The organism is Nannocystis sp., from assembly GCF_016714285.1.
GTDB lineage: Bacteria > Myxococcota_A > Polyangia > Nannocystales > Nannocystaceae > Nannocystis.
In genome coordinates, this window is the sequence record NZ_JADJNN010000003.1 from 626914 (window position 1) to 798510 (window position 171597).

General features: G+C 71.0%; 150 protein-coding genes (1 of these 150 only partly in view). 64 read left to right on the forward strand and 86 right to left on the reverse strand.

From position 1 onward, the window contains the following. Window positions 1-194 carry the beginning of a DUF4178 domain-containing protein gene (locus IPJ59_RS10195; RefSeq protein ID WP_293271140.1) on the reverse strand. Its footprint begins 604 nt before the window's first position, so 194 of the gene's 798 nt are visible here — the first part of the coding sequence; its start codon is at window positions 192-194; its stop codon lies off the left edge, out of view. Window positions 195-293: 99 nt separating this feature from the next. After that, complete coding sequence (locus IPJ59_RS10200) at window positions 294-3002, reverse strand: ATP-dependent RNA helicase (RefSeq protein ID WP_293271142.1); 2709 nt, start codon at window positions 3000-3002, stop codon at window positions 294-296. Window positions 3003-3218: 216 nt separating this feature from the next. Here IPJ59_RS10200 and IPJ59_RS10205 point away from each other — a divergent pair, with 216 nt between their 5' ends. Both IPJ59_RS10205 and feoB read left to right on the forward strand, forming a co-directional pair. Beyond that, a complete protein-coding gene (locus IPJ59_RS10205) occupies window positions 3219-3455 on the forward strand; it encodes a FeoA family protein (RefSeq protein WP_293258946.1) in 237 nt (78 codons plus the stop codon). A gap of 61 nt (window positions 3456-3516) precedes the next feature. Further along, window positions 3517-5613: a ferrous iron transport protein B gene (gene feoB, locus IPJ59_RS10210; protein ID WP_293271144.1), complete on the forward strand. Its 2097-nt coding sequence runs from the start codon at window positions 3517-3519 to the stop codon at window positions 5611-5613. Window positions 5614-5718: 105 nt separating this feature from the next. Here feoB and mscL read toward each other — a convergent pair whose 3' ends face one another. Together mscL and IPJ59_RS10220 are read right to left on the reverse strand one after the other, a co-directional pair. Next, the gene (gene mscL / locus IPJ59_RS10215) at window positions 5719-6123 is read right to left on the reverse strand and encodes a large-conductance mechanosensitive channel protein MscL (RefSeq protein WP_293258942.1); all 405 of its coding nucleotides are present in this window, start codon (window positions 6121-6123) and stop codon (window positions 5719-5721) included. Between the two features lie 159 nt (window positions 6124-6282). Further along, window positions 6283-6702: an ExbD/TolR family protein gene (locus IPJ59_RS10220; protein ID WP_293258940.1), complete on the reverse strand. Its 420-nt coding sequence runs from the start codon at window positions 6700-6702 to the stop codon at window positions 6283-6285. A 114-nt stretch (window positions 6703-6816) separates the two neighbouring features. On the opposite strand from IPJ59_RS10220, the gene IPJ59_RS10225 reads away from it, so the two are divergent. Then, complete coding sequence (locus IPJ59_RS10225) at window positions 6817-7851, forward strand: hypothetical protein (protein ID WP_293258938.1); 1035 nt, start codon at window positions 6817-6819, stop codon at window positions 7849-7851. A gap of 404 nt (window positions 7852-8255) precedes the next feature. Here IPJ59_RS10225 and IPJ59_RS10230 read toward each other — a convergent pair whose 3' ends face one another. Beyond that, window positions 8256-9452, reverse strand: a complete 1197-nt coding sequence (locus tag IPJ59_RS10230) for a class I SAM-dependent methyltransferase (protein WP_293271146.1) — start codon at window positions 9450-9452, stop codon at window positions 8256-8258. Between the two features lie 316 nt (window positions 9453-9768). Between IPJ59_RS10230 and serA the strand changes: the two genes are divergently transcribed. Beyond that, the gene (serA, locus tag IPJ59_RS10235) at window positions 9769-10998 is read left to right on the forward strand and encodes a phosphoglycerate dehydrogenase (protein WP_293258934.1); all 1230 of its coding nucleotides are present in this window, start codon (window positions 9769-9771) and stop codon (window positions 10996-10998) included. Window positions 10999-11243: 245 nt separating this feature from the next. Beyond that, window positions 11244-11897, forward strand: coding sequence for a hypothetical protein (locus IPJ59_RS10240; RefSeq protein WP_293271148.1), 654 nt, complete (start codon window positions 11244-11246; stop codon window positions 11895-11897). 146 nt (window positions 11898-12043) lie between these two features. Here IPJ59_RS10240 and IPJ59_RS10245 read toward each other — a convergent pair whose 3' ends face one another. The 4 genes from IPJ59_RS10245 to IPJ59_RS10260 form a co-directional block, all read right to left on the reverse strand. Next, window positions 12044-12241 (reverse strand): hypothetical protein, encoded by a 198-nt coding sequence (locus tag IPJ59_RS10245; RefSeq protein ID WP_293271150.1) that lies wholly within the window; start codon window positions 12239-12241, stop codon window positions 12044-12046. 204 nt (window positions 12242-12445) lie between these two features. Next, window positions 12446-12859, reverse strand: a complete 414-nt coding sequence (locus IPJ59_RS10250) for an HNH endonuclease (protein WP_293271152.1) — start codon at window positions 12857-12859, stop codon at window positions 12446-12448. After that, window positions 12846-13805, reverse strand: coding sequence for an inositol monophosphatase family protein (locus tag IPJ59_RS10255; RefSeq protein ID WP_293271154.1), 960 nt, complete (start codon window positions 13803-13805; stop codon window positions 12846-12848). The genes IPJ59_RS10250 and IPJ59_RS10255 overlap by 14 nt, the downstream gene beginning before the upstream one ends. Before the next feature lie 76 nt (window positions 13806-13881). Next, on the reverse strand, window positions 13882-14379 hold the full coding sequence (locus IPJ59_RS10260) for a peroxiredoxin (protein ID WP_293271156.1): 498 nt from the start codon (window positions 14377-14379) through the stop codon (window positions 13882-13884). A gap of 136 nt (window positions 14380-14515) precedes the next feature. Between IPJ59_RS10260 and IPJ59_RS10265 the strand changes: the two genes are divergently transcribed. From IPJ59_RS10265 to IPJ59_RS10275, 3 genes are read left to right on the forward strand one after another with little or no spacing between them, the layout of a single operon-like run. Next, complete coding sequence (locus IPJ59_RS10265; protein WP_293271158.1) at window positions 14516-15997, forward strand: ABC transporter permease subunit; 1482 nt, start codon at window positions 14516-14518, stop codon at window positions 15995-15997. 49 nt (window positions 15998-16046) lie between these two features. Beyond that, window positions 16047-18629, forward strand: a complete 2583-nt coding sequence (locus tag IPJ59_RS10270; protein WP_293258922.1) for a protein kinase domain-containing protein — start codon at window positions 16047-16049, stop codon at window positions 18627-18629. Between the two features lie 4 nt (window positions 18630-18633). After that, entirely contained in the window at window positions 18634-19704 is a 1071-nt protein-coding gene (locus IPJ59_RS10275) for an ABC transporter ATP-binding protein (RefSeq protein WP_293271160.1), read from the forward strand. A 3-nt stretch (window positions 19705-19707) separates the two neighbouring features. Here the strand turns inward: IPJ59_RS10275 and IPJ59_RS10280 are convergent, their stop codons facing one another. From IPJ59_RS10280 to IPJ59_RS10295, 4 genes are all read right to left on the reverse strand, one after another. Beyond that, on the reverse strand, window positions 19708-21648 hold the full coding sequence (locus IPJ59_RS10280) for an IgGFc-binding protein (protein WP_293258918.1): 1941 nt from the start codon (window positions 21646-21648) through the stop codon (window positions 19708-19710). A gap of 322 nt (window positions 21649-21970) precedes the next feature. Further along, complete coding sequence (locus tag IPJ59_RS10285; RefSeq protein WP_293271162.1) at window positions 21971-23959, reverse strand: IgGFc-binding protein; 1989 nt, start codon at window positions 23957-23959, stop codon at window positions 21971-21973. A gap of 99 nt (window positions 23960-24058) precedes the next feature. Next, a complete protein-coding gene (locus tag IPJ59_RS10290) occupies window positions 24059-24361 on the reverse strand; it encodes a hypothetical protein (RefSeq protein WP_293258914.1) in 303 nt (100 codons plus the stop codon). Window positions 24362-24436: 75 nt separating this feature from the next. After that, window positions 24437-25501 (reverse strand): ATP-grasp domain-containing protein, encoded by a 1065-nt coding sequence (locus IPJ59_RS10295; RefSeq protein WP_293271164.1) that lies wholly within the window; start codon window positions 25499-25501, stop codon window positions 24437-24439. A gap of 103 nt (window positions 25502-25604) precedes the next feature. Here IPJ59_RS10295 and IPJ59_RS10300 point away from each other — a divergent pair, with 103 nt between their 5' ends. The 5 genes from IPJ59_RS10300 to IPJ59_RS10320 all read left to right on the forward strand — a co-directional run bounded on the left by IPJ59_RS10300 (window position 25605) and on the right by IPJ59_RS10320 (window position 30922). Beyond that, window positions 25605-26675, forward strand: coding sequence for an ABC transporter substrate-binding protein (locus tag IPJ59_RS10300; RefSeq protein WP_293271166.1), 1071 nt, complete (start codon window positions 25605-25607; stop codon window positions 26673-26675). A 4-nt stretch (window positions 26676-26679) separates the two neighbouring features. After that, on the forward strand, window positions 26680-27726 hold the full coding sequence (locus tag IPJ59_RS10305) for a TauD/TfdA family dioxygenase (protein ID WP_293271167.1): 1047 nt from the start codon (window positions 26680-26682) through the stop codon (window positions 27724-27726). Window positions 27727-27748: 22 nt separating this feature from the next. Then, complete coding sequence (locus IPJ59_RS10310) at window positions 27749-28336, forward strand: hypothetical protein (RefSeq protein ID WP_293271169.1); 588 nt, start codon at window positions 27749-27751, stop codon at window positions 28334-28336. Window positions 28337-28400: 64 nt separating this feature from the next. Continuing rightward, the gene (locus IPJ59_RS10315; protein WP_293271171.1) at window positions 28401-30005 is read left to right on the forward strand and encodes a CotH kinase family protein; all 1605 of its coding nucleotides are present in this window, start codon (window positions 28401-28403) and stop codon (window positions 30003-30005) included. Between the two features lie 104 nt (window positions 30006-30109). Next, on the forward strand, window positions 30110-30922 hold the full coding sequence (locus IPJ59_RS10320; protein ID WP_293271173.1) for a hypothetical protein: 813 nt from the start codon (window positions 30110-30112) through the stop codon (window positions 30920-30922). Window positions 30923-30952: 30 nt separating this feature from the next. On the opposite strand, the gene IPJ59_RS10325 is transcribed toward IPJ59_RS10320, so the two are convergent. Further along, the gene (locus IPJ59_RS10325) at window positions 30953-32080 is read right to left on the reverse strand and encodes a CaiB/BaiF CoA transferase family protein (protein WP_293271175.1); all 1128 of its coding nucleotides are present in this window, start codon (window positions 32078-32080) and stop codon (window positions 30953-30955) included. Between the two features lie 46 nt (window positions 32081-32126). Between IPJ59_RS10325 and IPJ59_RS10330 the strand changes: the two genes are divergently transcribed. The 4 genes from IPJ59_RS10330 to queD all read left to right on the forward strand — a co-directional run bounded on the left by IPJ59_RS10330 (window position 32127) and on the right by queD (window position 35307). After that, window positions 32127-33065 (forward strand): PLP-dependent cysteine synthase family protein, encoded by a 939-nt coding sequence (locus tag IPJ59_RS10330; protein WP_293271177.1) that lies wholly within the window; start codon window positions 32127-32129, stop codon window positions 33063-33065. Between the two features lie 105 nt (window positions 33066-33170). Beyond that, entirely contained in the window at window positions 33171-33839 is a 669-nt protein-coding gene (locus IPJ59_RS10335; RefSeq protein WP_293258898.1) for a YceI family protein, read from the forward strand. 21 nt (window positions 33840-33860) lie between these two features. Next, window positions 33861-34880 (forward strand): histone deacetylase family protein, encoded by a 1020-nt coding sequence (locus IPJ59_RS10340; RefSeq protein WP_293258896.1) that lies wholly within the window; start codon window positions 33861-33863, stop codon window positions 34878-34880. A 64-nt stretch (window positions 34881-34944) separates the two neighbouring features. Next, window positions 34945-35307, forward strand: a complete 363-nt coding sequence (gene queD, locus IPJ59_RS10345) for a 6-carboxytetrahydropterin synthase QueD (RefSeq protein ID WP_293258894.1) — start codon at window positions 34945-34947, stop codon at window positions 35305-35307. On the opposite strand, the gene IPJ59_RS10350 is transcribed toward queD, so the two are convergent. Continuing rightward, complete coding sequence (locus IPJ59_RS10350; protein WP_293271179.1) at window positions 35308-36534, reverse strand: metallophosphoesterase; 1227 nt, start codon at window positions 36532-36534, stop codon at window positions 35308-35310. A gap of 150 nt (window positions 36535-36684) precedes the next feature. Between IPJ59_RS10350 and IPJ59_RS10355 the strand changes: the two genes are divergently transcribed. Both IPJ59_RS10355 and IPJ59_RS10360 read left to right on the forward strand, forming a co-directional pair. Beyond that, window positions 36685-38382 carry an IgGFc-binding protein gene (locus IPJ59_RS10355; protein WP_293271181.1) on the forward strand — a complete coding sequence of 566 codons (1698 nt, stop codon included), beginning with the start codon at window positions 36685-36687 and terminating at the stop codon, window positions 38380-38382. Window positions 38383-38563: 181 nt separating this feature from the next. Continuing rightward, window positions 38564-39403 (forward strand): hypothetical protein, encoded by an 840-nt coding sequence (locus tag IPJ59_RS10360; RefSeq protein WP_293258888.1) that lies wholly within the window; start codon window positions 38564-38566, stop codon window positions 39401-39403. Window positions 39404-39535: 132 nt separating this feature from the next. Here the strand turns inward: IPJ59_RS10360 and IPJ59_RS10365 are convergent, their stop codons facing one another. Then, window positions 39536-39994 carry an SRPBCC family protein gene (locus IPJ59_RS10365; RefSeq protein ID WP_293258886.1) on the reverse strand — a complete coding sequence of 153 codons (459 nt, stop codon included), beginning with the start codon at window positions 39992-39994 and terminating at the stop codon, window positions 39536-39538. Between the two features lie 170 nt (window positions 39995-40164). Here IPJ59_RS10365 and IPJ59_RS10370 point away from each other — a divergent pair, with 170 nt between their 5' ends. Then, complete coding sequence (locus tag IPJ59_RS10370; RefSeq protein ID WP_293271182.1) at window positions 40165-40695, forward strand: ester cyclase; 531 nt, start codon at window positions 40165-40167, stop codon at window positions 40693-40695. 6 nt (window positions 40696-40701) lie between these two features. Here the strand turns inward: IPJ59_RS10370 and IPJ59_RS10375 are convergent, their stop codons facing one another. From IPJ59_RS10375 to IPJ59_RS10395, 5 genes are all read right to left on the reverse strand, one after another. Next, window positions 40702-43248 (reverse strand): polynucleotide kinase-phosphatase, encoded by a 2547-nt coding sequence (locus IPJ59_RS10375; protein ID WP_366524579.1) that lies wholly within the window; start codon window positions 43246-43248, stop codon window positions 40702-40704. Between the two features lie 2 nt (window positions 43249-43250). Further along, window positions 43251-44657, reverse strand: a complete 1407-nt coding sequence (locus tag IPJ59_RS10380) for a 3' terminal RNA ribose 2'-O-methyltransferase Hen1 (RefSeq protein ID WP_293271186.1) — start codon at window positions 44655-44657, stop codon at window positions 43251-43253. A gap of 8 nt (window positions 44658-44665) precedes the next feature. Next, on the reverse strand, window positions 44666-46027 hold the full coding sequence (locus tag IPJ59_RS10385) for a protein kinase domain-containing protein (RefSeq protein WP_293271188.1): 1362 nt from the start codon (window positions 46025-46027) through the stop codon (window positions 44666-44668). Window positions 46028-46127: 100 nt separating this feature from the next. Further along, window positions 46128-46718 (reverse strand): DUF3455 domain-containing protein, encoded by a 591-nt coding sequence (locus IPJ59_RS10390; protein ID WP_293258878.1) that lies wholly within the window; start codon window positions 46716-46718, stop codon window positions 46128-46130. A gap of 402 nt (window positions 46719-47120) precedes the next feature. Then, window positions 47121-49313, reverse strand: coding sequence for a S41 family peptidase (locus IPJ59_RS10395; protein WP_293258876.1), 2193 nt, complete (start codon window positions 49311-49313; stop codon window positions 47121-47123). A 61-nt stretch (window positions 49314-49374) separates the two neighbouring features. On the opposite strand from IPJ59_RS10395, the gene IPJ59_RS10400 reads away from it, so the two are divergent. After that, window positions 49375-50178 (forward strand): SDR family NAD(P)-dependent oxidoreductase, encoded by an 804-nt coding sequence (locus tag IPJ59_RS10400; protein ID WP_293258874.1) that lies wholly within the window; start codon window positions 49375-49377, stop codon window positions 50176-50178. 8 nt (window positions 50179-50186) lie between these two features. Then, on the forward strand, window positions 50187-50630 hold the full coding sequence (locus IPJ59_RS10405) for an HAD domain-containing protein (RefSeq protein WP_293258872.1): 444 nt from the start codon (window positions 50187-50189) through the stop codon (window positions 50628-50630). A gap of 50 nt (window positions 50631-50680) precedes the next feature. Here IPJ59_RS10405 and IPJ59_RS10410 read toward each other — a convergent pair whose 3' ends face one another. The 5 genes from IPJ59_RS10410 to IPJ59_RS10430 form a co-directional block, all read right to left on the reverse strand. Continuing rightward, the gene (locus IPJ59_RS10410) at window positions 50681-51571 is read right to left on the reverse strand and encodes a hypothetical protein (RefSeq protein WP_293258870.1); all 891 of its coding nucleotides are present in this window, start codon (window positions 51569-51571) and stop codon (window positions 50681-50683) included. A 54-nt stretch (window positions 51572-51625) separates the two neighbouring features. Next, a complete protein-coding gene (locus tag IPJ59_RS10415; RefSeq protein ID WP_293271190.1) occupies window positions 51626-52942 on the reverse strand; it encodes an MBL fold metallo-hydrolase in 1317 nt (438 codons plus the stop codon). A gap of 71 nt (window positions 52943-53013) precedes the next feature. Continuing rightward, window positions 53014-53277 (reverse strand): hypothetical protein, encoded by a 264-nt coding sequence (locus tag IPJ59_RS10420; RefSeq protein WP_293258866.1) that lies wholly within the window; start codon window positions 53275-53277, stop codon window positions 53014-53016. Beyond that, entirely contained in the window at window positions 53274-53558 is a 285-nt protein-coding gene (locus IPJ59_RS10425) for a hypothetical protein (protein ID WP_293258864.1), read from the reverse strand. The genes IPJ59_RS10420 and IPJ59_RS10425 overlap by 4 nt, the downstream gene beginning before the upstream one ends. A gap of 41 nt (window positions 53559-53599) precedes the next feature. Beyond that, window positions 53600-55141 carry an amidase gene (locus IPJ59_RS10430; protein WP_293271192.1) on the reverse strand — a complete coding sequence of 514 codons (1542 nt, stop codon included), beginning with the start codon at window positions 55139-55141 and terminating at the stop codon, window positions 53600-53602. Between the two features lie 50 nt (window positions 55142-55191). Here IPJ59_RS10430 and IPJ59_RS10435 point away from each other — a divergent pair, with 50 nt between their 5' ends. After that, a complete protein-coding gene (locus tag IPJ59_RS10435) occupies window positions 55192-57054 on the forward strand; it encodes a DUF2079 domain-containing protein (protein ID WP_293271194.1) in 1863 nt (620 codons plus the stop codon). A 5-nt stretch (window positions 57055-57059) separates the two neighbouring features. Here IPJ59_RS10435 and IPJ59_RS10440 read toward each other — a convergent pair whose 3' ends face one another. Next, window positions 57060-58040: a hypothetical protein gene (locus IPJ59_RS10440; protein WP_293271196.1), complete on the reverse strand. Its 981-nt coding sequence runs from the start codon at window positions 58038-58040 to the stop codon at window positions 57060-57062. 209 nt (window positions 58041-58249) lie between these two features. On the opposite strand from IPJ59_RS10440, the gene IPJ59_RS10445 reads away from it, so the two are divergent. Further along, window positions 58250-59185 (forward strand): zinc dependent phospholipase C family protein, encoded by a 936-nt coding sequence (locus tag IPJ59_RS10445; RefSeq protein ID WP_293258856.1) that lies wholly within the window; start codon window positions 58250-58252, stop codon window positions 59183-59185. Continuing rightward, a complete protein-coding gene (locus IPJ59_RS10450) occupies window positions 59182-59595 on the forward strand; it encodes a hypothetical protein (protein ID WP_293258854.1) in 414 nt (137 codons plus the stop codon). The genes IPJ59_RS10445 and IPJ59_RS10450 overlap by 4 nt, the downstream gene beginning before the upstream one ends. Before the next feature lie 219 nt (window positions 59596-59814). On the opposite strand, the gene IPJ59_RS10455 is transcribed toward IPJ59_RS10450, so the two are convergent. From IPJ59_RS10455 to asnB, 3 genes are all read right to left on the reverse strand, one after another. Beyond that, window positions 59815-60783, reverse strand: coding sequence for a cupin-like domain-containing protein (locus tag IPJ59_RS10455; protein WP_293258852.1), 969 nt, complete (start codon window positions 60781-60783; stop codon window positions 59815-59817). 437 nt (window positions 60784-61220) lie between these two features. After that, window positions 61221-62513 carry a pyridoxal phosphate-dependent aminotransferase gene (locus IPJ59_RS10460; RefSeq protein ID WP_293271198.1) on the reverse strand — a complete coding sequence of 431 codons (1293 nt, stop codon included), beginning with the start codon at window positions 62511-62513 and terminating at the stop codon, window positions 61221-61223. Continuing rightward, window positions 62510-64180, reverse strand: coding sequence for an asparagine synthase B (asnB, locus tag IPJ59_RS10465; RefSeq protein WP_293271200.1), 1671 nt, complete (start codon window positions 64178-64180; stop codon window positions 62510-62512). The genes IPJ59_RS10460 and asnB overlap by 4 nt, the downstream gene beginning before the upstream one ends. 542 nt (window positions 64181-64722) lie before the next feature. On the opposite strand from asnB, the gene IPJ59_RS10470 reads away from it, so the two are divergent. The 4 genes from IPJ59_RS10470 (at window position 64723) to IPJ59_RS10485 (ending at window position 70406) form a co-directional block, all read left to right on the forward strand. Next, complete coding sequence (locus IPJ59_RS10470; RefSeq protein WP_293271202.1) at window positions 64723-66042, forward strand: KamA family radical SAM protein; 1320 nt, start codon at window positions 64723-64725, stop codon at window positions 66040-66042. Then, window positions 66039-67760, forward strand: a complete 1722-nt coding sequence (locus IPJ59_RS10475) for an amidase (RefSeq protein WP_293271204.1) — start codon at window positions 66039-66041, stop codon at window positions 67758-67760. Before IPJ59_RS10470 ends, IPJ59_RS10475 begins: the two co-directional genes overlap by 4 nt. Before the next feature lie 215 nt (window positions 67761-67975). Further along, window positions 67976-68314, forward strand: a complete 339-nt coding sequence (locus IPJ59_RS10480; RefSeq protein WP_293258840.1) for a hypothetical protein — start codon at window positions 67976-67978, stop codon at window positions 68312-68314. A 280-nt stretch (window positions 68315-68594) separates the two neighbouring features. After that, complete coding sequence (locus IPJ59_RS10485) at window positions 68595-70406, forward strand: cation:proton antiporter (RefSeq protein WP_293271206.1); 1812 nt, start codon at window positions 68595-68597, stop codon at window positions 70404-70406. A 4-nt stretch (window positions 70407-70410) separates the two neighbouring features. On the opposite strand, the gene IPJ59_RS10490 is transcribed toward IPJ59_RS10485, so the two are convergent. The 5 genes from IPJ59_RS10490 to IPJ59_RS10510 all read right to left on the reverse strand — a co-directional run bounded on the left by IPJ59_RS10490 (window position 70411) and on the right by IPJ59_RS10510 (window position 72440). Next, a complete protein-coding gene (locus IPJ59_RS10490; RefSeq protein ID WP_293258838.1) occupies window positions 70411-71352 on the reverse strand; it encodes an aldo/keto reductase in 942 nt (313 codons plus the stop codon). 14 nt (window positions 71353-71366) lie between these two features. After that, the gene (locus IPJ59_RS10495; RefSeq protein WP_293258836.1) at window positions 71367-71492 is read right to left on the reverse strand and encodes a hypothetical protein; all 126 of its coding nucleotides are present in this window, start codon (window positions 71490-71492) and stop codon (window positions 71367-71369) included. Between the two features lie 97 nt (window positions 71493-71589). Further along, window positions 71590-71733, reverse strand: coding sequence for a hypothetical protein (locus tag IPJ59_RS10500; protein WP_293258834.1), 144 nt, complete (start codon window positions 71731-71733; stop codon window positions 71590-71592). Window positions 71734-71967: 234 nt separating this feature from the next. Next, a complete protein-coding gene (locus IPJ59_RS10505) occupies window positions 71968-72174 on the reverse strand; it encodes a hypothetical protein (protein WP_293271208.1) in 207 nt (68 codons plus the stop codon). Beyond that, entirely contained in the window at window positions 72171-72440 is a 270-nt protein-coding gene (locus IPJ59_RS10510; RefSeq protein WP_293271210.1) for a hypothetical protein, read from the reverse strand. Before IPJ59_RS10510 ends, IPJ59_RS10505 begins: the two co-directional genes overlap by 4 nt. Before the next feature lie 153 nt (window positions 72441-72593). On the opposite strand from IPJ59_RS10510, the gene IPJ59_RS10515 reads away from it, so the two are divergent. Beyond that, on the forward strand, window positions 72594-73871 hold the full coding sequence (locus IPJ59_RS10515; RefSeq protein WP_293258831.1) for an adenylate/guanylate cyclase domain-containing protein: 1278 nt from the start codon (window positions 72594-72596) through the stop codon (window positions 73869-73871). A gap of 1 nt (window position 73872) precedes the next feature. Here IPJ59_RS10515 and IPJ59_RS10520 read toward each other — a convergent pair whose 3' ends face one another. From IPJ59_RS10520 to IPJ59_RS10535, 4 genes are read right to left on the reverse strand one after another with little or no spacing between them, the layout of a single operon-like run. Then, window positions 73873-75642: a S10 family serine carboxypeptidase-like protein gene (locus IPJ59_RS10520; protein ID WP_293271212.1), complete on the reverse strand. Its 1770-nt coding sequence runs from the start codon at window positions 75640-75642 to the stop codon at window positions 73873-73875. A gap of 52 nt (window positions 75643-75694) precedes the next feature. Then, the gene (locus IPJ59_RS10525; RefSeq protein WP_293271214.1) at window positions 75695-76342 is read right to left on the reverse strand and encodes a cupin domain-containing protein; all 648 of its coding nucleotides are present in this window, start codon (window positions 76340-76342) and stop codon (window positions 75695-75697) included. Next, window positions 76339-76905 (reverse strand): sigma-70 family RNA polymerase sigma factor, encoded by a 567-nt coding sequence (locus IPJ59_RS10530; RefSeq protein ID WP_293258825.1) that lies wholly within the window; start codon window positions 76903-76905, stop codon window positions 76339-76341. Before IPJ59_RS10530 ends, IPJ59_RS10525 begins: the two co-directional genes overlap by 4 nt. A 56-nt stretch (window positions 76906-76961) precedes the next feature. Further along, window positions 76962-78677, reverse strand: a complete 1716-nt coding sequence (locus IPJ59_RS10535; RefSeq protein WP_293271216.1) for a Mur ligase family protein — start codon at window positions 78675-78677, stop codon at window positions 76962-76964. Window positions 78678-78798: 121 nt separating this feature from the next. On the opposite strand from IPJ59_RS10535, the gene IPJ59_RS10540 reads away from it, so the two are divergent. After that, window positions 78799-79977, forward strand: coding sequence for an NHL repeat-containing protein (locus IPJ59_RS10540; protein ID WP_293258821.1), 1179 nt, complete (start codon window positions 78799-78801; stop codon window positions 79975-79977). Between the two features lie 341 nt (window positions 79978-80318). On the opposite strand, the gene IPJ59_RS10545 is transcribed toward IPJ59_RS10540, so the two are convergent. From IPJ59_RS10545 to cphA, 4 genes are read right to left on the reverse strand one after another with little or no spacing between them, the layout of a single operon-like run. Next, window positions 80319-81245: a hypothetical protein gene (locus IPJ59_RS10545; protein WP_293258817.1), complete on the reverse strand. Its 927-nt coding sequence runs from the start codon at window positions 81243-81245 to the stop codon at window positions 80319-80321. Between the two features lie 38 nt (window positions 81246-81283). Then, window positions 81284-81853 (reverse strand): DUF4276 family protein, encoded by a 570-nt coding sequence (locus IPJ59_RS10550; RefSeq protein WP_293258815.1) that lies wholly within the window; start codon window positions 81851-81853, stop codon window positions 81284-81286. Between the two features lie 2 nt (window positions 81854-81855). Next, a complete protein-coding gene (locus IPJ59_RS10555) occupies window positions 81856-83073 on the reverse strand; it encodes an AAA family ATPase (RefSeq protein WP_293271218.1) in 1218 nt (405 codons plus the stop codon). Between the two features lie 14 nt (window positions 83074-83087). Further along, window positions 83088-85967 (reverse strand): cyanophycin synthetase, encoded by a 2880-nt coding sequence (gene cphA, locus IPJ59_RS10560; RefSeq protein ID WP_293271220.1) that lies wholly within the window; start codon window positions 85965-85967, stop codon window positions 83088-83090. Between the two features lie 134 nt (window positions 85968-86101). On the opposite strand from cphA, the gene IPJ59_RS10565 reads away from it, so the two are divergent. Beyond that, window positions 86102-87049, forward strand: coding sequence for a hypothetical protein (locus IPJ59_RS10565; RefSeq protein ID WP_293271222.1), 948 nt, complete (start codon window positions 86102-86104; stop codon window positions 87047-87049). A gap of 33 nt (window positions 87050-87082) precedes the next feature. Further along, entirely contained in the window at window positions 87083-87652 is a 570-nt protein-coding gene (locus IPJ59_RS10570; protein ID WP_293271224.1) for a hypothetical protein, read from the forward strand. A gap of 52 nt (window positions 87653-87704) precedes the next feature. Here IPJ59_RS10570 and IPJ59_RS10575 read toward each other — a convergent pair whose 3' ends face one another. From IPJ59_RS10575 to IPJ59_RS10590, 4 genes are all read right to left on the reverse strand, one after another. Beyond that, window positions 87705-88622 (reverse strand): expansin EXLX1 family cellulose-binding protein, encoded by a 918-nt coding sequence (locus IPJ59_RS10575; RefSeq protein ID WP_293271226.1) that lies wholly within the window; start codon window positions 88620-88622, stop codon window positions 87705-87707. Between the two features lie 68 nt (window positions 88623-88690). Further along, window positions 88691-90493 carry an NHL repeat-containing protein gene (locus IPJ59_RS10580; RefSeq protein WP_293271228.1) on the reverse strand — a complete coding sequence of 601 codons (1803 nt, stop codon included), beginning with the start codon at window positions 90491-90493 and terminating at the stop codon, window positions 88691-88693. A gap of 59 nt (window positions 90494-90552) precedes the next feature. Next, window positions 90553-91500: a bile acid:sodium symporter family protein gene (locus IPJ59_RS10585; RefSeq protein WP_293271230.1), complete on the reverse strand. Its 948-nt coding sequence runs from the start codon at window positions 91498-91500 to the stop codon at window positions 90553-90555. Window positions 91501-91527: 27 nt separating this feature from the next. Next, window positions 91528-93093, reverse strand: a complete 1566-nt coding sequence (locus IPJ59_RS10590; RefSeq protein ID WP_293271232.1) for an FMN-binding glutamate synthase family protein — start codon at window positions 93091-93093, stop codon at window positions 91528-91530. Between the two features lie 142 nt (window positions 93094-93235). Between IPJ59_RS10590 and IPJ59_RS10595 the strand changes: the two genes are divergently transcribed. Beyond that, the gene (locus tag IPJ59_RS10595) at window positions 93236-93643 is read left to right on the forward strand and encodes a hypothetical protein (RefSeq protein WP_293260151.1); all 408 of its coding nucleotides are present in this window, start codon (window positions 93236-93238) and stop codon (window positions 93641-93643) included. A 64-nt stretch (window positions 93644-93707) separates the two neighbouring features. Here the strand turns inward: IPJ59_RS10595 and IPJ59_RS10600 are convergent, their stop codons facing one another. From IPJ59_RS10600 to IPJ59_RS10615, 4 genes are read right to left on the reverse strand one after another with little or no spacing between them, the layout of a single operon-like run. After that, on the reverse strand, window positions 93708-94553 hold the full coding sequence (locus tag IPJ59_RS10600; RefSeq protein ID WP_293260148.1) for a cyanophycinase: 846 nt from the start codon (window positions 94551-94553) through the stop codon (window positions 93708-93710). Beyond that, window positions 94550-95725 carry a beta-aspartyl-peptidase gene (iadA, locus tag IPJ59_RS10605; RefSeq protein WP_293271234.1) on the reverse strand — a complete coding sequence of 392 codons (1176 nt, stop codon included), beginning with the start codon at window positions 95723-95725 and terminating at the stop codon, window positions 94550-94552. The genes IPJ59_RS10600 and iadA overlap by 4 nt, the downstream gene beginning before the upstream one ends. Window positions 95726-95732: 7 nt before the next feature. Continuing rightward, window positions 95733-96476: a hypothetical protein gene (locus IPJ59_RS10610; RefSeq protein ID WP_293260142.1), complete on the reverse strand. Its 744-nt coding sequence runs from the start codon at window positions 96474-96476 to the stop codon at window positions 95733-95735. Window positions 96477-96481: 5 nt separating this feature from the next. Continuing rightward, window positions 96482-98248, reverse strand: coding sequence for a sensor histidine kinase (locus tag IPJ59_RS10615; protein ID WP_293271236.1), 1767 nt, complete (start codon window positions 98246-98248; stop codon window positions 96482-96484). A gap of 150 nt (window positions 98249-98398) precedes the next feature. On the opposite strand from IPJ59_RS10615, the gene IPJ59_RS10620 reads away from it, so the two are divergent. Then, entirely contained in the window at window positions 98399-99442 is a 1044-nt protein-coding gene (locus IPJ59_RS10620; RefSeq protein ID WP_293260138.1) for a hypothetical protein, read from the forward strand. A gap of 51 nt (window positions 99443-99493) precedes the next feature. Here the strand turns inward: IPJ59_RS10620 and IPJ59_RS10625 are convergent, their stop codons facing one another. Further along, window positions 99494-100864, reverse strand: a complete 1371-nt coding sequence (locus IPJ59_RS10625) for a sigma-54-dependent transcriptional regulator (protein ID WP_293260136.1) — start codon at window positions 100862-100864, stop codon at window positions 99494-99496. After that, window positions 100861-102303, reverse strand: a complete 1443-nt coding sequence (locus IPJ59_RS10630; RefSeq protein ID WP_293260133.1) for a sensor histidine kinase — start codon at window positions 102301-102303, stop codon at window positions 100861-100863. Before IPJ59_RS10630 ends, IPJ59_RS10625 begins: the two co-directional genes overlap by 4 nt. Before the next feature lie 387 nt (window positions 102304-102690). Between IPJ59_RS10630 and IPJ59_RS10635 the strand changes: the two genes are divergently transcribed. From IPJ59_RS10635 to IPJ59_RS10645, 3 genes are read left to right on the forward strand one after another with little or no spacing between them, the layout of a single operon-like run. Further along, window positions 102691-103734 carry an efflux RND transporter periplasmic adaptor subunit gene (locus IPJ59_RS10635; protein ID WP_293271238.1) on the forward strand — a complete coding sequence of 348 codons (1044 nt, stop codon included), beginning with the start codon at window positions 102691-102693 and terminating at the stop codon, window positions 103732-103734. A 10-nt stretch (window positions 103735-103744) separates the two neighbouring features. Then, window positions 103745-107035, forward strand: a complete 3291-nt coding sequence (locus tag IPJ59_RS10640; protein ID WP_293271240.1) for an efflux RND transporter permease subunit — start codon at window positions 103745-103747, stop codon at window positions 107033-107035. 22 nt (window positions 107036-107057) lie between these two features. Then, entirely contained in the window at window positions 107058-108470 is a 1413-nt protein-coding gene (locus IPJ59_RS10645; RefSeq protein ID WP_293271242.1) for an efflux transporter outer membrane subunit, read from the forward strand. Between the two features lie 27 nt (window positions 108471-108497). Here the strand turns inward: IPJ59_RS10645 and IPJ59_RS10650 are convergent, their stop codons facing one another. Next, window positions 108498-108956: a hypothetical protein gene (locus IPJ59_RS10650; RefSeq protein ID WP_293271244.1), complete on the reverse strand. Its 459-nt coding sequence runs from the start codon at window positions 108954-108956 to the stop codon at window positions 108498-108500. A 219-nt stretch (window positions 108957-109175) separates the two neighbouring features. On the opposite strand from IPJ59_RS10650, the gene IPJ59_RS10655 reads away from it, so the two are divergent. After that, complete coding sequence (locus IPJ59_RS10655; protein WP_293271246.1) at window positions 109176-109445, forward strand: hypothetical protein; 270 nt, start codon at window positions 109176-109178, stop codon at window positions 109443-109445. Between the two features lie 48 nt (window positions 109446-109493). Here the strand turns inward: IPJ59_RS10655 and IPJ59_RS10660 are convergent, their stop codons facing one another. Next, window positions 109494-110396, reverse strand: coding sequence for a hypothetical protein (locus IPJ59_RS10660; RefSeq protein WP_293271248.1), 903 nt, complete (start codon window positions 110394-110396; stop codon window positions 109494-109496). 32 nt (window positions 110397-110428) lie between these two features. After that, window positions 110429-111289 (reverse strand): ribulose phosphate epimerase, encoded by an 861-nt coding sequence (locus IPJ59_RS10665; protein WP_293271250.1) that lies wholly within the window; start codon window positions 111287-111289, stop codon window positions 110429-110431. A 116-nt stretch (window positions 111290-111405) separates the two neighbouring features. Between IPJ59_RS10665 and IPJ59_RS10670 the strand changes: the two genes are divergently transcribed. Continuing rightward, window positions 111406-111801: a RidA family protein gene (locus IPJ59_RS10670; protein WP_293271252.1), complete on the forward strand. Its 396-nt coding sequence runs from the start codon at window positions 111406-111408 to the stop codon at window positions 111799-111801. A 48-nt stretch (window positions 111802-111849) separates the two neighbouring features. Here IPJ59_RS10670 and IPJ59_RS10675 read toward each other — a convergent pair whose 3' ends face one another. Then, window positions 111850-112734: a DUF2207 domain-containing protein gene (locus tag IPJ59_RS10675; RefSeq protein ID WP_293271254.1), complete on the reverse strand. Its 885-nt coding sequence runs from the start codon at window positions 112732-112734 to the stop codon at window positions 111850-111852. 284 nt (window positions 112735-113018) lie between these two features. Between IPJ59_RS10675 and IPJ59_RS10680 the strand changes: the two genes are divergently transcribed. Next, window positions 113019-114827, forward strand: a complete 1809-nt coding sequence (locus IPJ59_RS10680; protein ID WP_293271256.1) for a radical SAM protein — start codon at window positions 113019-113021, stop codon at window positions 114825-114827. Here the strand turns inward: IPJ59_RS10680 and IPJ59_RS10685 are convergent. From IPJ59_RS10685 to IPJ59_RS10725, 9 genes are all read right to left on the reverse strand, one after another. Next, window positions 114811-115683 carry an arginase family protein gene (locus IPJ59_RS10685; protein WP_293271257.1) on the reverse strand — a complete coding sequence of 291 codons (873 nt, stop codon included), beginning with the start codon at window positions 115681-115683 and terminating at the stop codon, window positions 114811-114813. The two genes, IPJ59_RS10680 and IPJ59_RS10685, sit on opposite strands and share 17 nt — an antisense overlap. 8 nt (window positions 115684-115691) lie before the next feature. Continuing rightward, entirely contained in the window at window positions 115692-116627 is a 936-nt protein-coding gene (locus IPJ59_RS10690; RefSeq protein ID WP_293271259.1) for a hypothetical protein, read from the reverse strand. A 97-nt stretch (window positions 116628-116724) separates the two neighbouring features. Next, window positions 116725-118038, reverse strand: a complete 1314-nt coding sequence (locus IPJ59_RS10695) for a DUF58 domain-containing protein (RefSeq protein WP_293271261.1) — start codon at window positions 118036-118038, stop codon at window positions 116725-116727. Between the two features lie 30 nt (window positions 118039-118068). Continuing rightward, window positions 118069-119034 carry an AAA family ATPase gene (locus tag IPJ59_RS10700; protein ID WP_293260099.1) on the reverse strand — a complete coding sequence of 322 codons (966 nt, stop codon included), beginning with the start codon at window positions 119032-119034 and terminating at the stop codon, window positions 118069-118071. Continuing rightward, complete coding sequence (locus IPJ59_RS10705) at window positions 119031-121055, reverse strand: DUF4350 domain-containing protein (protein WP_293271262.1); 2025 nt, start codon at window positions 121053-121055, stop codon at window positions 119031-119033. Before IPJ59_RS10705 ends, IPJ59_RS10700 begins: the two co-directional genes overlap by 4 nt. Further along, window positions 121052-121840, reverse strand: a complete 789-nt coding sequence (locus tag IPJ59_RS10710) for a hypothetical protein (protein ID WP_293271264.1) — start codon at window positions 121838-121840, stop codon at window positions 121052-121054. Before IPJ59_RS10710 ends, IPJ59_RS10705 begins: the two co-directional genes overlap by 4 nt. After that, on the reverse strand, window positions 121837-122868 hold the full coding sequence (locus IPJ59_RS10715; protein ID WP_293271265.1) for a stage II sporulation protein M: 1032 nt from the start codon (window positions 122866-122868) through the stop codon (window positions 121837-121839). The genes IPJ59_RS10710 and IPJ59_RS10715 overlap by 4 nt, the downstream gene beginning before the upstream one ends. Window positions 122869-122872: 4 nt before the next feature. Then, on the reverse strand, window positions 122873-123664 hold the full coding sequence (locus tag IPJ59_RS10720) for an RDD family protein (RefSeq protein ID WP_293271266.1): 792 nt from the start codon (window positions 123662-123664) through the stop codon (window positions 122873-122875). Beyond that, window positions 123661-124215, reverse strand: a complete 555-nt coding sequence (locus tag IPJ59_RS10725; RefSeq protein ID WP_293271268.1) for an RDD family protein — start codon at window positions 124213-124215, stop codon at window positions 123661-123663. Before IPJ59_RS10725 ends, IPJ59_RS10720 begins: the two co-directional genes overlap by 4 nt. Before the next feature lie 205 nt (window positions 124216-124420). Here IPJ59_RS10725 and IPJ59_RS10730 point away from each other — a divergent pair, with 205 nt between their 5' ends. The 3 genes from IPJ59_RS10730 to IPJ59_RS10740 are packed head-to-tail and all read left to right on the forward strand — an operon-like array spanning window position 124421 to window position 127892. Then, on the forward strand, window positions 124421-125971 hold the full coding sequence (locus IPJ59_RS10730; RefSeq protein ID WP_293271270.1) for a hypothetical protein: 1551 nt from the start codon (window positions 124421-124423) through the stop codon (window positions 125969-125971). A 44-nt stretch (window positions 125972-126015) separates the two neighbouring features. Next, entirely contained in the window at window positions 126016-127059 is a 1044-nt protein-coding gene (locus tag IPJ59_RS10735; RefSeq protein ID WP_293260078.1) for an AAA family ATPase, read from the forward strand. Next, entirely contained in the window at window positions 127056-127892 is an 837-nt protein-coding gene (locus IPJ59_RS10740) for a DUF4435 domain-containing protein (protein WP_293271272.1), read from the forward strand. Before IPJ59_RS10735 ends, IPJ59_RS10740 begins: the two co-directional genes overlap by 4 nt. A 5-nt stretch (window positions 127893-127897) precedes the next feature. On the opposite strand, the gene IPJ59_RS10745 is transcribed toward IPJ59_RS10740, so the two are convergent. Then, on the reverse strand, window positions 127898-128767 hold the full coding sequence (locus tag IPJ59_RS10745) for an SMP-30/gluconolactonase/LRE family protein (protein WP_293271274.1): 870 nt from the start codon (window positions 128765-128767) through the stop codon (window positions 127898-127900). A 167-nt stretch (window positions 128768-128934) separates the two neighbouring features. Between IPJ59_RS10745 and IPJ59_RS10750 the strand changes: the two genes are divergently transcribed. The 3 genes from IPJ59_RS10750 to IPJ59_RS10760 all read left to right on the forward strand — a co-directional run bounded on the left by IPJ59_RS10750 (window position 128935) and on the right by IPJ59_RS10760 (window position 131875). Next, complete coding sequence (locus IPJ59_RS10750; RefSeq protein ID WP_293271276.1) at window positions 128935-129366, forward strand: hypothetical protein; 432 nt, start codon at window positions 128935-128937, stop codon at window positions 129364-129366. 126 nt (window positions 129367-129492) lie between these two features. Next, on the forward strand, window positions 129493-129984 hold the full coding sequence (locus IPJ59_RS10755) for a hotdog fold domain-containing protein (protein ID WP_293271278.1): 492 nt from the start codon (window positions 129493-129495) through the stop codon (window positions 129982-129984). 181 nt (window positions 129985-130165) lie between these two features. Continuing rightward, entirely contained in the window at window positions 130166-131875 is a 1710-nt protein-coding gene (locus IPJ59_RS10760; protein ID WP_293271280.1) for an AAA family ATPase, read from the forward strand. Window positions 131876-131950: 75 nt separating this feature from the next. On the opposite strand, the gene IPJ59_RS10765 is transcribed toward IPJ59_RS10760, so the two are convergent. After that, window positions 131951-132130 carry a zinc ribbon domain-containing protein gene (locus IPJ59_RS10765; protein ID WP_293260063.1) on the reverse strand — a complete coding sequence of 60 codons (180 nt, stop codon included), beginning with the start codon at window positions 132128-132130 and terminating at the stop codon, window positions 131951-131953. Window positions 132131-132150: 20 nt separating this feature from the next. Then, window positions 132151-132927, reverse strand: a complete 777-nt coding sequence (locus IPJ59_RS10770; RefSeq protein ID WP_293271282.1) for a hypothetical protein — start codon at window positions 132925-132927, stop codon at window positions 132151-132153. Window positions 132928-133105: 178 nt separating this feature from the next. On the opposite strand from IPJ59_RS10770, the gene IPJ59_RS10775 reads away from it, so the two are divergent. The 4 genes from IPJ59_RS10775 to IPJ59_RS10790 all read left to right on the forward strand — a co-directional run bounded on the left by IPJ59_RS10775 (window position 133106) and on the right by IPJ59_RS10790 (window position 139557). Continuing rightward, complete coding sequence (locus tag IPJ59_RS10775) at window positions 133106-134188, forward strand: 5'-3' exonuclease (protein WP_293271284.1); 1083 nt, start codon at window positions 133106-133108, stop codon at window positions 134186-134188. A gap of 135 nt (window positions 134189-134323) precedes the next feature. Continuing rightward, on the forward strand, window positions 134324-135487 hold the full coding sequence (locus tag IPJ59_RS10780; protein WP_293271286.1) for an MFS transporter: 1164 nt from the start codon (window positions 134324-134326) through the stop codon (window positions 135485-135487). 114 nt (window positions 135488-135601) lie between these two features. Continuing rightward, window positions 135602-137038, forward strand: a complete 1437-nt coding sequence (locus IPJ59_RS10785; protein WP_293271288.1) for a L,D-transpeptidase — start codon at window positions 135602-135604, stop codon at window positions 137036-137038. After that, window positions 137038-139557, forward strand: a complete 2520-nt coding sequence (locus tag IPJ59_RS10790; protein ID WP_293271290.1) for a DNA methyltransferase — start codon at window positions 137038-137040, stop codon at window positions 139555-139557. The genes IPJ59_RS10785 and IPJ59_RS10790 overlap by 1 nt, the downstream gene beginning before the upstream one ends. On the opposite strand, the gene IPJ59_RS10795 is transcribed toward IPJ59_RS10790, so the two are convergent. The 4 genes from IPJ59_RS10795 to IPJ59_RS10810 form a co-directional block, all read right to left on the reverse strand. Then, window positions 139554-140525, reverse strand: coding sequence for a hypothetical protein (locus IPJ59_RS10795; protein ID WP_293271291.1), 972 nt, complete (start codon window positions 140523-140525; stop codon window positions 139554-139556). The genes IPJ59_RS10790 and IPJ59_RS10795 overlap by 4 nt on opposite strands. A 123-nt stretch (window positions 140526-140648) precedes the next feature. Continuing rightward, the gene (locus IPJ59_RS10800) at window positions 140649-141443 is read right to left on the reverse strand and encodes a hypothetical protein (RefSeq protein WP_293260039.1); all 795 of its coding nucleotides are present in this window, start codon (window positions 141441-141443) and stop codon (window positions 140649-140651) included. 1 nt (window position 141444) lies between these two features. Then, window positions 141445-142212, reverse strand: coding sequence for a hypothetical protein (locus IPJ59_RS10805; protein ID WP_293260036.1), 768 nt, complete (start codon window positions 142210-142212; stop codon window positions 141445-141447). Further along, on the reverse strand, window positions 142209-142943 hold the full coding sequence (locus IPJ59_RS10810; RefSeq protein ID WP_293260033.1) for an ABC transporter ATP-binding protein: 735 nt from the start codon (window positions 142941-142943) through the stop codon (window positions 142209-142211). The genes IPJ59_RS10805 and IPJ59_RS10810 overlap by 4 nt, the downstream gene beginning before the upstream one ends. A gap of 129 nt (window positions 142944-143072) precedes the next feature. Here IPJ59_RS10810 and IPJ59_RS10815 point away from each other — a divergent pair, with 129 nt between their 5' ends. Next, the gene (locus IPJ59_RS10815) at window positions 143073-143366 is read left to right on the forward strand and encodes a DUF2103 domain-containing protein (protein WP_293260030.1); all 294 of its coding nucleotides are present in this window, start codon (window positions 143073-143075) and stop codon (window positions 143364-143366) included. A 63-nt stretch (window positions 143367-143429) separates the two neighbouring features. Here the strand turns inward: IPJ59_RS10815 and IPJ59_RS10820 are convergent, their stop codons facing one another. From IPJ59_RS10820 to IPJ59_RS10855, 8 genes are all read right to left on the reverse strand, one after another. After that, on the reverse strand, window positions 143430-145340 hold the full coding sequence (locus IPJ59_RS10820; protein WP_293271293.1) for a DUF4215 domain-containing protein: 1911 nt from the start codon (window positions 145338-145340) through the stop codon (window positions 143430-143432). Between the two features lie 225 nt (window positions 145341-145565). Continuing rightward, a complete protein-coding gene (locus tag IPJ59_RS10825) occupies window positions 145566-146774 on the reverse strand; it encodes a Vgb family protein (RefSeq protein ID WP_293271295.1) in 1209 nt (402 codons plus the stop codon). Window positions 146775-146819: 45 nt separating this feature from the next. Then, on the reverse strand, window positions 146820-148592 hold the full coding sequence (locus tag IPJ59_RS10830) for a beta-eliminating lyase-related protein (protein ID WP_293271297.1): 1773 nt from the start codon (window positions 148590-148592) through the stop codon (window positions 146820-146822). Next, complete coding sequence (locus IPJ59_RS10835) at window positions 148583-150097, reverse strand: hypothetical protein (RefSeq protein WP_293271299.1); 1515 nt, start codon at window positions 150095-150097, stop codon at window positions 148583-148585. Before IPJ59_RS10835 ends, IPJ59_RS10830 begins: the two co-directional genes overlap by 10 nt. Then, window positions 150094-151323: an aminotransferase class III-fold pyridoxal phosphate-dependent enzyme gene (locus IPJ59_RS10840; protein ID WP_293271301.1), complete on the reverse strand. Its 1230-nt coding sequence runs from the start codon at window positions 151321-151323 to the stop codon at window positions 150094-150096. Before IPJ59_RS10840 ends, IPJ59_RS10835 begins: the two co-directional genes overlap by 4 nt. Continuing rightward, window positions 151313-151813 carry a cupin domain-containing protein gene (locus IPJ59_RS10845; protein ID WP_293260013.1) on the reverse strand — a complete coding sequence of 167 codons (501 nt, stop codon included), beginning with the start codon at window positions 151811-151813 and terminating at the stop codon, window positions 151313-151315. Before IPJ59_RS10845 ends, IPJ59_RS10840 begins: the two co-directional genes overlap by 11 nt. Then, window positions 151810-152292 carry a cupin domain-containing protein gene (locus tag IPJ59_RS10850; RefSeq protein ID WP_293271303.1) on the reverse strand — a complete coding sequence of 161 codons (483 nt, stop codon included), beginning with the start codon at window positions 152290-152292 and terminating at the stop codon, window positions 151810-151812. The genes IPJ59_RS10845 and IPJ59_RS10850 overlap by 4 nt, the downstream gene beginning before the upstream one ends. A gap of 45 nt (window positions 152293-152337) precedes the next feature. Then, entirely contained in the window at window positions 152338-153144 is an 807-nt protein-coding gene (locus IPJ59_RS10855) for a JmjC domain-containing protein (protein ID WP_293271305.1), read from the reverse strand. A gap of 45 nt (window positions 153145-153189) precedes the next feature. Between IPJ59_RS10855 and IPJ59_RS10860 the strand changes: the two genes are divergently transcribed. Continuing rightward, window positions 153190-154470, forward strand: a complete 1281-nt coding sequence (locus tag IPJ59_RS10860) for a phenylacetate--CoA ligase family protein (protein WP_293271307.1) — start codon at window positions 153190-153192, stop codon at window positions 154468-154470. Here the strand turns inward: IPJ59_RS10860 and IPJ59_RS10865 are convergent. The 5 genes from IPJ59_RS10865 to IPJ59_RS10885 all read right to left on the reverse strand — a co-directional run bounded on the left by IPJ59_RS10865 (window position 154467) and on the right by IPJ59_RS10885 (window position 160839). Then, window positions 154467-154793 (reverse strand): hypothetical protein, encoded by a 327-nt coding sequence (locus tag IPJ59_RS10865; protein ID WP_293260000.1) that lies wholly within the window; start codon window positions 154791-154793, stop codon window positions 154467-154469. The genes IPJ59_RS10860 and IPJ59_RS10865 overlap by 4 nt on opposite strands. Window positions 154794-154871: 78 nt before the next feature. After that, the gene (locus IPJ59_RS10870) at window positions 154872-156161 is read right to left on the reverse strand and encodes a vWA domain-containing protein (RefSeq protein WP_293271308.1); all 1290 of its coding nucleotides are present in this window, start codon (window positions 156159-156161) and stop codon (window positions 154872-154874) included. Between the two features lie 98 nt (window positions 156162-156259). Then, the gene (locus IPJ59_RS10875) at window positions 156260-157933 is read right to left on the reverse strand and encodes an FG-GAP repeat domain-containing protein (protein WP_293271310.1); all 1674 of its coding nucleotides are present in this window, start codon (window positions 157931-157933) and stop codon (window positions 156260-156262) included. Window positions 157934-158010: 77 nt separating this feature from the next. Beyond that, window positions 158011-158595: a HEAT repeat domain-containing protein gene (locus tag IPJ59_RS10880; RefSeq protein ID WP_293259994.1), complete on the reverse strand. Its 585-nt coding sequence runs from the start codon at window positions 158593-158595 to the stop codon at window positions 158011-158013. A 21-nt stretch (window positions 158596-158616) separates the two neighbouring features. Beyond that, on the reverse strand, window positions 158617-160839 hold the full coding sequence (locus IPJ59_RS10885) for a hypothetical protein (RefSeq protein WP_293259992.1): 2223 nt from the start codon (window positions 160837-160839) through the stop codon (window positions 158617-158619). A 164-nt stretch (window positions 160840-161003) separates the two neighbouring features. Between IPJ59_RS10885 and IPJ59_RS10890 the strand changes: the two genes are divergently transcribed. The 11 genes from IPJ59_RS10890 to IPJ59_RS10940 all read left to right on the forward strand — a co-directional run. Beyond that, complete coding sequence (locus IPJ59_RS10890) at window positions 161004-161150, forward strand: hypothetical protein (RefSeq protein ID WP_293271312.1); 147 nt, start codon at window positions 161004-161006, stop codon at window positions 161148-161150. Next, entirely contained in the window at window positions 161120-161962 is an 843-nt protein-coding gene (locus IPJ59_RS10895; protein ID WP_293271314.1) for a serine/threonine-protein kinase, read from the forward strand. Before IPJ59_RS10890 ends, IPJ59_RS10895 begins: the two co-directional genes overlap by 31 nt. A 735-nt stretch (window positions 161963-162697) precedes the next feature. Further along, window positions 162698-163564 (forward strand): EamA family transporter, encoded by an 867-nt coding sequence (locus IPJ59_RS10900; protein ID WP_293271316.1) that lies wholly within the window; start codon window positions 162698-162700, stop codon window positions 163562-163564. 657 nt (window positions 163565-164221) lie between these two features. Beyond that, window positions 164222-164563, forward strand: a complete 342-nt coding sequence (locus tag IPJ59_RS10905) for a hypothetical protein (protein ID WP_293271318.1) — start codon at window positions 164222-164224, stop codon at window positions 164561-164563. Beyond that, entirely contained in the window at window positions 164538-164714 is a 177-nt protein-coding gene (locus IPJ59_RS10910) for a hypothetical protein (RefSeq protein WP_293271320.1), read from the forward strand. Before IPJ59_RS10905 ends, IPJ59_RS10910 begins: the two co-directional genes overlap by 26 nt. Window positions 164715-165005: 291 nt before the next feature. Then, window positions 165006-165539, forward strand: coding sequence for a Spy/CpxP family protein refolding chaperone (locus tag IPJ59_RS10915; protein WP_293271321.1), 534 nt, complete (start codon window positions 165006-165008; stop codon window positions 165537-165539). A 381-nt stretch (window positions 165540-165920) separates the two neighbouring features. Continuing rightward, window positions 165921-166772 (forward strand): AAA family ATPase, encoded by an 852-nt coding sequence (locus tag IPJ59_RS10920; RefSeq protein WP_293271348.1) that lies wholly within the window; start codon window positions 165921-165923, stop codon window positions 166770-166772. Further along, on the forward strand, window positions 166769-167602 hold the full coding sequence (locus IPJ59_RS10925) for a hypothetical protein (protein WP_293271323.1): 834 nt from the start codon (window positions 166769-166771) through the stop codon (window positions 167600-167602). Before IPJ59_RS10920 ends, IPJ59_RS10925 begins: the two co-directional genes overlap by 4 nt. A 20-nt stretch (window positions 167603-167622) precedes the next feature. Beyond that, window positions 167623-169113 carry a hypothetical protein gene (locus tag IPJ59_RS10930; RefSeq protein WP_293271325.1) on the forward strand — a complete coding sequence of 497 codons (1491 nt, stop codon included), beginning with the start codon at window positions 167623-167625 and terminating at the stop codon, window positions 169111-169113. After that, window positions 169100-169834, forward strand: coding sequence for a hypothetical protein (locus IPJ59_RS10935; protein ID WP_293271327.1), 735 nt, complete (start codon window positions 169100-169102; stop codon window positions 169832-169834). The genes IPJ59_RS10930 and IPJ59_RS10935 overlap by 14 nt, the downstream gene beginning before the upstream one ends. A 244-nt stretch (window positions 169835-170078) precedes the next feature. Then, window positions 170079-171597 (forward strand): phospholipase D-like domain-containing protein (locus tag IPJ59_RS10940; protein WP_293271329.1); only part of this gene is annotated, 1519 nt, incomplete at its 3' end.

Sequence of the window (171597 nt, forward strand, 5' to 3'; positions counted from 1 at the left end):
CCCGCGTTGGCGTTGTGGATGTTGCCGCTGCCGCTGGTGCCCGGAGCGAGGGCGAGGGGGGCGTGCTGACCTTCCCCTTCGGACAGCTGACGCCGACCGTCGCCCCAGTCGCGGAGGCGGCGAGCGGCGAGGATTCCGACCCAGAAGGCGCCGGCGATGGTCATCGCGGCCAGCAAGGAGGCGAGCGTCAACATGCCTGGGGAGCGTACATAGCACGCGGGACGAGGCCATGGCGAGGGCGGCGAAACCGGCTCTGGAGGCAGCTGGAGGGGGTTGCGAGCGAGGACGAGTGATCAGCGGCGCGGGGCCGGCGGGGCGGCGCTGCGCGGATCCTCGGGCCAGGGGTGACGCGGGTAGCGGCGCATGAGGCTGCGGCGCAGGTCGGGGTAGTGGCGGTCCCAGAAGCCGGCGAGGTCGGTGGTGACCTGCTCGGCGCGGCCGTTGGGGGCGAGCAGGTGGAGCACGACGGGGACGCGGCCGTCGGCGACGCTCGGGCCGCGGGCGAGGCCGAAGAAGTCCTGCAGGCGCGAGGCGACCCACGGGGGCTTGCCGGGCTCGTAGTGGACGGCGAGGCGGCGGCCGCCGGGGAGCTGCAGGTGGCTGGGGGCGAGGCGCGCGAGGGCGTTGTTGTGGCCGGCGACGCGAGCGAGCAGGGTGCTCATCAGGTCGGCGCTGCGCAGCTCGGCGAAGCTGCTGCGGCCGTCGCAGAGCTCGGCGAGGGCGTCGCGGGCGGCGGCCTCGTCGAGCGCGGGGAAGCCGGGGACGTGGGCGGCGACGAAGGCGGTGCGGGCGAACAGCTCGCTGAGGGCCTCGGGCTCGCCGACGAAGCGGGCGGGTCCGGCGGCGAGGGCCGCGTCGCGCAGGATCTGGGACGCGCCGGGCGGCAGCTTGCGGTGCGGGGTGCTGTCGATCAGCAGGCCGTGGTAGCGCAGCTCGGAGCGGCCCTCGACGCGCTCGCGCTGCGGGTTGAAGCTGAGCTGGTCGCTGGCGACGATCTCGTCGGTGAAGTCGTCGAGCAGCCAGTCGGGCTCGATCGCGCAGGCGCTGCGGACGAGCACCTGGGTGCCGCGCAGGCCCTCCTGGCGCTGCTCGACGGAGAGCGCGAGCAGCCAGGGGGCGCTGCGCACGACCGAGGCGGGGCTCAGGCGGGCCGCGCCGCCGTCGGCGAGGGCGAGCACGCGGCCGCCGCTGCTGTCGGTGCGGGCGAGGGCGACGCGGTCGGAGAAGGCGGCCAGCAGCGCGCGGCGCAGGGCGTCTTCGCGGGCCAGCAGGGTCGCGGGCGGGCGGGGCTCGGCTCGGGCGGGCTGTGTGGGGTCGGCCGTACGTGGGCGGGGCTCGGCTCGGGCGGGGCCCGTCGGTCGCGCGGCTTCGGCTGGCGCTTGGGACATGTTCTTTGCGACCTGTCGTTCGGGACCGGTCGTTTCGGACATGTCCTCACGGTCAGGGCGATCGCAGAGGCGCAGGAGCTGGTCGCGGACCTGGAGGACGCGGCGGGCTGGGCCGGGGAGCAGGCCGCCGCGGGGGGTGTCGTCGGCCTGGCCGCGGCGGCGCATGGCGTCGATCTCGGCGAGGTCGACGAGCACGTCGGCGTCGGCGTCGGTGTGGGCCTGGTGGTTGCCGGGCCTTACGCCGCGCTCGCCGAGCAGGGCCGCGGCGCCGCAGGCGAGGGCCGTGACGCCGCGGTCCTGACCGTCGACCACCAGGCGGGCGAGGCGGGGGTGGAGCGGGAAGCGGAGCATTCGCTGGCCTCGCGGGGTGACGCGGCCGTCGGGGTCGACGGCGCCGAGGCGGTGGAGCAGGGCCTCGGCGGCTTGCAGGGCGGCGGGCGGCGGGGCCTCGAACCAGGCGAAGCGGGTGGGGTCGGCGACGGTGAGGGCGTGGAGGTCGAGGAGGGCGGCGCTGAGGTCGGCGCGGGCGACCTCGGGGGGCGTGAACTCGGGTCGGCGGTCGTGGTCGGCCTGGCTGTAGAGGCGGAGGCAGCGGCCGGGTCGGGTGCGGCCGGCCCGGCCGGCGCGCTGGATCGCGGAGGCGCGGGAGATCTTGGCGACGCTGAGGGTGGCGATGCCGGTCCAGGGGTCGTGGGCGGGCAGGCGGACCAGGCCGCCGTCGATCACGGCGACGAGGCCGTCGATCGTCACCGAGGTCTCGGCGAGGTTCGTGCTGAGGATCAGCTTGCGGTGCGGACATGGCCGGAGGGCCAGGTCCTGCTGTTCCGGCGGGAGCTCGCCGTGGAGCGGGAAGATCTGGACGCGGGCGTGCGCGGCCAGGCCGGCGCAGGCGGCCGCGGCCTGCTGGATCTCGCGGGCGCCGGGGAGGAAGACCAGGACGTCGCCGTCCAGGTCGTCGTCGAGCAGCTGCTTGAAGGCCCGCAGCACGCCGGAGGCGAGCTCGGCCTCGCTGGTGGCGCCCTGGTGCTCGATCGTGACCGGGTGCACGCGCCCGGCGCTGGTGATGCGCGCGCACGGGGCTGTCCCTTCGGACAGGTAGCGCTGGACCGGGGCGGCGTCGAGGGTGGCCGACATGACGACGATCGCCAGGTCGGGTCGGGCGCCGCGCTGGAGCTGGCGCACGAGCGCGAGGCCGAGGTCGCCGTCGAGGTGGCGCTCGTGGAACTCGTCGAGGATCACCACGCCGACGTCACGCAGCTGCGGGTCGGCGTGGAGCTTGCGCGAGAGCAGGCCCTCGGTGATGAAGCGCAGGCGGGTCGCGGGCGAGACGGCGGACTCGAAGCGGACCTGATAGCCGACGCGGCGGCCGATCGGCTCGCCGATGGTCTCGGCGACGCGCTGGGCCGACATGCGGGCGGCGATGCGGCGCGGCTGGAGGACGAGGACCTCGAGGCCCTCACCGGCGAGCCCGGCGTCGAGCAGGGCGAGGGGGATCCGCGTGGTCTTGCCGGCGCCGGGTGGGGCCTCGACGACCAGCGAGCGGCCGACTCGCAGGGCGGCGAGCACGTCGGGCAGCACCGCGTCGATCGGCAGCTCTGGGCGGGGTGGGGCCACGGGGCGCGGAGGATAACAAGCAGGGGGCGCGCCTCGACGAGCGAACACGGAGGCAACGCGTGGGGTGCTGCGGTGTTGGGGGGCGTGGGGATCGAAGCGGCGGCGATCGTGTGACTTTGCCCGCGGCTCGACTTGTACGCGTGCGTGCGGGGTGCGGGAGGATCTCGCGGTGGGGCGGCTTGACCGGGTGCGGCGTGCGGTCGAAGCTCGCGGCGCATGTCGGCGTCGCTGGCGGATCTGGGGCCGGGAGGTCGCGCTCGCGTGGTCACGGTCGCGGACGCGGGTGGTGGCGGCCTGACGCTGCGTCTGCTCGAGATGGGCTTCGTGCCCGGCACCGTGGTCACGCTGGTCAAGCGGGCGCCGTTCGGCGACCCGCTCGAGTTCCAGGTCCGGGGCTGTCACATCTCGCTGCGGGCGGCCGAGGCGAGCTGCGTGCGCACGGAGCCGGCATGATCCGGGGCTGTCACATCTCGCTGCGGGCGGCCGAGGCGAGCTGCGTGCGCACGGAGCCGGCATGAGCGCGGCGCCGGTCGCTGCGGAGCTGCGCGTCGCGCTGGCGGGCAACCCGAACGTCGGCAAGACCAGCCTGTTCAACGAGCTGACCGGGTCGCGGCACAAGGTCGGCAACTACGCGGGGGTCACGGTCGAGACGCGCGAGGGGGCGGTGGCGGCTCGCTGGCAGCCGACGCGGTCGGTGACGGTGGTCGACCTGCCGGGGACCTACAGTCTCACGCCGGTGTCGGAGGACGAGGCGGTGGCGTTTCGCTGTCTGCACGGTGACGAGGGGCCGCCGCCGGATCTGATCGTGCTCGTCGTGGACGCGGCCAACCTGGCGCGAAACCTCTACCTGGCGATGCAGCTGTGCGAGCTGGGGCGGCCGCTGGTGCTGGCGCTGAACATGATGGACGTGGCGGCGGAGGCGGGGGTGCCGGTCGACGCGGCGGCGCTGTCCCGGGCGCTCGGGCTGCCGGTGCTGCCGACGGTGGCGCGCACGGGCGAGGGGATCGCGGCGCTTGTCCAGGAGATCTGTCGCTTCGGACAGGTACCTTGGGACATGGCCGAAGTGCGGGGTCGGCTGTTTGGTACGCCGCTGCCAGCCGGGCTCGCCGCGCTGCCGCCGGCGCGGGCGCGCTGGCTGGTGGCGGCGCAGGCGAGCGAGACCCTGGGGCTGACCGGTGCGACGGCGGAGGAGCGCGCGGCGCTGGCTGGCGTGGACGCGGGGGAGCTGCGCGCGCTGGCGGCGGCGCTGGTGATCGGGCGCTACGCGGAGGTCGACCGGGCGCTGGCGCAGATCGGCCACCGCGGCGGCGAGCGGGCGCCGGCGATGGACCACTCGGCGCGCATCGACCGGGTGCTGACGCACCGCGTGTGGGGGCTGCTGATCTTCCTCGTCGTGATGGCGCTGCTGTTCCAGTCGATCTTCGCGTGGGCCGAGCCGCTGATGGGGGTGATCGAGGCGGCGATCGCCTGGCTCTCGGGACAGGTCAAGGCGGGGCTCGGCCCGGGGCTGTTCACCGACCTGCTCAGCGAGGGGGTGATCGCGGGGGTCGGCAACGTGCTGGTGTTCGTGCCGCAGATCGCCCTGCTGTTCCTGTTCATCGGGCTGCTCGAGGACACCGGCTACATGGCGCGGGCGGCGTTCCTGATCGACCGCCTGATGGCGCGGGTGGGGCTGCACGGCAAGGCCTTCGTGCCGCTGCTCAGCGGCTTCGCGTGCGCGATCCCGGCGATCCTCGGGACGCGGACGATCAGCGGCTTTCGCGACCGCCTGGTCACGATCATGATGATCCCGTTCATGAGCTGCAGCGCCCGCCTGCCGGTGTATGTGCTGCTGATCTCGGCGCTGTTCGACGGCGAGGCGCGGGTCGGGCCGTTCACGCAGGCGAGCCTGGTGCTGCTGGCGATGTATGTCCTGTCGACGGTGTCGGCGCTGGCGGTGGGGGCGATCTACAAGCGCACGCTGTTGCGCAGCCCGACGCCAGCGCTGGTGCTCGAGCTGCCGCCGTACCGCCTGCCGCGGGTGCGCAACACGCTGCTGCAGGTGTACGACCGCACGGCGGACTTCGTGCGCGACGCGGGGACGGTGATCCTGGCGATGACGGTGGTGCTGTGGGCGTTGCTCAGCTTCCCGCGGCCGCCGGAGGCCGTGCGTGCCGGCGATCCGGTGGAGCTGGTCGCGGCGTTGGAGTCGCCGATCGAGCACTCGCTGGGCGGACAGTTCGGCAAGCTGATCGAGCCGGCGTTGACGCCGATGGGGCAGGACTTTCGCATGGGCGTGGCGATCGTCGGCAGCTTCGCGGCGCGCGAGGTGTTCGTCAGCACGCTGGGGCTGGTCTACGGGATCGAGGCGGACGACGAGGACAACCAGCCGCTGCGTCAGGCGCTGCGCGAGGCGAAGGCGGCGGACGGACGGCCGCGCTACTCGCCGCTGTCGGGGCTCGCGCTGATGGTGTTCTTCGTGTACGCGTGCCAGTGCATGTCGACGCTGGCGGTGGTGCGCCGCGAGACCCGGTCGTGGCGCTGGCCGCTGCTGATGTTCGTGAGCATGACGGCGCTGGCGTACGCGATGGCGGTCGGGGTGTTCCAGGTCGGGCGGCTGCTCGGGTACTGAGCGGTGCTCGAATAACAGACCAAATGTGGTCCGCTATCGGTCATGTTGGCCGTGAACGGGTCACCCAGGGTCCATTGTCAGGTCGGCCGCAGCGCGGCCACCGGTTCAGCGGCGCTGGTCGCGGAGGAGGTCGCGGATCTCGGTGAGCAGCACTTCTTGTGGGTTCGGCGCTGGCGGCGGGGCGGCGACCTCGTGCTGGCGGCGGGTGCGGTTGACCAGCTTGACCATCATGAAGATGACGAGGGCCACGATGATGAAGTCGAGGGTGGCCTGGAGGAACATGCCGTAGCGGATGGCGACGATCTTGGCCGGATCGGAGCTCTGCTGCAGGACGAGTTGCAGCTTCGAGAAGTCGACGCCGCCGATGGCGAGGCCGATCGGGGGCATGACCACGTCGGCGACGAAGGACGCGACGATCTTGCCGAAGGCGCCGCCGATGATGACGCCGACGGCGAGGTCGACGACGTTGCCGCGGACGGCGAAGGCCTTGAACTCGGACATGAAACTCATGCGCCGGAGTCTCGACGAAATGGCGTGGAGCGTCCAGCCCGCCGCAGCATCTGCCGCCATGCGGGGGCAGGCGGATGAGCTGCGGGCTGCGGGCGGGCTGCGGGCGGGCTGCAGGCGGGCTGCAGGCGGGCTGCAGGCGGGCGCTGCAGGCGGATGAGCTTACAGGCGGTCGGAGGCGATGCCGACGGCCGAGATGCCGGCGTCGTGGGAGGCGGCCATCATGCGGATGACCTGGCCGTACTTGACGCCGGTGGCCGCGTCGATGGCGATCTTGCCGTCGGTCTGCAGCTTGTCGTTGGCCTTGAGCTCGCCGACGAGGGTGTCGTAGTCGGCGCTGAGCGGCTGGGTGCCGAGCTTGACGCCGCCGTTGGCGTCGATGCTAAGCAGCAGGGTGGCGCTGGGGTCGGCTGGGCCCTGCTGCTTGGACTGGGTCGGGATGTCCAGCGGCATCTGGGTGTTGGCCGGCGGCGGCGAGGCGACCATGAAGATGATCAGCAGGCAGAGCAGCACGTCGACCATCGGGGTGACGTTGATCTCGCACATCGAATCGCCCTCATCGCCGCCGACGCTGACTGACATGGTGAAGGCCACGCTACCCGCGTCCCGGGCGAGGTGTCCAGCGTAAACTGCGCAAGCGGCGCTGTGTGCTGCGGATCACAGTGGCGAGCGAAGCGCCGCGCATACAGTGGCGCAATGCAGCGCCTTTCTGCCCATTTCCTTGTCTCTGCCCTTGTCCTGACCGCTTGCCCCGGCGACAGCGGCACCACCACCACTGGCGACCCGGCCACCACCTCCGGCGGTAGCACGACGAACGACCCGTCGGCGGGGACCGACGAGCCGACGACGACGCCGACGACGGACCCGACGATGACGAACCCGTCGACGACGGACCCGACGGCGACGACAGACCCGACGGGGGCATCGACGACGGACCCGACGGGGGCATCGACGACGGACCCGACGGGGGCGTCGACGACGGACCCGACGGGGGCTTCGACGACGGATGGCACAACGGACGGGACGACGACCGGTGGCGGCGGCGTGTGCGGCGACGGTGCGATCGAAGGGGACGAGGCCTGCGACGACAGCAACGTCGAGACGGAGCTGTCGAAGTCGGCCAAGCCGCCGCTGATGTACGACGCCCCGGCCTGCATCGATGACTGCAGCCTGGTGCTGGCGCTGTGCGGCAACGGCAAGGTGGACCCGGGTGAGGCCTGCGACGACGGCAACCCGGACAGCTACGACGCCTGCACGACCTCGTGCACGATCAACGACAAGAGCTTCCACGCGCCGTGCAAGCGCATGTGCAATCAACAGTGCGACACCGACGTGACCTCGGGGACCTTCACCGGCTGCGAGAACATGGAGGTGCCGGCGAACGGGAAGGCGGTGTGTTACGTGAGCACCAAGTTCCAGCTGGCGCCGCGCTACTTCGCCGAGGGCGAGTGCGCGGTGACGGCCCAGAAGTGCTCGGGCCTGGCCTGCCCGCCGAAGATCGGCGACTACGACCTGTTCAAGGACTGCCCGGCGGGGACGACCCTGGTCGATCGCGAGACCAAGGCGCTCGGGGTCACGGTCAACACCAAGGTGTGTCAGAAGGTCTGCGAGTCCGACGCGGACTGCCGCTGGAACGCGTACGACACGACCTGGGCCAAGCCGGGGCAGTTCCGCTGCCAGGTGACGGCGGACTCCAAGGGCGTGAAGATCTGCGCGGACGCGCAGAACTGAGGGTGGCGCGGCGCATCGCGTCGCGTGGCGAGAACCCACAACAGGGGTCGGGACACCTCATGGGTCCCGGCCCGTTCATGTTCCTGGTCGGCTCGAGCTCGACCCGAAGCAGCTCCGCGGCAACGGCCACGCGACCCTGTTCGCGATGCCGGTGATCATGGCGCCGGTGACGATTTTCTTGACGATGGGTCTGAAAAAATCGTGAAAGCTCGATCTGCGGACGCATAGCCGTCGTGAGCGAGGCTGGGCGTCGAGTCCCGGTGACGTGTCAAGTTTGCCGACGCATGGTCCGGGAAAGCGCGCAGGCGAGGCTTTGGCGACGCAGTTCGCTCGCCACGCGGCACCGTGACGAGCGGCGGCGGTGGCGGTGGGCGGGACGGCCGCGCTCGGCGGCGGTGGACGGCTCAGTCGGCCTGAAGCAGGCGCAGCAGGGTCGGCGAGACGCCGAGCTGGGCGCAGCGCTCGGCGATCGCGGCGAGGCGCCAGCGGCTGCGGTCGACGGGGGCGTGCGGGTGGCGGCGGTGGGCCCGGAGCAGGACGTTCTTGGCGGTGTGCTCGCTGGCGACGAACTCGACGACGGCGACCTCGTAGCCGCAGGCGGCGAGGAGCTCGACGCGGAGGGCGTCGGTCAGGAGGTCGGCGTAGGCGCCGCGCAGCAGGCCGTGCTCGAGCAGGGCCGGGACCGGGGCGCTGGCAGGGGACTGGTGGGCGAGCTGGGCGGCGAGCTCGTGCTGGCAGCAGGGAACGCAGAGCAGGGCCGGGGCGCCGAGGCGGATCGCCAGGGCGATGGCCTCGTCGCTGGCGGTGTCGCAGGCGTGGAGGGCGACGATAAGGTCGGGCGGGCCGGCGAGCGCGGCGAGGGCGGCGGTGCTGGCCTCGGCGATGCTGGCGACGGCGAAGCTGAGGTTGTCCATGCCGAGGCTGGCGGCGCGCTCGCGGCTGCGGGCGACGACGTCGTCGCGGATGTCGACGCCGTGGAGGCGCAGGGCGACGCCCTCGCGGCGGAGGACCTCGGCGAGGACGAAGCTGAGGTAGGCGTTGCCGCAGGCGAGGTCGAGGACGCGGATCGGTGCGGCGGCGTCGCGTGGGCGGGCGGCGGCCAGGCGCTCCCAGGTGGGCCGGCACAGCTCGGCGAGGTGGTTGACCTGCTTGTACTTGCGGGCGTGCGTGGCGGAGATGCTGCCGTCGGCGTTCATGATGCCGATCGCGCGCAGGAGCTCGCCGCTGGTGTCGGGCCGCAGCGGCCGCTGCTTGCCGCCCATCACCTTGCGCGCGGCGGCCTCGTCGAGGGTGCGCAGGCTGGGGCGACCGTGGCGGGCGTCGACCTGCACGCGGCGCTGCTCGTCGAGGACGTAGGTGTGCTTGACGAGGCCGGCGTTGGCGGCGTCGCGGGCCGCGGCGAACACGGCGGCGAGCTGCTCCGGGCTCGGCGTGACGCCGACGCCGGGGCCGGGGTGGACCTGCTCCGCGCGGGTGGCAGCGGCGGCGTTGTCGGCGTTGTCGGCGGCCTGCGGGGCGGCGAACACGGCGCGGGACCAGCCGCGGCGGAGGTGCGGGGCGACGTTCCGCTCGAGGCGCTGGAGGCTGTTCTCGCGGATCACGGCGGGCAGGCGTAACAAAGCCGCGCGCGGGCGACAAGGTGTGCGGGCACACGCGTGTGGCGCGGGAGATCGCGGCGGCGAGTGGTTGGCGGCACGGGGCCTGAGCGCGAGGGCGTGTGGCGCGGGAGATCGCGGCGGCGAGTGGTTGGCGGCACGGGGCCTGAGCGCGAGGGCGTGTGGCGCGGGAGAGATCGCGGCGGCGAGTGGTTGGCGGCACGGGGCCTGAGCGCGAGGGGCCTGGGTGCGAAGGTTCGAGCTGCGAGGGCGGTGTGCCGCGGGGTTGCGGGGGGTCGGGGCTTTGGGCATCGTGCGCGCCGTGTCTCGCCCCAACATCTTGCTGCTCGAGAGCATCCACGCGACGGCCCACGAGGAGTTCGCGCGCCACGGCGTCGCGGTGCACACGGCCGCGGGGGCGCTGTCGGAGGCGCAGCTGGTGGCGGCGTTGCGCGGGCTGCCGCAGGACGTGCCGCTGCTCCTGGGGATCCGCAGCAAGACCCAGGTGACGCCGGCGGTGCTCGACGCGACGCCGGCGCTGCTGGCGGTCGGGGCCTTTTGTATCGGCACCGACCAGATCGCCCTGCAGGCGGCGCGCGAGCGCGGGGTCGCGGTGTTCAACGCGCCGTTTAGCAACACCCGCTCGGTGGCCGAGCTGGTGCTCGGGGAGATCATCATGCTGTCGCGGCAGGTGTTCGCGCGCAGCCAGGCGTGCCACCGCGGGCTGTGGCACAAGAGCGCCGAGGGCAGCCACGAGGTCCGCGGCAAGACGCTGGGGATCGTCGGCTACGGGCACATCGGCTCGCAGCTCAGCGTGCTCGCCGAGTCGCTCGGGATGCAGGTGCGCTACCACGACATTTTGCCCAAGCTGCCGCTGGGCAACGCGCAGCCGTGCGGGAGCCTGAACGAGCTGCTGGGGCTGGCGGACTTCGTGACCCTGCATGTGCCGGACACCGAGCTGACGCGGGGGATGTTCGGCGTGGCGGAGCTGGCGGTGATGAAGCCGGGGGCGGCGCTGATCAACGCGTCGCGGGGGATGGTGGTCGACCTGGCGGCGCTGCGCGAGGCGCTCGAGCGGGGGCGGCTGTCCGGGGCGGCGGTCGACGTGTTCCCGAGCGAGCCGGCGAAGGCGGGCGACGTGTTCGACAGCCCGCTGCGCGGGCTCGACACCGTGATCCTGACGCCGCACATCGGCGGGTCGACGCAGGAGGCCCAGGCCAACATCGGCCGCGAGGTGGCGAGCTCGCTGTCGGCGTATCTGGGGACCGGCTCGACGACGGGCTGCGTGACCCTGCCGAACGTGGACGCGGCGCCGCTGCGCAGCGGGGCGAGGATCTTGAACGTGCACCGAAATGTGCCGGGCGTGCTGTCGGCGGTGAACCAGCTGATGGCGGACTCGCAGGTGAACATCACCGGGCAGAGCCTGGCCACGGTGGAGTCGATCGGCCTGCTGCACGTGGACGTGCCGCTGCGGGCCGACGACCCGAAGGCGCAGCGGCTCGGGGCCGCGATCGCGGCGCTGTCGACCAGCTTGCGTACGCGCGTGATCTGATCGGAGAGGCGGCCGATCGCGGCCCCGACCAGCCGGCGCGGGCCGGACCGGAGCCGATCGGGCGAGCCGATCTCCGGGCAGCTGTCCGCCGATGGCGGCAGCGCATGCGCGTCCCCACGCGTCGCCGCGGCGGCGATGATGCTGGCGCGACGGGCTGCTCGCTCGCCCTGGGTGTCTCGCGCGAAAATGGCTAGCGAGCCGCGTCTACCCGCCAGCCGGGGCGTGCTGATAACCTGGAGCCCGCGATGCGATTCACCTTATTTGCGGTGGGTATTCTCGGAGCAGCGCTGGCTCAAACCGCGTGCAAGCGGGACAGCGAGACCAGCAGCCCGAGCGGGGAGTGCGACGGGATGTGCGGCCGGGGCACGCGCTGCGACGGGAAGCTGTGCGTGGTCGACTACTCGCAGGACATCTGCGCGTCGCCGGAGACGAACGAGACGCCGGTGGTGCCGATGAAGCCGCCGATCACCAGCTGGGGCGAGTGCTTCGAGGACCGCAGCACGATGCCGAAGTTCAAGCCGGTCGACGACAAGTCGATCGCGCAGTTTGACCCGGACGCGGCGCGGCGGGTCGACCTGAACGGCAACGGCGGCGACGAGCAGCTCAACGAGGCGGTGCTCAACTCGCACATGCGCGACGTGGAGTACGCGATCAACGACTGTCTGGCGAAGGCGGCGTGCTACCAGGGCTCGAGCCTGCCGAACGGGCGCATCGACTTCACCTTCCGGTTGATGGGGACCGGCAAGGTCGAGTCGATCGCCGTGGCGGCGCCAGCGGGGCTGAGCGTGTTCGGCATCATCCCGTGCGCGCGCAAGGCGGTGGTCGACCACGTGTTCCCGACCTACGACGGGCCGGCGATGACCGTGAAGTACAACATCGAGATCGGCGGCTCGGACTGACAGCTGGGCGCTGGACGTGTCCTTGAGGACATGTCGCGGCGGCTCGGGTTGATGGGCGGTCGGCGCCGGACGTGTCCTTGAGGACATGTCGCGGCGACCCGGACTGCTGGTCGGATGGGACATGTCCTCAAGGACATGTCGAGAGGTCAGGCGGCGGTCTCGTCGGCGGGGTCGGACTCGGCGGGGTCAGGCTCGGCGGGGTCGGGCTCGGCGGGGCGGCGCTTGTGGGCCTGCGAGATGCGGGCCGCGGCGGCGCGGGCGGCCGGGGCGGCCTTGTCGACGGCGTCCTTGCGCACCTCGAAGGGTTCGGGCAGCAGGGTGGCGTTTCCCTCGGGTGTCAGCATCGGGACCTCGGGCGGCGCACGATGAGCGTCGCAGATCGCTGCGGCGGATCCCAGGGGTCGGCGATGCGGGTGTGCGGCTGCTCGCGCGCGCGTTCTTCGTCGTGTCCGCGTTCCGTGTCGCGTTCGCGGTTGCGGTCCGCGTCGCGTTCGCGTTCGCGGTCCGTGTCGCGGTCGCGTCGCGGTCGCGTCGCCACGGGTTGGGGGCTACTCGTCGTCGCTGGCGGCGTCGTCGGGCGGTGGCGGCAGCTCGAGGCCGGGCAGCGGCGGGCGCATGCGTTCGCGGCGGCGGGCCTGCAGGGTGGCGATCACGCGCTGGAGGGTCGGGTCGTCCCAGCGGCGGGCATCGAGGCGGTGGCCCTTGCTGAAGTTGCAGCGCGCGCAGGCGATCGCCAGGTTACCCAGGTCGTCGCGGCCGCCGTGGTGACGCGGGACGATGTGCTCGACGGTGGCGCGGGTGCGCGGCGTGCCGTCTTGCTCGAGCACGTGGCGGGCGCCGCAGTGGATGCACTTGCCGCACAGCACGCTGCGGCCGGCCTGCTCGGCGCGCTCGAAGCTGCGGTCGGTGGCGGCGCACCACAGCAACAGGCGGCGCGTGCGGCCCTTGCTAGCGCGGGGCATGTCCTTCAGGACAGGTTGAATGAGACAGTGGCGACGGCGGCGACAGTGGCGACGGTGGAGATGGCTGGGATGGATGGGAGAGGTGCGACGGGTGGGGCAGGCGGGCGCTGGCCAGCTCGGCTTGCAGGACGGGGTGGAGGGCTGGGCCGGCGGCCACGAGGTCACCGTGGCGGAGGTCCCAGGGGCCGCCGTCGATGCGCGTGAGGGTGCCGCCGGCCTCGCGGACGAGGAGGGCGCCGGCGGCGATGTCCCAGGGTTGGAGGTGATACTCCCAGTAGGCGTCGAGGCGGCCGGCGGCGAGGTAGGCGAGGTCGAGGGCGGCGGAGCCGGCTCTGCGGATGCAGCGGACCTGGGGGACGACGCGGTTGAACTCGAGGAGGTTGTTGGTGGGGGAGGTCGCGCGGGTGTAGGCGAAGCCGGTGGCGACGAGGGCGAGGCGGAGGGCGCGGGTGGTGGTGACGTGGAGTTGTTCGGGTTTGCCGAGGCGGGCGCGGGTGCGGGGGCTGTCGAGGAAGGCGCCGTGGTCGCGCTGGGCGAAGAAGGTCTCGTCGCGGGTGGGGTCGTGGACGACGGCGATGCGGGGGCCGTGGTGGTCGACGAGGGCGATGGAGACGGAGAAGTGGGGGAAGCGGTGGGCGTAGTTGGTGGTGCCGTCGAGCGGGTCGATGACCCACTGGAGGACGCCGGGCGGGGGTCGCGGGTCGGCGCTGTCGCGGTCGCCGCGGACGCGGCCGGACTCCTCGGCGAGGATCCAGTGGGAGGGGTGGGCGGCGGTGATGCGCGACGTGATCGCCAGCTCGGCGGCGCGGTCGGCCGGGGTTACGAGGTCGATGTCGGAGGACTTGGTGGCGATCGCCAGGTCGGTCTCGAAGTGGTCGAGCAGCACGGCGCCGGCGGCACGGGCGGCGGCCAGGGCGAACTCGAGGAGGCCGGGGTCTTCGGGCATGCCGGAGGGTAACGCAAGTCGGGTCGCGGAGATCTGTCTCTGGGGACAGGTAGTCAGGGGGCCGGCGTCGGGCCAGCTAGCGGTAGCCGAGCGGGGCGTCGCCGCTGGCCCTGCTGCGCTTGAACATCTGGTTGACGTGGCGCAGGACGTCGTCGCGGTGGCGGGAGATCTGGACCTCGTGGTGGAACACGGCGTCGATGATCATGTCCGGGCGGACGATGACCGTGATCCGGCGGGCGACGTTCATCACGGGCCACAGGACGTCGTAGCTGCGGCAGATCTTGTGGTCGGCGTCCGGGAGGATCGGGAAGGGGGCGCGGGTCGAGCCGGCGAAGTCACACTGGGTCTTCTCGTCGTCGGTGCTGATGCCGATGAGGTTGGCGCCGGCCAGCAGCAGCTCGACGTAGTTGTCGCGGAACATCTTGGTCTCGGCGGTGCAGCCGGGCGTGAAGGCCTTGGGGAAGAAGTACACGACGGTGCACAGGCCCTCCTGCTGCGACAGCACGAAGCGCCGGCCGTTGCTGGCGATCGCGTCGATCTCGGGGGCCCGCTGGCCCGGGCTCGGCCCGCTCATGCTGCGGTTATAACCGGGATGGTCGGGGCAGGCGAGGGGCAGGCGAGGGCTTGCGCGGGCAATACGAGGGGCAGGCGAGGCAGCGCGAGGGCCAGGGCGGTGGTCGGGAAGTTGCCCGCGCTGTAGCCTCGCGGGCATGGCCGCGTTCGCCCTCGCTAGTTCCAGCGGCCGCGCGCGCGGGGTGGCGGCGGCAGTGGGGCTGTGGGTGCTGTTGACGCTGGGGCTGCCGCTCGTGCAGCTGGGGCAGGAGGCGTGGTCGGTGGTCGGTCCGCCGGCGCCGCCGTGGATCTTCGTGCTGGCGGGGTTGCGGGCGCTGGGGCTGGCGGCGGCGGTCGCTGTGATCGCGGCGGTCGCGGCCTATCCGGTGGCGCGGACGGTGTCGGCGCGGGTGCTGCTGGTGCTGGTGCTGGTGTCGCCGCTGGCGCGGGCGCTGGGTGTGTTGGGGTTGGGGATGGCGCCAGGGGTGCCGGCGGTGCTGCTGGCCCAAAGTGCAGGTGCGATCCCGCTGGCGGCGCTGGTGTTGCAGCTGCGGCTGCGTGGGCGGGCCCGGGTCTGGCTCGAAGCGGCGGCCGACCTGGGGGCCGGGCCGTGGCGGCGCTTCTGGGAGGTTGAGCTGCCGCTGCTGGCCCCGGCGCTGGCCCTGGCGGCCGGGTGGGCGGCCCTGTGGGCGCTGGGTGACGTGACGACGCTCGAGCTGGCGGGTGGCGGCAAGGTGTACACGCTGGCGCTGCTGCTGCGCGACGCGGTGCTGAGCGAGGCGAACCCGCGGCGGGCCGCGGCGATCGTGGTCGTGATGTTGGCGGTGGCGGTGCCGTGTGCCCTGGCGATCGCCCGCGGGTTGGCGGGGCTGGCGGGCGAGGTGAGCGGGCCGGGGCCGCGGGCGGGGTCGGGGCTGCGCGCGCTCGGCTGGCTCGGGGTCGGGCTGTCGGCGCTGCCGCTCGCGGGGTTGATCGGTCAGCTGTCTCTTCGGACAGATGGTTCGGGCGGGCTTTTGCTGCGCGGGCTGCTCGCGCGGAGCCTGGCGCTGACGCTGGGCTGCGGGTTGCTGGCGGCGGCGCTGGGCTTCACGCTGGCGCTGCTGCGGCGGCGCTCGGCGGGGCGCGACGCGGTCGCGGCGCTGGTGTTGCTGCCGCTGGCGGTGCCGCCGGTGGTGTACGGGGCGCTGATGCTGCCAGCGGGGCGGCTGCTGGGGTTGATGCCCGGGCCTGGGCTGACGCTGCTGGGCTTGCTGCCGATGCGGGTGGCGCTGGCGTACGCGGGGGCGGTGCTGGCGGTGGCGGCGGTGCAGCCCGAGGTGATCGATGGGGCGCGCGATCTCGGGGCGGGGGCCGGCGCGCGGCTGCTGCGGGTGTGGTGGCCGCTGCTGGCGCCCGCGGGGCTGGCCCTCGCGCTCGTCGGGTTCGCACACGCGCTGGCCGACAGCAGCGTGCCGGCGTTCACGGCGGGCCCCGGCGGCAGCACGCTGGCGGTCGGGATGACGATCGTGGCGCGCGGGGGCGAGGTCGATGTCGTGCCGCGCTGGGCGCTGGGGCTGTCGCTGGCGCCGGTGGCGGTGGTGATGATCTCCGCGTGGGCGTGGCGACCCTTCGCGGCGTCGCGGCGGCGGGCCCAGGGCTGACGGGGCGGGGTCTGCCGGGCGCAGGCGCTCTCTGTTAGGCTTGGCCGACGTGGTCAAAGAGTTCGACCCCCTGGACGCGACCCTGATCGGTGAGACCGATGCGGTGGCACGCCGCGAGCCGCCGTCGATGTCGGGGCTGTTCGCGGGCCGCTACCAGATCGAGCGGCTGGTCGGGCGCGGCGGGATGGGCACGGTGTACCGCGCGCTCGACATCATGGTCGGCGATGTCGTGGCGCTGAAGGTGCTCGACGCGGCGGTGACGGGGGCCACGGACCAGATCGAGTGGTTTCGCCGCGAGGTCCGCCTGGCGCGTCGCATCACCCATCCGAACGTGGCCCGCACCCACGACATGGGCGAGCAGGGCGGGTCGCACTACATCACGATGGAGTTCGTCGAGGGGACCACGCTGCAGGAGGTGCTGCGGGTCCGGGACGGCGAGGCGGGCGACGGTGAGGGCCGGCGCACGCGGCAGGCGCTGGAGCCGGCCCGGGCGGCGCGGGTCGGGCTGTCGGTGTGCGAGGGGCTGGCCGCGGCGCACGCGGCGGGGGTGGTGCACCGCGACCTGAAGCCGGCCAACGTGTTGATCGAGCGCAGCGGTCGAGTGGTGCTGACGGACTTCGGCATCGCCCGCACGCTCAGCGACGAGAACACCGGGGCGCGCACGCAGGGCGTGGTGGGCACGCCGCTGTACATGGCGCCGGAGCAGCTGTCGGGGCTGCCGGTCGACGTGCGGGTGGATATCTATGCGATCGGGCTGATCTTGTTCGAGATGATGACGGGGGTGCTGCCGTTCGCCGGGCACACGCCGATCGCGGCCGCGCTGGCGCGCCTGACCCAGCCGCCGCCCGATCCGCGGTCGGTGCGGCCGGGGCTGCCGGAGCCGCTGGCGCAGCTGATCGTGCAGTGCATGGCGCAGAAGCCGGAGGATCGCCCGGCCAGCGCGACCGAGGTCGCCGAGCGCCTGCGTGCCTGGCTGCTGCAGAGCGGCGAGTCGCTGATGGGCGTGTCGACGGTGACGATGCTCGGGGCGATGGCGGCGGCCGCCGGGGCCGGGCCATTTCCGCCGAGCACCGGGACGCTGACGCCGACGCAGCAGCAGGTGACGACCGGGTCGACCTCGGGGGCGCCCGGGACGATGACGTCGGGAGGCCTGACGCAGGGGGGCACCCGCGGCGGGCCGGGGACGACGCTGACGCGGTCGCTGCGGCCGCTGGCGCCGGTGCCGACGGCCGAGCGGGCGCTGGCGGTGCTGCCGTTTCGCTACGTGGGACCGCCGGACCAGAGCTACCTGGGTGACGCGCTGACGGACGAGCTGATCGACGTGCTGTCGCGGACGCGGGGGCTGCGGGTGCTGGGCAGCGGGGCGACCGCGAAGTACCGCAGCGACCGCGACCCGCGGGCGGTGGGTGCGGACCTCGGGGTCGACGCGGTGGTCGACGCGACGGTGCAGGCGAGCGCGAAGCAGGTGCGCGTGGCGGCGCGGCTGGTCGAGGTGGCGAGCGGGACGCAGCTGTGGAGCGAGCGCTTCGAGAGCGGCCTGGAGGACCTGTTCGAGCTGCAGGATCGCATCAGCAAGCGGATCGCGGAGGCGCTGCGGGTCGAGCTCAGCACAACCGCCAGCGTTGTCGAGGCGCCGGCCGAGGCGGTGTCGTTGTATCTGCGAGGCCGGCGCAAGCTGCTGGCCTTCCAGGTGATCGGGCCCGACGGGGCGATCGAGCTGCTCGAGCAATGCATCGAGCTGGCGCCGCATCTGCAGCCGGCGATCGCGTGCCACGCGATCGCCTGCCTGCGCGCGTGGTTCATGCCGTCGTCGTTCCTCGACGACGAGAAGCCGCGGGACTGGGAGCAGGAGGCGCGGGCGAGCGTGGCGCGGGCGCTCGAGGAGGCGCCCGACACGGCCGAGACCTACCTGGCGCGGGCGATGCTCGGGGTCCAGCTCGGCGAGTGGCGCGAGGCGGTGAAGGCGCTGGTGAAGGCGCTGGAGATCGCGCCGACCTACGCGCACGCGCACCAGTACCTGGCGCAGCTGCAGTGCGAGGCGGGCAACACCAAGGAGGGGCTCGAGCGGGCCAAGCTGGCCTACGACCTCGAGCCGAGCCTGACCGTGTGCCTGTACGACATGGCCCGGCTGAACGCGCTGCGCGGCGACCGGGACGAGTGCAACCGCTACCTCGAGATGGCGGAGCACAACTCGCGCTTTCGCAGCCCGACGCTGCAGTTTCGCCTGCGGGTGGCGACCTGGTACGGCGACATGGACACGGTGCAGGACATCCGCGACAGCCTGGCGGGCGAGGACTCGGACGGCTTCGGGCTCTACGTCGCCAACTTCGCGAAGGCGGTGGCCGGCGACTTCGACAAGCCGCGGCTCGATGAGCTGTGCGCCGAGCTGCTGGCGCGCGCCCCGAGCCCGCGCTTCTACACGCTGATGTGCCAGAACTGCGTCGAGATCTACATGTCGCGCGGGTATCCGGAGGAGGCGCTGCGCCTCTTCCAGCTGGCGGCGGATCGCGTGCTGATCGACATCGAGTGGACCGACCGCTGCCCGCTGCTCAAGGGGCTGCGCAGCTTGCCGGGCTTCGCCGAGGCGCGCCGCAAGGTCCGGCAGCGGGTCCAGGCGATGTGGAGCCTGTGACGGCGTGACGCTCGAGCTGCGGGACATCCACAAGGCGTTCCCGCAGCGGGGCAGCGTGGCCGTGGGGGCCGCGGGGTCGCGCGAGGCGGTGGCGCTGCGGGGGGTGTCGCTGACGCTGCCCCTGAGGGGCTACACCTGCGTGATGGGGGCGTCGGGCTGCGGCAAGACGACGCTGCTGCGGATCGTCGCCGGGCTCGAGCGACCCGAGCGCGGCGAGGTGGTGCTCGGCGGGCGATCGATCACCGCGCTGCCGGCGGAGAAGCGACCGGTGCACACGCTGTTTCAGGGCTACGCCCTGTTCCCGCATTTGAGCGCGTGGGACAACGTGGCCTTCGCGCCGCGCCTCGCGGGCGCGAGCGGGGCGGCGCTGCGGGAGCGCGTCGAGGCGCTGCTGGCCGACGTCGGGCTGCCCCCGCGGCTGTACCCGCGGCGACCGGCCGAGCTGTCGGGCGGGGAGCGCCAGCGGGTCGCGCTGGCGCGGGCGCTGGCGGGGCAGCCGGCGATGGTGCTGCTCGACGAGCCGCTGGCGGCGCTCGACCGGCCGCTGCGCTCGGGGCTGCGGCTGCTGCTCAAGGAGACGCAGCGGCGGCGCGGCATCGGCTTCCTGCACGTGACGCACGAGCCCGAGGAGGCGCTGGCGCTGGCTGACACGCTGGTGTTGATGGACCACGGCGAGGTGCTGGCGCAGGGGGCCCCGGCGCAGCTGTACGCGCGGCCGATGGACATGACGAGCGCGCGCCTGCTCGGCGACCTGACGCCGGCGCCTGGGCAGCCGGGCAAGTGGTTGCGGCCGGAGCGGCTGCTGGTGGTGGATGGCTCGGAGGACATGTCCGATGAGGCAGGTACGTGGCGGCGCACGCTCGCGACCCTGGACGGGGTGGCGTGCCTGGGCGACCGCTGGGAGCTGCAGCTGCGCGGGGAGGGGCAGCGGCTGCTGGCGCGGGGATTGACCGCGCCGTCGGCGGGCCCCGGGGCGGTGGTCGTGCTGCGCTGGCGGGCGGAGGACGAGCTCTTGCTGGGCGAGGGGGCGGCGATGTCGGCGGCGGGGTGGTCGTCGGTGGCGCTGCGGCTGTGAGGGTCAGTCGATCTCGACGGTGTTGATCGATCGGATCGTGGCGCCGGCGGGGTAGGCGTAGGACACGAACTTGGTGTAGACGAGCTGGCTGGCGGCGGAGCCCCAGCCCCACACGGTCACGCCGAAGGGCTTCTCGCTGACGATCTCGTGGCGGCCGTTGGCGCACTTGCCCACCTTCGTGAAGTTGCCGGTGACGAGCTGCACGCGGGTCCACTCGAGGCCGGGGGCGAGCGGCTTCCAGGCGACGAGCGGGCCGGTGCAGCCGAGGACCACGTCGGCGAAGCCGCCGTCCTCCTCGCGGCGCACGACCACCAGCTCGGTCTCCGAGTAGGTCGGGTCGGTGAAGAAGATGTAGCGGCGCTGGAACTGGGCCGGCGGGATGAGGTTGACCCACTCGGGGTCGCCGGCGCCGCCGAAGGGTTGGCCGCCGGTCATGTAGGCGGAGGCGTAGAAGGGGTGCTGCTCGTCCTGGCTGTGCACGTGGAAGGGGCCGGCGGCGTTGAAGTCGGCGACCTGTCCGAGGGTGAGGGTGGTCGGTGCGCCAGGCGGCTTGAAGGGGGTCCAGGTCAGCTGGGTGTCCTTGGCGGCGCCGACCAGGCGCCACGGCGGGGACTCGGGCTTGTTGGGGTCGCGATCGCGGTAGCGGACGGCGGCGTAGGCGTTGCCGAGGGCGCGCACCGGGGGGATCTGCTGGTGGGCGCCGTCGCAGGCGTAGGTGTCGGTCGGGATGTTGAGGCAGGTCGAGCCGCCGAACAGGGCGAATGGTTTGTCGGCGAGGATGGTCGAGCCGGTGAGCTCGTCGTTCTGGTTGATCTGCAGGCTCTCGCCGCGGGACAGCGTGTAGGTCAGGGGCACGCCGGCGGGGCCGCCCTTGACGTCCTTGCCGGCCTTGACGGCGGCGTTGGGGCGCAGCGTGATGTTGGTGTCCTGCTCGCGGGCGATGAAGGTGAGCAGCGGGGTGCCCGAGGGGCCGGCGGGGCCGGCGTTGACGGCGATGTAGCTGCGGTCCCAGACGCTGGTCGGGAGCAGCAGGGAGGCGGCGGTGACCGCCCCCGAGCCGCCGCCGAAGGGCTGCATCTGGTAGGCGGCGACCGGGACGTCGCTGGTGATGTGGAAGGCGAGGCCGCGGCCGGTCCCGGCGATCTGGGTCTCCTCAGGGATCGCGGGGCCGGCGGGGCAGTTGGGGTAGGTACCTGGCCCTCGGGACAGGAAGAGGATCGCGACCTCGCCAACGGGCAGGCCGGCGGCGTTGTTGTAGGGGGCGAAGCCGAGGTCCTGGCCCTGGCCCTTGGGGATCCGCGAGAAGTTGTTGACCGGGAGGATGGTGTTGCCGTGGCGCACCGTGAGGTGGGCCGCGGTGGTGCCGGTGTTGGCGACGAACACGGCGAAGCAGGCGCCCTCGGCCTCGGGGTTGAGCTCGGTCTTCACGGCCCAGAAGTCGCAGCCCTCGGAGCGCTGGAGCAGGCCGGCCGCGTCGCAGGCGCTGAGCGGCTGGCAGCCGTCGTTGAGGCAGTAGCTGCCTGGCTCGCAGGCTTCGATGACCTCGCCGTCGCACAGGACGGCGTCGAACTCGGGGGCGCAGCTGAGGGTGCAGCCGGTGCCGGAGCCGCCGCTGACGTTGCCGCTGGTGCTGCTGGTGCTGCTGGTGCTGCTGGTGCTGAGCTCGCCGGTGCTGGTGCTGCTCTGCTCCTCGCCGCTCGTGGTCGTGATGTCTGGCTCGCTGGTGATGTCGGTGGTGCTGGTGTCGTTGCTGGTGCTCGGGTCGCTGCTGCTCGCGGCGGGCGTCGTGGTGGGTGCGCCGGTCGGCGCACCGGAGCTCGTGACGAGCACGCCGGAGCTCGAGCCGCTGGTCGCGTCGACGTCACCCGTCCACTCGCCGACGGTTTGGCCGCAAGCGAGTGGCAACGCAGCGGCGAGCACTGAGGCGCGAGCCAGCGGTGTCATCGCGGATCAACGTAGGCTAAACCGATCCACGGTGTCGAGCGGCCCACGAGCAGGCGCGTCGCTGCGCCGTCACGCGGCGAGCTCTGGCTCGCGGTCGCCCCCACGCCGGGGAATGTGCGTCTCCCGCTCGTATGAAACTGTCCCAAGGGACAGGTAGCACATGCGCGCGCGAGCGGCCCCGCGATCGCTTCGCCAGAAATCAGGCCTTCTCGCCAGGAAATTCGGCAGCGGGGCCGGCGCCCCGCGGGCCGGTCCCGCGCGGAGGCGGGGCCTTGGCGGGGCGCGAAGCGGGGGCTGATTGGCGCCTGTCCCGAGGGACAGATCATTGCGGGAGGATGACGACGTCGTTGATCGACTTGATCGCGGCGCCGGCCGGATAGGCGTACGACACGTACACCGAGTTGAAGCCGACGCTGGCGTTCGAGCCCCAGCCCCACACAGTCACGCCGAAGGGGTTGTCGCTCTTCATCTCGTGGCGGCCGTTGGAGCAGTTGCCCTGGTCCTGGAAGTTGCCGGTGACGAGGTCGACGCGGGTCCACTCCTGGTCCTGGCCGAGGGCGGTCCAGTTGCCGAGGTCGCCGGCGCAGCCGAGGTTCACGGGGGCGAAGGCGCCGTCCTTCCGGTTGCGGACGACGACGAGCGAGGTGTCGGGGTAGGTGGGGTCGGTGAAGAGCACGTACTCGTCGAGGTACTGGGCGGTGGGGATGACGTTGACCCACTCGGGGTCGCCGGTGCCGCCGTAGTTGGCGCCTCCGGTCATGTAGCCGGCGAAGTAGAACGGGTGGTCGAGGTCCTGGCTGGAGACGAGGAAGGGGCCGGCGGCGTTGAACTCGACGGCCTGGCCGAGGGTGAGGACGTCGGGGGCGCCGTTGGGCTTGGCGGGGATGTAGGTCAGGTTGGTGTCGGCGACGGCGCCGACGAGGCGCCACGGCGGGGACTCCTCGTTGTTGTTGACGCGGTTGCGGTAGCGGACGGCGGCGTAGCTGTTGCCGAGGGCCTTGACCGGGGGGATCTGCTGGTGGGCGCCGTCGCAGGCGATCGCGTTGGGGAGCACGTTGAGGCAGCTGGCGCCGCCGAACATGCCGAAGCGCTTGTTGCCGACGATCGGCGAGCCGGTGAGCTCGGTGGGCTGGCTAAACTGGAGGGTCTGGCCGCGGTTGATCATGTACTTGATCGGGACGCCGGCGGGGCCGCCGGGGACGCCGTTGCCGCCGACGATCGCGACCTTGGGATCGATCGTGATCTCGGTGCCATCCTCCGCGCCGACCACGCTAAACAGCGGGTTGGCCTGGGGCACGGCCTGGCTCTTGAGGTAGGCGTTGATGGCGATGTAGTTGATGTCCCAGACGCTGGTCGGCAGCAGCAGGGTGGCCGAGGTGGCCGCGACCGAGCCGCCGCCGTAGGGGAGCATCTGGTAGGCGGCGACCGGGTAGTCGGTGCTGATGCGGAAGGCTTTGCCGAAGCCGGTGCCGACGACGTGGGTCTCCTGCAGGATGCCGGCGGGCGCGGGGCAGTTGGGGAAGCCGCCGGGGCCGCGCGAGAGGAACATGATCGCGACCTCGCCGACGGGCAGGCCGACGTTGGCGTCGTAGGGGCCGTAGACGATGTTCTTGCCCTGGCCCGAGGGGATGCGCGTGAAGCTGGCGATCGGCAGGACGGCGCCGTTGTACTCGACGGTCAGCTTGACCGGTTGGTCGCTGGTGTTGGCGACGAAGGCGGCGAAGCACGAGCCGGCGGCCTCGGCGATGAGCTCGCTCTTGACGGCGTAGTACTCACAGCCCTCGGAGCTCTGGAACAGCTCGGCGGCCTCGCAGGGGGTCAGCGGGACGCAGGCCGCGTCGACGCAGTAGTTGCCCTGGGCGCACACCTCGACGACCTCGCCGCCGCACAGGACCGACTGGTTGTCGTCGGCGCAGGAGAAGTCGATGCAGGGCTCGCCGGTGGTGCTGTCGCCGCCGCCGGTGCTGGCCGTGGTGGTCGTGCTCGGGTCGGTGTCGCTGACCGAGACCTGCATCGTGGTCGCGCTGTCGGTGGCGGTCGCGCTCGGGTCGCTGGTGTTGGCGGTGGTCGCCTCGGTGCCGGTCTGCGAGGCGGAGCCCGAGCCGGCGGTGGTGTCGGTGGTGGTCGGGACCGTGTCGCTGACCGAGCCCTGCGTCGGGTTGTCGGTGGCGGAGATGCTCGTGCTGGGGTTGGTGGCGGAGGTGGTCTGCCCGGCGCTCTCCTCCGTCCGGCCGGTGTCATCGCCGCAGGCGAGGGGCAGGAGGGCGACGAGGCCGAGGCGAAGGGCTGGGTGACAGGCCAGAGTTTTCATGCCCCGACGGTAGACGCGCCGCGACCCGCTGTCGACGGTCGATGGGCTCGCTTGCGAGCACGGGCTGTGGCGGGCGAATGGAGGCGAAATTCGGGGTTTTTACAGCGGGCCCGCGAGCTTCTGGACCGTGGCTTCCATGCGGCCGGTCCACTGGTTGACGCCGACGGCGATGACGCGGACGCGGTAGCGCTCGCCCTTGCGGGCGCCGGGGAGGCGCATGTCGGCGTCGCCGAGCTTGCACACGCCGTTGGCTCCGATCACGGGGCGCGAGATCTCGTCGGCGATCGTGACCTCGTAGATCTGACCGACGACGACGCGGCGGTCGTGGCTGTCTGAAAGGACAGGTGCATCCGTCGCATGCGGCGCGCCCTCGTCGTGGTCGTTGGGGTCGGCGGGGTGCATGCAGCGGGCGGCCCCGCATCATGCCACATCGGGCCCGGCGCGGCGGAGCCCGGCGCGCGGCTCGATCTCGACAATCTAGACCGTGCCGTGCATCTGGCTCATGCCGACGATCTCGTCGACGAGCTCCTGCTCGGCGCGCTTGTGCATGACCTCGTTGATCTGGACCAGCGCGGAGGGGCTGGTGAAGTTGATCTCGGAGAGCAGGTCGCCGATGAAGTCGAGGCCGAGGAGGTGGAGGCCGCGCGGGCTGAGGGCGTCGGCGACGGCGGCGACGGCGGCGAGCTGGCGCGGGGTGGGATCGAAGGCGCGGACGCTCGCACCCTGATGCAGGTTCGCCAGGCGCGAGCCGGGGCCGGGGATCCGGGCGACGCTGCCGAGGATGCGGCGGTTCATGACCAGGATCCGGAGATCGCCGCGGGTGGAGATCGCGGGCTGGAAGGGCTGCACAACCACGCCGCTGGTGTCGGCGTGGGCGGCCCAGTAGGCGGCGAGCTCGGCCTCGGGGGCGAGCGGCGGGAAGAAGGCGATGCCGCGGCCGCTGCACTCGCCGAGCGGCTTGACGACGGCCTCGAGCGGCTGGGCCCGGACGGCGCGCAGCAGGGCCGGGAGGTCGGGGCAGTGGACGGTGGGGACGGCGAACTCGGGGAACAGGGTGGCGGCGAGCAGGTGCTCCGAGTGGCGGAGCACCTCGGCGGGGTCGTTGATCTGCAGCGGGCCGCGCTCGCGCGGAGGACCGGGACATGTGCTCAGGTCCGCGGAGCCGGGGTGGAGGCTTGCGGAGCTGACGTGCAGGCCAGCGAAGCCAGGGCTCAAGCAAGCGAAGTGGTTGGCGTGGGCGCGGTAGGTGGCGTCGACCGGCGGGTCCTTGCGGTGAATGAGGACGGTGTAGTCGCGGGCGTCGGCGCGGCGCTGTGGGCCGAGCGTGGCGTAGGGCTCGCGGGCGGGGTCGACGTGGACGACGGCGTTGACCGGGAGCGCGGCGAGGTAGGTCGCGCTCGCCACGTGGGGGTCGCAGGCGAGGAGATCGCAGTAGTCGACCTCGATCCCGCGCCCTCGCAGCTCGGCCATCACGCGCAGCGTGGTGTCGAAGCGCGGCTGGAAGCTGGCGACCGGGTCGCCGGTGATGAGGTACTTCGCCATCGTGGTCCCGGGCCGGCGCAGGCTAGCCACGCCCTGGGGTGGCGGCGAGCGGGCGGACCGTGACGTTGCGCTCGCGGCTGCGGGCGGTGTAGCGTGGCGAGCGATGAGCCTGAGCCGACGAAAGGTCTGCACGCTGCTCGGCGGGCTCCCGGGGGTGATGGGGCTGGGTGGGCTCGTGGGCCCGGGTTGCAGCCGGGAGTCGCGGCAGCTGACGCTGTACAACTGGGGCGACTATCTGGCGCCCGAGGTGGTGGAGCGCTTCGCGGCGCGCGAGGGCGGAGCGACGGTCACGCAGGATTTTTATCTGTCGGAGGGCGAGCTGTTCGCCAAGCTGCAGGCGCGCGCGGCCTACGACCTGTGCGTGCCGCTCGACTACCAGATGTCGCGGTTGCAGCAGCACGGGCTGGTGCGTGCGCTGGACCTGAAGCAGCTGCCGGGGGTGGCGAACCTGGCGGAGAAGTTCCCGCCGTGGCGCGCGCGAGCCGAGCGCGGCGGGGCGTGTCACGCGATCCCGTATCTGTGGGGCACGACGGGGATCGGCTACGACAGCGATAAGATCGCGGCGCCGCCGACCAGCTGGAAGGCGCTGTTCGACCTGCGCTACGCCGGTCGGATCAGCGTGATCGACAGCAAGGGCGACGTGTTCGACCAGGCGCTGCTGGCCGCGGGCATGGGGATCAACTCGACCGACAAGCCGGCGCTGCAGGACAAGATCTTCCCGATGCTCGAGGAGCAGAAGAAGATCTTGCGGGCGTACGACAGCAGCCCGGCGCGGGCGCTGGTGACGGGCGAGACCTGGATCGCGCAGATCGACAGCGGCGACCTGATGCGGGCGCGCAGCAGCAAGCCGAGCCTGCGCTACGTGATCCCCGAGGAGGGCGCGGCGTACTGGGTCGACTATCTGGCGGTGCCGGCGGCGAGCACCCAGGCGCCGCTGGCCCACGCGTTCATCGAGTTCCTGCTCGACCCGGAGATCGCGGCGATCAACGCCAACTTCCTCCACTTCGCCACGCCGAACCGGGTCGCGCTCGAGCGCGGCCTCATCACCGACAAGGATGACCCGCAGGTGTACCCGCCCGAGACGCTGATGCCGAAGTTGCACGTGTCCGAACATTGGTTCGGTGAGACCGAGAACCTGGTCGACAAGCTCTGGCTCGAGCTGCGGGGGAGCTGAGCCGATGCCCCAGTTCTCGACGATCCGGAATGAGGCGGGCGACAGCCTGCCGGTGGCCAGCGGCGGAGGCGGTCTGGCGGGGCTGCTGGAGTTCGTGGAGCACGAGCGCGGGTGGCTCGGCGATCAGCTGAACACCCGCGGGGCGGCGCTGCTGCGGGGCTTCGGCCTGCGCACGCCGGCCGAGTTCGAGGTGGCGGCCCGCGCGGTCGAGCCGACGCTGCAGAACGAGTACCTCGGGACCTCGCCGCGCGACGCGTTGACGCCGTACGTGTTCTCGGCGAGCGAGCTGCCGCCCTACTACCCGATCCCGCAGCACTGCGAGATGACCTTCGTGAAGACCCCGCCGCGACGGCTGATGTTCGCCTGTCTGGTGGCGCCGCAGGGCGGCGGCGGCGAGACGCCGCTGTGCGACATGCGAACAGTGGCGGCGGAGCTCGATCCGGCGGTCCGCGAGCGGTTCGAGCGCGGGGGGATCCGCATCATCCGCAACTATGGCGGGCCCTCGGGGAAGGGGCGCTTCGATCTGTGGCAGCTCAAGCGCTGGGACGAGCTGTTCCAGACCACCGACCGCTCGGCGGTCGAGGCGAAGTGCGCGGCCGAGGGGGTGTTCACGGACCTGGCCTGGGGCCCGGGCGACCGCCTGCGCCTGATCAGCGAGCACGACGCGCTGCGGGCCCACCCGGAGACGGGCGTGCCGGTGTGGTTCAACCACGTGCAGGTGTTCCACCTGTCGACCGCGGCGGCCGAGCTGCGGCGGATCTACGGGCGCACCGGCGATCTGCGCAGCCTCGGTCTGTGGGGCTTCGCGCGGGTGATGACGGCGGTGAAGCGGCGCAGCAAGGGGTCGGAGGCGCAGGCGATGCACTGCACGCACCGGGGCGGGCGCGAGATCGCGGAAGCCGATCTCGAGCATGTGCGCGACACGATCTGGCGCCACCTGATCGCGGAGCCGTGGCAGCAGGGCGATATGGTGGTGATCGATAACGCCGCGGTGTCGCACGGGCGCCTGCCGTATCGCGGGCCGCGGCAAGTCGTGGTCGCCTGGGCCTGAGACAATCGATAGAGTGGCGGTGATGAAGGCCTTGTCCCGTCACCTCACCCTCGCGCTCGTCCTCCTCGCTGCCGCGGCGCCGATCGTGCCCGCGTGCTCGCCGTACACGGTGGTGCAGAAGTCGGGGCCGCCGTCGGCACTGGCGGGGGTGAAGCAGGTGCAGGTGCGCTTCGACTGGTCGCAGGTGCGCGTGCTCGGCAAGTCGGAGGCGGAGTATCTGGCCGAGAAGGACGCGGGGGAGCAGGCCGACTTCCAGGTGATCAAGCAGGAGACCGACGCGGCGATCCTCGAGGGGTTGACGGGCACCGTCGGCGCGGGTGTCAGCTTCACCACCGGGGCCGGGCCGCTCGATCCGGCCCAGCCGGCGGTGGTGGTGCAGTACGTGGACGTGCAGACCGGCATCTACACCCCGGTGTACAGCCTGCCCTCGAAGATCGCGGCGCGCTTCTCGTGGGGCCGCGACGGCAACTTCACCGACATCATCGACACCAACGCGATGGTGGGGGCGAGCATGACGACCCCGTCGGACCACCAGCGCATGGGCATGGCCGGGAAGATGATCGGCAAGGCCGCGGGGAAGTTCTTCGTCGAGGCCCAGGGCGGGAAGTAGGGCTGCGGTGCCTGGGCTGGGAGTGGCGTTGACTGGCCCGCGGGCCGCCCGCAAGGTCGCAAGGATGCGCGCTTCCTGGCTGGCAATCGCGTGGACGGTGGTGTTGCCCGGTCTGGCCTGCGGTGACGCCGGGCCTGCGACGATGGAGGCGGGGAGCTCGAGCTCGGGCGGGACAACGGCAGTGGGCAGCACGACGGAGCCCACGCCGACGAGCTCGAGCGCCGGGTCGAGCGGGGCGACGGGCGAGAGCGGCGAGGCGACGACGATGCTGGCGCCGGTGTGTGGCGACGGGGTGGTCGACGAGGGCGAGGCCTGCGACGACGGCAACCAGGAGGACCGGGACGGCTGCTCCAACGAGTGTTCGGACGCGTACGTGCCCGATGCGGTGACGATGGGCATGGAGCTGCCCAAGGTGCTGCCCGTGCTGCGGGTGAACGTGGGCGGGCAGACGATCGAGAAGGATGTCGAGATCGCGGGGACGATCGAGGTGTTCGAGGAGCACGACGGGACGCTCACCGACCTCGACAAGATCTCGCCGACGCTGACCACGAAGATCGCGTTCGAGGGCCGCGGGAACTTCACGTGGACGCTGCCGAAGAAGGGTTACGCGTTTGAGCTGCAGGACGGCGCGGGCAACGGGCTGGACCAGACGATGCTCGGGCTGCCCGCCGGCAGCGACTTCGCGCTCTATGCTTGTTATACGGACAAGACCTGCATGCGCAACGCGCTGGTGTTCGCGCTCGGGCAGGAGCTGGGGAAGTGGAGCCCGCGGACGCGCTTCGTCGAGCTGGTGATCGACGGTGATTACCGCGGGCTCTACATGGTATGGGAGCGCATTCGTCGCGACGAGACCCGCTGCGACGTCGACAAGCCGGCGGCGACCGCCAAGGCCGGCGACGTGAGCGGCGGGTACATCCTGCGCCACGAGGGCGGCGGCAAGGGGCCCGAGACGGTGGACGGCGTGGTCTACGAGCAGGACTTTGCGACCAGCAACGGGTATGTGTACACTTTTCATTATCCCGACGCGTCAAAGCTGACGGCCGAGCAATCCACGTACCTGCGCGGCTACATGCAGGACTTTGAGGACGCGCTGCAGGCAGATCCGGCGGACCACGCCAGCTGGATCGACCTGCCGTCGTGGGTGGACCACTCGATCGTCGAGGAGCTGACCAATAATTGGGACGGCTATGTGCACAGCGTCTATATGACGAAGGCGTCGGCGGAGGATGGCGGGCGGCTGGCGATGGGGCCGCTGTGGGACTACGACCTGGCCTTCGCCAACGGCAACGTGACTGGCTACAACTGCGCGACCGACAATTGGGCCTACCAGAACGTGCGCGGCGCGCCCGACGATATGCCCACATATTGGCTCTCGCTGTTCGCGGACGCGGCGTTCCAGGGCGCGTTCAAGTGCCGCTGGCAGGCGCTGCGAGGCGGGCCGATCAGCAGCGACAGCTTCGCCGCGCGGGTGGCGAGCTGGGTGGCGTACACGGCGAAGGCCCGCGTCCGCGATCAGGTCCGCTGGCCGACGCTGGGGATGATGATCTTCCCCAACTGCTTCTCGCGGCCGACCTACGACGAGGAGGTGACGGCGCTGATGGAGTGGATCGACGCGCGGGTCGCCTGGCTCGACGGACAGGCGGCGGCGATGCCGGGCAGCTGTTCGTGAGCTCCAAACGAAGCTCAACCGCTGTCCTCCGGCCGAGTCCGACCTCGCGCTCCCGCGCTGACCGCATTGACAGGCACATCGGGATCCGCCGATGCTGCTGGATCATGCGCCGCTCGGCTCCTCGCATCGCGTCGTGGTGCCTCCTCGTCCTCGCCTGCGGCGACAACAGGGGCGGGTCCTCGTCGAACGCCACCCTCGCGACTACCACCGAAGCGACCACCGACACCGACGGATCCGCCACGGCCAGCCCGACCAGCACGGGTCCGACCACCGACCCGACCTCGGGACCGCCGGGCACATACTGCCAGGAGCGCTGCACCGCTGACATCGACTGTCAGATCGCGGGCACGGACATCGGCTCGACCTGCGAAAACGGCACCTGCACCGAGTTTTCGCCGAACGCGTGCGCCATCGACTTCGAGTGCACCGTTGTCCACAGCGAATGGCTCGGCCTCTGCGTCGCTCAGGCCGAGTGCCCGATGGGCTACGCCTGCGCCCGCGTCGACGAGCTGGGCCGCTGCGCGCCGCTCCCCGGCCAGCGCGGGTGCATGGCCGGTACCCAGGAGCTCATGGTGCCGCCGTATGAAGGCGGCGCCGACATCACCGTGTGCGGCGTGACCGGGTGGACCTGCGACGGCGGCACCTGCATCAACCCCTGCGAGAGCGACGCCGACTGTGGCAGCACCCACCGGCCGCACTGCAGCGCCGGCGACTGCGTGTGCCAGAGCGACGCCGAGTGCATGACCCAGGGCGCGGCCGCGTGCATCGACGGCCGCTGCGGCTGCAACGCGGACGACCAGTGCATCAGCTACAAGAGCGACACGTGCTTTGCCGGCCAGTGCGGCTGCTCGTCGGTCGCTGTGTGCCCCGAGAAGGTCTTTCACGACGGCACGATGTGGGTCTGCGAGGGCCTGTGAGTCACGGGACGCCTGGCGGCGCTCGGAGTGTCACTCGTCCCAGTCGGCGCCCGCGTGCTCGCCGAGGGCGGGTGGGCGGCGGTAGCTGGCGATCGGGGTGCGCGACAGGTGGATCGGGCTGCGCAGGCAGGGGGTGCTGGCGTCGTCCATGGCGGTGAACAGGCCGCGGGCCAGGAGCTGGGGGTCGTGGGCGAGCTCGCCGAGGTTCTGGATCGGTCCGTGTGGGACGCCGGTGTCGGCGAGGCGGGCGAGCCAGTGGGCACGTGTCCCAAGGGACAGCCTGGCCTGGATCGCGGGGACCAGCAGCTCGCGGTGGCGGACGCGGGCGGGGTTGCTGGCGAAGCGCGGGTCGCCGGCCCAGCCGGGCTCGCCGAGGGCGCGGGCGAGGGCGGCGAACTGGGGGTCGTTGCCGACGGCGATGACGAGCGGACGGTCGGCGGTGGCGAAGCTCTGGTAGGGGACGATCGTCGGGTGGGCGTCGCCGAGCGGGCGCGGGACCTCGCCGCTGCACAGGAAGTTCATGCCGAGGTTGGCGAGGCCGGCGACCTGGACGTCGAAGAGTGCGAGGTCGCAGTGCTGGCCGAGGCCGCTGCGCTCGCGCTCGCGGAGGGCGGCGAGGATGGCGATGACGGCGTAGAGGCCGGTGCTGAGGTCGGCGACGGCGACCCCGACCTTGGTGGGGTGCTCGGGGTCGGGGCCGGTGACGCTCATGAGGCCGGCCATGGCCTGGATGAGCGCGTCGTAGCCGGCGCGCGGGGCGAGCGGGCCGGTGTGGCCGAAGCCGGTGATGCTGCAATAGACGAGGCGCGGGCAGCGAGGGTGGAGGCTGGGGAAGTCGAGCTGGTGGCGGGCGAGGTCGCCGGGCTTGAAGTTCTCGATCAGGACGTCGGCGCGGGAGAGCAGGCGGAGCAGGGCGGCGTGGTCGTCCGGGCGGGTGAAGTCGAGGAGGCGCGAGCGCTTGTTGCGGTTGGCGCTGAGATAGTAGGCGGCGACGCCGTCGTGGTCGGGCGGGCCCCAGCGGCGGGTGTCGTCGCCGCGGGGGTGCTCGACCTTGATGACATCGGCCCCGAGGTCGCCGAGGATCTGCGCGGCGTAGGGGCCGGCGAGGACGCGGGAGAGGTCGACGACTCGCAGGCCCGCGAGCGGGAGGGAGGACATCGCCGGGTTATAGCCGGTGCGCGCGGCGGTGTATGCTCGCGGGCGGGTGACGACGATCCTCGATCATATCGGTGGTACGCCGCTGGTGCCGCTGCGGCGGATCGGCGGCGGGCTGACGGTGCTGGCGAAGTGCGAGCACATGAACCCGGGCGGGAGCGTGAAGGACCGCATCGCCCGCGGGATCGTGCGCGACGCGGAGGCGCGTGGGGTGTTGCGGCCGGGGATGACCTTGATCGAGGCGACCGCGGGTAATACGGGGATGGGGCTGGCGTTGGTGGCGGCGGTGCGAGGATATCGCCTGGTCTGCGTGATGCCGGAGAAGATGTCGGTCGACAAGCGGCAGGCGCTGGCGGGCCTCGGGGCGCAGGTGATCGTGACGCCGAACGCGGCGCCGGGGCACGTCGATAACTTTCGCAATGTGGCGCGGCGGCTGGCGGCGGAGCGCGGGTGGTTCCTGACCGATCAATTCGAGAATCCTGTGAACGTGGACGTGCATGCGGAGGAGACGGCGGCGGAGATCCTGGCGCAGACGGACGGGCAGGTCGGGGCCTTCGTGGTCGGCGCGGGCACGGGTGGGACGATCAGCGGGGTCGGGCGACGATTGAAGGCGGCGTGCCCGGGGGTGCAGGTGGTGCTGGCAGATCCGGTCGGGTCGCTGCTGGCAGATTGGGTGGAGGGGCGGACGGACGGCAAGGACGCGAGCTACGCGGTGGAGGGGATCGGGGCGAGCGAGGCGCCGGTGAACCTGCACCGGGCGGTGATCGATTCGGCGGAGCGGGTGAGCGACGAGGAGAGCTTCGCGATGGTGCGTCGGTTGATCGTCGAGGAGGGGCTGCTGGTCGGGGGGTCGGCGGGGACCAACGTCGTGGCGGCGCTGCGGGTGGCGGCGCGCGGCGGGCTGCGTGGGCCGGTGGTGACGGTGCTGCCGGACGGGTGGGACCGCTATCGCGCGACGGCGTGGATGCAGCGGATGATGGGGGGGTGAGGGTCAGCGTGGGGATTGTTGCGCGGGGTGCAACGGGCTGTTGTGGGCTGTCTTGTGGGCTGTGGGCTGTCGCGCGGGCGGGGGGCGGTGATAAGGTCCGCGGCGATGACGTACACGAACAAGGTCCTGCTGGCGGCGCTGCTGCTGTCGGTGAGTTGCAAGAGTGAGCTCGATGGCAAGCCGGTGGCGAAGGTCGCCGACGCCAAGGGCGAGGTGAAGCCGGCCACCGACGCGAAGGCGGACGCGAAGGCGGACACGAAGGCCGACGCGCCGAAGGCGGAGGCGAGGACGCTGAAGGCGGACCCGGCGGCGAGCACGATCGGGTTTGTCGGCGCCAAGATCACGGGCGACCACAAGGGCGACTTCAAGAAGTTTACGGGCGAGGCGACGGTCGCGGGGACGGTGCCGCAGTCGGTCAAGTTCTCGATCGAGATGGCGTCGGTGAGCTCGGACGCGGAGGACCTGACGACGCACCTCAAGAGCGCCGATTTCTTCGACGTGGAGAAGTTCCCGAAGGCCGAGTTCAGCTCGACCAAGATCGAGGCGAAGGTGGCCGGTGCGGCCAACTATGAGGTCACCGGTGACCTCGACCTGCACGGGGTCAAGAAGTCGATCAGCTTCCCGGCGACGATCACGGTCGACGACCGCGGGGCCAAGGGCGACGCGGAGTTCAAGATCAACCGCAAGGACTTCCAGATCGTGTACCCGGGCAAGCCGGACGACCTGATCAAGGACGAGGTGCTGCTCAAGATCTCGCTTGGCTTTGTGCCCTGAGCCGGGCCAGGATGGGGTCGCATGACGACCCTGCTGCTCTGCGAAGAGGCGATGCTGGCGCACGATCAGGGGCCCCGGCATCCCGAGAGCCCGGCCCGCTTGCAGGCGATCCTCGAGCGGCTGCGGGCGCGTCCGGTGGCCGGCACGCGCTGGCAGGCGCCGCGTCCGGCACTGCGAGCGCAGGTCGGCCGGGTGCACGCGGCGGAGTACGTCGATTTTATCGACCAGGTGCGCGGGCAGCAGGTGGAGATCGACGAGGATGTGCGCATGTCGGCAGGCAGCACGGACGCGAGCTATCTGGCCGCGGGGGCGACGATCGACGCGGTCGAGGCGGTGGTCAGCGGGGCGGCTCGCAACGCCTTCGCGCTGGTGCGACCGCCTGGGCACCACGCGGAGGTGTCGCGGGCGATGGGCTTCTGCGTGTTCGCCAACGTGGCGATCGCGGCCGAGCACGCGCGCCAGCAGCTCGGTGTGGAGCGGGTGCTGGTGATCGACTGGGACGTGCACCACGGCAACGGGACGCAGCACATCTTCGCGGGCCGCGACGACGTGCTGGTGTTCAACACGCACCAGTGGCCGCACTACCCGGGCACCGGCGCCGTGCACGAGCAAGGTTTTGGGGCGGGGCTCGGGTACACCGTCAATGCGCCGCTGCCGGGCGGGATGGGCGACGGGGACTATGCGGCGGTGTTCGCCGCGCTGCTGCGGCCGGTGGCGGCGAGCTTTCGTCCGGACCTGGTGCTGGTGTCGGCGGGCTTCGACGCGCACCGCGACGACCCGCTGGGCGACATGCAGGTGACGGCGGAGGGCTTTGCGGGGCTGTGCGCGGTGGCCCGGGAGATCGCGGAGGACACGGCGGGTGGGCGGCTGGTGCTGGCGCTCGAGGGTGGCTACGACCTCGGGGGGCTGGCGGACAGCGTGCACGCCTGCGTGGAGGTGCTGGCCGGGGCGACGCCGCCGGGGCAGCCGCGGCCGTCGCTCGCGGGTGAGGCGGCGCTGCGGTCCTTGCTGGTGGAGCACGGCCGGCGCTGGAAGTTGTAGCTGCGGGGTGTGAGCGAAGGCAGCTCGGCCAGCGCGCGTGGATCGGCTACCTTCCCGGCCCCGCATGGAGATCTTCAAAGAAGTCCGCTTCGAGGCCGCCCACCGCCTGCCCAACGTGCCGCCGGGGCACAAGTGTGAGCGGCTGCATGGTCACTCCTTCGTGGTGCAGTTGCACGTGCGCGGGCCGATCGGCGAGGTGAGCGGGTGGATCGTCGACTTCGCCGACATCGGGGTCGTGTGGGCGCCGCTGCAGGCGGTGCTCGATCACCAGTATCTCAACGAGGTGCCGGGGCTCGAGAACCCGACCAGCGAGCACCTTGCGCGGTGGATCTGGCGGAGGATCAAGCCGGGCTTGCCGGGGCTGTCGCAGGTGCAGGTGCGCGAGACCTGCACCTCGGGTTGCGTGTACCGCGGCGAGGACGAGTGATCACTTCATCAGCGTCTTGCTAAACAGCTCCTTGCCGGTCTGGTCGTAGAAGATACCGGTGAAGCTGTTGTCCATGAGCTCGACCCACATGAAGCCCTCGATGTTGGGCACCGCGTAGTAGGCGGGGTTCATGCCGGGCAGGGGCTCGGCCTTGGAGCCGGCGCCGGAGACGATCCACTCGGTGCCGCACTTGGGCTCGAGCCACTGGAGGTTGTGGTCGTGGCCGCTGATGAAGACGTCGATCTTACCGCAGACGGCGGTCTCCATGGCCGCCTTGACCTTGGCGCCGGTGACGAAGTCGAAGGGGATGCCCTCGAGGTTCTCGTAGTCGCCGGCGTTGCCGTGATCACCGTTCGAGATATAGGGGTGGTGGCCGAAGCCGATCTTCCAGGTGGCGGTGCTCGCGGTGACGCCTGCGACCAGCCAGGCCACCTGCTTGTCGGAGTTGCCGTTGATCGGGTCGGTCATGATCTGGTTGGTGTCGAGGCCCCAGAACTCGGCGTGCTCCTGCTTGAAGCTGTAGTACTTGGCGGGCATCTTCCAGGTCTGGCTCTTCTTGGTGTAGTCGACCTGGTACTGCGACTTCTGGAAGTTCAAGTCGACGCCGATGCCGGCGCCGCCGTAGTCGTGGTTGCCGAGGACGACGTAGATCGGGAAGTCGAGGTCCTCGTAGGGGAGCTCGAACTTGTCCTGGAACTGCGGGTCGTTGACGCTGGTCACGCCGCTGTCATAGAAGTTGTCGCCGAGCAGCAGGCCGAAGTCGCAGCCCTTCTCGGCGCAGAGGGCTGCGATCGCCTGGCCGACGGCGTACTGGGCCTCGTTGCCCTCGCCGGTGTCGCCGAGGGCGACGAAGCGGACCACGTTCGCGGTCCCGCCGGTGGTGCTGTCGCCGGTGGTTGCGTCGGTGGTGGCGTCGCCGGTGGACGGGTCGGTGGTGGTCTGCGGGGTGGTCGTCGGGTCGGAGCCGGGGCCATTGCTGGTGGGGCTGGTGGGGCTGGTGGGGTCGCCGGTGGTCGTGGCGCTGTCGCTGCCGCTGCCGCTGCCGCCCGTGGGCGTGTCGCTGGTGGCCGGGCCGGCGGTGGTCGGCGAGGGTTGGGTGCTGCTGCCCGCCTCGCCGGTGGTCGCCGCGCTGGCGGTGGTGGCTCCGCCGTTGTCACCACAGGCGAGCAGGAGCAGGGCGCAGGTGAGGCCGAGGCCGTGGATACGATCGCGGGAGAGGGGCAGCATCGAGCGCGAGTGTATACCGGGGGCCGCGGCGTCGAGGTGTGAGAACCCGCCGATCTGCGGCCGGGGGTCCACGCGGGTGTCTGCGCGGGTTGGGGGAGAGTACGGCTTCCCGTGACGCTGTGTTTTCCGTATGGTGCGGGGATGGTGCCCATGAAGTTCGGTGTGGCTGCACGTGGTTTGGTCTCTGCGATCGCAGTGGTGGCGGCGGGCTGCGGCGACTCGGGGCGCGGCGGTGACGAGGAGGTCACGAGCAACGCGAGCGCCAGCGTCAGCGTGGGGTCGATCACCAACATGACGGTGGCGGGCACGACCTCGCCGGACGGCCCGACCAGCGCGGGGCCTGGCGGGGTCACGGAGGGGGGCACGGGGACCAGCGACGGGGTGACCTCGCAGGCGAGCGACGGGCCGAAGTTCGACCTCGGCGAGCAGCCGATGAACGACCTCGGGATGATGGACGGGCCGATCATCCCGACGACCTGCGCCGAGGCGGCGAGCGGCAAGAGCACGGTGGGCTGCAAGTTCTACGCGGTCGACATGGACTCGCACGACTCGGTGGAGACCTCGCAGTACGCGATCGGCGTGGCCAACGTGCAACTGGCCGGGATGGCCAACGTGACGATCGAGACGAAGGAGGGCGGGGTGTGGCAGGTGGTCGGTGGACCGACGGCGGTCGGTCCGCTGCAGCTGTTCACCTTCAACCTGCCGGACCGCCACCAGGACGACACCGGGCTGCGCGTGGGCGGGGCCTATCGCGTGACGGCGGACGTGCCCGTGGTGGCCTACCAGTTCAACCCGGTCGACGGGGCCAGCTCGTTCCTGTCGGACGCGGCGATGCTGTACCCGGCGGCGTCGCTCGACACGGTCAATCACGTGACGGCGTGGACCTCGATGATGGACAACACCAACGGCTTTCAGCACAGCTACGCGACGGTGATCGCCACGGTGGACGGGACCATGGTGACGATCGATCCGAAGACGGTGACGGCCGCGGGCGCCGGGGTGCCGCAGGGGGCTCCGGGGGCGCCCTACATGGTGGCGATGCAGGAGGGCGACGTGCTCAACGTGGCGGTGCAGTCGCTCGGCACCTCGATGACGGGGACCAAGGTCAACAGCAACGCCGATCACCCGGTGGCGGTGTTCGCCGGCCAGGAGTGTGCGTTGATTCCGGCGGCGGTGTGCTGCTGCGATCACATGGAGGAGCAGCTCGCGGGGGTGCGGCTGTGGGGGAAGAGCTTCATCGCTGCGCGCATGCCGGTGCGCAACCCGGGCGCGCCGGAGCAGACGCTGTGGCAGATCTACGCGGCGGAGAACGGGACGACGGTGAAGGTCAACTACGACCCCGGGGTGACGGGGATCCCGGCGCCGCAGTTCGTGCTGAACCAGGGCGAGGTCTCGGAGATGTACGTGAGCGGCCCGCCCGGGGAGGAGGGGGACTTCGAGGTGATCGCGGACAAGCCGATCGCGGTGTACGGCTATATGGTGGGGTCGGAGGCGTTCGGCAGCGCGATCGGTGACCCGGCGATGGTGGCGATGGCGCCGAGCGAGCAGTTCCTGCCGCGTTATGTGGTGCTGGTGCCGGGGACGTGGATCAACGATATCGCGGTGGTGACGCGGCCGGCGGGGGCGCAGATCCTGCTCGACGGGGTGGCGATCCCCGACGCGAGCTTCAACCCGGTGGCGGCCAGCGGCTTCGAGGTCGCGCGCGTGTCGGTGCCAGACGGCGTGCACGTGTTCGACGGCGGCGATGAGCCGTTTAGCGTGATCATCGTCGGGTACGATGAATATGACAGCTACGCGTATCTCGGGGGGACCGGGACCGGGAAGATCAATCCGAACCCGCCGGGCTGAGGTTCGGGCGCGACCTGCGGGCGCCCGGGAGCCAGGCGCGCGCAAGAAGCCGCCCGAGGTCGCTCCAGCTTCACCAAACGGCCTGCGTCCGTGGACCATCGCCGCTCTGGTACTCGACCCGCCGGCAGAATTCCCGCTTGAAAATTCTTGGCCGCGGGGCACTGGATCGATCCATATCGTCATGCTCAACCGTTGGACGCCCACGCTCACGCTCGCCCTGGCCTGCTCACCGACGCCCGTGACCACCGATGGCGGCACCGGTGACGCGGGCACCACCGTCGTCGGTACTGGCGACACGAGCGCGGGCGACACGAGCACTGGCGTCACGGAGACCGGCACGACCGCGTCGCCGACCACGGGGGGACCCGCCGGGCCGGGGTTCTGCACTCCCCTCTGCGAACAGGAGGACCAGCCGTGCCGCGTCGACGGCTACGCGTCCGACTTCCTCTGCATCGATGGCGTGTGCGAGTTCTCGGCGTGCGCGAGCGACAAGGTCTGCCACTTGCGCGCGGCGAAGTGGGGCGGCGACTGCCTCGATAATTCGATGTGCACCAAATCCGGCTACATGTGCATCGAATTCGAGGGCGAGGGCCGCTGCGCGCCGCTCGAGGACGATATGATCGGCTGCGCCGACATGGGCCTGGTTGCGCAGGAGGTCATGCTGTTCGGGAGCATCGAAGGCGTGACCGTCTGCGCCGACACAGCGGCGCGCTGCGTCGACGGGAATTGCTTCTTTCCGTGCAAGTCCGACGCCGAGTGCCCGGCCGATCAGGGCCGCCCGCACTGCGACGTCGGCAGCGGCGAGTGCCGCTGCAACGACGACGCCGAGTGCCTCGCCAGCGGCACGCCCGGCCTGGTCGCGTGTGTGGCGGGGACCTGCGGCTGCAACGTCGACGCCGACTGCGCGGGCGGCACGAACATCGACGTCTGCGTCGACGGCAAGTGCGGCTGCTCGTCGAGCGCCGCCTGCAACGTCCCCGTCTTCGACAACGCCGTTCAGGCGTGCGTGCCTGGCGGCTAAGAGGTTTCAACGCCGGGGCGCGTATCTCGGGGGGATGGGGACCGGGAAGATCAATCCGAACCCGCCGGGCGGAGGCCGGGGCGGGGTCAGGCGACGACAGCGAGGGCAGCAGCTGCCGGGAGGGCGCGCAGGTCAATGCGCGGACGAGGGCTCGCAGGCGCGGCGGGTGACCTCGTGGCGGTAGGCGAACATTCGTTCGAGCTTGTGCGCGGCGAAGCGGCCGGCGACCAGGTCACCGAGGGCGCCGCCGCGGAGCTCGTACTCGATGTCGTCCGTGAGGCGCGAGCCGGTGGCGGTGGGCTCGACGATGTGGCGGTGCAGCCAACTTTTAAAGGGGCCGCCGGACATGCGGTCGGCGAACATGTGGCCTGGCTCGAGGGCGACGTGCTCGGCGTGGAGGGTGACCCAGAAGGGGCCGAGGTGCTGGCGGATCACCACGCGGGTGCCGACGGCGAGGGAGGTCGGGGGCTGGAGGATCGTGGTGCGCTCCCACGGCGGCATGAGCAGGGCGAAGGCGTCGGGGCGCTCATGGAAGGCCCACAGGGTCGCGGCGGGGGCGGCGACGTCGAGGGTGCGGGTGAAGCGGGGCATGCGGGGTCTATAGGCGAAGATCGACTCAGCGGCACTGGATGAGCGTGGGCGTGGGCTCGGTGTGGCCTGGGCGCGCAATTGTGGGGGCGAAAATGGCAGGTTGTGGGGCGGAGCGTACGTTGTGGCGTTCGTCGTGGCAATTTGTCGGTGAAGGGTGATACGGACGCGTGATGACCCAGTGGAACCCGTCGCAACAACATCTGCTCGATATGTGGCAGAAGCACATGTACTCTGAGTTTGTCCTCAAGGACGTCGACATGGCCCTGTCGACGATGACCGACGACCCCTATGTGCTGTGCGTGCCGGTGGGCAACGGCGGGTACGGGCAGGCGGGGGTCCGGCGCTTTTACGGTGAGCAGTTCTTCACCGGCATGCCGGCCGACATCCAGAGCACTCAGGTCGCGCTGACGATCGCGGAGAACACGCTGATCGAGGAGTCGGTCATCTCGTTCACGCATGACATCCCGATGGCGTGGATGCTGCCGGGTGTGGGCCCGACTGGGCGTCGCGTCGAGCTCGCCTTCATCGGCGTGATCAGCTTTCACGACGGGAAGATCTGCAGCGAGCGGCTGTACTGGGATCAGGCCAGCGTGCTCGTGCAGCTCGGCGTGATCGATCGGGGCACCCCGGCGGTTTGCGGCGTCGAGCCGGCGAGGTTGCTGCAGGACCCGTCGAAGCTCGCGGGGCGGACCCTGGCATAGGCGTCGCTACAGGCGGGGGTCGACGGGTTCGCTCTCGAGGGCGAGGACCGCGAAGACACACTCGTGGACGCGGCGGAGTGGTTCGCCGCGGACGAAGCGCTCGAGGGCCTCGATACCGAGGGCGAACTCACGGATGGCGAGCGAGCGTTTGCCGCCGAGGCCGCGGGTGCGCAGGCGCTCGAGGTGCTCGGGGGCGGTGTATTCGGGGCCGTAGATGATGCGCAGATATTCGCGGCCGCGGCACTTGATCGCGGGCTGCATGAGGCCCTTGGGGCCGGTGGCGATGAAGTCGAAGGGTTTGACGACCATGCCCTCGCCGCCGGCGGCGGTGAGCTCGTCCCACCAGTGGATGACGTGATTGCAGCTTTGCTCGTCGTCGAGGTCGACGACGCGGTAGGGGGTAGCGAGCAGGAGCTGGGGGTCGGCGGCGGCGAGGCGGGCGAGGGTCTCCATGTGCCACACGTGGTCGCGGTCGACGTGGGCGCGGCCCTCGCTGGCGAGCAGGTGGAAGGGGGCGACGCGGTGGTCGTCGAGGCCGGTGACGGGCCAGCAGTAGCGGCGATAGGCGGCGCGGTACTTGCGGGCGCGCGCGAGGCGGGCGTGCTGTTCGGCGAGCAGGCCGGCGACGTCGGCGCCGCGGGCGGCCGCGGCTTGCAGGGCGGCGACTGCCGCGGACAGGGACGCCTCGGCGGCCGCGGCGGTGGGGGCATATTGGCCGCGCAGCAGGCTCTGGGCCTTGACGGACCAGGGCATGATCTCGGCGTCGAGGCACAGCCAGTCGGTGTCGAGATCGGCCCACAGGTTGGCGCGCAGGGCCGCGGCGCTGATGCGGGCGAGGAGGGCCTGCTCGAGCGCGGGGTCGGTGAAGAAGGGGCGGCCGGTGCGGGTGTAGACGACGCCGAGGGTGTCGCTGTCGACGCCGAAGCGGCGGCGCAGGGCGGAGGGGCGCTGGCCGACGATGATGATGGCGCGCGAGCCCATGTGTTTTTGTTGGCAGACGACGGTGCCGATGTCGGCGCCGCGGTAGTAGGCGAGGGCCTCGGCGGGGTGCTCGAGCAGGCCGGGGCGCTCGCTGGTCTCGCTCGGGGACATCGTGGGCGGGAGGTAGAGCAGCCAGCGGGGGTCGACGGCGAAGCGGCTCATCACCTCGAGGGCGGCGCTGCTGTACTCGGCGGCGATGGTGAGGTTCGGGCGCAGGCGGGTGGAGATGTTGCGGCGGCCGAGCAGGTCGGCGAGGTCGAGGAGGTCGTCGTGGGCCTGCTGGGCGGTCTTCTCGGGCGGTGGTTGGAGCGGGCGCTTGGGCTCGCAGTGGACCGCGCGGGCGGGGACGGAGACGAGGCCCTGCTCGGGGTAGCGGAGGGCGGTGAGCGAGCCGCCGTAGACGCAGCCGGTGTCGACGCAGATCGTTCGATTGAGCCACTCGGGGTGCGGGACGGGGGTGTGGCCGTAGACGACGATGGCGCGGCCGCGGTACTCGCTGGCCCAGTTGTAGCGGACGGGGAGGCCGTATTCGTCGGTCTCGCCGGTGGTCTCGCCGTAGAGGGCGAACTCGCGGACCGCCCCGGAGCCGCGGCCTTGCAGGCTCTCCTTGAGGCCGGCGTGGGCGACGACCAGCTTGCCGTCGTCGAGCATGTAGTGGCTGACGAGGCCGTCGAGGAAGGGCTCGGCGCGGGCGCGGAGGTCGGGCAGGGGATCGAGCTGGGCGATGGTCTCGGCGAGGCCGTGGGTCGGCTTGACCTTGTGGCCGCGGAGGTGACGCAGGAGCTTGGTCTCGTGGTTGCCGGGGACGCAGAGGGCGACGCCGCCGGCGACCATGTCCATGACGAGGTGCAGGACCTCGGCGATCTTCGGGCCGCGGTCGACGAGGTCGCCGAGGAAGATGACGCGGCGGCCATTCGGGTGCGACACGACGAATGTGCCGGCCTCGTCACGGACGACGACGTAGCCGAGCTTTCCGAGCAGGTCGGTGAGCTCGTCGAAGCAGCCGTGGATGTCGCCGATGATGTCGAAGGGGCCGTGGTCGTCGCGGCGGTCGGTCCACAGGCGGACGCGCTCGACGGTGACGGCGGCGAGCTCGTCGGGGGAGCGCAGGACGTAGATGTAGCGGAAGCCCTCGCGCTTGAGGTTGCGCAGGGACTGGCGCAGGAGGCTGCACTGCTGGCGGACGGTGTGGGCGCCGATCTTGCGGTCTTCGCGGTTGCGGGTGCGCTCGAGGCAGAGCTTGGCGCCGACATCGAGGACGATGGCGACGGGGATCGCGTGGTACTCGCGGGCGAGGGCGAGGACGTGGCGGCGGCTGTCGGCCTGGACGTTGGTGGCGTCGACGACGGTGAGCAGGCGCCGGGCGAGGCGCTTGCGGGCGATGGTGTAGAGCAGGTCGAAGGCGTCGTCGCTGGCGCGCTGGTCGTTGTCGTCGTCGCTGACGAGGCCGCGGCAATGATCGGAGCTGAGGATCTCGGTGGGCTTGAAGTGCTGGCGGGCGAAGGTGGTCTTGCCCGAGCCGGTGGCGCCGACGAGGGCGACGACGGCGAGGTCGGGGATCTTGAGCTGCATCGTCACGGGCATCGGCGAAACACTCCGATCTGGGTCGGGGCGCCGAGCTCGGGGTCGTGCGGGCCGATCGCGGACAGCTCGAGGGTGTAACCATTGCGCGCGGCGAGGCCCTCGGCCCAGGCGGCGAACTCGGCCCGGGTCCACTCGAAGCGGTGGTCGCTGTGACGCATGGCGCCCGCGGGCAGGTGCTCGAAGCGCGGGTTGTACTCGCGGTTCGGGGTGGTGACGATCACGAGGCCCGGGCGGGCGCCGGCGAACAGGGCCCGCTCGAAGGCGGGGAGGCGCTCGGGGTCGATGTGCTCGATGACCTCGACCGCGGCGGCGGCGTCGAAGCCGTCGAGGCGGTGGTCGCGGTAGACCAGCGAACCGTGGAGGAGCTCGACGCGGGCCCGCTGACGCTCGGGCATTTCATCGAGGTGGAGGCGCCGCTCGGCCCGCTCGAGGCTGGCGTGGGCGACCTCGACGCCGACGACGCGGGTGAACTGTTTGTGCTTGAGGAGGCGGGCGAGCAGCTTGCCCTCGCCGCAGCCGAGGTCGAGGACGGTGCTGACCTCGGCGGCGCGGAGCAGCAGGGCGACGGCGTGGAGGCGCTCCTCGTTGAGGTTCATGGGGCGCTCGAGGGTGTCCTCGGCGAGGTCGCGGGCGAGCTGGAGCTCGCCGCCGGGGTCGTCGGCGTCGGACTCGGCGAGGCGGGCGAGGGCCATGCGGGTGAGGCCGGCGCGGTGCTTGAGGTAGCGAGTGGCGATCGTCTCGCGTTCGGGGTGGTCGGCGAGCCAGCCGTCGCCGAATCGCAGCAGCTTGTCGACCTCCTCGTCGCCGATGTAGTAGTGCTTGTCGTCGTCGAGGACGGGGAGCAGCACGTAGAGGTGGGTGAGGAGCTCGCGCAATGGGCAGCTGCGAGACAGCGCGACGGACCAGTAGGGGGCCATGCCCCAGGTGTTGTCGTCGTTGTCGAGGGCGAGGCGCTGGGTGGTGATGGTGTAGCCGAGTGGTTCGAAGAGCTTGCGCAGCAGGGTTTCGCCGCCGCGGCAGGGGACGCAGGGCAGGCGGGCGACCAGGGGGATCGGGAGCTCGGGGAGCTCGGGGCGCTCCTTGCAGATACCAGCGAGGGCGCTGCGCAGGACCTGGGCGATGGCGACGCTGAGGAAGGACGAGGCGACGTAGGGGCGGTCGTTGACGTACTGGCTGAGCAGGCCCTCGGCCTGGGCCGCCGGGCCGCCGCGGACGAGGCGGATCGGGTCGATCTCGAGGAGGAGCGCGGCGGTGCAGGCGTCGTCGCCGAGCTCGGGGTAGAAGATGTGGGCGCGGCCGAAGCCGAGGTCGAAGTCTTGCACGCGCTCGGGGTGCTTGTGCAACAGATAGCCGAGGTCGCCGGCCGGGCTGTGCGTGGTGCGGATCGTCAGCAGCACGGGTATGGCTAGCCGTTCTTGTCGAGCGGAGGGGTCGCGGCTTCGTCGTCGACGCCGCCGAAGCGGCTGGCCAGGGTGCGCACGAAGGCGGCGAGCCAGGGCTGCATGGAGCCGAGCTCCTGGTCGATCACGGCGCGGGTGACGACGATCAGCTCGGAGTCCTCGAGGGCGATGACGCTGGCGGTGCGCGGGGAGGCGGCGAAGATCGCGGTCTCGCCGAACACGTCGCCGGGGCCGAGCTTGCGCAGCGCGAGGCGGGCGTTGCCCATGGCCTTGAAGACCTGCAGCTTGCCCTTCTGGACGATGTAGGCGGCCTCGCCGACCTCGCCCTCGCGGATCACGAGGGTGTCGGCGGGGAAGCTGCGGACCTCGAAGCTGCCGCCGCCGCGCAGGAGCGCGTGGATGTCGTCCTGCAGGGCGATGACCGAGGGGTAGCGGTCCGCGGGCCTGGGCGCGAGGGCCTTCATGGTGATGCGCACGAGCTCGGGCGGGAAGGTGACGGCGCTGCCGACGACGGTGTCGGGTGAGGCGACGTCGCCGAGCTCGGCCATGCGAAGGATCAGTCGCGTCTCGGTCTCGCTGTAGGGCGGCTGCCCGGTGAGCAGCTCGTAGAGGAGGGCGCCGAGCAGGAACACGTCGGAGCGCTCGTCGAGGGCGTCGTGGTGGCCCATGGCCTGCTCGGGCGACATGTACTCGGGGGTGCCGAAGATGATGCCCTCGAGCTCCTTGCGGTCGAGCGGCGGGAGGGCCTCGCGGACCCACAGCTCGGGGTCGGCGCCGGGGCGCAGCGGGAGCAGCTTGGCGCTGCCCCAGTCCATGAGATAGACCTCGCCGAAGCCGCCGACGAGCACGTTGCCGGGCTTGATGTCGCAGTGGAGGACGCCGCGGCTGTGGGCGAAGGCGAGGGCGTCGCAGACCTTGAGGAAGATGCCGAGGCGTCGATGCAGGCGCTCGGGTTCGCGGGCTGGTTTGCCGGCGATGAGCTCGAAGAGGGTGCGCCCGGCGAGCAGCTTCATGGTGAAGAAGAGGCCGCCGTCGGGGTCGCGGCCGAGCTCGTAGATCGGTGCGATGTTGGGGTGGTCGAGCTGACCGGTGACCTGGGCCTCGCGGATGAAGCCGTGGACGAGCAGGTAGTGGCCGTACGATCGGTCGTGCAGGACCTTGGCGGCGATGCGGCGCTGGAGGCTGCGGTCGAAGGCGACGCGCACGGCACCGACGCCGCCAGCGGCGATCTCGGGGCCGAAGCGCAGGCGGTCCATCAGGGCCGGGAGGACGGTGTTGAGCAGCGCCTGGGTGCGCGGGTCGAGGCGGTCCGGGCGGCTCACGCCGCGGATCGTGGTCAGCGGAATGTCGTACTCGTCGATGGCCATGGCGCGGGCGGCCACGGTATCACAGGGGGCCGCGTGGCCACAGGTCGCCGGGCCGCCAGGCGAGCGCGAATCGGCGCGGGTGGGCGCGGCACACCTGCGATCACACGAGGACCGTCCAGAACAGATAGTCGGCGCTGTAGGGCACCTCGATGGTCTGGCCGAGCTTGGCCATGTCGCAGCCGTCGGCGGGCGCGGCCCCGCCGTCGGTGTTGATCTCCTGGATGTCGTCGTTGTAGGCGAATGGGCCGTCGCCGATGCGATCGGCGACGGCGTAGTGGCGCCACGGGATCGTGTTGGGCTGCTTGGACAGCTGCTCGCTGACCAGCACGCCGGTGGTCTTGTCGCCGACGGTGCCTTCCCAGGTCGGACCGGCATAGTGGGTCCCGACCTGGTTCATCGCGTCGTCGTACAGCGTGGCTTGCGGCGCGGTGAAGACCCACGCGAGGCCCTCGTCGGCCCCGAGGTCGGTGCAGGTATAGATCTGCACGCCGATGCCGTGGACCTGGAGCTGCAGCTGGTAGCCTTCGGGGTCGGTCAGGGCGACGCTGGTGTCGCTGGCGTCGGTGGTTGGTGTGTCGGTGGTCGCGGTGTTGTCGGTGGTCGCGGTGTCGGTGTCGGTCGTGCCTCCGGGGTTCGGTCCGCAGGCGCACAGGGAGGCGAGGGTGGCGAAGGCGAGGGCGCGCGGGTGCATCTCGCGAGGATATCGTGGGGGCGCGCAGCGATACAGGGCTCGACACACGGGAACGATCGCGGCGCGGACGATGCCGCACGGGCCGGTGCGGTCCGAACGATCGGGGGCGCGGACGACGTCGCACGGACCGGTGCGGTCCGGCTGGGCGTCCGCGCATGCTCGAGAAGCCGGATGTCCGGAGGGCCTCTCGCCCTCAAACACGGCCTGACAAACCGTCGCCGGGGTGATTTCCGGGTCTACGCCGGACTCGGTCGAGAGGCCCTCCGGCCCTCCGGCAAGCGAAGCCTCCGCTGAAGGACGGTGCGGTCGGCGTCGCCGAGAGCCGGACCGCACCGGCCCTGAGGGCGCGAGATGACGGCCGGGATATGTCGAGTACGATCCGCCCCGTTATGGTGCGAGTTCTCAGTGTTGTTCGGCGAGCCAGGCGAGGGCGGCTTCGAGGACCTCGTCGCGGCCGGCGCGGATGCCCTCCACGGTGGGCGCGACAGGGTGGGTGGGGGTGATGCCGAGGCCGTGGAACAGCATGCCGTCGCTGGTGAATGCGAGGCAGCCGGTCCAGCGGACGCGGAAGCTGTCCGGGAACCATACCTCGTTGATGTCGCAGGTGGTGCCGGCTGTGGTCGCGCCGAAGATCGGGGCGAGGTGGTGCTCATGCACGGGTGCGAGGTCGGATTCTGCGGCGCTGATCGCTCGCTCGTCGATGAGGAAGGCGACCGGGGCGGTCCAGCGCGGGGCCACGGGGGTGATCGTGCTGCGATGTAATTCGTCGAGGGTGACGCCGCCGGGATCGGGGGACCGTGTCTCGAGCGGGGCGAGGGCCGGGGTGAGCACCGGGGTGTCGAGCAGGTGCGGCACGACGGGGGCGGCACTGTGGGCGCTGGTGGAGCCGCGGAGGTCGATGACGATGCCGGCGGCGTCGGCGATCCGTGCGGCCTCGGTGGCGAGGGTGCGGGGATTGAGGGCCTCGCCGCGGAGTATGATGATATCGTCGGCGAGCGATTCGACGGGGTCGCGGTGGGGCGCGGGCTGGGGCCCGGCGGTACAGGGGAGGTCGACGCTGTGCCGCCCGGCGGGGTTGGTGACGAGGAGGGTGGTGGTTGGGTTTGTGGGCTCCTCGCGGAGCAGGCGGAGGGCGAGGTCGTGGCGCGAGCTGGTGGTCGCGGCGGATACTTCGGCGAGGGCGTCGGCGAGGCGGCGGGCTGCGTCGACACCGTCGATCTGTTCGACGACATCGCCGATGGCGAGCCCGGTGCTGGTGTCCGGGGTGGCGGTGATGACGATCTGCTCACCGATCCAGCGCCACTGGAGGGGCAAGGCGCAGGGGCGCTGCGCGGCGTGAAAGACGCGGGCGTGGCCGTCGTGCAGGTTGGCGAGCATTCGTCGCAATACGTGCAGGAGGTCGGTCTGGGTGGTGGCCTTGGCGGCCGCGGGCAGGGCGAGGGTGAGCGCATGGTCCCATTCGCTGCGCATGACGGCGTGGTAGGGATAGAATTGATTGAGCAGGGCCCATACCGAGATCACGGTGGCGAGGCGCTGGCTGCCCGGGTTGTCGAGGGCTGCGCACGGCGAGCTCGCGGGCCGCGGCGGGAGGCTGCGAGGGGTGGGCTCACCGGCGAAGGCGCGGGGGTAGCGGATGCGCAGGCCGAGGCCGATGTCGGCGTCGACGAGGCCGGGCGGGTCGTTCAGGGGTGGCGTGAACTCGCTGCGAAAGAGGCTGCGAGCGCCGGCGACGCCGTGATGGTGCCAGCCCGGCGCGGCGGGGTTTTGCGGGGGGTCGTCGCCGGAGCGCTGCGAAAATTCGATGTCCGGGCCGATCTGCTCCACCCATTCGTTCAATGCTGCGATCAGCGTCGTCGGGGTGGTCGCGGGCGCGATGGCGGTGACACCGTCGGCGGCGAGTTGGTGCCAGGCGCGGGTGCTGGCGTGGGCGGGATAGAAGTAGCGCAGGTGTCCGAATGCGCGGGCGAGCACGGCGAGGTGTTTCTCGTGTATAGATTCATCGAGGGTGAATCGGGTGGGTGGTGCGGCGTCGACAATGTCCACATCGAGTCGGCGCAGGCGGGTGACGCTGCGGCAGGTCTGGGTGAGCTCGAGGGTGAGGTCCTGGGCGTCGGGCGGGACATCCATGCATATGTCGAAGGAGCGCCAGGCGCCGGCGGGGCCATCGAGGAGGTCGTCTTGCGCGGCGTGGGGGGTGGCGCCGTGGGCCTGGAGGCCGAGGAGGGCGAGGCTGAAGCCGCTGCGGGGGTCTGGCACGACCTGGAGCTCGGCGTGGGCCCGGATGCGCTTGCCGCGATAGGCGGCGACGTCGAGTTCCCGGGTGGCGAGCCCGAGGTCGACGATCCCGCGGAGGCCGGGTGTGGAGATCGCGAGGGTGCAGCTCGGGTCGCTGTCGGCGATCGGGGCGACGTCGATGGCAGCGGCGCCGTTGTCGGATTGCCAGGCGCGGAGATTCGCGGCGAGCTCGCATGCGGGTGGTGTTATGTCCGGCTCGGCCGCGACTCCATGCGGGTCGGAGGGGCCACAGGACAGCACGATGAGGGCGAGGAGCGGACGAATTGCCAGGCCGGAGTCGCAGCGCAGCGGGTCGCCCATCTCGGGAGGAGTATCGCAGAGCCTCGCGTATTTGGGGCACGAGGTGGTAGGGTCTTGCGGGATGGCGACGGAATCTCCGCGGTATGCCGGGGCGCTCGTGACGGGGGGCGGGAGCGGCATCGGGCGGGCGCTGGTGAGCGAGCTGCTGGCGCGCGGGGTGCCGGTGATGGCGGCGGCGCTGGATGATGCGGAGCTGGTGAGCTTGCGGGCGGAGGGTGGCGGGCGGCTGGCGACGTATGCGGTGGACCTGACCCGCGAGGGGGCGGTGGATGAGTTGCTGGCGGCTTGTGAGGCGGCGGGGATCGAGGTCGAGCTGCTGGTGAATTGCGCGGGGGTGGGGCTGTTCGGCGAGCACGTGGAGATCGACCGCGCGGCGCTGCGGCGAATGATCACGCTGAACGCGACGGCGCTGTCCGACCTGTGCGCGGTGGTCGGTGGAAAGCTGCGGGCGCGCGGTCGCGGGGCGATCCTCAATGTCGCGTCGACGGCGTCGTTCCAGCCGTTGCCGCGGCTGGCAGCCTACGCGGCGAGCAAGCACTTCGTGGCGGCATTGTCCGAGGCGCTGGCGGAGGAGCTGGCGCCGTACGGGGTGCAGGTCAGCGTGTTGCACCCGGGAACCACGCGGACGGCCTTCCTCGCGGGGGCCGGGATCGCGGCGACGGCCGATGCGCGGGGGATCGGGCGGATCGCGGATCGGGTCGCGATGGATCCCTCGGAGGTCGCGGCGGCGGCGGTCGAGGGGCTCTATCGCGGCGAGCGACGCATCGTTCCCGGGCTCGGCAATCGGGCGCACGACCTGGCGCGGCGGGTGGTACCGCGGGCGCTGCTTTCGCGGATCTTCGGGCGGCTTGGGCGGTCGGAGTGAGGGTAACCATGGCGCGCAAGGTGATCTTTCTCGATATCGACGGTGTGATGAACAGCTTCTCCACGCGGCCGCAGGACCCGCGGGGGCTGGTCGACTTCCTCGATCCTGCGAATGTTGCCGTGCTCAACGCGGTGGTCGCGGTGAGCGGCGCGGTGGTGGTGGTGACCTCGACGTGGCGGCTGACGATGCCGTTCGCGGAGCTGCGGGCGACCTTCGCGGCGGCGGGGTGTGTGGCGGAGATCGTCGATGTGACGCCGAATATCGATGGACCACGGCGCGGCGTGGAGGTCGAGGCCTGGCTGGCGGCGCAGGCCGAGGCGCCGGCGCGCTTCGTGGTGATCGACGACGATTTCGAGATGCCGGGGTTCCCGGAGAAGCTGGTGCGTACGCGCAAGCTCCACGGGCTGTGTGCGCGCGATGTGCCGGCCGTGCTGGCGCTGTTGGCCGATTGATGGCCGATTGATGGCCGATTGATGGCCGATTGACCGATCAGCGCGGGCCGCTATTGTGTGCAGGCCGCTTCGCGGGAGATCCAGGCGAGGAAGTCGATATAGGCGGGGTCGTTCACGTCGGCGAATTTGTCGTCGCCGCCGTGCTTCACGCCGCCGGCGCTCTCGGCCAGTGGTTTGAGGAGGAGCAGGCTGTTCGCGGGGTCGTTCAGGTCGACGAGGCCGCCATCGAGGACGTTGCGCATGGTGGTGAGCGAGCCGAGCTCGCAGCTGCCGCTGGCGATCCACTTGGGGGCGACGAAGTCCTGGTTATCGAAGTGGCAGGGGTAGCAGCGGTCGCGCCAGGCGTAGACGCGGTGGCGGAACAGGGTCTCGCGGGTGAGGGGGGAGCAGTCGCCGGGGTCGTCCTTGGGCTCATTCTTGGGGTCGTCGGCGGGGCAGGTGGCGGCGACGGGTTCGCCGCAGGGGGTGGCGCCGGTGTAGCAGAGGCCGCAGGCTGCGCTGGCCTCGATCCAGGCGAGGAAGGCGGCGTACTCCTCGTCGATGACGCCCTGGTCGATGAGCGGGCTGGCAGGATCGGCGCGGGAGATCCACTGCAGGACGGTGCTGCTCCTCGGGTCCTCGAGGTCGACGAGGCCGCGGGCGTCGAGGCAGGCCATGGTCTGGCACGGGGTCTCCTGGACGAAGAGCTGGAGGTCGACGCCGGAGAGGTGGCAGGTGTTGCAGGTCTTTGGGCGGTCGCTGGCGAGGAGCGGGGCGATGCGACGCGTAAAGAGCTCGCTCGGGGTGGCGGAGCAATCGGTGGGGCTGCCGGTGGTCGGGGTGGTGGTGCCGCCTGTGCCGAGCTCGCTGGCGCTGGTGGTCGCGGAGGCCGAGCTGGCCGCGAGTTCCTCGCGGGTGCACGCGAGGGCGAGCACGAGGGTGAGTGGGGCGTGGGCGCGCAAGGATGACACGATATCGCAGCGGGTGTTGCGACGCGAGGGGGCGAGGTGCGGCGATCAGCCGCGCATGCGCGCGAGCTGGTCGCGGAGCTGGCCGAGGCCGCCGTGGAGGCGGGCGCGCAGGAGTTCGAGGTTGCGGCGGGTGAACAGGAGGTCGGGGCGGAGGTAGAGCTCGGCGTTGAACATGGAGAGGAGGATTCGGTGGCGGTGCCAGTTGGCGCGGTTGGCGTGGACGCGGAGGCGGGCGGAGACGCCGAGGGTCTGGAGGCCGAAGGGGTGCTGGAGGGTGAAGAGCAGCGGCTGGGCGTGGAGGGAGACGTCGGGGGCGGCGCCCGGGGTGAGGCGGAGGCGGCCGCGGGGGAGGTCGAGCTCGATGGTGGCGCCGAGGTCGACGATCTGGATGGATATTGGGCGCAGCCAGGCGCGGAGGAACCAGGGTGGATAAAGATCGCGGAGGCGCGCGGCCGTGAGGTCGAGGGCGGCGCTGATCTCGGCGAGGGTGGCGGGTGGGACGGGGTCCTTGGGGAGGGCGGGGAGCTCGGCGTAGATCTCGTCGTAGCGGCGGAGGGCGCGGGTGTTATCGTCGCTGTCGCGCGGCTCGCCGACGGTGTATCGCTCGCCGTGGGCGAGGACGGCGAGGCCGAGGCCGGCGCTGGCGAAGGCGTCGGCGACGTGGCGCGGGGTGTTGGCATATGCATTCATGTATGCATTGTCGACACTGGAGAAATAGACGAAGCTGGCGATTGGGACGGTGAGCTCGGCGCCGAGGTCGCGGTGGTTGGCGATCATGTTGGCGAGGATCTGGCTGGCCTTGCGGGGCAGGACGGCGGCGGGGTCGCCCTCGCCGCCGTGGCCGGCGAGCGAGAATTGGTTGAGGACGACCTGGGTGGGGCCGATGTCGCCGCGGATGATCGCGCAGTCGCGCGGGCCGGCCTCGGCGTCGTTGATGTTGAGGACGGTGGCGTGGCCGTCGAGGACGGCGAGGCAGGAGTCCATCTGGCCGACCTGATAGCAATAGACGCGGGTGTCGCCGCGGAGCTGGACCTGCTGGCGGTGCGGGAGGGCGCGGGTGTTGGCGAAGCCGAGCTTGTGCAGGGCGGCGAACATCTTGTCGGAGTTGTTGGCCTGGAACAGGACGACGACGCGGCGCTTGAAGGGCTCCGGGAGGGCGCGCAAGGTGGGGATGTTGAAGTGGTCGGGGTGCTCGTGGGAGAGCCAGAGGTGGTCGATCTCGTCGAGGTCGACGGGGGCGGCCGGGACCAGGAGGGTCCACGAGTTGTTGAAGACTTTGCTGGTGCGCCAGGGGTCGCTCCACACCACGGCGTCCGCGGTGCGGACGATGACGGAGGCGTGGCTGATGAGTTCGAGCTGCATGCGTGCCGGGTTGGAGCGTCGGCCACGGTAACAAGGCGCGGGGCGGCTGCCAACACGGGCGGCGCACGGGCTCAGATATCGTCGCGGGTGACGCTGTAGCGGATCTCGTGGGCTTTGCCGTCGCGGGTGTAGGTCTCGACGGCGATCTGAAAGTTGGCCGAGATCTCGAGCTGATAGTCGGCCGGGAGCGCGCTGTCGGCGGTGGGGAGGTAGATGCCGGCGGGGACGGGCACGAGCTCGCTGTCGGGGCAGGCGCAGCTGGTGAAGAACGACGAGCCGAGGCCGCCGACGAGCAGGCCGAGCGCGGCGTGGATGACGGTGCGGACAGTGTTCATGGCGACCTCGTGAGCTCGACGTTGTGGGGCTTGCCAGTGTCGGGGTCGTAGACGGCGCCGATGAAGACGCCGCTGTCCTGGTCGTTGCGGGGGAAGAGATAGAAGTCGCCGAGCGCGAGCTCCGGGAGGTCCTGGTCGGCGCCGTCGATCCGGGCGACGTCGACGGTGAGGAGCAGCTCCTCGCTGGTCGGGCAGGGGGGCGTGGCGCGGGCGGTGAGGGATGCGCCGAGGACGAGGGCGCCGAGGAATACGGCGCGCCGGGCGGTCGGTGATGAACTCATGCTCGAGGTGTCGCAGGTGCGGCGTGGTGCCGCAAGGGCGATCAGGGGGAGGCGGTGGCGCGGAAGCTCGGGGGCGTGCGGGCGTGGGTGGCCTGTTCGAAGGCGTAACCGAGGGCGAGGAGCTCGGCCTCGTGGTTGGCTGGGCCGAGGAAGGTGAGGCCGAGCGGGAGGCCGCGGTGGTGGCCCATGGGGACGGTGAGGCTGGGGGTGCCGGCGACGGCGGCGATGCTGTAGCCGGAGCCGCCGAAGTGGTCGCCGTGGATGAGGTCGGTGGGCCAGGCGGTGCCGGTGGTGGGGGCGACGAGGGCGTCGAGGTGAAGGAGCTCGAGGGCGGGGCGGAGGCCCTCGTCCCAGGCGAGGCGGCGGGCGTCGGCGCGGGCGCGCAGGTAGATCGGGCTAGCGAGGTCGCCGCGGACCTGGGCCTGCTCGAGCAGCTCCTGGCCGAAGAAGGGCATGACGACGCGGGCGTGGGCGTGGTTCCAGGCGATGAGTTCGCCGAGGCTGTGGATCGGTGTGTTGGGATCGAGGTCGGCGAGGTAGGCGTTGAGGCCGGCCTTGAATTCGTGGAGGAGGAGCTCGAGCTCGGGGCCGTCCCACTGGCCCCACGTGGCGATCTGGACCGGGTCGACGAGCTCGGCCCCGGCGGCGCGCAGGGCCGCGTAGGCGCGCTCGCTGACGGCGTCGACGGCGGGGTCGTGGCCCATGGCCTGGCGCAGCACGCCGATCCGCCGGCCTCGCAGGGCGTCCGGGCGCAGGCCGGCGCTGTAGTCGGTGTCGCCGTCGACCATGGCCGAGAGCAGCAGCGCGGCGTCGCGGACGTTGCGGGCGATCGGCCCGGCGCTGTCCTGGGTGGCGGAGATCGGGATGATGCCGCGCTGGCTGACGAGGCCGACGGTGGGCTTGAGGCCGACCAGGCCCTGCACGGCGGCGGGGCAGAGGATGCTGCCGTCGGTCTCGGTGCCGACGCCGACGACGGCGAGGCCGGCCGCGACCGCGACCGCGGTGCCGGAGCTCGAGCCGCAGGGGTTGTGATCGAGGGCGTGGGGGTTGCGGGTGAGGCCGCCGCGGCTGCTCCAGCCGGAGGTCGATCGCGGCGAGCGGAGGTTGGCCCACTCGCTGAGGTTGGCCTTGCCGAGGATGACGACGCCGGCGGCGCGCAGCTGGGTGACGAGCTCGGCGTCGGCGCGCGGGCGGTGATTCGCGAGGGCGAGCGAGCCGGCGGAGTTGACGAGGCCGCGGACGTCGATGTTGTCCTTGATCACGATCGGGACGCCGTGGAGCGGGCCGCGGATGTGGCCGCGGGCGCGCTCGCGGTCCAGGGCGTCGGCGTCGGCGAGGGCGCGGGGGTTTCGCTCGATGATCGCGTTGAGGTGCGGGCCGGCGTCGTCGAGGGCGGCGATGCGGGCGAGGTGGGCGTGCGTGAGGGTGCGGGCGTCGAGGCTGCCGGCGGCCATGCGGCGCGAGAGCTCGGCGAGGTCGATATCGAGGAGATCCAGGGCCTCGCCTGCGTCGGGGAGCGCGGGGCCGAGGCCGCCGGGGTGACAGGCGAGGAGGGTGAGCGCGAGGAGGAGATTGCGGCGCATGACCAAGCTCGGGCTCGCGGCGGCGGTGGAGAACAGGGTATATCGCGGAGGTGTCGCCCCGCGAGACACCGCCGCGTGCGGGCCCCTGGTTGTGGCTGCTGGCGATGGCCGTGGGGCCGGGGCTGGCGCTGTGGGCCGTGGTGCAGGCGGAGCCGGCGGGGTTTGTGCTGCGCGACGAGCTGCAGGGGGCGCGTGGCGGCGTGGCGTGGTTCCTCGCGGGGAGCGCGGCGCTGGTGCTGGGGCTTTGGTGGCTGCTCGCGCGGCGGGTCGGCTGGCGGGCGGGGCTGTCGCTGGTGGTCGGGCGCTGGCGCTGGCTGGCGGGGCTGCCCTTGCTGCCGCTGCTGAGGTACGAGCCTTCCGGGGCGACGGGGCTGCTGGCGCCGTTTCTGGTGGTGCTGGGCGGCGGGCTGGCGGGGTGGTCGGCGTATGCCTGTTCGGACATGTCCGGGAGGGCATGGTCGAAGGTACAGGCGGTGTTCGGGTCGGCGCGGGCGTGTGGTGGTTTGCTGGCGGTCGCGGGTGCGGGTGTGCTGGCGCGGGTGTACGACCTGGCGCTGCTGCGGCACGAGGCGCTGTCGTCGCGGGTGTACGACCTGGGGATCTACGATAACTTGTTATGGAACACGCTCCACGGGCGGCCGCTGGTCAGCGTCTTCGTGCCCGGGGGGAATCACCTGACGGCGCACGTCGACCCGGTGCTGCTGCTGCTGACGCCGATCTACGGGCTGGCGCCGGGGCCGGAGATCTTGCTGGCGATGCAGGCGGTGGCGGTGCTGTCGGGGGCGGTGCCGGTGTTTCTGATCGCGCAGCGGCGGCTGGGGCGGCCGTGGCTGGCGCTGACGCTGGGGTGCGCATATTTGCTGTACCCGTCGGTGCACGGGACGATCTTGTTCGACGCGCACTCGCTGGCCTTCGCGGCGGCGCCGTGCCTGTGGGCGCTGTATTTGCTCGAGCGGGAGCGATGGTGGGGTTATGCGGGGATGGTGGCGCTGCTGCTGGCGACGCGCGAGGATCTGGCGCTGTGGTGCTGTGGGCTCGGGCTGTACGCGGCGCTGGGACGCGGGGCGCGGCGGGTCGGGGCGGCGACGATCGCGGTGGCGCTCAGCTACTTCGTGCTGCTCAAGGGGCTGGTGCAGCCGGAGCCCGAGAGGTATGCGCGCAGGTATGCGGGGTTCCTGCCGGACGGCGAGGGCGGGTTCTCGGAGGTGCTGGCGTCGCTGCTGAGCAACCCGGCGCACGCGGTCTACGAGGTGCTGTCGGGGCCGAAGCTGGTGTTCCTGGCGGTGCTGCTGGCGCCGCTGCTGCTGCTGCCGCTGCTGGCGGGGCGGCGCTGGTGGACCTACGGCTTCGGGCTGGCGTTCACGCTGCTGGCGAGCAACACGATGAACTATTATGCGTTGTCGCATTATACCGTGATGATATTCCCGGTGCTGTTCGCGGCGACGCCGGCGGCGATCGATCGGGCGGCGGGCTGGGTCGGGCGGCTCGGCGGGGACCGGGAGCGGGCGCTGCGGGGGCTCGGGGTGGCGGTGCTGGTGGCCTCGCTGCTGGCGACGCTGCGGCTGGGGGCGCTGGTGGACAACGGCAGCTTCCGCGGCTGGCCGCACGGGCTGAGCTATGGGCTGAGCGAGGCGCAGCGCGGGCGGATCGCGTGGTTACGCGAGGTGGCCCGCGGGATCCCGGCGACGGCGAGCGTGGCGGCGAGCAATCAGGTCGGGGCGCATTTCTCGACGCGCGACGGGATCGCCATGTATCCGCAGGTGAAGGACGCGGACTGGCTGGTGCTGCACAGCAAGGACCTGCAGCCGAAGGGCGGGGCGGTGGACGTGGGGCGATTCACGCGTCGGGGTTATGTGCTGGTGGAGCAATGGGAGCAGGAGATCTATGTGCTGCGGCGAGACGCGGGGCGCTGACGGGCTCAGGCGGCGCGGCAGAGCTTGACCTCGATGGCGTCGAAGGTCCATCCGAGCGACGGCGCGTGGCAGCAGGTCGCCGTGTCGGACTGCTTGCCCTCGACGTCGTAGCATTCGAGGGTCTCGGAGTTGCTGAAGTGGAGGATCAGGGGATATCCATCGTCGGCCTGGAGCCGCGCGTCGGGGTGCGGCTCGCCGACTAGCAGCTTGTCGGCGATCGACAGCTGGATCGCCGCGCCCGCCGCGTCGTAGATCAGCTCGACGGGGTTCATCTGGCCGGGAGTCGGCACGACCATGGGCTCGCCGCCGAAGATCTTGAACGGCGCTGTCTCCGGGCCGCAGCCCGGGCCTTGCCACGGCGGGTCCTTCCAGTACACCTCGGCGATCAGCTTCTGCTTGCCGGGGCCCGTGAGCGCGTATTCCCCGATGTTGCCGCCCTTGCACCAATGTGCTCCGCGACGGATCGTCAGGAATTGGTGGAAGACCGGGACCAGCTTGGGCGGCTGATAGTACGGGTTGTAACATTCGCCGCCCCAGTCGGCCGGGTCGAAGTTGAAGCGGACTTCGAGGCGAGCATACTCGACGCCCGGCGTCATCGGCAGCTCGAACGCGAAGCTCGGGGTGTCGGCCGTGACCGTGAACGGACCGCCGAAGCTCAGCGCCTCGCAGAGCTCGCCGGGCGTGTCGGTGGTCGTGCTCGACGCGCCGGGGCCGGTCGTGTCGGTCGCCGTCCCGGCAGCGCCGGTGGTGTCCGCTGAGGTCGTCGTCGTCGTCGTCGTCGTGGCTGTGCTGGTGCTCGCGTCGGTGGTTGTGAGGCTCGTGGACGTCGGCGTCGGCGTCCCGGTCGTGGCGTCAGCGATCGCGGTGCTCACCGAGGTGCCCTCGGCGTCGGCGCCTGGGCGGCCGGCCTCTGCACAGCCGTGGAGGCCGACCAGGACCCACGCGCGCAGCCACCGTCGAGGAAGTGTTGTATGAGCGCAGGTCATGCGCGCATTATCGCACGGGCCTTCGCCGTTTGTGGTGGACGGCCTGGCGCTCGGCCGAGAGGCGCCGCACGGTCAGCTGTGACCGCGGCGCGCCGGCCCGCGACGCGGGGGAGATTATCGCTGAGGAATGGCGGCCTGGTCAGGCGGAGATACGGGGAGAATCCCCGTTAATATGCGGGAGGCCAGCGATGATAGGATGGGCGCCGCGCATGCCCGGTCCCTACGCACATCTCACGCTGGTGCAGCTGTTGCGCAGCAGGCTGGCCGCGGGCGAGTTTCCGGAGCTCGGCGCCGAGGCGCGGGCGGCGGTGGCCCGCTCGACGGCGTTTTGTGAGCTCGGCGCGTTCGGTCCGGATACCTCGTATTTTGCGATGGCGCAGCCGGGCAGCGCCCGCTGGGGCGACCTGCAGCACAAGGGTGGGGCGATGCGGGTGTTGTTGCTGGGGGCGAGGGCGCTGCGGCCGGTCGCGCCGGACGAGCGGCGGCGGCGGCTGGCGTGGCTGCTGGGCTACGCCTCGCACGTGGTGGCGGACGCGATTGTTCACCCGGTCATCGAGCATCTGGTCGGGGACTACACGGCGAGCCGGGAGACCTACGATCATCACCGGCAGGCCGAGCTGCACCAGGACGTGTTCATCTACCGCCAGCTCGGGCTCGACGAGGTCGGCAAGGCGGCGCACATGCGGGCGATCGCGGGGCAGTGCCGCGGTGCCGGGGGCGAGGTGCTGGACCGCGGAGTGGCGGCGCTGTGGACCCGCTGCCTGGAGGGCGCGTACAGCGAGCGGCCGGCCGGCCACGGGCCGAGCCCCGAGCGGTGGTTCGCGGCGTTTCACGGTATGATCGACCTGGCCGACGAATCGCATCACTTCACCTTCCTGCGCGGGCTGCTCGACGCGCGCGGGGTCGTATTTCCGCGGCTCTCGGAGGTCGATCCGACCTTTGTTCGCGGGCTGTGGACGCCGGCGGGGCGTCAGGACTATGATGCTATCTTCGCCCGGGTGGTCGAGGAGACCGGGCGTATGTGGGTCGACGTCGCGGACGCGGTCGCGGGCGACGAGGCGGCGCTGGTGGCCCGTCCGGACCTCAATCTCAATACTGGCAAGGTGATCCCGGCCGGGTTTGCGCTGTGGGGGCCGCGGGCGTGAGGCTGACGACGCTGCTGCTGGTCGCGGCGTTGAGCGGCGGGCGCGAGCGCTGCGGCCGCGGTGACGAGGCCCGGGCCGAGCTCGCGCGGCAGGTGACGGACATCAGCGCGGGGGCGGAGTCCTACGCGCAGGAGCGGCCGGCGCTGAGCGGGGCGCAGCTGCTCGTGGCGATGCAGGCCGATCCGGACCTGGGCCCGCTGGTGCGCGAGCTCGGGAGATATCAGGTGAAGCTGCTGGCCCGCGGGGGGCACGTGGTGGTGCTGCTTTGCAGCGAGGACGGCGCGCGGGCGCTGCTCGAGGACAGCGCGTGCACGCCGGCGGTGGACCGCGACGAATCGGCGGCGCCGGGGCGCGCGTGCGGGTTCTCGATCGATCCGGTCGTCGCGTGCGCGCGGGCCCGGGCGCCGTGAAGGTCAGCGGATCGCGCCGGGCTTGTACCACTCGAAGTCGGTCTTCCAGCGGAAGTGGTTGGAGGCGACGCTGATCGCCGGCGGGAACTCGCGCGACCCGGACAACCATGCGTCGACCGCGGGCTGACTCAGTACCGACGGCGGACCCTCGATCCGTCGCTAGCGAGCGGGTCGAGGTCTGGCACAGGCCGCCGGAGTCACAGGTGATGAGGTGCCGCATCACCGGCCCGGTGTGCCGGGCCGGTACCAGTCGAAGTCGTTGGGCCAGGTGAAATGATTGAAGGCGATGCTGATGCTGAGGTCGAGGGCGCGGACGTGGTGCCACCAGCCCACCGGGAGGAAGAGAGCCTCGCCCGGAGCGAGCACGATGTCGAAGCCAGGGACCGCGGCCAGCGCCGCGGCATCACGCTCCGGGTCGAGGTTGTTGTAGACGCCACGTGCGCGGGCCAGTAGCGCCGGCTCGTCGGGTGCATACAGGCGAAAGCGCTTTCGGCCGACGATCTGAAAAAATAGGATGTTGGAGGTGTCGTGGTGGAGGGCCGTGACAGTGCCGGCGGGGCCGAACCAGAAGGCGCCGCACCGTGCCGCGCGGTCAGGCTTGGGATCGAAGTAGCCGGCCGGTAGTTCGATGTCTTCGAGCAACGGCTTCAGGCCCGGGCGGGCGAGGTTACGGTTGTTCGCTATCAAATAGAGATCGTTGGTATCGCCGGCCGCGAGCACCCGGGCGACGAAGTCGGCCATCGTGGCGGTGCTGCGGTGGCGTTCGAAGTTGAGGTCGGGTGTCTCGTCGTCGGCGCGCCCGGCCTCGATCTCCAGCTCGACATTACCGTAGTGCTGGCGTAGATGCTCCGGGCTCCAGCGGTGAAAGGCGGGCCAGCGCGGGATGATGTCGGTGAAGACGACGGGCGTGCCGGTGCTGTAGTAGTGGCGCAGGAATTCGTCCGGGCCGGGAGCCCTGCGGCGCTCGATCTCGGCGCCGCGGAGGGCCTGCAGCGAGCGTCGCAGACGGGCACCTAGACTCTCATGGTCCGTGAGTGACAGGCGCCTGCGGGCGGCCTCGAGTTCGGGGCTGCGAGCGGCCGCTGCGAGGCCCCGGGCTGCGAGCTTTGGCGGGACGCCGTTGCTGACCAGGACGGCGTGCAGCGATTCCCGCGCAACGCCGCGAAGGAGGTTGTCGGCCAGCCACACGCGCCAGGGTCTGGCGATCGCCCAGCGAGCGTGGCCCCGGTCAGGTCGGGTAACTAGGCGCAGGCGTCCTCGCATGGTTCAGAGCTCGTCGGCGATGGGACTCAGCATATCCCGCGGACGATAACACACCGGGCGCGACTGCTGCGAGCGGCGCTGCTACTGCTGCTGGTGCTCGGCGCGCTGCGGCTGCCGGCGGTGACGGAGATGGTCGCGCGGATCGGCCTCGACGCGACGCGGGGGGCGTTGCTGACGGCTTTCCTGCCGCTGGCCGGGTGCTCGGCGCCTGTGCCTCGCTGGCGATCCTCCTGAATCGATCACGACCGGGGCTGCGCGTGATGTGACCGCATCGACTCGCTGGATGCGGCGCTGGGCGTCGTCGCCAGCTGGGACCTGCCCACGTCGCTGCACAACGACGAGCGATCGTTCGCCGTGCAGCCTCATCCGCGCACGAGCCAGTCGCACATGCGATCGAGGGCCGTCGTGACCCGCGGCGTCACTCGCCGCAGCCACGCTTCGTCGACCGTCGCATCGCGCGCGTGCTCGGCCAGCGCCCGCTCGCCGTCGAAGTCGACGTAGGCCAGGCGCGCCGTCCAGTCGCCCTTCGGTCGCCCGAAGTCGCTGCCCGGCAGGATGGCAACGCCGGTCTCGGCCAGCAGGCGCGCGCACAGGGCGTCCCCGTCGGCGATGCCGCGGGCCTGCAGGCGCTGCGCGTGGCCAGAGAAGTCGGGGAACAGGTAGAAGCCGCCCTCGGGTCGATGGCAGCGGGCGCCGGCCGCCACGAGCTTCTCGCTGCTCCACGTACCCAGCGCCCGCAGGATGTCTCGCGCGTGGACGAGGTAATCGTCGATCTCCGGGCCGCACGCGAACGCCGTGACGGCGGCGCACTGGATCGGCGCGCTGGTGGTCGTGTAGGTCTCGCTGGCCACCGCCGTCATGGCGTCGCGCAGCCAGCGGAGCTGCGGCGGGAACAGGAAGGTGCCGAGGCGCCAGCCGCCGGCGCCGCACCACTTGCTGAGGCCCGCGCTGAGGATCGTGCCCTCGGGATAGAACTCGGCGATGGAGCCGTGCGCGCCTGTGTGGTGCAGCTCGCCGTAGATCTCGTCGGAGATGACGATGAGCTGATGCTCGCGCGCGACGGCGGCGAGGACCTCGAGCTCGTCGCGCGAGAAGGTCTGGCCGGTAGGGTTCGAGGGATAGTTCAGGATCAGGACCCGCGGCCGCCCGCGGTCGCGTCGGCAGTGCGCGTCGAGGGTGTCCGGTCGCAGCATCCAGCGGTCCTCGAGCGAGGTCGGCAGGAAGTTGACCTGGCGGCCAATGATCCGCGCCTGCGGCGAGTACGAGACCCACGAAGGTGCAGGCAGCAGGAGGTCGCCGTAGAAGGCGAGCTGAGCGATGAACATCAGCTCTTTGCTGCCGGGCGCGACGAGCACATCCTCGGCCTGGTAGCCGTGGCGAAGCCCGGCGCGACGACGGTGGAACTCGGCGACGGCCGCTCGCAGCTCGGGCAGGCCGCGCACGGCCATGTACTCCTTGCGGTGCGCGTGCTGACGCAGCGACTCGACCACGGAGGGCGGAACCGGAAACGGCGACTGGCCGAGGCCCAGCTTGTACACGGCGTGACCGGCGGCGATGAGCGCGTTGCTGTGCTCGTTGATCGCCACCGTCGCCGACGGGTGCATACCGCGGACGTTGAGGTTGAGGCTCGGGGGCGGGCCGGCATGGTCGGTCATCCTGTGGTCCTCCGCGTCGTATGGTTGGCATGGAAGGGGTTGGCCCGGCCGGAGCTGTCGCCGCTGTCCTGCCAGCGTGGGACCCAGCGGGCGACGCAGCGGGCCGCGTGCTCGCCCGGGAACAGCGCCTCGAAGCGGCTGCGGTACAGGTAGGCCTCCTTGGTGGTCGGCGGGGCGTGCGGGAAGCGGTCGGCGGCCTCGGCCAGCTCGCGCTCCGAGACCTGGGCCTCGGCGTGGGCGCGCAGACCGTCGACCCAGCGGTAACCGACGCCGTCCGAGAACTGCTCCTTTTGCCGCCACAGCACGGCCGGTGGGATCAATGGATCGCTCGGGTCGGCGAAGGCGGCGCGCAGCAGCCACTTCTCCATGCGGGCCTCGTGGCTCTGGTCGCCCGCCCGCGGCTGCTTGAGCTCGGGGGCGATGTTCATCGCCAGCTCGAGGAAGGCGAGGTCGAGGAACGGCACGCGGGCCTCGACGCCGTGGGCCATCGTGCTCTTGTCGGCGCGCAGGACGTCGCTGAGGTGGAGGTTGGCGACGCGCTCGACGGTCTCGCGGTGGAAGGCCTGCGGATCCTCCGCGTGATAGAAGTACAAGTACCCGCCGAAGATCTCGTCGGAGCCCTCGCCGGACAGGACCACCTTGACGCCCTGGTCGCGGATGTAGCGGCTGAGGAAGTACATCGGGATGCTCGCCCGGATGGTCGGGATGTCGTAGGACTCGACGTGACGGATGATGTCGTCCAGCGCGGCGATGCCGTCCTCGAGCGAGAAGCAGACCTCGTGGTGGCGGGTGCCGAGGTGGGCCGCCACCTCACGGGCTGCCCGCAGATCGGGCGCGTCGGGGCCGATGCCGATGGCGAAGCTCTGGACCTCGGCCGCGGGGTCGCGCGCGCGCAGCAAACGAGTCGTGAGCCCGGCGATGAGGCTCGAGTCGAGGCCGCCGGAGAGCAGCACGCCGAGCGGCACGTCGCTCATCAGGCGCTTGTCGACCGCGGCCGCGAGCCGCTCACGCAGGCCGCTCGCGTCCGCATGGCCGGGCCGCGCGCCCTGCAGCCAGCTCGGCTCGTAGTAGCGGCGGAGCCCCTCGTGACGGGTGTACAGGTGCCCGGGCGGGAAGGGCTTGAACCAGACGCAGTGGTCGCTGAGGGCCTTGAGCTCCGAGGCGAACCACAGCCTGCCGGCCGCGTCGCGCCCGTAGTAGAGCGGCTTGATGCCGATCGGGTCGCGGGCGACCATCCAGTCGTCGCCGCGCTCGTCGCTGCGGATCGCCGCGAACGCGAAGATGCCGTCGAGGCGGGGGACGAAGGCGTCGCCCTCGACCTCGTAGAGGTGCGCCAGGACCTCGCTGTCCGAGCCGGTGTGAAAGCTGTGGCCCCGTGGGGCCAACTCCCGCTGTAGCTCGCGAAAATTGTAGACCTCGCCGTTGTGCACGACGACGGCGCTCGCACCGTCGGTTTCACTCGAGCCCGCGGGCCGACTGGCGATGGGCTGCTGACCGGATGCAGGGTCCATGATGGCGAGGCGGCGGTGGCAAAGCACGCCGACACCCGTCTGCACATGTACGCCCCGCCCGTCAGGCCCGCGGTGCGCCAACCGGTCGGCCGCTCGGACCGCGCGCAGGGCGACGATATCGTCGACGTCGCCGAATACTGCAAGAATTCCACACATGGTTCGCTCCTCGGGCCCTGCTTCGGGCCTTGTCGCGGCATAGTAATGAACGTCAGCACATCTGGCAACCTGTCTATTAAGACAGGAAGCAATCACTGCGACCTCGATCGCGCGCCCGCCGACGAGGCGCTCGGAGGCTGCATGTCCGGGGGATTGCCTCGCCTGCACAATGTCGATGTGTGGATTATCCGCGGCCGTGTCGCAGGGCCCCGGAAACGGCGTATGCCCCCTCCAGGAACCTAAATTCGCGGATCAGGAATTTTCTGCTTGCGTGGCCCGCAGACCCCGGTCTATGGTGGCGTGGCTGCCTACGCAAGGGGCGGCCGTGTGGCGTGGCGCTGCGATGCAGCGTGGCGTGGCAAGGTCGTGGCGAGGCGCACCATCGACGGCCCGCGGCGCAGCAATGTGCATCATCGCTCGACATCAGGGCGCCGCGGGTAATCCTCACCAAGGAGAGACCCGTGCCGGATGGCATGCTGCAACAATCTTCGTACCGGGCGTTCACGCTACGGGATCTGCCCACAATCCCACAAGTGGCGGCGATGCCACCCGATCTGCGGCTCCAACTGCAGGCCGTGGCGTCCGTGCTGCCGTTCCGCGTCAACCGCTACGTCATCGACCATCTGATCGACTGGTCGCGGGTGCCCGAGGACCCGATCTATCAATTGACCTTTCCGCAGCCGGGCATGCTCGACGCCAGCGATTTGGCGACCATGACGGGCCTGCTCCACCGCGAGGCCTCCTCGCGGGAGGTCGGGGCCGCTGTGCGCGCGATCCAGCACCGCCTCAACCCTCACCCGGCTGGCCAGGTCGACCTCAATGTCCCGATCGAGGACGGTCGCGAGGTCCGCGGGGTGCAACACAAGTACGGCCAGACCGTGCTGTTCTTCCCGGCCCAGGGCCAGACCTGCCACGCGTACTGCACCTACTGCTTCCGCTGGGCCCAGTTCGTCGGCCTCGAGGACATGAAGTTCGCGGGCAAAGAGGCCGGTGAGCTGGTGGCCTATCTGCAGCGTCACCCCGAGGTCACCAGCGTGCTGTTCACCGGCGGAGACCCGCTGGTCATGCGCACGGCCCTGCTGCGGCGATACATCGAGCCGATCCTCGCGGCCCGCCTGCCCCACCTCGCCAGCATCCGGATCGGCACCAAGGCGCTCGCCTACTGGCCGCAGCGCTTCACCGAGGGCCCCGATGCGGACGATCTGCTGCGCCTGTTCGAGGAGGTTCAGGACCACGGCATGCACATGGCGCTGATGGCCCACTCGAGCCACCCACGCGAGCTACAGACCGAGGTGGCCCGGGCAGCCCTGCGTCGGGTCCGCGCCACCGGCACGGTCATCCGCTGTCAGGCCCCGCTGATCCGCCGGGTCAACGATGATCCGGCGATCTGGGCCGAGCTGTGGCGCGAACAGGTCCGCCAGGGCGCCGTGCCATATTACATGTTCGTCGAGCGCGACACGGGGCCCAAGGAGTATTTCAAGGTCCCGCTCGCGCGCGCCCACGCGATCTTCCGCGGCGCATATCGTGAGGTCTCGGGCCTCGGTCGCAGCGTCCGCGGACCGTCGATGTCGGCCACCCCTGGCAAGCTGGTGGTCGACGGCGTCCTCGAGGTCGGCGGGCGCCCGTACTTCGCGCTCAAGTTCCTGCAGGCGCGCAACCCGGACTGGGTCGGGCGCATCTTCCTCGCAGAATACAGCAGCACCGCGGCCTGGCTCGACGAGCTACGTCCTGCCCACGGCGCCAGCGAGTTCTTCTTCGCCGCGGAGATGGACGAGATCAGGCGCAGGCGCGTGCGCCAGCGGCAGACCCTCGGTCCACGTTCCGGCGCCAGCCTGCGCCTTGTCCCCGCCGAGCCCCGGTGAGCCGCAACGGTCCATCGAAGGTCACCGACGCGACCGCGGTGGCGCTGGCGCGGGCTTGCCAGGTCGACCTGAGCGCCGACGCGGTCGGGCGCGCCCGCGAGTATTTGACGGACATTATCGGTTTGCTGGAGACGCTCCGCGAGGTCGACGTCGCTGGGGTGGCCTCGCACTCGGTCGCCGAGGTGATCGCGGGGTTGCACGCACCGGCGGGACCGGCGCCTCCGGACGCAGAGCCGCCTCACATGCCGGAGCCGTCGCTGCGGGCCCATGACGCGCCGTGGTCCGCCTGGACTGCGTGGGAGACGGCGACGGCGCTGCGCCGCGGCGAGGTCTCGGCGGTGATGCTCACGCAGGCCGCGCTGGTGCGGGTCGCCGCGATCGACGTGAGGGTGCACGCGTGGCTGCGGATCGACGAGGACGCGGCACTGGCGACGGCGCGGCGCCTCGATGCGGCGCGGGCACGCGGCGAGCCGCTCGGTCCGCTGGCGGGCGTGCCGACCGGGCTCAAGGACAACCTCCTGACCGTCGGTATGGAGACGACCGCCGGCTCGCGGATCTTGCAGGGCTGGATACCGGCCGAGGATGGTGCGCACGCGGCCCGCCTGCGTGCCGCCGGAGCGGTGATCCTCGGCAAGCTCGCGCTCGACGAATTTGGGATGGGTTCGTCGAATGAGAACACACCCTTTGAGCCCGTGCGAAACCCGTGGGCCCTGGACTTCGTACCGGGAGGATCGTCGGGCGGGTCGGCCGCAGCTGTGGCCGCACGCACCGTCTGCTTCTCACTCGGCTCGGACAGCGGCGGCTCGATCCGCCAGCCCGCGAGTCTGTGCGGTCTGGTCGGGCTCAAGCCGACCTACGGCCGGGTGTCGCGTCACGGCCTCATTCCGGTGGTGCCCGGCCTCGATCACGTGGGCTCGCTCACCCGCGACGTCCGCGACGCCGCGCTCGTGCTCGGGTGCCTTGCCGGCCACGACCCCCGCGACCTCAACTCGATCCGTGCTCCGGTCCCCGACTACCTGGGCGCCGTCGCCCGCGGCCGCGCTGACGGCATCGACGGCATGCGTATCGGGGTTCACCACGAGGCCCTGGCCCTGCCCGGCCTCGATCCCGCGGTGTTGACCTGCTTCATGGCGGCACTGGCGGAGCTGCGGGCTGCGGGCGCCCAGCTGGTCGAGGTCAGCCTGCCGCACTTCCGCCGGGCTGTGCCGACGTACTACGCGCTGGCGAGCGCACAGGCGGCCACCCACCTCGCCCGCGTCGCCTTGCCGGCGGAAGCACGTGGGCAGGCCTTCGGCGAGGAGGTCCGGCGCCGCCTCCTGCTCGGCACGCTGGTATTGCGGGGGGACGGCGAATACCTCGAGCGAGCGACGCGGGTGCAGAGCCTGATCGTGCGCGACCACGCGGCGGCGTTCGAGCGCTGCGACGTGCTGGCGAGCCCGACCACCCGCCTCCCCGGCTTTCGCCTCGGCGAGCGTGTGCGGGATCCCGTGGCGATGTATCTGAGCGATATCTTCGTGATCGGCGCCAATCTCGCGGGGCTGCCAGCGATGTCGGTCCCCGCGGGGTTCGCCCCCGCGAGCGCCGAGCGACCGAGCCTCCCGGTGGGCCTCCATCTGGTCGCCAGGGCGCTCGACGAGACGACGCTGCTGCGCGTCGCGGCGGCTCACGAGGCGCGCACGTGCTGGCACGTGGCGGTTGCGCCGGGCGCGGCCGGATAGCGTTGGCGCGTCCACACCGACGATCGCCCCTGTGGGGATTCGAACCATCGTGGGCGAGATGTCAACAATCTTCGTGGATCGTGGCAAGGCGGGTTGACAGCCGCCGGGAGGCTTCATAAAGTCGACTCGGGTGTGGCGATGGGTCGTCACAGGCACCTGGAATGGTCGGGCCGCCATTCTGTGAATGCACTCGTGCATTCGCGGAAGACGACACGATGGAGAATTCGCAGTCGGATGTTTCGTCCGCTCCAGCGCCGGCAGGTTGCCTGCTCCGGCTCTTCTGGATGCTCGTGGGTAACGGGCTCCTCTACCTCTCGCTCGTCCTGATAGCGAGCCGGCATGCGCCGCTGCCGTCCTACCTGGACGTGATCGCCGGTGCGGCCGTGCTCGCCATGATCGGCGCGCGCCGAGTCGACATTGTGCGATTCGGCGGTCGGACCGTGCAGGACGAGCCGGCCAGCCTGGCTGACTGGCGCAGGTTTTCGCTCCTGCTAGTGGTCGTGGCGGCGGTCTCCTGGCTGATCGCTCACTTCATCAGCGGTAACCTCGGATAGCCCTCCCGCGGACGGGGCCAGGAGGCCCATGGCCGGGCCGCTGAGGTCAATGCTCCCCATGCGCAGGTAGCATGCTCCGGCGGATCCGCCGCCTGGCCGGCTTGCTGATGCTCCGGCCCGGCGCCTCGCCTCGGCCGCAGCCCGGCAGGACGGTGCGCAAGCTCCACGATGCCACCGCGTCGGCGACCAGCCCGGGCATACTTGCCCGGTGTCCGTGCACCTCGATCGCACCCTGTTCGATCATCCGTCGCTGACCTTTGCCCTGGCGATGGCCACCGGGGTGTTCGCCCAGGGCATCGCACGCCATGTCTATCTGCCGGGTGTGGTCGTGTTGCTGGCGGTCGGGGTGTTGCTCGGCCCCGACGTCGCCGACGTGATCCGGCCGCAGCTGCTGGGCCCGGCCCTGTCCTCCATCGTCGGCTTCGCGGTCGCCGTGATCCTGTTCGAGGGTGGGCTCAACCTCGAGATCCGGGTGCTCCGCTGGCAGGCACGGGCGATCCGGCGGCTCGTGCTGATCGGCGGCCTCATCACCGCGGGCGGCGCGACCGTGGCGAGCCGCCTGTTGCTGGGCTGGGACTGGCGCCTGTGCGCGCTGTTCGGCACCCTCGTGATCGTCACCGGGCCGACCGTCATCACGCCGCTGGTGCGACGGATCCGGCTGAAGCAGCCGATCGCCACCATCCTCGAGGCCGAGGGCGTGTTCATTGACGCGATCGGCGCGACGATCGCGGTCGTGGCCCTGCAAGTCGCCATCGCCCCGTCGGGCGAGGCGATCGGGGCCGCCGTCCTCGGGATCGGAGCGCGGCTGGGGACCGGCGCGTTGGTCGGTGCCCTGGGCGGCCTGGCGCTGGCGCTCCTGCTGCGTCGCCCCAACATCGTGCCGCGTGGCCTCGAGAACATCCTCGCGCTGTCGATGGCCATGACGCTCTACCAGCTCAGCGACGCGCTGGTCAGCGAGAGCGGCATCACGGCTGCGATCACCGCGGGAATGGTGCTCGGCAATGGCCGTAGCCACGCGCTGCGTGAGATCGCCGCGTTCAAGGAGCAGTTGACCGTGCTGCTCATCGCCACCCTGTTCGTGCTGCTGGCCGCCGACGTGCGAATCGCCGACGTACTGGCGCTCGGCCTCCCCGGCGCGCTGACTGTGCTCGCGCTGATGTTCGCGGTCCGCCCGCTCACGGTGTTCCTCTGCACAGCTGGCACCGACCTGCGCCTGCGCGACAAGCTGTTCCTGTCCTGGCTCGCGCCGCGGGGTATCGTCGCAGCCGCGGTGTCCTCCCTGTTCGCGCTCGAGTTGACCCACGCCGGCATCGCTGGCGGCGTCGAGCTGAAGGCCCTGGTGTTCCTCGTGATCGCCATGACTGTCACCCTGCAGGGACTCTCTGGCGGGCCCGTGGCGAGCCTGCTCGGGGTACGCCGCGCCACCAACAGCGGCTATCTGTTGCTCGGCGCCAACCCGATCGCATGTCACCTGGCGCGACAGCTGTCCGCGAACGGCGAGGAGGTCACCCTGCTCGACGCCAACGCTGACGAGTGCCGGGCGGCCGAGGCGGCCGGGTTCCAGGTGCTGCCCGGCAACGCATTTGACGCCGATACACTGGCCCGGGCGCGCCCCGACTCGCGGCTCGCATGCGTCGGCCTGACCTCGAACGAGGGGATCAACCTCGAGTTTGCTCGTCGAATCGCCGAGGAGTCTCGCGGCCCCGCGACCTACGTTGCGATCGAGGCGGACGCAGTGGGCGTCACCGCGGACGCGGTGCTCGCCCAGCACGCGCACGTGCTGTTCGGCGGCGCCAGCGGGCTCCAGGCATGGTTCGCGCGCTGGCGGCGAGACGGCGTCGAGACGGCCTGGCACCGCCGCACCGCCGCCGAGGCGAACGCTGTCGTGGTGGCAGGGACGCCGCGACCCGACATTTTGCCGCTGGTGATCCGGCGCGGTGAACGGATCGATCTGGTGGACCTGGCGACCACGGCCCGCGGCGAGGACCTCGTGGAGTTTGCGATCGATGTCGATCACCGCGGCGAAGCGCTCGCCTGGCTCGTGTCGTCCGGGTGGACCCGCGTCGAGCTCGACGCGTCGCCGTCGCCCTGAGCGGTCAGGCGAATACCCCGGCCAGCTGGCGCTGCTGCGCCGCGTCGGGCAGCGGCCCGAGGCCAGCCCGCGTGTTGTCCAGCATGTGGCGCGGATCGTGGGTCGCAGGCAGGACGCAACCCACGGCGGGGTGCGCGAGGAGCCACTTCAGAAGTAGCTGACTCCACGTCGTGCATTCGAGCTCGGCAGCCCATTCGGGCAGGGGGCGCCGGCGGAGCGTCTCGAACACCCGCCCGCCAGCGAACGGCTGCGCCACCAGGACGGCGACGCCGTGGTCCGCGGCGGCCGGGAGCAGGCGCTCCTCGGCAGCGCGCACGAGGATGGAGTAGGGGACCTGCACGAAGTCGAGGCGCGCATCGGGGAGCTTCTCCGCCAGGGTAACGATGTTGGCGACCCGGCTGACGGTCGCGCCGATGTAACGCGCGTGGCCGATGACCCGCCAGCGGCGTAGCGTCTCGAGCTGCATGGCGAAGTCCGTGAGCTCGTGGATCTGCATGAGGTCGATGCGACGCCGCTGGAGTCGATCCAGCGACTGTTCCATCTGCGCCTGACCAGCCTCGCGTCCGCTCGTCCACACACGCGCGGCGAGGAAGCTGGACCGCGGGGACTCAGCCGCGTTGGCGAGTTCGCCCAGGAACGTCTCGGCGTCGGGACTGCGTGCCGGCGCATCGATGAGCCGTCCGCCCGCGCTCCGGAGGACTCGCAGGACCTTGCGCGTGCTTGCCTTCGCTGCATTCGAAGGATCCGCGACCGCGGGTCCGACCGCGAGACCGATCACCGGCAGCAGCTCACCGCTGGCAGGGATCGGGCGGCTACGCATGGCAGCGGCGGGCGGTGGCGGTGCTGACACATCGAGCAACTCATCGGGGATCTCCTCGCGTGAGGCCTCGATAGCGCCCGCGTCACCCCTTCGGCATGCGAGCAGACCCAGCCCGGCGAGCGCCATGGTGCGTCGTCGTATCATCGTGATCCCGCCACGAGGTCGATGACAGCACCATCCATCCGGCGAAAGATCCACATCGGCTCATCCGCGCCGATCGGGAGGGTCAGCACCGGGCCGGCCGACTTGACGCCGCTGGACATCATGGTGCGCACATGCCCTTCGATGCAGGCGCCAGGCGGCACGTGATAGCTGTGTGCCGACGGCTTGGCGGCTGCAACATCGTTGTCGCGAAGCGTCGTCTCACCGCTTCACCGTGGCGACCGTGACCTCCACGGTCCCGCCACCGGGGATCTGTCGAGTGGCAACAATGTCCGCTGAACTGGCCACGTCACTGAATTGCGACGGCACATAGACACGTTCGAAGTCGTGGTCGCCGCGCTTCACGAGCGTATCATACACGAGCCTGGCCGATGGACTGTGGGTACGCTGCTCTGCTCGGCGCAGGGGCGGAAACGAGAACGAGGACCCACGCCCACCCCTCAGCGAAAGCTCGCCAAGCCAGCATTTCTTACCGCACTTGCTCGGGCCTGGCAAGCGGGCGTGGCGGCGATAAACGCCGTTCCGGCTACGGCGCGCCGCGGCCCCTTCGGCGCACCCTGTGCGAGGACGTCTGTGACTTCAGGGACCGCTGGGGTTCGGCATGGGTGGGGGCATCGGCGGGATCGCGGTGGTGCTGCCGTCCGCGTCGCCGCTGCTGCCGCTGGTGGTGTCCGGTGGGGGCATCGGCGGGGTTGAATCGGTGCCCGTGGCGGTGCCGGTGCCGGTATCGGTGTCGGTGTCGGTGTCGGTGTCGGTGTCGCCGGTGCTGGAGGTCGGCGGGATCATCGGCGGGATGTTGGTGGTGGCGCTGTCGCTGTCGCGCTGGCGCTGCCGTCGGTGGTCGGGCCGGGCATCGGCGGGGGGTTGTTGGTGTCATCGGTGCCGGTGGGGGTGGTCGGCGCGACGGTGCTGGCGTCGGTGGCGTCGGTGGTGCCGGTCTTGTCGTCGCCGCAGGCGGCGGCGCCGAGGGTTGCGAGGAGCAGGCCGCGGCGGACCAGCGCCGGGGTGCTCGGCGGTGGCGTGGGGGTCGGCGGGTCGCTGCGCTTCGTCATGCGACGATTGAGGCCCGGCGCGGCGCAGGCTGTCAAGGGTTTGCGGCGGCGTTCGCGAGCGGGTCAGCGAGGCGCTGGTTTTTGCGGCGCGGAGCTGCGCGGGCTTCGGCGGCGGGCGCGGGTCAGTGCGGGCCGTGATAGGCTCGCGGCGGCGTGGATGTCGAGCATTCGGAGCGGCTGCTCGAGGGCTTCCTGCACACGGCGCAGCAGCGCGGCGAGGCGTCGGTGGCGCGGGCGCGGCTGGTCGCGTGTCTAGCGTTCATGGCGATGCATCTGCCGTTGCGGGCGCATCTGCTGACGGTGGGGGATCTGAAGTCGTGGCTGATGATCGGCGGGCTGACGATCGGGATCGGGTTCTCGCTGCTAGGGCTGCGCTGGAGCGCGGCGGGCACGGTGACGCAGCGGCGGCTCGACCTGTCGGTGGCGATCGACGCGCTGGTGGTGTACGTGACGCTCGGGGCGGGGGTTGTGTGGCCGCACGCGAGCTACGTCGGGGTGGTGCGCGAGCCGGAGCTGGCGATCGTGTACCTGGCGATCGTGGGCGCGGGGATCCGGCTGTCGCGCCGCGGGGCGCTGTTCGCCGCGCTGCTGCACGGGGTCGGGTTGGTGGTCCTGGTGACGATGGACGAGCTGCACAACCCACAGCGGCTGATCTACACGGCGATGGAGCTGGTGTTCGTGGCGGCGTTCTTCGCGGTGGCGGCGATGATCGGCCACAGCGTGGCGACGCGGACGCGGGCGCTGGTGCTGCAGGGGGCCCACGCGGCGGTGCTGGCCGAGCGGGCGCGCCAGCGGCTCGGGGTGTACGTGTCCGAGGAGGTGGCGTCGACGGCGATGGACAGCAGCGAGCTGGCGCTCGGCGGGTCGAACAAGAAGGCGGCGGTGCTGTTCTCCGACCTGCGAGGCTTCACGCGCTACGCGGAGGGGCTGACGCCGGAGCGGCTGGTCGAGGAGCTCAATGCTTATCTGCACGACATGGTGGCGGAGATCCGCGCGGAGGGCGGGGTGGTCGACAAGTACATCGGCGACGCGATCATGGCGGTGTTCGGGGTGCCGAGCGGGCGCCCGGACGACGCCGCGCGGGCGCTGCGGGCGGCGGATCGCATGCGCGTGGCCTTGATACGGCACAATAGCGATCGTGAGGCGCGCGGGCTGCCGCCGCTGGCGCACGGGGTCGGCGTGCATTATGGGCCGATGGTGGCGGGGAATATCGGCACATCGGAGCGCATGCAATATACGGTGATCGGGGACGCGGTGAACCTCGCGAGCCGGCTCGAGTCGGCGACCAAGGATACGCACGTCGAGCTGCTGGTGTCGGATACGGCGGTGCAGGCGGCGCTGGCGGCCGGGGTGCCGTTGCCGGCGCTGAAGGTGCACGGGACGATCGCGGTGCGCGGGCACGCGGAGGTGCTCGTGCATACATTGGCGTGAATCAGGGCTCGTCGAGCCAGGCGGCGAGGTCGTCGCGCAAGGCGAGGGGCTGGTCGAGGGCGACGGAGTGGGAGGCGTCGTAGGCGGGGAAGCGGATCTGTCGCGGGCCGGGGTCCTGGACCGGGTCGTCGGGGAAGGCGGTGGGTTGATAGTGGACGACGAGGGCGCCGGGCGGGGCGTCGACGCTGGCGACGATGGCGTCGTGGCTGGCGATCGCGGGGCCGATCGAGGGGGGATAGATGGCGATGTCGCGGGCGGCGGCGGTGATGAAGGTGTCGACGTGGACGAGGTTGCGGAGGAAGAGGTCGATGAAGTGGGGGTCGTCGGGGCCGATGCCGACGTGGTCGGCGATGGCGGAGCGGATGGCGTTGTTGGATTCGGCGAGGAAGGGGATGTAATAGCGGTCCCAGGCCGGGAGGGCGCCGAGCTGGGCGATGGTGCCGCTGTCGGGCGGGTAGCTGCCGGGGCCGACGATGCGAAAGGCGCCGTCGCGGGTGCCGGCGGACAGGCGCGGGACCTCGGCGGGCGGGAGGCCGAGGATCTGCTCGAGCTTGGCGAGGTCGCTGAGGCCGGCCTTCTCGGCGGCGAACAGGTTTGCGAGCCAGGTGTTGGCGGCCTTTAGGTCGTAGCGGCTGCGGGCTGCGCTGTTCTCGACGAAGTTGACCGCGTTCTGCCAGGGCAGGCAGTCGGGGCCCTGGGCGCTGCAGGGGAGGAAGTTCAGGCCGAGCTCGGCGGCGAGCTGGAAGACGGGCGAGCCGGGGAGGTCGAGGAGCTGGCCGGCGAGGACGCGCTGCTCGCCGCCGAGAGTGGGCTGGATGAGGATCTGGCGCGGGAACAGGGCGGCGACCTCGGCGGCGGTCCAGGCGAGGTCGGGGTCGCGGGCGGCGAGGAAGGCGTCGATCTCGTCGACCAGCGCGGGGTCGTCGTAGCGGCCAGGGCCGCCGGTGTCGTACTCGGCGCGGCGCAGCAGCATGGCGAGCATGAGCGTGGCCCGCACGCCGCCGTAGCTCTCGCCGACGATCACCAGCTCGCGCGTGGCGAGCTGCGGGTGGGCGGTGACGAAGCGCAGGAGGACGCGGATGAAGTCGGCGGCGTCGAGGTAGCTGTTGTAGTTGTGGAGGCCGAAGGCGGCGAGGCGGGTGTCGAGGTCGGCGGGGTCGTCGGGGTCGGCGGCGAGGTTGTAGGAGAAGCCGGTGCCACGGGCGTCGATGTAGAGGAGGTCGCCGAGGGCGCTCCAGCTGCCGGGGTTTGGCTCGGGCTCCGGGGTGAGGCGGACCGGGCCGGTGCCGAAGGCCATGAGGGTGCCGGTCGAGGCCCCGGGGCCGCCGTTGAAGAGGACGAAGAGGGGGCCGCTGACGTCGGGGTCGGCGGGGCGGAAGCTGTAGAAGATACGGGTGGGGTCGGAGCTGCGGGCCTGGGCCTTGGGGTCCTCGCCGACCACGAAGTCGACGGGCTCGAGATCGATGAAGCCGGCCTCGGGCTGGAGCGGGGGGCAGTCACAGACCCAACCGAGTTCGTCGCAGGTGCACGCTTCGCAGGGCTGGATCGGCGGGCAGACGGGGGGCGGGTCGATGGTGGTGGTGCTGCTGCTGCTGGGGTCGGTGGTGGTTGTTGTTGATGTGGTTGTGGTGGGCGGGGCTTCGCCGCTGTCGCTGCTGCTGCTGGGATCGCCGGTGGTGGCGAGGCTGGTGCTGTCCGCGGCGTCGGTCGTGCTCGCGGCGTCGTCGCTGCAGGCGGCGAGCAGGAGCAGGAGCGTCAGCGCGGGTCGCATCGTGCCAGTGTCGCACGAGCGCGGCCAGGTTCGCGGGCGGCCAGGTTCGTGGTCAGCCGCGGCGCGGGAGGACGGCGTCCATGTCGAAGCCGGGGATCTCCACGCCGTGGACGACGACGGCGTAGATGAGGTCCTGCCCGGGGTCGGCGGTGAACTCGTGGGCGCTGTCGGCGGGCATGTCGGCGTGGTCGCCGGTGCCGACGTGGCTGCCGTCGCTGTCGCAATAGCCGCCCTGCAGCACGAGCACGTGCTCCTCGCCGAGGTGGCGGTGATGCGGGAAGGTGGTGCCGGCGGTGACGCGTACGAAGCCGACATCGGCGCCGGCGCAGGCGGGGCCGCCGACGAGGTGGACGAGGTGGATGTTGGCGCCGGGCGAGGCCAGCCAGGTGCCGGGGTGTTCGAGGCTGGCGAGGAGCTCGCGCGCGCGCTCGGCCGCGACGTCGATGAGGCGGGCGAGGCGGTCGATGAAGGGGGAGAAGCGGGCGGGGCCGTGGACCGATGCGAGCAGGCGCTCGCGGAGGGCCGAGGGTGGCGGCTGCAGCGGGAGGGAGGAGGAGAGGGCGGTGAGGGCTTCGCGGGTGGCGCGGAGCTCGGCCTGGAGGCGGGTGCCGAGCTCGCGCTCGAGCTCGGCACGCTCGTCGGCGGGGAGGGTGCCGAGCGCGTACTCGACGAGGCGCGCGTCGTGGTTGGCGGCGGTCATCGTGGTCTCCCCCCAGTCGTGTAGTCGTGCATGACGGCGCGGAGCCTGGCAAGTCCGGCGGCGGTCCGTGACTTCACGGTGCCGATCGGGATGGCGAGCCGCTCGGCGACTTCGGTGGATGAGAGGCCCTCGAAGTAGGCCAACTCGAGCACGCGGCGCTGGGGCTCGGAGAGCTCCTGCAGGGCGGCGCGGACGCGGGCGTGGTCGAGGGACTGGCCGGGGTCGTCGGCCTGGGCCGGCAGGGACTCGTCGATGGTGCGCGCCTCCATGGTCTGGACCCTGATACGACCGGAGCGGCGCAAGCGATCGAGGGCCCGGCTACGCAGGCGCACCAGGAGCCACGTGCGTACGCTCCCACGCTCGCGGTCATAATCGGCGGCCTTCGCCCAGGCCTCGAGGAGCACGTCGTGGACGAGGTCCTCGGCCTCGCGCTGGTTGCCGAGGATGCGGCCGGCGGTGGCGAGCATGACGGTGGCGTGGCGATCGTAGAGGACGCCGAGGGCGTTGCTGTCGCCCCGGGCCATGGCGGCGGCGAGCTCTGGATCGCTGATCGGTGTAGCCACGGGTGCCGTGTGCCGAGAGGTGGCAGGCCGAAGATCCCCCGGAGGGCGAGGGGCCGTCAAGCCGGGCGAGGGTCGGGGCCTGGGTCCGCGATCGCGCCGAGGCGGCGGAGTTCGGCCTGGATCTCGTCGCGCTCGACGTGGACGAGGATCGCCACGAGGTCGCCGGGCTCGGCCCAGGCGAGGCCGCGGCGCAGGAGGTCGACCTCGTCGCTGGCGGTGGTCAGGGCGCTCGCGCGGTGACCGAGGCGGATGAGCTCGTCGCGCAGGAGGGCCGGCACTTCGCCGGGCTCGCGACCGCGGAGGTAGTGCTCGAGGTCGCGGACGATGACCTGGTCGGGGGCGAGCTCGTGGGCGGCGCGGGCGAGGTCGCGGATGGTCTCGTCGCTGCGGTCGCCGGCGACGCCGATGCCCAACAGCAGGCGCCGCGGGCCGCGGAGGGCGGTGAGCAGGCCGTGCAGGCTGCGGATGCCGTCGGGGTTGTGGGCGAAGTCGAGGAAGACCTGGACGCCGGCGACGATCGCCAGGTTGGCCCGGCCGGGGTTGTCGCTGACGGAGGCGTGGAAGCTGCGCAGGCCGGCGACGATCGCGGGGTCGGGCAGGCCGAGCGCGCTGGCGAGGGCGGCGGCGGCCAGGGCGTTGCGGACGTTGTGGCTGGCGGCGCCGCCGAAGCAGAACGGGAGCTCGGCGATGGCGACGAGCTCGTCGCGGTGGTCGCCGCGGCCGCGGGTGAGTCGGCCAGCGGCGGAGACGAACCAGGCCTCGCCGCCGGAGGCGAGGGGGGCGGCGAGGGTGGGGTGATGCTCGTCGCGGGCGAACCAGGCGATCGCCGCGGGGAAGCGGTGGCCGCGGGCGACGAGATCGACGAGCGGGGGGCTCTCGGCGCCGAGGACGACGCGGCCGTGGGGGGCGACGATGCTGCCGACGACGGCCTTGACGCTGGCCATGGCGGCGAGGTCGTGGATGCCGTACTCGCCGAGGTGGTCGGCGCTGACGTTGAGGACGGCGGCGGCGTCGCAGCGGTCGACGCCGAGGCCGCGGCGGAGGATGCCGCCGCGGGCGACCTCGAGGACGGCGAGGTCGACCTCGGGGTGGCGGAGGACGGTGCGGGCGGCGGAGGGTCCGGTCCAGTCGCCGGCCTCGAGCGGTCGTTCGGCGACGGACATGCCGTCGGTGGAGGTGTTGCCGGGGGTGAAGCCGGCCTTGAGGGCGATGCGGGCGAGCAGGCGGGCGGTGGTGGTCTTGCCGTTGGTGCCGGTGATGAGGGCGATGGGGACGCGGCCGAGGCTGTCCCATGGGACAGCTTCGGGAGGCGGCGGGAGGCGGGCGGGGTAGCTGACGGCGCGGCGTCCGTGGCCGATCGTGAGCTCATCGTCGTCGGCGAGGATCGGGAGGTCGCGGGCGGCGGCGGCGGTGCGCAGGGCGGCGACGCGGGGCTGCTGCTCGTGGGCGATGGTCTCGCGCCAGGCGGGCAGCTGGCGGGCGGGGTCGCCAGCGCCAGCGGCCCCGACAGCGTCGCGCGTGGTGGCATTGGCGGCCTGGATCGCCCAGTCGTTGATGTCGGTGGCGAGGTAGAGGTGATCGGGCGGGGCGGCGAACACGAGGTCGGCGCCGGGGTGGCCATGGCCGTCGTCGTGCTGGCGGATGTGGAGCTCGACGGGCCAGCCGAGCGCGTCCAGGGCAGCGGTGAGGGCGAGTCGCCAGGCCGCGAGGACGGGCCCCGCGGCTTCGCCGGCATCGAAGGCGACCTCGGCGATCGCGCCAGGCCCGCCCATGTGCAGGTTCGGTCCGGTGAGGCGGCGCGAGTCGAGGGTTCGCAGGGCCCCGGAATAGCGGGCGGGGCGGCGAGGGTCAAGGGGCGCGGGGGCGCTGCGAGCTCGTGTAAGCTCCCCCGCGATGTCGACTCGTACATGGCTTTCATTCGGTCTGTGGATCTCGCTCGTCGGCGCGTGTGGGGCCGGCCCTGGCGCGGACGATGGTTCCGGTGCCGGTTCCAGCTCCGGGGATGGCGAGGCGACGGGTGGCGGGAGCACGAGCGGCGACAGCGAGGCGAGCGGCGATGTGGTGACGACCGGTGGTGGCTTTGTGGTGCCTGAGTTTGGTGCCACCCTCACCGTGATCGGGACGGCCGCGGACGGCCTCAACGCGGTCCGCGACCTCGAGTTCAATCCGGGCGCGCCCGAGCAGCTGTGGACCTTCAACATGCTCAGCCACGGGACGGTGATCTTCTTCGAGCCCGGGACCGAGCAGCAGAGCTCCGAGGTGCGCAATGATGCATACGGGCAGCACTTCATGGCGTATGTGTCATCGGCGGCGTTCGGCGACAATGGCAACTTCGCCAGCTGTCAGGAGTCGCGCGACGAGTGGAACGTCGGGCCGCAGGCGCCCGACGACTTCATGGGGCCGACGCTGTGGTCCAGCGACCTGGACATCTTCGCCAAGGTGGGTCAGGAGTTCCCGCCGGGGGCGCTGGAGGGCAGCCACCTCGATATGCTGCACCAGAGTCCGTGGTGCATGGGCATCGCCCACGACGTGGACAATGTATATTGGGCCTTTGATGGCATGCACGGCAACATCGTCCGCTACGACTTTCAGGCCGACCACGGGCCGGGCGGCGGCGACCATTCGGACGGCATCATCCGGCGCTATGCGGACGCGAGCGTGACGCGGCTGGCGAACATCCCGGGGCACATGGAGCTCGACCACGCGACGGGGATGCTCTACGTGGTGGACACCGGGGGCGGTCGGGTCATGCGGCTCGACACGGCGACGGGGACCAACACTGGTGCGCTGCCCGGGGACATGGACGGGGCGGTGTACGAGGGCGTGGAGGGGGCCGACTTTCAGGTCGTGGTGGAGGGCCTCGACGAACCGTCGGGGATCGCGTTGAAGGACGGGCGGATCTTCGTGTCGGAGCACGGGAGCGGCGATATCATCGCGTTCGATCTGGGCGGGGCCGAGATCGATCGCATGAGCACGCCGGCCAAGCGGATCATGGGGATCACGATCGGGCCGGCGGGTGATCTGTGGTATGCGGACGCGGGGGCCAACGAGGTGGTGCGGGTCGGCTCCTGAGCAAGCGCATCGCCACGGGGGTGGGTGGGGGTTGGGGGGGGGGTGCTCGCTCCCGGCAGACCTGGTACGCTCGGGGTCGGGCTGCGGTCGGTGTCCGTTGGGGTGGCTGATGGGCAGCTGTTGCGCGGGGGGCGGGCGGGCGGGGGGGAGGGCGGGGGGGGGGGGGGGGGGGGCGGGGCCGCTGCTGTCAGTCGCCGGGGGGGCCGGCGGCGAGGGGGGGGGGAGGGGGGGGGGGGGGGGGGGGGGGGGGGGGGGGTCAGGCCGCTGCGGGCGTCGTGGAGACGTCATTGGTGGGTGCCATCGATCTACGGTGATTTCCGGACCGCGGCCGGTGGCGCGGCTCAGGGTGAGAGCGCGAAGCAATAGATACCGCCGTATCCGCCGCCGCTGCCGACGTCGACGACGTCGGGGCCCGGCGGCGGGGTCGGCATCAGGGTCACGCCGGGAGCGCAGCCGGACTCGATGAGGGCGGAGATCCAGTTGGTCGACATGCTGGTGACGGGGCCGCCCTGGCGCGGGAAGGTGAGGCCGACGCGGGGCCGGCCCTCGGTCGCCCGGTCGCCCTTGGCGCTGGTCCAGTCGAGGCAGGTCGCGTTCGCGTCGAACAGCAGGCCTTGCGGGTCGGAGCCGGTCATGGCGTGGTGATTGTCCTCCTCCGGCAGGGTCGGCTCGGGCTGCATATTGGGGACACCATCCTCGTTGGGCAGGTCATTCTGGATCGCCGGGTCTGCGCCCTCGGGTCGGTCGTGGAGGAGGTCGGCCCGGTTCGCGGCGAGCAGGCGGCCGAGGCGGTCGTACCAGGGTCCCTCGCCGATGCGGTCGATCGCGTTCACCGGCTTGCCGTCGGCGTCGGAGGCGACGCTGAGGAAGGCGCGCCATTGTTTGCTGGCGCTGCCTGGCATGCTCATCTCGGCGACCGCGGCGCAGATCTTGTCAGCGCCGCGCAGGCCGGCGCCCGGGCCCTCTTCGCCGAAGCGCAGGTCGCCGCCGAAGCCGAGCGGGCTGCCGGACAGCGCCTTCATCGCCTTGAGGCTGGTGACGAAGAAGCTGAAGTGCTCGAGCTCGGGGCCGCCGCTGCTGTCGCCGCTGGTGCTGTCGCCGCTGGTGCTCTCGCCGCCGTCGGTCGGGCTGGTCGATGTGGATGTCGAGGCAGCGGCGCTGGAGGTGCTGGCATTGAGCGTCTCGTCGCCGCCGGCGTCGCCGCAGCTGGCGAGGCACAGGAGCAGGGCGAGGCCTGGGGGGAGCTTGGGCGACGGAGCTGTGGCCATGGTCGGCCGAAGATATCAGTCCTCGGCCCGGCGCAGGGTCACGGGTTAGCGCGCACGAAGGCCGCCAGGGCGATGAAGGACGGGCACTTGCGTTCCAGGACCGTGAGATCGACGTGCCTGGCGAGGTCGGGGTTGTTGAGTTTGTGGCTGTAGCGGGGGCGTCGCTGGGAGTCGCGGCTCAGCTTCTCGAGGTGCTCTTTGGGGTCCTCGATTCGCTCGGGGTTGGCGATCGGGTCGGGGCGCCAGGTCGGCCAGATATTCACGACTGCCGACACGTCCGCGAGCAGCCAGGCCTCGAGCTCCTGGACGGGGACGACGATGCAGCAAGCTTCCGGGGCGACGATCGAGGGGGCGAGTACGCGGGTTCGCGCGAGCTCCCGGCGCGTGAGAGGGTCGTCGCGGTCGGCGTCGTAGGCGACGACGAAGCGGTCGCAGCCCTGTTTCGAGAATTCGTCGAGGTCCCGTGCACCCTTGCGCAGGAGGCCGCCGCAGCCGTCGTAGCCCTTGGTCTTCACGCGCAGGCGCGGGTTGGCGGCGAGGCGACGGATCAGGACCTGCAGGGTCTCGACGTCGGATCGGTCCTCGCCGAGCACCGCGTAGCGCGCCATGGCTATTCTTCCTGGAGGAGCTCGAGGTACTCAGCGAGCGAGCCGTCGCGTTGCATGTAGTCCTCGGCGCGCTGGATCTCGGAGGCTGTCAACGTTCGCACGGCTGTCGATCCCTCACAAATATCGACGAGGATGAGGTCGCGTGGCTGCACACTGCTGAGCACGACCGGCGAATGGCTGGCGAGCATGATCTGGGTGGGATCGGTGTTGACTCGTAAGATATCGATGAGTTTGGCGAGGAGCCCCGGGTGGATCCCGTCTTCGGGCTGCTCGATGAGCATCGTGCTGCTTTCATCGTAGAGGAGGCCGAGAAGGAGGTAGAGGGCGTGGCGAGTGCCGCCGGAGAGCTGATCCAGCGAGAGCTCGGCGCCAGAGCGCGTGGGCGAGAAGGTCACGTCATAGTATCTGCGGCGTCGACCGGGCTGCGGCCTGGCTTCCTCGACGTCGCCGATGGTGACGACTCGGATGTCGCGGAGCAGGTCGAGGCCTCCGGGGCCCATGAGTTGCTTGAGCTCGGCAAATATCGACGGCCTGTTGGTGTGGGCATAGATCACGCGGAAAAGCACAGAGGTAGAGGGCTGGCCGGAGGCGTGCGCGGCGGCCCAGTGGTCGTACATGATCTCGGAGATCGGGCCGCTCGGCTCCTTGTCGACCGGGTCGAAGGGGTGGAAAATGAGCTGGCCAGGGTAATAGCGGACCCGCTGTAGTACCTCCGTGACCGCGACGATGTGTGGTTGAAGCGGATCGCTGTTAGCGAGCAAGGAGCTGAGCGCGGGGATCGCGGCGGTCGATGGATTCAGCTCGACGGTTGGCCGGCGATCGCCGAAGGTGACGCGATCGTCGGTGCGATCGAAGAGGCGCTGCCAGGTGTTGTCGCCCGAGCTCCTGAGGCTCAGCGACTCCTGGTCCCTCACGCGCGGCGGCCGACCCTGGGTGGCTTCTTCCCAGAAGGTCCGGGCGACGCAATAGCGATATGCGTGATCGCCGGCATGGATCTCAATATCGACGGAGGGCTCGGCCAGAGCCTCACCCGGGTCGATCTCCGGTAGGCGGTCGAATGCGTCGCTAGCGAGCGCCGTGGTGGCGACCCACTCGAGCGCCTTCAAGATCGTGGTCTTGCCGGCGCCGTTGCGGCCGACGAGCGCCACCATGTGCCCGAGGTTGTCGAGCTTCACGTCCTTGCACGAGCGGAAGTTCTTGATATGTGCGCTCGTCAGCATGGGCTCGGAGGTTCCTAGTCCTCGGCTTCTTGCGGCTTTGCGAGGCGGACGCCGCGGGTGTCCTCGACGAAGCCGGGGCTGATCGTGAGGGGGGCGACGGCGGGTGTGGGGTGCTGGACCGGGGCGGCGGTCGAAGTGGCCGGGGCGATCGTCACGGGCGCTGCGGCTTCGGCGGGGGGAGCTCCCTGGGCGAGGTTGCCGACCTTGGAGTGGATGGTGCCGCGGGCGGGGCCGGGGAGGGTTTGTTCGCGGAAGCGGACGATCTGCTTCCAGCAGCGGGAGATGCTGTCGCCGAAGATGAGGAGGAGGTCGCCGGGGACGCAGAGGGCGAGGGCGGCGTCGATGGACTTCTGCTCGTCGAGGATGGTGGTGATGCGATCGCCGGGGACGCCCTGGGCGCGCAGCTCGTCGGCGATGATGCCGGTGATCTGGCCGGGGGAGCGGCCGCGCAGGCCGTCGTCCTCGCGGAGGATGAAGCGGTCGAAGGCGGGGGCGGCGGCGCGGGCGATCTCGCGGATATCCTCGTCGCGGCGGTCGCCGGGGGCCGAGAGCACGCAGACGCGCTTGCCCTTGACGTCGAGGCGCTGGACCAGGGCGGCCATCGCCCGCACGGCGGCGGGGTTATGGCCGTAGTCGAGGATGACCTTGAAGGGCAGCTCGTCGTAGACGTTGAGGCGGCCGGGGGCCTGGAAGTAGGTGGTATCGAAGGTGCGCAGGCCCTGGCGGATGTTCTCGACCTTGACGCCCATGGCGTAGGCCATCAGCACGGCGAACATGGCGTTTTGCACGTTGTGCATCGCCTTGCCCTCGAGGGTGGCGGGGATGAGGTGGGTCCACAGCAGCGGGATGTGGGTGCCACGATCGTAGATCGTGATCATATCCCCGTTGATGCCCTCCTCGAGCACGGCCGCGAGGCCGCCGGCGCGGATGTGCTTGCGGACGAGGTCGTGGCGGGCGCTCATCGTGACATAGCCGATGCGCGAGGCTTCGGTGTAGTCGGCCATCCGCAGGCAGCGCTCGTCGTCGGCGTTGAGGACGGCGCAGTCGCGGGCGACCTCGACGACGATGCGCTTGAGCTCGGCGAGCTGGTCGAGGTCGTGGATGCCGCCGAGGCCGAGGTGGTCGGCGCTGATGTTGAGGACGGCGCCGACGTTGCAGGCGCGGTAGCCCATGCCGGCGCGCAGGAGGCCGCCGCGGGCGGTCTCGAGGACGGCCAGATCGACGGAAGGATCACGCAGGACCATCTGGGCGGCCATGGGCCCGGTCATGTCGCCGACGACGGTGCGTTCGCCGTCGATGTAGACGCCGTCGGTGGTGCAGAGGCCGACGGTGGCGCCGGACATCTTGTGGATGTGGGCGACCATGCGGGCGACGGTGGTCTTGCCGTTGGTGCCGGTGACGGCGGCGATGGGGATGCGGGCGGGGGTGCCGGGCGGGAACAGCATGTCCATCACCGGGCCGGCGGGGTCGCGCGGGGTGCCCTCGGTGGGGGCGACGTGCATGCGGAAGCCGGGGGCGGCGTTGACCTCACAGATGCCGCCGCCGATGTCGCGATAGGACCTGGCGATGTCGGGGGTGATGAAGTCGATGCCGGCGACGTCGAGGCCGATCGCCCCGGCGGCGCGGACGGCCATCTCGCGGTTATCGGGGTGGATGACGTCCGTCAGGTCGATGGCGGTGCCGCCGGTGCTGAGATTCCCGGTGCTGCGGAGATAGACGGCCTCGCCGGCGGCAGGGACGGTGTCCGGGGTGTAGCCAATGAGCTCGAGCAGGCGGCGGGCCTGATAGTCGATCTCGATGCGGGTCAGGACCTTCTCGTGGCCGATGCCGCGGCGGGGGTCGCTGTTCACCACATCGACCAACTGGGAGATCGTGCGCTCGCCGTCGCCGACGACGTGGCCGGGCACGCGCTTGGACACGGCGATGACGCTGCCGCCGATGACGAGGATGCGGTGGTCGAAGCCGGGGATGTAGGTCTCGACGATGACGGAGCTGGAGTGCTCCTGGGCCTTCTCGAAGGCGGCCCGGACGGCGTCGGAGGTCTCCAGGTTGATGGAGACGCCGCGGCCGTGGTTGGCGTCGAGGGGTTTGACGACGACGGGGTAATTGAGGCGCTCGGCGGCGGCGACGGCTCGCTCGGCGTTGCGGACCAGGTGCTGGCGGGGGACGGGGAGGCCGAGGTCGCCGAGGATCTTGTTGGTCTCCTCTTTGTCGGAGGCGATCTCGACGGCGATGTGGCGGGTCTCGGAGGTGACGGTGGCGCGAATTCGCTTCTGGAAGCGGCCGTGGCCGAACTGCACGAGCGATTGATCGTTGAGGCGGATCCACGGGATGTCGCGCTTCTCGGCGGCGCGCACGAGGGAGCCGGTGGAGGGGCCGAGCTGGCGGCGCTGGGCGAAGGCGATGAGCTCGTCGAGGCGCTCCTTGAAGTCGAAGCCGGCGGGGACGCTGGCGCGGGCCTCGGTGAAGGCGGGGACGGCGGGGAGCAGCGAGTGGAGGAGGTCGAGGGCGAGGTTGCCGGCGGCCTCGCCGACGCGCTCCTCCTCGTACTCGTAGACCACGAAGTACTGGCCGGCGGTGCCGGTGCCGCGGGTCTTGCCGAACGAGACCTTGGCGCCGGTGAGCACCTGGACCTCGATGGCGACGTGCTCGAGGACGTGTCCGAGCCAGGTGCCCTCCTCCTCGCGCAGGCGGCGGATGAAGCCGCCGTGGCTGCCGTACGAGCAGGTGTGGTGGGCGAGGCTCGGGATCGCGGCGACGAGGCCGTCGACGAAGCCGGGGATCATGGCCGACGGGTGATGTTCCAGCTCGCCGAGGTCGACGTTCAGGCGGATCACCGGGAAGTGGGCGTAGACGTTGGGACCGCGGTAGGTGCGACGCTCGAGGATCTGCATTGCGAGCCGGGCTTTTACCACGAGGGCCGGCGCGAGCGCGAGAACGTGTCGGCGACGGGGGTGAGGGTGCCGGGGTATGTTCGCCGGGCATGGCCTGGAGCGCAGCGGGAACCATGAGTGACGTGCTCGCAAGGATGCGGCGCGATCGACAAAACGGGAGGATCCTCGACTACCGGCGGTTTCGGAAGCCGCCGAACGGGGGGCCGGGGCCGGCGAAGGAGGCCTTCGATTGCCTGTTCTTGTGTGATCACTGCGGCTATCTCAGCGACGTGGAGGGGGCGTGCCCCTCGTGTACGCACACGGCGTGGATCGACCTCGACAACTGGGCCCACGCGGAGCGGCTGCGCGAGGTGGAGGAGGGGGCGCGGCAGAACCCGGTGCCGGAGGTGCGCTGGCGGGTGCGGGGGGCGTCGCTGGCGGTCGGTGCGGTGCTCGGGCTTGGCTGCGTGACGGGGCTGGCGCTGGCGGGGATGGTGGCGGTCGAGGTCGGCTCGCTGGTCGGGGTCGGGGCCGGGGCGATGGGGGCTGGAACGGTGCTGACCCACGCGCTCGGGCGGAGGAGGTTCGGGTGGTCGCTCATGGCGAAGGGGGTGCGTAACCCGTCGCGCTGGCGTGTGCCGTTACCGATCGCGGACCCGAAGGCGGGCACGCTGCGGCGGGCGGCTGGACCGGCGCTGGCGAGCGGGCCGCTGCTGCAGGCGCCGTTCACCGGGCGGGCCTGTGTCGCCTACGAGGTCGCGGTGCTGTTCGACCATCCGAGCGACGCGTGGCCACCGACCTGGGTGCTCCGCGAGATGCGGTCGTGCGCGTTCGAGGTGGACGGGCGCGAGGTGGGGGCGGACCGGGCGACGCTCGGGGCGGCGGTCGAGGCGGTGGAGCGGCCGGTGATGAACGAGGACCAGAAGCGCAGGTTTCTGCGCGAGCGGGGGCTGTTCCTCGCGGACGGGAGCTTTGACCTGTACGAGGCGATCGTGGCGCCGGACGCGTATTGTGAGGTGCTATGGCCATTGGCGCCGGAGGGGGCGCCGCCGTTCGTGGTGGCGGCGACGGGGCCGGTGGGGCGGCATCCGTATCGCGGGTGATTTTTGATTTGTCGCGCAAGAACGGAGACCATCATGCCAGAATATCACCGGAGCCTGGATATCTACCAGGGTTACAATTTCAAGAAGGACAAGCATACACCGGTCGGGTTCATCACCGGGCTGCAGATCGCTGGTGAGGGATTGAAGGCCGACCAGCGCTGCAAGGACCCCACCGACCCAAGCTCTGACCTCGCGGTGGTCGCCGTGTTGAGTGGTGTGCAGTGGGGGACCGGGGTCACGGACGCGGTGTACCTGTCAGGGCAGATCTCGGTGGTGAACCGCCAGAGCGTCGCCATGCTCGTCATCAATAACCTGACGAACATCGATGTGGTGTTTCAGTACTCGGTGTTCGACTACGATCCGGTGGCCAAGAAGTACTTCCTGGCGTTCCACAGCAACCTGACGGACATGAAGGGGCTGCTCGAGAAGCGCGGGGATGACCTGAACCTGTCGGTGGCCGACGATGCTTCCACGGAGGTCCAGTCGCCCGAGAACTACGCGTTTCAGATCGGCATCAAGCCGCAGCCCTCGGCGCAGGTGTTGAGCATCGCGACGAGCGTTCAAGCGAAGATCACGAAGGCGTGGGGGCTCAAGGTGGGGTGAGCCGAGCGCGGCGGCTCAGAGTTACCGTCCAGGACGGAGGAGCGGCGGCGGCTCAGGGCGTGCAGGCCGGGAATTGGCCGGCGCCGGGGCTGTCGCCGGCCTCGATGAAGGGGACGGCGTGGTCCTCGAGGGTGTTGCCGGCGACGTCGGTGACGCGGAAGTCGTAGGGGCCGGGGCCCATGCCGGATTCGTCGATGAAGAAGTTGTAGTCGACGCGGGCGACGTCCTTCCAGGTGTTGTCCATGGCGCGGTATTCGAGCTTGGCGATCGCGTTGCGGTGGTTGCGGACCTGGACGGCCGTCCACCATTGATTGCTGCCCTCTTTGAAGTGATAGACGAGGTTGCCGGCGACCGGGCAGGAGACGTATTGCCAGGAGATCGGGACGATGCCGAGCTGCTTGTCGGCGATCATCGGGAAGGCGCCCTCGGCGAGGTCGATGTTGCCCTGCGGACATTCGGGGCAGCGGTCGACGATGCGCACGGTGATGCTGCCGTCGGGGCCGTCGATCGCCACGCAGGCGCCGCACACGGCCGATGCGGCATAATCGGTGGTGTTCATCGCGGCGACCAGGGGGTCGTTCGGGTTGGCGTCGAAGCTGCAATTGCCGCTGCCGTCGGCGGCGTAATAGGTGGCCTTGCCCATGTGCACCTCCGGGTCGCAGGCCGCGCCGGCGGTGTCGCTGGTGGTATCGCTGGTGTCGCTGGTATCGCTGGCGGTGGCCGTGCTCGTGGTGCCCGGATCGTTGGTGGTGCTGGGGTCGCCAGTCGGGCTGCCAGTCGGGCTGCCAGTCGGGCTGCCAGTCGGGTCGCCAGTCGGGTCGGCGCTGGTGGGTGAGGTGGTGGGGTCCGGGTCGGTGGTCGGGTCGTCGGTGGTCGCGGGGGTGCTGGTATGGCTGGCGCCGCTGCTGGTGTCGTCGTCGCTCGGGGTGCAGGCGATGGCGAGGACGAGGACCAGCAGTGGCGAGCGCATGCGGCCAGGAGAGCGCAGGCTGCGGGGCCTGTCAAACCGTGGTTCGAGCGGGGCGCGAGCGGGCGCGTTCACGGGCCGAAGACGGCGATGAAGCCGTCGTTGCCGCCCTTGCTGTTGACCGGGCCGCCGCCGAAGTTGACGCCGCCGGTGAAGCTGCCGGTGACGGCGACGGAGGCCGCGAGCGAGCCGGCGATGTCGTAGCCGATCTGGCCCTGGAAGTCGCCGAAGCGCTGGCTCCACACGTGCTGGCCGGTGGGGCCGAGCTTGAGGACGAAGATGTCGCTGCTGCCGGCGGAGACCAGCTGGCCGCCGCCGAAGTCGCCGGCGCCGGAGAAGTCGCCGGTGAGCAGGATGGCGCCGGGGCCGTCGACGGCGATGCCGCGGAGGTTAGCCTTGCCGGTGCTGACGAGGTGGCTCCACAGGTGCTTGCCGGCGCCGTCGAACTGGGCGACGAAGGCGTGCGAGCTGGCGTCGCCGATCGGGCCGCCGCCGAAGTCGATGACGCCCTGGGTGTCGCCGCCGAGGGCGAGGCGGCCCTGGCTGTCGATCGCCAGGTCGCGCAGGACCTGCAGCTTGGCGTCGCCGAAGCGCTTGCTCCACACGGCGTTGCCCTGCGGGGTGAACTTGCCGAGGAAGACGTCGTTGTCGCCGGCGCTGAGCATGGCGCCCTTGCCGAGGTCGATCGCGCCGGAGAAGCCGCCGCCGACGTGGACGTTGCCGGCGGCGTCGCTGACGAGGCCGAGGATGTACTGGCCGGCGGCGTCGCCGAAGCGCTGGCTCCACACGTGGGCGCCGTTCTTGTCGAGCTTGGCGACGAAGGCGTCGACCATGCCGGCGGAGTTCATGACGCCGCCGCCGAGGTCGAGCGAGACGAAGAAGTAGCCGGCGAGCAGGAGGTTGCCGTCCGGGTCGAAGGTGAGGCCCTGGGGGTAGGCGTAGCTGCCGGTCTTGAAGGCCTTGCTCCACACGTGCTTGCCGTCCGGGTCGAAGCGGGCGAGGAAGGGGTCGCCGATGTTCTTGGCGACGAGCGGGCCGCCGCCGAAGTCGATCGTGCCCTCGAAGTCGCCGGCCACGGCGATCTGTCCGTCGGCGGCGACGGCGAGGGCGTAGCCGTCATCGAACTGGTTGGCGGCGTCGCCGAAGCGCTTGCTCCACAGGTGCTCGCCGTCGGGGGCGAAGCGGGCGAGGAAGAGGTCGGTGCCGCCGGCGCTCTGGAGCGGGCCGCCGCCGAAGTCGATCGTGCTGGTGCCGCGGGCGGCGACCACGAGGTTGCCGGCGGCGTCGAAGGCGAGGCGCAGGCCGGCCTCCTCACCGGCGGCGCCGAAGCTGCGGTGCCACTGGAAGCCGCCGTTGCCGGTGCACGGATCGAAGCCGTCGCAGTCCTCGTCGCCGGGGTTGTCGCAGGTCTCGGCGGCGGGCAGGACCTCGCCGACGCAGGGGCCGAACACGCCCTGGTCGCAGGTCTGCTCGCCGGCGACGCAGAGGCCCATGCCGAGCGTGTCGGGCGGGCCGGAGTAGCAGGGCTGGGTGTCGCCGGGGTCGCACAGCGGGGCGCCGGTGCTGGCGGTGTCGGTGGTCGAGTCGCTGGTGGTGCCGGGGCCGGTGGAGCCGCTGGTGGAGGCGTCGGTGGTGGTGTCGCCGCTGGTGATCGGGGCGGTGGTGGCGTCGCTGGTGGCGCTGGTGGAGGCGTCGGTGGTCGGGCTGGTGGTCGGGACGGTGGTGGCGTCCGTGGTTGTCGGGCTGCTGGTCGGGCTGCTGTCGCTGCTGGCGGTGGTGGACTGCCCGGAGCTGCTGGCGGTGGCGTCGGTGGTGCCGCTGTCGCCCGGGCAGGCGGCGAGCAGGAGGGGCAGGAGGGCGCGGGGGGATCGCATGGCCGGGGTGGTAACCCGCAGCTGCGTGGCTGGCAAGCGCTGATGTCCGAAGGGACAGGTCAGGCGCGGGCGGCCACGCGGTCGCGCAGGCGCCAGGAGCCGACGAGGGCGAAGCCTACGACGAGGTGCCACACGCCCCAGCAAGCGGCGATGAGGGCCATGCCGCCGAGGCCGGAGAAGAAGTCGACGGTGATGAGGAGGGCGAGGCCGGCGTTCTGGATGCCGACCTCGATGGTGATGGCCCGGCGGTCGCGCGGGCTGAGGCGGGCGAGCGTGGCGGCGAGGTAGCCGGTGGCGAAGGCGAGGGCGTTGTGGACGACGACGATGCCGAGGATGAGCAGGAGGTGGCCGTCGGCGGCGGAGAAGTTGCTGCGCAGGGCGACCACCAGCATCACGGCGAAGACCACGATCGAGAGGATCCGCAGCGGCTTGCGCAGCGGGGCGGCGAGGCGCGGGAGGTAGCCGGCGATCAGCATGCCGAGGGTGAGCGGGATGATGATGACGACGCCGATCGTCTTCAGCATGTCGGCGGGGTCGAGGGCGACGCTGCGCAGGAGCGGGGCGGCGTCGGGGTGCAGACCTGCCCAAAAGGCCAGGTTCAGCGGGGTGGTGAGGACCGCGGCGCCGGTGGTGGCGGTGGTCAGGGCGACCGAGAGCTCGGTGTTGCCGCGGGCGAGGTGGGTCATGAAGTTGCTCATCGGGCCGCCCGGGCAGGCGGCGACCAGGAGCATGCCGAGCGCGACCGAGGGCGGCGGGCGCAGGGCGAGGGCGAGGGCGAAGGTGACGGCCGGGAGCAGCACGACCTGGGCGACCACGCCGACGATCGCGGGGCGCGGGGCGAGCAGGAGCTTGCGAAAGTCGGCGACGCGCAGGTCGAGGGCGATGCCAAACATCACCAGCGCGAGCACGAGGTTCAGGGTGACGAGGCCGCCGGTGTGGAACGAGAGGCGGGCCGCGTCGAGGTCGGGCGTCGGCGCGAGGGAGAGGGCAGCGAGGAGGCCGAGCAAGCGCGGCAGTATACCCACGAGGCGGCTTCAGTGGCGGACGGCGGGGTTGTGGGTGGCGACGCGGGCGGCGAGGGCGTCGGCGAGGGCGGTGTGGATCGCGGCCTGGTCGGCGGCGCTGGGGAGGCCCCAGCCGGGCTCGTAGGCGAAGACCTCGCGGGCGGGGCGGCGGGCGAGGCCGTCGAGGATGTCGACGCGGCCGAGGCTGACGAGGGCGGGGTGGAGCTCGCCGCAGGCGTGGGCGAGGGCGATGAGGTCCTTGCGGAGGGTGATGAGGTAGTTGGCGAGGCGGGCGGCCTTGTCGGTGGGGTCGAGGCCGCCGACGAGCCAGGCGCTCTGGGTGGCGACGCCGGTGGGGCAGTGGCCGGTGTGGCACTGCTGGGCCTGAATGCAGCCGATCGCCAGCATCGCCTCGCGGGCGACGTTGATGAGGTCGCAGCCGAGGCCGAGGGCGAGCAGCGACTGGGCGGGGAAGCCGAGCTTGCCGGAGCCGATGAAGACGACGCGCTCGTGCACGCCGCGCTCGGCGAAGCTGCGGTAGATGCTCGAGAAGCCGAGCTTGAAGGGGAGGGCGACGTGGTCGCTGAAGACGAGGGGTGCGGCCCCGGTGCCGCCCTCGCCGCCGTCGATGGTGATGAAGTCGGGGGCGCGGCCGGTGGTGTCGATCTGGCGGGCGAGCTCGGCCCAGAACTCGAGCTCACCGACGGCGGACTTGATGCCGACGGGCAGGCCGGTGGCGTCGGCGAGGCGCTCGATGAAGTCGAGCATGGAGGAGACGTCGCTGAAGGCCGTGTGGGCGGCGGGGCTGATGCAGTCGCGGCCGAGGGGGATCAGTCGGATGCGGGCGATCTCCGGGGTGACCTTGGCGGCCGGGAGCACGCCGCCGAGCCCGGGCTTGGCGCCCTGGCTGAGCTTGATCTCGATGGCTCGCACCGGGGCCGAGGCGACGCTCTCGAGGAAGCGGTCGATCGAGAAGTTGCCGTGCTCGTCGCGACAGCCGAAGTAGCCGGTGCCGATCTGCCAGACGATGTCGCCGCCCTTGCGGTGATGATCGGAGATGCCGCCCTCGCCGGTGTTCTGCATGGCGCCGGCGATCTTGACGCCGCGATTGATCGCCTCGACGGCGGCGCTCGAGAGGGAGCCGTAGCTCATCGCCGAGGTGTTGACGATCGAGGTCGGCCGGAAGGCGCGCGCGCGCTGGCGGTAGCCGCCGAGCACCTTGGCGCAGGGCAGCGCGTAGGTCGGGTCGTAGCCGGGCTGGCCGCTGACCGGGGCGAGTCGCGGGAAGGCAGCGTGGCGGATGATGACGTAGCCGTGGCTCTGCTCGAGGTCGTTGTCGGTGCCGAAGCCGAAGTAGTTGTTCTCCCGCTTGGCGGAGGCGTAGACCCAGCGCCGCTGGTCGCGTGAGAAGGGCCGCTCCTCGTCGTTGCCGGTGACGATGTACTGGCGCATCGGGCCGCCGAGCGCCTCGAACCAGTAGCGGAAGCGGCCGACGATCGGGAAGTTGCGCTTGATCGTGTGGGCGCGCTGGAGCCGGTCGGCGACGGCGATCAGCAGCAGCACCAGCAGGGCTCCGAGCAGCGAATAGATGGGCATCGCGCCTCTCCTGCCCTGTGGTAACACGGCCGGCGCGAGGGCCGTCGTTCGGGTTTTCGCGCGGGAGATCGCGCTCGATCGCGGCCGATCGTCGGCGAACGCGGCGTGATACGGTGGCGAGATGGGTGACGCGAGGCGGTCGATGTCGGCGGCGCAGGGCGGGGTCGGGGCGCTCGCGCTGGTGGTGCTGGTCGGGGCGGCGGGGCTGTTGGCGGTGCAGAGCTGCGCGCAGGGGCAGGACCCGCGCAGCCCCGAGGACACGGCGCAGCCGCAGACGGAGTTCCAGGCGGAGCCGTTCCCGGGCGCGAGGTCGCGGCCCGAACCGCGACCGGAGCCCGAGCCTGAGCCGTTCCCGGGCGTGAACTCGCGGCCGCAGCCGCAGCCGCAGGTGCAGCCTGAGCCGTGGCCCGGGACGCAGCCGCAGCCGCAGCCGCGGGTGCAGCCGCAGCCGCGGCCTGAGCCGTTCCCGGGGGTCGATCCGGAGCCCGAGCCGAAGCCGCGGCCGCGTCCGCGACCGGAGCCCGAGCCGCGCTATCCGCCGCCGACCTGAGGATCACCTGGCCCTTGGGACACTTGAGGATCACCTGGCTCTTGGGACAGGCGATCGGGAGGCGTCAGTCGAAGTCGTCCTCGGGCGGAGGCGGGGGCGTGGCGACGCGGGTGTGGAGGTTGTAGTTGCCGTTGCGGGTGAGGATGTGGAGCTGGATGCCGGTGAGGCAGATGGCTTGACCGGGCTTGTTGTGGCCCATCGAGGAGTGCTCGAGGCGGGACACGTCGACGATGGTGATCGCGCCGGCGCCCTCGACGTGGAGGACGTCGCTGGGGTCAATGAAGGCGGCGGTGTCCTCGTCGAGGCCGATGCCGACGGCGAAGGGGTTGAAGGCGAGGACGGAGAGGAGTCGGCCGAGGCGGTCGCGTTGGCGGAAGTGCTGGTCGATGACGATGCGGTTGGTGAGGCCGAAGCCGGGGGCGAGGGAGGCGAGGCCGGCGATCGGCGTGGCGCCGCCCTGGCCGAAGGCGATCATGTGCTCGGAGAGGATCGCGGCGCCGGCCGAGGTGCCGCCGACGGTGACGCCGCGGGCGTTGAGCCGGCGGATCGCGCGGGCGACCTGGGTGCCGCCCAAGATCGTGGACAGCTGGAGCTGGTTGCCGCCGGTGAGGAACACGCCGGTGGCCTGCTCCAGGGTGTCGAGGAGGTCATCGCGCTCGGCGTCGGCGCGGGTCTCGAAGGGGATGCTGGTGGCCTTGCGCGCGCCGAGGGCGGTGAAGATCCGCTCGTAGCGCGGGCCGGTCTCGGGCAGGCGCGAGGCGGTCGGGATGATCACGATGCGGGCCTCGGAGCCGCCGCTGACCTCGACGAAGCGGCGGAGGATGACGGCGTCCTGCTCCTTCTCCTCGGCGCCGCCGACGGGGACGATCCAGCCGCGGGTGTGGGTGTCTTCGACTTTCGCAGGGCTCACGCGCTTGACCTCTCGAAGGGGCCGAATACCACTGGTCGGCCGTCCCTCACCAGCCACGAGCCGCGGGCCATCACGGCGGACACCTGGCCGTCGGGTGTGAGGATCGCGAGGTCGGCGTCGGCTCCGACGGCGACGCGACCCTTGTGCGAGAGGCGCAGCAGGTCGGCGATGTTGCGGGTGAAGATCGGGAGGAAGCGGGCCAGCGGGAGGCCCTCGGCGAGCAGGGTGGCGATGGTGGCGATGAGGGTGGCGGGGCGGCCGATGTCCATCGCGCAGATGTGGCCGTGGGCGTCGAAGACGGGCATGCAGCCGGCGCCGTCGGACGAGCAGGTGAGGCGATCGGGGGGCAGTCCGGCGTGTAGCCAGCGGGCGATCGCCTCGGCGGCGGAGAGGCTGTCGCCGGGGTCTTCTTCGGGGGGGAACGCGGTGATGTCGAGGTAGCCGCCGCGGGCCACGAGCTCGCCGGACTCGGCGAACAGGCGGCGGTTGCGATTGATGTGTGTGGGGTGGAACACGCGCGGGGGGATCTCGCTGTGCTCGAGGGCGCGGCGGACGAGGTCGAGGCCGCGGGGGCCGTCGCCCATGTGCAGGTGCACGATGCCGGCCTTGCCGGAGATCATGCCGGCGACGTGGGCGTCGGCGGCGACGCGGAGGAGCTCGTCGAGGGTGGGCTGCGAGGATCGGTGGTCGGAGAGGGCGAGCTCGCCGACGCCGATGACCGGGTCGACGAAGACGATGTCGCCGCGGACCGAGCCGGTGAGCGTGGGCACTGGGAGCTGGTAGCTGCCGGTGTAGCAGTAGGCGGAGAGGCCCTCGTCGCGCAGGCCGAGGGTGCGGGCGACGAGGTCCGCGACGCTGCGGGTGGTGCCGTCGGTGCCGAGGACGCCGACGACGGTGGTGATGCCGGCGGTCGAGAGCTGGGTCAGGGAGACGGGCGGGACGCGGGTGCTGGGACCGGCCTCACCGCCGCCGCCGATGAGGTGGACGTGGGCGTCGACGAGGCCGGGGCAGAGGCACAGGCCGGCGAGGTCGATCTCCTCGTGGGGGATGGCCTGCGGGAGCCGCGGGAGCTGCTCGGCGATCGCGGCGATGCGACGATCGGCGATGAGGAGGTCGCGCTTGCCGAGCGGCTCGGGGGCGAAGACCTCGGCGTTGCGGACGAGGCGGAGCATGCCCCGGTCAGAGATTGGGGTCGACGACAACGGGGCCGAACTTGGTGCCCTCGAAGGTCGAGACGTCCGGGCATGCCTTGGTCAGGGCGTCCTGCGACTGGTAGACCGTGGAGGGGCCGCCGGCGAGGGCCAGCTCGCCGCAGCCGCCCTGGCTGGCGTCGGCGTCGGGGTCGCAGCGGACGCACTTGCTGGTCTTGCTGTTGCAGACGAAGCTGTCGTCGCAGAAGTACGAGCGGCAGTGCTGATCCTTGATGTCCTGGTACAGCAGCTCGGCGCTGGCGGCGTAGAGGGGGAAGCCCTTGCCGTCGTCGCAGATGCCGAACTCGGACTTCTCGAGGTTGGCGTCGCAGGTGCCGGAGTTGGTGGGTTCGCAGCCGAGTTTGCCGCGCTGGTCGGCGGGGCAGGAGGTGTAGACGGCCTTGTTGGTGTCGGCGGCCGCGACGGCGTCGGCGAAGTCGCCGGCGGGGAGCATCTCGGTGGCGCAGGAGACGGAGGCCTTATCGACGAGGGAGCAGACCTGGTTCGTCTTCGAGGTGCCGAAGGTGGCGCTGCCGCCGGGGGCGGCACAGGTGGCGTCGAGTCGCTCGGTGTTGAGCTTGTCGAAGAACACGTCCTCCTTCTCGCACTCGGTGGTGTTCTTGCAGCGGATGACGTCGTCCGAGTTCGCCGGGTTGAAGATGAAGTTGCAGCCGCCCGCGGAGAGCAGGGCGGGCAGCGAGGCGGCGAGGATGCGGGCGCGGAGCGAAGTCATGGCGATCAGGGCGAGGATACGGAGGCGGCCGGGGGATCGCAAGCTGGAAGGACGATCTCGAACACCGTGCCGGCGGGGCCGGTGGAGGCGACGCGGACGCTGCCCTCGTGGTCCTGGACGATCTGCTGGACGATCGAGAGGCCGAGGCCGGTGCCTTGCGGCTTGCGGGTGAAGAAGGCCTCGAAGATGTGTTCGGCCTCGTCGGCGGCGACGGCGAGGCCGGGGCCGTTGTCGGCCACGAGGGCGCGCACGCGGTCGCCGAGCTGCTCGACGCGGACGGTGATGCGGGGGCCCGTGGCGGTGGTGGGGCCTGCGGGCTGAGCGCGGTCGGAGGGGAGATCGCTGGCGGGGAGCTCGTCGAGGAGGTCTCCGAGCGGGCTCGGCGGGGCCGAGGCGTCGACCAGGGCCTCGCGAGCGTTGCGCAGCAGGTTCATGAAGGCCTGGCGCAGCTGGCCGGCGTCGCCCTGGACCCACGCGGGGCGCAGCTCGGGGACGACGTGGATGCCGGCGGCCGCGAGCTCGCCGGCCATGAAGTCGAGGAGGGCGTGGAGCTCGGCGGCGAGGTCGAGGGGGACGCGCTCGGGGTTCTTGCGGCGGACGAAGCCGAGGTAGTCCTCGGTGACGGAGGTGAGGCGGTCGATCTCCGAGGTGATCTTGGCGAGGAGCTGCTGGGCCTCGGGGCTGGTGGCGGCGATCTCGTCGGCGAGCAGCTCGACGTTGAGGGCGACGCTCGAGAGGGGGTTGCGGATCTCGTGGGTGACCTGGGCGGCGAGCTGGCCGACCGCGGCGAGGCGTTCGCCGCGGATCAGCCGGCGCTCGCGCTCTTGCAGGGCGGCGGCCATCTGGTTGAACTCGTGGGCGAGCTGGCTGACCTCGTCGCCGCGGGTCTCGCTGGCGACGGCGACGCGCTGGGCCCAGTCGCCGCGGGCGAGCTCTCGCACGCCGAGGGCGAGGCGCCGCAGCGGTCGCACGGTCCAGATCACGCCGAGCACGGCGACCAGGCCGAGGAGGGCGATCGCCGCGGTGAGGAGGATGATCATCCGCTCGGTGTCGCGCTCGTTGACGCGCACCTGGTTGCCGAGCTCGACGACGCCGCGGCTGACCTGCTCGTCGAGCTTGCGCAGGCTCTCGTTGATCGCGTATTGGGTGCGCACGTCGACGATGACCTCGGCGGGCGGCTGGGTGGTGGTCTGGGCGACGAGCTCCTCGAGCCGGGCGACGGTGGCCTGGAGGGCGCGCAGCGGGGTGATCGCCGCGTCGCCGCCGATCCGTCCGGGGTTGGCGAAGGCGCTGTCGAGGACGGCGCGGGCCTGCTGGATCTGGACGTGGCGGGCCTCGAGGGCCTCGGCGAAGTTGGCCTCCTCGGCGGGGCTGAGCGGGCGCTGGGCCTCGCCGCGGCGCTCGTTCGTGAGCGACATGTAGGTCGCGATCCGGGTCGACTGGCGGTAGGCGACGGTGAGATCTTTGTTGAACTCGACGTAGACCGCGGTGAGCAGGTCGAAGCTCGCCTGCAGGGAGCGCAGCTGGGCGACGATCAGCAGCGAGGCGGCGGTGGTTGCGAGCAGGACCAGGACGACGAGGGCGGTGATGCGGGCGGCGATGCTGTGACGCAGGCGCAGCGGCGCGAGGGGGACGGCGCCGGGCCTCGAGGTGGGCCCCGAGCCGGGCCCCGAGCCGGGCCCCGAGGTGGGTGCAGACGCGGGCCCGGGCCGATCGCCGCCGCTGGCTGAGGTTGGGCCCTGCGGTGGCCCGGCGAGGGGGACGGCGTCCACGAGCCGCGATGGTACAGGGGCGCGCAGGTGAGCGCAGCCCCGGGGGCTGGCGCCGGCGATCGCCGGGCAGAGGGAGCTGGCCCAGGGGGCGCCGCGTTTTGCCGCGCCCCTTTCCTCGGGGCCGGGAGGCGTGCGAACGTTGGCTCGACCATGTCGAAGCCGGCACGCCGTCTCTCCTCGTCCCTTGTCGCCGCCGCGACCGCGCTGTCCCTGACGATCGGCTGGGTGAACCCGGTCGTCGCCGCACCTGGCAAGGCGTCGGTGCTCACGCTCGAGGGCGACGACCCGGCCAAGGTGCAGGCGCTGAGCAAGGCGTTGCAGTCGGAGTTCGCGGCGCGCGGCGTGGGCGGCGGACGGGACATGTCGCTCGCGGAGCTGAAGCTGACGATGGGCTGCGATGAGCCGCCCTCGGCGGCGTGCCTCGCCAGCGGCGGCAAGACGCTGGGCGTCGACCAGATGCTCTACGGGTCGCTGACGAAGACCAAGTCCGGCGGCTACGCGCTGATCTTGAGCCAGATGGACGTCGGCACCTCGTCGGTGCAGAAGACGGTGAACACGGAGCTCGGCGCCGACGCGCTGAGCGACGCCGCGGTGCAGGCGACGGCGAAGGACCTGGTCACGCAGATGATCGGGCCGGAGAAGAAGGCCGAGCCCGTGGTGGCGCCGCCGCCCAAGGTGGAGGAGCAGCCGAAGCCGGCGGAGAGCAAGCTGGTATGGGGCAAGTACGACGCGCCGAAGTGGAAGAAGGCGGGGCTCGCGGCCTCGGCGGCGCTGACGGTGGTGTCGCTCGGCGTGGCGATCGGGACGTACATGGCGATCCGCCCGGGCGGCAAGCTGAAGAAAGATCTCGTGCAGGCGGCGAAGGACAGCGAGACCGATTCCAGCGGGAGCAACGACATCAGCCCGTACACCGACAAGGACCTGTGCGACCTGGCGCGTGAGCAGGTCTCGGGCGGGGTCAAGAACGGGGAGATGACGAAGATCTGCAACAAGGCGGACGGGCTGGCCAGCGCGGCGACGGCGGGCTTCATCGCCACCGGTATCTTTGCTGCGTCGACGCTGGTGTTCACGACGCTGCTGTTTGTGCACAAGGACAAGCCGGGGGTTGCGAAGCTGCAGAAGCACGGGCTGACGCTCGGGGCGATGCCGCTGCGCAGCGGGGGGGCGATCGTCGGCGGGGTTGTTCGGTTCTGAGGGGTGCGCGGGCGGAGAGCGCGGGCACTGTCGGGTTTGCTGATGTCTCGATTACTCGCTGAGGAGCTTCATCAGCGTCTTGATGTCGACCCCGAGCGCGCGGGCGGCGTGGGCCTTGACGCCGCCGTTCTGCGCGACCGCCCAACGCGCGTACCGCCGTTGGAGCTCGCGTAGCGGCAGCACGGCGCCGCCGAACGGCCCGGGCCCGCCCGCTGCGGCATCTGGACCTTCGCTGGCGAAGCCACGGGGGAGGTCCGCCGGCACGATCACCTCGTTGCGCGACAGGAGCACGAGGCGCTCGATCAGGTGGCCCAGCTCGCGAACATTCCCCGGCCAGCGGTAGGCGAGGAACGCCGCCATGACCTCGTCGCCGATCCGGCGCGGCGCCGCGGTCGGATGGCGCCGGCGCGCGGACTCGAGGCACTGCTCGACGAGCAGCGGGATGTCCTCGCAACGGTCGCGGAGCGGCGGGATCTCGAGCACGACGAGGGCGAGGCGATAGTACAGGTCCTCGCGGAAGTCGCCGGCGCGCACGGCGGCGTCGAGGTCGAGGTTGGTCGCCGCGAGGATCCGCGTGTTGACGCGGCGCTCGCGGGTGCCGCCGACCGGTCGGATCACGCCGCGCTCGAGCACGTGCAGCAGCTTGGCCTGCAGCGCGGGCTGTAGCTCGCCGATCTCGTCGAGGAACAAGGTGCCCTGGTCGGCCTCCGCGAACAGCCCGGGACTCGCCTGCGTCGCGCCGGTGAAGGCGCCGCGGGTATGGCCGAACAGCTCGCTCTCGAGTAATTGCTCGGGGATCGCGGCGCAGTTGACCGCGACGAACGGCGCCGACGCGCGCTGGCTGCGGGCGTGGAGCGCCGCGGCGATCCTGGTCTTGCCGGTGCCGGTCTCGCCGGTGAGGAGGACTGGCACGTCGGCGTCGGCGATCCGGGCGACCACCTCGAACACCGCGCGCATCGCCGTACTGCGTCCGACGAGGCCCTCGGGCGCCGCGTCGTGCAGGCGTCGGCGTAGCTCTCCGGTCTCCCGGCGGAGCCGGCGGTCGTCGAGCGCGCGGCGCAAGAACAGCACGAGCTCGTCGACCCCGAACGGCTTGGTCAAGTAGTGGAACGCGCCGCGTCGGATCGCCTCGACCGCGGTGTCGATCGCCCCGTAGGCGGTCATGACGATCGTCGGGAGCTGCGGGACGAGCTCCTGCGCCTGCACCATCAGGGACACACCGTCGCCGCGCTCGAGCCGGAGGTCGGTGACCAGCGCGTCGAACTCCCGCGACTCGAGCAGCGCGAGCGCGGCGTCGGCGTCGCGCACCACGTGCGGCTCGAAGCCGCGGCGGAGGAGTTGCTGGCCGAGCGCATCGCCCCACTCGGGCTCGTCGTCGACCAGCAGCACTCGCGGGCGCAGGACCTTGTGTTCGCTCGTCATGGGACCTCCCGGGGCAGGCGCAGCGTGGCGACCGCGCCGCGAGGCGACCGCGCCGTGAGGGTGACCGACCCACGGCTCATGCGGGCGATCTCGTTGGTGAGCGCGAGTCCGAGGCCGGTGCCTTGCGCCTTGCGCGAGAAGAACGGCTCGAGCAGCCGCTCGCGGTCCTCCTCGCGGAGGCCCTCGCCCTCGTCGAGCACCTCGAACATCACGTCTTTCCCCTCCGGGCGCACACGCACCGTGACGCGGCTGCCTTTCGGGGACGCGTCGCAGGCGTTGACGAGCAGGTTGACCAGCGCCTGCTCGACGAGCAACGCGTTGACCCGCACGTCCGGCGTCTCGGGTGTGATCTCCACCTGCAGCTCGACCTCGGCGGCCTGGAAGCGGTGGGCGATCAAGTCGCGCACCGCCAGCGCCAGCGTCGCGGGGGCCACTCGCGTCTGCTCTGGCATGCTGCCGCGGGCGGCGCTGAGGAATCCCTGGACCACGTCGCGGAGGCGGTCGACCTGCCCGACGATCGTTCGGGCGTCCTGCTCCTCGGGTGAGTCCTGCAGGGCCTCGCACAGCGCCTCCGCCTTGACGCGGATCAGCCCGAGCGGTGTGCCGACCTCGTGGGCGACCCCGGACGCGAGCGTCAGCATCGTCGCCGTGCGGCTCTCGCGAGCGAGCACCTCTTCACTGGCCCGCCGCTGCTCGGCGAGCTCGAGCTGGTGGCGGGCCATCACCTGCGCGCGGAACTCCCGGAACGCGAAGTAGCCGAACGCGGCCGTCGTGATCCCGGTCAGCAGGACCTTGATGATCACGCGCAGCATGCCCCGGCGGTCGCGCTCGACCTCCTCGCGGGTGCTCCCGACGACGGCGACGCGCCAGATCCCGAGGGCGCCGCCGTCCGCCGCGGCGACGCTGACGAACACCGGGTAGGCCGGCAACCCGAGCTGCCGCGCCTGGGCGGCGGACAGCATGCCCGCGTCCTCGTCGCGCGCGACCAGCTCCGCGAGTACGCCTGGCCCCGCAGACAGGCCGTGCAGGTCGAAGAACCCCGCGGCGCCAGGCGGTTGCACGAAGATCCGCTCATCCGCCAGGTCGAGGTGATCGGCCGCGTGGAACAGCTCCCTGATCCGCACCGGCACGGCGATCTCGCGGCCATCGTCGGCGGCAATCCGAATGGTCCAGGCCCCGGACTCTGCCGCCCGTGGGTCTGCGGGCGGGGGATCGCGCGCGAGGTTCGCCAGCTCCGCCGCGAGCTCGACGGACAGCAGCGACGCGAGGTTCCCCAGGCGCCGTTGCTCGCGCTGCATCGCCAGCTCGGACTCCGCGTCCTCGAACCGGATCCCGACCAGCGCGACCGCCAAGACGCTGATAATGGCGCCGAGGAGCAGCACGAGGCCGCTGATCCGTACACGGCTACGCTCGGCGGGGGCGAAGGGTTGTCGGGTCACGCGGAGGCTTCCTCGGGGGAATGTAGCGCAGTTTATTCTGGTGGTTGCAAACTACGCGCCACGTCGGAGCACGCCCCTTGTGGTCCGGGAGAGCCTTGCAAGGCCAGCGCCCCGGGCACACGCGGAGACGACGATGGGAGCGGCTCCCAGCGTGCGATGGGAATATCTCCCATCACGGCGCGTGCGCTGGAAATTTCATCATCTATCTCAAATAGATGCGCGCTCGGCACCACAAATGTAACAGCGTGAACCAAGCCCGAATCCGCGGTCCCTCGCGGGAGGAGCGCGGTCCCGCCGGGACGCCGTCGACGCCGAATCCCACTCCATTCAGGCCAACCTGACGAGAAGAAATCCATGCCTCGAATCATATCGCTAGCGAGCGGGCTTGTGGCCCTGTTTATGTGGGCATGCCAGCCGCTGCCCGAGGAGCACGAGGAGGCGGGAGTCTTCGCCGTCACGACCCCGCGACGGCAGGACGTGGAGCTCACCCACGAATACGTCGCCCAGGTCCAGGCGATCCAGCACATTGAGGTGCGTGCGCAGGAGCGCGGCTATCTGACGGAGATCTTCGTCGACGAGGGGCAGCTGATCGAAGCGGGCACGAAGATGTTCCAGATCATGCCGCTCATCTACCGAGCGGACCTCCGCCGCGCCGAGGCGGAGGCTGATATGGCCTCGATCGAATACAAGAACACCAAGCTGCTCGCCGACAAGGACATCGTGTCGCCGGCCGAGCTCGCGCTGGCCGGGGCCAAGCTCAATCGCGCCAAGGCCGAGCTGTCGCTCGCCCAGACCCACATGCGCCTCACGGAGATCCGCGCCCCATTCACCGGGCTGATGGATCGGTTCGCGGTGCGGCTGGGCAGCCTCGTGGACGAGGGCGACCTGCTGACGACGCTGTCCGACAACCGGACCCTGTGGATCTACTTCAACGTGCCCGAGGCCGCGTACCTCGACTACAAGTCGGACCCCGACCACAAGATGAACGTCAGGTTCAGGATGGCGAATCAGCGGATGTACGACCAGGAGGGTACGGTCGAGACCATCGAGGCCGACTTCGACAACACGACCGGTAACATCGCCTTCCGCGCGACCTTCCCCAACCCCACCGGGCTGCTGAGGCACGGCGAGACCGGAAATATCGTCGTGGCGACGAAGTACCCCAATGCCCAGATGATCCCGCAGAAGGCGACCTTCGAGATCCTCGATCGTCGCTACGTCTTCGTGGTCGACGACGACGGCGTCGTGCACGCGCGGCCGATCTCGGTCGCCGCCGAGCTCCCGCACGCCTTCATCGTCGACGGCGGCCTCGCGGACACCGACCGCATCCTCCTGGAGGGGCTGCGCAAGGTCCAGGATGGCAAGCAGGTCGAGGTGAAGTACGAGGATCCCGCCGAGGTGTTCGCACAGCTCCAGTACCACGCGGAATGAGGGCACCGACATGTTCGCCAAGATTCTTCACCGCCCGGTCCTCGCGATCGTCATCTCGGTCCTGATCGTCCTCCTCGGGCTGCTCTCGATCGGTGCCCGCCCGATCTCTCAGTTCCCCGAGATCGCGCCGCCGCAGGTCCAGATCACCGTCGCATATCCGGGGGCCAGCGCCGACGTGCTCATCCAGTCGACGCTCATTCCGCTGGAGCGCGCCATCAACGGCGTGCCGGGGATGCGCTACATGATCTCGGACGCGACCAGCGCCGGCGAGGCGACGATCCAGGTCATCTTCGATCTCGGCACGGACCCCAATCAGGCGATCATCAACGTCAAGACCAGGATCGACCAGGTGATGAACCAGCTGCCGCGGCTGGTCCAGCTCGAGGGCGTCATCTTGCAGCGCGTCCAGCCGAGCATGTTGATGTACGTCAACGTGTTTAGCACCGCCGAGGACGCCGACGAGAAATTTCTGTTCAACTTCGCCAACGTCAACGTCCTCCCGGAGGTCATGCGCGTCAAGGGGATCGGGCAAGCCCGGATCCTCGGCAGCCGGCAGTACGCCATGCGCATCTGGCTGAACCCCGACCGGATGCGGGCCTACAACATCTCTGCCAAGGACGTGCAGGACGCGATCAGCGAGCAGAGCATCATTGCCACGCCTGGCCGCGTGGGACAGGCCACGGGGAAGACGGCGCAGTCGCTCGAGTACGTGCTCGTCTACGAGGGCCGCTTCAACAAGCCCGAGCAGTACGAGGATATCATCCTCCGGGCCACCCCGGACGGCCACGTCCTGCACTTGCGGGACGTCGCCAAGGTCGAGCTCGGCAGCGAGTTTTTCAACATCTATTCCAACCTCGACGGGCACCCCTCGGCGGCCATCGTGCTGAAGCAGACGCTCGGGAGCAACGCCCAGGAGGTGATCGCCAACGTCAAGGCCAAGCTGGAGGAGATCAAGGCGACCACCTTCCCACCGGGTACGGATTACGCGATCAGCTACGACGTCTCGAGCTTCGTGGACGCCTCGATCGAGCAGGTCGTCCACACGCTCGCCGAGGCGTTCGTGCTGGTGGCGCTGGTCGTCTTCGTGTTTCTGGGCGACTGGCGCTCGACGCTCATCCCGACGCTCGCCGTGCCCGTGTCGCTCGTCGGAGCGTTCATCTTCATGGGGGTGCTGGACATCAGCATCAACCTCATCACCCTCTTCGCGCTGGTCCTGGCGATCGGCATCGTGGTCGACGACGCCATCGTCGTCGTCGAGGCCGTGCACGCCAAGATGGAGGCGAAGCGCCTGCCGGCCTACGAGGCCACGAAGGAGGTATTGCACGAGATCAGCGGCGCCATCATAGCGATCACGCTGGTGATGACGTCGGTCTTCGTGCCGGTGGCCTTCATGCCCGGCCCGGTCGGTGTCTTCTACCGTCAGTTCTCGGTCACGATGGCCTCGTCCATCGTGCTGTCCGGCTTCATCGCGTTGACGCTCACGCCCGTGCTGTCGGTGTTGATCCTCAAGCCGGTGCACGGGCACGCGAAGACCCGCAACCCGGTCACCCTGTTCATCCGCGGCTTCAACCGCGTGTTCGACCGGGTCACGTCGATCTACGTCCGTCTGATTCGGGCGATCCTGAGGCGGTCCTACGTGACGATCGTGGTGCTCGGCCTGTTCGTGTACGGCATCTTCGCGGTCAACCGGGTGCTCCCGTCCGGCTTCGTACCCAATGAGGATCAGGGCATCATCTACGCGATCATCCAGACCCCGCCGGGGACCACGATCGAGCGGACGAATGCGGTCGCCAGGAACCTGCAGGCGATCGCCAAGGAGCTGGACGAGGTCGCGTCGGTCTCGTCGCTCGCTGGCTATGAGATCCTCACCGAGGGGCGTGCGTCGAACGCAGGGACCTGCCTCATCAACCTGAAGGACTGGTCCGAGCGCGGCAAGTCGGTCAACGAGGTCATCCAGGAGCTGGAGGAGCGGGCCAAGGACATCGGCGCGGTCGTCGAGTTCTTCGAGCCGCCGGCGGTCCCCGGCTATGGCGCGGCCGGCGGCGTCTCCTTCCGCATGCTCGAGAAGACCGGCAGCACCGACTACTACGAGTTCGACCGCATCAACCAGGAGTTCATGGCGGCGCTGCGCGAGCGGCCCGAGCTGACCGGGCTCTTCACCTTCTACGCGGCCAACTACCCGCAATATGAGCTCATCATCGACAACCAGAAGGCGATGCAGAAGGGCGTCTCCATCGCCAGGGCCATGGAGAACCTCGACCTGATGATCGGCAGCTCCTTCGAGACGGGCTTTGTCCGCTTCGGCTTCTTCTATCGCGCCTACGTGCAGGCATCGCCCGAGTTCCGGGCGCTGCCGTCGGACGTCCTGAAGATGTACGTCAAGAACGAGGCCGGCGAGATGGTCCCGTATTCGTCCTTCATGACGCTCAAGAAGCGGCAGGGCCCGAACGAGATCACCCGCTACAATATGTATAACTCGTCGGCCATTCGCGGAAACAACGCGCCCGGGTATACGACCGGCGACGCCGTCCTGGCGATCAAGCAGGTGGCGGCGGAGGTGCTGCCGCGCGGCTATGACATCGCCTGGGAGGGCCTGTCCTACGACGAGGCGCAGCGCGGCAACGAGGCGGTGTATATCTTCGCCATCGTGCTGGTGTTCGTCTATCTGGTGCTGGCGGCGCAGTACGAGAGTTTCATCCTCCCGCTGGCGGTGATCACGTCGTTGCCCGCGGGCGCGTTCGGGTCGTTCCTGTTTCTCCAGCTCATGGGGCTGGCGAACGACATCTACGCCCAGGTCGGCCTGGTCATGTTGGTGGGTCTGCTCGGGAAGAACGCGGTGCTGATCGTCGAGTTCGCGGTCCAGACCCGGCGCGAGGGCGCCACGGTGTTCGAAGCGGCCGTCGCGGGGGCCAGGGCGCGCTTCCGGGCGATCCTGATGACCTCGTTCGCGTTCGTCGCAGGCCTGTATCCGCTGGTCGTGGCGAAGGGTGCCGGGGCCGTCGGCAACAACACGATCGGCTCGTCCGCGCTCGGCGGCATGGTTATGGGGACGGTGTTCGGCGTGATCCTCATCCCGGGGCTCTACTTCATCTTTGGCCACCTCGCGCGCTTCGAGAGCTTCCTGCGGATCGGCGCGCCGTCGCTGCCGGGCGCAGCGCCCACGCCGTCTGCACCGTTGCCGCTCTCCGAGGTGTCGCTGTCGGAGCTCCTCACCGATACCCCGGCCACGTCGCCCGCACCGTCGCCGCTCCCCGAGGTGTCGCGCACGGAGCTGCGCGAGGGGGAGGAGTCCGGTGCGTAAGTGGCGGGATCTGGTTGTCGCCGTGACGGCCGCCAGCGCCCTGTCGCTCACGGTCGGCTGCGCGAGCCTGCTGGGCGGCAACAAGGCCAGGGAGGCGAGCAGGGCGGTTCCCCAGTCGTTCGGCGCGCTCGCCACGGCTGTCGGTCCGAGCGTCGCGGTGCAGCGGCAATGGGACCAGTTCTTCGCCGACCCCGACCTCCGGGAGCTGATCGAGGAGGCGCTGAAGAACAACCAGCAGTTGAACATCCAGCTGCAGGAGATCATCATCACCCAGAACACCGTCGCGGGCATGCGAGGCCAGTACATTCCGCGGCTGGACGCGAGCGCCGGTGGCGGGATCGAGAAGGTAGCGACGTACGCCTCGCAGGGAGCCAGCGACGCCGCCCATGGCGTGCCGAATCCGCTGCCGGACCTGACCTTCGGCTTCGTGGCATCCTGGGAGACCGATATCTCGAGCCGACTGCGGAACGCGAGGAAGGCCGCGAGCTCTCGCTACGAGGCGACGATCCAGGAGCGAAACTTCCTGCTCACCGAGATCGTGGCAGAGATCGCCAATTCGTACTACGACCTCGTCGCGCTCGACAATCAGATCGAGATCCTCGAGCGAACCGTCGGGCTCCAGAAGGACGCGCTCGAGGTCGTCAAGCTGAAGAAGGCGGCCGCGCGCGGCACCGAACTCGGGGTTGTGAGGTTCTCGGCCGAGGTGCTCAAGAACCAGGGCCGGCGCTTCAGCCTCGAGCAGCGGCGGATCGTCGTCGAGAGTCGCATCAACTTCCTGGTCGGGCGCTTCCCGCGACCCGTCAAGCGCAACGCCCAGCACTTCATGTCCGCCAACGTCGACGTCGTGGCCACCGGCCTGCCCTCGGAGCTGCTGGAGAACCGGCCTGACGTGAAGGCGGCCGAGCTGCGGCTCGATGCGACCAAGTTCGATACCAAGAGCGCGAAGGCGGCGTTCTACCCCTCGCTGCGCCTCGACGCGGGCGTCGGGTTCGAATCCTTCAAGCCGAGTCACCTCATCGACACGCCCCAGTCGCTGGTCGCCGGCCTGGCCGGCAACCTGATGGCTCCGCTGCTCAACCGGGCGGCGATCAAGGCGGACTACCGGTCGGCGAACGCCAGGCAGATCCAGGCGGTCTTCGACTACGAACGCTCGATCTTGCAGGCATTCACGGACGTGTACAATCAAATGACGGCGATCTCGAACCTGAGGCAGCGCTACGAGCAGCTGTTCCAGCAGGTGGAGGCGCTCCATGCGGCCATCGAGGTGTCGAAGGCGCTCTATCAGTCGGCGCAGGTGGACTACTACGAAGTCCTCATGACGATCCGCGACTCGCTGGAGGCCGAGATGGAGCTCGTCGAGGCGAAGAAGCAGCAGCTGCAGGCCGTCGTTGCGATCTACCAGGCGCTGGGCGGCGGGTGGCGGCGAGGCCCGTGAGGAGGAAGTGCGAAGGGGCGCAGGGGGTCATGGGGGGATGGCGCAGATTCCGACGTCCTTGTATTCGGGTGGAACCGGCATCATGGGGTCAAACCATTGGAGGCACTGCTGGTCGGGGTTCGGGCAGGGGGCGCCGGGGAACTTGCAGAAGGGCTGGCAGCAGCCGGACGGGCCTTGCTGGCAGGCGCTTGAGGCGGCGGCGGTGTTGAGGCAGACGAGGCCCTTGTCGCAGCTGTTGGCGAACTCGCAGGGGTCGTTGGTTTGGCCCGCGTCGCCGGAGGCGTCGAGGGCGCACACAAAGTTATCGCCGTAGGGGATGCACAGGTCGTCGCCGGGGCAGTCCTGGAGCAGCGGGTGGCACGAGGGGATGCAGATGGCCAGGTAGCCATCAGCCGCGATGGCGCAGACGCTCTTTGGGGGGCAGATCGGGCGAATCGGGGATCCGGTGCACTGGGCGATACAGGTGCCGTGATTCTTGGCGTTCACGTTCCAACAGATCGAGCCCAGGGCGCAGTCGTCGATGCCGGCGGCGCCGCCCTCGGGTGCGGTGCAGGGGTCGCCCGGGGCGCCGTCGCCGGTGATATCAACGCACTTCGTCGCGTTCCAGGCGCCGCCGCCGCCTTCGGCCCAGGGGACGCACTTCTGGCCCGGGGGCAGTCCTGGGCCCAGTTGTCGCAGTCGTCGTCGACGACGCTGTTGTCGAGCATGAGGATGAAGGTGTTGGCGTCGGTGGTGGCTGTGGTGCCTGTGGTGCTTGGGTCGGTGGTGGTGACTGGTGTGTCGGTCGTAGTCGAGCTGGTGGGCGTAGCGGTCGGGTCCGCGGCGGTGGTGGTGGCCGGCGGCGTGGTGGCGGTTGTGTCGTCGGTGGTGGTCTCGAAGGAAGGCGGGATGGGGCCGCAGGCGAGGAGGGCGGATATAGTGAGTGTGGAGATAGGGCGCATGGGTCACTCCGGGATGGCGCAAAGGTCTTCGTAGTCGCGGGGGATGGGGAGCATGGGGTCGTGCCAGGGGAGGCAGAGCTGGTTATAGGGGGATGGCGCAGACGCCGACGTCTTGGTATTCGGGTGGGATCGGCATCATGGGGTCATACCATTGGACGCACTGCTGGTCGGGGTTCGGGCAGGGGGCGCCGGGGAACTTGCAGAAGGGTTGGCAGCAGCCGATGATTTGCGGGTCGCAGGCGATCGAGGCGGCGGCGGTGTTGAGGCAGAGGAGGCCCTTGTCGCAGCTGTTGGCGAATTCGCAGGGGTCGTTGGTTTGGCCCGCGTCGCCCGAGTCGTCGGATACGCAGATAAATTCGTCGGCGTTGGGGATGCACAGCTCGGTGCCGGGGCAGTCCTGGAGCAGCGGGTCGCAGGTGGGGATGCACAGGTTGAGGACGCCTTCCGAGGAGATGTAGCACTTGAACATTGGCGGGCACATCGGCTCGGCGGGGGTTCCGGTGCACAGGCCGACGCAGGTGCCCTGGTTGTTCTCGTCGACGTCCCAGCACATCGAGCCGAGGCCGCAGTCGTCCATGCCGGAGACGCCACCGCCCTGGGTGGCGCAGGGGTCGCCAGGGGCGCCGTCGCCGGTGATATCGACGCACTTTGTCGCGTTCCAGGCGCCGCCGCCGCCCTCGGCCCAGGCGGCGCACTTCTGGCCCCTGGGGCAGTTCTGCGTGAATACATTACAGTCTTCGCGGATCAAGATATCGCCTTGAATGATGAAGTCGTTGGCGTGGGTGGTGCCCGTGGCCGTGGTGGTCGTCGTCGCGTCAGAGCTGGTGCTGGTGGACTCGGGGCTGGTTGTGGTCGGAGCCGAAGCGGTGGTGGTCGTGCCGGGTTCGCTGGTTGCGGTGGTGGTCGTCGTGGCGTCCTCAGGCGGCGCCGTGACGGGGCCACAGGCGAGCAGGGCGGTGAGGGGGAATATCAGGGTGTTGCGCATGGGGCACTTCGAGCTGGTGAGGGGCGCATGGATTACAGTGGGATGGCACAGATTCCGACGTCCTTGTATTCGGGCGGGAAGGGGCCTTGGTTTGGGTTGAACCATTGGAGGCACGCCTGGTCGGGGTTCGGGCAGGGGGCGTTTGGGAACTTGCAGAAGGGCTGGCAGCAGCCGGTGAATTGCGGGTCGCAGGCGCTCGAGGCGGCGGCGGTGTTGAGGCAGATGAGGCCCTTGTCGCAGCTGTTGGCGAACTCGCAAGGGTCGTTGGTTTGGCCCGCGTCGCCCGAGCCGAGGACGCAGATGAAGCCGTCGCCGATGGGGATGCACAGGTCACCGTCAGGGCAGTCCTGGAGCAGCGGGTCACAGTTGGGAATGCACAGGTTGAGGACGCCGCTGGCGTCGGAGCTACAAGTGGACTTGGCTGGGCATAGTGGATTCTCGGGGCTTCCGGAGCAGAGGGCGATGCACAATCCGTGGCCATCCATGTCGACGTTCCAGCACAACGAGCCGAGGGCGCAGTCGTCGATGCCGATGAGGCCGTATCCTTCGGCGGTGCAGAGGTCGCCGGGCGCGCCGTCGCCGGTGATATCGACGCACTTCGTCGAGTTCCAGGCACCGCCGCCGCCGTAGGCCCAGGGGGCGCACTTCTGACCCTCCGGGCATTCCTGGGCGTAGGGGTCGCACTCGATGGTCGTGGGGAAGTCGTGGAGCTTGGTGATGAAATCGTGGGCGGTGTCCGTGCTCGGCTCGGGGTCGGATGTGGCGCCCGTCTCCGTGGTGCTGGTGGGTGTGGGGTCGTCGGTGCTCGAGCCCGCGGGGCCTGTGGCGTCCGTGTCCGCGGCGGGGCGGCAGCTGAGGAGGAGGGCGAAGGCGAGCAGGAGCGGGCGGGGCATGGCGCACCGCACAGGGTCTCATAACTTGCTTAGCTTTCACAACAACCAAAACGCTTTGCCTGGAGTGGTGGAGTTTGGGCTAGGCGGGTGGTTTCGTGCCTGGTAGGGTGCGGGGTATGGGGCACGAGCACTTTGAGCGGGTGTATTCGCGGGCGCCGTGGGAGCAGCGGGTCGGATATTGCCGGGCGTTGCGGGCGGGGGACCTGGTGTTTGTGACGGGGACGGCGCCGGTGGATGAGTCGGGTGCGGGGGTGCATGCGCCGGGTGATGCGTATGCGCAGGCGCGGCGGTGCCTGGAGCTCATTGAGCAGGCGATCGCGGCGTTCGGGGTCGGGCGGGCGCGGGTGGTGCGGACGCGGATGTTCGTCACCGATATCTCGCGCTGGGCCGAGTTCGGGCGGGCGCACGCGGAGTTCTTTGGTGAGCACCGACCGGCGACGACGATGGTCGAGGTGAAGGGGCTGATCGATCCGGCGATGTTGATCGAGATCGAGGCGGACGCGGTGTGCTGAGGGGTTCCACTGCCTCGCGTCGTTGTCATACCGGTGACACGGCGGAGATCAGTGGCTGCCATCCGCGGCGTCGGATGAGCTGCTGCGAACGGGCTCACGAGGGGCAGTATCCGCGAACCAGTGGTCCTGCGCGCCCGGGGTGATCGCTTGCCCGTTCTGGCCGAGCACTTGTACTTTGGCCCCCCAGACGGCAGGGACGCCATAAAGTCCACCGGCCCACATGAGATCATGCCACGAGAGGGGGCGCCCTGCGTGTGCCTGACCCAGTCTACCCGGGTTGGATCTGGTGAGGTGGCCAAGTACGAGCGCATAGAGCGGGTAGGTCGTCGAGAGCTCCTCGCTGCGGATCCAGAGATACTGAATTGCGCCCGAGACGACGAGGGTGATCACGGCCCCGTTCGAGGCGCCCAGGGGGCCGAGCCAGGCTGCGGCCGCGAGGCCGAGGCCCAGGAACACCAGCGCGATCCAGTGCGTTCGCCTCCTGTTCGCGGCCGGAGGGCGGATGGAGGCGCGTAGCCCTCGATCCCGCAAGATCGACTCCATCGAACAGAGGGGAGCGAAATCTCGGTGCTGGAAGTATGTATATGGGTCAGGGCGCATCCGGTGGTGGGTGACCGCCCACGCGAGGGCGGATTGCTCATACAGGGTCGGCAGGGTCTCGTTGGGACGGATGACGTCCACCGCACCGTCCACGAAGCGCACGATCCCGCGAATGAGCAACGAGTAGACCGCCAACTCGGCCGCGCCGGGCAGTCCTCGGCGCAAGTAGGCGAGGAGAAACGGGGTGGCAGGGTCCTGGGGCGGAAGAGCAGCGGCGACCTTCCCGTGGAGGGCGGGGTCTATCGGCAGGTTCGACACGTATGTGTGCCAAATGGACCATACAATGAAGAACAGCACCCAATCGAGAGATATCGTGAGCGAGACGTTGATCATCAGATCATGATCGTCCACAGGTGGGGACCTCCGGGCGGGGAGCGGGCGAGTCAGGTGTGATCGGCATGAGGGGGTAGCCTATAGTGCGCGTTACACGAAGCGCGCGCGCTGGTCAACCGGCGCTGCGATGGACCCGCTCAGCCCTGTTTGCGAAGGCGAAACGCGATGGCCAAGAGAGATGCGGCCTCGAGGTCCGCCTCGATCCGCAGCTGGACCTCCCATTCGTAGTGGATCCCTCCGTCGGGGTGTCGCGCGTGGGCCGGGGGCCCTGTAGGCTGTCGCTTGTGCTCCGGGGATCTGTCATCACGAACCGCCGCTGTAACCAGGCGTGTGGGTTTTGCGACGCGCGGCGGGCGAGCGACGACCTGCGGGAGATCCAGCTCGACGCGGTGCGTGGTCGGATCGACGCGCTGATCGCCGGCGGGGCGCGGGAGGTGGTGTTGACGGGGGGTGAGCCGACGATGCGGGCCGACCTCGTGCGGCTCGTCGGGCACGTGCGGGCGGGCGGGGCGGCGGCGATCCTCGATACGAATGCGACGCTGATCAGCGAGGCGAGCGCGCGGGCGTTGGCGGCGGCCGGGCTCGCGCTGGCGCGGGTGCACCTGCCGGGATGGGGGAGCGAGGCCGACGCGATCACGCGGGATGACGGTGGCTTCGCGGCGACGCGGCGGGGGATCCGTGCGCTGGTCGACGCGGGTGTGGAGATTGTGGCGCATGTGCCGGTGGTCGCGGCGAATCTGGCGACGCTTTCGGGGCTGCTCGAGCGCCTGGCTGCGGAGGAGCCGGCGCTGCGGCGGGTGCTGTTTGTGGTGCCGTTTGCGGGGCCGGATGCGACGACGGTGGCGCGGCTGTCGGACGCGGTCGCGGCGCTCGAGGAGGCGGCTCGGCGGGGTCGCGAGCTGGGGTTGGAGGTGGCCGTCGATCCGGCGACGCCATTGGCTCCGTGCCTGTTTGCGAGCGCGTCGCAGGCGGCGGAATTGGTGACACTCAGTCGGGTTGCGAGCCCGCGGGAGGGCCTCGGTCACACGCCGGCGTGCGAGGGGTGCGTGGCGCGGGGTGGCTGTCCGGGGCTGCCGGTCGGGGCGCTGGCGCGGGGCGAGGTCGTGGCGCGGGCGATCACGTCGGAGCGGGTTCGGCGGAGGTTGACGATGGTGGGTTCGCTGGCCGAGCAGATCGGCCGCGAGCTGGTGTCGATCGAGCAGGTGCGCACGATCACCGGGGAGCTGGCGCTGTGCCACACGGTGCGGGTCAACTTTCAGTGCAATCAGGCCTGCGAGTTCTGCTTCGTATCGACGCACTTGCCGGCGGCCGCCGAGGATGATGTGCGGGCGGCGATCGTCGCGGCCGGGCGGCGCGGCGCGGTGGTCGCGATCTCGGGGGGTGAGCCGACGCTGAACCCGGGGCTCGTCGACTATGTGGCGCTGGCGCGGCGCTCGGGGGCGCGGGAGGTCGAGCTGCAGACCAACGCGACGCGGCTGGGCGCGGGCGATCTCGCGGAGCGCCTGGCGGCGGCGGGGGTCGACACGGCGCTGGTGTCCTTGCACGGAGCGACGGCAGAGACCTCGGATGCGATGACGCGGGCCCCGGGGACCTTTGTGCGCACGATCGAGGGCCTCGATCAGCTGGCGCGGACGGCGATCCTGACGCGGGTCAACTTTGTTGCGACCGCGAGCAATCACCACGAGCTGCCGGAGCTCGTGCGGCTGGTCGCGGAGCGCTGGCCGGCGTTTATTGTCACCGTTTCCTTCGTCGCGTCGCACACCGACCTGGTGCCGCGGACGACGACGCTGGTCGCGCGGATGACGGAGGTCGCGCCGTCGCTGGCGCGGGCGCTGGACCTCGCGGAGGAGCTCGGGGTGCGGGTGACGGGGTTCGAGTCGATGTGTGGGGTGCCGGCCTGCTTCGTGCCCGAGCGGCACCGGGGGCGGGCGTTGGCGCGGGCGCTGGCGACCGAGGATAGCGGCGAGTTCGTCAAGGACCCGGCGTGTGCGGGGTGTGCCGCGAATGGCGTGTGCTGGGGGCTGCGGCGCGGTTACGCCGAGCTGCACGGGACCGGCGAAGTGGCACCATTCGCGGTCATGCCGCGGGTGTAGATTGCGAATAGGCCGCGTGGCACTCCTCGAGGGTCGCGTCGTGGATCTGCAGGACGGGTTCGATGGTGCCGGCGACGTCGCGGGTGTAGCCGCCGGCGAGGTTCCAGGCCAGGGGGATGCCGGCGCGGGCGAAGTGTGTGAATACCATGCGGTCGCGCAGGCGCAGCTGCTCGCGGGTGAGCACGCCGCCGAGGGGGTCGTCGATGAAGGGGTCGGCGCCGGCCTGGTAGAGCACGAGCTCGCGGTCATTGAAGCCGGCGAGGACGTCTGGGAGGTCGCGGAGGAAGGCGTCGGCGGTGGACGCGTCGTGGTGGTGGGCGCCGAAGGTCCAGTGGTGGATATCGGTGAGTCCGAGGCGGCGGATGATATCCTCGGTGCCGTCGCCGTAGTGCGCATCAATGTCGAGGATCCCGATCTTGCGGGCGAGGCCGTCCAGCTGCAGGACGCGGACGGCGACCATCAGGCCGTTGAAGGTGCAGAAGCCGCCGGCGCTGCGGTGGCGGGCGTGGTGAAAGCCGGAGGTGGGCGACACGGCGACGCCGCCGTGGCGGGCGACGTGGCGGGCGGCGCTGACGAGCGAGCCGGTGGTCCAGGGCAGGGTCGCTGCGACCTCGCGGGAGCGGTTGCCGAAGCCGTTGGCGTGCGTGCACGCGAGGATGCCGTCGACGAAGCCGCGGTCGTGGGCCAGCGCGAATTGCTCGGGCGTGGCGGGCGTGACCGGCATGCGGGAGATCGGTATGTGGGAGCGCTTCCAGCGGGCCATCACCTGGGCGGGCTTGCCGGCGCTGGGGCTGCTGGAGATGTTGGCGTCGGTGTGCTGGCGCGGGTCGTAGTATATCGGCAGAGGCGTCGACATGGTGAATCTCAGCGGTGCGCGGCGAGCTCGGCGAGGACGCCATAGAATGGTTCGCCGCGGCCCTCGATAATCACCTGGCCGAGCTCGACGTTATCGTCGTCGCCGAGGAGGTTGTGGTGGTGATAGCGGGCGGTGGCGAGGGCCGTGATGGTGGGGACGCCGAGGAGGGTGTGGAGGACGGGCGGGCCGGGGTGGAGGTGGAGGCGGTGGCCGGGGCGGAGGTGGATCGGGTGTTCGAAGCTGCCGGCCGTGATCGAGAGGGCGGGGAGGCCGTGCCAGCCGTAGCTGTAGGTGGCGCAGGTCTGGCCGAGGAGGTCGCCGAGGAGGCGGAAGTTGTCGCCGCAGACGGACGCGAGGAGGACGGCGGGGGCGGGGTCGTCGCTCGGCGGGGTGGCGATATAGGCGTAGTTGCAGAGCTGCTCGCCGATATGGACGGAGACGGCGCCGGGGCCGTCGATGGTGATGCGCTCGCCGTCGATCTCGACCCAGCCGCGGTGGTACACGCGGGGGTGGTCCTCGACCGTCATGCGCAGGAGGGCGAGGCCGAGGGTGTCGCTGCGCAGGGTCGAGGACTCGACGCGCAGGGTCAGCTCGAAGGCGACGTGCTGGAGGCCGAGGTCGGGGCAGTCGCCGCGGCGCACGTCGCCGGCGACCCACTGCGGGTTGCGGCCGAGGACGTTGCGGCTGCGGTCGAGGTCGGCGGGGCCGGTGGCGAAGGGCGACCAGGCGGCGCTGTCGGACTCGACGTTGAGGGCGCGCAGCTTGCCGTGGGAGTCGGAGAGGAAGACGCGGAGGCAGCGGCGGTGGTTGTTGTCGCTGCGGACGATGTCGAGGACGAGCAGGCGGCCGTCGGCGAGGCGCAGCGTGTGATAGCTGCAGGTGTAGGGCTGCATGTCCGGGCCGGCGTCGGGGGCGAACAGGGCGTCGGGGGATTGCAGGGACATGGGGCGAGGCTGCCACGGGGCGGCGCGTCGTGGCAACGAGCGGGTCAGCGCGTCGGGGCCCGCGATGTCGCGCTGTGCCGCGTTGCTGCGTGGCCGGTCACAGCATCTGGCGGGCCTTGACCTCGAGGTAGCGGTTGATGAGGCCGGGGGAGAGCTCGCGGGGGAGGATGTCGAGCACGAGGGCGCCGGCGCGTTTGAGGTCGCGGATGAGGCGGTCGCGCCAGCTGAGCATCTCGGCGGCGGCGGCGGTGATGTAGGGGCGGTGGTCGGTGAGGGCGAACTGGTTGGGGGAGATCTGGACCAGGGCCTCGAGCGACGGGTCGCGGAGGAGGACGATGAGCGGGAGGTGGCGGGGGAGCAGGCCGCGGGTGAGGCGGAGCAGCTGCTGAGCGGCGTTGTGATCGAGGATCTGGGTGAAGAGGACGACGAGGCTGCGCTTGCGCAGGCGCGGGCCGATCGCGGTGAAGGCACCCTCGTAGTCGGTCTCGACGAGCTCGGGGTGGACGGCGAAGAGGGAGCGGATGAGGCGCTGGGACGCGCTCTTGCCGGGGCCGGGCGGGAGGTAGGTGAGCACGCGGTCGGCGAATGTCATGAGGCCGACCTGGTCGCCGCCGCGGCTGGCGACGTAGGTGAGCATGAGGGTCGCGTTGAGGGCGTGGTCGAAGAGGGAGAGGCTGTCGCTCTCGGCGGTCATGAGGCGGCCGGCGTCGAGCATGAAGACGACGCTCTGGTCGCGCTCCAATTGGTAGGTGCGGGCGATGAGCTTGTGGCGGCGGGCGGTGGCCTTCCAGTCGATCTTTCGGTACTCGTCGTCGCGCTGGTACTCGCGCAGGGCCTCGAACTCGCTGGCGCCGCCGCGGCGACGAGTGGCCCGGGCGGCGGCGTCGCGGGACTGGCGGGCGAGCAACTCATAGTCGCGGACGGCCTGGACGTCGGGGAAGATGCGCACGGGTTGATTGGCGGCCTGGGTGATCTGTCGGGTCCACAGGCCGAGGGGGGAGCGGTAGCGGATCGTGTGGTCGCCGAGGGCGTAGGTGCCGCGGCGGCGGGGGACGACGCGGTAGCTGACCTCGGCGCGGGCGCCGGGGCGCAGCTCGAGGGCGAGGGGGAGCTCGGGGGCGCTGGCGTGTTCGAACAGGTCGTCGGTGACCTGGACCTGGAGGCGGCGGCGGGTGCGGGAGCGCAGCTCGAGGGTGACCTGATTGCTGCGGCCGATCGAGAACACCTCGCGGCTGCTGCGGCGGACCTCGACGAGCGGGCGGCGGGCGAGGAGGGCGTCGGCGAGGACCAGCAGGGCGATGAAGGCGTCGGCGGCGAGCATCGGCCACAGCAGGCTGCGGTCGGCGAGCGCGGCCATGGCCAGGCCCAGGGGGACCAGCATCAGCAGCACGAAGATGCGCGAGGGGATCACGGGGCGTGGTCTTTGGGACAGGTACGAGGATTATGCGGCGGTCTTGGGGACGCGGGCCTCGTTGAGGACGGTCTTGATGCAGTCGTCGGCGGAGGCGCCCTCGAATTCGGCGTCGGGGTGGAGGATCAGTCGGTGGCGGAGGACGGCGGGGGCGAGGGTCTTGATGTCGTCGGGGATGACGAAGTCTCGGCCTTCCATCGCGGCGCGGGCGCGGCTGGTGGCGAGCAGGGCGATCGAGCCGCGGGGGGAGGCGCCGAGGAACACCGAGCGGTGGCTGCGGGTGCGGGCGACGATATCGGTGATGTAATCGAGGAGGTCGTCGGTGACGCGGATCTGGTTCAGGTAGGTCTGCATGAACACGAGGTTCTCGCCGGTGATGACCTGCTCGAGGCCGACGTTCTCGAGGGCGGCGGCGTCGAAGCCCTTGACCACATTGGCGAGCAGGCGCTTCTCGACCTCGCGGCTGGGGTGGGTGACGTCGAGCTTCATCAGGAAGCGGTCGAGCTGGGCCTCGGGCAGCGGGTACGTGCCCTGGGACTCGACCGGGTTCTGGGTCGCCATGACGAAGAAGGGCTGGGGCAGCGGGCGGGTCACGCCGTCGCTGGAGACGCTGCGGTCAGCCATGGCCTCGAGCAGGGCGGCCTGGGTCTTGGCCGGGGCGCGGTTGATCTCGTCGGCCAGCAGCAGCTGGGTGAAGACCGGGCCGGGCATGAACTCGAACTGTTGTTTTTGCTGATTGAAAATGTTGCCGCCGGTGACGTCGCTGGGCATCAGGTCCGGGGTGAACTGGATGCGCTTGGCGACGCAGCCGAGGACGCGGGCGAGGGCGCGGACCATGAGGGTCTTGCCGAGGCCGGGGACGCCCTCGATGAGCACGTGGCCGCGGGCGAGCACGCCGACGAGCACGTTGTCGATGATCTCGTCCTGGCCGAGCAGGACGCGGCCGACCTGGGTGCGGATGTTGCTGCAGATCTCGGCGAATTGTTGGGGTGTCATCGGGGTCCTCCCACGAGGCGAACGAGGCGGGCGAGGTCTTGCATGAGGCGGAGGTCGTCGGCGGTGGCGGTGGTGGCGGAGATGGAGGTGGCGTCGCGCAGGGAGCTGGCCTCGACGAGGGTCTCCATGACGCGGTTCTCGTCGTCGCCGGTGCGGCCGGCGATCGCCTGGGCGAGCGGGTAGATGCCGGGCGTGCGCGACATCAGGGTCTTTTCGCGGAGGCGCTCGAGGGCCCAGACGGCGTAGAGGCGGACGGCGTGGCGGCTGGCGCGGGCGCGGGCGTACTGGTGGCCGAGGGCCTCGACGTGCTCGGCGAACTGGCGGCGCGAGCGGGTGGGCGGGTCGTGTGGGCGGCCGAAGCGGATGCCGCGGCAGAAGTAGAAGACGGCGAGCAGGGCGAGCAGCTGGAGGATGACGGGGGTGAGGTGGGTGTTGGCGATCGCCTCGGCGGGGGTGTCGGCGCCGAGGTCGAGGAGGCCGTCGGCGAACTCGACCTCGCGGGGGCCGAGGTCGCGGAGGAAGCGGATGAGGAACTCGGGGTTGTCGCGCAGCATGAGGGCGCCGGCGGTGAACAGGCGGTCGTCGGCGAACACCGTGACGTCGCCGCCGCGATAGCCGCGCTCGTGCTGGATCGCGTAGGGGAAGCCGGGGGCGAACTCGAGGAGGGTGGTGCCGTCGCTGCGGGTCGGGACCAGGTAGCTGTCGTCGGCGGTGATGAGGTCGAGCTCGGTGAGGCGATCGCTGAAGGCGGCGCTGACCTTGAGGTCATGTCCCGGAGCACCTGACTCGTAGGACATGCCGAGATCGGAGGGGGCGGGGCGGCCGGCGATGACGAGGTGGTGGCCGTTGTCGGCCCACTCGAGCAGGTGGGCCCACTCCTCGTTGGTGGGGAAGGGGGAGTCGTGGAGGAGGACGAGGGTGCGGCCCTGGTTGTCGTCGCCCAGGGCTTCGTTGGGGTTCAGATCGGCGAGGGCGGTGGTGCGAAACTTGATGGTGATGTCGTATTTGGCCGCGAGCTCGATGACCGCGTCGGCGCCGGAGGGGGAGTGGTCGAAGGGGTAATTGCGGGTGTCGCAGGACAGCAGATTGACGGCGAGGAGGGCGAGGAGGGCGGCGCTGCGGCGGGTGGCGATCGGGACGACGCGCTGGAGGACGCGCTCGTAGAGGCTGGCGTCGGGGCGGGTGGTGCCGAACTGGGCCTGCTCGACGTCGCGGACGATGTCGCGGACCTCGCGGCGGAGCTCGGCCTCCGACTGGAGATCGCGGACGTAGTCGCCGTTGGTGCGGAAGGGGGCGACGCGGATGAGGCCGTCGTGGTCGAGGCGGTGCAGGAGCGCCGCGTGGGCGCGGTGGATCGCGCGGGCGTAGTCGCCGGCGCTGGCGGCTGCGCGGGCCTGGTCGAGCAATGTGTTGACGTCGCGGGCGAGCTGCTCGCTGTGGTCGTCGCGGGCGGGGGCCGGGCCGAGCTCGTCCTGCGGCGGGGGCACGGGCTCGGCCTCGTCGGGCTTGTTGCGGGTGCTGTTGCGGGCGATGAGATAGATGATGAGCAGCAGGCCGGCGCCGAGGATGACCCAGAAGATCGCGTAGCCGAGGCCGCCGAGCGGGGGCAGCTCGAAGGGGTCGGGCTCGGGCTCGACCAGGCGCTTCGGGACCTTGCGCTTGCCGCTGTTGCCACCGTCGGATTTGCCGTCGCCGGTCGGGGTGGACTTGTCGGGGTCGCGGTCGCCGTCGCCGGTCTTGCCGTCGCCGCCGTCACCGCGGGAGAAGTCGAGGCGGCCGGGGTTCAGGAGCTGCGAGCGGGGGGCCTTGCAGGCGCTGGGGAAGGTCTGGCAGCGGGCGTTGTGTTCGGGGCCGACGGGCGGGCACCAGCCGGCCTCGACCTCGGTGAGGGGATAGTTGGGGTCGTGGCAATAGCCGTACTTGTCGCGGGCGAGGATCTCGCGGGCCTGGTTGTTGGCGTCATCCAGGGCCGGTGGCGGGCTCGCGGCGGCGAGGGCGACGAGCAGGGTGAAGGAGATCATGGCGTGGTCTCCTCGCTGGCGGCGGCGATGGCCATGAATCTTAGCTGGATGTCCCAGCCGTCCTGGCGGGTGCGGCCGTCGATGTAGGCGAGGAAGCGGGCGGTGGCGACGAGCGGGAGGGCGGCGAAGAAGCCGACGAGGGCGTAGGCGGAGCCGCCGTACTCCCAGAGGTCGCCGAAGGGTTTGCCGAGCTGGAGGACGCCCTCGACGAGGCCGCCGAGGAGGAGCTCGCCGGAGACGATGCCCATGGCGACGACGACGGTGCTGGCGGTGCAGGTGACGAGGGCGGCGCCGAACTTGTGCTTGACGAGGGCGCTGGCGCGGCGCAGGGCGGCGATGGGGCCCTGTTGCTCGAGCAGGACGGCCTCGTACACGAAGGTGTGCCAGACCCAGACGAAGAACGCGCCGATGAGGATCAGGCCGCCGATGCTGAGGAGGATGCTGTGGATGAGCAGGGCGCCCAACAGGGCGGGGAGGCGGCGGAGGCTGTGGCCGATGATCGAGAGGACGCCGGGCCTGGCGGCGAAGAGGAGGCGAGAGGCGGCGACGGTGAAGACGCTCTGGGCGAAGGCGGCGAGGCCGATGGCGCAGCACCAGACGGTCGGCCATTCGCCGTCGGTGATCGCGTGGACGTAGCCGCAGAGGGCGAGGCAGGGGACGAGGACGAGGGCGGCGAGGCGGAGGTAGAGCGGCAGGGCCACGGCGGCGCAGAAGCGGAACGCGAGGTCGAAGATCTCCGAGGGTGTGCGCGGGCGGAGGACCACGCGGGCGCCTTCGAGGTTCACGGGCGACCTCCGGGCGTGGGCGTTGCGACGATGCCCTGGCTGCCGGCGCGGAGGCCCGGGCGGGCGGTGGTGGTGCTGCGACCGGCGAGCGCGAAATAGAGGGTGAGGAGGATCGTGAACACGCCGGCGAGGGCCCACTTGGCGGGCGGCGGGGCGGCGGAGGGCGACCAGAAGGCCTCGAGGCCGGCGGCGATGAACAGCATGATCGCGGCGCCGAGGATGATGATTGCGAGGTCGCGGCCGGCGGCGCGGAGAGAGCCGAGGCGGGTGCGGCCGCCGGTGTCGACGAGGGCGTAGCCCATCTGCAGGCCGGCGCCGCCGGCGATGGCGATGGCGGTGAGCTCGAAGGTGCCGTGGGTGCAGACGAAGGTGAGGATGTTTTTGCCGTGACCGGCGGCGATCACGTGGCCGAGCACGGTGCCCATGACCACGCCGTTGTAGATGAGAAAGAACAGGCTGCCGAAGCCGAGGAGGATGCCGGTGGCGAAGCAGCGGAAGGCGATGCCGACGTTGTTATGCACGTAGAAGCCGGCCATGCCGGCGTCGGTGGATTCGTCGCGGCCGGTGTGGGCCTCGCTGTACATATCGGCCATGCCCTGCAGCTGCTCGCGGCTGAGGACCTGGTAGGCGAATTCGGGGAAGAACAGGGTGGCGACCAGGCAGAGGACCATGGGCGCGAAGAACAGGGTCATGCCGAGGGCGAAGAAGCGGCCGTTGCGACGGAGGGCGCGGGGGAACTCGCGGGCGACGAGGTCCCAGGCGGCGGCGATGCGGTAGGGGGGTGCGGCGTAGAGGATGTTGTGGGCGCGGCCGGCGAGGCCGTCGAGGTAGCTGACGAGGTCGGGGGTGAAGCCGACGTCGCGGGCGTGGACGAGGTCGGCGCAGGCGCCCCGGTAGAGGGCGGAGAAGCGGGAGATGTCGGCGGCGGGGAGCTTGTGGAGTGGTTTGCCGGAGGTGAGGATATCGCTGAGCGCGGTCCATTCGCCCTGGCGGCGACTGACGAACTCGTCCTGTGTCCACAAGCGCATGGGGTCACGCGGTGCGGCCGATGGCGCGCAGGTAGAGGAGGGCGAGGAAGCGGGCGGAGTGGGTGTATTGCAGGCCGAGGCGTTTGGCGTAGACCGGGGCGATGATATCGGCGAGCTCCTGCTCGCGGGCGGGGTTCAGGGTGCCGACGCGGCGGAGGAACAGGTCGAGGGCCTCGAGGTCGGCGGAGCTGAGGTCGGGGCGAGCGGGCAGGGAGGCGAGCTCGGCGGCGGAGGGAGGTGGTTGGACCACGAGGCCGTGGCCGATGCGGCCGGGGTCCTCGACGACCACGACGGTGCCGGCGACCATGTCGCCGAGGCGGCGGAAGCGGGGGTCGAGGCCCATGACGAGGAGGCCGACGCTGTAGGCCATGGGCAGGAAGTCGGCGGCGCGGAGGAGGTTGCGCAGGGCGATGTCGAGGAAGCCGGTGGGGTACCCGCCTTCCTTGAGGACGCGCAGGTGCATCGATCGCTTGCCGGGGGTGCGGCCCGACCAGAGGCTCTCCCAGAGCACGTAGTAGCCCCACTCGACGGCGAAGGCGACGAGCAGGAAGGCGCCGGTGGAGAAGCCCTCGCCGCCGAAGCCGAAGCCGTAGGAGGAGAGCTGGAGGATGAGGCCGAGGATGACGACGATGATGCCGCGGATGGCCAGGTCGATGAGGTAGGCCATCATGCGGCGGCCGGGGCCCGCGAGCTGGTAGCGGAAGCGGATGTGCTCCGGCGTCTCGATCTCGGCGACGGTGTCGAGGGGCGGCGTACGGGCGCCGGGAGGGCTCGCCTGCGCGCGGGCGTGGTTCATGCCCTGGGCGCCACGATCACGCGGGTGCCGGCGATGTGGTCATGCAGGCAGCGGCGCTCCTCGCCGAAGATCATCAGCGGGTTGACGATGCCGACGATCATGCCGAGGACCGGGATGTTGGACATGGCGCCGACGACCCAGCTGCGCAGGATGACGCCGTTGACGAAGCCCACCGGGGAGCCGTCGAGGCGGACGATCTTGATGCCGAGCCAGCGCTTGGCGATGCTCTGGCCGGTGGTCGCGATCAGGACCCACTGGTAGATCATGAAGGCGAGGACCATCAGCGCCATGACGCCGATGAGGCCGTAGACCATGAGCTCGGCGTCGCCGAAGCTCATGCTGCCGCGGCTGTTGTAGACCATGAAGCCGAGGATGAGGCCGGCCGGGGCGGCGGCGGCGACGGCGAGGAGCGCGTCGATCAGCACGGCGCCGAGACGGGTGCCGCGCTCGGCGAGGACGTACTCGCCTTGCTGCTGCTGCAGGCCCTGGTCGATGTCGGCGGTGGGAGGGGCGTACGGGTTGAAGTTCGAACCGGGCTGCTGCTGCTGCATGAATGGACCTGCTCTACGCGGTGACACAGGGCACCATGAGCGGGCGCCGGATGTCAACCGCGGGGGGCGGGATGTCTCTTGGGTCAGCTTCGGCCCGGGTGCGGTCCGGTGCGGGAGGGCCGGCCCGCGGCCCGATCGCGGGGCACGGACGGGGGTTGTGAAAGCGCTTCACTCGCGGGCGGGCGGGTCGTGTATCCTCGCCGCGGTGCGGGCGTGGACGAGCGGCCTCGTGGTGTGGGCGCTCGGCTCGTGCGGGGCGCCGGATCGCGAGCGTGCGCCTGAGCGTGTGGTGGGCGCCGCGAACGATGTTAAGGTCGCGCGGCGGGCGGAGATCTCGGGGGCGAAGAAGAAGGTGAGGCCGCGCTGGCGCGGGACGCAGGTGGAGGCTGGACCGACGGGGCCGTGGCCGACGCGTGTGCGGTGGATCGCGGCGGGTGGGGGTAGCACGCCGGAGTTCAATCAGGTGTCGATCGAGCAGGACCTCGGGCTCGCGCGCGAGAGCCTCGGCGCGGGCGGGTTGCTGCTGTTCGCGGGCGGGCGCGGGAGCCATGGCGTGCAGGTCCAGGCGGAGGCGCCTGGGGACGCGCTGATGGCGAAACTCGCCGACCTGTTCGAGCCGCGCGGTGGTCGGGGGGCGAGCTACCGGCCGACGGTGCTTGCGGTCGATGCGGCGGCGACGGTGGTGAATCTGCGGGCGGCGATCGAGGCGGCGACGGGGGAGCCCGGGGAGCCGCTGTTGGTGTATCTGGCGGGGCACGGGCAGCGCGGCGAGCTGCCGGGCGATGCGACGATCGAGCTGTGGGGGCAGGAGGTGCTGGCGGCGAGCGAGCTGGCGAAGCGGCTCGATGCGCAGCCGCGGCCGGTGCGGATCGTGCTCACGAGCTGCTTCTCGGGCGGCTTTGCGGAGCTGGCCTTCGTCGAGGCGGACGCGCAGCAGCGACGCCTGGCGCCGGGGCGCTGCGGGCTGTTCGCGGCGACGGTGGAGCGCGAGGCGTCGGGCTGCGACCCGAACCCGGACCGGGCGGCGCAGGAGGGCTACGGGCTGCACTTCCTGCAGGCGCTGCAGGGGCGCGACCGGGCTGGCAAGGTCGTGGCGATCGATCTGGATGGTGATGGGCGGGTGTCGCTGCTCGAGGCGCATACGCGGGCGCGGATCGCCTCGCGGGGGATCGATGTGCCGACCTCGACCTCGGAGCGGTGGCTGCGGGCGACGCCTGAGGTGGGCGGGCGGCCGGTCGCGAGCGCGGCGGCGACGGCGGTGCTGCGCGAGGAGGAGGTCGTGATCGCGGCGCTGGCGGAGCAGCTCGGGCTGACGGGGCGGGAGGAGGAGGCGGTCGCGGGGCTGCAGGCGGTCGCGGAGGACATGTCCGAAGTGACAGGTCGCATCGACCAGGCGAGCGCGGCCGAGGACGCGGCGTACCGACGCACGGCGGCGCAGCTGCTCGCGCGCTGGCCGGTGCTCGACGACCCGTGGCACCCGGAGTTCGCGGCGATGCTGGCGAGCGAGCGGGCTGGCATCGCGGCGGAGCTCGCGAGCAATGCGGCGTATGCGGAGTATCAGGCGGCGCGGGCCGAGGTCGAGGCGGCGGAGGCGGAGCAGGCGACGCTGCTGGCCCGCGGGGCGCTGCTCGAGCGGCTGGTGCGGGCGCTCGAGACGCGGACGCGGGCGCAGCTGCTGGCGGCGCGGGGCGGGGCGGACTGGGAGGGGTATGTGGAGCTGGTGAGCTGCGAGCGCTGGGTGCCGGGGGCGGGGTGAGGCGAGGGTGTGATAGGGTCGCGGGGCAGCGAGGAGCGAGTTGAATGAAGATCCGCGAGGTCCGCATCCGCAATTTCCGCAACTTCGGGGCGAACGCGCGGGCAGTGTCGTTCGTCGATCCGCTGACGCAGCAGGTGCGGCCGTTGTCGGTGCTTGTGGGGTCGAACGGGTGCGGGAAGACGACGGTGCTGGATGTGATCGAGGGGCTGCTGAGCTTTGCGGTTGGAGATTTTGCGCGTTTGAATGCACGTGATCCCCGGGAGGCATTGCGGCGCCAAGGATATGCGGACATCCTGATGGAGTTTCCGGAGGTCGTTCCGAATCCGCTACGAATCGCGCTCGGTCACAAGGTGCCCTCGGCTGATAGGGAAGATCGTAGCATTGAGCAGATCGCAGCGCTCTATCAACAGGACGCGAATGCGCTGGTCACTCACACGGACCAGCAGGAGACCCTTCAGCGGTGGGTGCGTCAGATGGTCGAGGGCGGGGCACCGTTGGCCGGCGGGTTGATTCACTTTCCACACCGACGTTGGGTGGAGCACGAGCAGAAGGGAGCGATCAAGGAGCCTCCGTCTGGCAAAGAATGGTTGTTTCGATTCGAGGGGCGGGATGAATGGGACGGCAGCCTGTCGCAGTTATGGGTGTGGCAGAACTATCTTGATCTCGAGCAGAAGCGCGAGGGGAGACCGAACCTGACGCCGTTCGTGGCGGAGGTCGAAGCGATCCTTGGGCGTGGTCGAAAGGTCGTCATTCGTAACGGGCGTGTGCGCATTGAGGAATCGGGACGAGGTGTCGAACTGCACCAGCTACCTTCCGGCGAGCAGCAGGTATTGACGCTCTTCGGGGAGATCATTCGTCAGCTGCGCCCAGGTGGCGTGTTGATGATCGACGAGGTCGAGATCAGCTTGCACCCGGCGCTGCAGCGGGTCGTGCTGCATCGCCTGCGCGAGCTTGCGAGGCGACACGATCTGCAGATCATCTTGACGACGCACTCGATGGATATCGTCGCCGCTGTCGCGCCCGAGGAGCTTGTGAACCTCGATGAGATGGTGCTGGAGGAGCGGGCCCAGGCCGGAGGTGCGGAGTGAGCCGTTACCCGGAGGGGGAGGCGCTGCTGGCGGCGTGCCGCGCGGGACGCGGGAAGCTGGTCATCGTCGAGGGGGAGACGGACTACGAGGATCCGTGGTTTTATGGGCGATGGTTCGGCGATCTGGCGCGCGAGTTGACCTTCCGCCCGCAGAATGGGCATGAGAAGGTCGTGCAGGCGGTGCGATACCTGCGCGAGCAGCTGCCGCCGACGCGCGAGGTGTACGGGATCCGTGACCGGGACTTCTCGGACGACGCGGCCGTGAGCGCGCAAGCGGAGGCGATCCCGGCGGACGGCGTGCTGTGTACGCGCTGGTACACGCTCGAGAATTATCTGCTGGTCGCGGAGGGCTGGTTCCGGGCGAGCACTGTGATAAACAGGACTGCACTGGCGCCGTGGGACACGGCGGATGCGGTCCAGGCGCAGATCGACGGTGCATATCGGGAATGCTTGCCGCTCGCGGCGTGGAACTATACGCTGCGCTCGGAGTACCAGCGGCTGCCGCGCGATGGGCGGTCTCACATCGAGCATCCGAAGGCGATGCCGACTCAGCCGGAGACGGAGTTGAGCGAATGGGGGAAGGCACGGGGCGCGCCCCGGGCGCTCGGGGATTGTTACAGGGAGCGTCTCGAGTGGCTGGGTGCGGCGCCGCCGAATGAGCTGCCGTGCTGGGTCACGGGCAAAGTCGTGCTCAAGGTGCTGCTCGAGCGCTTTCCGGTGGCCGCTGGGAGGCGGCCGCATGCCCACCACCTGGTGAACCTATATATGGACAAGCATCCGACGCCGCCGGACGAGCACGTGGCGCTGGTCCGGCGGATCGTCGCGGGGCCGTGAGGTCTCTAGAATTCGATGCGGTAGACCGTGCCGCCCGCGCCGATGCCACACCACGCGAAGGTGGCGAGGTCGCGGGCCCGGTGGACGCCGCCGCTGCCGCTGTTGGCGCGGATGACGTCGTCGAAGACCGAGGTCGTGCCAGCGGCCACGTCGATGAGGAGGACCTGGCTGGTGCCGGCGGCGGAGACGGAGGAGACGAGGACGGTGGTCTCGTCGAGGGTGAGGGCGATGCCGGCGGGGTCGCCGACGATCGTGCCAGTGACGATGGTCTCGGGGGCGGAGCCAGTCTCGACTTGATAGACCATGCCGCGCTGGTCGGTGACCCAGGCGGTGCCGTCGGCCATGACGGTCACGCCGTCGAGTTCGGCGGCGGGGTCGAAGCCGGTGGCGATGCGCTCGATGGTGCCGCCCGCGAGCGGGACCTCGAACACGCCGGGGGTGTTGTCGGTGGGGTCGACGCCGGTGAACACGACGATATCGCCGGCGGCGCCGGGGATGAGGTCGAGGCCGCGCGGCTGGTAGGTCGCGGCCTCCGCGATCGCGGCCATGCTGCCGTCGTCGGCGGTGATGCGGGTGAGGCCGGTGGCGTCGGCGACCACGACCGTGTTGGCGTCGCTGGAGATCGCCAGGCTGGTGGCGTCGGCCAGGCCGTCGGCGACCTGGCGCGGGGCGGCGTCGCCTTCGCCTCCGCCGTCGATCGCGAACAGGCCCTGGCCGGTAGCGACGTCCTGCAGGAAGAAGATGACCGTGCCGTCCGGGGTCGGGGCGGCGTCGATCGGGCGATCGAGGTTCTCGGCCGCGGCCCGGACTTCAACGCCGCCGCCGTCATCAGCGGTGGGGGTACAGCCCGACAGGGCCAAGGCAAGGACACTCACCACAACGATTCGCATCGACATGCCGCGCAGTACGGCGGAGCGTGGGGGGTGGATCATTGGGGGCTGGCGGGAGCGATTCCACGAGAAACTTGGGTGCCCGGAGCTTCGGGCGTAGCGTCTCGCGGATGCGAACCTCGCCGTGGTCCTGGGCTCTTTGTGTTTCTCTCGTGCTGTTCGCCTGTGCCGGGAAGAACCCGGCCCATCCGGAGCACCATCACTCGGCGAAGGACCAGACGGCGATCGACAACGTCTGCGGGCTCGAGCAGAGCGAGTGGCAGACGCCGTTCGCGGACGACACGAAGGTGCGTGAGCAGCTGCGGGACGGGAGCGTCGCGGCGACCGGGCGGGAGGCGCTGCGCTCGGTGGGCGCGGACCCTCGCTCGTGTGATGTGAAGATGTACCGCGTGTGTCGGCTGTGCATGGAGCTCGCGGACAACGGCAAGTGCGGGCAGATCCAGGGCGGGGCGATGGAGTTCTGCCTCGAGGGCGGGGCCGGGGCGACGCCGGAAGACGATGATGCGCCAGCGGGCGACGCGGCGGAGCCCGAGGCCCCCGCGGCCCCCGCGGCCCCCGTGGCCCCTGCGGCCCCCGCGACGTAGCAGCGCGTGGCGAAAGTCGACGCGGCCCATCGCTTGGTCGCGCCGCCGCTGGCTTCGTTGGCGAGACTCGCGGGTCTTGTGTGGCGCGGGAGGGTGGTTCAGTATCGCGGGCGCCGAGGGCTCACCATGAAGCTTCCCAGTGCTTTTCGCATCGACCCGACATCGATCCTCAACACCTGGAAGAACCTCGTCGACAGGCCCTTCGGCAAGCAGCTGGTGTCGCGTGCGGTCGGCCTGATGGCGCCGTACACGGGGACGATCTCGCCGCGGATCGTCGACATCGCGCCGGGCTACGCGCGCGTGCAGATGCGGGACCGCTGGGGCGTGCGCAACCACCTCAAGAGCCTGCACGCGGTGGCGCTGATGAACCTCGGCGAGGCCTGCACGGGGCTGGCGGTGATGAGCGCGGTGCCCCCGGGTGGCCGCGGCATCGTGCTCGAGCTCGGCATGACCTACCTGAAGAAGGCTCGCGGCACGATCACGGCGGAGGCCCGCGCGGCGCTGCCGGAGACGCCGGGCTCGCACGACCTGTGGGTCGAGGGTGAGCTGTTCAACGCGACCGGCGAGCTGGTGGCCCGGGCCCGGGCCCGCTGGCGCATCGAGCTGCCGGCGAGCTGATGGCGAGGTACCGGGGAGTTGAGGGAGCGGGTGCCGGCGAGCTCATCGCGAGGTGCGGGCGAGGCCGGCGAGCTGATGGCGAGGTGACGGCGAGGGGGCAGGCTGTGCGTGAGCCTGAAGGGCACGGTCGCGCGCGGGCTCGCTGGCCCGCGGCGGGCCGGCTGCGATAGGCTCGGCCGGCATGTCGACGCCCAGCTCTGCACCGCCCGCGATCATCGTCACGCCGCCCGTCGGGGGATTTGACCGCGCGGGGGTGCGGGAGCTGGTGAAGGAGTCGGGGTTGGCGACGGCGCTGCATCGGCTGGTGCGGGCGCCGTTCGGGCACACGGTGTTGACGCTGCGCTCGCTGGACGCGGTGATCGCCGCGGGGGATCTGGCGCTGCACGCGGGCGAGGCGATGCACGCGGCGCTGCTCGAGGACATCGCGCGCACCGGCTCGCTGGCGATCCCGGAGCCGACGCCGGATCAGCGGCTGTTCATCGGCGCGTTCACCTTGACGGTGCTGGGCGACGCGCTGGCGCCGACGCTGGCCGAGCTGGCGCCGACGCCGGAGTCGACGACCGACCTCGAGGCGGAGGGGCTGGAGGATCTGCTGTGTCGCGCGCCGCGGGCGGCGATCTCGTCGCTGCTCGGGATGGCCGGGAAGTACCTCGAGGTGCAGGCAAAGCGGCAGGCTGAAGCGGCGGCGCCGACGGTCGGGGAGCGCGAGCTGTGGGTGGTGACGAGCCTGCACGCGTTCGTGTTGCAGCTGCACGGGGCGGTGCGTCGGCTGACGCACATGGGCCGGCTGCGGCCCTTCGGGGTGGCGCTGGCGCAGCGCAAGGTGGTGGTGGGGGAGCTGCGATATGAGGGGTTCACGGCGCGCAGCACGGCGGAGGCGGTGTCGGACCTGAAGCCGATGCAGCTGCACGAGGTGGTCGGGAATCAGGAGTATCTGCAGGCGGGGCTGAAGCTGGCGCGCGACGTGGCGGCCTTCGACCTGGCGGCGCGGCGGGGGCCGAAGCAGCTCAATCCGGTGCTGTTCGGGCTCGGTCGGCCGGGCTGCGGCAAGACGATCACGGCGCACGCGATCGGCAATTACTTCCTCGAGTATTGTCGGCAGCGCGACATCCCGGCCCGCTTCAAGGTGATCCGTCGGACCGACTGGGCGAGCTCGTATCAGAACGCGAGCGCGTCGACGCTGGTCAAGATCTTTAAAGAGGAGGTGTACGGATTCGAGGGGGTGTGCGGGGTGTACTGGCCGGACATCGACACGGCCTTCGCGTCGCGCAGCAGCGGGGACCTGCGTTCGGAGGAGAAGAACAACCTGGGGGCGGTGTTCGGGATCTTCGACGGGACGCTGATCCCCAAGGACGGCAAGTGGTTCATGATCTGCGACGCGAACTTCATGCAGATGGATGAGGCGACCCGCTCGCGCATCGCCCAGAACCCGTTCACGGTGAAGGGGCCGACGACGGCGGAGGACTATGTGCATTTGCTGCGCGACGTGCTGCTCCGCGAGCAGCGGGGCTTCGTGGCGGTCGGCGAGGATGCGCGCTGGATCGAGGTGGGGCACGCGCTGGTGGCCGCGGACCTGAGCGGGCGCTCGGTGGAGAGCGTGGCCGGGAACATCCGCGCGACGATCCAGGACTTCGAGTACCCGGACGAGTACTTCCGGGCCAACTTCGAGGAGCGGCGCCGGGTCATCGACCGGCTGTCGAAGCGGGTGCCGATCGCGACGGTGCTGCAGGAGATCGCGGACTACGTGAAGTTCAACCAGGAGGCGGAGGAGAAGGAGGCGCGTCAGCGCTTCGACCGCGAGGTCGAACAGATGGTGCAGCAGCTCAACGCGGGGCGGGCGGCGACGGCGAAGGCCGCGGCGGCGCTCGAGCGCGAGGTGCTCGGGAAGTAGTCACTGGGCGCGGTCGACGACGACGGCGGGCGAGCCGTCGCGGCGGCGGCTGAGCGCGAGGTGCTCGGGAAGTAGTCACTGGGCGCGGTCGACGACGACGGCGGGCGAGCCGTCGCGGCGGCGGCTGACGAGCACGCGCCAGGGACGGCAGCAGACGTCGCAGTCCTGGACCATCTCGCCGCGCTGCTGCGGGTCGATGTAGAGCTCGACGAGCTCGAAGCAGTAGGGGCATTGCACCTGCACGGTGTCGTCCATGGCAGGTTGATAGCACGGGGTCAGGGGCCGAAGCTGCCGGCCATCACGACCTCGAACCATGCGGGGGGTATGTCGTCGCAGGCGGCCCGGTCGTTGGGGCGGGTCGCCTTTGCGACCCAGACGCCCACGGTGCCGCCGAGGTCGACGAGCCCGCCGGACTGGCCGTCGAAGAGCAGCTTGTTGCCGGCCGACCAGGTCATGTCGAGGGCGAGGCGGATGGTGGGCCCGCAGGGGCCGAGGTCGATCGGTGCGCAGAGTCCGTCGACGACGGCGATGGCGACGCCGAAGAAGTCCTTGGCGGTCATGCCGGGCGGGGCGACGTGGTCGGCCTTGATGCCGGCGAGCGCGACGAGAAAGGGGTTGCCCTCGGGGTGGATCGAAAACCACTCGTTGGTCCAGAAGATCTGCTCCGCGCGGTACTCGAGGACCCGCATGTCGCCGACGGCGAGGGTCGGGCCCGACTCTGGTGCCCGCGTGATCAGCAGATCGACCGCCGCGGTCTGGCCGTCGATCGTGCAGTCGAGGCCAAGGGTCCACTGCGGGCCGGCCACGTCGGACGCGGTCACCGTGCACGGGGCCGAGATGGTCCCGGGCGGCGGTCCGTCGTTCACGTGGATGTCCCACAGGGCCATCACGGCAGGGGCATCGGGCTCGCCGCAGGCCGAGTCCCCGGTTGTGGTGCCGGTGTCGGTGGAGGTTTCGTTGCCGGTGTCGGGCGGTGTTGTGGTGCCGCTCGTGGTGCCTGGATCGGTGGTGGTCGTGACCGCTGCGGTCGATCCGTCGGTGGTTGACGGCACGTCGGCGGTGGTCGTGGGCGTGGGGTCGGTGGTCGACGCGGCCGAGCTCGTGCTGGTGTCGGTGGTCGTGGTCCCGGGTGAGGTAGCGAGAGCTGAGCGGCGCGCATGGCCACGAGAGTATCGTAAGCGGGGTGGTCGGCTTGCGGGCGCGATGCGGGCCGGGGTACACCGGCGGCGCATGAGCCCGACACTGCCGCTGGTGGAGGCGCAGCCCGAGTTGCTGGTGATCGATGCGACGGCGTTGCTGTTTCGGGCGTACTTCGGGATGCGACCACGGGTTGCCCCCGACGGGACGCCCGTGGGAGCAGTGTTTGGGCTGGCGCAGCTGATCGTTCAGATCGTCCGCCGTGAGGGGGCGCGGCAGATCGCGCTGGTGTACGACGCCGGGCGGACGACGTTTCGCAACCGCATCGACCCGCGCTACAAGGCGCAGCGCGGCGAGCCGCCGGCGGAGCTGGTGCCGCAATTCGAGCTGGCGCTGCGGCTGGGCCAGGCGCTGGGCTTCGCGGCGTACTCGGTGCCGGACTTCGAGGCCGACGACCTGATGGCGACGCTGGCTCGCGTGGCGCGTGAGGAGGGGATGGCGACGCGGCTGTGCAGCGTGGACAAGGATGTGTGCCAGCTGGTGCGCGACGCGGGGCCGTCGACGTGGGTCGTCGACCCGAAGACGGGGACCGTCGGTGACGAAGCGGGCGTGCGCGAGCGCATGGGGGTGGCGCCGCGGCAGCTGGTCGACGCGATGGCGCTGACGGGTGACAGCTCGGACAACATCCCGGGGGTGCGCGGGATCGGTCCGCGGGCGGCGGTCGCGTTGATCGAGGCGTTCGGCGATCTCGAGGGGATCTACGCCGACCTCGGGCGCGTCGAGGGGCTGGCGCTGCGCGGGGCGAAGGGGCTGGCGCAGAAGTTGGCGGCCGGGCGCGAGGAGGCGTTTCTGGCGCGGAGATTGGTCCAGCTGTGCGACGTGGTGCCCATCGAAGCGGCGGGGCCAGGCGAAGCGGCGGGGCCAGGCGAGGCGGCGGGGCCTGGCGAAGCGGCGGGGCCAGGCGAAGCGGCGGGGCCAGGCGAGGCGGCGAGGCCAGGCGAAACGGCGGGGCCTGGGGACGGGCGCTCGGCGATCCCGACGGGGCCGGGCGGGCTGTCGGCTCGCACGCGGTGGGCCGGTCCGGAGCCCGCGGCGGGGCTGTTGTTCGCGGAACTCGGCAACGACGGACCGCTGCGCTGGGCGCAGCTGCTGCATGGCGTGTTGGCCGGAGCGTGAGCGACAGGCGTGGGGAGTGGCGCTACCCTGGGGCATCCCGTGACCGATCCCGCGACCGTCCCCACCACCCCGCCACAGCTTCCGGGGGGACCTGGCGAGCCGCCGTTGACGGGGCACGCGCGGGCGCTGGCGACGGTGTGGTTCACCCTGTTCCTGGACCTGGTGTCGTTCGGGATCGTGATCCCGGTGTTGCCGTTCTATGCGACGCACTTCGGGGCGGCGGCGTGGATGGTGACGCTGCTGTCGACCGGGTACTCGGCGGCGCAGTTCGTGATGGCGCCGGTGCTGGGGCGCCTGAGCGACCGCCACGGCCGGCGCCCGGTGATGCTGATCTCGATCGCGGGCAGCGTGGCAGCGATGCTGACCCTGGGCTTCGCGCAGGCGCTGTGGATGGTGTTTCTCGCGCGCATCATCAGCGGGGTGTGCAACGCGAACGTGTCGACGGCGCACGCGTACGTGGCCGACCGGGTGCCGCCGAGCCAGCGCGCGCGCTACATGGGGATGATGGGCACGGCGGTGGGCCTCGGCTTCATCTTCGGGCCGTCGATCGGTGGCTTGCTGTCGCGGCCCGACCACCCGGAGCTGCCGTTTCTGGTCGGCGCAGGCCTCAGCGCGCTGAACTGGTTGATGGCGTATTTCTGGCTGCCGGAGAGCCACCGGCCGTCGCGCGTGGTGGGGCCGGCGGCGCCGCGGCCGTCGCTGCTGCGGGCGCTCGGGCAGGCGGAGTTCTGGCGGACGCAGCTGGGGGTGCTGGTGCTGGTGTCGTTCGGGTTCTTCATCGCCTTCGCGGCGATGGAGTCGACCTTCGCGCTGTACACCGAGGCGGCCTTCGCGTGGACGGCGAAGGAGACGGGCAAGTTCTTCTCGCTGGTGGGTGTGGTGATCGTGATCGTGCAGGGGCTGGTGGTCGGGCGGGCGGTGTCGTCGTTCGGCGAGCGGCGCACGATGATCGCGGGGTTATGCGCGCTGGGCATCGGCTTCGGGGCGGCGGCGGTGGTGCCCTACGGGTGGATGCTGCCGATCGTCGCGGTGTTCATCGCCGGCGGGAACGGTCTGATCATGCCGAGCCTCAACGCCCTGATCTCGCGCAACAGCACCAGCGAGACGCAGGGGATGAACATCGGCCTGACGCAGTCGGGCGGGGCGCTCGGGCGCATCATCGGGCCGATGATCGCCGGCGGGATGTTCGAGATGGTGACCCCGGCGGCGCCGATGGCCTCGGCGGCCGCGGTCGCGCTCGCGGTCGCGGTCGTGGCGTTGCTGATGATCCGCGAGCTGCGTCCGGACGCGGGACGCTGAGCGCCGCGGGCGATCGGTTTTCGCGGCGAATTTGTGGTGCGGGCCGCGACCTGAGACATGGTCGGCGGAGGCCCGATGTCGTCGTATCGTGCAACGCTTGTTTCTTCGCTTGTCGTGCTGGTCGCGTGCGATCCGGACGCGGGGACGCCTGCGGGCAGCAGCGGGAGCTCGAGCTCGGGGAGCACGAGCGCGGCCAGCGAGGCGCTGAGCGAGCTGGCGAGCGAGGCGGTGGTGTCCCTTGAGGCGGAGACAGGGCCGGTGATACCGGCTGCGCCGGCGATCGCGGAGGCCGAGCCGCCGATCGGGCACCGGGTCGCCCGCAAGACGATGGTGGTGCTGGCCGAGCCGCGCTGGGGCGCGGCGATGCGGGGGCGGGTGGACATGGGCAACCCCTTCGCGATCTACGAGTTTGTCGCGGGCAAGGGCTGCACGGGCGAGGGCTGGGCGCGGGTCGACCAGCTGGGTCACGTGTGCCTGCGCGACGCGGAGCCGAGCCGGCGCCCGGGCAAGGCGCTGCCGCTGGTGGCGGCGGACCGGGTGGTGCCATTCATCTATGCCAAGCCGCGGGCCGACCGCAGCGGGGCGCTGCTGCAGCCGGTGTCGCGCCACCGCAGCGCGGCGGGGCTGGCTCGTGGCGAGGCGCCGCTCGACTGGTTGCAGCCGAATCATCAATACGCGTTCGTAGAGTCGCGGCGCTTGCCGGAGGTCGGGGTGGTGCTGCTGGATCGGAGCCGGCGGGCGGTGCGGGCAGACGCGCTCGAGCTCGAGCGACCGAGCAATTTCGCGGGCCGCGAGCTGGGCGAGCGACCGGTGCCGGCGGGGAGGGTCGCGGCGTGGTCGGCGGAGGCGCCGACGCTGGTGCGCCGCGAGCCGGGGCTGGACGCCGAGGTGGTGGGGCGCGTCGAGTATCATCGCGAGGTTCATGTCGACATTGCGCCGGTGCGGCGCGATGGGGTCGACTGGTATGCGCTGCACGGCGAGCCGGGGGGCTTCGTGTCCGACGAGGACATCCGCCGGTGGATCCCGGGTGCGCCGCTGGCGGGGGTCGGCGCCGACGAGCTGTGGCTGGACGTCGAGCTCAGCGAGCAGACATTGACGGTGCGCCGCGGCGAGGAGCCGCTGTTCGTGACGCTGATCTCGAGCGGGGCGGGCGACAATCCGACGCCGCGCGGGTTGTATCGTATCTGGCACAAGCAGGCCCTGGGCGATATGCGCAGCCTGCCGGGCGACCCCGACAGCTACACGGTGGAGGAGGTACCGTGGGTGCAGTATTTCCACCGGCGCTTCGCGTTCCACGCGGCGTTTTGGCACAACAAATTCGGGCGCCGGCGCAGCCACGGCTGCATCAACCTGTCGCCGCGCGACGCGGCGCGGGTGTTCGGTCAGACAGCGCCGGCGATGCCGGGCGGTTGGACCTTCGTGTACGAACACGAGGACGAGCCGGGGACGACGGTGAGGATCCGCCGTGGTGTGGAGGATGTGCCGGATCGTCGTCGGCCGATCGGCGAGGCGGAGGTGGATGAGGTGCTGGCGGCGCGGACCGACGAGTGATGCCCCTGGACGAGGCCGCGGCGCCAGGCGAGGACGCGGCGGGTCAACGCGTCACCGCCGAGGTGGCCGGCAAGGTCGGGGCGCTAGCGCTCCTGATCGAACGACGATTCGACCGCGAGCGGGTCGGCGACTTCCTCGTCCAGTGCGTCGTCACGATGTTCGCGGAGGCGGCTTTGCTGCTCGCGCCCGGGGCCTTCACCGCGTGTGTCGATGCCGCGATCGCGGCGCTGCGCCAGCGGAGGCCCAGCGGCTTCGTGGAGGGGCTCCAGGCGCTGTGGAGGGGGATGCGGGGGCTCGGAGTGGTCGGGGAATTGGTCGGTGAGCGCGAGCCGATCGAGCTGGAGCTCGCGGAGCTCGAGCTGCTCGCCGCGGCCGCCGGAGCGAGCTGGCGGCGTGTGTCTCCGGCGATCGTGGGCACGCTGCTGGAGCGGGCGATGGGTCCGGCCGAGCAGCGGCGACACGGGGCTTTCTACACACCCGAGGGGCCGATGCGAAGGCTGGTCGGCTGGACGATCATGGAGCCGCTGCGGGCGGAGTGGGCGGTGGTCCGCGCCCAGATCGAGGTGAGGGGTCGGGACGGGGCGGAGGCGACGGCGCGCGGGCTGGGCCATGACTTTCGTCGGCGCCTGGCCACAGTGCGTGTGCTCGACCCGGCGTGCGGGAGCGGCAACTTCCTGTACGTCGCACTACAGGAGATGAAGCGGCTCGAGGCCGAGGTCGTGCGGATGCTGGCGACGCTGGGCGATGCGCTGACCTGGCTGGATATCCCCGGCGAGGCGGTCCATCCGGCCCAGTTCCATGGCATCGAGATCAAGCCGCGGGCGGCGAGGGTGGCCGCGATCGTGCTGTGGATCGGCTATTTGCAGTGGCAGGTATCGGCCGGCCGTCGCGGCACGGGGCCAGGGCCGATATGTCATGACTTATTCAACATCAGGACCGGCGACGCGCTGATCACCTGGGCGCGGGAGGAGGCGGTGGTCGACGCGGGCGGCGGCGCAGTGCGCCGCGCGAGGGGCGTGACCGAGAAGCAGGGGCAGCGCTCCCGGGTGGGGCTGACCAGGCTGGTGGGCGCCCGGGTCGCAGCCTGGCCCGCGGTCGACTTCGTGGTCGGCAATCCCCCGTTCCTGGGCAACAAGAAGATGCGGGACGTGCTCGGCGCTGGTTATGTCGAGGCGGTGCGGGCGGCGTTCCCGGGGGTCCCGGGCAGCGCGGACCATGCGATGTACTGGTGGTGGCGCAGCGCGGATCTGCTGGCCCGCGCCGAGATCCGTCGCTTCGGGTTCGTGACCACCAACACCATCACCCAGACCTTCAACCGGGCGGTCGTCGAGGCGGCGCTGCGCGACCTCGGCATCGCGCTCAGCCACGCGCTCCCTGACCACCCGTGGTACGACGAGGGCGCGCAGGTGCGGATCGCCATGACCGTCGCAGGTCGCGACGCTGGCGCACCGGCGATCCATGCGGTGGTGGTGGACGAGGCGCCAGGCCGCGTGCATGTGCACGAGCGGACGGTCCAGGAGATCCACGGCGATCTGTCGACCGGGGCGCGGGTGCGGTCGGCGCTGCCGCTGCGGGCGAACGCGGGTATCTGCTCGCAGGGGGTGACGCCGCTGGGGGATGGATTTCGCCTGGGTGAGGCGGACCTGCGGCGGCTCGGCGTGCGTCTGCCGCACCCGGTGGTAAAGCCATATCTCATCGGTGAGTATGTGATGAAGCGCCCGCGAGCGGAGTGGATCATCGCATTGGACGGCCTCTCCGAGGCCGAGGCCCGGGCTCGCTATCCGCGGCTGCTCGAGCACGTGCGGCGGGAGGTGCGGCCGATCCGCGAGGCCCAGAACGATCTGCTCCCGCGGCGCAGATGGTGGCTGTTCGGCCGCACGCGGCCGGGGCTGCGCCGGGCGCTGGTCGGGCTCCCGCGATATATAGCGACGTCGCGGACGTCGCGGCATCGGGTGTTCGTGTTTGTCCCGGCGGACACCCTGCCGGACACGAAGATCGTGGCGATCGCTACGGCCGACGCGGCGCATCTGGCCGTGCTATCGAGCCGGGTGCATGTCGCGTGGGCGCTGCGGGCGGGCGGCAGGCTGGGAGTGGGCAACGATCCGACCTACAATCATACCGAGGTCTTCGATCGCTTCCCCTTCCCGCGGCAAACAGGGCCCCACATCGCCACATTGCGGGCGCTCGGCGAGCGGCTCGACGCGCATCGCAAGGCCCGACAGGTCGAGCAGCCCGGACTGACCCTGACGGAGATCTACAGGGTGCTGGGCAGGCTCCGCGCGGGCGAGGCGCTGGCCGCGGGTGAGCAGCGGGTCCGGGACCAGGGCCAGGTCGACATCCTCGCAGCGATCCACGACGCGATCGATCGGGCGACGCTCGACGCGTACGGCTGGCCGACCGATCGATCGGACGAGGAGATCATGGGATGGCTGGTGGAGCTCAATGCGCGGCGCTGGAACGACGAGCAGCGGGGCGCGATCGACTGGCTGCGGCCTGCGTGGGGCCTGGATGGGGGCTAGTCGGCCGGGTGCGCGCGCGCGACCCACTGGACGTGGGGCTCCTCGAGGCAGGCGCCGGTCACGGCGGCCTGCACGACCTTGACGTCGATCTGCCAGTCCGTCCCGCCGTAGTTGCCGATCGGAAAGTTCAGCTCCTCGGTGGCGACCGGGACGCCCTTGGGCATCAGATTCATGTTGACCACGATGTCCAGGGAGTAGTCACCTGGCCTGTACTTGTTCTTCGCGCAGCAATCGCCGCAATCACAGTAGGTCGGCAACTCTCCACTCAAGCTCGGCGTGGCGCTGAGGGCGGTCAACTCCGGTACCTTGGCCGGGCCGGTCATGCGCGTGCTGGCGAAGAATAGCGGGGCGGGGTCGCTGATGTTGCCCATCACCCGGGCCAGCCCGACCTGCGAGAGCGGGCACTGCGCCTCGTCCCGGAGGGTGTTGTAGTGCGCCGTCATCGTCACACAGTCGCCCATTTTGACATCGGGGGAGTAGTCGACGGCGGCGCTGGCGAGATAAAGCTGGAGCGTGTACTTGGCGCCGGCGCAGTTCGGTGAACAGGTAGCATCACATGTGCGCAGCACCACCTCGTTCGCGGACACCGACTCCACCGACGCGATCTTGACGAACACCGAGGTATTGCAGGGCTTCTCCGCGATCTCCACGTCGTTCTTCAAGAGCGCGATGTCCAGGCTGGTCGGCAGTTCCTGGCCCACGCACTCGCCGTCGAATCCGGTGCCGCCGCTGGTGCTGCTGCTCGCCGGATCGGTGCTCGAGCTCGTCATTCCCGGGTCGCCGGTGGTGGTCGTCCCGGGGTCGCTGCTGGGCCCCATGGTCACGCTCGCGTCCGACGAGGCCGAGGTCGCGGCGATCGTGCTCTCGGTCCCGCCGTCATCGTCGCCGGGGACGAAGCCCGGGTTTGGCCGCGAACACGCGGCCAGGGCGGCCACGCTCATGCCGAGGATTCGTGTCGATGGCCTCATGTGCGCTCCCGTTAGGTTCGAGCAGAGCAGCGGTCGCTGGACGTTCGGGCGATTTTCGCACCAGTGTGGGCGCGAGGGTGAACACCGCGGCCGGCGACGGATGATGAAGCGCACGGGGCTATTTCATGGTCGGTCGCTGCGAGTCAGCAGTCGCCCTCCGACGCGCACGCCGAGGGCCGCGACGACCAGTGCCAGCAGCAGCAGGGCCGGGCCCAGCCACGCCAGCGTGGCATCGTACCAAACGAGGTTTGCCAGCACTGTCAGCGCCGCGAGCTCCGGGCGGTCGACGAATAGGTCGGGGCGGTAGAGGAATGCCGCGGAGGGGAGCATCGGCATCAGCGCAACCACCAGCGCCACCAGGACCGCATTCATGCTGTCCGCCGCGCGCACGAAGACGATGCTGAGGGCGGTCAGCTGGAACAGCACCAGTGCGGTCATCGCCAGTCCAGCCCCGAGCGCCCCGGCCGCGCTGACGCTGCCGCTTGCGCCCAGGTATGGCAGCGAGGCCGCGGCGCAGGCGGCCGCCAGCGCCACCCCGATCACCGTGGTCATCGCCAGGACCGGCCAGGTGCGCGCCGCCAGGAAGTCGGCGGCGGGCACGGGCTTGCAAAGCAGCAGCTCGAGCTGCTGCTCCTCGCGCGGACCGACGACCACGCCGAGGAGGCCGAACAGGCCGGCCGAGAAGGCGCAGAAGTAGACGGCGACGTAGTCGTTGAAGAGGACCACGCCGCCGAGGTCACGGAGGTGAAAGGCCACGCGCAGGAAGTCGATCACCTGCGCGGGTAGCCGCGGGAACAGGAGCTGGCAGCTCGCGATCATGGCGAGGCCGGCGAGGCCGGCGTATATAGCGACTCGATAGGGGGCGTGGCGCAGCTCGGCGCGGCGGTACTCGGCGAGTGAGGGGAGCAGGGAGCGCATATCAGGCCTCCAGCTTGCGGACGGACCATGCGCCCGCTGTGATCGTCGCGGTGGTCAGGAGGATGAGCGCGAGCGCGGGCGGCACGATCACGCCCGGTCCGAGCGCGTCGAGATGGGCCAGCGACTGCACGCCCAGCGAGATCGGGTTGAGCAGCGAGATCGTCGCCCAGGCCGGGTTGTAAAACCCGATGAACGCCATTCCGACGAGGGAGAACAGCGCCAGGAGCCCCGCGAGCAGCCCGGGCCCGCGCCGGCCGACGACGACCAGCAGGGTCGCCGCCAGCGCCGTGGCGAACACGGCGGCCCAGACGTGCAGGCTCGCCGCGGCCAGGAATGGCCCGGGGCGAAAGCCCGCGACCATCGCGCTGAAGTACAGCGCGCCGATCAGCTGGGTCCCGAGGTACAGCGTCGCCATCACGCCGCAGGTGGACAGCGTGCGCACCGCGAAGTAGCGCGGCAGCGAGATCGGCTTGGCGGCCAGCAGAGGCAGCACGCCGGTGTCGCGCTCGCGCAGCAGCACCCCACCGGCGAGGACCACCGCCAGCGTGGCGATCAGCTTGTTCATGGCCAGGTCGGTCCACATGAACATGAACAGGGTGAAGGGATCGCGGGCGCCGAACCACGCCTCCATCGCGGCTTGCACGTGCGCGGGAGGACGCGCCACCAACACGGGCAGCGACAGCACCGCGTACGCGAAGATCGCCACGGCGAACCACACCTTGCGCTCGCGCAGCGCGGCCCGGTAGTCCAGCCACAGGAAGCGGATCACGCGGCCTCCTGGCGCACCAGCGCGAGGTAGAGGTCGTCCATGCTGGCGACGCCGTGCTGCTGCTTCAGGGCGGCGATCTCACCGCAGGCGATCAGGCGCCCGTGGTGCATCGCCCCGACCCGGCGGCACAGGGTCTCGACGTCCGACAGGATGTGCGACGAGAACACGATCGTGACCCCGCGTTCGCGGGCGAGCTCGCGTAGCAGCAGGAGCAGCTCATGGCGCCCGAGCGGGTCGAGCCCGGAGGTCGGCTCGTCGAGCAGCAGCACCCGCGGCTCGTTGATCAGCGCCTGGGCCACCCCGACCTTCTGGGCCATGCCGGTCGAGAAGCCGCGCAAGCGCCGGTCGGCGGCCGCGAGCAGGCCGAAGCGGCGGAGCCAGGTCTCGGCGCGCGCCTCGGCCTCGGCCCGCGGCAGCGAGAACATCGCCGCCACGTAGGCGAGGAACTGCCGCGCCGTCATGTCTGGCGGCAGCGCGTAGTCGGCGGGCAGGTAGCCGCAGAGCCGCCGCACCGCGAGCACCTCGGTGGCGATGTCGTGGCCGAGCACGCGCGCGTGGCCCTCGCTCGGCGGCGTCAGCCCGAGCAGCATGCGCACCAGCGTCGTCTTGCCGGCGCCGTTGTGGCCCATCAGCCCGAAGATCTCGCCGGGCTCGACCGCGAGGCGGACCGCCTCGACCGCACGCACCGCGCCGAAGCGCTTGGACAGGCCCTCGATCTCGATCGCGTTCATGGTGACCTCCTGGGGTTGCTTCGCTTGCTCTGCCGGGCGGGTCAAGTCCAGATCCGCGGCCGAGGCCGACAGCGCCACCGCGCTGGCCCCGAGGTATAAGTGCGCGGCGTCGGTCCGGCGCGACCGTCCATGCCTGCACACAAGACCGGGCGAAAGCTCACCAGGAGTCACACGACCATCACCGAGAGGGCGAGGGATGTGGTGACGATGCTGGAGCGCCTGCCCGAGGTCACGAAGATCTCGCTCGGCATCATCAAGCAGATCGGGCTGGGCAAGCCCGCGGTCAAGTGCCACCCGATCACGGGCGGCTTTCGCTGCATTGTCCGCGGCAACACGTCGATCCAGGAGGTCTGGGTCTACGTCCGCGGCGACCAGGCCCAATTGCTCGGGGTGCAGGCCAAGGTCGCCGCGATGTTCCCCTGACGCGGGCGCCCCTGCTCGCGGAGGAGGAGCGACCTCCGCGAGCAGGATCGCCGCGCCGTGGTCTCACTGGGGCTCGGGGACCGGCGGCACATCGCCCGGGATCGGCAGCTCGACGTCACCCATCGCGGTCTTGTCCTGATCTTTGATCTCGCCGTCGAGATCGATGAGCGTGCTGTTCGTGATGTCACCGCCGCCGTGGGGCGTGCCCTGGAGGCCGTAGACCACGTTGGGCGTGTAGAAGTCGAGCGCGTCGCCGGTCATCCACACGTAGCCGTTCATCTCGAAGTCGTGGTCGACGCCGCCGGCGGCGCTGCCCACCAGCTCGCCGACGAGGTAGGTCGTGCCCTTCAGGACCCACACGCCGTTCATGTACTGATACTCGTAGGTGGTCGACTGGTGCGCGGTGGTCTGGTTGTCGCCGAACATCGAGCGCTGCGAGACCAGCATCCAGCCGGTCGCCGCGAAGCTGATGTCGGAGATCGGGTTCGAGTAGTTCTGGTTGTTGTACGCGGGCGCCAGGAACTCGAGCTTGGCGGTCAGCGGGTCGATCACCCCGCTCTCGTCCTTGTAACCGACCGACCAGACCGCGTTGCTCGCCACCACGTCCTTGCGGCCGGTGTCCTCGGCCCAGACGCTGTAGTAGAGGCGCCCGGCGTGCGACTGGACCGCCCAGACGCGCTGGCCGAGCGGGATGAACACGCCGTTGGGCTCGCCCACGTCGTTGGGCAGCCCGATCGTTACGCTCTTGTCGGAGTGGCGGTAGGTGCTGACGACCTTGCCGGCCATGTCGACCTGATAGACGCGTCCGTCCTCGTGGCTGCTGACATAGATGGTCTCGCTGACGCAGTCGTAGTTGATGTTGCCGAACGCCGGCCCGTTGTTCGGCAGGGTGGCGAAGTTGGACACGAGGCCGGTCTTGCTGTCGATCTTCTTGATCGTCGCGGGGCTCTGGTTGGCGCCGAAGACCGTGGTCGGGGCGACGTAGATGTTGCCGAACGAGTCGAGGGTGAGGCCGAAGACCCTGCCGATGTTGTTCTGCTGCCACGCCGGGTTGTGGTACTTGGGCGCGTTGTAGTTGAGGTTCGGCGGCGGCGGCGGGCCGGAGATGTCGATGACGTGCAGCACCCAGCCGTCCTGCTGCTGATTGGAGGTCATCACGGCGACCTTCTTGTCGAGGAAGTTCTTGTAGGCGGGGTCCGTGAACGCCGGGAAGCCGCCCGAAGCGCCATAGATCTCCGAGGGGCGGCACGAGCCGGGCAGGCCGACCACGCAGGCGTTGGTGCAGTCGTCGTCGTCGATCGCGTTGCCGTCGTCACAGTCCTCGAAGGTCGCGAGGAAGCCGTCGCCGCAGAATGCGGCCATGCAGCCCTCGGTGCAGAAGTCGGTGTTGTCCATGTTGCCGTCGTCGCACTGCTCGTCCGGCCCCTGGTCGCCGTCGCCGCACACGTTGGCCTCGCACTGCGCGTTGCATGCATTGCCCGGGCCGTTGTCGGCGCCGTCGTCACAAGCCTCGGTGCCCGCGAACAGCTTGCCGTCGCCGCACACGTTCACGGTGCAGGCGGCGGTGCAGGCGGCCGAGTCGGCGTTGGCGGGGCCGTCGTCACACTCCTCGGCGCCGTCGACGACCCCGTCGCCGCAGCCCGGACCGGCGCTGGTGCTGCCGTCGGTCGTGGTCGTCGCGCTGACGCCGCCGGTCGTGCTCGGGTCGGTGCTGGTGCCGGGCCCGGTGTCGCTGGTCGTGGTGCCGTCGCTGTTGCTGTCGCTGTTGCTCCCGTCGCCGGTCGGCTGGGCCGTATCGCTCGCCGCCGAGGTGCTCGCGTCGCTGCTGGACGGCGTCACGCCCGACGTGGCCTGCGACGTGGCGGTGGCCTCGGTCGTCGCCTCGGTGGTGGCGGTGTCACCCCCGCAGCCCACGAGCAGGCTGAGCGTCGCAACCAGAGTGCATTCAATGACATTGACAGCATAACGATTCATTGTGGCCACCATCATCCCCCCGTTTCTATCCCGGGGCACAGTACCACAGCGGGCGCGGCAGCGGTGGCCGGCCGCGTGCACGGCGAGGCAGGCGGGACGCGTCAGGGCACGACCCGGCGGCCGGGAGGCCTCCATCCAAAATTGCGCTCGCGCTGGGCGGCAACGCGCCATCCCGCGCCAGGAGACGATGATATCACCGCGACCAGATCGGGCTGCTCCACAGAATCACGGCACGTGGACGGAGCTCAGGGCGAAGCCGGTCATGTCGCTATACGTGTAGGCGCCGACGAGGCCGCCGACGGTCTGAAAGCTGCCGTCGGAGGGGTCGAGCCGGTAGGCCTCGCTGCCCTGGGACACGGCCCAGACGTAGCCGTCGAAGTCGACGCTGATGCCGTGGGCGTGCTGCGGCAGCGAGTAGGTCCGCTTGATCGTCATGGTCGCGGTGTCGAAGGCCAGGATCCCGCCGGGCGTCGCCTTGTAGAGGGTGCCCGCGCCGTCCTCCATGCAGCCGCCATATTCGCCGGCCGCGACGACCTGCCAGGTCTCGCTGGCGGGGTCGAAGCGCGAGGCGTTGCCGGCGCAGGTCCATACATATCCCTGCGAGTCCACGGTGATGCCATAACCACCGACGGGCATGTCCCAGCTGCGGTGGGCCAGGGTGTCGTGGTCGACGAAGTGCAGCTTGGCCTGGCCGACCTGCGAGCCCCAGAAGTTGCCGCGGGCGTCGACGGCCCCGCCGTAGATCCCATAATCGTCGATGTAGGCGTCGGTGATGGTGATCGTCGCCTCGATCGCCCCGGTGTCGCCGTCGAGGCGCAGGATGTCGATCGTGCCGGGGGTGTTCAGGCCCGCGGTCCACACCTTCTGTTCGGCGAATCGGCAGGTCGTGGCGTCGAAGGTGCCCGGCGTCCACGCGACCGGGCGCTGGCTGAAGTAGGTCATCGGCGTGTGCCAGGCGATGCACTCCTCGATGCCCCACGGCAGGTGCTGCGCGTCGCTGGCGGTCTGGAGCCCCGGCGTTCCGTTGCTCTCGGCGCAACGCTCGGGCAGCGCGTAGATCTTGGTCAGGCCGCCGTTGCGGTTGGCGACCACGACGTCGCCGGCGAGGTTGACCGAGGTGCGCGACGGGTTGCCCGCGGCGTCGGGGCGCGCGACATAACGCCCGCGCTCCTTCAGCGTGACGGTGTCGATCTTGCTGATCGTGCCCTGCGTGCTGTTGGCGATCCAGATGAAGGATAGACCGAGCGCGCCGTTGTCGAGCCCGCAGTCGGTGGCGCCGAGGTCGAGCTGGGGTCCGGTCGTCGGCGTGGTGTCGTCGCTGAGGCCCACGGTGCTCGCGGTCGCCGCGAGCGTCGTCGATGCTGTGCTGTCGGCGACATCGTCCCCGCAGCCGGTCACCAGCGCCCACAGGCACACATCGACGCCACGCCCCATCACCACGCACGATAGCGGAGGCGGCCAGACTCGTCGATGCAGCAGTTATGGCGGGCGGCGCGTGACGGCTGCCAGCGCGGCGGCCAGGTCGTCCGCGTCGAGGCCGCCCGTCTCCACCGGGCCGGCGGTGAACAGGGTGCTCTCGGCCAGCGCGGCGCACAGCGGGTGAGCGCGGCGCACCAGCGTGAAACCGGGCCCCGCGACCGCGGCCGGCGTGGCGCACAGGTCGGCGCACAGCGCCACGTCGACCCCGGGCTCCATCGGCTCCACGAGCGCGGGCCCCCACGCGGCCGGGGGCCCGAGCTCGCGGACGGCGTCGTGTGCCTGGCCTTCGCGACAGGTCTCGAAGAACATGTCCCCGAGGACATGCGGTGCGTCGGCTGGATGACGTCCGCGCCACAGCTCTGCCAGCGCCGTGATGACCGGGTCATGGCTGCGGACCGTACCCGTCGGCGCGAGCCCGGCCCAGGCGGCGATCAGGCGCTGCCGTGGGCCGATCGCGGGGAACAGCGCGTAGGCGTCAGACAGGCCCAGACGGGCCCGCAGCGCGGCGTGCAGCGCCGCTCCGTCGGCGCCGCCGAGCACCGCGGGCCCGGCCGTCCGCGGCGCCTCGGCCAGCGCGGGACAGCCGGCCCACGCGCCCTCGTCGATCGGCTCGATCGGCTCGAGGAAGGGGGTCGGCGTCGGGTCCGGGGCGCGCCGCAGGCCCACACGCCAGTCGGCGAGGAGCCGTGCGAGTCGTGGGAGCGTGCGCGCGAGCCATGGCCCGTGCTCGCGCAGCGACAGGCGCAGCGTCGGCGCCCCGGGCTCGGCAGGCGGCGTACCGAGGCCGCGTGCGCCGGTCGTCAGGTAGAGCAGCGCCAGCAGCGTCGACGCCGGCAGCTGCTCGGCCGGGACCTGCGGCAGCATCGCCGCCGCGTCGAGGAACAACGCGCCGCCGCCCCAGCCGCGTAGCGGCACACCCTCCTCGACGAGGCCGCGGGCCAGGTCGTCGAGCGCTCGCCAGCGCTGCGCGGCGGGCTCCAGCATCCCGAGCAGGCCACGCGCGAGCGCCCCGAGCCCGGGTCGCGCGCGGCCATCACCTGGCCCAAGGAGCAGGTCAGAGATCGGTCGCAGGCGATCGATCCACGCCGGGTCGGCGGCGGAGATCAGGCCGAGCGCCGCCCCACCGGCGTCCTTGCGGCCCGACAGCACGACCAGGTCCGCGGCCGCGAGCTGGCGGCGCAGGGCGGGCGCCCCACCGTCGCCGTCGCGCGCGACGTTCTCGGCCAGGCGCGACGCGTCGAGCACGATCGGCACCCGGCGATCGACCCGATCCCGCAGCGAAGCGAGGGCCGCCAGCGTCGCGCCGGCCAGGCCAGCTCCGCCCCGCGGCCCGAGCAGGCAGCGCGGGGCGCACAGCCAGATGCAGGCCACGTCGCCGCGGCGCAGCTCCGCCTCGGCCCGCGCCAGATCGATCGTCTCGAGGCCACCCGGAGCACATGTCCCTCCGGACAGGTCGACGAGCGCCCCGCCGCAGCGAGCGATCGACCAGCGCCCGGTGACATAGACCTCGGTGCACAGCACGCGCAGCCCCGGACGCACCAGCGCCGTCGCGACCACCGCCTCGGCCGCGCGTCCGAGCGGGGCGGCCAACCATGCGCGCCCGCCGAGCACCGTCGCCACCGCCGAGTCGAGCGCCGCCGCCTCGCCGCGCGCGCGCTGCGTCGGCGGGGCGATCACGTCGGTCGACAGGTCGCACACCACGGCGCTCGCGGGCAGCCGCGCCGTGTTGAACGCCGCGGCCTGCAGGGCGGCGAGGCGGTGCGTCAGGTCCATGGCTGGTCTTTCGGACATGTCGCATGGAACATGGCCGCGAGCAGCAGCGCCGCGGCGCGCTCGCCGTGGGCGGCGAGCAGCGCCCGCCCGAGCGCCGGTGTACAGCTGAGATCGCCGAGCACCACGCGGTCGCCGGCCGCCAGCGTGACGCCGCCGACCAGCGTGACCGCGAGGCTCGCGTGCTCGTCGTCGAGGGCTCCGTCCGGACCGCACCAGCGCAGCACCGGCCCGACCGGCGCGATGTGCCAGCGACCCGCGGGGGGCACGGTGGCGATCGTCCGCGGGGCCGGCAACGTCGCGGCGAGGAACCAGCGCCAGCGCGGCCGCGCCGCGACCGCGGCCACCAGCGCGTCCTCCAGCGCACGCAGCTCCCCCGCGAGCCGGGGTCGTGACAACAGCACGGCCGGGAGCGCCGACGCGAGCTCGGGCTGCGACAGCGGCACGGCCGGCAGCGGCGACGCGCGCTCGGGCTGCGACAGCAGCGGCGACGCTCGCCTGGGCTCCGCGTCGGCGACGATCTCGGCGAGCAGCCCCGCGGCTCCGTTCATCCGCGGGTTCAGGTCGTGGTAGACGCGCGTGCTCGCGTCGACGCGCAGGAAGTCGAGCCCGAAGGGCCCGTGGAAGCCGCGCTGCGCCAGCATCTGCCCGCAGCGGCGCAGCTCCCCGGCGATCGCCTCGCGCTCCTCGGCCGAGAAGTCCGCCGCCTCGAAGCGGTTGCCCGCGTAACCGGGACAGCCGCGCTCGTCGGTCGCCACCAGCTGGCGCGAGGGCGGCAGCGCCAGCACCTCGCGGTCGCCCGTCACCAGCCCCATGACGTTGCACGGCTCGCCGCGCACCCACGCGGCGGCCCGCAGCGGCCCCGGTCCGAGCGCTGGCAGGCGCGCCTGCGCGGCCGCGAAGTCCTCGCACACCCGCGTCCCGGCCCCGCCGCCCGAGAGCCCCAGCGCCTGCACGACCAGCGTCGCCGCGCCGAGCTTGGCCTGCATCGCCGCCCAGCTCGCGGCGGTGCAGGGCCAGCGCAGCGGCACGGACGGCGGCGTCGGCAGCACGGTCGGCAGCGCCGCGCAGGCCTTGTCCTCGAGCGACCGACACAGCGCCGCGTCCTGGGCCCAGAGCGGGCGCGCTCCGAAGATGTCCTGAGGGACAGGTAAGTAGGCGATCACCGTGGCCTGGGCGTCGGGGTCGATCTGCGCCAGGAAGGCCGCAACAGCGACGCGTGCGCGGACCAGCGTGGCCGCGAACTCGTCGACCACGTGGCTGAAGATGTCGCGGCTGGCCCCGACCAGCCACAGCAGCGGCGGTCCGTCACCACCTGTCCCGAGAGGCAGCTGCGGGCCGCCGGCCGGCACCACCGCGATCACGCCGACGAGCTCGGCCGCGAACGCGGTGAGGCCCGCGAGCTGCCCCGGCCCGATGCTCACCGCCACCAGGCGTCGCCCGCTCAGCCGCGCCCGGGCCAGCGTCGCCAGGCGCAGCGCGGCGGTGTCCGCGAGCACCTCGCTCACCGCCCCGCCGGCAGCGCGGCCAGGGCCGCCTCGGCGCGCTCGAGGGTCTCATCGATGTCGGCCGGCGTATGCGCCAGCGACAGGAACCAGTTGTGGGTCGGGTGCAGCAGCACGCCGCGTCGCGCCATCGCCTCGCTGAAGGCGCAGGCCAGCGCGTGCTCGTGGTCGCCGGCGAAGCCCACCAGCGGCAGCGCCGGCGGACCCGAGATCGCCAGCTCCAGCCCGCGCCTGGCGGCCAGGGCCTGCAGCCCGTCGCACAGCCGCGTCCCCATCGCGGCCATGTGTGCACAGGCGGCGGCGTCGAGCAGCTCGAGGTTGGCGAGGGCGGCCGCCAGCGCCGGCGCCAGGCCCCAGAAGGTCCCCGACACGAACACACGCTGCGCCGCGGCCAGCATCGCCGCGCTGCCGAGCGTCGCGGCCACCGGGTAGCCGTTGGCCAGCGCCTTCGACAGGCAGTGCAGGTCCGGGGCGATGCCGAAGTGCGCCGCAGATCCGCGCGGGTCGAGGCGGAAGCCGGCGCGGATGTCGTCGAGCACCAGCGCCGCGCCGTGGCGATCGCACAGCGCCCGAACCTGCGCCCAGTGACCCGCGGGCGGCAGGGCATTGGCCGCGCCGACCTGCTGGTCGTATGGGCAGAGCAGCACCGCCGCGACCGGCTCGCGCGCCAGAGCGTCGGCGAGCGCCGCGACGTCGCCCCAGGCGATCCTTCGCACCTGGCCCTGCTCCTGCGCCACCCGACCTGCCCCGAAGGCCAGGTTCACGTGATTGCCGTGCCACGCCCCGTGGGCCACCACCAGCGCGGCCCGCCCGGTGTGGGCCCGCGCCACCGCGATCGCCACGTCGATCGCGTCGGTGCCGCTCTGCGAGCACGCCGACCACGCCATCCCCGGGTGGCGGGCGACCAGCGCCTCGGCCAGCGCCACCTCGACCGGCGAGGGCAGCGAGTGGCACACGCCCCGCGCCTGCTGGGCCGTGAACGCGGCGTCGACCTCGGCCCGCGCATAACCCGAGACCATCGGCCCGTAGCCGCACAAATAATCGATGTAGGGCTGCCCGTCGGCGTCGCTGAACCGGCAGCCGCGGGCGCCAGCGACGAAGTGCGGATAATCCTCGGGGATCGTCCGCATCTGGGTGGCCGTGAACGCGAAGCTGCGCCGGTGCCCGAACACCCCGTTCGGGATCACGGCGCGCGCGCGAGCCAGCAGCGCCGCGTCCTCACCGCTCATGCGGATCTCCGACGTACGCGGCCCAGCGCGCCCGGTGCTGCGGGAACAGGCGGCCGAACAGGTCCGCGTCGGCCAAGCTCCGGTCGGTCTCATCGAAGCCCGGCGCGACGACCTCGCTGATGAGCCCGTGCTCCACCCCGGCCGGCAAATATGAGCACTTCCACCACCCGCCCGGACACGTGAATGCCAGCACTTGCCCGGCCCGCGGATCGCGGCCGAGCACCACCTCGCGCCACTCACCCGCCGGCGAGATCAGGCCGTACACGATGGGCCCCCCGCTGTGGAAGAAGTGCGTGATATCCGAGGTGTTGCGATGAAAGCGACCGACCGGCGCGCGCGTGCTCAAAAGATAGTAGATCGTGCTGGCGAGCGAACGCTCGCCATTCTCACTCGCGAGGGTCGCCGCGGAGCGCCAGCATTCGCCGAAATGTCCGCCCTCCACGTGCGGCACCAGCCCGAGCGCCGCGATCAGCGAGTCCGCCGGGCTCACGCGCCACCCCCGACCGACGGCACAAACGGCGCCAGCAGCTCGCGCTTCGCGGGCGACAGCCGCTCCAGCACCCGGGCGTCGGCCGAGCAGTGATCGTCCGGCGACCAGCCTGGCACCACCGCCTCGCTGATCAGCGCCCACGGCCCCTCCACCAGCTCGATCGCCTTCCAGCGCCCGCCAGGTACCACCACCTGAAATGCGTGCGGCGGCCCCAGCAGCTCGGCCCGGTGCTCGCCGTCTGGCGCGAGGCTGTGGACCCGCAGCACGCCGCCCGCGTGATGAAAGTGCAGCCCGTCGGCCGAGCTGCGGTGCATGCGTGCGCGCGGCGCCTCGGACGTCAGCAGATAATAGATCACCGTGATCAGCGGCCGCGTCCGCGGCCCGCCCGGGAAGTCCGCGGCGTGATACTGGCGAAAGTATCCGCCCTCGGGGTTTTGCGACAACCCGAGCTCGGCGATCCAGTTCGCGGCGTGATGCACCGCCGCGAGTGTACCCCAAAGCCCGCGTGCACAGGCAACGAGCGATCAGTCGTCGTCGACCACGCCGAGCAGCTCCGCCAGCCCGGGCAGCAGCGCCGGCAGATCGGCGAGCGCGGCGACCAGGGCCGCGGTGTCGTCCGGCGCGAGCGGCAGGCGGACGCGCCACGCCGGGTCGACCGCGGCCAGCCCCGCGAGCCAGCGCTGCAGCGCGTCGGCGGCGGTGACCGTCACGATCGACGCGGTCAGCGACAGGGTCGCCAGATCCTCGCTGACCGTCGCGTGCAGCCCGTGGGAGGGCTTGTACAGCAGATCCCCCGGCGCGAGCAGCAGCTCGCGCGCGCCAGCGCCGAAGCGCCCGCCGGCGTTGCCCGCCAGCGACGCGGTCGGGTCCGGGTCCTCGACGACCCAGCGCTTGCGGCCCGCGATCTGCACGATGAAGCTGTCGTGGATGTCGCTGTGTGGCCGCAGCCCCGCGCCCGCGCGGCCGAGGAACAGCTGCAGGTTCGCCGGCGCCGCGAAGCGCCGCGTCAGCGCCTCGGCGAGCCCGGCCAGCCGCGGGAACAGCCGCTCCGCGTGCGGCACATTGATCGCCTCGTCGACCGGCCAGGCCCCGGGCGTCGCGTGCTGCCAGCGGCGGGCGATCACCTCGCCCGCGCGGGGGAAGCTGAGGAACGCCGGCTCCGCCCCGAGCTCGACCACCGCGCCCGCCAGCCTCGCCTCCACCTCGGCGATCGTCGGCAGCGTCGGCAACAACCCGGCCGCCCCGCCAGGGATGTACACGAAGCGCCGCCGCCAGCAGCGGGTCATGAAGTCCCCGGCGAGCACCGAGTCGAGCAGCGCCGTCGCTTCCACCGCGGCAGCCTACGCCGGCGCGCCGCGATGATAAAGTCCGCGCCGATGTGGCTCGACGACCCGCTGCCCTCCCTGCGCGAGACCCTCGCCTACGCGCGGGCGCAGATCCCCCACTATCAGGGCCCCGACTACGCGCACGAGCTGAACGACCTCCGCGACCTCCAGCGCCTGCCCTTCGTGCGCCCCGAGGTCTACGCCGCCGCGCCCGAGCGCTTCGCGGTGCCCGGCGGCTGGCCCGAGCTCATCACCTTTAGCTCGAGCACCACCGGCGCGATCGGCCGCCCGCGCTGGCACCTGCAGCGGGAGTTCGACCTCTACGGCGAGGCCGTGCGCAGCCTGCTGCCGGCCCGCGACGGCGACGGCGTCACCCTCGTGATCCACCCCTACGATCAGGGCGCCGCGCAGCGCCCGGTCGGCGAGCGCCGCCTCCTCTACACCCCATTCCTGGTCCCGTGGCACTACGAGCTGATCCTCCGCCTGTTGCGCGACGGCTGGCGCACCCCGGCCGGCCTGCTGCGCATCGATCACATCGACGCCTTCAGCCCGGCCCTGCGGATCTTCACCACCTGGCTGCAGCAGCAGGGCATCGACCCCGGCGGCTTCGGTGTCACCGGCATGTCCGGCTACGGATCGATCCAGCCGCAGGCCTGGCGCCGCCGCCTCGCTCGCAGCTGGGGCGCCGAGTACCAGGACATCTACGGCCTCAGCGAGGTCAAGCACAGCGAGGCGTTCACCTGCCCGGTGTGCGGCGCCTACCACTTCTTGCGCCCGATCGTCCCCGAGGTCGTCGACGCCGACACCGGCGCCGCGATCACGTCGGGCTTCGGCGTGCTCGTGCTCAGCGAGCTGCGCCCCTTCACCGAGCTGCAGGTGTTGCTGCGCTACTGGACCGACGACATCGTCGAGATCAGCGGCCCCTGCATGATCTCCGACCTCGGCTTCCGCTTCCGCGGGCGGCGGGCGGACAGCCTCGCGCTGGCCCGCCCGCACGCGGCGCCGATCTACGTCGGCGCGTTGCAGGTCGGCGAGCTCGTCGCGGAGCTCCCCGACGTCGCCCAGACCCTCTACCCGTGGGCCGCCTTCGCGCACGACGTCGGCGCCCCGCGCTTCAATCTCCGCCGCGACGGCCGGGCCGTGATCGTGACGCTCGAGCTGCGGTACGCCCCGGAGCTGTTCCCCGAGCGCGCCGCCGAGGTCTGCGCCGAGGCCCGGGACCACCTGTTACACGCGATCTCGGGTCTGGCGGATCTCGTGGAGGCGGGCCTCCACGAGCTGTCGGTGACCGCCTGCGGGCCCGGATCGCTGACGGGCCCGGCGAAGGTCTAGCAGCTGTGGCCGATGAGCATCCCGGTCTTGCGAGCCACGCGCTCGAGCGCCGCCTTGGTCAGGTCGCTCTTCACCTGGCTGCTCAGCCCGACCCGGCACGTCCCCAGGTACTTCGACAGCGCCTCGGCCGAGCTGCCCGCGCCAGCGCTCGCCGGCTGGAGCAGCTTGTCGACGCCCTCCTTCGCCGTGCCGACCAGCATGTTGCGCTCTTCATCGGTGAGGTCGAGCTGGGCCAGCGCCTGCGGGTCGTTTGCGACCTGCGTACGAAAGGGCTTGTTCTCGAGCATCCGGGTCAACACCTTGGCAGTCGTCTCGGCAGACATGGTCAAACCTCCAGCCCGGGAAGGGTCCGCCCTGTGGGTCCAGGTGTCAACCTCGATGACACGGGGCGGTACCGACCGTCAACACAGGTCGAGGGTGTCCAGGATCTGTGCCAGGTGCATCTCCAGCTGGTCTTGATCGGCGGCCTGGCGGGCGTTCAGCTGGTTGCCGGAGCCCCAGTCGGCCAGCTTCTCGAGCTGGCCGGGATCGATGGCACCGCCGAAGCCGATCACGTGGGTGGTGACCCCGGCCGTGAACATGGCCTGGAGGGGTGGCTGGACCTGGGCATCGGTCGAGTCGTATTTGCCGACGATGATCACGATGTTGAAGAATTGGGTCTGGGCGGTGCACGCAGGCTTGCTCTGTTTGCACCCGACCTTGTAGGCCGCGAGGTTGTCTTGGGCCAGGTCCAGGCCGAGGTGCAGGAAGCGTTTGGAGCCGATGCATTGCATCGGTTTCTGAGCGCTGAAATCGCACTTTGGCATGTGGCTGATCGTGGTTTCGGCGAATCCTGGCGGATCCTGCATGGACCCATCCTTGAAGGTCCACTTGATCGGCGGGAGCCCATGGGGGTCGACGCAACCGGGCGCCTCGCACGAGCTGGCCGGATCAAGGGCCCACGCGAGGTTCTCCTTGTGGCAGGCGCCGTACTGGACGACCTGCTTGCTGCCGGCCCCGTCGTCGCCGAACACGGTGAGGCCGATCAGGGCCTGGTGCGCGACGATCTTGTTGTTGTCGAGGATGACGTCGAACATCGATGGTGCGCCGGCGAGGCTGTCACGGACCTGGTCCCAGGGGGTCGGAGCGGGTGGGGCGAGCATCGCCGAGGAGGCGTCGAGCAAGAGCATCACGCGCGGCAGGCCGGCCGGGCAGTCCTTGTCCGCGAGGCCCTGGGCGCAGGTGGTGCATTCGGATGCATCGGCGCAACCGAACGCGCACTGATTGCCGTCTGGCGGGTCCTTGAAGCCGCCGTTGCCATCGCAGACCTGGAGGGCGTCGTCGATGCAGACGACGGTGTCCTCGGGGCAGGCCTCGGCGCCGGTGCTCGCGGTGCCGGTGCTCGCGGTGCCGGTGCTCGCGGTCCCCGAGACGGGGTCCGTCGCATCCGTGGTCGCTTCGGTGGATGCTGTGGTGGTCGACGGGAGGGTGGGGTCGGGCGGCCCGGAGCTGGCGCTGCTCGAACCGGGCATTGTGGCCATCGTCGTGTCGGCCGCCGTCGACGTGGGGACCGCAGTTGAGGTCGGGACATCGCCGGTGGCGGAGTCGGTGGTGGCGGTGCCGGTGGCGGGTCCGTCGGTCATGGCGGCCGTGCCCGGGCCGCAGGCGGCAACGAGACTCAGGCCGATCGTGCAGACACGCGAGATGGTCATGGCGTCCCCCAGGGCGGGACGGTAACACGGGCCACCGGTCGCGCAGGCGATCGGCAGATATGGTCAAACCTGGGGAGAGGTCGCCCCGATGGGGGGTGTCAGTTGCAGGTGGTGGCCGCGATGTTGGGGTCGCGGAGGGCCTGGCGAAAGCCGTTGGTGGCGGGGTCGGCCCAGTGCGGGGACTCGGCCATGGGGACAGCGCCACGCGCGTCGACGTCGGTGATGTGGTGGTTGTACTGCGGCCACAGCGGGCGGGCGGGGACCCAGCGCTGGTGTTTGGCGCCGTAGACGAAGAGGCCCTGGCGCGGGGTGAAGTCGGGGCTCCGGACCTTGCAGGCCGTGAGGGGGTTGGGATCGGAGTTGTTGGCGATGACGAGGATCTCGGTCTCGGCGTCGGCGTCGATGTCGGCGACGATCGGGTACTCGTGGCCGGTGAGGCTCGAGTTCTCGATCTCGCCGAGGATGCGGCCGGTGGCGCCGTCGAGGACGCGGAAGTGGCACTCGTCCTGGTAGAGCAGCTCGGGGAGGCCGTCGGCGTCGAAATCGAAGGCGAGGCTGCCGGTCGAGGCGGAGGACTGGTCCTGGGTGTCGATGTGCCAGCGGACGTACATGGCCCCGGGGGCGGGCTGGGGATCGAATCCGTCGAGGACGAGCTGTTCCTCCGGGCGGTTGAAGTCGTAGACGGCGATCGCGTTGCCGCCGGCGATCGCGGCCTCGAGGCGGCCGTCGCCGTCGAAGTCGGCGAGGGTGGCGGGGCCGCCGAGGTTGCCGCCGCGGATGGCGATCGGCTGGGTGCGCAGCGCGGGGTCGGCGACGCAGGCCTTGCCGCTGGGGTCGACGCCGCACCACAGCTCGCCGCTGCGGCCGTCGAGGACGCGGATGAACGGCCAGGCGGTGAGCACGACCTCGGGGCTGCCGTTGCCGTCGAGGTCGGCGACGGCGGGCCAGCCGTCGTTGCCGTTGCCGTCGAGGTTCTGCCACAGGCGGCTGAGGCTGACGCTGGGCGGCGCGCCAGGGGTCCAGGCGATCTTCCAGGCGTCGCGGCCGGTGAGGAGCTCGGGCTTGCCGTCGTCGTCGAGGTCGACGAAGGTGGGGAGGCCGCCCGAGTAGATCGCCTTGGCTGGGACCTTGTTGTCGGTCGGGCTGCCGATGCTGCCGCCGTCGCCGTCCTGGTCCCACACGAGGAGGCCGTCGTTGTCGAGGATCGCTGCGCCGAAGGCGATCTCGGCGGCGGGGTCGGTGTCGAGGTTGGCGACCGCGGGGGCGCCGTACTGGGCCGTGATCCGGGCGGTCTGTCCGCTCGGGTGGTGCGAGGTCCACAGCAGCTCGCCCGCGCCGTTGACCGCGTGGATCGCTGAGGTGGAGTCCTGCAGGTCGGCGCGGCCGGCGTAGACGATGTCCGGGACGTGGTCGCCGTCGACGTCGGAGACGACGACGGTGGCGCGGCCGTGCGAGCCGAAGCGCTGGTTGGCGGGGTCGTGGCGGATGCGCCACTTCACCTCGCCGGTGACGCCGTCGAGGAGGGCGAGCTCGCCGGCGTCGTTGTGGTTGCTGTCGACGCGGGCGATGTTGAGGACGATGTCGGGGACGCCGTCGTCGTCGACGTCGGCGACGAACGGGATCGAGGTGAGCTCGCCGGCGGTCCACTGCCACTCGAGGGTGAGCGCGTCGATCGAGAAGGAGAGCGGCTCGCCGCAGGCGATGTCATCGCCGCAGGCAGGCGCCGCGAGCAGGCCGATCGCGCACAGCAGGGACCCAGCGCAGGTTCTCATGCGAGCGTACTAGCCGGGGTCCTCGCGGCTGGCAAGCGGACGCGGCGACGATCGCTGCACGCGATCGTCATGCGACGTCAATGCGGGGCGATGCCGCGGGCGATCTTGGTGGCGGCCGCGGCCACCCGGTTGTCGGGGTCGAGCTGGAGGCGGGCGAGCTCGGGCAAGGCGGCGGCCTGCGTCGCGTCGATGCGGGCGAGGGCCCGCAGCGCGGCGAGGCGGACGATGGCTGTCTCATGGGACAGGTTGTGCTGGAGCGGGACGAAGGCGGCGGCGTGGCGCAGGTTGGCGAGGCCGCGAGAGGCGGCGACGCGGACCGAGCTGTCGGCGTCGCCGGTGGCCAGCACGATGAGGGTCGGGGCGAGGGTCGCTCCGTCGCTGCGACGGCCGGTGGCGAGGGCGGCGGCGGAGCGAAGGGCGGGGTCGGGGCTGGCGAGGCCGCTCTCGAGCACCGGGAGGGCGCGCTCGGCGGGGGCGCGGCGGAGGGCGATGAAGAGTGGTTTGCGGCCCGGGCCCTCGGGCTCGCTGGCGAGGCGGGCGAGGGTCGCGGCGGGGTCATTGATATCGGCGGGAGCGGGGCCGGTCGGGGTGGGGCTGCAGGCCGCGATGAGGAGCAGCAGCGCGATGCGGCGGGCGTGCGCGGCGAGGTTGGGCTTCGTCATGGTGGTCGGGGCCTGCATTGGTCAGCGACCGAGGTTGAGGAGGAGCTCGACGGTGCCGCTGCCGAGGGCGCCCTCGTCGAGGCTGGGGCGGCCGGTCTTCGGCGGGTTGAACACGAGCGGGTAGCGGACGCGGTAGATCTGGTCGTCGAGGTTGCCGGCAGGGATGTCGAGCATCCACGCGGCCTCGAGCAGGCAGCGCTCGAAGCCCGCGTCGCGGGCGCTCAGGCCGGCGAGCTCGGTGGTGGCGAGCATCACCTCGCCCTTGCCGACCTCGAACTCGAAGACCACGCGGCCGCCGAGCTGCTGGTTGCGGGTGAGGGCCTGGTTGTAGCAGACGCGGGCGCGCGGGAAGACGCGGGTGCCGAGGTAGCGGCGGAAGATCCGCTCGTCGAGGTGGCCGCGGTCGTCGACGCGGCCGCGGCCGGCCCAGGTGATGCCGAGTCGGGCGCTGCGCTGGTGCTTGCGGTTGTACCAGGGCGGCAGGGCGAAGCCCTCGGCGACCGCCTGTGCGGGGCCGGCGGGGCGCACCGAGGCGACCAGCGCGGCCGGGGGCGCGGCCATCCGCTCGGGCCGGGGCTGCAGCTGCTGGCGGGTCTTGCCGAGCTTGCCGCGCACGCGCACGCGCGGCGGTCCGGCGCTGTAGGTGCCGGCGAGGACGATCGCGTTGCCGGCGACGAGGCCCGTCGGTGGGCTGTCCTCGAGGACAGCTTGCGACGGGAGGCCGATGCTGAGCTCGCGCAGCACGCCGGGGGCGCGCAGGAGGTTGCGGGCGAAGGCCTCGCCGCCGTCGCGGCTGTACTGGGCGAGGTTGGCGAGGCTGATGCGGGCGTCGAGGCCGGCGGCGAGCTGGGCGATCGGGTGGTCGGCGGCGATGCCGGTGCGCGCGAGCATCGGCTCGTCGACGAGGAAGATGAGCTCGGGTCGCTCGCCGCGGCGCTTGCCGAGGCTGTCTGAAAAGACCTGTCCCAAAGGACCGGCGCCCGCGCCGAGCGGGAGCATGCCGTCGGTGATCACGAGGACCAGCGGGCGCTTCGCGGCGCGGAGCACGATGCGCTGGCCGGCGAGCGCGAGGGCGGCGGCGAGGTCGGTGCCCTGCTCGCGGCTGCCGGCGTCGAGGGTCGCGGCGACGCGCTCGCGGGCGGCCCGGTCGTGGACGCCGGGCCAGGTGGTCGAGGTGGTGGAGGTGCTCGCGGTGGTGGTCGCGGGAGCGGCGTCGGGGAGCAGCGGGCGGGGTTTGCGGGCGAAGCTGATGGCGTCGAAGGTGAGGCTCGCGGGGAGGGCGTCGAAGAGGCCGGCGATGGCGGCGATCGCCTCGCGGTGCATGCTCGGGGTGGTGCTGCGCGAGCGGTCGATCAGCAGGACGATGTGGTCGGGGTGCGGCGGCGCGGCGGCGCCGAGGCGCAGGTGGAGGCGGAAGCGGCCGCTGCGGCCGTCGCCGGGGTCCGGCAGGACCGCGAGCTGGGCGTCGAGCGGACGCGGTGACCTGGCCTTTGCGCCCTGTTCGATCGGCCAGGCGACGACGGCGCGGTCCTCGGGCCTGGTGACGAGGTAGGGCTGGCCGGCGTTGCTGCTGCCGTCGACCCAAAACGGTGGGGTGGCGTCGGGCTCGGCCGCGGCGGGCTTGCCAGGGTGGCGCTCGGCGAGCTTGACGAGGACGCGGCGCTCGCCGGCGAGGGCGTCGCGCTCGTCGCCGCGGCTCGGGAGCTCGAGCTCCCAGCGGTCGCCTCGCAGGCGCACGGGGGCCCGCAGGGCGAGCTCGACCTGGGTGGTGGTGGCGGGGTCGAGGCTGAAGGCGACGAGCTCGGCGCCGGGGAGGTCGCCGTCGGCGACGGGTGCGATCGGTCGGACGACGACGGTGCCGGGCTCGCGGCGACCCGGGTCGGCGGCGATGCCCGCGGGCTTGCCAGGGGTCCACACGCCGTCGCGGGCGACCTGCAGGCCGTGGATCTCGGCGCCGCGCGGGAGGGCCAGGCTGACGACGGTGTCCTGCTCGCGGTTGCTGGCGTTGTGCAGGGCGACGCGCAGGCGCAGGTCGGCGAGGTAGCCGTCGCTGCCGACGACGATGACCTCGTAGCTGAGCTCTTGCACGACCTGAAAGCCGCGCTCGGGGTTGACCTGGAGGTCGATCTGCAGGCTGTCGGCCTGGGCCGCGGCGGGGCTCGTGAGGACCGCGAGCGCGGCGCTGAGGACGAGGCCGCCGCCGAGCCAGCGGTCGGGGGCGGTGCTGCGGACGGGCGGCGGCACCTCGGGACGGTAGCGTAGTTTGCGAGGCGTCGCTCGCGGCGTGGCGGGCGCGCTCGGTCGACCCGGTCACGACCTGCGAGCGCGGTGCGGCCGGGCGCGCGGGCGCGCGGGGCTGCTTGCCAAACGTCGGCGCTCGTGCGCGAGATCCTTGCGGCACGCGAGCGATGGTCGAGCCCTCTCACAACGACGACGACGCGAGCTTGTGGCCGGCGAGCCTGCGCCTCGAGCACGGCGTGTTCGAGAGCCGCTATCAGGTGCTGCGCCGGCTGAGCGACGGCGGATGGGCGAGGTGGTGCTGGCCGAGCACCTGAGCCTGGGCAAGCGGGTGGCGATCAAGATCATGCACCCGCAGTACCGCGGCGACGCGGCGACGGAGGAGCGCTTCATCCTCGAGACGCGGGCGGCCGCGCGGATCCACCACGAGAACGTGGTCGGCATCAGCGACTTCGGGCGCACGGCGGACGGGCGGATGTTCTTCGTGATGGAGTACCTCGAGGGCGAGGACCTGGCGCAGACGCTGCGACGCGAGGGGCCGCTGCCGTGGAAGCGGGTCGTGCACATGACGCGGCACGTGTGTCGGGGCATCGCCGAGGCGCACCGCCGCGGGGTGATCCACCGCGACGTGAAACCGGGCAACTGCATCCGCGTGACCGTCGACGGCGACCCCGACTTCATCAAGGTCGTCGACTTCGGGCTGGCCAAGCTGTTCGGCGCGGAGGAGCAGCGGCGGGCGCCGCAGACGGTCGCCGGGGTGCTGCTCGGCACGCCGGGTTACATGGCGCCGGAGATCGAGGCGGGGCAGCGGCCCGACCCGCGGGTCGACCTCTACAGCACCGGCGTGCTGATGATCCGCCTGCTCACCGGCAAGCTGCCCGACGAGGGCGGGATCCGTGCGCTCGGCGAGATGCACGAGCTGCCGGCGGCGCTGCTCAGGCTGCTGTACAAGGCGCTGCGCGAGGACCCCGACGAGCGCTTCCAGAGCGCCGCGGCGATGGAGGAGGCGCTCGACTACGTGATGCAGGCGACGGCGCGGCCGCCCTCGTTGCGCTCGGTCGAGAAGGCGGCGCGGCCGGTGACGGCGAACGGCGGGCAGTGGCGAACGGGCGCAGCGCGCGGCCGGTGACGGCGAACAAGCTGCAGGCGCCGCAGCCCGCGGCGCGGCCAGTGACGGCGAACAAGCTGCAGGCGCCGCAGCCCGCGGCGCGGCCGGTGACGGCGAACAAGCTGCAGGCGCCACAACGTGGGAGTTCGGCGCCGCTGCCGGTTGCGCGGCCGGTGCAGACGCCAGCGGGGCGGCCGGTGACGGGGCGTTCGCATGATGTTGTGCGTGCGGGGGCGGAGGAGCCGCCAGAGCGGCTGACGCAGGCGATCCACAGCGGGGCGCTGGCGGGGCGGGGTGTGCTGGTGCCGGTGTCAGTGTCAGTGCCGGTGCCCGTGGCCTCGCCGCGGACGCCGGTGATGGGCGAGCGTGGGGCGCCGCCGTTGCGGCCTCGCTCGCGCTCGTGGGTCGCGCTGGTCAGCCTGGGCGGTGGGCTGTTGTTCGGGCTCGCTGGCTGTCTGGATGCACATGTCGCAAGAGACAGCTCCGGTGGCACCGGTGCCCGCGGTGGTGCCCGTGGTGGCGCCGCCGGAGCCCGTGGTCGTTGCGAGCCCGGAGGCGCCGGAGCCGGAGCCGACGCCGGCTGTGCGCCCGGTCCGGGCAGCCGCGCCGGCGAAGGCGAGCAAGCGCAAGCCGGCCCGTCCTGAGGCGCCGACGGGGACCGACCTGGAAGAACCCCTTCGTGCGCCGCGGCGAATGAAGTGAGCGGGTCAAGGTGGTTGCTGCGGGCGAGCATCGGGGCGTACTGTCGCGGCGCGCATGCCCCTGCTGATCGTTGCGACCTTGCTGTGGGCGCTGTCCTTCGGGCTGATCAAGCAGCAGCTCGCGGGCCTCGATCCCAACCTCGTCGCGTGGGCGCGGCTGGCCCTCGCGCTGCCGCTGTTGCTGCCGTTCCTGCGCTGGCGTGAGCTGTCTTTGTGGCCAGGTCGTCCGTGGCGCCAGGCGCTGTGGCTGGTGCTGATCGGTGCGGTGCAGTACGGGCTGATGTACACCGGCTACCTGGCGTCGTTCCGCTACGCGGCGGCGCATCAGGTCGCGCTGTTCACGGTGACGACGCCGCTCTACGTGTGCCTCGTGCACGACGCGTGGGCGCGTCGCTTCGACCCGCGCAACCTGCTCCTCGCGGGGCTGGCGGTGGTCGGGGCGGCGGTGTTGCAGCCGCGGGTGTGGGACGTCGGGGCGGCGTGGCTGGGCTTCGCGCTCGTGCAGGCGTCGTGCCTGTGCTTCGCCTTCGGTCAGGTCGCGTACCGCCAGATGCGGCGGCGGGCGCTGGCAGTGCGCGACCACGCGGTGTTCGCGTGGCTGTACCTCGGCGGGCTGCTGGTGTGCACGCTGACAGTGAGCGCGACGGGCGGCTGGGGTGGTCTTGCGACGCTCGGCGCGGGCCAGGTGTGGACATTGCTTTACCTCGGGGTGGTCGCCTCGGGGCTGGGGTTCTTCCTGTGGAACCGCGGGGCCGTGACGGTGACGCCGGGCGCCCTCGCGGTGCTCAATAATTTGAAGATCCCGCTGGCGGTCGCGGCGGCGCTGACGATCTTCGGCGAGCAGGCCGATCTGCGGCGCCTCGCGCTCGGCGGCGGGCTCATGCTGCTGGCCGCGACGCTGGCGACGCGGCGCGGTCCGTAGCGGCGCATGGATCGCGGCCTGTAGCGGCGGCCCGTATCAGCGGCGCATGCGGGCGGCGCATGCGGGCGGCGCATGCGGGCGGCGCATGCGGGCGGCCCGTCACAGCGGACGTGTCAGCGGTTCGAAGGGACAGGTCGCAAAGGCCAGGTGCGGCGCTTGCGGCTCGGCAGGCGGGCGGGTACCGTGCGCCGATGGTGCGTCCTCTCGGCCTGGTCCTGTCCGTGCTCCTCGCGCAAGCCTGCGGCGGAGAGCCGGGGGATACTACCGCGGCGGAGAGCACGGGCGCGGCGAGCACGGGCGCGGCGAGCAGCGGGAGCGGGACCGGCAGCGCGGGCGCCACGACGGAGCTGCCGACCACCGGCGCGGAGGGCAGCACGAGCGGCGCTGCTGCGACGAGCGACGGGAGTGAGGCGAGCAGCGGCGAGGCGAGCACTGGCGCCGCGACGCCGCGGCGATTCCTCGCGGTCGACAACGGCAAGAACCAGCTGCTGCTGGTCGACCCGGGCGGCGGCGGCTGGAGCGTGCCGATCCCCGGCGGTGCGCGGGACCTGCAGCTGGTCGACGACGATCAGGTGCTGCTGAGCCACGGCGCCGGGGCCCTCGAGCTCGCGCTGGCCGACGGCAGCGAGGGCTGGTCGGTCTGGTGGATTCTCCGGGGTGCAGACGGCGCGTCGCCTGCCGGGTGGCAACACCTTGCTCGGCATGCAGGGCAACGGCGAGGTGAAGTTCACGGAGGTCGACCCGGGCGGCGCGCTCGTGCAGACGCTGACCGTGCCCGGCATGCTCGAGCTGCGCCTGGTTCGCGTGCTGGACGACGGCCACCTGCTGTTCACGGCGATCTTGCCGAACCGGGTGGTCGAGGTGGACATGACCGGCGCGGTGGTGTGGGAGGCGCCGCTGCCCGACAAGGGCTACACGGCCGAGCGCCTGCCCGGCGGCGACACGCTGGCGACGGCGGGCGAGCCGCTGTCTGGTGGTCCGCCTGTCGCCCGCCGGTGACGTCGTCGAGCAGCTCGGCGGCGAGGCGATGTTTCCGCGGGTCGGCCTCGACTGGTTCTCCGGCTTCGATCTGCTCGCGGACGGCAACATCGTCGTCGCCAACTGGCTCGGACACGACGCGTGGGGACCGGGCCGCACCTCGTCGAGCTGACGCCGGACAACCAGCTGGTGTGGCAATGGGAGGACTTCGAGGCCGCGATGCAGATCACCAATGTCCTCGTGCTCGACGAGTGAGCTCGCGCCTCCGCGACCCGGGCGGACGATCGGCGGGGCGTTCGCGCCAAAGCGCGCCGATCGATCAACCTGGCAACGGGCCGTTGACAGCGCGCCAGGCCCGGCCAATACTCGGAGGCGGCGCGAGGCATGGGGCCCGCGTCGATTACCCGTCGGGTGCGATCAGCCCTGACGAGGAGAACATCGTGATGCATCCATTCTATGCGGCGTGGCAACGGGCCACGCATCGGTTTGCTGGACACCTCATTCCCATTGCCACACCTCGTCTGGCGACGAGCGCAACCACGGCCGGCGTTGGTTCGGCGGGCGCTGCGGGTCCGATGGCGGCGGCGGCGGCCAGGACCACGGCAACGGCCATTCATTCGGCGGCGGCGGCGGCGACCTGACGGCGACGGCGGCGGCTCCTTCGGCGTGCGCCGGCCGCTGCGCTTCCTCGCCTACAAGCCTCGAGCTCGACGAGCGCCAGGTGGCCGATCTCGCGGTCGTGCTCGACACGGTGAAGACCGAGCGGGCCCAGGCCGAGGTCGACCAGCGGCGCACCACCGCGGCCTACGCCGACCTGTTCGCGGGCGAGAGCTTCGACGAGGCGGCCGCCAGCAAGGTCTCGGGCGAGCGCGTGCACTCGGCCGGGCGCCTGCAAACCGCCGTGCAGGCGGCGCTGGCGAAGATCCACGCACTCTTGACGGGAGAGCAGCGCAAGCGCCTGACCTACCTGCTGCGCACCGGCGCGCTGCGGCTGTGAGGCGTGATGGCCCGGCGCCGCGGCGGCGCCGGGCTGATTCGGGATCACGAGCGGGATGGGAACGGCGCCTGTGATTCCGTGCGGTGGCCGCGACTCCGGTTGTGGCCGCTGTGAGGTATTGGTTCGCGAGTAACCTGGCAGCGCGCTTGAGCGCTCGCGGCCGAGCCTGTACCCTGCCGGGCATGGTCGACGAACCCCAGGCACCCGAGGCGATGGCGCCGAGCCTGAAAATCACCGGGCTGCATGTCGCCGGCTACCGGTCGATCCAGAAGCTCGATTGGCCCGAAGATGGGCTGGGATGGGATGGCAAGATCCCGGACGTCGTGCTCGTCGGGGGCGAACGGGAGCGGGAAGACGACGCTGCTCGAGGGGTTGTTCGGGGTGTTCGCGGGGCTGGAGTATCCCCGCCTGAACGAGCGCGCCATGTTCCCCGGGGCGCGGGAGCTCTGTCTCCATCTGAGCGTACGCAGCAAAGAACTGGGGGGGCATCGTTCGCTTCGCCTCGTGATCGGGGATGAGAAATTCCAGCACGCGCACGCGCTTCCTGGCTGCTACGCGCTCGGCAGGCGGGGTCCAGAGGCTCGTGCCCCCGATGGTTGGCTGGAATTCTTGGAGGCCGCGAAGAATCCAGTGCTGATTGCGCGGGGGGCGATGCCGCGCGTCATTTATTTCCCAACGGATCGGCAGCTCGTATTTCCGACATCGAACAAAAGGAGTCTGGAGCGACCTGCGGATCCGAATCAGATGGCATGGCGCTTCGTGCCGGCCAGCACCTATGAGGAGTCCCTGATCAACTTTCTGACGTGGGAGCGGTTTGAAGACCTGAGCGCGAAGGAGGAAGGTACAACCGAGCACGCGACACATTTTGCGGCCTACGCCGATGCGTTCCACCGCTTTGTCGGAGGGGGCAAGCAGCTTATTTGGCAGCGTGGCAATCTCATGGTCCGCACCGCGGATGGCACCATGCATGGCATGCCGGAGCTCAGCAGCGGTGAAAAACAGGTGTTGCTATTTGCAGCCGATTTGCATCGACGCTGGAGTCCGGGGGCTTTGGTGCTCATCGATGAGCCCGAGCTGCATCTTCACGATGCCTGGCAATCGACCTTGTTCCGCTTCATCTGTGACCTCCAGCGCGAGCGTGGCGGCCAGGTGATACTCGCCACGCAGAGCAGCCACTTTTTCGGACTTGGCGAGGTCGGCTCGAAGATCGTGCTGCGCAAGGGCTGGCCATGAGCAGTAAGGCAGTCCTGGACCGGATCGTCGACGATTTTCAGAGCGCTGCGCCTGGGCGTGGTGTGATTGTCTATCTGGAGGGCAAGACCGATCCGCCGGTCCTATTGGCACTTTTGGGGGCGATCGATGCAGATGAGACCGCGAATGGAGTGCTCCATGATGGTGTGTTGATCCGTTCACTGGGAGGGTCTGAGGAAGTCGAACAGCGTATCGAAGTCGCTCGGAAGGCAGGTGTCGTCGGCGTCTTCGGCGTGCTGGACGGCGACGGCCGGGGACTGAACGAGGTAGCCATGCAGTTCGACGCACCATATCCTGGGCCACAGTTTCGTTGGAAGGGTTACTGCATCGAGAACTTGCTCGCACGAGCGGGCTGGCCACCAGCATGGGGAGTCGAGCCAGACTGGCGCGCTGAAATGGCTAGCTACGCCCCGTACGTCGCTCTTAACCGCCTGGGATCGGAGTTGCGCGGGCGCATGAAGCGGTTGGACCTCGACGGCTACCTGAGGCCAGACCGGTCCCGGCCGCTCCGTCAGCCGGAGGAGTTCACTGAGATGTTTCGCGATGGGAAGCACGAACTCGCCAATCTGGATGTCGACGCGATGTTCTCCAAAGAGTATGCGGCAGTCGGGCACACGATTGAGCAGAGCTTGGACGGAGCCCATACGTTGATTGATGGCAAATGGCTGATAAACGACCTCGCGCCTCGGCGCACGGGATTTAGCCAAGAGCGATGTCGTGAGGACTGGACCGTGCATGTGCGCGCGGCTGGGGGCGATCCCGAGATCTGCGCGTGGTGGCGGCGGGCTGTGGCGCCCTATCGGACGGGCTGATTCGCTGTTATCCTGCCGGCATGGCAGGCGGTGCTTCGACGTCAGAGACCTTCCACGCGGTGGTGCAGGAGGTCGCGCGCATGCGGCCGGAGGGGCCGGCGGCGCGGCAGCTGGAGCAGCTCGGCTTGCAGGTCCTGCACGTGACCTGGGAGGACTCGGCGCGCTACAAGGATTCGGCGGTCGGGCCCAATATCAGCGATATGACGATCCAGGTGCAGAGCTTGCACCGCGGGCGGCCGTATCTCACGTGTATGCCGGTGATCCGGTTCCCGAACTTCGGCGACCGCAGCTGCGACCTGCCGATCGAGTCGATCTTGCTGCGCGTCGGCAACGAGCGCGGCGAGGCGCTGCAGACGGTCGACCTGCGGACATATCTCGGCGATCTGCGGCGCTTCTTGACGCGCGGGGATTCGTGGGCGGGGCCGCGGCGATCGCTGCTGGCGCCGCGCGACAGCCACGTGCTGGTCTCCGCGCAGGCGTGCTTCTTGCCGGTGCCGCGGGCGGGGATCGCTACATTCACGCCGGTGATCTTCAATTATCAGTCGCGGGTCGGTCAGCCGGCGGTGCTGGCGATCGTCGTGACGCGCGAGGGGACCAGCGCGACGGTGATCGACAATCAGCGCGACGCCTACGACGCGGGCGCGAGCTATGGGCAGCGCCTGCTGTTCAACCAGGCGGGCGAGCGAGCGCCGTTCACGGGCCAGCGCGCGAGCGACGTGCTGACCCCGGGGACAGGCGGCGGGGCTGGGCCCGGCGAGCGAGCGGCGGCCCTGGCCGCGAGCGCGGTGCTGCTGATCCAGGTGCCGCTGAAGTATGTAGCGGAGGATATGGACCTGGATTGTGACATGAGCATGATGGAGTACGAGCGCGGCTTCTCGGACATCGAGGCGGCGGTGATCGGGCACGGGGCGGTGGAGGGGCCCTTCACGGAGATCGACGGCCTGGCGATCGAACGCGACGAGCGCTTCCCGATCCGCGTGACGGTGCAGATCTACAAGGCGACCAGCGAGGGCGAGCCCGACGAGGACGCGATCGTGGAGATCGGGGCACAGATCGAAAGGATCTACGCGGACGCGAAGATGGTGGGTTCGCTGGTCGACGCCGGCGAGACCGGACGCGCGACGGAGTGGGACGACGGCGGCGCGGGCAAGCAGGAGCCGCCGGGGTGGTGGGGCGCGTTCTGGCGCCGCCATGCGGCGGAGTCACCGGGCTGCCGCTGGCAGAATGTTATGAAAGCTGGTTTCGTCGCCAGCGCCCGTTCCCGGGCTCGCCGGAGGCGCTGCTGCGGGGGATTGAGGATATGTTCCCGCGCGGGTGAGCGGCGGCCGGGCGTGGGCCCCGAGCTCCATTCCGGCAACTTGGGCGTGGCTTCTGGGGCCCGGTTTGTGGTATGGTGGAAATCGCGCGGCTGGCTGGCCGCATATCGCCATGCCTATCTATCCACGCAGTATTCCCTTGGCTGCACTCCTTCAACTCGCGGCTTGCGGGCCTCCGTCCGTGCCCGCGGGTGAGAGCAGCGGGGACGGCAGCACCGTGGCGGCCGGCAGTGAGGTCACGGACACGTCCACGGCCGCGCCCACCACGGGCGGCTCCACCACCGCGTCGGTGGGGACCGAGGTATCGACCTCCAGTACAGAGACCACGTACGCGACGGGCTTCATCGTCACGCCGGACGGCGGCGGCATGGGGTGCTTCGCGGGCGCCCTGCCGGACGGCGAGAAGGTGCGCCTCACCGAATGCGATGTCTTCGAGCAAAACTGTAGCGCAGGCGAAAAGTGTGTCCCCTGGGGGTGCAAGGGGAGCACCTGGCACGGTACAATATGCGTCAAGGTGACGGGCGACGGGGTGGCGGGCGACCCGTGCACGGTCGAGGGCGACAAGGTCAGCGGCGTCGACGACTGCGCGTTCGGTCACATTTGCTGGGAGGTCGATGACCAGCTGCACGGGACCTGCATCGCCCAGTGCACCGGGACGCCGTCGGAGCCGCAGTGCGCCGAGGGCAGCAGCTGTGTGATCGTCAACGAAGGCGTGGTAGTCGTGTGTCTGCGGGACTGCGACCCCCTGCTGCAGGACTGCCTGAATGGCGATCTGTGTCTCTCTAGCCCCGAGGGATTTATTTGCGCGCCGGATGCCAGCGGCGTCGAGGGGCAGGTCAACGACCCCTGCGAGTTCACCAACAGCTGCGACCCTGGCCTCGTCTGTCGTGACACCGCCACGGCGTCGAGCGCGTGACAGCAGGGGCCGACCGGCTGCTGTACGCCCTACTGCAAGTTCCCGGGCGCCCCCTGTCCGAACCCCGACCAGGCGTGCGTGCAATGGTTCGACCCGATGATGCCGATCCCTCCCGGCGACGAGGATATCGGCGTGTGTGCGATCCCCCCGTGATCCGCGCTGGAGCGGAAACAGGCCCGGCTCGATCGGCGCCCACACCGGTGCGATCCGCAATTGTTTGCCTTGCGAGGGTATCCTGCTGCGCGTGGCCGACCCCAAGCGCTCCAGCCTGCGCGCGAGCATCGAGAAGCTCCTGGGACACCTCGTACCCGGCGAGGCCGCGTCGGGAGAGCCCGAGCTGCGGCTGATCGATGTGGCCACGCATGCGCTCGACTCGACGCTCGACCGCTGGGTGCGAACACCGGCGATCCGTCAGCTCATCGGTGCGCTCGAGCACGATGCGCTCACCGGCCCCGGCGAATGGGTCGAGCTGCGGGCCCGGCTCGGGGTCGCGGGCACGCTCGCCGAGCGGGCGACCTTCACTCTCGGAGGACTCGTCGTCGCCGAGGTCGCGGTCGCTGGCGAGTCCGAGATCCACGCGGTCGTGCGAGCCCCCGCGACGGGCGTGTACCCGGTCGGCGTCGAGCTCTCCAGCACCTCGGGTCATCTGGCCTCGGCGCTGGTCGGTCAACGTCTGCTGCAAGTGACCGGGACGCGCCCGGTGGTGTTGTTCCACGCCGCGCTGCTGCTGGCCGATGAGGTCGGCGCCGGCCCGGCGCTGGCCTCGCTGCGGGCGCTCGTCGCTGCTGGCTTCGAGCTGGCGTACTTCGACATCCACGCCAAGAACCGTGACCCGCAGATCCGCGAGGCGCTCGCCGCCCATGCGCTCCCCGCTGCCGCGATGCTGACCGTGTCGACCGAGCGGCAGGACCTCGGCAACCTGCAGGCCGATTTCGGCGCGATGTTCATCGCCACGGCCGTGCGTCGGCTGCGGGGGCGCGGCGTGCCGATCACGATGGTCGTGAGCGACGAGTTCGCGGCCAGCCCGCGTGGTGGCCCATCCGCGGTGACCTTCCTGACGCCCGACGCCGCCCTGGAGGGCACTCGCAGCGCGGCGTTCACGGTGGCTCATCGGGCGCAGGGGCTGGCGTTCCACGAGCAGCGCGAGCGAGCGGACCGCATCACCTGGCGTCTCGATCAGGCCACCGAATCGGAGCTGGTCGCGGGCAACGACTTCCACGCCGAGCTCGACAACGGGCGCGCGCGTGAGCGCCTGCTGGCGCTGGTGGGCTCGGCGCGGCGCTCGGTGCACCTGCAGGTGTATATTGTGCGCCCGGATGAATTCGCCGACCGCCTGGTCGTGGCGCTGATCCAGCGCGCCCGGGCGGGGGTCCGTGTGCGCTTCATGGTCGACGCGCTGTACTCCGAGACCGAGGTCGTCGGGCGCAACAACCCCCTCCTGCTCGCGCTGGCCGCCGAGCCCAACATCGACGTGCTGGTCCTCGGCGCATCGAGTCGCGTCGCGACGTCGATCCGTCGCGGCTCAAGCAACGCGGGACCACCGCAAGCTGTGGATCGTCGACGGGTCCACGCGATCGTTTCGGGGCGCAACGTGGCCGACGGGTACTATCGCGGCTTTGGCGAGGTAGCGATCCACGATCACACGGCGCATGAGCGGATCCCCTGGCTCGACGCTCACATCGAGGTACAGGGCCCGCTGGTCGCCGACGTCGAGCGTTCGTTCATCAGCACCTGGCGCGAGCACGGCGGCCCGACGATCGACC

What these genes read in the sequence shown, in the direction of transcription:
- IPJ59_RS10860 (WP_293271307.1), top strand. Translation starts at nt 153,190, where the DNA reads ATGTGGCTCGACGACCCGCTGCCCTCCCTGCGCGAGACCCTCGCCTAC.
- IPJ59_RS10415 (WP_293271190.1), bottom strand. Translation starts at nt 52,942, where the DNA reads ATGCAGCTCGAACTCATCAGCCACGCCTCCGTCATCGTCCGCACCGCG.
- IPJ59_RS10495 (WP_293258836.1), bottom strand. Translation starts at nt 71,492, where the DNA reads ATGATGTCCAGCGGCGTCAAGTCGGCCGGCCCGGTGCTGACCCTCCCG.
- IPJ59_RS10675 (WP_293271254.1), bottom strand. Translation starts at nt 112,734, where the DNA reads ATGATCAACGTCTCGCTCACGATATCTCTCGATTGGGTGCTGTTCTTC.
- IPJ59_RS10840 (WP_293271301.1), bottom strand. Translation starts at nt 151,323, where the DNA reads ATGAGCGGTGAGGACGCGGCGCTGCTGGCTCGCGCGCGCGCCGTGATC.
- IPJ59_RS10575 (WP_293271226.1), bottom strand. Translation starts at nt 88,622, where the DNA reads ATGCGCTCGCCACTGCTGGTCCTCGTCCTCGCCATCGCCTGCACCCCG.
- IPJ59_RS10340 (WP_293258896.1), top strand. Translation starts at nt 33,861, where the DNA reads ATGACGACCCTGCTGCTCTGCGAAGAGGCGATGCTGGCGCACGATCAG.
- IPJ59_RS10900 (WP_293271316.1), top strand. Translation starts at nt 162,698, where the DNA reads ATGCCCCTGCTGATCGTTGCGACCTTGCTGTGGGCGCTGTCCTTCGGG.
- IPJ59_RS10760 (WP_293271280.1), top strand. Translation starts at nt 130,166, where the DNA reads ATGTCGACGCCCAGCTCTGCACCGCCCGCGATCATCGTCACGCCGCCC.
- IPJ59_RS10825 (WP_293271295.1), bottom strand. Translation starts at nt 146,774, where the DNA reads ATGGGGCGTGGCGTCGATGTGTGCCTGTGGGCGCTGGTGACCGGCTGC.
- IPJ59_RS10240 (WP_293271148.1), top strand. Translation starts at nt 11,244, where the DNA reads ATGCGATTCACCTTATTTGCGGTGGGTATTCTCGGAGCAGCGCTGGCT.
- IPJ59_RS10810 (WP_293260033.1), bottom strand. Translation starts at nt 142,943, where the DNA reads ATGAACGCGATCGAGATCGAGGGCCTGTCCAAGCGCTTCGGCGCGGTG.
- IPJ59_RS10470 (WP_293271202.1), top strand. Translation starts at nt 64,723, where the DNA reads ATGCCACCCGATCTGCGGCTCCAACTGCAGGCCGTGGCGTCCGTGCTG.
- IPJ59_RS10865 (WP_293260000.1), bottom strand. Translation starts at nt 154,793, where the DNA reads ATGTCTGCCGAGACGACTGCCAAGGTGTTGACCCGGATGCTCGAGAAC.
- IPJ59_RS10705 (WP_293271262.1), bottom strand. Translation starts at nt 121,055, where the DNA reads ATGATCTCCTTCACCCTGCTCGTCGCCCTCGCCGCCGCGAGCCCGCCA.
- IPJ59_RS10350 (WP_293271179.1), bottom strand. Translation starts at nt 36,534, where the DNA reads ATGCTGCCCCTCTCCCGCGATCGTATCCACGGCCTCGGCCTCACCTGC.
- IPJ59_RS10395 (WP_293258876.1), bottom strand. Translation starts at nt 49,313, where the DNA reads ATGGGCGACCCGCTGCGCTGCGACTCCGGCCTGGCAATTCGTCCGCTC.
- IPJ59_RS10505 (WP_293271208.1), bottom strand. Translation starts at nt 72,174, where the DNA reads ATGATCCCGCCGACCTCCAGCACCGGCGACACCGACACCGACACCGAC.
- IPJ59_RS10525 (WP_293271214.1), bottom strand. Translation starts at nt 76,342, where the DNA reads ATGACCGCCGCCAACCACGACGCGCGCCTCGTCGAGTACGCGCTCGGC.
- IPJ59_RS10520 (WP_293271212.1), bottom strand. Translation starts at nt 75,642, where the DNA reads ATGCGACCCGCGCTGACGCTCCTGCTCCTGCTCGCCGCCTGCAGCGAC.
- IPJ59_RS10310 (WP_293271169.1), top strand. Translation starts at nt 27,749, where the DNA reads ATGAAGGCCTTGTCCCGTCACCTCACCCTCGCGCTCGTCCTCCTCGCT.
- IPJ59_RS10460 (WP_293271198.1), bottom strand. Translation starts at nt 62,513, where the DNA reads ATGACCGACCATGCCGGCCCGCCCCCGAGCCTCAACCTCAACGTCCGC.
- IPJ59_RS10755 (WP_293271278.1), top strand. Translation starts at nt 129,493, where the DNA reads ATGAAGCTTCCCAGTGCTTTTCGCATCGACCCGACATCGATCCTCAAC.
- IPJ59_RS10655 (WP_293271246.1), top strand. Translation starts at nt 109,176, where the DNA reads ATGAGGATGAAGGTGTTGGCGTCGGTGGTGGCTGTGGTGCCTGTGGTG.
- IPJ59_RS10390 (WP_293258878.1), bottom strand. Translation starts at nt 46,718, where the DNA reads ATGCACCCGCGCGCCCTCGCCTTCGCCACCCTCGCCTCCCTGTGCGCC.
- IPJ59_RS10685 (WP_293271257.1), bottom strand. Translation starts at nt 115,683, where the DNA reads ATGTCGACGCCTCTGCCGATATACTACGACCCGCGCCAGCACACCGAC.
- IPJ59_RS10420 (WP_293258866.1), bottom strand. Translation starts at nt 53,277, where the DNA reads ATGAACACTGTCCGCACCGTCATCCACGCCGCGCTCGGCCTGCTCGTC.
- IPJ59_RS10535 (WP_293271216.1), bottom strand. Translation starts at nt 78,677, where the DNA reads ATGGGCGGGCCTGGCGCGATCGCCGAGGTCGCCTTCGATGCCGGCGAA.
- IPJ59_RS10660 (WP_293271248.1), bottom strand. Translation starts at nt 110,396, where the DNA reads ATGCGCAACACCCTGATATTCCCCCTCACCGCCCTGCTCGCCTGTGGC.
- IPJ59_RS10720 (WP_293271266.1), bottom strand. Translation starts at nt 123,664, where the DNA reads ATGAACCACGCCCGCGCGCAGGCGAGCCCTCCCGGCGCCCGTACGCCG.
- IPJ59_RS10820 (WP_293271293.1), bottom strand. Translation starts at nt 145,340, where the DNA reads ATGAATCGTTATGCTGTCAATGTCATTGAATGCACTCTGGTTGCGACG.
- IPJ59_RS10700 (WP_293260099.1), bottom strand. Translation starts at nt 119,034, where the DNA reads ATGACACCCCAACAATTCGCCGAGATCTGCAGCAACATCCGCACCCAG.
- IPJ59_RS10255 (WP_293271154.1), bottom strand. Translation starts at nt 13,805, where the DNA reads ATGCCCGAAGACCCCGGCCTCCTCGAGTTCGCCCTGGCCGCCGCCCGT.
- IPJ59_RS10295 (WP_293271164.1), bottom strand. Translation starts at nt 25,501, where the DNA reads ATGGCGAAGTACCTCATCACCGGCGACCCGGTCGCCAGCTTCCAGCCG.
- IPJ59_RS10665 (WP_293271250.1), bottom strand. Translation starts at nt 111,289, where the DNA reads ATGCCCCGCCCGCTCCTGCTCGCCTTCGCCCTCCTCCTCAGCTGCCGC.
- IPJ59_RS10445 (WP_293258856.1), top strand. Translation starts at nt 58,250, where the DNA reads ATGCCCGGTCCCTACGCACATCTCACGCTGGTGCAGCTGTTGCGCAGC.
- IPJ59_RS10715 (WP_293271265.1), bottom strand. Translation starts at nt 122,868, where the DNA reads ATGCGCTTGTGGACACAGGACGAGTTCGTCAGTCGCCGCCAGGGCGAA.
- IPJ59_RS10815 (WP_293260030.1), top strand. Translation starts at nt 143,073, where the DNA reads ATGCCTGCACACAAGACCGGGCGAAAGCTCACCAGGAGTCACACGACC.
- IPJ59_RS10595 (WP_293260151.1), top strand. Translation starts at nt 93,236, where the DNA reads ATGTCGGCGGCGCAGGGCGGGGTCGGGGCGCTCGCGCTGGTGGTGCTG.
- iadA (WP_293271234.1), bottom strand. Translation starts at nt 95,725, where the DNA reads ATGCTCCGCCTCGTCCGCAACGCCGAGGTCTTCGCCCCCGAGCCGCTC.
- IPJ59_RS10305 (WP_293271167.1), top strand. Translation starts at nt 26,680, where the DNA reads ATGCCCCAGTTCTCGACGATCCGGAATGAGGCGGGCGACAGCCTGCCG.
- IPJ59_RS10590 (WP_293271232.1), bottom strand. Translation starts at nt 93,093, where the DNA reads ATGCCCATCTATTCGCTGCTCGGAGCCCTGCTGGTGCTGCTGCTGATC.
- IPJ59_RS10320 (WP_293271173.1), top strand. Translation starts at nt 30,110, where the DNA reads ATGCGCCGCTCGGCTCCTCGCATCGCGTCGTGGTGCCTCCTCGTCCTC.
- mscL (WP_293258942.1), bottom strand. Translation starts at nt 6,123, where the DNA reads ATGAGTTTCATGTCCGAGTTCAAGGCCTTCGCCGTCCGCGGCAACGTC.
- IPJ59_RS10895 (WP_293271314.1), top strand. Translation starts at nt 161,120, where the DNA reads ATGGGCGAGGTGGTGCTGGCCGAGCACCTGAGCCTGGGCAAGCGGGTG.
- IPJ59_RS10360 (WP_293258888.1), top strand. Translation starts at nt 38,564, where the DNA reads ATGCTCAACCGTTGGACGCCCACGCTCACGCTCGCCCTGGCCTGCTCA.
- IPJ59_RS10795 (WP_293271291.1), bottom strand. Translation starts at nt 140,525, where the DNA reads ATGAGGCCATCGACACGAATCCTCGGCATGAGCGTGGCCGCCCTGGCC.
- queD (WP_293258894.1), top strand. Translation starts at nt 34,945, where the DNA reads ATGGAGATCTTCAAAGAAGTCCGCTTCGAGGCCGCCCACCGCCTGCCC.
- IPJ59_RS10550 (WP_293258815.1), bottom strand. Translation starts at nt 81,853, where the DNA reads ATGGCGCGCTACGCGGTGCTCGGCGAGGACCGATCCGACGTCGAGACC.
- IPJ59_RS10290 (WP_293258914.1), bottom strand. Translation starts at nt 24,361, where the DNA reads ATGCACCCCGCCGACCCCAACGACCACGACGAGGGCGCGCCGCATGCG.
- IPJ59_RS10725 (WP_293271268.1), bottom strand. Translation starts at nt 124,215, where the DNA reads ATGCAGCAGCAGCAGCCCGGTTCGAACTTCAACCCGTACGCCCCTCCC.
- IPJ59_RS10400 (WP_293258874.1), top strand. Translation starts at nt 49,375, where the DNA reads ATGGCGACGGAATCTCCGCGGTATGCCGGGGCGCTCGTGACGGGGGGC.
- IPJ59_RS10225 (WP_293258938.1), top strand. Translation starts at nt 6,817, where the DNA reads ATGCAGCGCCTTTCTGCCCATTTCCTTGTCTCTGCCCTTGTCCTGACC.
- IPJ59_RS10405 (WP_293258872.1), top strand. Translation starts at nt 50,187, where the DNA reads ATGGCGCGCAAGGTGATCTTTCTCGATATCGACGGTGTGATGAACAGC.
- IPJ59_RS10690 (WP_293271259.1), bottom strand. Translation starts at nt 116,627, where the DNA reads ATGTCCCTGCAATCCCCCGACGCCCTGTTCGCCCCCGACGCCGGCCCG.
- IPJ59_RS10325 (WP_293271175.1), bottom strand. Translation starts at nt 32,080, where the DNA reads ATGTCCTCCCTCCCGCTCGCGGGCCTGCGAGTCGTCGACCTCTCCCGC.
- IPJ59_RS10335 (WP_293258898.1), top strand. Translation starts at nt 33,171, where the DNA reads ATGACGTACACGAACAAGGTCCTGCTGGCGGCGCTGCTGCTGTCGGTG.
- IPJ59_RS10205 (WP_293258946.1), top strand. Translation starts at nt 3,219, where the DNA reads ATGTCGGCGTCGCTGGCGGATCTGGGGCCGGGAGGTCGCGCTCGCGTG.
- IPJ59_RS10425 (WP_293258864.1), bottom strand. Translation starts at nt 53,558, where the DNA reads ATGAGTTCATCACCGACCGCCCGGCGCGCCGTATTCCTCGGCGCCCTC.
- feoB (WP_293271144.1), top strand. Translation starts at nt 3,517, where the DNA reads ATGAGCGCGGCGCCGGTCGCTGCGGAGCTGCGCGTCGCGCTGGCGGGC.
- IPJ59_RS10765 (WP_293260063.1), bottom strand. Translation starts at nt 132,130, where the DNA reads ATGGACGACACCGTGCAGGTGCAATGCCCCTACTGCTTCGAGCTCGTC.
- IPJ59_RS10625 (WP_293260136.1), bottom strand. Translation starts at nt 100,864, where the DNA reads ATGACGAGCGAACACAAGGTCCTGCGCCCGCGAGTGCTGCTGGTCGAC.
- IPJ59_RS10280 (WP_293258918.1), bottom strand. Translation starts at nt 21,648, where the DNA reads ATGACACCGCTGGCTCGCGCCTCAGTGCTCGCCGCTGCGTTGCCACTC.
- IPJ59_RS10875 (WP_293271310.1), bottom strand. Translation starts at nt 157,933, where the DNA reads ATGAGAACCTGCGCTGGGTCCCTGCTGTGCGCGATCGGCCTGCTCGCG.
- IPJ59_RS10300 (WP_293271166.1), top strand. Translation starts at nt 25,605, where the DNA reads ATGAGCCTGAGCCGACGAAAGGTCTGCACGCTGCTCGGCGGGCTCCCG.
- IPJ59_RS10880 (WP_293259994.1), bottom strand. Translation starts at nt 158,595, where the DNA reads ATGACGAAGCCCAACCTCGCCGCGCACGCCCGCCGCATCGCGCTGCTG.
- IPJ59_RS10265 (WP_293271158.1), top strand. Translation starts at nt 14,516, where the DNA reads ATGGCCGCGTTCGCCCTCGCTAGTTCCAGCGGCCGCGCGCGCGGGGTG.
- IPJ59_RS10775 (WP_293271284.1), top strand. Translation starts at nt 133,106, where the DNA reads ATGAGCCCGACACTGCCGCTGGTGGAGGCGCAGCCCGAGTTGCTGGTG.
- IPJ59_RS10355 (WP_293271181.1), top strand. Translation starts at nt 36,685, where the DNA reads ATGAAGTTCGGTGTGGCTGCACGTGGTTTGGTCTCTGCGATCGCAGTG.
- IPJ59_RS10670 (WP_293271252.1), top strand. Translation starts at nt 111,406, where the DNA reads ATGGGGCACGAGCACTTTGAGCGGGTGTATTCGCGGGCGCCGTGGGAG.
- IPJ59_RS10580 (WP_293271228.1), bottom strand. Translation starts at nt 90,493, where the DNA reads ATGCGATCCCCCCGCGCCCTCCTGCCCCTCCTGCTCGCCGCCTGCCCG.
- IPJ59_RS10260 (WP_293271156.1), bottom strand. Translation starts at nt 14,379, where the DNA reads ATGAGCGGGCCGAGCCCGGGCCAGCGGGCCCCCGAGATCGACGCGATC.
- IPJ59_RS10545 (WP_293258817.1), bottom strand. Translation starts at nt 81,245, where the DNA reads ATGGCCACAGCTCCGTCGCCCAAGCTCCCCCCAGGCCTCGCCCTGCTC.
- cphA (WP_293271220.1), bottom strand. Translation starts at nt 85,967, where the DNA reads ATGCAGATCCTCGAGCGTCGCACCTACCGCGGTCCCAACGTCTACGCC.
- IPJ59_RS10430 (WP_293271192.1), bottom strand. Translation starts at nt 55,141, where the DNA reads ATGCGCCGCAATCTCCTCCTCGCGCTCACCCTCCTCGCCTGTCACCCC.
- IPJ59_RS10790 (WP_293271290.1), top strand. Translation starts at nt 137,038, where the DNA reads ATGCCCCTGGACGAGGCCGCGGCGCCAGGCGAGGACGCGGCGGGTCAA.
- IPJ59_RS10890 (WP_293271312.1), top strand. Translation starts at nt 161,004, where the DNA reads ATGGTCGAGCCCTCTCACAACGACGACGACGCGAGCTTGTGGCCGGCG.
- asnB (WP_293271200.1), bottom strand. Translation starts at nt 64,180, where the DNA reads ATGTGTGGAATTCTTGCAGTATTCGGCGACGTCGACGATATCGTCGCC.
- IPJ59_RS10365 (WP_293258886.1), bottom strand. Translation starts at nt 39,994, where the DNA reads ATGCCCCGCTTCACCCGCACCCTCGACGTCGCCGCCCCCGCCGCGACC.
- IPJ59_RS10830 (WP_293271297.1), bottom strand. Translation starts at nt 148,592, where the DNA reads ATGGACCTGACGCACCGCCTCGCCGCCCTGCAGGCCGCGGCGTTCAAC.
- IPJ59_RS10800 (WP_293260039.1), bottom strand. Translation starts at nt 141,443, where the DNA reads ATGCGCTCCCTGCTCCCCTCACTCGCCGAGTACCGCCGCGCCGAGCTG.
- IPJ59_RS10220 (WP_293258940.1), bottom strand. Translation starts at nt 6,702, where the DNA reads ATGTCAGTCAGCGTCGGCGGCGATGAGGGCGATTCGATGTGCGAGATC.
- IPJ59_RS10510 (WP_293271210.1), bottom strand. Translation starts at nt 72,440, where the DNA reads ATGACGAAGCGCAGCGACCCGCCGACCCCCACGCCACCGCCGAGCACC.
- IPJ59_RS10735 (WP_293260078.1), top strand. Translation starts at nt 126,016, where the DNA reads ATGAAGATCCGCGAGGTCCGCATCCGCAATTTCCGCAACTTCGGGGCG.
- IPJ59_RS10570 (WP_293271224.1), top strand. Translation starts at nt 87,083, where the DNA reads ATGCCAGAATATCACCGGAGCCTGGATATCTACCAGGGTTACAATTTC.
- IPJ59_RS10370 (WP_293271182.1), top strand. Translation starts at nt 40,165, where the DNA reads ATGACCCAGTGGAACCCGTCGCAACAACATCTGCTCGATATGTGGCAG.
- IPJ59_RS10285 (WP_293271162.1), bottom strand. Translation starts at nt 23,959, where the DNA reads ATGAAAACTCTGGCCTGTCACCCAGCCCTTCGCCTCGGCCTCGTCGCC.
- IPJ59_RS10375 (WP_366524579.1), bottom strand. Translation starts at nt 43,248, where the DNA reads ATGCAGCTCAAGATCCCCGACCTCGCCGTCGTCGCCCTCGTCGGCGCC.
- IPJ59_RS10385 (WP_293271188.1), bottom strand. Translation starts at nt 46,027, where the DNA reads ATGGCCATCGACGAGTACGACATTCCGCTGACCACGATCCGCGGCGTG.
- IPJ59_RS10565 (WP_293271222.1), top strand. Translation starts at nt 86,102, where the DNA reads ATGCGGCGCGATCGACAAAACGGGAGGATCCTCGACTACCGGCGGTTT.
- IPJ59_RS10245 (WP_293271150.1), bottom strand. Translation starts at nt 12,241, where the DNA reads ATGCTGACACCCGAGGGAAACGCCACCCTGCTGCCCGAACCCTTCGAG.
- IPJ59_RS10925 (WP_293271323.1), top strand. Translation starts at nt 166,769, where the DNA reads ATGAGCAGTAAGGCAGTCCTGGACCGGATCGTCGACGATTTTCAGAGC.
- IPJ59_RS10620 (WP_293260138.1), top strand. Translation starts at nt 98,399, where the DNA reads ATGTCGAAGCCGGCACGCCGTCTCTCCTCGTCCCTTGTCGCCGCCGCG.
- IPJ59_RS10870 (WP_293271308.1), bottom strand. Translation starts at nt 156,161, where the DNA reads ATGACCATCTCGCGTGTCTGCACGATCGGCCTGAGTCTCGTTGCCGCC.
- IPJ59_RS10250 (WP_293271152.1), bottom strand. Translation starts at nt 12,859, where the DNA reads ATGCCCCGCGCTAGCAAGGGCCGCACGCGCCGCCTGTTGCTGTGGTGC.
- IPJ59_RS10540 (WP_293258821.1), top strand. Translation starts at nt 78,799, where the DNA reads ATGTCGACTCGTACATGGCTTTCATTCGGTCTGTGGATCTCGCTCGTC.
- IPJ59_RS10440 (WP_293271196.1), bottom strand. Translation starts at nt 58,040, where the DNA reads ATGACCTGCGCTCATACAACACTTCCTCGACGGTGGCTGCGCGCGTGG.
- IPJ59_RS10930 (WP_293271325.1), top strand. Translation starts at nt 167,623, where the DNA reads ATGGCAGGCGGTGCTTCGACGTCAGAGACCTTCCACGCGGTGGTGCAG.
- IPJ59_RS10490 (WP_293258838.1), bottom strand. Translation starts at nt 71,352, where the DNA reads ATGGCGCTCGCCGGGCTGGGTCTGCTCGCATGCCGAAGGGGTGACGCG.
- IPJ59_RS10610 (WP_293260142.1), bottom strand. Translation starts at nt 96,476, where the DNA reads ATGACTTCGCTCCGCGCCCGCATCCTCGCCGCCTCGCTGCCCGCCCTG.
- IPJ59_RS10555 (WP_293271218.1), bottom strand. Translation starts at nt 83,073, where the DNA reads ATGCTGACGAGCGCACATATCAAGAACTTCCGCTCGTGCAAGGACGTG.
- IPJ59_RS10640 (WP_293271240.1), top strand. Translation starts at nt 103,745, where the DNA reads ATGTTCGCCAAGATTCTTCACCGCCCGGTCCTCGCGATCGTCATCTCG.
- IPJ59_RS10480 (WP_293258840.1), top strand. Translation starts at nt 67,976, where the DNA reads ATGGAGAATTCGCAGTCGGATGTTTCGTCCGCTCCAGCGCCGGCAGGT.
- IPJ59_RS10315 (WP_293271171.1), top strand. Translation starts at nt 28,401, where the DNA reads ATGCGCGCTTCCTGGCTGGCAATCGCGTGGACGGTGGTGTTGCCCGGT.